Source organism: Buttiauxella sp. WJP83, assembly GCF_027594725.1.
In the GTDB taxonomy this organism is placed as follows: Bacteria; Pseudomonadota; Gammaproteobacteria; order Enterobacterales; family Enterobacteriaceae; genus Buttiauxella; species Buttiauxella selenatireducens.
The window spans coordinates 1,094,144-1,324,829 of the sequence record NZ_CP110080.1; the positions used below are offsets into that span (position 1 = coordinate 1,094,144).

210 protein-coding genes, 7 tRNA genes and 1 pseudogene (1 of these 218 only partly in view) are annotated in these 230,686 nt (G+C 50.6%); 142 read left to right on the top strand and 76 right to left on the bottom strand.

Translation table 11 applies throughout. The features are described 5' to 3' along the window. Positions 1–57: 57 nt before the first annotated feature. Positions 58–738, bottom strand: coding sequence for a uracil-DNA glycosylase (gene ung / locus OH773_RS05075; RefSeq protein ID WP_270143599.1), 681 nt, complete (start codon positions 736–738; stop codon positions 58–60). Positions 739–1,057: 319 nt separating this feature from the next. Here ung and grcA point away from each other — a divergent pair, with 319 nt between their 5' ends. Next, positions 1,058–1,441: an autonomous glycyl radical cofactor GrcA gene (gene grcA, locus OH773_RS05080; protein WP_183270239.1), complete on the top strand. Its 384-nt coding sequence runs from the start codon at positions 1,058–1,060 to the stop codon at positions 1,439–1,441. A gap of 160 nt (positions 1,442–1,601) precedes the next feature. On the opposite strand, the gene srmB is transcribed toward grcA, so the two are convergent. Next, positions 1,602–2,924, bottom strand: coding sequence for an ATP-dependent RNA helicase SrmB (srmB, locus tag OH773_RS05085; protein WP_270143602.1), 1,323 nt, complete (start codon positions 2,922–2,924; stop codon positions 1,602–1,604). 133 nt (positions 2,925–3,057) lie between these two features. Here srmB and trmN point away from each other — a divergent pair, with 133 nt between their 5' ends. Further along, positions 3,058–3,795, top strand: coding sequence for a tRNA(1)(Val) (adenine(37)-N(6))-methyltransferase TrmN (gene trmN / locus OH773_RS05090; protein WP_270143605.1), 738 nt, complete (start codon positions 3,058–3,060; stop codon positions 3,793–3,795). Here the strand turns inward: trmN and nadB are convergent. Both nadB and OH773_RS05100 read right to left on the bottom strand, forming a co-directional pair. Further along, positions 3,780–5,396 carry an L-aspartate oxidase gene (gene nadB / locus OH773_RS05095; RefSeq protein WP_270143607.1) on the bottom strand — a complete coding sequence of 539 codons (1,617 nt, stop codon included), beginning with the start codon at positions 5,394–5,396 and terminating at the stop codon, positions 3,780–3,782. The two genes, trmN and nadB, sit on opposite strands and share 16 nt — an antisense overlap. An 83-nt stretch (positions 5,397–5,479) precedes the next feature. Further along, positions 5,480–5,764, bottom strand: coding sequence for a hypothetical protein (locus tag OH773_RS05100; protein WP_270143610.1), 285 nt, complete (start codon positions 5,762–5,764; stop codon positions 5,480–5,482). Between OH773_RS05100 and OH773_RS22405 the strand changes: the two genes are divergently transcribed. The 12 genes from OH773_RS22405 (at position 5,751) to acpS (ending at position 15,199) form a co-directional block, all read left to right on the top strand. After that, entirely contained in the window at positions 5,751–5,807 is a 57-nt protein-coding gene (locus tag OH773_RS22405; protein ID WP_370090880.1) for a hypothetical protein, read from the top strand. The genes OH773_RS05100 and OH773_RS22405 overlap by 14 nt on opposite strands. Positions 5,808–5,829: 22 nt before the next feature. Further along, positions 5,830–6,405: an RNA polymerase sigma factor RpoE gene (gene rpoE / locus OH773_RS05105; RefSeq protein ID WP_016537822.1), complete on the top strand. Its 576-nt coding sequence runs from the start codon at positions 5,830–5,832 to the stop codon at positions 6,403–6,405. Positions 6,406–6,436: 31 nt separating this feature from the next. Next, positions 6,437–7,084 (top strand): anti-sigma-E factor RseA, encoded by a 648-nt coding sequence (rseA, locus tag OH773_RS05110; protein WP_270143614.1) that lies wholly within the window; start codon positions 6,437–6,439, stop codon positions 7,082–7,084. Beyond that, on the top strand, positions 7,084–8,040 hold the full coding sequence (gene rseB / locus OH773_RS05115; protein WP_183270233.1) for a sigma-E factor regulatory protein RseB: 957 nt from the start codon (positions 7,084–7,086) through the stop codon (positions 8,038–8,040). Before rseA ends, rseB begins: the two co-directional genes overlap by 1 nt. After that, positions 8,037–8,516: a SoxR-reducing system protein RseC gene (rseC, locus tag OH773_RS05120; RefSeq protein WP_270143617.1), complete on the top strand. Its 480-nt coding sequence runs from the start codon at positions 8,037–8,039 to the stop codon at positions 8,514–8,516. Before rseB ends, rseC begins: the two co-directional genes overlap by 4 nt. A gap of 205 nt (positions 8,517–8,721) precedes the next feature. Then, positions 8,722–10,521, top strand: coding sequence for a translation elongation factor 4 (gene lepA, locus OH773_RS05125; protein ID WP_183270231.1), 1,800 nt, complete (start codon positions 8,722–8,724; stop codon positions 10,519–10,521). A 14-nt stretch (positions 10,522–10,535) separates the two neighbouring features. Beyond that, positions 10,536–11,510, top strand: a complete 975-nt coding sequence (gene lepB / locus OH773_RS05130; protein WP_270143620.1) for a signal peptidase I — start codon at positions 10,536–10,538, stop codon at positions 11,508–11,510. A 169-nt stretch (positions 11,511–11,679) separates the two neighbouring features. Then, complete coding sequence (gene rnc, locus OH773_RS05135; RefSeq protein ID WP_034459305.1) at positions 11,680–12,360, top strand: ribonuclease III; 681 nt, start codon at positions 11,680–11,682, stop codon at positions 12,358–12,360. Beyond that, positions 12,360–13,268, top strand: coding sequence for a GTPase Era (gene era, locus OH773_RS05140; protein WP_183270229.1), 909 nt, complete (start codon positions 12,360–12,362; stop codon positions 13,266–13,268). Before rnc ends, era begins: the two co-directional genes overlap by 1 nt. A 4-nt stretch (positions 13,269–13,272) precedes the next feature. Beyond that, complete coding sequence (gene recO, locus OH773_RS05145; RefSeq protein ID WP_270143623.1) at positions 13,273–14,010, top strand: DNA repair protein RecO; 738 nt, start codon at positions 13,273–13,275, stop codon at positions 14,008–14,010. A gap of 77 nt (positions 14,011–14,087) precedes the next feature. Then, positions 14,088–14,819 (top strand): pyridoxine 5'-phosphate synthase, encoded by a 732-nt coding sequence (gene pdxJ, locus OH773_RS05150; protein WP_270143625.1) that lies wholly within the window; start codon positions 14,088–14,090, stop codon positions 14,817–14,819. Next, entirely contained in the window at positions 14,819–15,199 is a 381-nt protein-coding gene (acpS, locus tag OH773_RS05155; protein WP_270143627.1) for a holo-ACP synthase, read from the top strand. Before pdxJ ends, acpS begins: the two co-directional genes overlap by 1 nt. Here acpS and OH773_RS05160 read toward each other — a convergent pair. Next, positions 15,196–15,456 (bottom strand): YfhL family 4Fe-4S dicluster ferredoxin, encoded by a 261-nt coding sequence (locus tag OH773_RS05160; RefSeq protein ID WP_270143629.1) that lies wholly within the window; start codon positions 15,454–15,456, stop codon positions 15,196–15,198. The genes acpS and OH773_RS05160 overlap by 4 nt on opposite strands. 55 nt (positions 15,457–15,511) lie before the next feature. Further along, positions 15,512–16,360 (bottom strand): MurR/RpiR family transcriptional regulator, encoded by an 849-nt coding sequence (locus tag OH773_RS05165; RefSeq protein WP_270143631.1) that lies wholly within the window; start codon positions 16,358–16,360, stop codon positions 15,512–15,514. Between the two features lie 91 nt (positions 16,361–16,451). On the opposite strand from OH773_RS05165, the pseudogene OH773_RS05170 reads away from it, so the two are divergent. The 3 genes and pseudogenes from OH773_RS05170 to tadA form a co-directional block, all read left to right on the top strand. Beyond that, a pseudogene (locus tag OH773_RS05170) lies at positions 16,452–16,608 on the top strand (PTS transporter subunit EIIC); the annotation flags it as partial. A gap of 9 nt (positions 16,609–16,617) precedes the next feature. Then, positions 16,618–17,250, top strand: a complete 633-nt coding sequence (yfhb, locus tag OH773_RS05175) for a phosphatidylglycerophosphatase C (protein WP_270145687.1) — start codon at positions 16,618–16,620, stop codon at positions 17,248–17,250. A gap of 222 nt (positions 17,251–17,472) precedes the next feature. After that, positions 17,473–17,943 (top strand): tRNA adenosine(34) deaminase TadA, encoded by a 471-nt coding sequence (tadA, locus tag OH773_RS05180; protein WP_442865672.1) that lies wholly within the window; start codon positions 17,473–17,475, stop codon positions 17,941–17,943. Here the strand turns inward: tadA and mltF are convergent. Beyond that, the gene (gene mltF, locus OH773_RS05185; protein ID WP_270143635.1) at positions 17,828–19,384 is read right to left on the bottom strand and encodes a membrane-bound lytic murein transglycosylase MltF; all 1,557 of its coding nucleotides are present in this window, start codon (positions 19,382–19,384) and stop codon (positions 17,828–17,830) included. The two genes, tadA and mltF, sit on opposite strands and share 116 nt — an antisense overlap. Before the next feature lie 270 nt (positions 19,385–19,654). Between mltF and purL the strand changes: the two genes are divergently transcribed. The 5 genes from purL (at position 19,655) to glnB (ending at position 28,032) form a co-directional block, all read left to right on the top strand. After that, entirely contained in the window at positions 19,655–23,542 is a 3,888-nt protein-coding gene (purL, locus tag OH773_RS05190) for a phosphoribosylformylglycinamidine synthase (RefSeq protein WP_270143637.1), read from the top strand. A gap of 605 nt (positions 23,543–24,147) precedes the next feature. Beyond that, a complete protein-coding gene (locus OH773_RS05195; RefSeq protein ID WP_442865652.1) occupies positions 24,148–25,587 on the top strand; it encodes a sensor histidine kinase in 1,440 nt (479 codons plus the stop codon). Between the two features lie 3 nt (positions 25,588–25,590). Continuing rightward, entirely contained in the window at positions 25,591–26,310 is a 720-nt protein-coding gene (gene qseG, locus OH773_RS05200; protein WP_270143640.1) for a two-component system QseEF-associated lipoprotein QseG, read from the top strand. Then, positions 26,307–27,644: a two-component system response regulator GlrR gene (gene glrR / locus OH773_RS05205; protein WP_270143642.1), complete on the top strand. Its 1,338-nt coding sequence runs from the start codon at positions 26,307–26,309 to the stop codon at positions 27,642–27,644. The genes qseG and glrR overlap by 4 nt, the downstream gene beginning before the upstream one ends. 49 nt (positions 27,645–27,693) lie before the next feature. Continuing rightward, positions 27,694–28,032, top strand: a complete 339-nt coding sequence (gene glnB / locus OH773_RS05210) for a nitrogen regulatory protein P-II (RefSeq protein WP_002438074.1) — start codon at positions 27,694–27,696, stop codon at positions 28,030–28,032. Between the two features lie 114 nt (positions 28,033–28,146). Here glnB and hmpA read toward each other — a convergent pair whose 3' ends face one another. Continuing rightward, entirely contained in the window at positions 28,147–29,337 is a 1,191-nt protein-coding gene (gene hmpA, locus OH773_RS05215) for an NO-inducible flavohemoprotein (protein ID WP_270143645.1), read from the bottom strand. A gap of 341 nt (positions 29,338–29,678) precedes the next feature. Here hmpA and glyA point away from each other — a divergent pair, with 341 nt between their 5' ends. Further along, positions 29,679–30,932: a serine hydroxymethyltransferase gene (gene glyA / locus OH773_RS05220; RefSeq protein ID WP_270143648.1), complete on the top strand. Its 1,254-nt coding sequence runs from the start codon at positions 29,679–29,681 to the stop codon at positions 30,930–30,932. 237 nt (positions 30,933–31,169) lie between these two features. Here the strand turns inward: glyA and OH773_RS05225 are convergent, their stop codons facing one another. Continuing rightward, positions 31,170–32,366 (bottom strand): ROK family protein, encoded by a 1,197-nt coding sequence (locus tag OH773_RS05225; protein WP_270143650.1) that lies wholly within the window; start codon positions 32,364–32,366, stop codon positions 31,170–31,172. Between the two features lie 115 nt (positions 32,367–32,481). Between OH773_RS05225 and OH773_RS05230 the strand changes: the two genes are divergently transcribed. From OH773_RS05230 to OH773_RS05240, 3 genes are all read left to right on the top strand, one after another. After that, entirely contained in the window at positions 32,482–35,760 is a 3,279-nt protein-coding gene (locus OH773_RS05230; RefSeq protein ID WP_270143652.1) for a DUF5107 domain-containing protein, read from the top strand. 84 nt (positions 35,761–35,844) lie between these two features. Beyond that, the gene (locus OH773_RS05235; protein WP_270143655.1) at positions 35,845–37,284 is read left to right on the top strand and encodes a sugar porter family MFS transporter; all 1,440 of its coding nucleotides are present in this window, start codon (positions 35,845–35,847) and stop codon (positions 37,282–37,284) included. 3 nt (positions 37,285–37,287) lie between these two features. After that, positions 37,288–38,109, top strand: a complete 822-nt coding sequence (locus tag OH773_RS05240) for an aldose 1-epimerase (RefSeq protein ID WP_270143657.1) — start codon at positions 37,288–37,290, stop codon at positions 38,107–38,109. Between the two features lie 33 nt (positions 38,110–38,142). Here the strand turns inward: OH773_RS05240 and OH773_RS05245 are convergent, their stop codons facing one another. Beyond that, positions 38,143–39,237 (bottom strand): hypothetical protein, encoded by a 1,095-nt coding sequence (locus tag OH773_RS05245; RefSeq protein WP_270143659.1) that lies wholly within the window; start codon positions 39,235–39,237, stop codon positions 38,143–38,145. Between the two features lie 260 nt (positions 39,238–39,497). Here OH773_RS05245 and OH773_RS05250 point away from each other — a divergent pair, with 260 nt between their 5' ends. Beyond that, positions 39,498–40,649 carry a 3-phenylpropionate MFS transporter gene (locus tag OH773_RS05250; RefSeq protein ID WP_270143661.1) on the top strand — a complete coding sequence of 384 codons (1,152 nt, stop codon included), beginning with the start codon at positions 39,498–39,500 and terminating at the stop codon, positions 40,647–40,649. Here OH773_RS05250 and csiE read toward each other — a convergent pair. Continuing rightward, positions 40,636–41,916: a stationary phase inducible protein CsiE gene (gene csiE, locus OH773_RS05255; RefSeq protein ID WP_270143663.1), complete on the bottom strand. Its 1,281-nt coding sequence runs from the start codon at positions 41,914–41,916 to the stop codon at positions 40,636–40,638. The two genes, OH773_RS05250 and csiE, sit on opposite strands and share 14 nt — an antisense overlap. 138 nt (positions 41,917–42,054) lie before the next feature. On the opposite strand from csiE, the gene OH773_RS05260 reads away from it, so the two are divergent. Together OH773_RS05260 and OH773_RS05265 are read left to right on the top strand one after the other, a co-directional pair. Next, a complete protein-coding gene (locus OH773_RS05260; protein WP_270143665.1) occupies positions 42,055–42,690 on the top strand; it encodes a DUF1007 family protein in 636 nt (211 codons plus the stop codon). Beyond that, complete coding sequence (locus OH773_RS05265; protein WP_270143667.1) at positions 42,681–43,664, top strand: nickel/cobalt transporter; 984 nt, start codon at positions 42,681–42,683, stop codon at positions 43,662–43,664. Before OH773_RS05260 ends, OH773_RS05265 begins: the two co-directional genes overlap by 10 nt. 152 nt (positions 43,665–43,816) lie before the next feature. On the opposite strand, the gene suhB is transcribed toward OH773_RS05265, so the two are convergent. Beyond that, complete coding sequence (gene suhB / locus OH773_RS05270) at positions 43,817–44,620, bottom strand: inositol-1-monophosphatase (protein WP_183270208.1); 804 nt, start codon at positions 44,618–44,620, stop codon at positions 43,817–43,819. Positions 44,621–44,738: 118 nt separating this feature from the next. Here suhB and trmJ point away from each other — a divergent pair, with 118 nt between their 5' ends. The 11 genes from trmJ to sseB all read left to right on the top strand — a co-directional run bounded on the left by trmJ (position 44,739) and on the right by sseB (position 53,467). Continuing rightward, entirely contained in the window at positions 44,739–45,479 is a 741-nt protein-coding gene (gene trmJ / locus OH773_RS05275; RefSeq protein ID WP_270143670.1) for a tRNA (cytosine(32)/uridine(32)-2'-O)-methyltransferase TrmJ, read from the top strand. A 130-nt stretch (positions 45,480–45,609) separates the two neighbouring features. Then, on the top strand, positions 45,610–46,098 hold the full coding sequence (gene iscR, locus OH773_RS05280; protein WP_183270206.1) for a Fe-S cluster assembly transcriptional regulator IscR: 489 nt from the start codon (positions 45,610–45,612) through the stop codon (positions 46,096–46,098). A gap of 115 nt (positions 46,099–46,213) precedes the next feature. After that, entirely contained in the window at positions 46,214–47,428 is a 1,215-nt protein-coding gene (gene iscS / locus OH773_RS05285; RefSeq protein ID WP_270143673.1) for a cysteine desulfurase, read from the top strand. Between the two features lie 43 nt (positions 47,429–47,471). Then, positions 47,472–47,858 carry a Fe-S cluster assembly scaffold IscU gene (gene iscU, locus OH773_RS05290; RefSeq protein ID WP_015703172.1) on the top strand — a complete coding sequence of 129 codons (387 nt, stop codon included), beginning with the start codon at positions 47,472–47,474 and terminating at the stop codon, positions 47,856–47,858. A gap of 24 nt (positions 47,859–47,882) precedes the next feature. Next, positions 47,883–48,206 (top strand): iron-sulfur cluster assembly protein IscA, encoded by a 324-nt coding sequence (iscA, locus tag OH773_RS05295; protein ID WP_183270204.1) that lies wholly within the window; start codon positions 47,883–47,885, stop codon positions 48,204–48,206. A 70-nt stretch (positions 48,207–48,276) separates the two neighbouring features. Further along, the gene (gene hscB / locus OH773_RS05300) at positions 48,277–48,792 is read left to right on the top strand and encodes a co-chaperone HscB (protein WP_183270203.1); all 516 of its coding nucleotides are present in this window, start codon (positions 48,277–48,279) and stop codon (positions 48,790–48,792) included. Between the two features lie 13 nt (positions 48,793–48,805). After that, positions 48,806–50,656, top strand: coding sequence for a Fe-S protein assembly chaperone HscA (hscA, locus tag OH773_RS05305; RefSeq protein ID WP_270143680.1), 1,851 nt, complete (start codon positions 48,806–48,808; stop codon positions 50,654–50,656). A 1-nt stretch (position 50,657) separates the two neighbouring features. Next, positions 50,658–50,993, top strand: coding sequence for an ISC system 2Fe-2S type ferredoxin (fdx, locus tag OH773_RS05310; protein WP_034459208.1), 336 nt, complete (start codon positions 50,658–50,660; stop codon positions 50,991–50,993). Between the two features lie 2 nt (positions 50,994–50,995). Then, positions 50,996–51,196, top strand: coding sequence for a Fe-S cluster assembly protein IscX (gene iscX / locus OH773_RS05315; protein WP_167613385.1), 201 nt, complete (start codon positions 50,996–50,998; stop codon positions 51,194–51,196). 70 nt (positions 51,197–51,266) lie between these two features. Continuing rightward, positions 51,267–52,553: an aminopeptidase PepB gene (pepB, locus tag OH773_RS05320; RefSeq protein WP_270143686.1), complete on the top strand. Its 1,287-nt coding sequence runs from the start codon at positions 51,267–51,269 to the stop codon at positions 52,551–52,553. 137 nt (positions 52,554–52,690) lie between these two features. Then, a complete protein-coding gene (sseB, locus tag OH773_RS05325; RefSeq protein WP_270143688.1) occupies positions 52,691–53,467 on the top strand; it encodes an enhanced serine sensitivity protein SseB in 777 nt (258 codons plus the stop codon). Here the strand turns inward: sseB and OH773_RS05330 are convergent. The 4 genes from OH773_RS05330 to OH773_RS05345 all read right to left on the bottom strand — a co-directional run bounded on the left by OH773_RS05330 (position 53,464) and on the right by OH773_RS05345 (position 58,125). Beyond that, positions 53,464–54,237 (bottom strand): MurR/RpiR family transcriptional regulator, encoded by a 774-nt coding sequence (locus tag OH773_RS05330; RefSeq protein WP_270143691.1) that lies wholly within the window; start codon positions 54,235–54,237, stop codon positions 53,464–53,466. The two genes, sseB and OH773_RS05330, sit on opposite strands and share 4 nt — an antisense overlap. Further along, positions 54,237–55,088 carry a 3-mercaptopyruvate sulfurtransferase gene (gene sseA, locus OH773_RS05335; protein ID WP_270143693.1) on the bottom strand — a complete coding sequence of 284 codons (852 nt, stop codon included), beginning with the start codon at positions 55,086–55,088 and terminating at the stop codon, positions 54,237–54,239. The genes OH773_RS05330 and sseA overlap by 1 nt, the downstream gene beginning before the upstream one ends. A gap of 116 nt (positions 55,089–55,204) precedes the next feature. After that, entirely contained in the window at positions 55,205–56,569 is a 1,365-nt protein-coding gene (locus OH773_RS05340) for a 6-phospho-alpha-glucosidase (RefSeq protein WP_270145691.1), read from the bottom strand. 11 nt (positions 56,570–56,580) lie between these two features. Continuing rightward, complete coding sequence (locus tag OH773_RS05345) at positions 56,581–58,125, bottom strand: PTS transporter subunit EIIC (RefSeq protein ID WP_270143695.1); 1,545 nt, start codon at positions 58,123–58,125, stop codon at positions 56,581–56,583. Positions 58,126–58,449: 324 nt separating this feature from the next. On the opposite strand from OH773_RS05345, the gene OH773_RS05350 reads away from it, so the two are divergent. The 11 genes from OH773_RS05350 (at position 58,450) to OH773_RS05400 (ending at position 75,493) form a co-directional block, all read left to right on the top strand. Next, the gene (locus OH773_RS05350; protein ID WP_270143697.1) at positions 58,450–63,414 is read left to right on the top strand and encodes an alpha-2-macroglobulin family protein; all 4,965 of its coding nucleotides are present in this window, start codon (positions 58,450–58,452) and stop codon (positions 63,412–63,414) included. Positions 63,415–63,466: 52 nt separating this feature from the next. Continuing rightward, positions 63,467–65,749, top strand: a complete 2,283-nt coding sequence (pbpC, locus tag OH773_RS05355; RefSeq protein WP_442865673.1) for a peptidoglycan glycosyltransferase PbpC — start codon at positions 63,467–63,469, stop codon at positions 65,747–65,749. 166 nt (positions 65,750–65,915) lie between these two features. Continuing rightward, complete coding sequence (gene ndk / locus OH773_RS05360) at positions 65,916–66,347, top strand: nucleoside-diphosphate kinase (RefSeq protein WP_183270193.1); 432 nt, start codon at positions 65,916–65,918, stop codon at positions 66,345–66,347. A gap of 234 nt (positions 66,348–66,581) precedes the next feature. Then, positions 66,582–67,748 (top strand): bifunctional tRNA (adenosine(37)-C2)-methyltransferase TrmG/ribosomal RNA large subunit methyltransferase RlmN, encoded by a 1,167-nt coding sequence (locus tag OH773_RS05365; RefSeq protein ID WP_270143701.1) that lies wholly within the window; start codon positions 66,582–66,584, stop codon positions 67,746–67,748. Between the two features lie 439 nt (positions 67,749–68,187). Further along, positions 68,188–69,198, top strand: coding sequence for a cytoskeleton protein RodZ (gene rodZ, locus OH773_RS05370; RefSeq protein ID WP_270143703.1), 1,011 nt, complete (start codon positions 68,188–68,190; stop codon positions 69,196–69,198). Between the two features lie 37 nt (positions 69,199–69,235). Next, positions 69,236–70,357, top strand: a complete 1,122-nt coding sequence (gene ispG, locus OH773_RS05375; RefSeq protein WP_270143705.1) for a flavodoxin-dependent (E)-4-hydroxy-3-methylbut-2-enyl-diphosphate synthase — start codon at positions 69,236–69,238, stop codon at positions 70,355–70,357. Positions 70,358–70,474: 117 nt separating this feature from the next. Further along, the gene (hisS, locus tag OH773_RS05380; RefSeq protein WP_270143708.1) at positions 70,475–71,749 is read left to right on the top strand and encodes a histidine--tRNA ligase; all 1,275 of its coding nucleotides are present in this window, start codon (positions 70,475–70,477) and stop codon (positions 71,747–71,749) included. Positions 71,750–71,785: 36 nt separating this feature from the next. Further along, the gene (locus OH773_RS05385) at positions 71,786–72,406 is read left to right on the top strand and encodes a YfgM family protein (protein WP_183270188.1); all 621 of its coding nucleotides are present in this window, start codon (positions 71,786–71,788) and stop codon (positions 72,404–72,406) included. 10 nt (positions 72,407–72,416) lie between these two features. Next, positions 72,417–73,598 (top strand): outer membrane protein assembly factor BamB, encoded by a 1,182-nt coding sequence (gene bamB / locus OH773_RS05390; RefSeq protein ID WP_270143711.1) that lies wholly within the window; start codon positions 72,417–72,419, stop codon positions 73,596–73,598. Positions 73,599–73,720: 122 nt separating this feature from the next. Then, positions 73,721–75,226, top strand: a complete 1,506-nt coding sequence (gene der / locus OH773_RS05395) for a ribosome biogenesis GTPase Der (RefSeq protein ID WP_270143713.1) — start codon at positions 73,721–73,723, stop codon at positions 75,224–75,226. 45 nt (positions 75,227–75,271) lie between these two features. Then, positions 75,272–75,493 (top strand): zinc ribbon domain-containing protein, encoded by a 222-nt coding sequence (locus OH773_RS05400; RefSeq protein WP_442865674.1) that lies wholly within the window; start codon positions 75,272–75,274, stop codon positions 75,491–75,493. A gap of 3 nt (positions 75,494–75,496) precedes the next feature. Here the strand turns inward: OH773_RS05400 and xseA are convergent, their stop codons facing one another. Continuing rightward, a complete protein-coding gene (xseA, locus tag OH773_RS05405; protein ID WP_270143715.1) occupies positions 75,497–76,879 on the bottom strand; it encodes an exodeoxyribonuclease VII large subunit in 1,383 nt (460 codons plus the stop codon). A 169-nt stretch (positions 76,880–77,048) separates the two neighbouring features. On the opposite strand from xseA, the gene guaB reads away from it, so the two are divergent. Continuing rightward, a complete protein-coding gene (gene guaB, locus OH773_RS05410) occupies positions 77,049–78,515 on the top strand; it encodes an IMP dehydrogenase (RefSeq protein ID WP_183270183.1) in 1,467 nt (488 codons plus the stop codon). A gap of 68 nt (positions 78,516–78,583) precedes the next feature. Continuing rightward, a complete protein-coding gene (guaA, locus tag OH773_RS05415; RefSeq protein ID WP_270143718.1) occupies positions 78,584–80,161 on the top strand; it encodes a glutamine-hydrolyzing GMP synthase in 1,578 nt (525 codons plus the stop codon). An 83-nt stretch (positions 80,162–80,244) separates the two neighbouring features. On the opposite strand, the gene OH773_RS05420 is transcribed toward guaA, so the two are convergent. Continuing rightward, complete coding sequence (locus OH773_RS05420) at positions 80,245–81,135, bottom strand: DHH family phosphoesterase (RefSeq protein WP_270143720.1); 891 nt, start codon at positions 81,133–81,135, stop codon at positions 80,245–80,247. A gap of 150 nt (positions 81,136–81,285) precedes the next feature. Further along, positions 81,286–81,474, bottom strand: a complete 189-nt coding sequence (locus tag OH773_RS05425; protein WP_270143722.1) for a YfgG family protein — start codon at positions 81,472–81,474, stop codon at positions 81,286–81,288. 347 nt (positions 81,475–81,821) lie between these two features. Between OH773_RS05425 and OH773_RS05430 the strand changes: the two genes are divergently transcribed. Continuing rightward, the gene (locus tag OH773_RS05430) at positions 81,822–84,059 is read left to right on the top strand and encodes a sensor domain-containing phosphodiesterase (protein ID WP_270143724.1); all 2,238 of its coding nucleotides are present in this window, start codon (positions 81,822–81,824) and stop codon (positions 84,057–84,059) included. A 40-nt stretch (positions 84,060–84,099) separates the two neighbouring features. On the opposite strand, the gene ppx is transcribed toward OH773_RS05430, so the two are convergent. Then, on the bottom strand, positions 84,100–85,641 hold the full coding sequence (gene ppx / locus OH773_RS05435) for an exopolyphosphatase (RefSeq protein ID WP_270143726.1): 1,542 nt from the start codon (positions 85,639–85,641) through the stop codon (positions 84,100–84,102). Between the two features lie 3 nt (positions 85,642–85,644). Further along, positions 85,645–87,705 carry a polyphosphate kinase 1 gene (gene ppk1, locus OH773_RS05440; RefSeq protein WP_270143729.1) on the bottom strand — a complete coding sequence of 687 codons (2,061 nt, stop codon included), beginning with the start codon at positions 87,703–87,705 and terminating at the stop codon, positions 85,645–85,647. Positions 87,706–87,896: 191 nt separating this feature from the next. On the opposite strand from ppk1, the gene OH773_RS05445 reads away from it, so the two are divergent. Further along, positions 87,897–89,558, top strand: a complete 1,662-nt coding sequence (locus OH773_RS05445; protein ID WP_270143731.1) for a hypothetical protein — start codon at positions 87,897–87,899, stop codon at positions 89,556–89,558. A 72-nt stretch (positions 89,559–89,630) separates the two neighbouring features. Here OH773_RS05445 and bglB read toward each other — a convergent pair whose 3' ends face one another. Continuing rightward, positions 89,631–90,737, bottom strand: coding sequence for a beta-galactosidase BglB (gene bglB / locus OH773_RS05450; protein WP_270143733.1), 1,107 nt, complete (start codon positions 90,735–90,737; stop codon positions 89,631–89,633). A gap of 412 nt (positions 90,738–91,149) precedes the next feature. Between bglB and OH773_RS05455 the strand changes: the two genes are divergently transcribed. Both OH773_RS05455 and OH773_RS05460 read left to right on the top strand, forming a co-directional pair. Continuing rightward, positions 91,150–92,505 (top strand): glycoside hydrolase family 28 protein, encoded by a 1,356-nt coding sequence (locus OH773_RS05455; RefSeq protein WP_270143736.1) that lies wholly within the window; start codon positions 91,150–91,152, stop codon positions 92,503–92,505. After that, positions 92,498–92,761, top strand: a complete 264-nt coding sequence (locus tag OH773_RS05460; RefSeq protein ID WP_183270172.1) for a SemiSWEET family sugar transporter — start codon at positions 92,498–92,500, stop codon at positions 92,759–92,761. Before OH773_RS05455 ends, OH773_RS05460 begins: the two co-directional genes overlap by 8 nt. Positions 92,762–92,791: 30 nt before the next feature. On the opposite strand, the gene purN is transcribed toward OH773_RS05460, so the two are convergent. Beyond that, entirely contained in the window at positions 92,792–93,433 is a 642-nt protein-coding gene (purN, locus tag OH773_RS05465; protein ID WP_270143738.1) for a phosphoribosylglycinamide formyltransferase, read from the bottom strand. After that, a complete protein-coding gene (purM, locus tag OH773_RS05470) occupies positions 93,433–94,470 on the bottom strand; it encodes a phosphoribosylformylglycinamidine cyclo-ligase (protein ID WP_270143740.1) in 1,038 nt (345 codons plus the stop codon). Before purM ends, purN begins: the two co-directional genes overlap by 1 nt. 225 nt (positions 94,471–94,695) lie before the next feature. On the opposite strand from purM, the gene upp reads away from it, so the two are divergent. The 3 genes from upp to OH773_RS05485 all read left to right on the top strand — a co-directional run bounded on the left by upp (position 94,696) and on the right by OH773_RS05485 (position 97,496). Continuing rightward, positions 94,696–95,322, top strand: coding sequence for a uracil phosphoribosyltransferase (gene upp / locus OH773_RS05475; RefSeq protein WP_270143742.1), 627 nt, complete (start codon positions 94,696–94,698; stop codon positions 95,320–95,322). An 86-nt stretch (positions 95,323–95,408) separates the two neighbouring features. Then, complete coding sequence (gene uraA, locus OH773_RS05480) at positions 95,409–96,695, top strand: uracil permease (RefSeq protein ID WP_270143744.1); 1,287 nt, start codon at positions 95,409–95,411, stop codon at positions 96,693–96,695. 99 nt (positions 96,696–96,794) lie between these two features. Further along, a complete protein-coding gene (locus tag OH773_RS05485) occupies positions 96,795–97,496 on the top strand; it encodes a DnaA inactivator Hda (protein WP_221200562.1) in 702 nt (233 codons plus the stop codon). A gap of 136 nt (positions 97,497–97,632) precedes the next feature. Here the strand turns inward: OH773_RS05485 and arsC are convergent, their stop codons facing one another. Further along, the gene (gene arsC / locus OH773_RS05490) at positions 97,633–97,989 is read right to left on the bottom strand and encodes an arsenate reductase (glutaredoxin) (protein ID WP_270143745.1); all 357 of its coding nucleotides are present in this window, start codon (positions 97,987–97,989) and stop codon (positions 97,633–97,635) included. 11 nt (positions 97,990–98,000) lie between these two features. Beyond that, the gene (gene bepA, locus OH773_RS05495) at positions 98,001–99,464 is read right to left on the bottom strand and encodes a beta-barrel assembly-enhancing protease (protein WP_270143746.1); all 1,464 of its coding nucleotides are present in this window, start codon (positions 99,462–99,464) and stop codon (positions 98,001–98,003) included. 211 nt (positions 99,465–99,675) lie between these two features. Here bepA and OH773_RS05500 point away from each other — a divergent pair, with 211 nt between their 5' ends. Beyond that, positions 99,676–100,746 carry an AI-2E family transporter gene (locus tag OH773_RS05500; RefSeq protein ID WP_270143747.1) on the top strand — a complete coding sequence of 357 codons (1,071 nt, stop codon included), beginning with the start codon at positions 99,676–99,678 and terminating at the stop codon, positions 100,744–100,746. A 53-nt stretch (positions 100,747–100,799) separates the two neighbouring features. Here the strand turns inward: OH773_RS05500 and bcp are convergent, their stop codons facing one another. Together bcp and OH773_RS05510 are read right to left on the bottom strand one after the other, a co-directional pair. Further along, positions 100,800–101,270 (bottom strand): thioredoxin-dependent thiol peroxidase, encoded by a 471-nt coding sequence (bcp, locus tag OH773_RS05505; protein ID WP_064544511.1) that lies wholly within the window; start codon positions 101,268–101,270, stop codon positions 100,800–100,802. A 14-nt stretch (positions 101,271–101,284) separates the two neighbouring features. Continuing rightward, complete coding sequence (locus OH773_RS05510) at positions 101,285–101,842, bottom strand: glycine cleavage system transcriptional repressor (RefSeq protein WP_221200557.1); 558 nt, start codon at positions 101,840–101,842, stop codon at positions 101,285–101,287. A 145-nt stretch (positions 101,843–101,987) separates the two neighbouring features. On the opposite strand from OH773_RS05510, the gene dapA reads away from it, so the two are divergent. The 6 genes from dapA (at position 101,988) to ypfH (ending at position 108,559) form a co-directional block, all read left to right on the top strand. Continuing rightward, positions 101,988–102,866: a 4-hydroxy-tetrahydrodipicolinate synthase gene (gene dapA, locus OH773_RS05515; RefSeq protein ID WP_183270163.1), complete on the top strand. Its 879-nt coding sequence runs from the start codon at positions 101,988–101,990 to the stop codon at positions 102,864–102,866. Positions 102,867–102,882: 16 nt separating this feature from the next. Next, on the top strand, positions 102,883–103,917 hold the full coding sequence (gene bamC, locus OH773_RS05520) for an outer membrane protein assembly factor BamC (protein ID WP_270143752.1): 1,035 nt from the start codon (positions 102,883–102,885) through the stop codon (positions 103,915–103,917). Positions 103,918–104,024: 107 nt separating this feature from the next. Then, positions 104,025–104,738 (top strand): phosphoribosylaminoimidazolesuccinocarboxamide synthase, encoded by a 714-nt coding sequence (gene purC / locus OH773_RS05525; RefSeq protein ID WP_270143755.1) that lies wholly within the window; start codon positions 104,025–104,027, stop codon positions 104,736–104,738. A gap of 132 nt (positions 104,739–104,870) precedes the next feature. Next, a complete protein-coding gene (gene ypfJ / locus OH773_RS05530) occupies positions 104,871–105,746 on the top strand; it encodes a KPN_02809 family neutral zinc metallopeptidase (RefSeq protein ID WP_270143757.1) in 876 nt (291 codons plus the stop codon). A 24-nt stretch (positions 105,747–105,770) separates the two neighbouring features. Further along, positions 105,771–107,786 (top strand): tRNA(Met) cytidine acetyltransferase TmcA, encoded by a 2,016-nt coding sequence (locus OH773_RS05535; protein WP_270143759.1) that lies wholly within the window; start codon positions 105,771–105,773, stop codon positions 107,784–107,786. A gap of 74 nt (positions 107,787–107,860) precedes the next feature. Further along, complete coding sequence (gene ypfH, locus OH773_RS05540) at positions 107,861–108,559, top strand: esterase (protein WP_183270158.1); 699 nt, start codon at positions 107,861–107,863, stop codon at positions 108,557–108,559. Between the two features lie 52 nt (positions 108,560–108,611). Here ypfH and OH773_RS05545 read toward each other — a convergent pair whose 3' ends face one another. The 3 genes from OH773_RS05545 to OH773_RS05555 are packed head-to-tail and all read right to left on the bottom strand — an operon-like array spanning position 108,612 to position 110,320. Then, positions 108,612–108,803 (bottom strand): YpfN family protein, encoded by a 192-nt coding sequence (locus OH773_RS05545; RefSeq protein WP_183270157.1) that lies wholly within the window; start codon positions 108,801–108,803, stop codon positions 108,612–108,614. Positions 108,804–108,831: 28 nt separating this feature from the next. Further along, positions 108,832–109,959, bottom strand: coding sequence for a succinyl-diaminopimelate desuccinylase (gene dapE / locus OH773_RS05550; protein WP_270143762.1), 1,128 nt, complete (start codon positions 109,957–109,959; stop codon positions 108,832–108,834). Between the two features lie 4 nt (positions 109,960–109,963). After that, a complete protein-coding gene (locus OH773_RS05555; RefSeq protein ID WP_270143764.1) occupies positions 109,964–110,320 on the bottom strand; it encodes an ArsC family reductase in 357 nt (118 codons plus the stop codon). A gap of 402 nt (positions 110,321–110,722) precedes the next feature. Here OH773_RS05555 and ypfM point away from each other — a divergent pair, with 402 nt between their 5' ends. After that, positions 110,723–110,782: a protein YpfM gene (ypfM, locus tag OH773_RS05560; protein WP_154159664.1), complete on the top strand. Its 60-nt coding sequence runs from the start codon at positions 110,723–110,725 to the stop codon at positions 110,780–110,782. A gap of 87 nt (positions 110,783–110,869) precedes the next feature. Here ypfM and acrD read toward each other — a convergent pair whose 3' ends face one another. The 3 genes from acrD to narQ all read right to left on the bottom strand — a co-directional run bounded on the left by acrD (position 110,870) and on the right by narQ (position 116,529). Then, complete coding sequence (gene acrD / locus OH773_RS05565; protein WP_270143766.1) at positions 110,870–113,986, bottom strand: multidrug efflux RND transporter permease AcrD; 3,117 nt, start codon at positions 113,984–113,986, stop codon at positions 110,870–110,872. A 150-nt stretch (positions 113,987–114,136) separates the two neighbouring features. After that, positions 114,137–114,781, bottom strand: coding sequence for a nitrate/nitrite response regulator protein NarP (gene narP, locus OH773_RS05570; protein ID WP_270143768.1), 645 nt, complete (start codon positions 114,779–114,781; stop codon positions 114,137–114,139). Positions 114,782–114,813: 32 nt separating this feature from the next. Continuing rightward, positions 114,814–116,529 carry a nitrate/nitrite two-component system sensor histidine kinase NarQ gene (gene narQ / locus OH773_RS05575; protein WP_270143770.1) on the bottom strand — a complete coding sequence of 572 codons (1,716 nt, stop codon included), beginning with the start codon at positions 116,527–116,529 and terminating at the stop codon, positions 114,814–114,816. 326 nt (positions 116,530–116,855) lie between these two features. On the opposite strand from narQ, the gene aegA reads away from it, so the two are divergent. The 8 genes from aegA to OH773_RS05615 all read left to right on the top strand — a co-directional run bounded on the left by aegA (position 116,856) and on the right by OH773_RS05615 (position 125,318). Next, positions 116,856–118,853, top strand: a complete 1,998-nt coding sequence (gene aegA, locus OH773_RS05580) for a formate-dependent uric acid utilization protein AegA (protein ID WP_270145698.1) — start codon at positions 116,856–116,858, stop codon at positions 118,851–118,853. Between the two features lie 217 nt (positions 118,854–119,070). After that, complete coding sequence (gene napF, locus OH773_RS05585) at positions 119,071–119,562, top strand: ferredoxin-type protein NapF (protein ID WP_270143772.1); 492 nt, start codon at positions 119,071–119,073, stop codon at positions 119,560–119,562. After that, entirely contained in the window at positions 119,552–119,815 is a 264-nt protein-coding gene (gene napD, locus OH773_RS05590) for a chaperone NapD (RefSeq protein ID WP_270143774.1), read from the top strand. Before napF ends, napD begins: the two co-directional genes overlap by 11 nt. Beyond that, the gene (napA, locus tag OH773_RS05595) at positions 119,812–122,298 is read left to right on the top strand and encodes a nitrate reductase catalytic subunit NapA (RefSeq protein ID WP_270143776.1); all 2,487 of its coding nucleotides are present in this window, start codon (positions 119,812–119,814) and stop codon (positions 122,296–122,298) included. Before napD ends, napA begins: the two co-directional genes overlap by 4 nt. Before the next feature lie 12 nt (positions 122,299–122,310). Continuing rightward, the gene (gene napB, locus OH773_RS05600) at positions 122,311–122,760 is read left to right on the top strand and encodes a nitrate reductase cytochrome c-type subunit (protein WP_270143778.1); all 450 of its coding nucleotides are present in this window, start codon (positions 122,311–122,313) and stop codon (positions 122,758–122,760) included. Between the two features lie 8 nt (positions 122,761–122,768). Continuing rightward, a complete protein-coding gene (gene napC / locus OH773_RS05605; RefSeq protein WP_270143780.1) occupies positions 122,769–123,371 on the top strand; it encodes a cytochrome c-type protein NapC in 603 nt (200 codons plus the stop codon). Between the two features lie 216 nt (positions 123,372–123,587). After that, the gene (gene nudK, locus OH773_RS05610) at positions 123,588–124,166 is read left to right on the top strand and encodes a GDP-mannose pyrophosphatase NudK (protein ID WP_270143782.1); all 579 of its coding nucleotides are present in this window, start codon (positions 123,588–123,590) and stop codon (positions 124,164–124,166) included. A gap of 108 nt (positions 124,167–124,274) precedes the next feature. Then, positions 124,275–125,318 (top strand): DUF1176 domain-containing protein, encoded by a 1,044-nt coding sequence (locus OH773_RS05615; RefSeq protein WP_270143784.1) that lies wholly within the window; start codon positions 124,275–124,277, stop codon positions 125,316–125,318. A 105-nt stretch (positions 125,319–125,423) separates the two neighbouring features. On the opposite strand, the gene tkt is transcribed toward OH773_RS05615, so the two are convergent. Together tkt and tal are read right to left on the bottom strand one after the other, a co-directional pair. After that, positions 125,424–127,421, bottom strand: coding sequence for a transketolase (gene tkt / locus OH773_RS05620; RefSeq protein ID WP_270143786.1), 1,998 nt, complete (start codon positions 127,419–127,421; stop codon positions 125,424–125,426). A 21-nt stretch (positions 127,422–127,442) separates the two neighbouring features. Then, positions 127,443–128,393 (bottom strand): transaldolase, encoded by a 951-nt coding sequence (tal, locus tag OH773_RS05625; RefSeq protein WP_183270142.1) that lies wholly within the window; start codon positions 128,391–128,393, stop codon positions 127,443–127,445. Positions 128,394–128,663: 270 nt separating this feature from the next. Here tal and maeB point away from each other — a divergent pair, with 270 nt between their 5' ends. Next, positions 128,664–130,943: an NADP-dependent oxaloacetate-decarboxylating malate dehydrogenase gene (maeB, locus tag OH773_RS05630; RefSeq protein WP_270143790.1), complete on the top strand. Its 2,280-nt coding sequence runs from the start codon at positions 128,664–128,666 to the stop codon at positions 130,941–130,943. A gap of 184 nt (positions 130,944–131,127) precedes the next feature. On the opposite strand, the gene hemF is transcribed toward maeB, so the two are convergent. Both hemF and amiA read right to left on the bottom strand, forming a co-directional pair. Beyond that, complete coding sequence (gene hemF / locus OH773_RS05635; protein ID WP_270143792.1) at positions 131,128–132,033, bottom strand: oxygen-dependent coproporphyrinogen oxidase; 906 nt, start codon at positions 132,031–132,033, stop codon at positions 131,128–131,130. A gap of 5 nt (positions 132,034–132,038) precedes the next feature. Continuing rightward, positions 132,039–132,911, bottom strand: a complete 873-nt coding sequence (gene amiA, locus OH773_RS05640) for an N-acetylmuramoyl-L-alanine amidase AmiA (RefSeq protein WP_270143793.1) — start codon at positions 132,909–132,911, stop codon at positions 132,039–132,041. A 206-nt stretch (positions 132,912–133,117) separates the two neighbouring features. Here amiA and OH773_RS05645 point away from each other — a divergent pair, with 206 nt between their 5' ends. From OH773_RS05645 to cysM, 9 genes are all read left to right on the top strand, one after another. Further along, a complete protein-coding gene (locus OH773_RS05645) occupies positions 133,118–133,543 on the top strand; it encodes a GNAT family acetyltransferase (RefSeq protein WP_270143794.1) in 426 nt (141 codons plus the stop codon). Then, positions 133,543–133,989 carry a DUF2919 domain-containing protein gene (locus OH773_RS05650; RefSeq protein ID WP_270143795.1) on the top strand — a complete coding sequence of 149 codons (447 nt, stop codon included), beginning with the start codon at positions 133,543–133,545 and terminating at the stop codon, positions 133,987–133,989. The genes OH773_RS05645 and OH773_RS05650 overlap by 1 nt, the downstream gene beginning before the upstream one ends. A gap of 64 nt (positions 133,990–134,053) precedes the next feature. Next, entirely contained in the window at positions 134,054–134,629 is a 576-nt protein-coding gene (locus OH773_RS05655; protein ID WP_270143796.1) for an RpoE-regulated lipoprotein, read from the top strand. Positions 134,630–134,732: 103 nt separating this feature from the next. After that, complete coding sequence (locus OH773_RS05660; protein ID WP_270143797.1) at positions 134,733–135,632, top strand: Dyp-type peroxidase; 900 nt, start codon at positions 134,733–134,735, stop codon at positions 135,630–135,632. Positions 135,633–135,782: 150 nt separating this feature from the next. Then, complete coding sequence (locus tag OH773_RS05665) at positions 135,783–136,799, top strand: sulfate ABC transporter substrate-binding protein (RefSeq protein WP_270143799.1); 1,017 nt, start codon at positions 135,783–135,785, stop codon at positions 136,797–136,799. Beyond that, positions 136,800–137,633, top strand: coding sequence for a sulfate/thiosulfate ABC transporter permease CysT (cysT, locus tag OH773_RS05670; RefSeq protein WP_064555029.1), 834 nt, complete (start codon positions 136,800–136,802; stop codon positions 137,631–137,633). Then, entirely contained in the window at positions 137,633–138,508 is an 876-nt protein-coding gene (cysW, locus tag OH773_RS05675; RefSeq protein ID WP_183270133.1) for a sulfate/thiosulfate ABC transporter permease CysW, read from the top strand. The genes cysT and cysW overlap by 1 nt, the downstream gene beginning before the upstream one ends. Continuing rightward, entirely contained in the window at positions 138,498–139,583 is a 1,086-nt protein-coding gene (cysA, locus tag OH773_RS05680; RefSeq protein ID WP_270143804.1) for a sulfate/thiosulfate ABC transporter ATP-binding protein CysA, read from the top strand. Before cysW ends, cysA begins: the two co-directional genes overlap by 11 nt. Before the next feature lie 70 nt (positions 139,584–139,653). Then, positions 139,654–140,565, top strand: coding sequence for a cysteine synthase CysM (gene cysM, locus OH773_RS05685; protein ID WP_270143806.1), 912 nt, complete (start codon positions 139,654–139,656; stop codon positions 140,563–140,565). A 60-nt stretch (positions 140,566–140,625) separates the two neighbouring features. On the opposite strand, the gene crr is transcribed toward cysM, so the two are convergent. The 5 genes from crr to cysZ form a co-directional block, all read right to left on the bottom strand. Continuing rightward, positions 140,626–141,135, bottom strand: a complete 510-nt coding sequence (gene crr / locus OH773_RS05690; RefSeq protein ID WP_034459029.1) for a PTS glucose transporter subunit IIA — start codon at positions 141,133–141,135, stop codon at positions 140,626–140,628. Between the two features lie 40 nt (positions 141,136–141,175). Beyond that, positions 141,176–142,903, bottom strand: coding sequence for a phosphoenolpyruvate-protein phosphotransferase PtsI (gene ptsI / locus OH773_RS05695; protein ID WP_183270130.1), 1,728 nt, complete (start codon positions 142,901–142,903; stop codon positions 141,176–141,178). A 46-nt stretch (positions 142,904–142,949) separates the two neighbouring features. Continuing rightward, entirely contained in the window at positions 142,950–143,207 is a 258-nt protein-coding gene (gene ptsH, locus OH773_RS05700; protein ID WP_034459025.1) for a phosphocarrier protein Hpr, read from the bottom strand. Between the two features lie 393 nt (positions 143,208–143,600). Beyond that, on the bottom strand, positions 143,601–144,572 hold the full coding sequence (cysK, locus tag OH773_RS05705; RefSeq protein WP_270143808.1) for a cysteine synthase A: 972 nt from the start codon (positions 144,570–144,572) through the stop codon (positions 143,601–143,603). Positions 144,573–144,734: 162 nt separating this feature from the next. Next, positions 144,735–145,496 (bottom strand): sulfate transporter CysZ, encoded by a 762-nt coding sequence (gene cysZ, locus OH773_RS05710; RefSeq protein ID WP_270143810.1) that lies wholly within the window; start codon positions 145,494–145,496, stop codon positions 144,735–144,737. Between the two features lie 231 nt (positions 145,497–145,727). Between cysZ and zipA the strand changes: the two genes are divergently transcribed. The 3 genes from zipA (at position 145,728) to OH773_RS05725 (ending at position 149,026) form a co-directional block, all read left to right on the top strand. Beyond that, positions 145,728–146,723: a cell division protein ZipA gene (gene zipA / locus OH773_RS05715; protein WP_270143836.1), complete on the top strand. Its 996-nt coding sequence runs from the start codon at positions 145,728–145,730 to the stop codon at positions 146,721–146,723. A gap of 67 nt (positions 146,724–146,790) precedes the next feature. After that, positions 146,791–148,809: an NAD-dependent DNA ligase LigA gene (ligA, locus tag OH773_RS05720; protein ID WP_270143837.1), complete on the top strand. Its 2,019-nt coding sequence runs from the start codon at positions 146,791–146,793 to the stop codon at positions 148,807–148,809. A 1-nt stretch (position 148,810) separates the two neighbouring features. Then, positions 148,811–149,026, top strand: coding sequence for a DUF3820 family protein (locus tag OH773_RS05725; protein WP_034459012.1), 216 nt, complete (start codon positions 148,811–148,813; stop codon positions 149,024–149,026). Between the two features lie 129 nt (positions 149,027–149,155). Here OH773_RS05725 and OH773_RS05730 read toward each other — a convergent pair whose 3' ends face one another. After that, positions 149,156–150,148, bottom strand: a complete 993-nt coding sequence (locus OH773_RS05730) for a bile acid:sodium symporter family protein (RefSeq protein WP_270143839.1) — start codon at positions 150,146–150,148, stop codon at positions 149,156–149,158. A gap of 90 nt (positions 150,149–150,238) precedes the next feature. Between OH773_RS05730 and OH773_RS05735 the strand changes: the two genes are divergently transcribed. Continuing rightward, complete coding sequence (locus OH773_RS05735) at positions 150,239–151,168, top strand: LysR family transcriptional regulator (RefSeq protein ID WP_270143841.1); 930 nt, start codon at positions 150,239–150,241, stop codon at positions 151,166–151,168. Here the strand turns inward: OH773_RS05735 and OH773_RS05740 are convergent. The 5 genes from OH773_RS05740 to OH773_RS05760 form a co-directional block, all read right to left on the bottom strand. Beyond that, entirely contained in the window at positions 151,165–151,509 is a 345-nt protein-coding gene (locus tag OH773_RS05740; protein ID WP_270143842.1) for a FlxA-like family protein, read from the bottom strand. The two genes, OH773_RS05735 and OH773_RS05740, sit on opposite strands and share 4 nt — an antisense overlap. Before the next feature lie 134 nt (positions 151,510–151,643). After that, positions 151,644–151,719: transfer RNA gene (locus OH773_RS05745), tRNA-Lys, on the bottom strand. Positions 151,720–151,722: 3 nt separating this feature from the next. Next, positions 151,723–151,798, bottom strand: a tRNA-Val gene (locus OH773_RS05750). A gap of 33 nt (positions 151,799–151,831) precedes the next feature. After that, a tRNA-Val gene (locus tag OH773_RS05755) sits at positions 151,832–151,907 on the bottom strand. A 45-nt stretch (positions 151,908–151,952) separates the two neighbouring features. Further along, a tRNA-Val gene (locus OH773_RS05760) sits at positions 151,953–152,028 on the bottom strand. Positions 152,029–152,288: 260 nt separating this feature from the next. On the opposite strand from OH773_RS05760, the gene gltX reads away from it, so the two are divergent. Continuing rightward, complete coding sequence (gene gltX, locus OH773_RS05765) at positions 152,289–153,704, top strand: glutamate--tRNA ligase (RefSeq protein WP_183270122.1); 1,416 nt, start codon at positions 152,289–152,291, stop codon at positions 153,702–153,704. Between the two features lie 45 nt (positions 153,705–153,749). Here gltX and OH773_RS05770 read toward each other — a convergent pair whose 3' ends face one another. Next, positions 153,750–154,103 carry a YfeC-like transcriptional regulator gene (locus OH773_RS05770; RefSeq protein ID WP_270143844.1) on the bottom strand — a complete coding sequence of 118 codons (354 nt, stop codon included), beginning with the start codon at positions 154,101–154,103 and terminating at the stop codon, positions 153,750–153,752. Positions 154,104–154,324: 221 nt separating this feature from the next. Between OH773_RS05770 and OH773_RS05775 the strand changes: the two genes are divergently transcribed. From OH773_RS05775 to OH773_RS05790, 4 genes are all read left to right on the top strand, one after another. Continuing rightward, positions 154,325–154,400: transfer RNA gene (locus OH773_RS05775), tRNA-Ala, on the top strand. A 46-nt stretch (positions 154,401–154,446) separates the two neighbouring features. Further along, positions 154,447–154,522, top strand: a tRNA-Ala gene (locus tag OH773_RS05780). 286 nt (positions 154,523–154,808) lie between these two features. Next, the gene (locus OH773_RS05785) at positions 154,809–157,001 is read left to right on the top strand and encodes an EAL domain-containing protein (protein ID WP_270143846.1); all 2,193 of its coding nucleotides are present in this window, start codon (positions 154,809–154,811) and stop codon (positions 156,999–157,001) included. Between the two features lie 41 nt (positions 157,002–157,042). Next, positions 157,043–158,683 carry a diguanylate cyclase gene (locus OH773_RS05790; RefSeq protein WP_270143848.1) on the top strand — a complete coding sequence of 547 codons (1,641 nt, stop codon included), beginning with the start codon at positions 157,043–157,045 and terminating at the stop codon, positions 158,681–158,683. 44 nt (positions 158,684–158,727) lie between these two features. Here the strand turns inward: OH773_RS05790 and OH773_RS05795 are convergent, their stop codons facing one another. Next, positions 158,728–159,915, bottom strand: a complete 1,188-nt coding sequence (locus OH773_RS05795; protein ID WP_183270119.1) for a NupC/NupG family nucleoside CNT transporter — start codon at positions 159,913–159,915, stop codon at positions 158,728–158,730. A 289-nt stretch (positions 159,916–160,204) separates the two neighbouring features. On the opposite strand from OH773_RS05795, the gene OH773_RS22410 reads away from it, so the two are divergent. Together OH773_RS22410 and OH773_RS05800 are read left to right on the top strand one after the other, a co-directional pair. Further along, positions 160,205–160,282, top strand: coding sequence for a hypothetical protein (locus tag OH773_RS22410; protein WP_442865675.1), 78 nt, complete (start codon positions 160,205–160,207; stop codon positions 160,280–160,282). Then, entirely contained in the window at positions 160,275–161,513 is a 1,239-nt protein-coding gene (locus tag OH773_RS05800) for an Nramp family divalent metal transporter (protein ID WP_270143851.1), read from the top strand. Before OH773_RS22410 ends, OH773_RS05800 begins: the two co-directional genes overlap by 8 nt. A 73-nt stretch (positions 161,514–161,586) precedes the next feature. Here the strand turns inward: OH773_RS05800 and OH773_RS05805 are convergent, their stop codons facing one another. From OH773_RS05805 to mgrA, 3 genes are all read right to left on the bottom strand, one after another. Then, positions 161,587–161,985, bottom strand: a complete 399-nt coding sequence (locus OH773_RS05805) for a YcgJ family protein (protein WP_270143853.1) — start codon at positions 161,983–161,985, stop codon at positions 161,587–161,589. A 142-nt stretch (positions 161,986–162,127) separates the two neighbouring features. Next, positions 162,128–162,484, bottom strand: coding sequence for a DUF2502 domain-containing protein (locus OH773_RS05810; RefSeq protein ID WP_270143854.1), 357 nt, complete (start codon positions 162,482–162,484; stop codon positions 162,128–162,130). 151 nt (positions 162,485–162,635) lie between these two features. Next, a complete protein-coding gene (gene mgrA, locus OH773_RS05815) occupies positions 162,636–163,625 on the bottom strand; it encodes an L-glyceraldehyde 3-phosphate reductase (RefSeq protein WP_270143856.1) in 990 nt (329 codons plus the stop codon). Positions 163,626–163,806: 181 nt separating this feature from the next. On the opposite strand from mgrA, the gene OH773_RS05820 reads away from it, so the two are divergent. Beyond that, complete coding sequence (locus OH773_RS05820; RefSeq protein ID WP_270143858.1) at positions 163,807–165,465, top strand: alpha-keto acid decarboxylase family protein; 1,659 nt, start codon at positions 163,807–163,809, stop codon at positions 165,463–165,465. On the opposite strand, the gene OH773_RS05825 is transcribed toward OH773_RS05820, so the two are convergent. Beyond that, a complete protein-coding gene (locus tag OH773_RS05825) occupies positions 165,462–166,697 on the bottom strand; it encodes an ion channel protein (RefSeq protein ID WP_270143861.1) in 1,236 nt (411 codons plus the stop codon). The two genes, OH773_RS05820 and OH773_RS05825, sit on opposite strands and share 4 nt — an antisense overlap. Positions 166,698–166,916: 219 nt before the next feature. Here OH773_RS05825 and glk point away from each other — a divergent pair, with 219 nt between their 5' ends. Then, a complete protein-coding gene (glk, locus tag OH773_RS05830; protein WP_183270115.1) occupies positions 166,917–167,882 on the top strand; it encodes a glucokinase in 966 nt (321 codons plus the stop codon). A gap of 30 nt (positions 167,883–167,912) precedes the next feature. Here glk and OH773_RS05835 read toward each other — a convergent pair whose 3' ends face one another. The 3 genes from OH773_RS05835 to OH773_RS05845 form a co-directional block, all read right to left on the bottom strand. After that, a complete protein-coding gene (locus tag OH773_RS05835; protein WP_183270114.1) occupies positions 167,913–168,644 on the bottom strand; it encodes a LytR/AlgR family response regulator transcription factor in 732 nt (243 codons plus the stop codon). Beyond that, positions 168,641–170,347: a sensor histidine kinase gene (locus OH773_RS05840; RefSeq protein ID WP_270143864.1), complete on the bottom strand. Its 1,707-nt coding sequence runs from the start codon at positions 170,345–170,347 to the stop codon at positions 168,641–168,643. The genes OH773_RS05835 and OH773_RS05840 overlap by 4 nt, the downstream gene beginning before the upstream one ends. A gap of 175 nt (positions 170,348–170,522) precedes the next feature. After that, positions 170,523–171,764 carry a DUF1479 domain-containing protein gene (locus OH773_RS05845; protein WP_270143866.1) on the bottom strand — a complete coding sequence of 414 codons (1,242 nt, stop codon included), beginning with the start codon at positions 171,762–171,764 and terminating at the stop codon, positions 170,523–170,525. 244 nt (positions 171,765–172,008) lie between these two features. Here OH773_RS05845 and alaC point away from each other — a divergent pair, with 244 nt between their 5' ends. Further along, positions 172,009–173,247 (top strand): alanine transaminase, encoded by a 1,239-nt coding sequence (gene alaC, locus OH773_RS05850; RefSeq protein ID WP_270143868.1) that lies wholly within the window; start codon positions 172,009–172,011, stop codon positions 173,245–173,247. A 69-nt stretch (positions 173,248–173,316) separates the two neighbouring features. Here the strand turns inward: alaC and ypdK are convergent, their stop codons facing one another. The 3 genes from ypdK to OH773_RS05860 form a co-directional block, all read right to left on the bottom strand. Further along, positions 173,317–173,379 carry a membrane protein YpdK gene (ypdK, locus tag OH773_RS22415; protein ID WP_154152584.1) on the bottom strand — a complete coding sequence of 21 codons (63 nt, stop codon included), beginning with the start codon at positions 173,377–173,379 and terminating at the stop codon, positions 173,317–173,319. 281 nt (positions 173,380–173,660) lie between these two features. Beyond that, entirely contained in the window at positions 173,661–173,852 is a 192-nt protein-coding gene (locus tag OH773_RS05855) for a hypothetical protein (RefSeq protein ID WP_270143870.1), read from the bottom strand. A gap of 159 nt (positions 173,853–174,011) precedes the next feature. Then, positions 174,012–174,704 carry a TetR/AcrR family transcriptional regulator gene (locus OH773_RS05860; RefSeq protein WP_270143872.1) on the bottom strand — a complete coding sequence of 231 codons (693 nt, stop codon included), beginning with the start codon at positions 174,702–174,704 and terminating at the stop codon, positions 174,012–174,014. 82 nt (positions 174,705–174,786) lie between these two features. Between OH773_RS05860 and OH773_RS05865 the strand changes: the two genes are divergently transcribed. The 3 genes from OH773_RS05865 to OH773_RS05875 all read left to right on the top strand — a co-directional run bounded on the left by OH773_RS05865 (position 174,787) and on the right by OH773_RS05875 (position 177,382). Further along, positions 174,787–176,286 (top strand): MDR family MFS transporter, encoded by a 1,500-nt coding sequence (locus OH773_RS05865; protein WP_270143874.1) that lies wholly within the window; start codon positions 174,787–174,789, stop codon positions 176,284–176,286. 130 nt (positions 176,287–176,416) lie between these two features. Next, on the top strand, positions 176,417–176,923 hold the full coding sequence (locus OH773_RS05870; protein ID WP_270143876.1) for a hypothetical protein: 507 nt from the start codon (positions 176,417–176,419) through the stop codon (positions 176,921–176,923). A gap of 12 nt (positions 176,924–176,935) precedes the next feature. Then, entirely contained in the window at positions 176,936–177,382 is a 447-nt protein-coding gene (locus OH773_RS05875; protein WP_270143878.1) for a DUF421 domain-containing protein, read from the top strand. A 99-nt stretch (positions 177,383–177,481) separates the two neighbouring features. On the opposite strand, the gene OH773_RS05880 is transcribed toward OH773_RS05875, so the two are convergent. Next, complete coding sequence (locus tag OH773_RS05880; protein ID WP_270143880.1) at positions 177,482–178,438, bottom strand: LysR family transcriptional regulator; 957 nt, start codon at positions 178,436–178,438, stop codon at positions 177,482–177,484. 202 nt (positions 178,439–178,640) lie between these two features. Further along, entirely contained in the window at positions 178,641–180,029 is a 1,389-nt protein-coding gene (gene hpaX / locus OH773_RS05885) for a 4-hydroxyphenylacetate permease (RefSeq protein ID WP_183270105.1), read from the bottom strand. 307 nt (positions 180,030–180,336) lie between these two features. Between hpaX and OH773_RS05890 the strand changes: the two genes are divergently transcribed. The 13 genes from OH773_RS05890 (at position 180,337) to catA (ending at position 191,944) form a co-directional block, all read left to right on the top strand. Next, complete coding sequence (locus tag OH773_RS05890) at positions 180,337–180,810, top strand: MarR family winged helix-turn-helix transcriptional regulator (RefSeq protein WP_270143883.1); 474 nt, start codon at positions 180,337–180,339, stop codon at positions 180,808–180,810. Positions 180,811–181,142: 332 nt separating this feature from the next. Next, positions 181,143–182,270 (top strand): amidase, encoded by a 1,128-nt coding sequence (locus OH773_RS05895; RefSeq protein ID WP_270145700.1) that lies wholly within the window; start codon positions 181,143–181,145, stop codon positions 182,268–182,270. Positions 182,271–182,378: 108 nt separating this feature from the next. Beyond that, positions 182,379–183,506, top strand: a complete 1,128-nt coding sequence (locus OH773_RS05900) for an acyl-CoA dehydrogenase family protein (RefSeq protein ID WP_270143885.1) — start codon at positions 182,379–182,381, stop codon at positions 183,504–183,506. Positions 183,507–183,528: 22 nt separating this feature from the next. Then, complete coding sequence (locus OH773_RS05905) at positions 183,529–183,888, top strand: IacB protein (RefSeq protein ID WP_270143887.1); 360 nt, start codon at positions 183,529–183,531, stop codon at positions 183,886–183,888. 8 nt (positions 183,889–183,896) lie between these two features. Further along, positions 183,897–184,412: a nuclear transport factor 2 family protein gene (locus tag OH773_RS05910; RefSeq protein ID WP_270143889.1), complete on the top strand. Its 516-nt coding sequence runs from the start codon at positions 183,897–183,899 to the stop codon at positions 184,410–184,412. Between the two features lie 28 nt (positions 184,413–184,440). Then, the gene (locus tag OH773_RS05915; protein WP_270143891.1) at positions 184,441–185,751 is read left to right on the top strand and encodes an aromatic ring-hydroxylating oxygenase subunit alpha; all 1,311 of its coding nucleotides are present in this window, start codon (positions 184,441–184,443) and stop codon (positions 185,749–185,751) included. Beyond that, positions 185,752–186,234: an aromatic-ring-hydroxylating dioxygenase subunit beta gene (locus tag OH773_RS05920; protein ID WP_270143893.1), complete on the top strand. Its 483-nt coding sequence runs from the start codon at positions 185,752–185,754 to the stop codon at positions 186,232–186,234. 10 nt (positions 186,235–186,244) lie between these two features. Then, a complete protein-coding gene (locus tag OH773_RS05925) occupies positions 186,245–186,985 on the top strand; it encodes an SDR family NAD(P)-dependent oxidoreductase (protein ID WP_270143895.1) in 741 nt (246 codons plus the stop codon). A 9-nt stretch (positions 186,986–186,994) separates the two neighbouring features. Continuing rightward, positions 186,995–187,927 carry a PDR/VanB family oxidoreductase gene (locus OH773_RS05930; RefSeq protein ID WP_270143897.1) on the top strand — a complete coding sequence of 311 codons (933 nt, stop codon included), beginning with the start codon at positions 186,995–186,997 and terminating at the stop codon, positions 187,925–187,927. Positions 187,928–187,937: 10 nt separating this feature from the next. Further along, complete coding sequence (locus OH773_RS05935; protein WP_270143899.1) at positions 187,938–188,447, top strand: flavin reductase; 510 nt, start codon at positions 187,938–187,940, stop codon at positions 188,445–188,447. Positions 188,448–188,524: 77 nt separating this feature from the next. After that, complete coding sequence (locus OH773_RS05940; RefSeq protein WP_270145703.1) at positions 188,525–189,829, top strand: MFS transporter; 1,305 nt, start codon at positions 188,525–188,527, stop codon at positions 189,827–189,829. Further along, positions 189,813–190,928 (top strand): muconate cycloisomerase family protein, encoded by a 1,116-nt coding sequence (locus OH773_RS05945; protein ID WP_270143901.1) that lies wholly within the window; start codon positions 189,813–189,815, stop codon positions 190,926–190,928. The genes OH773_RS05940 and OH773_RS05945 overlap by 17 nt, the downstream gene beginning before the upstream one ends. A gap of 89 nt (positions 190,929–191,017) precedes the next feature. Then, positions 191,018–191,944: a catechol 1,2-dioxygenase gene (gene catA, locus OH773_RS05950; RefSeq protein ID WP_270143903.1), complete on the top strand. Its 927-nt coding sequence runs from the start codon at positions 191,018–191,020 to the stop codon at positions 191,942–191,944. Positions 191,945–192,003: 59 nt separating this feature from the next. On the opposite strand, the gene OH773_RS05955 is transcribed toward catA, so the two are convergent. Continuing rightward, positions 192,004–192,543: a DUF2058 domain-containing protein gene (locus OH773_RS05955; RefSeq protein WP_270143905.1), complete on the bottom strand. Its 540-nt coding sequence runs from the start codon at positions 192,541–192,543 to the stop codon at positions 192,004–192,006. Between the two features lie 234 nt (positions 192,544–192,777). Here OH773_RS05955 and OH773_RS05960 point away from each other — a divergent pair, with 234 nt between their 5' ends. After that, positions 192,778–193,008: a hypothetical protein gene (locus OH773_RS05960; protein ID WP_270143907.1), complete on the top strand. Its 231-nt coding sequence runs from the start codon at positions 192,778–192,780 to the stop codon at positions 193,006–193,008. Positions 193,009–193,095: 87 nt separating this feature from the next. Here the strand turns inward: OH773_RS05960 and OH773_RS05965 are convergent, their stop codons facing one another. Both OH773_RS05965 and OH773_RS05970 read right to left on the bottom strand, forming a co-directional pair. Beyond that, the gene (locus OH773_RS05965; RefSeq protein WP_270143909.1) at positions 193,096–193,527 is read right to left on the bottom strand and encodes a hypothetical protein; all 432 of its coding nucleotides are present in this window, start codon (positions 193,525–193,527) and stop codon (positions 193,096–193,098) included. A 339-nt stretch (positions 193,528–193,866) separates the two neighbouring features. Beyond that, the gene (locus OH773_RS05970; protein WP_270143912.1) at positions 193,867–194,271 is read right to left on the bottom strand and encodes a dTDP-glucose pyrophosphorylase; all 405 of its coding nucleotides are present in this window, start codon (positions 194,269–194,271) and stop codon (positions 193,867–193,869) included. 261 nt (positions 194,272–194,532) lie between these two features. On the opposite strand from OH773_RS05970, the gene OH773_RS05975 reads away from it, so the two are divergent. From OH773_RS05975 to OH773_RS06010, 8 genes are all read left to right on the top strand, one after another. Continuing rightward, the gene (locus OH773_RS05975; RefSeq protein WP_270145705.1) at positions 194,533–195,138 is read left to right on the top strand and encodes a CDP-alcohol phosphatidyltransferase family protein; all 606 of its coding nucleotides are present in this window, start codon (positions 194,533–194,535) and stop codon (positions 195,136–195,138) included. Continuing rightward, entirely contained in the window at positions 195,135–196,052 is a 918-nt protein-coding gene (locus OH773_RS05980) for a phosphatidate cytidylyltransferase (RefSeq protein ID WP_270143914.1), read from the top strand. The genes OH773_RS05975 and OH773_RS05980 overlap by 4 nt, the downstream gene beginning before the upstream one ends. Before the next feature lie 6 nt (positions 196,053–196,058). Beyond that, the gene (locus OH773_RS05985; RefSeq protein ID WP_442865676.1) at positions 196,059–196,697 is read left to right on the top strand and encodes a lysophospholipid acyltransferase family protein; all 639 of its coding nucleotides are present in this window, start codon (positions 196,059–196,061) and stop codon (positions 196,695–196,697) included. After that, a complete protein-coding gene (locus OH773_RS05990; RefSeq protein ID WP_270143918.1) occupies positions 196,690–198,450 on the top strand; it encodes a bifunctional alpha/beta hydrolase/class I SAM-dependent methyltransferase in 1,761 nt (586 codons plus the stop codon). Before OH773_RS05985 ends, OH773_RS05990 begins: the two co-directional genes overlap by 8 nt. Beyond that, positions 198,447–199,736, top strand: a complete 1,290-nt coding sequence (locus tag OH773_RS05995) for a phosphatase PAP2/dual specificity phosphatase family protein (RefSeq protein ID WP_270143920.1) — start codon at positions 198,447–198,449, stop codon at positions 199,734–199,736. Before OH773_RS05990 ends, OH773_RS05995 begins: the two co-directional genes overlap by 4 nt. Continuing rightward, positions 199,709–200,110 carry a hypothetical protein gene (locus tag OH773_RS06000; protein ID WP_270143922.1) on the top strand — a complete coding sequence of 134 codons (402 nt, stop codon included), beginning with the start codon at positions 199,709–199,711 and terminating at the stop codon, positions 200,108–200,110. The genes OH773_RS05995 and OH773_RS06000 overlap by 28 nt, the downstream gene beginning before the upstream one ends. Before the next feature lie 93 nt (positions 200,111–200,203). Beyond that, positions 200,204–200,962, top strand: a complete 759-nt coding sequence (locus OH773_RS06005; protein WP_270143924.1) for a hypothetical protein — start codon at positions 200,204–200,206, stop codon at positions 200,960–200,962. Between the two features lie 79 nt (positions 200,963–201,041). Then, positions 201,042–201,278: a hypothetical protein gene (locus tag OH773_RS06010; protein ID WP_270143927.1), complete on the top strand. Its 237-nt coding sequence runs from the start codon at positions 201,042–201,044 to the stop codon at positions 201,276–201,278. Positions 201,279–201,423: 145 nt separating this feature from the next. On the opposite strand, the gene OH773_RS06015 is transcribed toward OH773_RS06010, so the two are convergent. Further along, positions 201,424–203,949 carry a toxin-antitoxin system YwqK family antitoxin gene (locus tag OH773_RS06015; RefSeq protein ID WP_270143929.1) on the bottom strand — a complete coding sequence of 842 codons (2,526 nt, stop codon included), beginning with the start codon at positions 203,947–203,949 and terminating at the stop codon, positions 201,424–201,426. A gap of 55 nt (positions 203,950–204,004) precedes the next feature. Further along, positions 204,005–205,102 carry a hypothetical protein gene (locus OH773_RS06020; RefSeq protein ID WP_270143932.1) on the bottom strand — a complete coding sequence of 366 codons (1,098 nt, stop codon included), beginning with the start codon at positions 205,100–205,102 and terminating at the stop codon, positions 204,005–204,007. Between the two features lie 340 nt (positions 205,103–205,442). Between OH773_RS06020 and OH773_RS06025 the strand changes: the two genes are divergently transcribed. Together OH773_RS06025 and OH773_RS06030 are read left to right on the top strand one after the other, a co-directional pair. Continuing rightward, complete coding sequence (locus OH773_RS06025) at positions 205,443–206,381, top strand: lysozyme inhibitor LprI family protein (RefSeq protein WP_270143934.1); 939 nt, start codon at positions 205,443–205,445, stop codon at positions 206,379–206,381. Between the two features lie 80 nt (positions 206,382–206,461). Continuing rightward, positions 206,462–207,505, top strand: a complete 1,044-nt coding sequence (locus OH773_RS06030) for a hypothetical protein (RefSeq protein WP_270143936.1) — start codon at positions 206,462–206,464, stop codon at positions 207,503–207,505. Positions 207,506–207,524: 19 nt separating this feature from the next. On the opposite strand, the gene OH773_RS06035 is transcribed toward OH773_RS06030, so the two are convergent. The 3 genes from OH773_RS06035 to OH773_RS06045 form a co-directional block, all read right to left on the bottom strand. After that, on the bottom strand, positions 207,525–208,058 hold the full coding sequence (locus OH773_RS06035; protein ID WP_270143938.1) for a hypothetical protein: 534 nt from the start codon (positions 208,056–208,058) through the stop codon (positions 207,525–207,527). A 164-nt stretch (positions 208,059–208,222) separates the two neighbouring features. Further along, entirely contained in the window at positions 208,223–209,359 is a 1,137-nt protein-coding gene (locus tag OH773_RS06040) for a hypothetical protein (protein WP_270143940.1), read from the bottom strand. Positions 209,360–209,385: 26 nt separating this feature from the next. Beyond that, complete coding sequence (locus OH773_RS06045) at positions 209,386–209,955, bottom strand: acyltransferase (protein ID WP_270143942.1); 570 nt, start codon at positions 209,953–209,955, stop codon at positions 209,386–209,388. Positions 209,956–210,091: 136 nt separating this feature from the next. Between OH773_RS06045 and OH773_RS06050 the strand changes: the two genes are divergently transcribed. Next, a complete protein-coding gene (locus OH773_RS06050; protein WP_270143944.1) occupies positions 210,092–210,940 on the top strand; it encodes a helix-turn-helix transcriptional regulator in 849 nt (282 codons plus the stop codon). Between the two features lie 237 nt (positions 210,941–211,177). On the opposite strand, the gene OH773_RS06055 is transcribed toward OH773_RS06050, so the two are convergent. Next, positions 211,178–211,252: transfer RNA gene (locus OH773_RS06055), tRNA-Arg, on the bottom strand. Positions 211,253–211,545: 293 nt separating this feature from the next. Here OH773_RS06055 and OH773_RS06060 point away from each other — a divergent pair. Continuing rightward, complete coding sequence (locus OH773_RS06060) at positions 211,546–212,979, top strand: DUF4431 domain-containing protein (RefSeq protein WP_270143946.1); 1,434 nt, start codon at positions 211,546–211,548, stop codon at positions 212,977–212,979. A 52-nt stretch (positions 212,980–213,031) separates the two neighbouring features. Here the strand turns inward: OH773_RS06060 and OH773_RS06065 are convergent, their stop codons facing one another. Continuing rightward, positions 213,032–213,967, bottom strand: coding sequence for a formate/nitrite transporter family protein (locus tag OH773_RS06065; RefSeq protein ID WP_270143948.1), 936 nt, complete (start codon positions 213,965–213,967; stop codon positions 213,032–213,034). A 206-nt stretch (positions 213,968–214,173) separates the two neighbouring features. On the opposite strand from OH773_RS06065, the gene ccmA reads away from it, so the two are divergent. From ccmA to mlaA, 9 genes are read left to right on the top strand one after another with little or no spacing between them, the layout of a single operon-like run. Then, a complete protein-coding gene (gene ccmA / locus OH773_RS06070; protein ID WP_270143950.1) occupies positions 214,174–214,782 on the top strand; it encodes a cytochrome c biogenesis heme-transporting ATPase CcmA in 609 nt (202 codons plus the stop codon). Continuing rightward, entirely contained in the window at positions 214,779–215,438 is a 660-nt protein-coding gene (gene ccmB / locus OH773_RS06075) for a heme exporter protein CcmB (RefSeq protein WP_270143952.1), read from the top strand. The genes ccmA and ccmB overlap by 4 nt, the downstream gene beginning before the upstream one ends. A gap of 35 nt (positions 215,439–215,473) precedes the next feature. Then, positions 215,474–216,211 (top strand): heme ABC transporter permease, encoded by a 738-nt coding sequence (locus OH773_RS06080; protein WP_270143954.1) that lies wholly within the window; start codon positions 215,474–215,476, stop codon positions 216,209–216,211. After that, positions 216,208–216,432, top strand: coding sequence for a heme exporter protein CcmD (gene ccmD, locus OH773_RS06085; protein WP_270143956.1), 225 nt, complete (start codon positions 216,208–216,210; stop codon positions 216,430–216,432). Before OH773_RS06080 ends, ccmD begins: the two co-directional genes overlap by 4 nt. After that, positions 216,429–216,908, top strand: coding sequence for a cytochrome c maturation protein CcmE (gene ccmE / locus OH773_RS06090; RefSeq protein ID WP_183270065.1), 480 nt, complete (start codon positions 216,429–216,431; stop codon positions 216,906–216,908). The genes ccmD and ccmE overlap by 4 nt, the downstream gene beginning before the upstream one ends. Beyond that, on the top strand, positions 216,905–218,857 hold the full coding sequence (locus OH773_RS06095) for a heme lyase CcmF/NrfE family subunit (RefSeq protein ID WP_270143960.1): 1,953 nt from the start codon (positions 216,905–216,907) through the stop codon (positions 218,855–218,857). Before ccmE ends, OH773_RS06095 begins: the two co-directional genes overlap by 4 nt. Further along, positions 218,854–219,411, top strand: coding sequence for a thiol:disulfide interchange protein DsbE (gene dsbE / locus OH773_RS06100; RefSeq protein WP_183270063.1), 558 nt, complete (start codon positions 218,854–218,856; stop codon positions 219,409–219,411). Before OH773_RS06095 ends, dsbE begins: the two co-directional genes overlap by 4 nt. Further along, positions 219,408–220,490, top strand: a complete 1,083-nt coding sequence (locus OH773_RS06105) for a cytochrome c-type biogenesis protein CcmH (protein ID WP_183270062.1) — start codon at positions 219,408–219,410, stop codon at positions 220,488–220,490. The genes dsbE and OH773_RS06105 overlap by 4 nt, the downstream gene beginning before the upstream one ends. Positions 220,491–220,503: 13 nt before the next feature. After that, positions 220,504–221,262, top strand: coding sequence for a phospholipid-binding lipoprotein MlaA (mlaA, locus tag OH773_RS06110; protein WP_270143963.1), 759 nt, complete (start codon positions 220,504–220,506; stop codon positions 221,260–221,262). Between the two features lie 76 nt (positions 221,263–221,338). On the opposite strand, the gene OH773_RS06115 is transcribed toward mlaA, so the two are convergent. Both OH773_RS06115 and OH773_RS06120 read right to left on the bottom strand, forming a co-directional pair. Then, positions 221,339–222,238 (bottom strand): glycyl-radical enzyme activating protein, encoded by a 900-nt coding sequence (locus tag OH773_RS06115; RefSeq protein ID WP_270143965.1) that lies wholly within the window; start codon positions 222,236–222,238, stop codon positions 221,339–221,341. A gap of 23 nt (positions 222,239–222,261) precedes the next feature. Further along, complete coding sequence (locus OH773_RS06120; RefSeq protein WP_270143968.1) at positions 222,262–224,547, bottom strand: pyruvate formate lyase family protein; 2,286 nt, start codon at positions 224,545–224,547, stop codon at positions 222,262–222,264. Positions 224,548–224,793: 246 nt separating this feature from the next. On the opposite strand from OH773_RS06120, the gene OH773_RS06125 reads away from it, so the two are divergent. Both OH773_RS06125 and OH773_RS06130 read left to right on the top strand, forming a co-directional pair. Further along, positions 224,794–226,704, top strand: coding sequence for a PTS fructose transporter subunit IIABC (locus tag OH773_RS06125; protein WP_270143970.1), 1,911 nt, complete (start codon positions 224,794–224,796; stop codon positions 226,702–226,704). 68 nt (positions 226,705–226,772) lie between these two features. After that, positions 226,773–227,459, top strand: a complete 687-nt coding sequence (locus OH773_RS06130; protein ID WP_270143972.1) for a GntR family transcriptional regulator — start codon at positions 226,773–226,775, stop codon at positions 227,457–227,459. 72 nt (positions 227,460–227,531) lie between these two features. On the opposite strand, the gene fadL is transcribed toward OH773_RS06130, so the two are convergent. Continuing rightward, entirely contained in the window at positions 227,532–228,854 is a 1,323-nt protein-coding gene (fadL, locus tag OH773_RS06135; RefSeq protein WP_270143975.1) for a long-chain fatty acid transporter FadL, read from the bottom strand. A gap of 365 nt (positions 228,855–229,219) precedes the next feature. Between fadL and OH773_RS06140 the strand changes: the two genes are divergently transcribed. Together OH773_RS06140 and fadI are read left to right on the top strand one after the other, a co-directional pair. Then, a complete protein-coding gene (locus tag OH773_RS06140; RefSeq protein ID WP_183270055.1) occupies positions 229,220–229,504 on the top strand; it encodes a YfcZ/YiiS family protein in 285 nt (94 codons plus the stop codon). Positions 229,505–229,738: 234 nt separating this feature from the next. Beyond that, positions 229,739–230,686, top strand: the 5' portion of a protein-coding gene (fadI, locus tag OH773_RS06145; protein WP_270143977.1) for an acetyl-CoA C-acyltransferase FadI. Its footprint extends 363 nt past the window's final position; only the first 948 of its 1,311 coding nucleotides appear in the window; its start codon is at positions 229,739–229,741; the stop codon falls past the right edge of the window.

Sequence of the window (230,686 nt, forward strand, 5' to 3'; positions counted from 1 at the left end):
GCTTTGAGAATGACCGACCGATATAAAAAGCCAGCGTAAGCTGGCTTTTTTGTCTCTTTACTCTGGCAGAACGGGTGTCCAGTCAATTGTGGGTTGGTTGCGTTCAGTCAGATACTGATTGGTTTTAGAGAAGTGCCCACACCCCAGAAAACCACGATGTGCCGATAAAGGCGAGGGATGAGGGGCTTGTAAAACGTGATGGCGGCTCCTGTCAATAAAACTGCCTTTCTTCTGCGCATGCGATCCCCACAGTAAAAAGACGACGCCTTCACAGTGTTCGTTAATCAGCGCAATCACCTTATCAGTGAATGTTTCCCAGCCTAATTTCGCATGTGAATGCGCATTACCCGCCTCAACAGTTAATACTGTGTTGAGTAAAAGCACGCCCTGACGCGCCCAGCTTTCGAGATAACCATGATTGGGCAGCACAAAATCAGCAATGTCGCTCTGTAACTCTTTGTACATATTTTTTAAAGAGGGTGGCACAGCAACCCCTGGCAGAACAGAGAATGCCAGCCCATGTGCTTGTCCTGGGCCGTGATAGGGGTCTTGTCCAAGGATCACGACTTTTACATCCCCAAGCTCAGTAAACCGGAAAGCGTTAAAGACATCTTTCTGCGGAGGATAAACCGTAACCCCAGCAGCACGACGCTCTGCAACGGTTGCCAGCGTATTTGTGAAATAGGGTTGTTGCTTTTCTTGTGCCAGCACATCGTGCCAGGTGAGGTGGGTAGTCATCTCGCTCTCCTGCGATTCGTAATGCGACTAGCTTAACGGCTTCTTTCTTCTAAGCAAATTAATGAGCTACAGATGAGCCTGAAACCCAAAAAAAGTTGAAAATTTACATAATTTTTAACTTCTACAGAATGCGCTAAGTTGATGTAAAACAAATAAATGATATGATAGCCACATCAGTGGTATGGGATTAATTGATTTATATCAAAGTTTGACGTGTGTTTGGCTAGTATAAAGATCAGTATCGCAACAATGGTTTTACCAATGAGCCAGTTTATGGCCCGAAATAGAATCACAAAATTAGCCCATAGGGAGAAATAAAATGATTACTGGTATCCAAATTACTAAAGCTGCAAATGATTCACTCCTGAACTCTATCTGGTTGCTGGACAGCGAAAAAGGCGAAGCGCGTTGTGTATGTGCTAAAGCCGATTTTGCAGAAGACGAAGTTGTCGCAGTGAGCAAATTGGGTGAGTTCGAGTATCGTGAAATCCCAGTTGAAGCAAAACCTGAAGTTCGTGTGGAAGGTGGTCAGCATCTGAACGTGAACGTTCTGCGTCGTGAAACGCTGGAAGATGCGGTTAAACATCCAGAAAAATATCCACAGCTGACCATCCGTGTGTCTGGTTATGCGGTACGTTTCAACTCGCTGACTCCAGAACAACAGCGTGACGTGATTGCTCGTACTTTCACTGCTAGCCTGTAATTTTTAAACTGTAGTTTTCAAAATATAGAAAAAAGCCGGTGGCCGTTGCACCGGCTTTTTTATGGGTTTGATTCAGTAACTGTTATGAAACGGTTAAAACACTGACTCTGATCGTAAAAAAACCGCCTCAATTGAGACGGTTTTTATATTCACTGACGAATTATTCAGCGGATTCGTTTTTTGCACTGCTTGGTTTGCGGCGTTTACCGACGTTCTTTTTATCGCGCAGACGGACTTTCACGCGCGGTTTTTCTTTGTCGTCTTTTTTCTTCTCTTCGCGCTTCGCGAGGACTTTCTTCGACGGCTTACCAGTGAGTTTCTCACTCGGCGCACGCGTTGTAGGACGCAGCTCATCAATGACACGCGATTTCATCGGTTCTTTCATGTAGCGAGTGACTTTGCCAAGCAGCAAATGGTCATGTGCTTCAACCAGAGAAATAGCGGTACCTTTAAGGCCAGCACGACCTGTACGCCCGATACGGTGCAGATAGATATCAGCGGTACGCGGCATGTCGAAGTTAAACACGTGGCTCACTTCTGGAATATCAATACCACGAGCGGCAACATCTGTAGCAATCAACACATTAACGCGGCCATCAGTCAAACGTTTGATAGCTTCGGTACGCTTCATCTGCACCATTTCGCCTTCGAGATAACAGGTATTGATACCCGCTTCACGCAGCCATGCTACTAATTCATGCACACGATCGCGTTTACGTACAAACACGATTGAACGCGTGGTATCCGGCTGTTGCAGCAAATGCACCAGTAGTGCAGTTTTATGCTCAACATTGTCCGCACGGTAGTACCACTGGTGAATTTTCTTACGCTCACGCGTTGAAGATGTGGCAGAAACTTCAACAGGGTCTTCTAACAAACGCTCTGCGAAATTCTTAATCGCATCGCCTTCAAGCGTCGCGGAGAACAGCATGGTTTGTTTGCGCCAGCGAGTTTCTGCAGCAATGGTTTCGATATCCTGCGCAAAGCCCAGATCCAACATGCGATCGGCTTCATCAAGAATCAGTGTCTCTACCGCACGGCAATCAAAGTTTTCTTCTTTGATGTATTGCAGCAGGCGACCCGTCGTTGCAACAACGATATCCTGGTTTTCGCTAAACACTTCAGCGTGGTTCATATAAGCCACGCCACCTGTGATGGTTGCGATATCAAGATGAGTATGTTTTGCCAGTTCACGAGCGTGATCGGCCACTTGCATTGCCAGTTCACGCGTTGGCGTGACGATCAAAATACGTGGTGGGCCAGATTTCTTACGCGGGAAATCGACCAAATGCTGTAACACAGGCAGCAAATAAGCGGCTGTTTTACCGGTACCGGTTGGAGCGGAACCGAGGACATCACGCCCTTCAAGTGCAGGTGGAATGGCGGCAGCCTGAATAGCTGTCGGGCGGGTAAAGCCCTTGTCCTGGAGCGCGAGCAACAAGCTCTCGTCAAGTTCCAGTTCGGAAAAAGTGGTTACAGTCATGGTCTTCCTCTTTGTAGGGCGCCGATTATAGACGTTATGGCTGCGATCTTCATCTGTTTGTGTGGGTAACTGACGCTTTTCCTGGCAGCAAGTTTCCCCTATGCTACTCCAGTTTCTCTACAGGGTAGCTAAGATGTGCAGTCAAAAAGTAGTTTTGCGTCGTGATGGATTCACCTTTAAACAGTTCTTTGTCGCGCACGATCGTTGCGCAATGAAAGTCGGTACAGATGGTACATTGCTGGGAGCCTGGGTTCCCGTCGCTAAAGTTAAAAATGTACTGGATATTGGCACGGGTAGCGGGTTGCTGGCGTTGATGCTGGCACAACGTACGCCTGATAATGTCACTGTTGATGCCGTAGAACTTGATCCTCTTGCCGCTGAGCAGGCCGCAGAAAATGCCGCAGGATGCAAATGGGCTTCACGCATCAATGTTCATTGCGCTGATATTCGTGAGTGGGCGCAACAAGCTACACAACGCTATTCGTTGATTGTCAGCAATCCACCCTTTTTTTCGCAGGGCAGTGATTGTGCATCCCCTGAACGTGCGCAGGCTCGATATACCACGACGCTTGATCACCAAGCTTTGTTGAGTAGTGCCACGCAATTGATTACTGAAGATGGTTTTTTCTGTGTGATTATGCCTGAAACGTCGGGAACGGCTTTTACAGAGCTGGCAAAGACACAAGGATGGTTCGTTCGTTATCGTACAGATATTGCAGATAATGAAACGCGGTTGCCCCATCGAGTGATGTTGGCGCTTTCGCCGACTGATGGGGAATATTTTACCGATCGTTTGATTATTCGTGGGCCAGACCAGCAATATTCCGAAGGTTACTGCGGCCTGACACAGGATTTCTATTTGTTTATGTAAAGTGGCGAAAGAATGCTTGGCCCGGAGTTTTCGGCCAAATCCGGGTAGTCCAGCGTGTAGTGTAAACCCCGGCTTTCTTTACGCATCATGGCGCAGCGTACAATTAGCTCTGCAACCTGCACCAGGTTGCGCAGTTCCAGTAAATTGTTCGACACACGGAAGTGGGAATAGTACTCGTCGATTTCCTGCTGCAACATGGTAATTCTACGCAATGCTCTTTCCAGGCGGCGCGTGGAACGTACAATCCCGACGTAATCCCACATAAACAGACGAAGTTCATGCCAGTTATGCTGGATAACCACCTGCTCATCTGGGTTGTCGACCCGACTGTCATCCCAGTCAGGCAACGACCTGGAAATGCGAGCGTATGGCATACGCTTCATTATGTCTTCCGCAGCGGACCAGCCATAAACCAGACATTCTAATAACGAATTCGATGCCATACGGTTTGCGCCATGCAGACCGGTATAAGTGACTTCTCCGATAGCATATAAGCCATCAACGTCAGTACGACCATTTTCATCGACCATCACACCGCCGCAGGTATAGTGGGCAGCGGGCACCACGGGTACGGGTTCTTTAGTCAGATCGATACCCAGCCCCATAAGTTTTTCGTAAATGGTTGGGAAATGGTGGCGCACAAACTCTTCTGGCTTGTGGCTGATATCCAGATACATGCAATCGGCACCCAGACGTTTCATCTCATGATCGATTGCACGCGCAACGATGTCCCGCGGAGCCAGTTCGCCGCGCTCATCAAAATCAGGCATAAAGCGGCTACCATCCGGGCGCTTGAGGTAAGCACCTTCACCACGCAATGCTTCGGTTAACAGGAAATTACGTGCCTGTGGATGGAAGAGGGCTGTGGGATGGAACTGATTAAACTCCAGATTGGCAACACGGCAACCTGCTCGCCATGCCATAGCTATACCGTCACCTGAGGAAATATCTGGATTAGTCGTATATTGATAAACCTTAGATGCGCCACCCGTGGCTAACACCACGGCTTTTGCACGACAGGTTTCCACTTTCTCTCGGTTACGGTTCCAGATCCAGGCCCCCACAACACGTCGCGTGCCGGGTAGACCTATTTTATCCGAAACAATAAGATCGACTGCGTTGCTACGCTCGATGACACGAATGTTTGGATGGCTCAATGCTTTGCCGACCAGCGTAGTCTCAACCTCTTTACCCGTGGCGTCTGCAGCATGGAGAATGCGGCGATGGCTATGCCCACCTTCACGAGTTAAATGGTAGCTTTCGGCGCCATTTTCCTGGATCTCAGTATCAAACAACACACCCTGATCAATTAACCACTGCACACAATGGCGTGCGTTACTGGCGACAAACTCTACCGCTTCTCGATCGCAAATTCCGGCGCCTGCAATCAGCGTATCTTCGACATGTGAATCGATGCTATCCGTTTCATCAAACACCGCGGCAATGCCACCCTGAGCATAGAAAGTCGAGCCTTCATTTATTGGCCCTTTACTCAGAACAATAACTTTGCTGTTTTCGGCAAGCCGTAAAGCCAGAGAGAGGCCAGCAGCTCCGCTACCGACGATTAATACATCACAAGCGAGTTCGGAATTTGCGTTCATCGTGTTTAATTTACTAAACAAAGGTTGGGCCAGCATATCACCCGATGTGGGCTGTAACACGCTTTTTTTAAACCTGAGTTATATCAACTAAACATGAGGAGGGTTTTACTCAGTTTCATCCGAATAATAGCGTTAATAAGCACTTTTTCGTGCCAGCTCACCGTTAGTGGCAGATTTTCTAATGAAAAATCATGATTCATGCGATACTCTGCATGAATATAGCGATCGCCTTTTAGGACAAAAAAGGTGTCACCGTTTGTGCCATGAAACTTATAATCAAGAAGAGATAATTCGTGGAACAGATCAGGAAAACAATGGCGTAATGGAACTTTGCTCAAATCGAGCGCTCCAACCGTGAACTTGCTCATTTATGCAGAGTTCGGATGGCTTTTCAATTACGCGTGGAAATAGGTTTGGGGAGATATTACCTCGGATGAGCGAGCAGTTAACGGATCAGGTCCTCGTCGAACGGGTCCAGAAGGGAGATCAGAAGTCATTTAATTTACTGGTGGTTCGCTATCAGCATAAAGTGGCGAGCCTGGTTTCCCGCTATGTACCTTCAGGAGATGTTCCTGACGTGGTACAGGAATCATTCATCAAAGCTTATCGCGCATTGGATTCATTCCGTGGCGATAGTGCGTTTTATACATGGTTGTACCGCATAGCGGTCAACACGGCAAAAAATTATCTGGTTGCTCAGGGTCGTCGTCCTCCATCAAGCGATGTGGACGCAATTGATGCGGAAAACTACGAAAGTGGCAGTGCATTGAAAGAAATTTCGAACCCTGAGAACTTAATGTTGTCTGAAGAACTGAGACAAATAGTTTTCCGTACTATTGAGTCACTCCCGGAAGATTTACGCATGGCAATTACGCTGCGGGAGTTGGATGGTTTGAGCTATGAAGAAATAGCCGCCATCATGGATTGCCCGGTAGGGACTGTCCGTTCTCGTATTTTCCGTGCGCGGGAAGCTATTGATAATAAAGTTCAACCGCTTATCAGGCGTTGACGATAGCGGGTTACTGGAAGGGTAATTAGGCATGCAGAAAGAACAGCTTTCCGCTTTAATGGATGGGGAAACTCTGGATAGCGAGCTGCTAAGCGTCTTATCACAAGACAAATCATTGCAGCAACGCTGGGAGAGCTACCACCTAATCCGCGACACTATGCGCGGCGATACCAGTGAATTGCTTCATTTTGATATTGCAGCCAATGTCATGGCGGCGATCGAAAATGAACCAGTGCGTCATGTCACGCCACTTATTACAGAACAACAGCCTGAACCTGAACAATGGCAAAAAATGTCGTTCTGGAAAAAGGTACGTCCTTGGGCCAGCCAATTGACTCAAGTGGGTGTTGCAGCATGCGTATCGCTTGCGGTAATCGTTGGCGTGCAGCACTATAATGGCCAATCTGACAATCCTGCTCAGCCTGAAGCACCTGTGTTCAATACTTTACCTATGATGGGTAAAGCGAGCCCGGTAAGCTTGGGTGTTCCTTCTGACAGTACCGCAAGCACTGGTCAGCAGCAGGTACAGGAACAACGTCGACGTATCAATGCTATGCTGCAAGATTATGAATTGCAGCGTCGTTTACACGCCGAGCAACTCCAGTTTGAACAGGCACAAACCCAGCAAGCTGCTGTACAAGTGCCAGGTAACCAAACGTTAGGAACTCAATCGCAGTAATGAAGCAACTTTGGTATGCACTGTCTCTTATGACAAGCAGCCTGTTGTTCAGCTCAAATGCCTCGGCGGACACTGTTTCGTCCGGGGCATTGTTGCAGCAGATGAACCAGGCGAGTCAGTCACTCAATTATGAGTTGGCATTTATCAGCATTAATAAGCAAGGGATAGAGTCCTTACGCTATCGCCATGCAAGGCTTGATAATCGTCCACTTGCGCAATTGCTTCAGATGGATGGCCCACGCCGAGAAGTTGTCCAGCGTGGCAGTGAAATCAGTTATTTTGAACCTGGACTTGAGCCATTTACGCTCACCGGGGACTACATCGTTGATTCGCTTCCATCAATCGTCTACACCGACTTCAAACGTTTGACACCTTATTACGACTTCATTTCTGTCGGACGAACGCGCATTGCCGATCGTCTGTGCGAAGTCATTCGTGTCGTGGCCCGAGACGGTACGCGATACAGCTATATGGTGTGGATGGACTCGGAAACGAAATTACCGCTGCGTGTTGATTTGCTGGACCGTGATGGTGAGACGCTGGAGCAATTCCGCGTTATCTCTTTCAACGTCAGCAAAGAAGCTAATGGCATGATGCAAAGTCTGGCGAAGGCGAATTTACCGCCGTTATTGTCAGTGCCTGGTGCTGAGAAAATCAATTTTACCTGGGCGCCAACTTGGTTGCCGCAAGGTTTTAGTGAAGTCTCCAGCAGCCGCCGTCCATTGCCGACCGTAGATGTTCCCATTGAATCACGCCTTTACTCTGACGGTTTGTTCAGCTTCTCGGTCAACATTAGCCGTGCTGCCAGCAATAGTACCGATCAGATACTGCGCACTGGACGTCGCACGGTGAGTTCTGAAATTCGGGATAAAACTGAAATCACTATTGTCGGTGAGCTACCGCCACAAACGGCAAAACGTATTGCTGACAGCATCAAATTCAGGACTGCACAATGATTAAGGAGTGGGCAACAGTCGTCTCCTGGCAAAAGGGTGAAGCATTGCTGAGTTGTGACGTAAAAGCGTCATGCGGTAGCTGTGCTTCACGCGCAGGCTGTGGCAGCCGTATTCTCAACAAACTCGGTCCGCAAACGAATCACACCTTATCGGTTGCTTGTGATACACCGCTGGTGGCGGGTCAAAAAGTCGAGTTGGGTATTGCTGAAGGTAGCCTGATAGGTTCTGCGTTACTGGTTTACATGTCCCCGCTGGTTGGTTTATTTGTTGTTTCAGCCCTGTTCCAGGCGCTGTTTGGTACCAACCTTGCGGCGATTTGTGGAGCTTTGATCGGCGGAGTGGGCGGTTTTCTTATCGCGCGCGAATTCTCATTGAAATTCAGTCGCCGTGAAACCTGGCAACCCGTTATTCTCAGCGTCGCGCTACCGCCAAATGCTCTAAGAGTCGAAACGACGACTTCTGCGGACAGCCAGTGACGTCTCCGCTGCCCGCAATCTTTTAGACACACTTTCCGTAGGTCTTTCATCTCTCAACTACGCTTGCAAGATGACCTGTTTCCTCGCTTTCTCGTTGTAGTGTAGAATGCGGCGTTTCAGGCAAAAGACAGCCATTGACATCACGCTCTGTACAGCGCATTGCGCCGAGCTTTCCCGGATTTGTAAGGCATAAAAACCTCTAACTATGAAGAATATACGTAACTTTTCTATTATTGCCCACATCGACCACGGCAAATCGACGCTGTCTGACCGTATTATCCAAATTTGCGGTGGCTTGTCCGATCGTGAAATGGAAGCCCAGGTTCTTGACTCCATGGATCTGGAGCGTGAACGTGGTATTACCATTAAAGCGCAAAGCGTAACGCTGGATTACAAAGCAAGTGATGGTGAAACTTATCATCTGAATTTCATCGACACTCCAGGCCACGTTGACTTCTCTTATGAAGTTTCCCGTTCTTTGGCTGCCTGTGAAGGTGCCTTGCTGGTCGTAGATGCTGGTCAGGGTGTTGAAGCTCAGACCCTGGCAAACTGCTATACCGCTATGGAAATGGATCTGGAAGTGGTTCCAGTCCTGAACAAAATTGACCTCCCAGCAGCCGACCCTGAACGCGCTGCGCAGGAAATCGAAGATATCGTTGGCATTGATGCAACAGATGCTGTGCGTTGCTCGGCAAAAACTGGCTTCGGTGTAACGGATGTTCTCGAACGTCTGGTCCGTGATATTCCTGGACCTGAAGGTGATCCGGACGCGCCCCTGCAGGCACTGATCATTGACTCCTGGTTCGATAACTATCTTGGTGTTGTCTCTTTGGTGCGTATTAAAAACGGCACCATGAAGAAAGGCGATAAGATCAAGGTGATGAGTACCGGCCAGGTTTATAACGCTGACCGTCTGGGTATCTTCACGCCAAAACGTGTTGATCGTGATGTGCTGGGTTGCGGCGAAGTAGGCTGGTTGGTCTGTGCAATCAAAGACATCCTCGGTGCACCGGTGGGCGATACCTTGACTCTTTCACGTAATCCGGCAGAAAAAGCGCTGCCAGGTTTTAAAAAGGTGAAACCGCAGGTCTATGCGGGTCTGTTCCCGGTAAGCTCTGACGATTACGAAAACTTCCGTGATGCGTTGGGCAAACTGAGCCTGAATGATGCGTCTTTATTCTTTGAACCAGAAAGCTCTACCGCGTTAGGCTTTGGCTTCCGCTGCGGCTTCCTGGGTCTGCTGCACATGGAAATCATTCAGGAACGTCTGGAACGTGAATACGATCTTGATCTGATTACCACAGCACCTACCGTAGTTTACGAAGTCGAAACCACCAGTGGCGAGACGATTTACGTAGATAGCCCGTCCAAGCTGCCAGCATTGAATAACATTGCTGAACTGCGTGAGCCGATTGCTGAGTGTCACATGCTGATGCCTCAGGAATATCTGGGTAGCGTTATCACCCTGTGTATCGAGAAGCGTGGCGTGCAGACCAACATGGTTTACCACGGTAACCAGGTTGCGCTGACCTATGAAATCCCAATGGCTGAAGTGGTACTCGACTTCTTCGACCGTCTGAAATCAACGTCCCGTGGCTATGCTTCACTGGACTACAACTTCAAGCGCTTCCAGACTTCAGACATGGTACGTGTTGATGTACTGATTAACGGCGATCGCGTTGATGCCCTGGCGTTGATTACTCACCGTGGTAACTCGCAGTTCCGTGGACGTCAGTTGGTCGAGAAGATGCAAGAACTCATCCCTCGCCAACAGTTCGACATTGCCATTCAGGCGGCGATCGGCGCACATATCATTGCGCGCTCAACTGTTAAACAGTTACGTAAAAACGTCCTGGCAAAATGCTACGGCGGTGACGTAAGCCGTAAGAAAAAGCTGTTGCAGAAACAGAAAGACGGTAAGAAGCGTATGAAGCAAGTCGGCAACGTCGAACTGCCTCAGGAAGCCTTCCTCGCCATTCTGCATGTCGGCAAAGACAGCAAATAAATTAAGGAGTTGGCATGGCGAATATGTTTGCGCTAATCCTCGTGATAGCGACGCTGGTAACCGGTTTTCTATGGTGTATTGATAAATTTATCTTTGCGCCAAAGCGTCGGGAAAAACAGGCGGCAGCGCAAGCTGCCACTGGCGATGCACTTGATAGCAAAACGCTAAAAAAAGTTGCACCGAAACCAGGCTGGTTAGAAACGGGGGCATCCGTATTCCCTGTGCTCGCTATTGTCTTGATCGTTCGTTCTTTTATTTACGAACCGTTCCAAATTCCATCAGGATCAATGATGCCAACATTATTAATTGGTGATTTTATTCTGGTGGAGAAATTTGCATACGGTATTAAAGATCCGATTTACCAGAAAACGCTAATTGAAACGGGTCATCCTAAACGTGGCGATATTGTGGTGTTCAAATATCCACAAGATCCGCGTCTTGATTACATCAAGCGTGCAGTCGGTTTGCCGGGTGATCGTGTCAGCTACGATCCTGTCGCTAAAGAAGTGACTGTTCAGCCAAATTGTAGTTCAGGTCAGGCGTGTGATAACGCACTGCCAATCACTTATAGCCATGTGGAGCCAAGTGATTTTGTGCAGACCTTTGCGCGTCGTAACGGTGGTGAAGCAAACTCTGGTTTCTTCCAGTTGCCGTTGAACCAGACCAAAGAAGACGGTATCCGCCTGTCTGAGCGCAAAGAAACACTGGGAGATGTGTCTCACCGCATTCTGACCGTGCCAATTGCACAGGACCAACTGGGTATGTACTACCAGCAACCTGGACAACAACTGGCGACGTGGATTGTACCGCCGGGTCATTACTTCATGATGGGTGATAACCGCGATAACAGCGCTGATAGCCGTTACTGGGGCTTTGTTCCTGAGGCGAATCTGGTGGGTAAAGCGACTGCAATCTGGATGAGTTTTGATAAACAAGAGGGTGAATGGCCAACGGGTGTTCGTTTAAGTCGTATTGGCGGAATTCATTGATCAATTAAATCCATTCAAGTGACGACATACCTTGTCGTTGCGTATAGAATATCCCCCCGTATTAGGTTGGCTCCCGAAAGGGAGCCACGGCAAACGAAACAGCGTTGGTTCTTTTTTTCAGGTCTGTTCCGTGTGCTGAATAATTGACGCATTCATTAATTGGTATCGCATGAACCCCATCGTAATTAATAGGCTGCAGCGTAAGCTGGGCTACACTTTTGTACATCAGGATCTGTTGCAACAGGCATTAACGCACCGCAGTGCCAGCAGCAAACATAATGAGCGTCTTGAGTTTTTAGGCGACTCCATTCTTAGCTACGTTATTGCAAACGCGCTATACCATCGTTTTCCTCGAGTAGATGAAGGCGATATGAGCCGTATGCGTGCGACGCTGGTACGCGGAAATACGTTGGCAGAAATTGCCCGCGAATTTGAATTAGGCGAATGTCTGCGCCTTGGGCCGGGCGAATTGAAAAGCGGCGGTTTCCGTCGCGAATCTATTCTGGCCGATACCGTCGAAGCCTTAATTGGTGGTGTGTTCCTCGACAGCGATATCCAGAATGTTGAGCGTTTAATTCTTTCCTGGTATCAATCTCGTCTGGATGAAATTAGCCCAGGCGATAAGCAAAAAGACCCTAAGACGCGTCTGCAAGAGTATTTGCAGGGTCGCCACTTACCGCTGCCATCTTATTTGGTTGTGCAGGTTCGTGGTGAAGCGCACGATCAGGAATTTACCATTCACTGTCAGGTGAGTGGCCTGCCTGAGCCGGTGATTGGTACCGGTTCAAGCCGCCGTAAAGCGGAACAGGCTGCAGCTGAGCAGGCGCTTATCAAGCTGGAGCTGGAATAATGAGCGAAGAACAAACCTTTTGCGGATTCGTGGCCATCGTTGGTCGCCCGAATGTCGGCAAATCCACGCTGCTAAACCAGTTGCTTGGGCAAAAAATCTCTATCACTTCTCGTAAAGCGCAGACCACTCGTCACCGCATTATGGGTATCCATACTGAAGGCCCGTATCAGGCGATTTACGTCGATACCCCAGGGCTGCATATGGAAGAAAAGCGTGCTATCAACCGCTTGATGAACAAAGCGGCCAGCAGCTCCATCGGTGACGTTGAGCTGGTTATCTTCGTGGTTGAAGGCACTAAGTGGACCGCAGATGATGAGATGGTGCTCAACAAGCTGCGTGACGCTCGTGCGCCGGTTATTCTGGCGGTCAACAAAGTTGATAACGTCCAGGATAAAGGCGTTTTGCTGCCACATCTTCAGTTCCTTGGCAGCCAGATGAACTTCCTCGATATCGTACCGATCTCTGCTGAAAACGGTATGAACGTGGATACTATCGCCAGCATCGTGCGTAAACGTCTGCCGGAAGCGACTCATCACTTCCCGGAAGATTACATCACTGACCGCTCACAACGTTTCATGGCATCTGAAATCATCCGTGAAAAACTGATGCGTTTCCTCGGTGCTGAACTGCCGTATTCTGTGACCGTTGAAATCGAGCAGTTCGTGTCTAACGCCCGTGGTGGTTATGACATTAACGGCCTGATTTTGGTTGAACGCGAAGGCCAGAAGAAGATGGTGATTGGCAACAAAGGCGCCAAGATCAAAACCATCGGTATCGAAGCACGTAAAGACATGGAAGAGATGTTTGAAGCCAAAATCCACCTTGAACTGTGGGTTAAGGTTAAATCCGGATGGGCAGATGACGAGCGCGCGCTGCGTAGCCTGGGTTACACCGACGATTTGAAATAAGAAAATGGAAGGCTGGCAACGGGCTTTTGTCCTGCATAGTCGCCCCTGGAGCGAAACCAGCCTTCTACTTGACCTCTTTTCTGAAGAGTCCGGGCGTGTTCGCCTCATCGCGAAAGGCGCTCGTTCTCGCCGCTCTAACCTTAAAGGGACGCTACAACCCTTTACCCCCTTGCTGGTTCGCTGGGGCGGTCGTGGTGAAGTCAAAACACTGCGAAGCGCCGAAGCTGTCTCACTGGCACTCCCTCTTAGCGGTATCACGCTCTACAGCGGCCTGTACGTGAATGAACTGGTTTCACGCGTGCTGGAAGATGAAACGCGCTTCTCTGAATTATTTTTCGACTACCTTCACTGTATCCAGGCATTAGCGGGAACCAGCGGTTCACCGGAACCGGCTTTGCGCCGTTTTGAACTGGCGCTGCTGGGGCACCTGGGTTATGGCGTGGATTTCTTACACTGTGCAGGCAGCGGGGAAGAAGTCAGCGACACCATGACTTACCGCTATCGTGAAGAAAAAGGGTTTATCGCAAGCCTGGTGGTGGATAACCGCAGCTTCACCGGGCATGAATTAAAAGCTCTCGCGAACCGTGAATTTCCTGATATCGCAACCTTACGGGCTGCGAAACGCTTTACTCGTATGGCATTGAAACCCTATCTGGGTGGCAAACCCCTCAAAAGCCGCGAGTTATTCCGTCAGTTTGCGCCCAAAAAACCACCACTTAAATCACCTCAAGACCCACAATAACGCCTGGTCGTAGCCATGCTTTCCTTACCGGGTGTAAACTGCCGAAACTCAAACCTATTCTGAACTCGAGGATTGTCATGGCTGAATTACTGTTAGGCGTAAACATTGATCACATCGCAACTTTGCGTAATGCACGCGGCACGGCATATCCAGACCCGGTGCAGGCGGCATTTATCTGCGAGCAAGCAGGCGCTGACGGTATTACGGTTCACCTGCGAGAAGATCGTCGCCACATCACCGACCGCGATGTCCGCATTCTGCGCCAGACCCTCGATACGCGTATGAATCTGGAAATGGCTGTCACTGAAGAGATGATTGGCATTGCTTGTGAAACCAAACCTCATTTTTGTTGCCTGGTGCCTGAAAAGCGTCAGGAAGTGACGACGGAAGGTGGGCTGGATGTCGCGGGGCAGCTTGATAAAATGCGTGATGCCTGCAAGCGTTTGGCGGATGCCAATATTTTGGTTTCCCTGTTTATTGATGCCGACCACGCACAAATTGATGCCGCTGTAGCCGTTGGCGCACCGTATATCGAAATTCATACCGGCTGCTACGCGGATGCAAAAGACGAAGTGACTCAGGCGAAAGAGCTGGCTCGAATCGCTGAAGCCGCAACCTATGCCGCAGGAAAAGGCCTGAAAGTGAATGCCGGACACGGTCTGACTTATCACAATGTTCAAGCTATTGCCCGTCTGCCTGAAATGCATGAATTGAATATCGGTCATGCCATTATTGGCCGTGCGGTAATGAGCGGTTTGAAAGAAGCTGTGGCAGAAATGAAACGTCTGATGCAGGAAGCGCGTAGCTAATGGCCATTCTCGGCCTTGGCACTGATATCGTTGAGATAGCGCGTATTGAAAGCGTTATCTCGCGATCGGGTGACCGACTGGCGAAGCGTGTACTCAGTGCCAACGAATGGCTGCAATACCAGGCACACCAGCAACCGGTGCGCTTTCTTGCTAAACGTTTTGCAGTAAAAGAAGCGGCGGCCAAAGCCTTTGGTACCGGGATACGTAACGGTCTTGCGTTTAATCAGTTCGAAGTGTTTAACGACCCGTTGGGTAAACCGCAGCTACGCTTTTGGGAAGAGGCCGAGCGAGTCGCGCAAAGAATGGGCGTGCGTTCGGTGCACGTCACGCTTGCTGATGAACGGCACTATGCCTGTGCGACGGTGATTATAGAAAGCTAGAGCTTATCGGCGTGGTGCAACTGGACAAACTTATCCCACAGTTGCTCTTCGTTTTCGATGCGCGCTGGATCGCTGATGATGGTGTTTGGGATCGGGCAAACTTTCTGGCAGGTAGGCGTTTCGTAATGTCCGACGCACTCGGTGCAACGATCGGCGTTGATCTCATAAATACTGTCCCCCATGGAAATGGCTTCGTTCGGGCACTCCGGCTCGCACATATCGCAGTTAATACATTTTTTAGTGATGAGCAGCGCCATGGGAAGATCTCAGAAACAACAGAAACAGGGCGGGCATTATACGCCCAATCTCTGATCAAACCAGTTTTTTTACCAGGGCTTCACTGTGGCGGATACGCTTCGGTGCACGCTCTAGATCCCGTTGTACTAACGCCATAAATAGCAAATCGGTCAGCATCATCTGCGCACTGGTCGATGAAATTGCCGCGCTACGCGTCGCTTGTTCTTCGGCGATGGTATACAAGCACAGAGTTGCACGTTGTTGTAATGCGTTGGGGGTAAAGCCGGTAATGGCGAGGATTTTTGCCCCTGTGCGCAAAGTTTCGTCAGCGGCGAGATTTATCTCACGCCGTTCACCAGAATAGGAAATCGCCAACAGCACATCGTCACTATTTGAGGCTTGCGCCGTTGCCAGTAATGCGTGCATGTCTTGCTCCGCCACGGCATTAATGCCAATTTTCATCAGCTTCCAGGCAAAATTCTTAGCGACCAGGCCGGACGCGCCAATTCCTACCAGCAGCACGCGTCGTGCATTTAGCAACATGTCCACGCTCGCCAGCAGCTTTTCTTCGCTGTTGACATCAAGTGTGGCATGCATCGCCGCCAAATTATCCTTAATGAGCTTTTCACCCACTAAGCGCAGCGGGTCATCACCCAAAATCAGATTATGAACTGGGACGGATTGTCGTTCCTGATTGCTGGCGAGCGCTTCACTGATCGCCAGTTTGAGGGCTGGAAAGCCTTTGAAACCCAACTTTTGGGAAAACTTCACCACGCTGGACTGGCTCACACCCGCTTCGGCGGCGAGCTGCTGTGAACTTAAATGACGTGCGTAGTCGGGCTTCTCCAGCAAAAAGTCAGCCAGTCTACGGTCGCTTTGTGCCAGGGTTGGGTAGCGGCTTCGAATACGCAGTAAGCAGTTCATTTCCTCTCCAGTCAGTCGGGGCAATTATGTGAGCGACGCCATAGTAACGTAAATATTGCTTGCCATGATATCGGTGCATGCTTGGGCGATGCTAATCAGTTACTGGAACGTGGCGATTGTTATGACCTTTAGCATTTCAGGTTAATGTTGCCGGAAAAGTGATGTTCTATCTGTTAGGCTTTCTGATAGCGGTAATCGCCGGGTTCTTATTTACATGGTTTATGGGCTTTAATGATCCAGAGGAGTAACGTTTGGCAATTCAGAGTGAGCGTCGGGTGGTTTTTTTCGATTTAGATGGCACCTTGCATCAGCAGGATATGTTTGGCAGCTTCTTGCGCTACCTGCTGCGTCATCAACCCCTCAATCTGTTACTTGTCGCGCCGCTCCTGCCGGTGATAGGTGGCGCGTTGCTGATAAAAGGACGCGCCGCTCGCTGGCCGATGAGCCTGTTATTGTGGGGCGCAACCTTTGGTCACAGCGAGGCGCGCCTCAAACAACTGGAAACGAATTTTGTCACATGGTTTCGCAGCCGTGTGACCGCTTTTCCCGTGGTACAGCAGCGCCTGACCGATTACCTCACCAGTTCAGATGCTGATGTGTGGTTGATTACCGGTTCTCCGCAACCGCTGGTGCAGCAGGTCTATTTTGATACGGCGTGGCTGCCAAAAGTTAAGCTTATTGCCAGCCAAATCAAACGCTCCCACGGTGGGTGGGTGCTCACATTGCGATGCCTGGGGCATGAAAAAGTATCTCAGCTCGAACAGCAGATTGGCACGCCACTGCAACTTTACAGTGGCTATAGCGACAGCAATCAGGACAACCCCTTGCTCTATTTCTGCCAACACCGCTGGCGTGTGACGCCGCAAGGGCAATTGCAACAGTTGGAATGATGCTATTTCGCCTCATATAAGATCTATCTATACCCAAAATAATTCGAGCTGCATCGCGGCGGCAAATGAACGAATCCCGATGAGCTTAGTTAACTAAGTGATTCGGGTGAGTAAATGCAGCCAACAAAGATGCAGTTTGAAGTATGACGGGTATATAATGCGCCGCCCAAATCTAGCCCGGAGACTCCCTTGTCAGAAAGCGAATTTACCCATGAACACTGGATGCGTCATGCATTGACTCTCGCTCGTCGTGCATGGGAAGAAGGCGAAGTTCCGGTTGGTGCGGTGTTGGTGCATAACAACCAGGTGATAGGTGAAGGCTGGAACCGCCCTATTGGCCGACATGACCCCACAGCGCATGCGGAAATTATGGCGCTGCGTCAGGGCGGTTTGGTGTTGCAAAACTATCGCCTGCTGGAAACCACGCTGTATGTCACCCTTGAGCCTTGCGTAATGTGCGCAGGGGCGATGGTTCATGGCCGCATCGGTCATTTGGTGTTTGGCGCGCGTGATGCCAAAACCGGCGCAATCGGATCGCTAATGGACGTGCTGGGTCATCCTGGTATGAATCACCAGGTTACGGTGACTGAGGGCGTTTTGGCAGAAGAGTGTTCGGCCATGCTGAGTGATTTTTTTCGAGCCCGCCGTCTTGAGAAAAAGGCCCTAAAGGAAAAGGCCCGAAGCTCGGAATAGCCAACTCAACGGGCGCAACGACTGGATACGCCTCGGCATATTTAAGCTCTTGCGCTTCCTGCTTCTCTTTCTCGAGCAAGTACCCCACCAGGCTGATGTAATATTTCCGGATATTCTCCACATACGCATACGCTTCATGACCACGGGCGTATCCATACGTTGTTTTCGAGTAATACTGTTTTTGGCTAAGTAACGGCAGCCGTGTTTTTACATCTGCCCAACTATCCGGATTGCCTTTTTGTTTTGCCGTCAACTGGCGGGCATCAAGCATATGGGCATAACCCATGTTATAAGCCGTCAGCGCAAACCATATCTGTTCATCCTTTGGCACACTGTCAGGGACTTTTGCCACCATATCCTTCAGATAACGGCTTCCCCCTTCAATACTCTGCTCTGGATCCAGCCGGTCGGTGACACCGAGGCTTTGGGCCGTATTTTTGGTGAGCATCATCAAACCACGCACACCGGTTGGTGAGGTGGCCTGGTTATCCCAGTGTGATTCCTGATAAGAGATGGCCGCCAGCAAACGCCAGTCAAGTTCGGTGGCATACTTTTCGAATAATGGCTGAAGCTCAGGCAGCACGGCATCTACCGCTTTCAGGAACGTACGGGTATCGACGTAATCAAAATCCCCAACGTGGCCGAGATATTTTTCTTCCAGGCGTGCGAACGTGTCGTCACTGTTGAGTCGGTTATAAAAGTCGAGCAGGGCGGCGGACAGGCTGTCGTCGCTGTCTAACGCGCTAAACCAGGTTACCGGCTGTTCGTCGGTAATGTCCAGGGCGACAGCAAGCTGCGGATGAACGCGCTGGAAGGTGCTGATCGCAACAGAATCGGCAATAGTAAACGGGATTTTCCCTTCCACCACTTGCTGCAACAATTCTGTGCTGCTGTGTTGCTCATCAATACGCCAGCTCAAATCCGGGTATTTTTGTTGTTTAAGTTTATTCAACGCACTCAGAGATGTGACACCAGGCGAAAGCACCAATTGGTTTTCTTTAATGCCAGCCAGTGTCTTAGGGCGCGGGCTGCCCATGCGATAAACCATCTGCTGTGAAACGGAGTAGTAAGCCGGGCCTGCACGGTAATGCTGACTGCGTTGTGTGTCGTACACCAGACCCGCAGCGATAATATCGGCCCTGCCATTATCAATGTCGTCGAACAGTTCTTGAATATTTGGGCGAACAGTCACTTCCAGCTTTACGCCGAGGTAGTGGGCAAACTGCTCTGCTAACTCATAATCCAGGCCAATCTGTTTGCCCTGATAAAGGGTATAGGTCAGCGGCGACTCAATTGTACCGACGCGCAGAACTCCCCGCTCTTGAATGGCGGCGATGCGGTTTTCGGCTTGTCCGAACCAGGGAATGGAGGGCCATAGCGCCACTGCCAGCAACACGGTTACGGCACCGATAAGCAGATAATTAAATTTAAATCTTTTCAAATAGTTAATCTGCGTCGAGGCGTCGAGTCTTAGCTAACAACAGGCTTCAAAAATGGAGGCTATACAATAAGGTGTGGCGCATTTTGCTTAACAAAACGCCACTGTGCAACTTATTCAACATTTCTGGTTAAATTATCATCACAAAAAAGTAATCTGTTTATTTCAACGCAAACGGTTTCGTCATGGCGGAGGATTATCTATAATGGCGCCCGTTTTCCCCTTGCGCCCACTGAAGCGTCCCCCTGGCGTTTCGAAGACGAGAGATCTTTGATGATGGAAATTCTGCGTGGTTCGCCCGCTTTATCGGCATTTCGTATTAACAAATTACTGGCCCGTTTTAATGACGCCAACCTTCCGGTCAGCGACATTTATGCCGAGTATGTTCACTTTGCCGATCTCGATGCGCCGCTAACGGCTGAAGAGCACGCCCGTCTGCAACGGTTGTTGAAATATGGTCCAACCCTTGCCGACCACGCCCCGACCGGCCACTTAATTCTGGTCACGCCGCGTCCTGGTACCATCTCACCCTGGTCCTCTAAAGCGACCGATATTGCTCATAACTGCGATTTGGCAAAAGTTAAACGTCTGGAACGCGGCGTGGCGTACTACGTCACCGGCAGCACGCTGACTCAGGCGCAACGTCAGGACGTTGCCGCACTCTTGCATGACCGCATGATGGAAGGCGTGTTTGACTCGCTCAATGACGCGCAGCAACTGTTTTCACAGCATCAACCAGCCCCAGTACAAAGTGTTGACCTGTTATCTCAAGGTCGTGAAGCGCTGGTTGAAGCCAACATTCGTCTGGGCCTGGCTCTGGCAGATGACGAAATCGATTATTTGCAGGATGCGTTCACCAAACTGGGACGCAACCCGAACGACATTGAGCTGTACATGTTCGCGCAGGCGAACTCCGAGCATTGTCGCCACAAAATCTTCAACGCCGACTGGATTATTGACGGCGTCGAGCAGCCTAAGTCGCTGTTCAAAATGATTAAAAACACCTTTGAGAAAACCCCGGACTACGTGTTATCGGCATATAAAGATAACGCCGCGGTGATGGAAGGTTCGGTGGTAGGGCGTTTCTTTGCCGATCACGATGCAGGCCGCTACGACTTCCACCAGGAAGATGCGCATATCCTGATGAAGGTCGAAACGCACAACCACCCAACGGCGATCTCTCCATGGCCGGGTGCAGCGACCGGTTCCGGCGGCGAAATCCGTGATGAAGGTGCGACAGGTCGCGGTGCTAAACCTAAAGCGGGCCTGGTTGGATTCTCTGTTTCCAACTTGCGTATTCCGGGCTTTGAACAGCCGTGGGAAGAAGATTTCGGCAAGCCTGAGCGCATCGTGACGGCGCTGGATATTATGACTGACGGCCCATTGGGCGGCGCGGCATTTAACAACGAATTTGGTCGTCCGGCGCTGACAGGCTACTTCCGTACTTACGAAGAACAAGTCAACAGCCATAACGGCGTAGAGCTGCGTGGCTACCATAAGCCCATCATGCTGGCTGGCGGCATCGGTAACATTCGTGCTGACCATGTTCAGAAAGGCGAAATCACCGTTGGCGCAAAACTGATAGTCCTCGGCGGTCCGTCCATGAACATTGGTTTGGGTGGTGGTGCGGCTTCTTCTATGGCATCCGGCCAGTCTGATGCGGATCTGGATTTTGCTTCTGTACAGCGTGACAACCCTGAAATGGAGCGCCGTTGCCAGGAAGTTATCGATCGCTGCTGGCAGTTGGGCGATGCCAACCCCATCCTGTTTATCCATGATGTGGGCGCGGGCGGTCTTTCTAACGCGATGCCAGAACTGGTGAACGACGGTGGCCGAGGCGGGCGCTTTGATCTGCGTAAAATTCTCAACGATGAACCTGGCATGAGCCCGCTGGAAGTATGGTGTAACGAATCCCAGGAGCGTTATGTTCTGGCTGTTGCACCTGAGCAGTTGCCACTGTTTGATGAACTCTGCCGCCGCGAACGCGCGCCGTACGCCGTCATCGGTGAAGCGACTGAAGAAAAACATCTGACGCTCAGCGACAGCCATTTCGACAACCAGCCGATTGATATGCCGCTGGACGTTCTGCTCGGTAAAACCCCGAAAATGGAACGTAACGTCGAAACCCTGAAAGCGAAGGGCGATGCGCTGGATTGCCGTAATATCACGATTGCTGATGCGGTAAACCGTGTGCTGCATTTACCGACCGTCGCTGAAAAAACCTTCCTCGTGACCATTGGCGACCGTTCGGTCACCGGTATGGTTGCCCGCGACCAGATGGTGGGGCCGTGGCAGATCCCAGTGGCTAACTGTGCGGTCACCACCGCAAGCCTGGATAGCTACTACGGCGAAGCGATGTCTCTTGGCGAACGCGCACCGGTTGCATTGCTGGACTTTGCGGCATCAGGCCGTCTGGCGGTCGGTGAAGCGTTAACCAATATTGCGGCCACGCAAATTGGCGCGCTCAATCGCATCAAGCTTTCAGCAAACTGGATGTCAGCAGCCGGCCATCCGGGTGAAGATGCCGGTCTGTACGAAGCGGTGAAAGCCGTCGGTGAAGAACTTTGCCCGACGCTTGGCCTGACGATTCCAGTGGGCAAAGACTCCATGTCGATGAAAACCCGCTGGCAGGAAGGCAACGAGCAGCGCGAGATGACCTCTCCGCTGTCACTGGTCATCACGGCGTTTGCCCGTGTCGAAGATGTACGTCGCACCGTGACACCACAACTGCACACCGAAGATAACGCCCTGTTGCTGATTGATTTGGGGGCGGGCCACAACGCATTGGGCGCAACGGCGCTGTCTCAGGTTTACCGTCAGTTAGGCGACAAACCTGCTGATGTTCGCAGCGCAGAACAGCTTAAAGGCTTCTTTAATGCGATTCAGGCGCTGGTTGCTGAGCAGAAACTGTTGGCCTATCACGACCGTTCCGATGGCGGCCTGTTGGTGACGCTGGCGGAGATGGCATTTGCCGGTCACTGTGGTGTGGAAGCGGATATTGCTACGCTGGGTAACGACCATCTGGCTGCACTGTTCAACGAAGAGTTGGGCGCGGTGATTCAGGTTAAAGCGGCGGATCGCGCAGCGGTTGAGAAAACCCTGGCAGAACACGGTCTGGCGGAATGTGTTCACTTCCTCGGTAAAGCCGTAGCCGGTGACCGTTTCACGCTGACAGCCGATGGTCATGCCGTGTTTAGTGAAAGCCGCACTCAGCTTCGCATGTGGTGGGCAGAAACCACCTGGCAGATGCAGCGTTTACGCGATAACCCAGCCTGTGCCGATCAAGAACATGAAGCGAAAGCCAATGACAACGATCCTGGCCTGAACGTTAAACTGAGCTTCGATATCAAAGAAGATATTGCGGCGCCGTTCATCGCTAAAGGTGCTCGCCCTAAAGTTGCCGTACTGCGTGAGCAGGGCGTTAACTCTCACGTTGAAATGGCGGCGGCTTTCCATCGTGCGGGCTTCGATGCCATCGATGTTCACATGAGCGATTTACTGGCCGGGCGTCGCGGTCTGGAAGATTTCCAGGCGCTGGTGGCGTGTGGCGGTTTCTCTTACGGTGACGTTTTGGGCGCGGGCGAAGGCTGGGCTAAGTCGATTCTGTTTAACTCACGCGTGCGTGACGAATTCGAAACCTTCTTCCACCGTCCACAAACCCTGGCATTGGGTGTGTGTAACGGTTGCCAGATGATGTCGAACTTACGTGAACTGATCCCAGGCAGCGATCTTTGGCCACGCTTTGTGCGTAACCATTCAGATCGCTTTGAAGCACGCTTCAGTCTGGTTGAAGTGACCTCCAGCCCGTCCTTGCTGTTGCAGGGGATGGTCGGTTCGCATATGCCAATCGCGGTTTCTCACGGTGAAGGTCACGTTGAAGTGCGCGATTCGGCGCATCTGGCTGCACTGGAAAGCAAGGGGCTGGTGGCGCTGCGCTTTATCGACAACTTCGGCAAAGTTACGCAAGACTACCCGGCTAACCCGAACGGTTCACCAAACGGCATCACGGCGGTCACCAACGAAAGCGGGCGCGTCACCATTATGATGCCGCATCCAGAGCGTGTGTTCCGTACTGTCAGCAATTCCTGGCACCCATCTGATTGGGGCGAGGACAGCCCGTGGATGCGCATTTTCCGCAATGCGCGTAAGCAACTCGGTTAAATAACCCCCCCACACCTGACTCTGTATGATTTCTCCCTCTCCTGCGGGAGAGGGTTGGGGTGAGGGTGACCGGCATTAACGAACATATCCCTTCGCTGAGCGAGGGGATTTTTTTGTCACCGATTCCCGACATTTGATAAATACGACCGTCTCAAATAAGAGACATTTAACTAATTGATTTTTAATAATATAAAAATAAGGCATTTAAAGTGTTGCTAAAAGGCGACATCAAGGGCAAAAAATAGCCAGTCTTGCAATTGGACTGTTTCGTGAATAAACATAATAAAAACATTTATATATAAACTTCGTAGCAAACATGGCACGCATGCTGCATAATACTGCGCAGTGGCTCATTCACCCTCTTATGTCAGCCCCCGCAAGGGTTGTGCTACATAAACCTTAGAATGACGCACACAAGGTGCCTGCCGTCCGACTTTTGATTATCGCCAGTCTCGTACTGCTTTATCATGCTCCGGGCGAAACGTTGAGTAAGGCGCCGCCTAATTCCAGAACAAAGGCAGAGATTATTCTCTGCCTTTGTCGTTTCTGAACTTTAAACTCCCTCCAATCCCCGCTAGCATCGAATAACTCACAATCCCAATGAGATGAAGCTTTTGAACCAGTGGCACTTTTTCCCGCGCTCTTTACGCCAGCTAGTGATCATGGCTTTTTTGTTGGTGCTGGTTCCGCTGTTGGTTCTGGCCTGGCAAGCCTGGCAAAGCCTTAATGCGCTAAGCGATCAAGCGGCGCTGACTAACCGCACAACGCTTGTCGACGCACGTCGTAGCCAGGCGATGACAAACGTGGCGCTGGAAATGGAACGTAGCTACCGGCAGTACTGTGTGCTGGATGACGCCACGCTCGCCACGCTTTACCAGGGCCAACGCAAGCGCTACGCGCAGATGCTTGAAGCCCATGCAGGCGTCTTGCCTGACAATCAACTGTACGACGTTCTGCGCAAGTCGCTAAACGATCTTGCCAACATACAATGCAAAAATAGCGGGCCCGATACTGCCGCTGCTGCAAATCTTGAAACCTTTGCCAATAAAAATGCCGAAATGATGCAAGCCACTCGGGCGGTAGTTTTTTCCCGTGGGCAGCAACTTCAGCAAGAGATTGCCGAGCGCGGCCAATACTTTGGCTGGCAGGCGCTGGTGTTATTCCTGTTGAGTTTCGCGCTGGTGATTATCTTTACGCGCATGATCATCGGCCCGGTAAAAGGCATTGAACGGATGATTAACTTGCTTGGCGAAGGTCACTCGCTGGGCAACACGGTGTTATTCAAAGGCGGGCCACGCGAATTGCGTTCGGTGGGGCAGCGGATTGTCTGGTTAAGCGAACGCCTCTCGTGGCTTGAATCCCAGCGTCATGAGTTTTTACGCCATATTTCCCATGAATTAAAAACCCCTCTTGCCAGCATGCGAGAAGGCACTGAACTGCTTGCCGATCAGGTCGTCGGCCCATTGACGAACGATCAAAAAGAAGTCGTAGAAATTCTGGATAGCAGTAGCCGTCACTTACAAAAATTGATTGAACAATTATTGGATTACAACCGCAAGCTGGCAGACGTACCGGTCGAACTGGAGAAAGTTGAGCTCGGGCCACTCATGGAGGCGATTATTGCCGCTCACAGTTTGCCAGCACGGGCTAAAATGATGCGTACCGAGTGCAATTTAAGCCCGGTGGCTTGCCTGGCCGAGCCCATGTTGTTAGCGAGCGTGCTGGATAATCTCTACTCCAATGCGGTGCACTATGGGTCTGAATCCGGTACCATTTATCTACGAAGCTCGCAGATGGGTAACATGCTCCAGATTGATGTCGCGAATACCGGCGACCCCATTCCGTCTGCTGAGCGAGAGATGATCTTTGAACCTTTTTATCAGGGAAGTCACCAGCGTAAAGGTGCAGTAAAAGGTAGCGGTCTGGGTCTGAGTATTGCCCTGGATTGTATTCGTCGAATGCATGGCGAATTGCACCTGATTGACGATGAAACGGCAGATGTTTGCTTCCGTATCGAGTTGCCTGTATTTCCCGAGAAAAAATAAAAAATGAAAGTGACAATTTTTAGCGTGCTGCGTAACGGCTGGTTATCTCGCCCTGGCAGCTCTGTTTCGATTCGCCCAATCTCAGCGTTGTTAGTGCCGTTATTACTGGCGAGCTGTGTACAAAACACGGCACCGAAAGACGTAAAACATCCACAAGTCGTCGAAGAGCCGGAGCATCAACTGGCTGATTACTTGTCGACGGATTGTGAAGATATCTGGCAAAACCAGAACCATGACTCCACCACCAACCCGCTGTACTGGCTGCGTGCGATGGATTGCTCCGAACGTTTAGCGCCTGCTCAGGCGCGAGCGGAAGCCCGCCGCTGGCCGTCCGATAACTGGCGCGACACCTTCAAGCGCGGCATTTTGCTTTCTAACGCCAAAATTACGCCTACCGAACGTCGTCGTTACATGACTAAGCTGGATGCCATGACCGCTGACGTCCCGGCGCAAGTGCGTTCGTTGTTCCAGGTCTGGCGCGATGGACAGGCTTCATTGCTGGCGCTTTCTGACGAACGCACACGCTACAGCAAATTACAGCAAAGCTCTGACAATGAGCTCGATACGCTGCGTGAGCAGCAGCAGCGCCTCAGAAGTCAGTTAAGTTTGACCACCCGAAAGCTGGAAAACCTCACGGATATTGAACGACAGCTTTCCAACCGTAAACCGGCCACCGCTGAGTTACCGGACAACACCAAACCCGCGCAGGAGGCGAAACCATGACGCAGCGTAAACCCGCCAGATTGTTGCTGGTTGATGATGACCCAGGTCTGCTAAAACTCCTTGGTATGCGCCTGACGAGTGAAGGTTACACGGTCTCAACGGCGGAAAGTGGTGCAGAAGGGTTGCGCCTGCTGGGGCGTGAAAAAATTGACCTGGTGATCAGCGATCTGCGGATGGATGAAATGGATGGTATGGCATTATTTGCCGAAATCCAGAAAGTGCAGCCAGGAATGCCGGTCATCATTCTGACCGCTCACGGTTCCATACCTGACGCGGTTGCCGCTACGCAACAGGGTGTTTTCAGCTTCCTCACCAAACCCGTTGATAAAGACGCGCTCTACAAAGCCATTGACGAAGCGCTGTCACATTCGCAAATCGCCGGGGATGACATGTGGCGAGATACTATCGTTACGCGCAGCCCCATCATGCAGCGTTTGCTGGAGCAGGCCCGTATGGTGTCGCAGTCTGATGTCAGCGTGCTGATTAACGGGCAAAGCGGTACCGGCAAAGAGATCCTCGCTCAGGCCATCCATAACGCCAGCCCGCGTAACAAAAAAGCCTTCATCGCCATCAACTGTGGCGCATTGCCGGAGCAACTGTTGGAGTCCGAACTGTTTGGCCATTCGCGTGGTGCATTTACCGGCGCGGTCAGCAGCAGAGAAGGTTTGTTCCAGGCCGCGGAAGGTGGAACGTTATTCCTCGATGAAATTGGCGATATGCCGATTCCTTTGCAAGTCAAATTGTTGCGCGTGTTGCAGGAGCGTAAAGTGCGCCCATTGGGCAGCAATCGCGACCTCGATATCGACGTGCGCATTCTGTCTGCAACGCACCGGGATTTACCCAAAGCGATGGAGCGGGGCGAGTTTCGTGAAGACTTGTTCTACCGCCTGAATGTGGTGAGTCTCAAGATCCCGGCTTTGCATGAGCGTGCTGAAGATGTGCCGTTGTTGGCCAATCATCTGTTACGACAAACGGCGGATCGCCATAAACCCTTCGTGCGCAGTTTTTCGACCGATGCCATGAAACGCCTGATGGCGGCGAGTTGGCCGGGTAACGTGCGCCAATTGGTCAATGTGATTGAACAATGCGTGGCACTCACCTCCGCTCCTGTTATCAGCGAAGCGCTGGTTCAACAGGCTCTGGAAGGGGAAAATACGGCGCTGCCGACTTTTGTCGAAGCGCGTAATCAGTTTGAGTTGAACTATCTACGCAAACTGTTGCAAATGACGAAAGGCAATGTCACACAAGCAGCACGTGTTGCTGGGCGTAATCGCACAGAATTCTACAAATTACTCTCACGGCATGAACTCGATGCCAATGACTTTAAAGAGTAGTCTGTGGTAATTTGAACTATTGATGAAGTGCGGGAAGACAGAGAGAATCATGAAAAAAATTGATGCGATTATTAAACCGTTCAAACTGGATGACGTTCGCGAAGCGCTGGCAGAAGTTGGCATCACTGGCATGACGGTAACAGAAGTAAAAGGTTTTGGTCGTCAGAAAGGGCACACCGAACTGTACCGTGGTGCTGAGTACATGGTGGATTTCCTGCCAAAAGTGAAAATTGAAATCGTGGTCACTGACGATATCGTCGATACCTGCGTGGATACCATTATTCGTACTGCACAAACCGGTAAAATCGGTGACGGTAAAATCTTTGTCTTCGATGTGGCGCGCGTAGTGCGTATCCGTACGGGTGAAGAAGACGACGCCGCGATTTAATTCGCATTGTTTGCCCTCACCCTAACCCTCTCCCCAAGGAGAGGGAAGTTCTCCTTCTCCCTCAGGGAGAAGGCCGGGATGAGGGTTGTTTTCCCCATCCCATATGCTACAAAATCACATCACTTTATGTGGTCCAAAGCACTCGTAATGAATCTTGTCCTGCTCAACACCCAACTTCACTAACTGCTCTGCAGCAAATCGCATAAAGACGACCGGACCGCAGAGGTAAAACTGCATATCCGGGGCGCTGATTTTGCTTTCCTGTGCGAGTAAATCCATCAAGCCTTCACTGTCGAATTTTGACTGCGCACGGCAGTTTTCGCCCGGCGTGCGATACCACACATGACGCTCAAAACGCGGTAACTGCTCACCAAGTTGATTCACTTCGTCGGCAAATGCATGCACATCGCCGTGTTCAGCGGCATGGAACCAGTTTACCTGCGCGCTATGGGCATTTTTCGCCAGCGTATCCAGCATCGCCAACATCGGTGTTTGACCGACGCCAGCAGAAATCAGTGTCACCGGAGTTTGGGCTTCGACGTCCATAAAGAAATCACCGGCCGGTGCGGCAAGATGCACTTCGTCACCCACTTGTGCGTGGTTGTGCAGCCAGCTTGAAACCTGCCCTTTATCTTCACGTTTAACAGCAATACGGTAAGTTTTGCCATCAGGCTTACGGGTTAAAGAATACTGACGAATTTCCTGATGCGGGAAGCCTTCTGGCTTTAGCCATACGCCAAGATATTGACCTGGCTGATAATCAGCAACGGCTTCGCCATCAATCGGGGCAAATTCAAAACTGGTGATAAGCGTACTTTGCGGCTCTTTTGCCACAATGCGGAATGCACGCGTGCCTTCCCAGCCGCCATTTTTCGCCGCGTTATCCTGGTAAATTTCTGCTTCACGATGGATAAACACGCCCGCCAACACGCCGTACGCTTTACCCCATGCATCCAACACTTCCTGGCCCGGACTGAACATTTCATCCAGTGTGGCTAACAGATGACCACCGACAATGTCGTACTGCTCAGGTTTTATCTGGAAGCTGGTATGTTTTTGGGCGATTTTTTCTACCGCAGGCAGCAGTACTGCAAGATTCTCAATATTAGTGGCGTAGGCACAAATTGCGTTGAACAGCGCTTCACGCTGATCGCCATTGCGCTGGTTGCTCATATTGAAAATCTCTTTTAGTTCAGGGTTATGGCTGAACATGCGATCGTAAAAGTGTGCGGTCAGTTTTGGGCCCGTGGCGGCGAGCAGGGGAATGGTGGATTTCACAACAGCGATGGTTTGGGCGTCAAGCATGGCGGCTCCTTGATTTAACATTGAAAGTTAATGTTGTATTTTGAATGCATCTTATAAGAGAGCAATGTTAAATAAAAGCACTACTTTGTAAATGGGTACATGGCGTGTCGATGTAGCTCACAGAACATGAATTTTCTTCATCATTGATGAAGAAAACTCCTGAAAGCTTCTGTAGGGCTTTTGCCATCAATCCCTTATTCCATGCTGAGCCAATCGTTTGCGTAAAAACCTCTGTCAAGACCTATTACCCAACGGTATTTCGGTTTACACTGTTGCCCGTTGTATTTATGGCAGCATTAAAGCTGTTAAATATTTACTGTTAGCTGAGTCAGGAGATGCGGATGTTAAAGCGTGAAATGAACATTGCCGATTATGATGCCCAATTGTGGCAGGCTATGGAGCAAGAAAAAGTACGTCAGGAAGAGCACATTGAACTGATCGCCTCCGAAAACTACACCAGCCCGCGCGTAATGCAGGCTCAGGGTTCTCAGTTAACCAACAAATACGCGGAAGGTTACCCAGGCAAACGCTACTACGGCGGTTGCGAATATGTTGATGTGGTTGAACAACTGGCTATCGACCGTGCAAAAGAGCTGTTCGGCGCTGATTACGCTAACGTGCAACCGCACTCCGGTTCACAGGCTAACTTCGCGGTATACACCACTCTGCTGGAACCAGGCGATACCGTTCTGGGTATGAACCTGGCACACGGCGGCCACCTGACTCACGGCTCCCCGGTCAACTTCTCCGGCAAGCTGTACAACATCGTTCCTTACGGTATTGATGAGTCTGGTCATATCGATTACGCAGACCTGGAAGCACAAGCCAAAGCACACAAACCGAAGATGATCATCGGCGGTTTCTCTGCTTATTCAGGTGTTGTTGACTGGGCAAAAATGCGTGAAATCGCAGATATGGTTGGCGCATACCTGTTCGTTGACATGGCGCACGTTGCCGGTCTGATTGCCGCTGACGTTTACCCGAACCCAGTTCCGCATGCACACGTTGTGACGACTACAACGCACAAAACGCTGGCTGGCCCTCGCGGTGGTTTAATCCTCGCGAAAGGCGGCAGCGAAGAGCTGTACAAAAAACTGAACTCCGCAGTATTCCCAGGCGCACAGGGCGGCCCATTGATGCACGTCATCGCGGGTAAAGCTGTTGCACTGAAAGAAGCGATGGAACCAGAGTTCAAAACTTACCAGCAGCAGGTTGCTAAAAACGCGAAAGCAATGGTTGCCGTCTTCCTGGACCGTGGCTACAAAGTGGTGTCTGGCGGTACTGACAACCACCTGTTCTTGCTGGATTTGGTTGATAAAAATCTGACGGGTAAAGAAGCCGATGCCGCTCTGGGTCGCGCAAACATCACCGTGAACAAAAACAGCGTACCAAACGATCCGAAGAGCCCATTTGTGACTTCTGGTATCCGTATCGGTACACCTGCGGTAACGCGTCGTGGCTTCACCGAAGCAGACGTTCGCGAGCTGGCTGGCTGGATGTGTGATGTGTTGGATAACATCAACGACGAAGCGGTCATCGAACGTACTAAGACTAAAGTTCTGGATATCTGCGCCCGCTTGCCGGTTTACGCGTAATCCTTAGCTTATAAGCTCTTCAAAAGCCCACGTTATGTGGGCTTTGTTGTTTTTTATGTCCTACCGCCGATCGCGCGTCACCAAACTACAGTTCTTCGCCGCCCCGGCCGTATCATTGTTTTTGGTCGCCTGGATACATTCATCCATCGGTGATAAAGGGGGAGGCGTGTTGACTGTTTGAGCCGCACATCCTGCCAATAAAAGCCCACAAAAAATCAATGCTGCCTGGTACATGTCTTATTCCTCACTTAGCGCGGCTTCTACATACAAATAACCAATTCCCATCACTTGCTGCGGTCGTGTTAGTTGCCCAAAGCTAATCTGGGTGGCATTCATTTTTAGCGCATCGCCGTGATCAAAGGGATTAAAGCCAATCTGCCGAGCGACGGTCGCAAGCCATTCATCCCCAAACCCACAGCTTCTTCCATAAAACCATATCTGGTTGATATTGAGGATGTTGAGGAAGTTATACAAACTCAGTCCAATTGCGTTGGCGGCACTCTCAACCCAACGACGTACTTGCTCGTTACCTTCGTGCCAGGCGGTAATTAACTGCGTTGAAGTTAATGTTTCAGGGTTAAGCTTCGGCGAATGAGGTTGAGACTTAAGCCAGATCCGCGCCTGTTTTTTTAGCGCAGTGAGCGAGGCAACGGTTTCAAGGCACCCGTATCTTCCGCAGTCACACGCCATGCCGTCGGGGTCCACAATCGTGTGGCCAATTTGCCCACTGCCATAGAGGCTGCCGCGATAAATCTGCCCGTTTATCACAAACGAAGAACCGATACCGTAGTCCACGTTGATGACGCAAAAATCCTGCCGGCTCTGAGGATTTTGCCATTTTTCCGCCAACGCCAACATCACACAGTCGTTATCCACTCGAACCTGGATCCCAAGCTTTTCTTCCAGCAGATATTTAATTTCTATCGGTTCGCGCCACGGCGCTTGCGGCATCGTTTGTGAAACGCCGGTTATCGGGTCGACCTGCCCGTGAATACCCAACGCCAAATTTAGAGTCTTTTTCGGCCAGATTTTACCCTGGTTGCGCCAGACACTCTCTATGGCAGCCAGCAATGCTTGCGGTGTTGAGGCGTGGGTATGAATCGTTTCAAATTCCCCGAGCGGAGAAAGCTGGGCGTCGCAAAGTTGGCTCTCAATGCTGGTCGGGGTCACATTCATGCAAAGAATGAAATCACCGTCGGGCGGGATTTGGTAGCTGCCGCTGTTGATCCCCCTATTGCTGAGATTTTCATGGGAATGGCTGAGTTTTCCATCCGCTACCAGCTCTTCAAGGATCTTACTCACCGCCGGGATCGACAGGCCTGTGTATTGAGAAAACTGTGACTTACTGAGCCGCTTATGTTGCCACACCAGCTTCATCATGGTCTGGCGATTTATCTGCCGCACCCGTTGGTTATTCAACCCTGAAGTCTGCATTTCACTTAACTCCGTTAACTATATTGCGTGAGCATTAAGCATTTTACGCCGCGATGAGTCAAATACACTGCAAACATATCCTGGTTAACTGTTAATTTTTTACTGGAGAGGCGAAATGTACGGAGCCGTTAACGTCTGGCAAGAGACCATTGCTTTACCCACCTGGACTGCCGGTGCGGAAGACCCGAATCCGATGTTTTTGGAAAACCGTGTGTATCAGGGATCTTCCGGTGCCGTTTATCCTTACGGTGTTATTGATACGCTCACCGGCCAGCGTGAGATGCGTGATTACAAAGCCGTGTGGATTGAAAACGATTTTATCCGCGTCATGTTGCTGCCTGAGTTGGGTGGCCGTATTCACCGCGCATATGACAAAGTGATGGAGCGTGATTTCGTTTACTACAACGAAGTGGTGAAACCCGCGCTGGTGGGGTTAGTGGGGCCATGGATTTCCGGTGGCATTGAATTTAACTGGCCACAGCACCATCGCCCAACCACCTTCATGCCGGTCGATGTGACGTTCCAGAAACATGAAAGCGGTGCGCAGACCGTCTGGCTGGGTGAAGTGGAACCCATGCGTGGCTTGCAGGTGATGACCGGTTTTACGCTGTATCCGGAAAAAGCGTTAATCGAAATTACCGGCAAAGTGTTCAACGGCAATGCGACACCACGTCATTTCTTGTGGTGGGCGAACCCGGCGGTTAAAGGTGGCGATGAGCACCAAAGCGTGTTCCCACCGGATGTCACGGCGGTCTTTGATCACGGCAAACGCGATGTTTCTGCTTTCCCGATAGCTCACGGCACTTACTACAAAGTGGACTATTCCGCAGGCGTTGATATCTCGCGCTACAAAAACATTCCCGTTCCGACGTCGTACATGGCGGATAAATCAGATTACGATTTTGTCGGCGCATACCATCACGGTGAGCAGGGCGGACTTCTGCACATCGCCGATCACCACGTATCCCCAGGCAAAAAACAATGGACGTGGGGCAACTGCGATTTCGGTCAGGCGTGGGACCGCAATCTGACTGACGAGAACGGCCCGTATATCGAACTGATGACCGGCGTGTTTACCGACAATCAGCCGGATTTCACCTGGATTGCGCCCTATGAAGAGAAAATCTTCGTACAGAATTTCCTGCCATATAGCCAGCTTGGCACATTGCAGAATGCCAACACCCGAGTGGCGATGAAGCTCGAGCGTCATAACGGCGAATTGCACCTGGGCGTCTATGCGATTGCACCGCTAAGTGACGTCACGCTTGAAATTGAATCGGCTGGAAGCCTGCTTTGGAAAACGTCGCTGACGCTGCAACCGGCACAGGCGTGGCAAGATACCCTCGAAGACAACTGGCCGCAGCGTTTGACGCTGAATCTTCGTGACGCACACGGCAATCTGATCCTCAGTTATTGCGAGCACATCCCAGAAGATTTACCGCTGCCGCAACCGGCCTGCGTTCCCGCTAAATCGCATGAAATCACCAACTGTGACGAGCTGTATTTTATCGGCCAGCATCTGGAGCAGTACCTGCATGCCAGCCGCTCGGCATTCGATTACTACCAGCGCGCGCTGGCGCTCGATCCCGAAGATTACCGCTGCAACGTAGCACTCGGACAGCTTGAATTTAACCGTGCTAACTGGGTGCCTGCTGAACAGCTGGCGGATGCGGCGTTGAAACGTGCCCATCGTCTGAACAAGAACCCACAAAATGGTGACGCCAGCATGCTGCGCGGTGCAGCAAAAGAGAAACAAGGAGACTGCGACGGGGCGTTTGATGATTACTTCAAAGCAAGCTGGAGTGGTAACTGCCGCGACGCTGCATTTTACGCACTGGCACGTCTGGCTTTACGAAAAGGCGATGCGGCCCAGGCGCTGGTGTTTGTGAATCAAAGCCTGAAGTTTAATGGCGGTAATAATCTGGCAATGGGGCTGAAAGCCCTGGTGTTGCACCAGACAGGGGCTTCGCAGCAGGCACAACGGTGGATTACACAGCAGCTTGAAGAGTATCCGCTGAGCTATGTGCTGCATTACGCCCGCTGGGCCATCACGCAAAACGAAACGGACAAAGCTGAACTGGTGCGAGTCACCGGGCGGCGTGGCGTCAATGCCAGTGTTCTGGCGGGATGGCTGGTGAGCCTGGGCCGTGAAACGGCAGCAAAAGAGATGCTGAGCGTTCTCGACTCACAAGAAGCGATGCCGATGCTGTGGCGAGCGGCTTTAGAAAGCGACCACGCACAGCAACTTGCTTTCGTGAAACAAGCGCAAGACTGCTTTGCTCGCAAAGTGCGTTTCCCTAACACGCTTGATGAAGTGCAGATGTTGCAATGTCTGCCGCACGATGGCTTCGCGCAATATCTGTTGGGCTGTTTCTGGTACAGCAAACGTCGTTATTCCGAAGCGGTAGCTTGTTGGGAGTTTGCCGCTAAGCAGTTGCCTGAATTTGGTGCGGTGCAGCGTGTTTTGGGCATCCATGCCTGGAATAAGCAACATGATGCGAAGCTGGCAGAGCAGTATCTGCAACGCGCAGTTGAGCTGGAACCCAATAACGCGCGTTTCCTGTTTGAACTTGATTATCTGCAAAAACTCACTGGTCGCTCTACCGAACAACGGTTGGCGCATTTGTCTGCTCGCCGTGATGTGGTGCTTAAACGCGACGATCTAACCGCCGAATTACTTAGCCTGTGGAACATTCATGGTGAAACAGACGCGGCGGCGCAGGTGTTGGCGCAACGTAAATTCCACCCATGGGAAGGCGGGGAGGGCAAAGTTACTGGGCAGTATCTGATTAATCTGCAACGTCGGGCGCTGGAGGCGATTGCCAATAAGCAGTTTGGCAAGGCGGAAGCGTTACTTCAGCAGGCGCTGAGCTACCCCGAAAATCTCGGTGAAGGGCGCTTAGTTGGCCAAAGCGATAACGATATCTGGTATCTGCTCGGCTGGTGTGCGCAGCAACTGCAACAGCCAGAACGTGCACAGCGCTGTTTCGAACGCGCGCTGGAAGGCGGCTCCACTCTGGAAGCCGGGCGTTACTACAACGATCAGCCCGTTGACTACCTGTTCTATCAGGCGATGGCGCTGGCACGAGTGGGTGAAAAAGCGCAGGCGCAACAGCAATTCCGCAGCTTTATTACCTGGGCGGATGAACATTTTAACGATGCGTCTGAACCTGATTTCTTTGCCGTCTCACTGCCGGATTTAGTGGCGCTGGATGCTGACCGCCAATCCGCTCATCAGCAGCACTGTCTGTTTGTCACCGCACTTGGGCATCTCGGACTGGAGAAATATCCCGAGTTTGAGTCAGCACTGAAAGTCTTGTTGTCACAAAACCCCGCTCATGACAAAGCCCATCTGCTGAGGCTTGCCATGCAACGTGGTGTGTTTATCCAATAACTGAATAAATAAAATGGCGGGTGGCATTTTGAAAACGGCACACCCGTCCCTCTGTATCTCTACAAGTACAAATGAGGATTCACAATGAATACTGTGCAGACACAATTACGCATGGGCTATGTCTGGACTATCTGTCTGGTCGCCGCCTGTGGAGGTTTGCTGTTTGGTTATGACTGGGTTGTGATTGGTGGCGCGAAACCGTTCTACGAAGCCTATTTTTCAATTACCGATCCTGCGGAATCTGGCTGGGCGATGAGCTCTGCACTGGTGGGATGTATTGTTGGTGCACTGGTTTCCGGCTGGTGCGCGGACAAATTCGGGCGCAAAACGCCCCTGATTATCGCTGCGGCATTGTTTACGGTTTCGGCCTTGGGCACGGCGTTGGCCAGTAACTTCGATATGTTTGTGGTATACCGCATCGTCGGTGGTGTGGGGATTGGACTGGCTTCGGCGCTAAGTCCGATGTACATCGCAGAAGTGAGTCCGGCAGAAAAACGCGGCAAGTTTGTGGCGATCAACCAGTTAACCATTGTCATTGGCGTGTTGGCGGCACAGCTTATCAACCTGATGATTGCCAAACCGGTCAGTACAGGTGCCACGATGCAGCAAATTGCTGAAAGCTGGAATGGGCTGGTCGGCTGGCGCTGGATGTTTGGTTCGGGTGCCGTTCCGGCTATCGCATTTTTGGTGCTGATGTTCTTTGTGCCGGAATCACCACGCTGGCTGGTTCGCGCCGGTAAAAATGAACGTGCTCACCAAATGCTTAAACGCATCGGTAACCAGCAATATGCCGATGAGACACTTAATGACATCCTGCAAACCCTGGACAAAGACACGCAAAAAGTTTCATGGAGCGCATTGTGGCAACCACAGGTCAAACCGATCATTATCATCGGTATGGTATTGGCGGTATTCCAACAGTGGTGCGGGATAAACGTCATCTTCAACTATGCGCAGGAAATTTTTGCCTCCGCCGGATTTGATATTAACAGCACCCTGAAATCCATTGTGGCTACCGGTTTGATTAACCTAATCTTCACCCTCGCCGCATTGCCTCTAGTCGATAAAATTGGTCGTCGCAAGCTGATGCTGTTTGGCGCGGCGGGTTTAACCATTATCTATGCGCTCATCGGTGCGGCATATGGCCTGGGTATTTTGGGGCTCCCGGTATTGATCCTCGTTCTGGCAGCGATTGCGATTTATGCACTGACGCTGGCACCGGTGACCTGGGTTCTGCTTTCAGAGATTTTCCCGAACCGTGTGCGAGGACTGGCGATGTCTTTAGGGACGCTGGCGTTGTGGGTGGCGTGCTTCCTGCTGACTTACACCTTCCCGCTATTGAACGCGGGCTTGGGGGCTGCTGGCAGCTTCCTGTTGTACGGTGTGATTTGCGCGGCGGGCTTTATTTATGTGCGTCGTTATGTGCCTGAAACCAAAGGTGTCAGCCTCGAAGCGCTGGAAAAACGCATGGCGGATCAATTCGGTGCCGAATCGAAAGCTCGTGCACAAAGAGTGACGCACTAAAATATGGAAACCTTGTTACTTGAAAATGAATTTCTGCGTTTAACCGTCGCCCCGCAAGGGGCGGCAATTCGCAGTCTGGATTCGAAGATACATCAGCAGCCGATTCTGCATGCGGGTGAAAAAGCGTTGTTCCCGATGTTGCCGCTGGCAAATCGCGTTGCAGGGAATGCTTTCACGCTTCATGGCGAAAGGATTGAACTCCCTGACAGCGAAGCCGATGCGCAATTCTTCCTCCACGGGGATGGCTGGCTGAAAAGCTGGCGGGTAGAAACGCATGATGCTTCGCACATCACGCTCTCGCTTGAAAGCCGCCACTCCTGCGGTTTTGATTATCAGGCCAGGCTTACTTACCGGCTGGAAGGGCGATGTTTAATTGCCGAGTTGCAATTGACGCATCTGGGAAGCAAAGCGATGGTTTATGGCCTGGGTTTCCACCCCTTCTTCCATCTCACTCCAGCGACGCATGTGCAGTTTTCGGCTACCGGATTTTGGCCTGAAGGTGAAAACCATTTGCCGAAAGAATGGCTTGGCGAGCTCACCGCGCCAACCAATTTCATCAAGCCAAAAATCCCGGATAACCAGTGGCTGAACGTGGGCTATTCCGGCTGGAGCGGAAGCGCGCTGATCGAGCGCGGTGACATGCGAATCCAGTTAACCAGCCCCACGCCGTATTTGATGGTGTTCCGCATGCCAGATGAGCCGTTTATCTGCCTGGAGCCGCAAAGCCACCCGGTGAACGCCCACAATATGGCAGGACAACCGGGGTTGGTGTTGCTGGAACGTCAGCAATCCACGGTGATGAAAATGGAAATCGCAGTTGTGTAAGCAGTCGTACGCAAGGGCCTTTAATCACGGGGATCAGAAGCTGTAACCCATCTTTAAATAGATCCCCTGATTATCATCTTTCCCCATCGCGTACTCGAGATTGACGACAATTCCGGCTTCGGGTTTGAGCAAATACTGGATGCCAGCACCCCACGCAGGGTAGAGGTTTTCACTGTCGCCACAGTTGAGTTGTTCCCCGCTGGTCGAGTCGCCGTAAAGACAGGCGGCACCGGCAAATACCGTTGCGGTCCAGCGATCGGCCAGTTTGTAACGCTCCTCAACTTCAATGGAAGACATGTGCTGAGCGAGATATTCACCTGGTGTATAGCCACGCAGATAAACCGGAGAATAAGCCCCCGCTGGCGCATTGTTGGAAAACTGGTGGCGGCTACGAACGGCAAACACATTGCCATCGCCATGCTCCCAATATCCCCGATAATCGACGCGCCAGATGTCGAAATCCTGTTCCCCACCCAACGCTTCCCGATAGGCCATGTTATTGACGTTGAGGTACCAGCCTTTGGTGGCTTTAAAGTCGCTGTCTCGGGAGTCGTGCATAACGACCGCACCTACTCCGCCGGACTTATAACCTACCAGACCCATTTCATCGAGGATTTCGTTGGAGGTGGGATCTTGACCTTGCAATTCATAGTTGGAGTAGGCGCCTTGAGCCCCGATGAACCAGTCACCCTCAACACGATAGAGATAACGTAAAAAGGCGAAACTATAGTTGTCGTTGGTGCTTAATGGTTTGCCGGAACCCAAATAGTTTTCATAGTCGTTGTTAATATCACCGACCATCATGCCACCCAGAATACGGTGGTGATCTTCACCAAAAGAGGTTTTGGCAAAAGCATTGGCAATAAGTGATTCGGAGGTGGTGTATTTAGCCGAAATCCCGAACAGGGATGGACGAGACTTCTCATCGAAGCGGTGCATGTAACCTACCATCATGCCGGCTGCGGTATCGAGTTTTGGGCTGGAACTAAAGAGCGGAACAAACAACCAGGGAGAGGGCGCAGCCTTTTTGTTTTTTTCTGACTCGCTTCCTTCATGACTTTCTTCAATCATGTCGTTTTTTGCTTCAGTAGTGGATGTCTCAGCGGCAGCAGCCGGTAACATGAGCATCGACAAAATCAGGGTTAAGCCCCTGAAGAGAATGGTATTAGACATGACAACTATAAACTTTTAATTCGATTTAACGGTGGGGGATTCTAATAGAAATGATTTTGGGTTTTATCTAACTATTTAATTTAAAAATAAATAGTTAGATAAAATGTTGAAAGGAAAAAAACACCCTTGTTTGTCTGTGTTATTGGTCTGTTAATGATTGCTTGCGTGCCTGCCATCGCTCGGCGACACTAACGCCGTCCAAAACGGGAGGGATCATGGTTTTGCATTCAACGCGCTGGCTTGCGCTCAGTTATTTTACCTACTTCTTTAGCTACGGGATTTTTCTACCATTCTGGAGTGTTTGGTTAGCAGGAGTCGGCCTGGCACCCGAAACAATAGGGTTACTGTTAGGCGCAGGGTTAATCGCCCGTTTCCTCGGCAGTTTGCTCCTGGCGCCTCGTGTTACCGATCCTTCCCGACTTGTTTTTGCTTTGCGCCTTCTTGCCTTACTCACTCTCATTTTTGCTATCGCCTTCTGGTTTGGGCAAACCGCAACCTGGTTACTGATTGTGATGGTCGGCTTTAACCTGTTCTTCTCACCGCTGGTGCCGCTAACTGATGCGTTAGCGGGAACCTGGCAGCGCCAAATCACCATGGATTACGGGCGTGTGCGGCTATGGGGATCGCTGGCGTTTGTAATTGGCTCTGCCATGACGGGCAAACTGGTCAGCCTGTTTAGCTATCAGGCGATTCTGGTGCTGCTGAGTATTGGCGTGGCGTCGATGCTTATCGGTATGATGCTGCGCCCATCGGTGATGCCGCAGGGTGAAGCGAGACATAGCGAAGGCGCGGGTTGGCCTGCGTGGAAGAAACTGGTGCTCGGCTCGTGGCGTTTTCTGGCCTGTGTCACTTTGCTGCAAGGTGCGCATGCGGCTTACTACGGATTCAGTGCGATTTATTGGCAGGGCGCGGGCTATTCCGCCTCGGTAGTGGGCTACTTGTGGTCGCTTGGCGTGGTCGCAGAGATTGTGATTTTTGCCCTCAGTAACAAGCTGTTCCGCAAATGGACCGCCCGGGATTTACTGCTGCTCTCCGGCGTGACCGGTATTCTGCGCTGGAGCCTGATGGCGTATACGACCGATTTGCCGTGGCTGATTGCCGCGCAAATCCTGCATTGTGGCAGCTTCACTGTTTGCCACCTGGCGGCAATGCGCTATATCTCCGCGCGTGAAGGCAACGAAGTTATTCGCTTGCAGGCCGTTTATTCTGCAGTGGCGATGGGTGGTGGTATTGCCATTATGACCATGTTCTCCGGCTACCTTTACCAGCATATGCAGGGCGGGGTGTTCTGGATAATGGCGCTGGTTGCGGTTCCAGCGCTATTTATACGACCTCGCCCCATCTCATACTGCGTTAACACTCGATAATCTTGCGGATCTGCTGCTTCTGGTGGTCACCCAGCGGCAGCGTGACGTGAATCAGCGGCGGAGAGTAGAGTGGCAGCGTGGTGGAGTAGGGTGTGATCACCAGCACCACCTCTTTTGGCGCTCCCTCTTTTTGATAGCTGTGTATCGTCAGATGTTTAATATTGAGCGGCAGCAAGGTGAGCTCGCGTAGCTGCTGTTCAATATTTTGTTCAAGTTCCAGATTATTGCCCGTCAGCAACAATACCTGCTTCTCATGCAGGTCATTTTCCTGCATTAACCACGCGCCAAAAATGACCGCCACCAGACCCACTTCTTCGTCAGAAAAACGCATTGCATAGTGAGACTCAAAATCGCTGAAGACTTCGCGCGTGGTGCGCATCAGTCGTGGATACAGTCGGGTAATTTCTTCCGGCAAGCTGTTATCAATGCCGATACAGAACTGGCAGCGATCCAGCGCCTGAGCAAGGTGAATATACAGCTGGTCGCTCAAACCTTGTTCGTCGCTAAACGACATGCCCGCTTGTGCACGAAAGCGCGTGATCATTCCGGAAATTGCAGTACGTAGCCGTAAATCCTGTTGATGGTTATCGTTAATCGGGTCGGGCATGCGTAATAAAAGGAATAACAGCGCCAGGAATAATTGCTCGTTTTCATTGGCAGATTGCATAACACGCCGTTTCCAGTGGCGTGCGATCTCAAGTGCGGCTAAGAACTCCGGGCGCGTCTGAGTCCATGCCCGTTGCTCCTCGGTAAATTCAGGCGTGATCCCCGCATGATGCTGATGTAAGCAATACTGCAAAAACAACGTTAAAAACTGCATGTCACGACTGTCAAACTGCCGCTGCAAGCGTCTTGCACACAGGCTAATCAACGCCTGCAGATTCTTTTCATCGTACAACGCGGTCAAGATCCCTTGCTGTTTAAGCTGGGTTTTTAACGTTGGAGTAAAATGTTGCTGCACAAAGTGCGGGCATAAGCGCAATGCACGACGCAACCAGTGCAGTAAGCACAGGCGGCGATTCAGAGGCGTGCCCTCAATCCGATAGCTTCCATCCTGTTGGGTGATAAGCCTCAGCCGGTGATAGCGCTGGATTTCATCGCCCGTGTCGGCTATATCTTGCAGGGCTTTGGTGTCATCAACCCCGTTGAGTCTCGCGAGGATCTCTGGGGTGACCGTCTGGCCCGGTAAATAGAGCAACAAAAGCAGGTGGCAGCGACGCTGCGGACTGGAGAGTACAGATGGTGGTGGGGAAAGCAGTGTCATCATCCGCATAACCAAGTCAAAGGTGATTAATGCTAAGAGTAGTTAAAGCTTTTGTCGTAGATCGTCCCATTTGAGCTTTTTAATTACGGAATTCTGACTGGCTCACAGAATTTTAAAATTGAGAGAATAATGAGCGGGAAAATGTGTAACAAAATTGCGTTTTTTGCCCTGACTACGGCGCTTTTTAGCCCAATGGCTCTGGCTCATCCGCATAGCTTTATCACGCTCGTGACCACGGTCATGGCCGAAAACGACCAGCTAACCGGTCTGAAAATGCAGTGGACGATGGATGAAATTACTTCAGCGGATCTACTGTATGACGCTGGAAATGCGAAGCCCGATTCGCCGGTCTGGAAGAAGCTTGCCGCCGAAGTGATGGCGAACGTCTTAGGGCAACATTACTTCACTGAGTTCTGGCATAACGGTCAAAAAGTGACGTTTAACAACCTGCCTCCCGAGTATGGGCTCGCACGGGTAGGGCATCAGGCAGTGTTAACCTTTATTTTACCGTTGGCGCATCCGCAGCCGTTAAAAGGGCAAACCTTTCAGTTCGCGACCTTCGACCCGACCTATTTTGTCGATATGAGTTACGACCATCCCGCTGATGCCAGTGTGCCGAAAACATTAGCGTCGCAATGCAAAATCTCCGTTAAAACACCGCAACCCACTGAGGATATGCAGGCGTTCGCTCTGTCGCTAGATAAAGCCGATGCGCCACCTGAAGATATGGAGTTAGGTAAACAATTTGCCCAGCAGGTGACGCTGCAATGTCAGTAATTCCTTCCTCTGCGCCCCATTCACGTCGATGGTTACAGCTGTGGCCGCTGGCGTTTTTCCTGATTATCTGCGCGATTGGGCTCTACAGCCTGTGGCACTACTGGCCGCAAATCATCCTTAATAGTGCGATGTGGCAGAAATCGATTAACCAACAAATGAGTGCGCTATTGCGCGAGGTTGCCGAAAACCCAGCGAGAGCGGGTTGGTCGCTGCTGTCATTTAGTTTTGTCTATGGTGTGCTCCACGCGTTGGGGCCGGGGCATGGCAAGGTCGTCATAACCACCTGGCTTGCAACCCATCCTTCACGTTTGAAAAGCAGCCTTAAACTGACTTTTGCCGCGTCCTTATTACAAGGGCTGGTGGCGATTGGGCTGGTGACGGTCGTGTTGGGAATATTGGCGTTGCCGTCGAGGCAATTGCATATGAGCAGTTTCTGGCTGGAAAAAGGCAGTTATTTGCTGGTGGGCATTTTGGGCCTGATGTTGTGTGGCCGCGCCTTACGCAAATTACAACACGTTCTGAGAAAACCTCAGCGTTTTACCTCGTTCACGCCACATCATGTGCACGATGAAAAATGTGGTTGTGGTCATCAACATTTGCCAACTGATAAACAACTTGAAGCAGGAGAGGACTGGCGCGCCCGAGCTATGATCGTTTTGTCTATGGGCATGCGCCCGTGTTCTGGTGCCATTATGGTGCTGTTGTTTAGCAAAGTGATTGGTGTCTATAGCTGGGGAATGTTGTCTGCGTTGACGATGGCGGCAGGAACGTCCATCACTATTTCCGGGTTGGCGTTTTTGGTACACGGATTCCGTACTCTGGCTGTGCGGATGAGCGGTAACAAAGCACCGGTTTTGTGGCGACAAGTTGCCTGGGCGACGCTTGCGTTAGCTGGGGGCGGAATTTTGGTGTTAGCGGCGGTGGTGATGTGGCTGAGTGCTCAACCGGTGGTGCGCGGGATAAGGCCTTTTTAGCGTTGATTTTTTGCTTTTAAAACAACTCTCACCCCGGCCCTCTCCCTGAGGGAGAGGGGGGAACGAATATTTCTTTACCCCAGCTAAGGGAGAAAAGAACATCCCCTCTCCTGGGGGAGAGGGCTAGGGTGAGGGCGTACAACGATAAGAGATTAACGCTTCAGCGCTTCGCTCAGCTCATCACGCATCGTTGCCAGCATGGCTTTAACGACGCGTGGGTTACCTGCAACGATGTTGCCGGTCAAAAGGTGGTTATGGCCGCCGGTGAAATCACATACCAGGCTACCAGATTCGCGAGCAATCAGTTCGCCTGCTGCAAAATCCCAAGGCTTCAGACCAATCTCGAAGAAACCATCAACGCGACCAGCCGCAACGTATGCCAGATCCAGCGCAGCTGAACCGGTACGACGGAAGTCTGCACACTGGGTGAACAGTTTAGCGACGATGTTGATATAAGGGGTGGCGTGTTGCTTCAGTTTGAATGGGAAGCCGGTTGCCAGAATGGTGCCGTCGAGGTCACGTGCATTGCTGCCGCGCAGACGATAACCGTTCAGCTGTGCGCCTTGGCCACGAACCGCGCTGAACAACTCGTTACGCATTGGGTCATAAACCACAGCAACTTCGGTGCGGCCTTTAACACGAACAGCGATTGATACCGCGAAGTGCGGCAAACGTTTGATGAAGTTAGAAGTGCCATCCAGAGGATCGATAACCCATTGCACATCCTGCTCGGTACCCGCCAGTTCGCCTGATTCTTCAGCGATAATGGTGTGTTGCGGGTAGGATTTGCGGATAATTTCGATAATCAGACGCTCAGCGTCCTTATCTACGTTAGTCACAAAATCGTTGCTGCCCTTTTGGCTCGCTTCTACAGCGTCTGGGGTTTCGTAGTTCTTGGCAATTAAATTGCCCGCCTTGCGCGCAGCGCGCACGGCGATGTTGAGCATCGGATGCATCGGTCTCTCTCTGGATGTTAAAGAACGGAAAACGCGGCGGAGTATAGCAGAGCGTTCGGAATATGTCCCAGGGTTATGATAGGATATCGCGATAATCTTTTCAGGCTATGAGTCAAGAATGCTGCAAAACGTACGTATAGTGCTGGTTGAAACCTCTCATACCGGCAACATGGGCTCTGTAGCTCGTGCGATGAAAACCATGGGGCTGACCAATCTTTGGCTGGTAAATCCGCTGGTTAAACCTGACTCTCAGGCAATCGCCCTTGCTGCGGGTGCCAGTGATGTTATTGGTGAAGCTAAAATTGTCGACACGTTGGATGAAGCGTTGGCGGGATGCAGCCTGGTGGTTGGCACCAGCGCACGTTCTCGTACGCTGCCATGGCCGATGCTTGACCCACGCGAATGTGGTTTAAAGAGCATTTCCGAAGCGCAACATGCGCCCGTCGCCATTGTTTTTGGCCGCGAACGTGTGGGCTTAACAAATGACGAATTGCAGAAATGCCACTACCACGTTGCGATTCAGGCAAACCCGGAATACAGCTCGCTGAACCTGGCGATGGCGGTACAAATCCTCGCCTATGAAGTGCGAATCGCCTGGCTTGCCACGCAAGAAGAAGGTAAAGAAACCGTCGTTGTGGAAGACCAGACTCAGTATCCATCGGCTGACGATCTCGAGCGTTTTTACGTTCACCTGGAACAAGTATTGCTGAAAACCGGCTTTATTCGTACCAGCCATCCGGGCCAGATAATGAGCAAATTGCGCCGCTTGTACAACCGTGCTCGCCCGGAAAATCAAGAACTTAACATCCTACGCGGCATGCTTTCTTCTATTGATAACGAGAAAAAATCAGGCAAATAATACTTGAGTAAATTGGTGGGTTAAATAGTTGACCAATTTACTCAGGAATGTCAGACTTGCGACCTGCTATGTGACAATCACATTTATAAAAAACCCCCGGTTCGAGGGGCGATTTGAGGTTAAGTAAGACATGAGACTGACATCGAAAGGACGTTATGCCGTGACCGCAATGCTTGACGTTGCGTTGAACTCCGAATCAGGTCCAGTGCCGTTGGCTGATATTTCAGAACGTCAGGGAATCTCTCTCTCCTACCTGGAGCAGTTATTCTCCCGCCTGCGTAAAAATGGCCTGGTTGCCAGCGTACGCGGTCCTGGCGGTGGTTATCTGTTAGGTAAAGAAGCAAACAGCATCGCGGTTGGCGAAGTTATCAGCGCCGTAGATGAATCTGTTGATGCAACGCGTTGCCAGGGTAAAGGTGGTTGTCAGGGCGGCGATAAGTGCCTGACTCACGCGCTGTGGCGCGATCTGAGCGATCGTTTGACCGGTTTTTTAAATAACATCACCCTGGGTGAACTGGTGAATAACCAGGAAGTGTTGGATGTCTCCGGTCGCCAGCATAATGAAAACCATCGCAGCACGCGCTCTCAAGACGCGATCGACGTCAAATTACGCGCATAAGCAAAAATAAAGAATTTTAGAATCAGGTTTGGAATCCAGCCGCCTCCTAAACGTAGCGGCTATATCAAAGAGTCTGGTTCTTCGTATTGAAGTGATGTACGGAGCTTAAAGAGCAATGAAATTACCGATTTATCTCGATTACTCTGCCACTACGCCGGTTGATCCACGTGTTGCGCAGAAAATGATGCAATGTTTGACTATGGACGGAACCTTCGGTAACCCGGCTTCTCGTTCTCACCGTTTCGGTTGGCAGGCGGAAGAGGCTGTTGATATCGCCCGTAACCAAATTGCTGAACTGGTTGGTGCAGACCCGCGTGAAATCGTCTTTACCTCCGGCGCTACTGAATCTGACAACCTCGCAATTAAAGGTGCTGCTAACTTCTATCAGAAGAAAGGCAAGCACATCATCACGGTAAAAACTGAACACAAAGCGGTGCTGGATACCTGTCGCCAGCTTGAGCGTGAAGGTTTTGAAGTGACTTACCTGGCACCACAGAGCAACGGTATCGTTGATCTGAATGTGCTGGAAGCGGCGATGCGTGACGACACCATTCTGGTTTCTATCATGCACGTGAATAACGAAATCGGCGTAGTGCAAGATATCGCGGCAATCGGCGAAATGTGCCGTGCGCGTGGCATTATCTATCACGTTGATGCGACTCAAAGTGTAGGCAAATTGCCTATCGACCTGAGCACGCTGAAAGTTGACCTGATGTCCTTCTCTGGTCACAAAATCTATGGCCCGAAAGGGATCGGCGCGCTGTATGTTCGCCGTAAACCACGTATTCGTATCGAAGCACAGGTACACGGTGGCGGTCATGAGCGCGGCATGCGTTCTGGTACTCTGCCTGTTCACCAGATTGTCGGCATGGGCGAAGCTTACCGTATCGCGAAAGAAGAGATGGAAACAGAAATGTCCCGTCTGCGCGCGCTGCGTAACCGTCTGTGGAACGGCGTGAAAGATATGGAAGAAGTGTATCTGAATGGCGACCTGGAAAATGGGGTTCCGACTATCCTGAACGTGAGCTTTAACTACGTTGAAGGTGAGTCCCTGATCATGGCGCTCAAAGACCTCGCGGTTTCTTCTGGTTCTGCCTGTACTTCAGCAAGTCTTGAGCCATCCTACGTGCTGCGTGCGCTGGGTATGACTGATGAACTGGCACACAGCTCCATCCGTTTCTCTTTAGGTCGTTTTACTACTGAAGAAGAGATCGACTACACCATCGAATTGGTACGTAAGTCCATTGGCCGTTTGCGCGACCTTTCTCCGCTGTGGGAAATGTTCAAGCAGGGCGTGGATCTTAATTCCATCGAATGGGCTCATCACTAATCGTTCCTTAAAAACGTCGATATCGAATTCAGGAGAATTAAAAATGGCTTATAGCGAAAAAGTAATCGATCACTACGAAAATCCGCGCAACGTTGGCTCTTTTGATAACAGCGATGATAGCGTCGGTTCCGGTATGGTGGGTGCGCCTGCTTGTGGTGACGTGATGAAGTTGCAGATTAAAGTCAACAATGAAGGTATTATTGAAGACGCTCGCTTCAAAACCTACGGTTGTGGCTCTGCCATTGCTTCCAGCTCGCTGGTAACCGAATGGGTTAAAGGTAAATCTTTGGATGAAGCGCAAGCAATCAAAAATACCGACATTGCAGAAGAACTTGAACTGCCACCGGTGAAGATTCACTGCTCAATCCTTGCAGAAGACGCTATCAAAGCGGCAATTGCGGATTACAAAAGTAAGCGTGAAGCTAAATAATTATTGTTGAGTTGAGGTCGTTGTATGTCGATTACCCTTAGCGACAGTGCTGCTGCACGCGTGAATGCCTTTCTTGCCAACCGTGGTAAAGGTTTTGGTTTGCGCTTAGGCGTTCGCACCTCTGGCTGCTCTGGCATGGCTTATGTTCTGGAATTTGTTGATGAACCGATGGATGAAGACACCGTGTTCGAAGACAAAGGCGTGAAAGTGGTCGTCGATGGTAAAAGCCTGCAATTTTTGGACGGCACTGAGCTCGACTTCGTCAAAGAAGGTCTTAACGAAGGGTTTAAATTTACTAACCCGAACGTGAAAGATGAGTGCGGCTGCGGCGAAAGCTTCCACGTCTGATTTCAGCTCATTCCCCGCGAGCTAAGGCTTGCGGGGAATGGCGCTTTACCACGTTAACCCTGAGTCTGTTATGGATTACTTTACCCTCTTTGGGTTACCGGTAGGCTTCACTGTCAACACTGAGCTGCTGGCGACCCGTTACCAGGAGCTGCAACGCCAGTTCCATCCGGATAAATACGCCAGCCGCCCTCAGGCGGAACAACTGCTGGCGGTCCAACAATCTGCGACCATCAACCAGGCCTGGCAAACGCTGCGTCATCCGTTGCTGCGTGCCGAGTATATTCTCTCCCTCAACGGTTTTGATCTGGCGAATGAACAGCATACCGTGCGCGACACCGCGTTTTTGATGGAACAACTCGAATTGCGCGAAGAGCTTGATAACATCGAGCACGCCAAAGATAGCGACCGCCTGGAATCCTTTAGTGCCAACGTCAATGCGATGGTGAAAACCCGCATGGCGTTAATGGTGCAACAACTGGATAATCAGGATTGGACGCAGGCGGCGGATACTGTGCGTAAACTGCGTTTTCTCGATAAACTGCGCAGCCAAATAGAACAACTCGAAGAAAAGCTGCTCGATTTTTAACTGGAAGCTCAATATGGCGTTATTACAAATTAGTGAGCCGGGTCTGAGTGCGGCCCCCCATCAGCGCAAGCTGGCGGTGGGCATCGATTTAGGCACCACCAATTCACTGGTTGCAACAGTTCGTAGTGGGCAAGCCGAAACGCTGCCTGACCATGAAGGGCGTCACCTGTTACCTTCTGTGGTGCACTATCAGCAACAAGGTTTGAACGTGGGCTGGGATGCGCGTGCGCAAGCCGCAACAGATCCAGCAAACACGATCAGTTCGGTAAAACGTCTGATGGGCCGCTCGCTTGCTGACATTCAGGCTCGCTATCCGCATCTGCCTTATTCACTTCAACCGAGTGAGAATGGCCTGCCGATGATCAACACCCCGGCCGGGCTGCTGAACCCTATTCGTATTTCATCTGACATCCTCAAGGCTCTTTGTGCACGCGCGACCGAAGCGCTCGAAGGCCAACTTGATGGTGTGGTCATTACTGTTCCTGCTTATTTCGATGATGCACAGCGTCAGGGCACCAAAGACGCGGCGCGTCTGGCTGGGCTGCATGTCCTGCGTCTGCTGAATGAGCCGACCGCTGCGGCTATCGCTTACGGTCTGGATTCCGGTAAAGAAGGTGTGATCGCCGTTTACGATTTGGGCGGCGGCACTTTTGATATCTCTATTCTGCGTTTAAGCCGTGGCGTGTTTGAAGTGCTGGCGACCGGCGGTGATTCTGCGCTGGGCGGCGATGACTTCGACCACCTGCTGGCCGACTGGCTGCGTGAGCAAGCGGGCGTTGCTGACCGTAGCGACGATCGCGTCCAACGCCAGTTACTGGACGCCGCAATCGCCGCTAAAATCGCCCTGAGCGATGCTGAAAGCACTACCGTTGAAGTGGCGGGCTGGACAGGCACCGTCACTCGCGAGCAATTCAACGAACTGATTGCTGCCCTGGTTAAGCGTACTTTGCTGGCCTGTCGCCGTGCGTTGAAAGACGCAGGTGTCGAGGCTAACGAGGTGCTGGAAGTGGTGATGGTCGGTGGTTCAACGCGCGTGCCATTAGTGCGTGAACGTGTGGGCGAGTTCTTTGGCCGCACGCCGCTGACATCCATAGACCCGGATAAAGTTGTCGCTATTGGCGCGGCGATACAGGCCGATATTCTGGTGGGCAACAAGCCAGACAGCGAAATGCTGCTGCTGGACGTTATCCCGCTGTCGCTCGGTCTTGAAACCATGGGCGGTCTGGTGGAAAAAGTGATTCCGCGTAACACCACCATTCCAGTGGCTCGTGCGCAGGATTTCACCACCTTCAAAGATGGTCAAACTGCGATGGCTATTCATGTCATGCAGGGCGAACGTGAGCTGGTGCAGGATTGCCGTTCTCTCGCTCGCTTTACGCTGCGCGGCATTCCGGCGATGCCTGCTGGCGGCGCGCATATCCGCGTGACCTTCCAGGTGGATGCTGACGGCCTGCTGAGCGTGACCGCCATGGAGAAATCCACGGGTGTGGAAGCGTCTATTCAGGTGAAGCCTTCTTATGGCCTGAGCGACGGTGAAATTGCCTCGATGATTCAGGATTCCATGAGCTTTGCCGAGCATGACGTGAAAGCACGTATGCTCGCAGAGCAAAAAGTTGACGCGGCGCGCGTGCTGGAAAGCTTGCAAGGTGCGTTGGCCTCAGATGGCGCGCTGTTAAGTGCCGCTGAACGTGCTGATATCGACGCTGCGATGGTGGCGCTCCATGCTGCCGCTGCGGGTGACGACATCGATGCGATTGAACAAGCCATTAAAAACGTAGACAAACAAACCCAGGATTTCGCCGCTCGTCGTATGGATGAATCAATCCGTAAGGCGCTGAAAGGCCACTCCGTGGACGAGGTTTAACATGCCAAAGATTGTATTTTTGCCTCATCAGGATTTGTGTCCAGATGGTGCAGTTTTAGAAGCAAATGTCGGTGAAACCATTCTTGATGTTGCCTTGCGCAACGGTATCGAGATTGAACACGCCTGTGAAAAATCCTGTGCTTGCACCACCTGCCACTGTGTTGTGCGTGAAGGTTTTGACTCCCTGGCTGAAAGTACGGAAGACGAAGACGACATGCTGGACAAAGCCTGGGGTCTGGAGCCTGAAAGCCGTTTAAGCTGCCAGGCTCGCGTCACTGACGAAGACCTGGTCGTTGAGATGCCGCGTTACACCATTAACCACGCACGTGAGCATTGATCATGGGATTGAAATGGACCGATAGCCGCGAAATCGGCGAGGCGCTGTACGACAGCCGCCCGGATCTCGACCCGAAGACGGTGCGATTTACCGATCTGCATCAATGGATCTGTGATTTGGAAGAGTTTGACGACGATCCAAACGCATCCAATGAAAAAATTCTGGAAGCGATTCTGTTAGTCTGGTTAGATGAAGCAGAATAGAACTCAGCGGGCGGCCTTAGGCGGCCCGTTTTTATATGAAGCATGAGCTGAAAAGTATAAGGAAAATAAAATGACAGAAGCCATGAAAATCACCTTTTCTACTACGCCTGCTGACGCGCGTTGGGGTGAGAATGCCGCTTACAGTATCAACGAAGAAGGGATTACCCTGCACCTGACAGGCAAAGACGACCTGGGGTTAATCCAACGTGCGGCGCGTAAAATCGACGGCCAGGGCCTGAAACATGTAAAACTGGCCGGTGATGGCTGGGACGTAGAAAAGAGCTGGGCATTCTGGCAGGGATATCGCGCACCGAAAGGCACGCGTAAAGTTGATTGGGCTGTGCTAAGTGAAGAAGAGCAAAAAGAGCTTAACAACCGTCTGAAAATCATCGACTGGGTACGTCATACCATCAATACCCCAGCAGAAGAACTTGGCCCAGAACAACTCGCTTCACGTGCTGTTGACCTGTTGTGCGATGTTGCGTGCAACAACGTTACCTGGCGTATCACTAAAGGTGAAGATCTGCGTGAGCAGAACTATATGGGGATCCACACTGTCGGTCGCGGTTCTGAACGCCCACCGGTATTGCTGGCGCTGGATTACAATCCAACGGGCAATCCAGAAGCACCGGTTTACGCCGCGTTGGTTGGCAAAGGGATCACTTTCGATTCCGGTGGTTACAGCATGAAGCAAAGCGCGTTCATGGACTCCATGAAGTCTGACATGGGCGGCGCTGCCACCATTACCGGTGCGCTGGCATTTGCTATCACTCGTGGTCTGAACAAACGCGTAAAACTGTTCCTGTGTTGTGCGGATAACCTGGTCAGCGGTAATGCTTTCAAACTGGGTGACATCATTAAATATCGCAACGGCAAAACCGTTGAAGTGATGAATACCGATGCCGAAGGCCGTTTAGTTCTGGCTGATGGCCTGATTGACGCTTGCGCGCAAAAACCAGAGCTTATCATCGACTGCGCGACGTTAACCGGTGCGGCGAAAACAGCACTGGGTAACGATTACCACGCCCTGTTCAGTTTTGATGATGAACTGGTAAACCGCCTGATGGCAAGTGCGGCTGCTGAGAACGAGCCATTCTGGCGTCTGCCGTTGGCCGAGTTCCATCGCAACCAGTTACCTTCTAACTTTGCTGAGTTGAACAACACGTCGAACGCTTCTTTCCCGGCGGGTGCGAGCACCGCAGCGGGCTTCTTGTCCCACTTCGTGGAGAATTATCACCAGGGCTGGCTGCACATTGACTGTTCCGCAACCTACCGTAAAGGTGCTGTTGAACAGTGGTCTGCTGGCGCAACAGGCATTGGTGTTCGTGCTATTGCTAACCTGCTGGTGGGTAAGTAACTGTTTTTCCCCTTCTCCTGGTGGAGAAGGCCGGGATGAGGGTGACCTGGCTTGATGGTTGCCATCAATGCTTATCCCCTCGCCCTAACCCTCTCCCAATGGGAGAGGGGATCAAATATGAATAATCTGGAACGACCATGTCAGAATCAAAAAACGAACTCGAAACCCTGCTTGAGCAGGCAGCTACTGAACCTGCGCACCGCCCTGCATTTTTCCGCGTACTGTTGGAGTCTACAGTTTGGGTACCAGGTACAGCCGCAGAAGGCGAAGCCATTGATGCCGATAGTGCAGTTGAATTGCAGCACTGGGAAAAAGATGATGGCACTTCTGTCATTCCATTCTTCACCTCTGTTGAAGCACTGCAACAGGCCATCAGCCACGAGCAGGCGTTTGTCGTGATGCCGGTACGCACGCTATTTGAAATGACGCAGGGTGCAACACTGTTTTTGAATGCTAAATTACCGTCTGGTAAAGAGTTTACCCCGCGTGAAATCACTCATTTAATCAGCGACGAAAGTGATCCATTAACCCAGCAAGAAGTGCTGGATGGCGGGACATCGTTGCTGCTTTCTGAAGTGGCTGAGCCACCGGCGCAAATGGTCGATTCGTTAACGACGCTGTTTAAAAGCCTGAAAACCGTAAAACGCGCGTTTATTTGCTCAATCAAAGAACGTGCAGATGAACAGCCAAATCTGCTGATTGGTATTGAAGCGGAAGGTGATATTGAAGCGATTATTCGCCAGGCGGGAAGTGTGGCAACGGACACTTTACCTGGTGATGAGCCGGTGGATATTTGCCAGGTGGTAGAAGGTGAGAAGGGCATAAGCCATTTCATGATGGCGCATATTACGCCCTTCTATGAACGCCGCTGGGGTAGCTTCTTACGCGATTTTAAAACCAATCGAATTATTTAAGCCGTTGCCTGCAATAGCAATAAATCTATCAGCATCACCAGATTAGACTCAAACGAGGTGATCCCTGCGGCTTCTGCTGCATAGTGGATTGCCTCGTCGTAAAGTTGAAAATGCACATCCGCCAGTTCGGACAAACTGTTCGACGACGCACGAGTAAATGCCACAACCGTCATCCCAACATTCTGTGCAATCCGCGCTTTATCTAATACCTGTTCGGTTTCGCCACTTCGAGAAATGGCGATAAATACCTGGTACTTGGACGCATTGCTCAGGAAAATCCCCCGACTATCGCCCGGCCCGGAGATAAACGCAGTTTTACCCAGCACCTGAAGTTTCTTGGTTAGATATTCAGCAAACAGATAGGAAAAACCCGCGCCGTATAAAAAGAAGCTCTCTTTTTCGCGCAGCAATGTCGCGAATTGCTCCATCAACCCGGGAGTCACCCAACGGAAGGTTTGCTGGTAATTCGCTACAAACTCATCGAATAAAACCGGGAGTGTGGTCGCGGGCTGCATGGGTTGCTGAGAAATATGCGGCGCGTTGGAAAGCAGTTGTTTGCAGTGCCAGATAAGTTCACTGAAGCCACTAAAACCAAGCTTATGGCACAACCGCATAATGGTCGCGCTGGAGACAAACGTCTCCTGTGCAAGCTTGCGAACCGTGATGTTACCGACCAACAAAGGGTGGTTCGTTAAGTGCGAGAGAACGCGATACTCAGCGCGGGTTAAAGACTCCCCGCGCTCAAGCAGGCCGACCAGGCGGTTATCCATTACTGAGATTGTGCTGGTTCGACAGGTAAATCAGGGCGTGCACCCCATTCACTCCAGGAACCGTCATACAGCGAAACACCGTTGACGCCAAGCGTAGTCAATGCCAGTACGACCACCGCCGCAGTGACGCCCGAACCACAACTGGCGATAACGGGTTTATCAAAACTCACACCCTGGCGGGTAAAAATTTCATTCAACTCATCGGTGGTTTTCAACTGACCATTTTCTACCAGTGAGTTCCACGGCACGTTTAGCGCGCCCGGAATATGCCCGCGTCTTAAACCCGGACGTGGTTCGTCAACTTGTGCATTAAAGCGTGGGGCTGGACGAGCATCCACGATTTGCGCGGTGCCCTCATGGCTGACCAGCAGGACATCGGTCAGACGTTTAATGACGAGTGGGTCGAAATTCACATCGAACTCACCTTCCGCCAATTCAACATCACCTTTTTCGAGAGGTAATTCTTCGCGCTGCCAGTCGGCTAAACCCCCGGCCAGAATCGAGACTTTCTCTGCGCCAAAAGTACGCAGCATCCACCATGCTCGTGGGGCAGAGAACAGGTTTCCTTCATCGTAAACAATCAGGTGTTTGTCCTGGCTGATGCCTAACTCACGCATTGCGACGGCGAAGGCTTCAGCGCGCGGCATCATATGCGGCAGTGGGCTGGTGTGATCGGAAAGGGCTTCAATATCAAAAAATACAGCACCGGGCAGATGGCCTGCACGGTATTCACCAGGCACATCACGATGTTCCTGGTCTGGAGGAGCCATGCGAGCATCAATAATCTGGATATTCGCATCATTAATATGTTCTGCGAGCCAGTCGCCCGCAACGAAGAAAGTAGTGGACATAGTTGCCGTTGCCTCCGGTTTATTGCTTATTACCGGATTGTCGGTGTTTTTAGCTAAACCGACAAGCAACTATATCCAGGTGCGCGAGGTGTCTCGAATTTCTTGAAAAAAGAAGCCTATTTCACCGCTTCGCCAGCTTTCCACGCCTGTTGAAGCTGCGGCCAGTAATCACGGTTAGCTTCAATCATATCGTCAAGAATCGCTTTCGCATGCTGCATGGATGGCACGGTGCGGTTAAGCGTAAACGCCTGTAGTGCCTTTTCGTAGCTGCCTTCAATCGTTGCTTCGACCAGCAATTGCTCTGAGGCTAGCTGCTGCATCAACAACGTCTGGTGGAAGAGAGGAACTGCACCCATGCGCACCGGTTCCGGCCCTTCGGATGTGATGTACGCCGGGACTTCTACCATTGCGTCATACGGCAGGTTTGCAATCGCACCTTTGTTTTCCACAATCACCAGATGGCGTTGGCGCAAATCAAAGGCCAGGGAACAGGCGACATCAACGATAAACGCACCGTGTACACCGACGTGGAATGCATCCGGCAAGATCCCCGTTTTTTTATATTCCTCGGCGGCGGCAAACAGTTTCTTCTCACGCCCATCCATGACTTCATTGGCGCGAGTGTAGTCAGGGTTTTGATGCTCTACGATTTCGTTTGGCATCAGGTAATACTGCAAATATGGGTTTGGCAGATATTCCGGGAAATTATCCATAATCGGTTTGATATTACGCCAGGTCTTCACCCACGACGGATCGGAATGCTGTGGGTCGGTTTGCGCGGCGTCTTCCGTCAGAAGGCCAAATTTAGCGATATGACGGCGCAATTCCGGCAGGCGATCCTCTCCATCAACCAGCACACGGGTAAACCAACCAAAATGGTTCAGACCGAAGTAATCCACTTCCAGTTTATGGCGATCGACGCCGAGGATAGCGCCCATGTTACGCATGGCGGCGACGGGCATATCACAAATGTTCAGCACGCGAGCCTTCGGGCGCAGACGACGTACGCCTTCCGCAACAATAGCGGCCGGGTTTGAATAGTTCACAATCCACGCTTTTTGATGCGCGTAACGTTCAACAAAATCGCATAACTCAACCATCGGTAAAATGGTACGCAGACCATACGCCAGGCCACCAGGGCCACAGGTTTCTTGCCCAACAACGCCATGACGTAATGGGATTTTTTCATCCTGCTCACGCCTTTTATATTGACCCACGCGCATCTGAGCGAAAACAAAATGGGCACCGCTAAAGGCGACTTCAGGTTCAGTAGTGACGGTGAATTTAATACTTTGGCTATGGTCACGAATCACTTTCTCAACCACTGGAGCAATGATCGACTGGCGCTCGCCATCAATATCGTAGAGGCGAATTTCAGCTAATGGGAAATCGGCCAGGCGCACCATCAGGCTCTTAACAATGCCCGGTGTGTAAGTGCTACCACCACCGGCAATGGACAAAATAAATGGGGGTTTAAACATCATTGGCTCCTTTAGAGATTCGTCTCTACTGCTTCTCGCATTTTTTTGACATGCAGCCCGTAGACCACCTGAACGTTATTACCTTGTTTAATCACCCCTTTCGCGCCAGTCGATTTCAGGCGGGGCTCGTCGATAACTGAAACATCGCGTACCGTCACTCGCAGGCGGGTGTAACAGTTGTCGACCACTTCGATATTGGCTCGTCCACCCAGGCCCTCGATAATGGCTTCACCCAATCCATCGTTGCTGCCTTTGGCTTGATACTCTTGTTTGGTAAACAGTTTTGTTTCTTGCTCGTCGTCCTCACGCCCTGGCGTTTTCATATCGAAGCGGCGAATAAGGAAGCGGAACACCAGGAAGTAGATAACCGACATCGTGAGCCCAACGACGATGTACATTGGCCAGTTGGATTTCTCGGTGCCAAGCGGCAGGTTATAAAGAATAAAATCGATAATCCCGTTGGCCCCGATAGCGTGAACGCCCAACAGGTAGAACAGCATCATGCCGATACCGGTCAAAATGGCGTGTACGCCAAACAACATCGGGGCGACAAACAGGAATGAAAATTCCAGTGGCTCTGTAACGCCAACCAGCAAAGACGTCAGCGCCGCCGGGATGAGAATCGCTTTCGCTGCCGCTTTACGCTCAGGTTTGGCGGTCATATACATGGCGAGTGCCGCAGCAGGAAGGCCGAACATTTTGCTAATACCGCGCGCGTCCCATACCACGGTGCTGCTCAGTTGATGAACACTCGGACAGGCCATTTCAGCGAAGTAAATATTGCGAGCGCCCTGATAAATATTGCCGCACACATCGGCCGTGCCACCTAACTCGGTGTAAAGGAATGGCGTATAGACCAGGTGATGAAGACCGGTTGGCACCAGAATGCGCTCGAGGAAGCCATAGATAGCGACGCCAAATGCTCCCGCACCTTTAATGGCGAGCGCCAGCGCACTGATTCCATGTTGAGCAAATGGCCAGAGTTCACTCATCACAACACCGAGTACCATCGAAACCGGCAGCATGATAATGGCGACGAAGCAGTGCCCGGAGTAAATCGCCATCGCACCCGAAAATTGTACGCTGGAGTAACGGTTGTACAGATATCCCGACAGAGCGCCGGTGAGGATCCCGGCAAATACGCCCATCTCAAGCACCTGCACGCCCAGCACCATACTTTGCCCAGCTGTGCGCATCTGGTCGGCAGGAGCCAGTTCACCCTGAAGTTGAAGCGTCACGTTCATCGCATTAATAAAGACGATAAAAGTGACCAGGCCAATCAACGCGGCATACCCTTTGTCTTTTGTCGCAAGGCCAATAGGAATGCCTACGCCAAATACCAACGCCAGGTTGGCTAAGACTGACACCGCAGATTTGGAGATGAGAACACCGGTGTGCTGAAGGGAAGGGTGGCTGAGGAACGGCAAATATTCAGCCAGATTGCCATTGCCCAATACATTACCAAACGCGATAAATAAACCGACGATCGGCAAAATAAGCACTGGGCCATAGAGCGATTTTCCGAAATTTTGTAGGGCGTTAACGGCACTTTTCATTTAGCAGTCTCTTATTATCACTTTAGCTAAACACCGCGTCGAGGCAGCGACTCAGCACAAAATGTAGCAAGAATCATGACTGGCTTTCTATCTATCTTATTGTTTTAAAAACAAATGACTTAGAAGGTTACATGTAACCTTTCAGGCTGTGATCGTGCTTCCACTTTGAGTCCATTTATCACCTGAAACAGTTGCATCAGGGATGTTTTCCTTTGCGAGACACTACGCAGTGCATTGTTTTCGTACTTTCGCTTTTCTGGTTAATCCGCATAATACTTTCCACTACGTGATGGGTTAATAGGCCTGCCTGGCCAGGGATAAAACATGAGAGCAATACGTCTGGGTGCGCTGGCGGTGACGCTAGTGGCGGCTTTGGCCCTTTCAGGGTGCGATAATAATGACAAACCTCAGTCGGTGGCGAAAAGCGATAGTGCGGCCCAGCAAAGTGCGGCTTCAGCGGCAAAACCGGACGCCTCACAACTCGAAAAGTTAGCGAAGGACTCTGCTGGCAAACCATTGAAATTGCTGGATGCCTCTGAGGTTCAGCTTGATGGCGCAGCCACGCTGGTTCTCACTTTCTCCATTCCACTCGATCCCAATCAAGATTTCTCCCGCGTGGCCCATCTGGTGGATAAAACCAGCGGTAAAGTGGACGGCGCGTGGGAACTTTCTAGTGATCTGAAAGAGTTACGTTTGCGCCATCTTGAGCCTAAACGTGAACTGATACTGACGGTTGATAACGGTTTACTTGCTCTCAATAAAACGACTTTTGAGAACAATTTTGAGAAGCAAATCTCTACACGTGATATTCAACCAAGCGTTGGGTTTGCCAGCCGGGGGTCATTGCTGCCCACCAAAGTGATTGCTGGTTTGCCGGTAATGGCACTCAACGTCGATAAAATCGACGTCAATTTTTACCGGATTAAAAGTGAATCGTTGAGCTCATTTATCAGTCAGTGGCAATACCGAAACTCAGTCTCTAACTGGGAATCTGACAATTTACTCAAGCTTGCGGATTTGGTTTACAGCGGCAGGTTTGACCTCAATCCTGCACGCAATACCCGTGAAAAACTGCTGCTACCGCTAGGTGAAATTAAACCGCTGCAACAACCTGGCGTCTATATCGCGATTATGAATCAGGCCGGTCATTACAGTTATAGCAATGCGGCAACATTGTTTACGTTAAGCGACATCGGGGTGTCCGTACACCGTTACCATGACCAGTTAGATGTCTTCACTCAAAGCCTGGAAAATGGTGCGGCACAGTCCAGCGTTGAAATCTCCCTGCTTGATGAAAAAGGACAAACTCTGGCACAAGCGAAGAGCGATGGTGATGGTCACGCTACGCTTGAAAAACCAGGAAAAGGGACGTTATTACTCGCGCGTACTGCCGAACAAACTACGCTTCTGGATTTGAGTCGCCCGGCGCTGGATCTGGCTGAATTCGATATTGCCGGAGATGCCGGGTTCACTAAGCAATTCTTTATGTTTGGCCCAAGGGATCTTTATCGTCCGGGTGAAACCGTTCTGCTTAATGCTTTACTGCGCGATAGCGATGGGAAAGCACTGCCTGCTCAACCGGTAAAACTCGAAGTAGTGAAGCCGGACGGCCAAGTCGCCAGAACGCAAGTCTGGCAACCAGAAAAGGGTTTGTATCAATTCAGCTACCCATTGAATCCGAATGTGCAAACCGGTAACTGGCAGGTGCGCGTGAATACCGGTGATAACCAGCCACGTATCTGGTCATTTAAAGTTGAAGACTTCATGCCAGAGCGTATGGCACTGAATATCACGGGTAATAAGGATCCCGTCAGCCCTGATGAATCTGTGAGCTTCCAGATTACAGGTCGTTATCTGTATGGTGCACCAGCGTCCGGTAACAATCTGCAAGGACAGCTGTTCTTACGCCCGCTTCGTGAAGCTGTGTCTGCTCTACCAGGCTTCCAGTTTGGCGATATAAACGAAGAAAACCTCTCTCGTAATCTCGATGAAGTCCAGCTCCAGCTTGATGAGCAAGGTAAAACAATAGTCAGTACCGATAGCCAATGGGATGATGTCCATTCACCTTTACGCCTGGTTCTACAAGCCAGCTTGCTGGAATCAGGCGGTCGCCCAGTGACGCGACGCGCAGAACAAGCTATCTGGCCTGACGACACCCTGCCTGGTATTCGTCCACAATTTGCCAGCAAAGAGATCTACGATTACCGAACTGACAGCACCCGTACTCAACCTATCGTTGACGAAGACACCAACGCCGGTTTTGACATTGTTTATGCCAATGCAAAAGGAGAGAAGCTGGCGGTTTCCGGGCTTGATGTGCGGCTCATCCGCGAGCGCCGGGATTATTTCTGGAGTTGGGAAGAGGGCGAAGGCTGGCAATCTCAATATGACCAGAAAGACCTCATAGAAGCGGAGCAAAAGCTCACGCTTGCAGCAGGTGAAACCGGCAAAGTGGCTTTCCCTGTTGAATGGGGATCCTACCGTATTGAAGTGCGTGACCCTGAGACAAGCAATGTCAGTAGTATGCGTTTCTGGGCGGGTTACAGTTGGCAAGACAACAGTGACGGAGAAGGCGCTGTCAGGCCAGACCGAGTGACGCTGAAAATAGATAAACCGGCATACAAAGCGGGCGATACGATTAACCTACATATTTCTGCCCCTGCGGCGGGAAAAGGCTACGCGATGGTGGAATCCAGCGATGGGCCACTGTGGTGGAAAGAAATTGATGTGCCAGAGAAAGGTCTGGATATCGCCATACCGGTGGATAAAAGCTGGCAACGACACGACCTGTACTTGAGCACCCTGGTGATACGCCCCGGTGATAAGAGTCGTTCGGCAACACCAAAACGCGCTGTCGGTATTTTGCACCTTCCGCTGGCTGATGAAAGCCGTCGACTGGGGCTTACATTAGAAGCTCCCGCGAAAATGCGTCCGAATCAAAACCTGAACGTGAAAGTAAAAACCCAGCCCATTAACGGCGAAATGCCGAAGCAAATTAATGTGCTGGTTTCTGCCGTAGACAGTGGTGTGCTGAGTATTACTGACTATAAAACGCCAGATCCGTGGGAAGCCTTCTTTGGTCGTAAACGTTACGGGGCAGATTTATACGATATCTACGGTCAGGTGATTGAAGGGGAAGGGCGCTTAGCCGCATTGCGCTTTGGTGGTGACGGTGACGAAGGGGATGCATTAAGCCGGGGCGGTAAAAAACCGGTTAACCATGTCACGATCATTGCCCAACAAGCTCAGCGAGTACAGCTGGACGAAAAAGGCGAAGGCACAGTGACGCTCCCTGTCGGCGATTTCAACGGCGAGCTGCGCGTAATGACACAGGCCTGGACCGATGACCGTTTTGGTAGCAGTGAAAATAAAGTGGTGGTTGCAGCACCATTGGTGACTGAACTTGCCGCGCCGCGCTTTATGGCAAGCGGCGATAACAGCCGTTTAGCAATGGATCTCACAAACCTGACTGACCAGCCGCAACAGTTGAATATAAATCTGAACACCAGCGGCTTGCTTTCGCTGGACTCGGCGGCATCACAAACCGTGAAATTGATGCCGGGCGCACGTAAAACGCTGTTTATTTCAGTCCGCGCGTTGGATGGTTTTGGTGATGGGCAGCTCAACGCGCAAATCAGTGGCGTCGACTTACCTGGCGAAACATTTGCAGCCCTGCAAAAACAGTGGACCTTATCTGTGCGTCCTCCGTTCCCGGCTCAAAGTATCAACAGTGGTGCGGTACTTGCTCCCGGTGAAGTGTGGGATATTCCGCCACGCCATATTTCCGGTTTTGCACCTGCAACACTTGAAGGACAGGTATTACTCAGTGGTCGCCCGCCGCTAAACCTCGCGCGTTATATCCGTGAGCTTAAAGCGTATCCGTATGGTTGCCTTGAGCAAACGACCAGTGGCCTGTTCCCCTCGCTTTATACCAATCAAGCACAGCTTGCCGCTCTGGGGATAAAAGGAACCTCTGATGAGCAGCGTCGTTCAGCAATCGATCTGGGAATTTCTCGTCTGCTCGATATGCAGCGCGATAACGGCAGCTTTGGTTTATGGGACAAAGAAGGGCCGGAAGAGTACTGGCTAACGGCTTATGTGACGGATTTCCTGGTCCGTGCTAGCGAGCAAGGTTACAGCGTTAATGTTGATTCACTCAATAAAGCCAATCAGCGTCTGCTGCGCTACCTTCAGGATTCTGGGCTAATTGCATTGCGTTATAGCGATGATGCCGCTGCCAGTAAATTTGCGATTCAAGCCTATGCAGGCCAGGTATTAGCGCGTCAGCAAAAAGCCCCTCTTGGGGCGTTGCGCGATCTTTGGCAGCGCCATAGCACTGCCCGTGCCGGTTTGCCGCTGGTGCATCTTGGCGTGGCGTTAAAGTTAATGGGCGATGCGCCGCGTGGCGAAGAAGCTATCAAGTTAGGGTTGCAAACCCGTCGTAGTGACGAGCGAATCTGGATGGCTGATTACGGTAGTGAATTGCGTGATAAAGCAATGGTTCTCAGTCTTCTGGAGGAGAACAAATTGCTGCCAGACCAGCAAAGTAACTTGCTGTCTGATCTCTCTAACCTCGCCTTTAGCCAACGCTGGCTTTCGACACAGGAAAGTAACGCACTCTTCCTGGCAGGCCGTAACTGGCAAACGGTGAAAGGAGATTGGCAAGCGCAGGTCTCCTTTACTGACGAACCACTGGCGAGTGGGCAATCAATGACACGTAATTTGACAGCTGAACAGCTCAATAGCCTGCAAGTGGCTAACACTGGCACGGGCAATCTCTATCTCCGCCTGGACAGCGCGGGTTATCCGCAACAGTCCCCAGCGCCATATAGCAATGTATTGCACATTGAGCGCCATTTCCTGGATGCAAAAGGTAACAGCAAATCGCTGTCAGAGCTGAAAAGCGGTGAGCTAGTGATGGTCTGGTTAGATGTTTGGGCGGATAAAAATGTGCCTGATGCGCTGGTGGTCGATCTACTGCCTGCCGGGCTTGAACTGGAAAATCAGAACCTGTCAGAAAGCAGTGCCAGCCTGAGCGAAAGCGATAATCAGGTTCAGGGGTTACTGAGCCAGATGCAACAGGCGGATATCCAGCACATGGAATTCCGTGATGATCGCTTTGTTGCGGCATTGCCACTCAATGAAAGCCAGCATGCGACACTGGTTTATCTGGCGCGTGCAGTGACTCCAGGGACGTATCAGGTGCCGGTTTCTCAAGTGGAATCGATGTATGTTCCGCAGTGGCGGGCGACAGGAGCCAGCACTGGCATGCTGACTATTCATCCGTAACAGGCCTCGTCAAGTGCGACAGCCTCTACGCTGGCGGCGGCGCTACTTTTTCATCGTGGCGCCTGTCATTTTTTGTCTGGGGATTTTGCTGGCAGACCGGCTTTGGCCGCTGCCCCTATCTCAGGCGAATCCTGCACGTGTCGTAGTTGCAGCAGATGGCACCCCCCTGTGGCGTTTTGCTGACGAGAACGGCATCTGGCGCTATCCGGTCACACTTAATGATGTTTCCCCTCGTTATCTCGAAGCCCTGATCAACTATGAAGATCGCTGGTTTTGGGAGCATCCAGGTATTAACCCACTTTCGATACTTCGTGCAGCAGGCCAGGATCTTCTGAGCGGAAAAGTGGTTTCAGGTGGCAGTACATTGACGATGCAAGTGGCGCGCTTGTTGGATCCCCACCCCCGAACATTTGGCGGAAAAATCCGCCAGGTGTGGCGGGCTCTGCAACTTGAGTGGCATCTTTCGAAAGAGCAAATTCTCACCCTTTATTTGAATCGCGCACCCTTTGGCGGCACGTTACAGGGAGTGGGCGCGGCCAGTTGGGTTTACCTGGGAAAATCTCCTGAGCATCTTAGTTATGCGGAAGCGGCTTTATTGGCTGTACTCCCGCAGGCGCCTAGCCGCCTGCGTCCAGATCGCTGGCCTGAGAGGGCACAAGCTGCACGTGACAAAGTGCTGCTTCGCATGGCCGAGCAAGCGGTCTGGGAACCGCAACAGGTTAAAGAATCTCTCGAAGAACCCGTTTGGCTAACTACACGCCAGATGCCGCAGTTAGCTCCCTTGCTTTCACGTTATCTGGTCAATCGCAGTGACGCTCAGAAAATAACTACCACTATTGATGCACCGTTACAGCGCCAACTGGAAGAACTGGCGTTGAACTGGAAAGCTCAGCTTCCGGCGCGTTCATCATTGGCGATGTTGGTCGTCGATCACACCACCATGGAAGTGCGTGGTTGGGTTGGTTCGGCAGATATTAATGATCAAAGTCGTTTCGGCCATGTTGATATGGTCACGGCAATTCGGTCACCAGGCTCGGTGCTTAAACCCTTTGTCTATGGCCTGGCGCTGGATGATGGGTTGATTCATCCCACCTCGTTATTACAGGATGTACCACGTCGCTTCGGTGATTACCGCCCAGGAAATTTCGACACGGGTTTTCATGGCCCCGTCAGTATGAGTGAAGCACTGGTACGTTCGCTCAATCTCCCCGCGGTGCAAGTGCTTGAAGCGTATGGGCCAAAACGCTTTGCTGCACAACTGCGTAACGTGGGTTTGGATCTGCGTTTTCCTGCAAACAGTGAGCCTAATCTTTCGCTCATTCTGGGGGGAGGTGGGGCACGCCTGGATCAGATCGTTGCCGCTTATAGTGCATTCGCCCGCCATGGGCGCGCAGCACATTTGCGGTTGCAGCCAGACCAACCATTGCTGGAACGGCCATTGATGTCTGCGGGAGCTGCCTGGATTATTCGTCGAGTACTGGCGGGTGAGGCCCAGCAGCAACCGGATGCGACTTTACCCGCTGTAGTCCCTTTGGCGTGGAAAACGGGTACCAGCTACGGCTATCGCGATGCGTGGGCTATCGGGATAAATCCCCGCTATCTCATTGGTATCTGGACTGGACGTCCTGATAGCACGCCGGTTGCTGGGCAGTTTGGTTTAGGTAGCGCCGTCCCGCTGTTAAATCAGGTCAATAATATGCTGCAAGCCACTTCCGCCGTTCAGCAGGCACGCCTGCCCGTTGACCCGCGCCCGGCAACTGTTTCTGCGGGCGAAATTTGCTGGCCGGGAGGGCAAACTCTGGCCCTGGGAGACAGTAATTGCCGACGCAGGTTATCGGGCTGGTTACTGGATGATAGCCAACCGCCAACGCTTGATGCGCAAGGACAAGAAGGCATTCAGGGATCAAGAAAGGTGGTCTGGCTGGACGAGCAAGGGAAACGTGTGGCGGCAGATTGCCCAAATGCGACACAACATATTATTTCGTTGTGGCCGTTGCCCCTTGAGCCCTGGTTGCCCGTCAGTGAGAGAAGAGCCGCTCGTTTGCCAGCGGTTTCGGAACAATGTCCACCGCAGCAGAAAGATGAAGTTACGCCTTTATTATTGTTAGGGGTACGTGAGGGCGCTATTTTGAAGCGTCTACCTGGCGAATTAAGCTTAGCACTTCGTCTTAGCACGCAGGGTGGGCAAGGTGATCGCTGGTGGTTTTTGAACGGTGAGCCGATGAGTGAAAAGCAAAACGGGATCGCGCTAAATCTGGATAAACCGGGAAAGTATCAAGTATTGGTGCTTGATGAAGCCGGGCAGATTGCTGCTGCTCATTTCACTTTGCAGTAGAGCCATAGTGTGATTTTTAGGCGTTTAGGTGAAAGGTGTTGCCGATGTTCGCTTTATTTTAAAAAAATGTTACCTGCATCCATAGGCAACTCGAGACTTGCTCATTATAATCGGCGCCAAATCATAACCGGCTAGCCGGGCAAACAGAACAGACACAGAGGTAATCATGGCTATTGAACGTACTTTTTCCATCATCAAACCAAACGCGGTGGCAAAAAACGTTATTGGTAATATTTATGCTCGTTTTGAATCCGCAGGGTTTAAGATTGTTGGCGCAAAAATGTTGCACCTGACTTCTGCACAGGCACAGGGTTTCTATGCTGAGCACGAAGGCAAACCATTCTTCGACGGCCTGGTTGAGTTTATGACTTCCGGTCCAATCGTTGTGAGCGTTCTGGAAGGTGAAAATGCTGTTCAGCGTCACCGTGACATTCTGGGCGCAACTAACCCAGCTAACGCTCTGGCGGGTACTCTGCGTGCAGACTACGCGGATAGCTTCACCGAAAACGGCACCCACGGCTCTGATTCTTTAGAATCAGCTGCTCGCGAAATCGCCTACTTCTTTGCTGAAGGTGAAGTTTGCCCACGCACTCGCTAATGTTCCTTTCTGGTTGGTTGTCGGGCAGAAATACCTGCAAACCAAATAGATGTGGGCATTAGCACTATCTGTTAAGCGGCCGTTACATTTTATTTGTATGTACATCGCTATCAGACATGGCATCTGTGCCATAGAGTTTGTACAATGATACGCCCCGGATGAGCTTGCTCTCCGGGGCGTATCTTTTTAACCCTCCTGGGGCCGTAACGTGTAACAACGAGGCCGGAAGAAATTATGTCAGAGCAAATTGTCACTCCTGAGACACCTGTTTCAGTCGTTTCCAACAAGTCAGAAAAAATTAACCTGTTGGATCTTAACCGCCAGCAACTGCGAGAGTTCTTCGCAGATATGGGCGAAAAACCTTTCCGTGCTGATCAAGTCATGAAATGGATGTATCACTATTGCAGTGATGACTTCGATGAAATGACCGACATCAACAAAGTTCTGCGCAACAAACTCAAAGAAGTCGCTGAAATTCGCGCACCTGAAGTTGCTGAAGAGCAACGCTCTGCTGATGGCACCATCAAATGGGCAATCAGAATCGCCGATCAGCTGGTCGAAACGGTATATATCCCTGAAGAAGACCGCGCCACATTGTGTGTCTCCTCTCAGGTTGGTTGTGCTCTGGAATGTAAGTTCTGCTCAACAGCTCAGCAAGGTTTTAACCGTAACCTGCGTGTTTCTGAAATTATTGGTCAGGTGTGGCGCGCGGCTAAAATTATCGGTGCGCAAAAGAAAACCGGCGTACGTCCTATCACCAACGTGGTGATGATGGGTATGGGTGAGCCGCTGCTGAACCTCAACAACGTGGTTCCAGCGATGGAAATCATGCTTGATGATTTCGGTTTTGGGCTTTCTAAACGTCGCGTAACGCTTTCCACATCGGGTGTGGTTCCCGCACTGGATAAATTGGGCGACATGATTGATGTGGCACTTGCCATCTCTTTGCATGCTCCGACCGATGATATTCGTGACGAAATCATGCCGATCAACAAAAAGTACAACATCGAGACTTTCCTGGCCGCGGTGCGCCGCTATCTGGAGAAATCCAACGCCAACCAGGGCCGTGTCACAGTGGAATACGTTCTGCTGGATCACGTCAACGATGGTACTGAACATGCGCATCAACTGGCTGAATGCCTTAAAGATACGCCATGTAAAATTAACCTGATCCCATGGAACCCGTTCCCGGGGGCGCCATATGGTCGTAGTTCCAATAGCCGAATTGACCGTTTCTCAAAAGTACTGATGAGCTACGGTTTCACTACCATTGTGCGTAAAACACGTGGCGATGATATTGATGCGGCATGCGGACAGTTGGCAGGTGAAGTTATCGACCGAACCAAACGTACGTTACGTAAACGTATGCAAGGTGAACCTATTGATGTTAAAGCAGTCTGATAAGCATTCATTTTGATCAGACTAGCGCCATGCAGTCATGTGGCTGTATGGCGCAAAAAACACGTAGTGATATCTTGCAGTTATGCAAGTTTAGCAAGTGTCTTTAAGATTAATAATTACGGTGCGTTTCACTGCGCTTTAAGGCAGTATGTAGCGGCACAACAATAGTTTAGGCGCAGCTATTTAACCATTGTGAGTCGCAATCCACTGACAACATTCAAAATGATGTCTATGGTTAACTCATCGGTGATGAAGCGTTCATGTAAAGCGGTTGTTTTATGTGAATATGTAGTTTGAGCTGAATATGTTGTTGTCTGGAGGGGTGCCCTTCAGAAGAAAAATTAGTTTCGCGGAGCGGGAGAGTGTGGCGTAGCGGAAAGGCTGTGCGACAAGGCTCCTGCCTAATTCCTCAATCGAACAGCACCAGCAGTTGTAGCTAATGAATACTGAAGCCACTCACGAATCAAATGCAGCAAAAACCACGGGCGAACGTCTACGTACAGCGCGTGAAGAACTCGGTCTTAGCCAACAAGCTGTGGCAGAACGCCTGTGCTTGAAGGTTTCTACCGTCCGGGATATTGAAGATGACAAGGCGCCTGCCGACTTAGCGTCAACGTTCCTGCGTGGTTATATCCGCTCTTATGCACGACTGGTGCGTATCCCTGAAGAAGAACTGTTGCCAATGATGGCAAAACAGGCACCGATTAAGGCTGCCAAAGTTGCCCCAATGCAAAGTTTTTCCCTGGGGAAACGTCGTAAGAAACGTGACGGTTGGTTAATGACCTTTACATGGCTTGTTCTGTTTGTTGTTGTCGGTCTGACGGGCGCATGGTGGTGGCAGAACCACAAAGCGCAGCAGGAAGAAATTTCGACGATGGCAGATCAATCCTCAGCTGAACTTTCAGCGAGTAATAGCAATTCTCAATCAGTTCCATTGAATACCAGTGATGCACCAGCAACTGATACTTCAGCCCAGCAGCCTGTGCAGGCGCCTGCGACGCAATCTGCACCTGCGACTGATTCAACACAAAATCTGGCCCCGGCAGCAACGGCTCAGCAAACCACTCCAGCGGATTCTTCCGCTGTAGTGTCACCAAGCCAGGTACCTGCAGAAAATGTGCAGGCCACAACACCGCCTGCGCCGAATGCCACTTTACCTACCGATCAAGCCGCTGTGACTACACCTGCAACGGCGACGGCTGATCCGAATGCATTAGTGATGAACTTTAATGCCGATTGCTGGCTTGAAGTGACCGATGCGACGGGTAAAAAACTGTTCAGCGGCATGCAACGTAAAGATGGCAATTTGAATTTAGCCGGTCAGGCACCGTATAAGTTGAAAATTGGTGCTCCGGCGGCAGTACAGATTCAGTTCCAGGGTAAACCTGTCGACCTGAGTCGTTTTATCAGAACTAGCCAGGTTGCACGTCTGACGGTAAGTGCTGAATAATTGCAGCCAGCATGACGCGTAATTGTGGAGATTTGTAATGCATAATGAAGCCCCAATTCAACGTAGAAAATCCAAACGGATCTACGTCGGGAATGTGCCAATCGGCGACGGGGCACCGATCGCCGTCCAGTCAATGACTAACACCCGTACTACGGATGTTGAAGCCACTGTTAATCAGATCAGAGCATTAGAAAGAGTGGGTGCAGATATCGTTCGTATATCTGTGCCGACTATGGATGCGGCAGAAGCGTTCAAGCTTATTAAACAGCAGGTCAACGTCCCGTTGGTCGCTGATATCCATTTTGACTACCGTATCGCCCTAAAAGTGGCTGAGTATGGCGTCGATTGTCTGCGCATCAACCCAGGCAACATCGGCAGTGAAGAACGCATTCGTGCCGTTGTCGATTGTGCCCGCGACAAAAATATCCCCATTCGTATCGGCGTTAATGCCGGATCGCTGGAGAAAGATCTCCAGGAGAAATATGGCGAGCCAACGCCTCAGGCGTTGTTAGAATCGGCAATGCGTCATGTGGATCATCTTGATCGTCTTAACTTTGATCAATTCAAAGTCAGCGTTAAAGCGTCGGATGTTTTCCTCGCGGTTGAATCCTACCGTTTATTGGCTAAGCAGATTGATCAGCCTCTGCATCTTGGGATCACCGAAGCGGGTGGCATGCGTAGCGGTTCTGTGAAATCAGCAATTGGCCTGGGTTTACTGCTTTCCGAAGGCATTGGTGACACGCTGCGCGTATCGTTGGCGGCCGATCCGGTGGAAGAGATCAAGGTTGGATTCGACATCCTGAAGTCCTTGCGCATCCGCGCTCGTGGTATTAACTTCATCGCCTGCCCAACATGTTCGCGCCAGGAATTCGATGTTATCGGGACAGTGAACGCACTTGAAGAGCGCCTTGAAGACATCATTACGCCAATGGATGTTTCGATCATTGGCTGCGTGGTGAACGGGCCGGGTGAAGCTCTGGTTTCCACCCTGGGTGTCACAGGTGGCAACAAGAAAAGCGGTTTCTATGAAGATGGTGTGCGTCAACGCGAGCGAATGGATAACGAAAATATGATTGCGCAGCTTGAAGCGCGTATTCGTGCCAAGGCCTCCATGCTTGATGAATCACAGCGGATTAGTATCCAGCAGTTGGAAAAATAGTGCGAAACATGGGAAGCATTCGGCTTCCCGTGTATGATTGAACCCGCCAGACGTTTTGCGATAGCAAACAGTCTGATTTCGGGTTCATTTTTTGTATAAATTCGGTAGAGAATAAACGTGGCAAAAAACATTCAAGCCATCCGCGGCATGAACGATTACCTGCCTGGCGAAACCGCCATTTGGCAGCGCATTGAAGGCATTCTGAAACAGGTGCTCGGCAGCTACGGTTACAGCGAAATCCGTTTGCCGATTGTAGAGCAGACCCCGTTATTCAAACGCGCCATCGGTGAAGTGACCGACGTGGTTGAAAAAGAGATGTATACCTTTGAGGACCGCAACGGCGATAGCCTGACTTTGCGTCCTGAAGGCACCGCGGGCTGCGTGCGTGCCGGTATCGAACATGGTCTTCTGTACAATCAGGAACAGCGCTTGTGGTACATCGGGCCGATGTTCCGCCATGAGCGTCCGCAAAAAGGGCGCTATCGCCAGTTCAATCAGTTGGGTGTCGAAGTCTTTGGCTTGCAAGGGCCAGACATTGACGCAGAACTGATTATGCTGACTGCTCGCTGGTGGCGTGCTTTGGGTATCGACCAGCACGTCAGTCTGGAACTGAACTCGATTGGCTCTCTTGAAGCGCGCGCTAACTATCGTGATGCGCTCGTTGCGTTCCTTGAACAGCATAAAGAGAAACTTGACGAAGATTGCCAGCGTCGCATGTACAGCAACCCGTTACGCGTACTGGACTCAAAAAATCCAGACGTTCAGGCATTGCTGGATGACGCACCAACACTGGGTGATTATCTGGACGAAGAGTCTCGTGAACATTTCGCGGGTCTGTGCCAGTACCTTGACGCTGCCGGTATCGCGTATACCGTGAATCAGCGCCTGGTGCGAGGTCTGGATTACTACAACCGCACTGTTTTCGAGTGGGTGACAAGCAGTCTGGGCTCTCAAGGAACCGTTTGTGCCGGCGGTCGTTACGATGGTTTAGTTGAGCAACTTGGTGGCCGTGCAGCGCCAGCAGTTGGTTTTGCGATGGGTCTGGAACGTCTTGTTTTACTGGTTCAGGCGATTAATCCGGAATTTAAAGCAGAATCTGTTGTCGATATTTACCTGATATCGTCAGGTCAGGGAACGCAGGCTGCGGCAATGCTGTTGGCTGAGCAATTACGTGATCAGGTCCCAGCTATCAAGCTGATGACTAATTACGGCGGTGGTAACTTCAAGAAACAGTTCGTCCGTGCAGATAAGTGGGGTGCGCGTGTTGCACTGGTGCTGGGCGAAACTGAAGTGGCTAATGGTCAGGTCGTCGTTAAGGATCTGCGCACAGGTGAGCAAACTACCGTTGAACAAGCAAACGCGGTCGCTCATTTGCAGGCGCTACTGGGTTAATTTCCCCAGTGTTTAATCGTTAAGGAGAAGGACTGCGTGGAAATTTACGAAAACGATAACGAACAGGTTGATGCGGTAAAACGCTTCTTTGCCGAAAACGGCAAAGCGCTGGTAGTGGGTGTTGTTCTGGGTATTGGCGCACTGGTTGGCTGGCGTTACTGGAACAGCCATCAGGCTGAAAGCTCAATGGCTTCTTCTCTTGAGTATCAAACGGTCACTCAAGCGGTGCGTGCTGATCAACCTGCCACGTTGAGTGCAGCAGAAAAATTCGCAGCTAGTACTAAAAATACTTACGGCGCACTGGCATCACTGGAAATTGCGCAGAAGTACGCAGATAACAACGACCTCGCGAAAGCCGCTGCTCAATTGCAGCAGGGCCTGAGCAGCACCAGCGACGAAAATTTGCAGGCGCTGATCAATGTTCGTTTGGCACGAGTTCAAATCCAACAAAAGCAAATTGATGCTGCGCTGAAAACGCTCGACAGTGTTAAAGGTGAAGGTTGGGTAGCGATTATCGCTGATTTGCGCGGTGAAGCGCTGCTCAGCAAAGGGGATAAGCAAGGTGCACGCGATGCGTGGAGCAAAGGCTCACAGACCGACGCTTCTCCAGCCCTGCGCGAAATGATGCAGATGAAAATTAATAATTTGTCGAGCTAAGAGGGACCCGATGCAATTGCGTAAACTACTTGTACCAGGGCTGATTTCTCTGACGCTGCTCAGCGGTTGTTCACTGTTTAGCGGTGAAGAAGATGTGGTTAAGATGTCTCCACTGCCGACAGTTGAAAACCAATTTGAACCTGAAAAATCATGGAGTACTTCTGTTGGTAGCGGAATTGGTGATTTCTATTCCAATTTGCATCCAGCATGGCAGGACGGCAACATTTATGCCGCCGATCGCCGTGGTACCGTAAAAGCCGTTAACGCGGACGACGGTAAAGAAGTCTGGTCTATCGACCTTTCTGAAAAGACGAATTTTTATTCCAGCAACCTGCCCGCACTGCTTTCTGGCGGCGTAACGGTTGAAGGTGCACATCTTTACGTCGGTAGTGAAAAAGCACAGGTTTATGCGCTTAACACCTCTGATGGTAGTATTGCGTGGCAAAGCAAAGCTGCAGGCGAAGTACTTTCTCGCCCAGTGGTCAGCGAAGGTTTAGTTCTGGTTCACACCAGCAATGGTCAGCTTCAGGCATTTGATGAGGCAGACGGCGCTGTGAAATGGACTGTTAACCTCGATATGCCTGCACTTTCTCTGCGCGGTGAATCAGCACCTGCAGTCGCGTTTGGTGCCGCAATTGTTGGCGGTGATAACGGTCGCGTAAGTGCAGTTCTGATGAAGCAAGGTCAGCTGATTTGGCAGCAGCGTATCTCTCAGGCAACCGGTGCGACTGAAATTGACCGTCTGAGCGATGTTGATACGACTCCTGTTATTGTTAACGGTGTGGTCTATGCGCTGGCATTTAATGGCAACCTGACTGCACTGGACTTACGTTCAGGCCAGGTGATGTGGAAACGTGAGCTGGGTTCAGTAAATGACTTTATTGTTGATGCGAACCGTATTTTCCTCGTCGACCAAAATGACCGCGTGATTGCCCTGAATGCGGATGGCGGCGTTACACTGTGGACCCAAAGTGATCTGCTGCACCGTAATCTGACTTCACCTGTTTTGTACAACGGCTATCTGGTTGTTGGTGACGCCGAAGGTTACATGCATTGGATTAATGCTGATGACGGTCGCTTTGTTGCCCAACAAAAAGTGGACAGTTCTGGATTCCAGACTGAGCCAGTTGTCGCAAGTGACAAGCTGTTAATTCAGTCAAAAGACGGTACGTTGTACGCTATCAAGCGCTAAACTTGCCTGAAGTAATTATGAGTGCGAAACGGTTCCTGTAGTCCGGGAGCCGTTTCCTGTTTTTAGAAACGACGTGATTTGACGTCGTTTTATGATGAATTTTGAGTAATGAGGCTTTTATCATGGTACCTGTGGTTGCGCTTGTCGGGCGCCCTAATGTCGGAAAATCCACGCTGTTTAACCGCTTGACGCGTACCCGAGATGCGCTGGTCGCGGATTTCCCGGGGCTGACTCGCGACCGCAAGTATGGTCGTGCTGAAGTGGAAGGTCGCGAATTTATTGCCATCGATACCGGCGGTATTGATGGCACTGAAGACGGCGTTGAAACGCACATGGCTGCACAATCGCTGTTAGCGATTGAAGAAGCTGATGTCGTGTTGTTTATGGTGGATGCACGTGCGGGCCTGATGCCTGCCGATGAAGCCATTGCCAAACATCTGCGTTCTCGTCAGAAGCCTACCTTCCTGGTGGCGAACAAAACTGACGGTATGGATCCTGACCAGGCAGTTATCGACTTCTACTCTTTGGGGTTAGGTGAAATTCACCCGATTGCAGCCTCTCACGGCCGCGGTGTAACAACCCTGCTGGAACACGTGCTGATTCCGTTTATCGACGAAACAAATCCGCGCGAGCCGGAAGAAGAAATCGACGAAGATGCAGCCTATTGGGCGGCATTCAATGCTAAAAATGGCATTGTTTCTGAAGACGAAGAGATTGAAGAAGAAGAGGAAGAAGAAGCTTTCAACCCTCAGGATTTGCCAATCAAACTGGCGATTGTCGGTCGTCCGAACGTAGGTAAGTCAACGCTCACCAACCGTATTCTTGGCGAAGACCGTGTTGTGGTTTACGACATGCCAGGAACGACGCGTGACAGCATCTATATCCCAATGGAGCGTGATGAGCGTGAATACATTCTCATCGACACCGCTGGGGTGCGCAAACGTGGAAAAATCACTGAAACCGTTGAAAAATTCTCGGTAATTAAAACCCTGCAAGCGATCGAAGATGCCAACGTTGTCATGCTGGTTATTGATGCTCGCGAAGGTATCTCCGATCAGGATCTGTCTCTGCTCGGGTTTATCCTGAATAGTGGGCGCTCACTGGTGATTGTGGTCAACAAGTGGGATGGCCTGAGCAACGAAGTCAGAGAGCAAGTCAAAGAGACGCTGGATTATCGTCTTGGCTTTATCGACTTTGCTCGCGTGCACTTTATTTCTGCGTTGCACGGCAGTGGCGTGGGCAACCTGTTCGAATCTGTGCGTGAAGCTTATGACAGTTCTACACGTCGCGTAAGCACAGCGCTTCTGACTCGCATCATGACCATGGCTGCTGAAGATCACCAGCCACCGCTAGTTCGTGGTCGTCGTGTTAAGCTGAAATATGCTCACGCCGGTGGTTATAACCCGCCAATCGTAGTGATTCACGGCAACCAGGTTAAAGACCTGCCTGATTCCTACAAGCGCTATTTGATGAACTACTTCCGCAAATCGCTGGATGTGATGGGTACGCCAATCCGTATCCAGTTCAAAGAAGGGGAGAACCCGTTTGCCAACAAACGTAACACCCTGACGCCGAACCAGATGCGTAAACGTAAGCGTTTGATCAAGCACATCAAGAAAAGCAAGTAATCAGTAACGGGAGCCTCAGGCTCCCGTTTTCTATGAGGAGAAATGATGGAACTCAACTGCCCAAATTGTGATAAGCCATTGGTCGAGACTGACAATGGAATGCAATGTGAAAGCTGCAATCAGCATTTCATTCTTGAAGCCCGCTGCCCGGATTGTCACAAGCCGCTGGAAGTTTTAAAAGCGTGCGGTGCCGTCGACTATTTCTGCCAGAACGGCCACGGATTGATTTCGAAAAAACGCGTCGAATTCGTGCCTGTTGCTAACTAAGTTTTAGCTTTTCGCCGCTGTTTTGCGCGTGCGTTTAGGTTTCACCGGTGTAATGCCGGTGACCTGGCTTTCCACCCAACCATCTTCCAGACGCGTCGTTAGCGTATCCCCGGAATGCACCTGTTTTGTCTTCTTCAGCACTTTGCCGTCGGTTGCTGTTGTCACGCTATATCCACGCGCAAGTGTAGCCAGTGGGCTGACTGCTTCAAGCTGTGCGATAGCGGTGCCGAATCGCTGACGTGTATTGTTCAGCCGCGCAGTCACAACCTGCGATAAACGATATTCAAGCTGCTGCAAACGAGTTTGGGCGCGGTGAATACGTGGCTGCGGTTGTTGCTGATTTAAGCGCTGCATCAAACGTTGCTGTTGTTGCGAGGTACGTCGCAGTTTCGCATCCATCGCGATATTCAGACGCTGCTGTAAGCGCTCTAGCGTGGTTTGCTGGCGTGCTAAACGCAACTGCGGATGTTGTTGCTGTAAACGATGATGCAGGCGTGTGAAACGCTGCGAACGCTGGGCGAGGTAGTAATCCATCGCCATTTCTATACGTTGTTGCTGGGACTGAAGCTGGCGCAGTAATTCAAGTTGGTTACGGCTGACAATCTCTGCGGCAGCCGAAGGGGTCGGTGCACGAACATCTGCCACAAAATCGGCGATCGTGACGTCAGTTTCATGCCCTACGGCGCTAACTACCGGAATTTGGCTCGCGAAAATAGCACGAGCAACGCGTTCGTCGTTAAAGCTCCATAAATCTTCCAGCGAACCACCGCCACGTCCCACAATCAGCACATCACACTCTTTGCGCAGGTTTGCCAGTTCAATCGCGCGAACGATTTGCAGCGGTGCATCAGCACCTTGCACGGCAGTTGGGTATATGATGACTGGCAGGGAAGGATCGCGACGTTTTAGTACATGCAGAATGTCATGCAGTGCGGCACCGGTTTTTGAGGTAATCACCCCGACCTGATGCGCAGGCGTTGGCAGCGGTTGTTTATGAATCTGTTCAAACAACCCTTCTGCGGTGAGACGCAGCTTCAGTTCTTCGTATTGCTGCTGTAATAACCCTTCACCCGCAGGCTGCATACTCTCAACGATTATCTGATAATCACCACGCGGCTCATACAACGTAAGAGTGGCGCGCACCAAAACCTGTTGCCCGTGTTGCGGGCGGAAGGTGACGCGTCGATTGCTGTTGCGAAACATTGCGCCGCGAATTTGTGCGGTATCGTCTTTGAGAGTGAAGTACCAATGACCGGAAGCGGGTTGGGTAAAGTTGGAAATTTCACCGCTGATCCAGACTTGCCCCATTTCTTGTTCCAGCAGCATGCGGACCGTCTGATTAAGACGGCTGACGGTAAAAATTGAAGGGGTATTTATCGTTGGCATGTGACCTGGATCAAATTTTAAATCAGCAAGTTATTCGGTCGATAGTACCTTTCATATCGCACTTGGCAAGGTGTTTTGTGAAAAAAGTGTGGATGCAATCGCTTACGCTCTGTATAATGCCGCGGCAATATTTTATCTGTTCTCATTCACCCCAGGTTGAGATATTGCCATGCTACGAATCGCTAAAGAAGCACTGACGTTTGATGACGTTCTCCTCGTTCCAGCTCACTCTACAGTTCTGCCTAATACGGCTGATCTCAGCACCCAACTGACCAAAACTATTCGTTTGAATATCCCTATGCTGTCCGCAGCAATGGATACCGTAACGGAAGCCCGTCTGGCCATCGCATTGGCTCAGGAAGGTGGATTGGGTTTCATTCACAAAAACATGTCGATTGAGCGCCAGGCTGATGAAGTCAAACGCGTGAAAAAACACGAAAGTGGCGTTGTGACTGACCCACAGACCGTATTGCCGACGACCACTTTGCACGAAGTTAAAGAACTTACCGCCCGTAACGGTTTCGCCGGTTACCCGGTTGTTACCGAAGAAAACGAACTGGTCGGTATCATCACCGGTCGTGACGTGCGTTTTGTGACCGACCTGAACCAGCCTGTTAGCGTGTACATGACTCCGAAAGAGCGTCTGGTTACCGTGAAAGAAGGCGAAGCGCGTGATGTTGTCCTGTCCAAAATGCACGAAAAACGTGTTGAGAAAGCGCTGGTTGTAGACGCTAACTTCCATCTGCGCGGAATGATCACCGTAAAAGACTTCCAGAAAGCTGAACGTAAACCTAACGCCTGTAAAGACGAGCAGGGACGTTTGCGTGTTGGGGCGGCCGTAGGCGCAGGTGCGGGCAACGAAGAGCGTATCGACGCTCTGGTCGCTGCTGGTGTCGACGTTTTACTGATTGACTCCTCTCATGGCCATTCCGAAGGTGTTCTGCAACGTATTCGCGATACCCGCGCGAAATATCCTGACCTGCAAATCATTGGCGGTAACGTGGCAACAGCCGCTGGTGCTCGTGCACTGGCTGAAGCTGGCGTAAGCGCTGTGAAAGTCGGTATCGGTCCAGGTTCCATCTGTACTACGCGTATCGTAACCGGCGTGGGCGTTCCGCAAATCACAGCCGTTGCTGATGCCGTTGAAGCACTGGAAGGGACTGGCATCACTGTTATCGCTGATGGCGGTATCCGCTTCTCAGGTGATATCGCAAAAGCCATCGCTGCGGGTGCATCTGCGGTCATGGTTGGCGGTATGTTGGCAGGGACTGAAGAATCTCCTGGGGAAATCGAACTTTACCAGGGCCGTTCTTTCAAATCTTACCGCGGTATGGGCTCTCTGGGCGCGATGTCCAAAGGTTCTTCAGACCGTTACTTCCAGACTGACAACGCTGCTGACAAATTGGTACCGGAAGGTATCGAAGGCCGTGTGGCTTACAAAGGTCGTCTGAAAGAGATCGTTCACCAGCAAATGGGCGGCCTGCGTTCCTGTATGGGTCTGACCGGCTGTGGTACCATCAATGAACTGCGTACTAAAGCGGAATTTGTACGCATCAGCGGTGCGGGCATTCAGGAAAGTCACGTCCACGATGTGACGATTACTAAAGAGTCCCCGAACTACCGTATGGGCTCCTGATTCTCCTCGCCCAACTTTACGTTGGGCGATTCTCTTTACCTGTTTCACTTGCCTCGGAATAAGCGTCAATGACGGAAAACATCCATAAACATCGCATACTTATCCTCGATTTCGGTTCTCAGTACACTCAACTTGTCGCACGCCGCGTACGTGAGCTAGGCGTTTACTGTGAACTGTGGGCATGGGATGTCACTGAAGCACAAATTCGTGAATTTAATCCAAGCGGTATCATTCTTTCTGGTGGACCGGAAAGCACGACTGAGCACAATAGCCCACGTGCACCTGAATATGTCTTTACCGCAGGCGTGCCAGTATTTGGTGTGTGCTACGGCATGCAGACCATGGCAATGCAACTTGGCGGTCACGTAGAATCTTCTACCGAACGCGAGTTTGGCTATGCGCAGGTTGAAGTCAAAACCGACAGCGCTCTGGTTCGCGGCATTGAAGATTCACTGAGTGCCGACGGCAAACCGCTGTTGGATGTCTGGATGAGCCACGGCGATAAAGTCACCGCGATCCCTTCAGACTTCGTTACCGTTGCCAGCACCGAAACCTGTCCGTTCGCTATTATGGCAAACGAAGAAAAACGTTTTTATGGCGTGCAGTTCCACCCGGAAGTGACCCATACCCGTCAGGGCCAGCGTTTGCTGGAGCGTTTTGTACTGGATATCTGCGGCTGCGAAGCGCTGTGGACACCAGCAAAAATCATCGAAGACGCAATTGTTCGTCTGCGTGAACAGGTGGGCAACGACAAAGTCATTCTTGGCCTGTCCGGTGGCGTGGATTCTTCCGTGACCGCAATGCTACTGCACCGTGCGATTGGCGATCGTCTGACCTGCGTCTTCGTAGATAACGGTCTGTTGCGTTTGAACGAAGCTCAGCAAGTTATGGATATGTTCGGTGACCACTTCGGTCTGAACATTGTTCACGTTGAAGGCGAAAAACGCTTCCTTGATGCATTAGCGGGCGAGAACGATCCAGAAGCGAAACGTAAAATCATCGGCCGCGTGTTTGTTGAAGTCTTCGATGAAGAAGCACTGAAACTGGAAGACGTGAAGTGGCTGGCGCAGGGCACTATTTACCCTGACGTTATCGAATCTGCGGCCTCGGCTACCGGTAAAGCACACGTCATCAAATCTCACCACAATGTGGGCGGCCTGCCGAAAGAGATGAAGATGGGTCTGGTTGAGCCGCTGCGTGAGCTGTTCAAAGATGAAGTGCGCAAAATCGGTCTGGAACTGGGCTTGCCATACGACATGCTGTACCGTCACCCGTTCCCAGGGCCAGGTCTTGGTGTGCGCGTGTTGGGCGAAGTGAAGAAAGAGTATTGCGACCTGCTGCGTCGTGCCGATGCCATCTTTATTGAAGAGCTGCATAAAGCAGATCTCTACAACAAAGTCAGCCAGGCGTTCACGGTGTTCCTGCCGGTGCGTTCTGTTGGCGTGATGGGCGATGGCCGTAAATACGATTGGGTTGTTTCACTGCGTGCTGTGGAAACCATCGACTTTATGACGGCACATTGGGCACACCTGCCTTACGATTTCCTTGGCCGTGTATCCAACCGCATCATCAACGAAGTGAATGGCATTTCCCGCGTGGTTTACGATATTTCTGGCAAACCGCCAGCGACTATCGAATGGGAATAACGAGCCGTCAGGCATAACTGTCACTATCTGGCAGTCAGTTGAATCGAAGCCCATTATTTAATGGGCTTTTTTTATGATGCAATTTAACCGAGCCGCGCATGCAGCCATGGAAGTAGTTGTTTTTTGCGACTTAACATCCCGGCGATGGTGCAAGGGGCGTTATCGGCAAGTGCAGGACCAGCAAAATAGAGCCTTGAGCACTCAGCGCTGATATCGGTCAGCATCAAAACCACCAGGCCAGCTCCTGAAGTCGTGACCCGCTGTACCATCGCTGATTTAAGCTCATCGATGAGCGGTTCTGCCTGCTCAAGAGAATATAATTCGAGCTGTGCGGCCAGTACTTTATTCCCCGAAATATCAAACATTTTACTGTCTTTATTCAGCAGTTCGTCTGCACTCAAACCGGTAATATCAGTCTTGGCGGTCAGCAGATCACGAATGAAATCTTCCCGACCCACTTTTGCGAGAGAGCAGAGCTCATCTACTGCCAGGTGGTCTTCGTCAGTGGTGGTCGGCGAGCGAAGTGCGACGGTATCACTAAGCGCCGCTCCCAAAAGCAAAATGGCTTCGCTGCGGGAAATCTCTTGACGAATAGTCGGAGTCATCAACTGCCATAATAATGTCGCACTGCTGCCGACAGGTTTTATCCACACTTCAGGAGGGAGTTGAGTGATCAGGCCGCCAAGACGGTGATGGTCAATAATGCCGATGATATTGCTTTCACTTAGTGAGGTTGGCCCTTGAGCGGGTTCTGTGAAATCAACCAGCCAAACATCTTTGCCAGCAAGGGAATCATCAAGCAGCGTCGGAGGCGTCAGGCCCGCATGGCGAAAAATATAGTCCGTTTCTCTGTTTAACTCACCGAGCCGAAATGCCTGGGCATTTCGCCCTTTTATCGTCAGCCAGCGCGCAGCCATGTACGCAGTGCAGACGGTATCGCTATCGGGATTTAGATGGCCAAAGACATGTATCATCTACTCTCTCCTTGTCACAAACATATTCTGTGCAGTTCACTGCGTGTCGTTAGAGTATAGGATGTCATCCGCGCTCATTTCACAACCTTCAGACGTGCAGCATCGACCACCTGTTCGGCAGTGAGAGTATCAATATTTTGAGGTGAGGCGTTACCGGCTAGTATTGTCCACAGACAGACTGTTTTGCTGTGCTTCTACTTTGTCCTGATGATGGTACCAGGCACCGATGGCAGAGTAGACAAAACGGCCAAAAAGGAAGAGAAAACTGATGAGCAGAATAATGCGGGTCATACGATTGTTAAACTTATGTCGTCTTCGCATACTCGTAACCTGTGTCACGCAAATGATCCTTGATGTTTACCCGTCAACCTCGGGCGACGGTGGTATTTATACACAGTGGTGCCCGAAGGTCAATTCCAGGACATCTCAGAGTGGCTCACGGAAACATTCACCCTTGTTATATAAACATTTCTTAATTTTAGTTGATTAATATATACCCAGTATTTATTTTAATTTCTTTACTAAAGAAATTAAAACTCCGGCAAAAATTGATTGAGATCATCTTAGTAAGCTCCTCCCTAACTAAAATCGGCACTCTATCCCATAGCAATATGGTTTTATCGGCCAGGCTGGATTCCTGTTCGAATTTTACCCACGCGGGATGACAGGGTTTTTGGCGATAACGAATGTATCTGGCAAGCTGGTATAAGAAATCTAAGGACAAATGGTGGGCGCTTCCTTTGGTGCTCCCGAGTATTTTACTTCCCATAGCCATGTGGTGTAACGCCCAAACCGTGATGGATGGCGGGCGAGTATTCCTGGTCTATATGCCGCTGGGTTTGATGACCGCATTGATGTTGGTTTTCGCATGGTCAGCCCTGCCGGGAATTATTCTTGCACTACTCATCTACTTTATCCCGTTGCGTGGTGAGTTCGCCCCGTTAATGGCGGTGATTCATTTCTTAATTCCCATCACGATAAGCTGGGGCGGCTATCATATTTTTGTTCCCAGGCGTAGTTCTATCATGTTTGGTGCCATTACCCTTACGGCACAACGCATGGTTTGGTTGGTGTTAGTCAACTCTTTGATATTTGTGGCTATCTATCAACTGGGGGTTTTCTTTGGCTGGTACGCTGATGCGGGCAGTAGCAGCGTAGAAAGCCTGCTTCATGCTCGGACGTTAATCAATTTCCAGGCGGTCCTGATTGGCTGTTTAACAGGGATGCCATTCTTCTATACCGTCATTCGAATGTGCCGTAACCCGCGTTTTGCTTTCTCGTTTGTTTCGCGGATGAAAGCTCAAATGCAGACCGGTGTGACGAAAACTGAGATGGCACTTTGGGCCGCACTGGTCGTCCTTTTGATTAGCCTGCTGCTGGTACCCAATAATGGTGCCAGCACCATTTTCACCACTGATTACACACTTACGTTAATCCTGCCGCTGATGTTGTGGGGCGCGATGCGTTTTGGGTTCCTGTTTATCACGACAAGTTGGACCATTATTTTAACCATCCTGTGCAGCGGCTTTTATAACTATTTGCCGCCTTACATGGGCTTCCAACTCCATCTGGCGATCGCTTCATCTTGCTACGCCGTTTTCTCTATGACCATTTATCTCATGGCGGTTGTCACGACTCGCCAGCGCTTTTTGCACAGAAAAGCGCGTCGAGTGGCCTTTATTGACCCCATCGTACAAATGGCGAATCTGCGGGCGCTTAACCGTGATTTATCCCGCCATCCATGGTCAGCGTTAGCTTTTCTGCGGGTGCCTGAACTTGAGCTTTTAGGGCGTAACTACGGGGTGCAACTTCGTATCCAATATAAGCAGCAGCTCAATGATTATCTGCAACCCTTTTTGACCGATAACGAAGATGTTTATCACCTGTCAGGCCATGAATTGGCCGTGCGCGTGAATTATGACTCATATCATGAGCGCATTGAGTCTCTTGACCAGCATGTGAAACAGTTCCGCTTTATGTGGGACGGGATGGCGATGCAGCCACAAGTGGGCATCAGTTATTGCCACGTTCGCCAGCCAGTGACACACATTTACTACCTGTTAGGCGAACTCAGCACCATGGCTGATTTGTCGCTTTCAACCTCAAAACCAGAAAGCTTGCAACAGCAGGGGTCAAACCACCTGCAGAACGCGGTAAGAAATAAAGTGGTGATGATGAACCGCTTGCAGGCAGCGATTGATACCGGGAATTTCGTCTTGATGGTGCAGCGAATCGAAGGGGTTCGCGGTGATACGTATCATGAAATTTTGCTGCGTATGAAGGGCGATAACGAAGGAGATAACCTGTTTATGCCTGACGCATTTTTGTCAGTCGCACACGAATTTGGCTTATCTTCTAAAATCGACAAATGGGTATTAGAAGCCACATTAACATTTATGGATAACCATCGTGAACAGCTTCCTGGTAGCCGCTTTTCGATAAATTTAACACCGGCGTCGGTGGGGCGTTTACAGTTTGCAGGCGAAGTGAAACGCTTGTTGAAATGCTACAACATCGAACCCTGGCAACTTATTTTTGAAATTACTGAAAGCAACGCATTAACCAATATAGAGCAAGTTAATGCGACGTTGACCGCATTACAAAATATGGGCTGCCGGGTTGCGATTGACGATTTTGGCACGGGCTATGCCAGTTATGCACGCCTGAAAGATATCAGCGCGGACATCCTCAAAATCGACGGCAGCTTTATTCGCAATATGCTGACTAGTAGCCTGGATTATCAGATTGTGGATTCTATCTGCCAGTTGGCACGGATAAAAAAGATGCAGCTGGTGGCGGAGTATGTTGAAAGTGAACAGGTCAAAGCAGCCGTGCAAAGCCTGGGAATCGATTATATTCAGGGCTATTTGGTTGGGCATCCGCGACCGCTTGAGTCACTTCTTACGCAGAAAGTTGAGACATAGAAAAGACAAACGCCCCGCAGGGCGTTTGTTGTTTTTACTGTCAGGCCGCCACGTCCGGGCCGGCCTCCTCTTCAATAGATAGCCGCCATCCTGAGGTATTTTCCCAGTATTGCTGTTCACGCTCCAAATCAAGCAGCACCAGCGTGTTCTGACTAAACCAGTCGTATGGGAAACGCAGCGTCCAGTGGTTTTCATCTGTTTCCAGCACCAGCGTCGGCGGCGTGGTGGTTGCCTGGCGCTGGTTATTCAGCAAGACGCCCAGACGCAGGATCTGAATTAAGGGCAAGAACTGCTTTTTCTTAAACAGGGTAAAACGTGGCAGATCGTCAATCTTTATCGCTTTGCGGTGATAGCGCACCAGAGAAGCAATCAACATCTGCTGTTCCTGATTAAAGCCCGGCAGGTTGCTGTGTTGTAGAATATAAGCCGAGTGGCGATGTAGCCCACTGTGATTAATATTCAGCCCCACTTCGTGAAGCATCGCCGACCATTTCAGCAGCGCGGCCATCTGTGGATTAGCCTGTTTTGGGTTTTGAATCTCCCATTGCTGATAAATATGCTCGGTGGTGGTTAATACACGTTTAGCCTGATCGCTATCGATATGGTACTGGTCAGCGAGACTTTGCGCGGTGCGAATACGAATATCCTGATGGCGGAAACGACCTTCCATTTCATACAGCACGCCTTCGCGTAATGCTCCATCTGACAGGCGCAGTTCGCGAATCGCCAGAGAGTCAAACACACCGCAGAGAATGGCGAGGCCAGGCACAAATACGGCTTTACGCTCTTCGGATAAACCCGGCAGGCTCATTGAATTGAAATTTTTAAATTTCAGAACTTCATCGCGCAGTTTTTCCAGGCGCTCAGGGGTAATAATCCCATCTTTATCGCCCATATTGACCAGCACTTCATGCGCGGCTTTGATGGTACCAGACGCGCCCATCGCCACATTCCAGCCTTGCAAACGATACTGCCAGGAAAGATTCTCCAGCTTTTGCACTGCAGCAAGGCGCGCGCGTTTGAAATTTTCTGGCGTGATAATCCCTTGAGGGAAAAAGTTTTGCGCGAAGCTCACACAGCCCATGCGGCGGCTTTCAACCAGCATGGGTTCGAAATCTTCGCCAATCACGAGCTCGGTTGATCCACCACCAATATCAATAACCAGCTTGCGGCCTTTTTCAGGTTGGGTATGTTCCACCCCCATGAATATCAGGCGCGCTTCTTCGTTGCCGGAAATGATTTCGATCGGATAGGGGATAACGCGCTCGGCACGTTTAAGGAACTCTTCGGCGTTTACCGCCTGGCGCAAACTGTGCGTCCCGACGATACAAACATTGTCCGCAGAAAACCCCTGAAGGCGCTCAGCAAATAACGCCAGGCATGACAGCCCACGTTCCATCGCTTCTTCGCTTAACTCGTTATCTGCATTCAGACCATCAGCCAGATGGACGCGTTGTTTCAAGCGCCCGATGATTTGCATTGCGCCGTCAACCACACGGGCAATCACCATATGGAAGCTGTTTGAGCCGAGATCGACCGCAGCGAACTCCTGCGGGCGAGGGGCATGTTTTTTTATCGGCATAGGTTATTCAGGTTGTTCCAGAGATTTAATGTAATCGTAAATCGCCAGTTGGGAGCGTACCTTGCGGCGGTTACCGCGTGGAACATAGCGATTACTGAGTTCTTTGTCGACATAGCGCGCTTTCACGGTATCGCTGAACAGTATCTCAATAATATCCAGCACCCGCTGTTTCAGGCGCGGATCGAGAATAGCGACAGCCACTTCGATGCGGTAATCAATGTTACGTGTCATCCAGTCAGCGGAGGAGAGATAGACTTTCTTATCGCCGCCGTTTTCAAAGATATACACGCGATCGTGTTCCAGAAAACGGTCAACGATGCTGATCACACGGATGTTATCGCTGATGCCATCCAGATTAGGGATAAGCGAACACATGCCGCGCACCAGTAAATTAACTTTCACCCCTGAGCTTGAAGCCGCATACAGGCGATCTACCAGCCCTTTATCGACCAGGTTATTCAGTTTCAGTGTAATGCCAGACGGTTCGCCGTTTTGCGCATTCGCAATCTCTTTATCGACCAAATCATAAAGCAGACGACGCGAGTTTTGTGGCGAAACCATCAGATGCTCGAACGTGACCGGACGATACGGGTTTTCGATAAAGTTAAATACCCGACGCACTTCATTGGTGATGCGCGCATCCGCGGTGAGCAGCGAATAGTCGGTATAAAGACGCGCGGTTTTCTCGTTAAAGTTGCCGGTGCCAATGTGAGCGTAACGCACCACTTCGTCACCTTCTTTACGGGAAACCAGGAAGAGTTTGGCGTGAATTTTAAGGCCTGGTGCGGAGAAAATAACGTGTACGCCCGCTTCAGTCAGGCGCTTTGCCCAGTGAATATTCGCTTCTTCATCAAAACGTGCCTGCAATTCAACCACAACGGTGACTTTCTTCCCGTTATGCGCAGCATGAATCATCGATTCGATAATGCGCGAGTCTTTCGCCACGCGATAAATATTGATTTTAATTGCCAGTACGCTTGGGTCGAACGAGGCCTGGCGCAGCAATTCCAGCACGTGCTCAAAGGTGTGGTACGGATAGTAAAGCAGTACGTCACGGTTACGGATTGCATCAAAACCGTTGCGGAATTTATCGAACCAAATATGGCGCAGTCGCGGCAACGGTTTATTGACCAGATTGGCTTTGCCAACATTTGGGAAGCTAATGAAATCTTTGAAGTTATGGTAACGGCCGCCAGGCACGATGGAATCGTAATTCGTGATCGTCAGCTTATTACGCAGCATTTCGACCATCGCATCAGGCATATCTCGTTGATAAACAAAACGCACCGGCTCTGCGGTTAAGCGCTGTTTCAGGCTCGAAGACATCAATTCCAGCAGACTGGATTCCATTTCGGTCACCAGGTCGTACTCGGCATCGCGCGTCATTTTCATCGAATAGGCGTTCAGTGCGTCGTAATCGAAGAAGCCTTTGAAAATGTCGTCCAGGCAATAGCGCAGAATGTTATCCAGCAGGATCATCGGCTTGCGGCGGCGCGGCGCTTCAGGGGGTAAATTCACAAAGCGCGGCACTTTATCGGACGGGATTTCCAGCAGCGCGTAACGAATATCGCTGCCCTGAATAATTTCTACCGCCAGATAGGTGTAATCATCTTTGAGGAACTGCACCAAATCGGTGTCGTGGTTAATCAAAATAGGTGTGATGTGCTGGCGTAGATAATGTTTGAAATAGTGGCGTAGCCAGTTTTGCTGATTGGGGGAAAGCTGGCGTTCGTTGATCAAGAAGATCTGATTACGCGCCATTTCCAACAGCAGATCGTTATACAACCCATCAAATTCTTGATCAGCCTTCAGAACTCGCGCCTGAATTTTATTGAGTAAATGGCGCGAGTTGGGAGCCGTACCTTGTTCTTCACTGATCAGGATCCGCCGTTTAAGTTCAGCGAATCGGACCTTGTAAAATTCATCAAGGTTATTCGAATAGATGCCGAGAAAACGCATTCTCTCGATCAGCGGATTAATTTTGTCCGCTGCTTCCTGGAGTACACGTTCGTTAAAAGACAACCAGCTCAGTTCTTTTTCGATATACAGCTTATCCTGACCCATTAGCCCTCACACTCCGTTTTCGTAGACGTAAAAATTCCGTCACGTCTGACATTATGGCGAGCTTTGACGTGGAATGTCCAACAATGGCCGTAAACCAACTACTTTCTCACTTTCAGCACTGTGAGACGCAAGACAGTAGCGCCGCCATTTTTTAATTAAAATGGCGTTTTATAAAGTGGTAGGGGCTGGGGATGTGGGAAACACGGGCGCTTGAACTGAACAACCAGGAGCTATGGAACTGGCATCAAGCCTGCCAGTTTGTTGATTATGCGTGTGCGCATAACTTTAATACTGTGGTGATCGGGCAAACCGATTTACTGGGCAAGCTTGTTACCCCGGCGGGCTACACTCCGGCGCAACACAATGACCGTATCTCCGTGCATCAACGTGGTTGCTGCGTTTACCTGAATCGCTTAGCGCAGTACTGCAAGGCACGTGGCTTGCGTTTCTATCTTCAGGCTAAAGAGATTGGTTTTCCCGCTGATTTACTCCTGCAACAACCCCAGTTATTTGATGGCCACGGCGGTCTGCGTTTTGATGCTGATTTCTGGAGCCAGTATCTGGCAGATAAACTGGCGCTGATCTGTAAGCAGATTCCCGCGATAGATGGTCTGCTGCTGGCGATTTCAAATACTGACAGCCTGGTACCAATCGCGGCGCCAGACTGGAAAGCGAACGTGGCGCAGCAAAAAAAATCGGCCAGTACGGCACTTTACCGTTGCTGTTTTAATGCCGCCGCCCAGGTCATGAAACGCCACCATAAACAACTGGTATTGCGTCTTTTCCCCGCCAGTATCGACGGAGTTGAGCCGGTTCTCGACGCTATCGCTGGTTTGCCCGCCGATGTGGCGGTGTCGATAAAACTCACACCGGAACGCTTCTGGCCCGAATTTCCTAATAATCCGGCATTGCTGGCAATATCAGACCGTGAAGTCTGGGTGGAAGTTGACGCTGCTGGGGAAGAAGTGTGTTGGGGAAACCTGCCGTTTATCCGTGCGGATGAAATTCAGGGGCGATTACTGTGGTGCCAGGCCAGCAACCCGACTATCAAAGGTGTGTTATGCAAAGCAAGCTGGGAAGGTATTGATAATCACAGTGTGATCGGTACCTTAAGTGAGTTTAACCTCTTTTGTTGTGCAAGGTTTCTCGAGTCAGACGCCCCATCAGAAAGTACATCGCAACTGCTAAAACGTTGGTTAATGGAGTGCTGGCAATGGCAAGCGGATGAACAACAGCTTCAGAGTCTGAAGGTGTTGTTTGAACAGGCGCATCAGGTGATTTACAGCGCCATTTACGCTCGTCACCATGTTTTTCATCGTCACAGTCTGTTACCTGAAAGCTACGGTCAGGTGGTCTGGAGTTTGTATGGTCAGCTTAACCGCAACCACTGGTTGCCCGGCTCAGCAGATGACATCGTCTTTGACAATCAGGATGCCGCAGCGACATCCCGGAAACTCTCCTTGATCGCGGCAGAGAAAGATTTAGCGTGGCAAGGGGCTGAAAATATCCAGCGTCAGGCATTTGAATTTGCACAAAATGCCGACTTCCCTCCGGCATTAGCTCAACGCTGGCAGACTGAATGGCAAGGGCTGTTTTTATATTGCCGGGCGTTTATTCATGCCCAAAAAGCCTTTTTTACGCTGCACTATGCTCGCGAAGTTGAGAATAACTGGAGTCTGCGTGAAGTATGCCAGGCCAATATTCAGGCACTCTATGGAACGGCACATGAAATGGAGGATTTTTGCGGTAAATGGAGCGATATCCCTCCCGCCATGCATGTCATGTTTGATGCCGGACGAGCCAGAGCGCTTGCCGGAAGTTTAAGCAAAGAGCTAGCGAAACTGACAGGCTAGTGGGGAAAAAAGCGGATAAAAAAGGTGGATACAGCAAAAGCTTTATCCACCTGATAGCTAAACAATTAATGGCTAGATGTGTAAACGCAGTGACTCAACCAGGCAGAGGATCGCCATCGCTTGACCGTAAGGCATTGAGGTCAGAGGAATGTTTCGATAGTGGTCCAGATCGTGCCCCATCGCCGTACCAAACGAAACTTGCGTCAGTTCCCCTTGCGGCGTGATGTGGTTGATTACCCCCTCGGTTGCACGTTGTGCCACTGGTAGCCAATGGCTCTCAAGGTAGCCCAAACGAACGGCCTTGAAGATGCCAGCCGCGAACCCGGCGCTGGCAGAGGCTTCAACATAGCTTTCTGGATCGTTAAGCAGGGTTGGCCACAAACCATTTTCCGCCTGGCATTCGGCAAGTGCTGCAACCTGATTGCGTAACACATTGCACAGTTGGCGATAGAGCGCGTCCTGCGGCGGTAAATCTAACAGCTCCAAAAATTCAGGAATGGCGAGCGTAATCCAGCTGTTCCCACGAGCCCATAGCGCTCCGGCAAAATGGTGACGTCCATCAAAGTTCCAGCCGTGATACCACAGCCCCGTTTTAGGCTCAGCCAGGTACTGAATATGCTGAGTAAACTGATACTTCGCTTCCTCAATCCACTCTGGTTTATTGAGTAATTTACCGATGCGAGCCAGTGGAAGCACCGCCATCATCAGCGTGTCGTCCCAGATTTGCTGGTGATGGTCGTTTTCATAAGTGACATGCTGGAAACAGCCTTCATCGGTACGTGGCAGTTGATGCTGGAGCCAGCGCCCCCAGGTTTCCAGGTAGGGGAGCCATTGTGGATTTGGCTGCTCCTCATAACACAATGCCAATGTCAGGAAAGGGCAGGCGGTATTGACGTTCTTAACCGGCGTGCCTTCGGCAAAACGATCGCTAAACCAGAGGTCGATAATCTCTTTGGCTCGTTCAGAACCACTGACCTGATAGTAGCGATATAACCCAAACAGACCGATTCCGTGAGTCCATTCCCAACCTGCCCACCCTTTGGTATCAACAATCCGGCCATCACTGAGGCGTTGTAAAAAACGCCCATCAGCGTCTTTGATGTCGACCAGTCCACCAATCAGGCTATCAATGAGCTCGGTAGTGTGTTCACGGGTTGGTGATAGCGGTGTATTTGTCATGGTCTGTTCCTTAAACAGAAGTTGAGGCAGGAGTCATTTTTGACTTCCCTTCCTGCTGAAGCGGTACTTTTGTCAGGCATAACGTTACGAAGTGAGGGCAACATTCTCCACGACCCCTGCAGGGGTTTTGTCTGGTAATGCGAAGGATGCGAGGAAATACCGAACGAATGTTCACTGTTCCACGCCGTTGGGGTGACATAGAGGCGTAGAGGGGCAATAAAGTGTGACTTACATCACTAATGAAAAAGTGCCCCTCAAACCTACTGTGAAGCCGATCACCTTTATAGCCTGCGCAAAACGTATTTTGCGAGCGAGACTGCATTTCTGTCCGTCAGGCAGGCTTAACCCATAGAGCGCAGAAATGGTGCGTGGTGAGATATCAGGATCTTTTACATTGAGTGATGAGAGAACCATGAAACTGACTCTGACCCCACAATGGGCGAGTAATGACGATAAAAATCAAGATACGCTTCGCTTCCAACAGGCGCTGGATACACTGGCACAGCAAGGTGGGGGGACGCTGGAAGTTGAGAGTGGCTGCTACAAACTGGGCGGGTTAACACTGCATTCGAATATCACACTTTATTTGCAGGCAGGCGCGGAATTGGTGGTTAGTGATGATTATCGTCATTTCCAGCAGGCCACGACTCAAAGTACAGCAGAGTGTTCCAACTGGGCTTTTCTGTACGCAATTGGCGCGCACAATATTACGGTTTGTGGTGCCGGAAAAATTAACGGCAATGCGGAGGGGTGGTTTGCACCGCATGCTGATGAAATGGGGTATCGGCAGCCTGCCAAACACCGTCCACGCATGATTGTTTTCGAAGATTGCACTAAGGTCCAACTGCAAGATTTTACCATTGAGAATGCCCCGATGTGGACCATTCACCTCGTTGCGTGCCAGCAGGTAAAAGTGAGTGGCATTACCGTGGATAACGACCTGTCGATGGCGAATACGGATGCGCTGGACATCGACAGCTGCCAGCAGGTGCATATCAGCAACAGCCACTTCAGTGCAGCCGATGACACCATTTGCCTCAAGACCAGCCGTAAACCCGCGCCGTTGCAACGTGCAACACGGCAGGTTGTCGTGAGTAATTGCACGCTTCGCTCTAAGAGCTGCGCGTTGAAAATTGGTACAGAAACATGGGAAGACATCGAAGATATTTGCGTAACCAACTGCGTCATCTATGAGTCAAACCGGGCGATAGGGCTTGTTTCCCGAGATGGCGGACGTTTGCGTCGCATGATTTTCAGCAACATTACCTTTAGCTGCGAGATGGCTCACGCCTGTCATTGGGGCAAAGCCGACCCTGTTTATCTTTCAGTGCGCGCCCGTGACCCGGAAATCCTTCCAGGTGAAATCGAATTTATTCAGTTTCGCGGCCTTTCAGGAGTAAGTGATGGGGCCATTAATATGCATAGCGAATTACCCGGACAAGTCAGACATATCGTTCTTGAGGGCCTACAACTCACGCAAAGAGTCAGCACCTCACCTGAACAAGGGTTATATGACATTCGCCCACCTTGTAATCCGCTCTCACCAACCGGAATGGGGCTGGACAACGCCTGGTGCCTGAATCCGCAAACGCAACGAGCTTTCGGCGTGGAAGCGTATCCTGGCGGTTTGCCTGGTCTGTATGCCAACGGCGTTAAAGATTTGGCGCTGCGGAATGTAGAAATTTATCGTCCACGACCGTTGCCAGCAGGCTGGAATGAGCGGGAGTGCGTGTTAATCCATTGCGATGGAGTCAAACAAGATGATTGATTTAGCCTGGCTTGGGCCTGTTGCCGCGTGCTGCACTACGGGGTCATTTGCGCTACAGGTGCTGCATATCCTGAAGAATCGCGATACTAAAGCGATATCCCTGAGCATGTATCTGGTGTTTGTTTTCGGCGTGCTCTGTTGGTTGCTATATGGAATGAGTAACGGGGATGTTCCCCTGATGATAGCAAATGGTATTACGCTTGTGTTGGCAGCGACAGTGCTGCTGATGAAAGTGGTGAACGAACGAGCGCGATAAACGGTGGCGGGGAACCGCCACTGTATTGTTCTACTCTTCTGCGGCATAACCTTGAACTGGTAACGCTTTGCCATCAAGCCAGGCGCTATTTTCACGCATCTCCAGACGCCCTTCGATAAACCAGGACACTACCAGAGGATAAATTGCATGCTCCTGGTGCTGTACACGAGCAGTGATGTCGTCTTCATCGTCACCGTCAAAAACCGGGACTTTGGCCTGAAGAATCACCGGCCCACCATCGAGTTCTTCGGTAACAAAATGCACCGATGTCCCGTGGACTTCATCACCGTTCTCCAGCACCTGACGATGGGTATTCAGGCCGGGATATTTAGGCAATAAAGAAGGGTGGATGTTGATCAGACGGCCAGTGTAATGCGTGACAAATTCAGGGCTAAGAATCCGCATGTAACCGGCGAGCACCACCAAATCCGGTGCGTAAGCGTCGATCTCAAGCATTAGTTCACGATCAAACGCTGCACGGTCGGCGAACTGGCTGGCGGTTAACGCGTGGGCAGGGATCTCTGCCTCACGCGCACGCTCAAGACCATAAGCATCGGTTTTATTACTGAATACAGCGGCTACGGTGCCGTTAATCTTTTTAAGCTTGCAGGCATCAATAATCGCCTGCAAATTGCTTCCGTTGCCGGAAATTAGCACCACAATGCGTTTCATTACTCAATAACCACGCGCTCAGAGGAATCGGAAGCTTTGATACTACCGATTTTCCAGGCGTTTTCACCTTTTGCATTCAAAAACTCGACCGCTTTATCCGCTTCGGCTTCAGGTAACGCAATCAGCATACCGACGCCGCAGTTAAAGGTACGGTACATTTCGTGACGGCTGATATTCCCGGCTTGTTGCAGCCAGTTGAATACCGCAGGCCACTGCCATGAGGATTCGGTAATGACGGCTTGAGTGTTATCAGGCAGAACACGCGGGATGTTTTCCCAGAAACCGCCGCCGGTCAGGTGGCAGATAGCATGCACGTCAACTTCGGCAATCAACTCAAGCAATGGTTTTACGTAAATGCGCGTCGGTTCCAGCAGGTGATCGGCCAGCGGTTTGCCTTCCAGTTCGGTGGTCAGCGGGTCAGTACCACTGACTTCCAGTACTTTACGTACCAGAGAGTAACCGTTGGAGTGCGGGCCACTGGATGCCAGCGCAATTAGCACGTCGCCGTCGGTCACTTTAGAACCGTCAATAATCTCGGATTTCTCGACTACGCCCACGCAGAAGCCCGCCACGTCGTAATCTTCGCCGTGGTACATGCCAGGCATTTCAGCGGTTTCGCCGCCAACTAATGAACAACCCGATTGCAGACAACCTTCGGCAATACCAGTGATAACGCTGGCAGCAGTTTCGACGTCAAGTTTGCCCGTTGCATAGTAATCAAGGAAAAACAGCGGCTCAGCACCCTGAACAACCAGGTCGTTGACACACATAGCAACCAGGTCGATGCCGATGGTGTCGTGGCGTTTTAAGTCCATAGCCAGACGCAACTTAGTACCCACACCGTCGGTGCCGGAAACCAGCACAGGCTCACGATACTTCTGAGGTAACGCACACAGCGCACCGAAACCGCCTAATCCACCCATGACTTCCGGGCGGCGGGTTTTTTTCACTACGCCTTTGATTTTATCGACCAGAGCGTTACCAGCATCAATATCAACACCGGCATCTTTATAGCTGAGAGAAGTTTTGTCGGTCACTGCTAAGTCCCCGCGGATGGGTTAGAAATAAAAAACGCCGCAATTCTAACAGTGCAGGCAAACGTTTGCGAGCCTCTTATTCAGCGGGATGTAATAATTGTTGATATATACTGATTCCAGTCTCGTTGATCCTGATCAATCCCAATACCTGTAGCACTGCCACGAAAAAGCGGTATAATCCGGCGATTTTTTTTATGGTGGCCAACTATCTCGGGGAGAAAGAGTATGAAGATCGTGGAAGTCAAACACCCACTCGTCAAACACAAGCTAGGCCTGATGCGTGAGAACGACATTAGCACCAAACGCTTTCGTGAACTCGCCTCAGAAGTTGGCAGCTTGCTGACTTACGAAGCAACGGCGGATCTGGAAACTGAGACAGTCACTATCGAAGGCTGGAACGGCCCGGTAGAAGTTGATCAGATTAAAGGTAAGAAGATTACCGTTGTGCCAATTTTGCGCGCCGGTCTGGGTATGATGGAAGGCGTGCTGGAAAACGTTCCAAGTGCACGTATCAGCGTTGTGGGTATTTACCGTAACGAAGAAACTCTGGAGCCAGTTCCTTATTTCCAGAAACTGGTTTCTAACATTGAAGAACGTATGGCGCTGGTGGTTGACCCAATGCTGGCAACTGGCGGTTCAATGATTGCAACTATCGACCTGCTGAAGAATGCAGGCTGTACTAGCATCAAAGTACTGGTTCTGGTGGCTGCACCAGAAGGTATCGCAGCGCTGGAAAAAGCGCACCCGGATGTAGAACTGTTCACCGCTTCTATCGATCAGGGCTTAAACGAGCACGGATACATTATTCCTGGCCTCGGCGATGCTGGCGATAAGATTTTTGGTACGAAATAAGTGATTCACTAAAAAATAGCCGACTTTGAGAGTCGGCTTTTTTTTGACTACAACACAACAACAACAGACAGACAAAGGAAACGACTATGACACGCCGTGCTATCGGGGTAAGTGAAAGACCGCCGCTTTTGCAGACCATCCCGCTTAGTTTGCAACATCTGTTCGCTATGTTTGGTGCCACCGTTCTGGTGCCAATCTTGTTCCACATTAATCCGGCGACGGTGCTGCTATTTAACGGAATCGGGACGCTGCTGTATCTCTTTATCTGTAAAGGTAAAATCCCGGCTTATCTGGGTTCAAGCTTTGCCTTTATTTCGCCAGTATTGCTGCTTTTACCACTGGGTTATGAAGTGGCGTTGGGCGGTTTTATCATGTGTGGCGTGTTGTTCTGTATCGTCGCGCTGATTGTGAAAAAAGCCGGTACCGGTTGGCTGGATGTGATGTTCCCTCCAGCAGCAATGGGTGCGATTGTGGCGGTCATCGGTCTGGAGCTCGCGGGCGTGGCGGCGAATATGGCGGGTTTATTACCAGCAGATGGCGCATCACCCGATTCAAAGACCATCATCATCTCGCTGGTTACACTTGCGGTAACGATTTTCGGTTCTGTTTTGTTCCGTGGCTTCCTGGCGATTATCCCGATTCTTATCGGTGTGCTGGCGGGTTATGCGCTCTCCTTTGCCATGGGCGTGGTTGATGTGACGCCAATTGCACAAGCACACTGGTTCGCTTTGCCAACCTTCTATACCCCGCGTTTTGAGTGGTTCGCTATCTTCACCATTCTGCCTGCGGCGCTGGTCGTTATCGCTGAGCATGTGGGTCACCTGGTTGTTACGGCGAATATTGTGAAGAAAGATTTGATTCGCGATCCTGGCCTGCATCGTTCGATGTTTGCGAACGGCATTTCGACTATTTTCTCTGGTTTCTTCGGCTCTACACCGAACACCACTTACGGCGAGAACATCGGCGTAATGGCGATTACCCGCGTTTATTCTACCTGGGTTATTGGCGGTGCTGCGATTCTGGCAATACTGCTTTCTTGTGTCGGCAAACTGGCAGCGGCAATCCAAATCATCCCAGTTCCGGTTATCGGCGGTGTTTCTTTGCTGCTATACGGCGTGATTGGCGCATCCGGTATTCGCGTGTTGATCGAGTCAAAAGTCGATTACAACAAAACGCAAAACCTGATCCTGACATCCGTGATCCTGATCATCGGCGTGAGTGGCGCGAAAGTGCACATTGGCGCAGCTGAACTGAAAGGGATGGCGCTGGCGACTATCGTCGGTGTTGGCTTGAGCTTAATCTTCAAATTGATCAGTATCCTGCGCCCGGAAGAAGTGGTGCTGGATGCTGAAGAAAGCGATGTAAAACCGTAGTTTTACCTCAAACCGGGCGGTATGTTCGCCCGGTTCTACTGATCTTCATTTCTGTGATAAACTCTCTGCGTTTTTCTGCCTGTTATGGTTGAGGTAATTCTGAATACGCCGGCACAGCTATCACTGCCACTCTATTTGCCTGACGATGAAACTTTTGCAAGTTTCTGGCCGGGTGATAACCCTTCTTTACTTGCTGCACTCCAGTCTGTGCTCCGTCAGGATCACAGCGGCTATATCTATTTTTGGTCGCGAGAAGGAGGAGGGCGCAGCCACTTGCTGCATGCCGCCTGTGCGGAACTGTCGCAACGAGGCGAAGCTGTTGGCTACGTGCCTCTTGATAAACGTACCTGGTTTGTTCCGGAAGTGCTCGACGGTATGGAGCAGCTTTCGCTGGTGTGTATCGACAATATCGAGTGCGTAGCGGGTGATGAGTTGTGGGAGATGGCGATTTTTAATCTCTATAACCGCATTCTGGAATCAGGAAAAACGCGCCTGTTAATTACGGGTGACAGGCCTCCGCGCCAGCTTAATCTGCAATTACCCGATCTTGCATCGCGCCTTGATTGGGGGCAAATCTACAAGCTACAACCGCTTTCCGATGACGATAAACTTCAGGCTTTGCAACTGCGCTCACGACTGCGTGGGTTTGAGCTGCCGGAAGACGTGGGGCGTTTTCTGCTCAAACGTTTGGATAGAGAAATGCGCACGTTGTTTATGACGCTCGATCAGCTTGATCTGGCCTCTATTACCGCGCAGCGTAAGCTGACGATCCCGTTTGTGAAAGAGATTCTCGGGCTTTAAAACCACCCTCACCCCGGCCCTCTCCCTGAGGGAGAGGGAGAAAACCGTTAATCCCCTCTCCTGAGCGTGAAGGCTAAAACCGGACAGTCCCCTCTCCTGGGGGAGAGGGTTAGGGTGAGGGAGCTAAATCGCAAAGTTACAAAATTTCCAGCACTGACTCCGGCGGGCGGCCAATTCTCGCCTGCCCATTCGCCAGAACAATCGGGCGTTCAATCAGTTTTGGATTATCGACCATTGCCTGAATCAATTGCTCTTCGCTGAACATGGCATCCGCCAGATTTAACTCCTTGTACAAATCCTCTTTCTGACGCATCAGTTCGCGTGCGCTGGAAAAACCTAACTTTTCCAGCAAAGATTTCAGCGTGTCAGCATCTGGCGGAGTCTCCAGGTACAAAACCACTTCTGGCTCTACGCCATTTGCTTTTAGCAGGCTTAACGTTTCACGGCTCTTTGAGCAGCGCGGATTATGATAAATAGAAACGGCAGTCGACATCGTAACTCCTGTTACATCTTAGAATACTGAAGGTAGCGTCTTTGTAATTCGCGGAACTGATCGATTCTCGCGTCATAACGAGCTTGTTGCAAACTACCCAACTTAACCTGAGAGCTGGCACCGCTGAGCAGAGTAATCGCTTGATCAAGTCTTCCCACAAGCGCCATAACCTCAGCACGTGCGGCGAGTTCTTGATCGCGATGGCCCAATGCGGCTTCGGCCTGTGCTAACAAATCCCAGGCGTTGCTGTCATCGGGATGGGCAAAAGTATAGCGGTTCAGGATCTCTGCGGCCTGATTGGGCTGCCCTGCCTGCACATAAGCATTGGCAAGGTTCAGCTGCAACACCGGGTTTTGTTTCAAGTCAGGCGCGTTTTTCAGGCGATTAATCGCATCAGCGGTTCTTTTCTGCCCAAGGTCAATATCAGTCGCTAAATCGAGATACCACGCATTACCAGGCTGTGCGGCGAGCAGTGGTTGTAATAGCTTGCGCGCCTCATCCCATTTATCTGTCCCCATCGCCTGAAGCGCACGGCCATAAGCTGCGGCATGCTGTTCACGGATGTTGCCCTTTGACCAGCTATCCAATAAATCACTGGTCAGCTGATTACGACCTGAGTTGTACATCCCCAGCGTACGGGCCTTTGCCATGTAAAAATCTTCAGAAGATTGCACCACGACTGGCCGCATTTGGTTGGCACGGTTACGTGCATCCGACAAACGGCTTTCTGGTAATGGGTGGGTAAGGAGAATCTCTGGTGGGCGCGAAGAATAACGAGACTGGTCGAGCAGTTTCTCAAGGAAGGTTGGCATTGCTTGCGGATCAAAGCCCGAGCGCTGCAACACTTGAATACCGATGCGGTCAGCTTCCTGCTCGTTCTGCTGTGTAAAGCTGATCATGCCTTGCTGCGTCCCAGCAAGCGTACCGCTGAGTGCCGCCATACCCGCTTGTGGGCTGGCCATCGCCAGTAAAATTGAGCCTAACGCACCAACCCAGGTCAGAGGGGCGTTCTTTTTCTGATCCTCCATCGCACGCGCAAGGTGGCGCTGCGTGACGTGAGAGATTTCGTGTGCCATCACCGATGCGAGCTGGCTTTCGTTGTCAGCATAACGGAACAACGCGGAGTGCAACACGACATTGCCGCCAAAGAAGGCGAAGGCGTTAATTTCGTCGTTGTTAATCAGAAAGAAGTGAAAGGGTGTCTTAACGGAATCGGCATGACTCACCAGACGCATACCGAGCTTGTTAATGTATTGCACCAGCAAAGGATCATTGATTAATGGGGCGCTGCCTCGCAGTTGACGAACATAGTAATCGCCCATCTGCAATTCCTGACCGATTGACAGCGTGCTTGCTGCGGACGTTCCCATATCTGGCAGTTGATCGGTCACATCAGCAAACGCTGGTGTAGCCGGACCCGCAAGCAAAGCTGCCATCAATGTTGCAACCAGTGGTTTTTTCAACTGCCTGAGCATACATCCAGTCCTGTTTAATCAAAGTTAATCTTCGACAAGTATTACCTGATTTTGTTCGCTAACAACGATGAACTGTAACCTGGCGTAGAGCTAAGAACTATCTTATCTGCGCCAATTTTAAACCGCTATTGAACGGCATTAAAAAGCGAAGTCTTTATTGTGACATTTAGATACAATCCCTCCTCGCATAAAGCTGTCAGGGAAGGGATGTATGCTCGAGATGTTGTTGCAGTGGTATCGACGACGGTTTAGCGACCCGGAAGCCATCGCGCTGCTGGTTATTCTGGTTGCCGGATTTGTCATTCTGTTCTTCTTCCACGGGCTGTTAGCGCCTCTGTTAGTGGCGATAGTGCTGGCTTATTTACTGGAGTGGCCAACGGCGCGACTTCAGCGTTTGGGATGTTCGCGTACCTGGGCGTCAACGATGGTGCTGGTGTTGTTTGTCGGCATTTTATTGTTGATGGTATTAGTGGTGGCTCCTGTCGCCTGGCAGCAGGGGATTTACCTGATTCGCGACATGCCGGGGATGCTGAATAAACTCTCTGATTATGCCGCAACGCTGCCAAGACGTTACCCGGCACTGGTTGATGCTGGCATTATTGATGCCATCGCCGAGAATATGCGCGGGCGGATGGTGGGCATGGGCGATCAGGTGGTGAAGTATTCGCTCGCCTCGTTAGTGGGTCTTTTAACGCTGGCTATTTACCTGATTTTAGTCCCCCTGATGGTGTTCTTCCTGGTCAAAGATAAGGAGCAGATGTTGAATGCTGTGCGCCGCGTGCTACCCCGAAATCGTGGTCTTGCGGGGCAGGTGTGGCTCGAGATGAATCAGCAAATTACTAATTACATCCGTGGCAAAGTGTTGGAAATGCTGGTCGTGGGTGTAGCGACATATATCGGTTTTGTGATTTTTGGCCTGAACTACTCGCTGCTGTTAGCGGTGTTGGTCGGACTCTCAGTGCTTATTCCGTACATTGGCGCGTTTGTGGTCACCATTCCGGTGGTGTGCGTTGCGTTATTCCAGTTTGGCATTGGTCCGGAATTTTGGACGCTGTTTGCCGTCTACTTAATTATCCAGGCGCTGGATGGCAACCTGCTGGTTCCGGTGCTATTTTCCGAGGCGGTTAACCTGCATCCGTTAGTCATTATCCTGTCGGTGGTGATTTTTGGCGGGCTGTGGGGATTCTGGGGCGTGTTCTTTGCCATCCCGCTTGCCACGCTGATTAAAGCGGTGGTGCATGCCTGGCCGGATACTCTGCTAATAGACGACAAGCCGAATTAGAGACAGCAAAAAGCCGACATGATGTCGGCTTTTTTAATATTGTTAATGCTTAATTAAGCGTTTTCTTTCAGCCAGTTAACCACAATGTCGTGATGGTTGCTGGTTTTGAAATCATCAAACACTTTCTCGACTTTCCCTTCACCATCTAGCAGGAAGCTAATGCGGTGGATGCCATCGTAAGTTTTACCCATAAACGATTTCTCGCCCCATACCCCGAATTGTTCACAGACCTGATGGTCTTCATCAGAAAGCAGGGTGAAGTTAAGTAACTCTTTTTCGGCAAAACGTGAAAGTTTCTCCGGTTTGTCGGTGCTAATACCCAGCACTTCCACACCTTTCTTTTTCAACTCATCCATGTTGTCACGCAAACCGCACGCTTGTACGGTACAGCCTGGTGTCATCGCTTTAGGATAGAAATAAACCAGAACGCGCTGTCCCTGGAAGTCGGTTAAATTTATTTGCTCGCCGTCTTGATCGGGCAAGCTAAATTTCGGTGCGATGTCACCGGCTTTCAGTGGGCTCATTACAACTCTCCGTCTTAATCATCTTGCTGTGGATAATTCACAACGTTAATACTGCCCTGTGCTTTGAGTTCTGTACAGAGGGCCTTGAACGCATCTTCGATCCTGCTCGCATCTTCAGAGGCAGGACTGTGCGCCGTAATTTGAATATACAGCTGTGGAGGCTGGCCATCCTGAGCGGGTTGAGTGCGAGAACTCAGTTCGGCAATATTCATATGGTGAACATCAAACAGGTTAGTGAAGCGTTCGATTAAGTGAGGAGAATCGGTCACTTCGACTTGCACCCAGACTGTCGCGGGCATCGCCGGGCGCTCTTGTGCGGCCGTTCGCTTCATGACAATGAGCAAATCCAGCTCAGCCCCCTTTAGAGGCAGGGTCGATTCAATCAGGGTTATCGCATTCCAACTGCCCGACAGCAGCATAATAAACGTGAACTCTTCACCGAGCATAGCAAGGCGACTGTCTTCAATATTACAGCCGCAACTGCTCACATGACGGGTGATGGTATTAACAATACCAGGTCTATCCGCCCCAAGGGCCGTAATGACCAAATAATGGTGTGGTGAGGGAGTCAAACGTATTCTTCCTGTGAATCGGTGAGATATCATAAGGAAAGCATAAAAAAAACTTGCGTACAACCGTGTAGCGTCACCTGGTGACTTGCTTTTGATCCTGCACCAAACGTACCATTGAGACACTTGTAAGCACAGAGGATGGCCAATGTTCACTGGAAGTATTGTCGCGCTTGTGACGCCGATGGATGAGAAAGGTAATGTCTGCCGGTCAAGCCTGAAAAAACTGATTGATTACCATGTTGCCAGCGGGACTTCGGCGATTGTTTCGGTAGGGACTACCGGTGAGTCAGCTACGTTGAGCCATGACGAGCACGGTGATGTGGTACTGATGACGCTGGAACTGGCCGATGGCCGTATTCCGGTTATCGCAGGGACTGGCGCAAATGCCACCTCTGAAGCTATTTCCCTGACTAAGCGTTTTGAAAATAGCGGTGTCGTAGGCTGCCTGACGGTAACACCTTACTACAACCGTCCCACTCAGGAAGGGCTGTTCCAGCACTTTACCGCTATCGCGGGAAGCACCGACCTGCCGCAGATGCTGTACAATGTACCTTCTCGTACCGGTTGTGACATGCTGCCTGAAACCGTAGGCCGCCTGGCGAAAATTAAAAATATTATTGGTATCAAAGAAGCCACCGGGAACTTAACCCGAGTAAACCAGATCAAAGAGCTGGTTGAAGATGACTTCATCCTGGTTAGCGGTGACGATGCGAGTGCGCTGGATTTCATGCAATTGGGTGGCCACGGTGTGATTTCTGTGACGGCAAACGTAGCCGCGCGTGAAATGGCAGAAGTGTGTAAACTGGCCGCCAATGGGCAATTTGCGCAAGCGCGCGTTATTAACGAACGTTTGATGCCGCTGCACAATAAATTATTTGTTGAACCCAACCCTATCCCAGTCAAATGGGCATGTAGGGAGTTGGGACTTGTGGCAACCGATACCTTACGCCTGCCAATGACACCGCTGACTGAAGCCAGTCGTCCGGTGATTATTAGCGCGCTCAAGCATGCCGGTTTGCTGTAAAGTTTAGGGAGATTTGATGGCTTACTCAGTACAGAAGTCGATGGTGGCGAAAGTTGCAGTGGTGACGCTCGCCATGCTGTTGGCAGCATGCAGCACTGACCAGCGTTACAAGCGCCAGGTTAGCGGTGACGAATCCTATCTGGATGCAGCACCCCTCGCGGAAATCCACTCACCAGCGGGGATGATCCTGCCGGTGCAGAATGGTCAATATAATGTTCCGGTCACCAACGGCAGCGGCGCAGTAGGCAAAGAGCTGGATATCCGTCCGCCTGCTCAACCTCTGGCATTGGTCAGTGGTGCGCGTACTCAGTTTACTGGGGATACCGCCACGCTGATGGTCGAAAATTCGCGTAGTTCAACGCTGTGGCCACAAGTTGTCAGTGTGCTTCAGGCAAAAAACTACGGCATTGATAAACGTGATGATGCGAGCCAGACACTGTCCACTGAGTGGGTAGAATGGAATCGTGCTGATGAAGATCAACAGTACCGTGGGCGTTATCAAGTTAGTGTGAAACCGCAGGGCTATCAACAAGCCGTAGTGGTTAAACTGCTGAATCTGGAACAGGCTGGCAAGCCGGTTTCTGACGCTGCATCCTTACAGCGTTATAGCGCAGAAATGCTGAACAGCATCAGTGCAGGCCTGGATAAAACTCAGACCGACCAGCAGAACGCGAAAGACAATCGTGCATCAACGCAACTTGATGTTCAAAGTGCTGCTGACGACACGGGCTTACCAATGCTCGTGGTGCGTGGTCCTTACAACGTTGTCTGGAACCGTTTACCTGCAACGCTTGAGAAAGTCGGCATGAAAGTCACTGACGCTACGCGTTCAACCGGTAGCATGACGGTGACCTACAAACCACTGTCTGATAGCGCATGGCAGGATTTAGGGGCGAAAGACCCGGGTCTGTCCAGTGGCGACTATAAACTGCAAGTGGGCGACCTCGATAACCGCAGCAGCCTGCAGTTCATCGATCCAAAAGGTCACACGCTGACGCAGTCCCAGAACGACGCCCTGGTAGCTGCATTCCAGTCGGCTTTCAGCAAGTAAGTTTTAGAGGCCAGAGCAATCTGGCCTTTTTTCTGCCAGGATACGCAAACGTGTGCGTAGCGGCAGATAGCGGAATTTTTAACTAAATCACACCTGGAGTAAGAAAGATGCAAAAGCAAGCTGAGTTGTATCGTGGCAAAGCGAAGACCGTATACAGCACGGAAAACCCGGATCTGTTGGTGCTCGAATTCCGCAATGATACGTCAGCAGGGGACGGTGCACGCATCGAACAGTTCGACCGCAAAGGCATGGTGAACAATAAGTTTAACCATTTCATTATGGCCAAACTGGAAGAAGCTGGCATTCCTACGCAAATGGAAGCACTGCTCTCCGACAATGAAGTGCTGGTGAAGAAACTCGATATGGTGCCGGTTGAGTGTGTTATCCGCAACCGCGCGGCGGGTTCGTTGGTTAAACGCCTTGGCATCGAAGAAGGCATTGAACTGAATCCACCGCTGTTTGATTTGTTCCTGAAAAATGATGAGATGCATGACCCGATGGTCAATGAATCTTACTGTGAAACTTTTGGCTGGGTGAACAAAGAGAATCTGGCTCGTATGCGTGAGCTGAGCTACAAAGCTAACGATGTGCTGAGCAAGCTGTTTGATGACGCGGGCCTGATCCTTGTCGATTTCAAGCTGGAGTTCGGTTTGTTCAAGGGCGAAGTCGTACTGGGTGATGAGTTTTCCCCTGACGGTAGCCGCCTGTGGGACAAAGCAACGCTCAACAAGATGGACAAAGACCGTTTCCGCCAAAGCCTCGGTGGACTCATTGAAGCCTATGAAGAAGTTGCCCATCGTCTTGGCGTTAAATTAGACTAAATTCTCGCGCAATTCTTTTTAAAGCCGGATGTGTTTACACATTCGGCTTTTTCACATCTTGTTTCTTATGGTAATCCTGCCATTAACCACCTACGATCTACCTATTACAAGTTGTGAATTTTGAGGTTGATTATGCGCTGGCAAGGTCGTCGCGAAAGCGACAATGTAGAAGACAGAAGAAGCAACTCTTCAGGTCCAGGCTTAGGTGGAGGCGGTGGTGGATTCCGTTTACCTGGCGGTAAAGGCGGGATCATCATTCTAATTGTTGTCGTCGTAGCGGGTTATTACGGCGTCGATCTGACTTCAATGCTCACCGGCGAGCCACCCGTTCACCAGCAATCCACTCAGCGATCAATTAGCCCGAATGATGATGAAGCCGCTAAATTTACCTCGGTGATTCTGGCAACGACAGAAGATACCTGGGGGCAGATTTTCCAGAAGATGGGGCGGACATATCAGCAGCCAAAACTGGTGATGTATCGTGGGGCGACACGAACTGGGTGCGGTACCGGTCAGTCTGTCATGGGGCCGTTTTACTGCCCGGCTGACAGCACGGTGTATATCGATCTCTCTTTCTACGATGAAATGAAAAGCAAACTGGGTGCCGAGGGTGATTTCGCTCAGGGTTATGTCATCGCTCATGAAGTGGGACATCACGTGCAGAAGTTATTGGGGATCGAGCCGAAGGTCCGTCAGCTTCAGCAAGGTGCAAGCCAGGCTGAAGGAAATCGTCTATCGGTAAAAATGGAATTACAGGCAGACTGCTTTGCGGGCGTCTGGGGCAACAGCATGCAGAAACAAGAGGTGCTGGATGTCGGGGATTTACAAGAAGCGCTGAATGCTGCTGAAGCGATTGGTGATGATCGTCTGCAACAACAAGGGCAAGGACGTGTAGTGCCTGACAGCTTTACCCACGGGACATCCGAGCAGCGTTACACCTGGTTCAAACGCGGTTTTGATAGCGGTGACCCTGCTCAGTGCAATACCTTTGGTAACACTGTCAAATAACGAGATGTGACAAGGACTAACGCCATGGAACAGCTTAGGCAAGCCACCGCCAGTATGGCCGATGCGGGCATTCGCCGCATGATGATACTGGCCGGTGAGAGTGCGTGGTGCAGCCAGCAGGTCCAGTCTATTGCCCGGCTTTTGCCCGGTGATTGGCTTTGGGTGGGTGCCGCACCCGAATTGCCGCTTCACTGCGCAACCTCAGCGATGCGTACGTTGCTGGGGCGTGAATTTCAGCATGCCGTATTTGACGCAAGAAACGGGCTGGATGCCGAAGCGCTGGCGGCGCTGTCTGGTACACTCAAAGCAGGAAGCTGGCTGGTGCTGCTGGCACCAGCATGGAGCACCTGGCCGCAGCAGCCTGATTCCGACTCGGGGCGCTGGAGTGAGCAGTCTGAAGCTATTCCCACACCTCACTTTATTGCTCATCTGCAACACTGTATTCGCGCTGATAGCGAATGTGTGCTCTGGCAACAGCATCAACCGCTACAACTCCCTGATTTCCCCCAACGCGCGCAATGGCATATGGCTAACGGTGCGCCTTTTGATGAGCAGGCCGCAATTCTTGACGCTCTGCTATCAATGCCAGAAGGGGTTGCAGCAGTCACTGCGCCAAGAGGTCGGGGGAAATCTGCTCTGGCGGGTATGCTGCTGCGCAGGATTACCGGTACGGGGCTAGTGACTGCGCCCGCCAAAGCGGCAACGGATGTGCTCGCAGATCATGCCGGTGATGATTTCAATTTCGTCGCGCCCGATGCACTGCTTACCAACCCTGAGGCATATCGGGCTGATTGGCTAATCATTGATGAAGCGGCTGCTATTCCGGCGCCTCAGTTGCGCAGATTAATCTCCCATTTTCCTCGTGTGTTGCTGACCACCACGGTTCAGGGCTACGAAGGAACCGGAAGGGGGTTTATCCTCAAATTTTGTGCAAGCCTCGACACATTGACGCGCTATACCCTGTCTACGCCAATCCGTTGGGCGAGCAATGATCCTCTGGAAAAGTTAATCGACACGGTGTTGCTGTTTGATGAACCAGACGTCACAGCGGTCGCACAAGGTGTGATTTCCCTTCAGGTCATTGAACGCATTCATGAAGCGCAACCCTCGCCTCAACTACAGCAAATGTATCGCTTGCTGTCAGGTGCGCATTACCGTACTTCGCCGTTGGACTGGCGTCGGATGCTGGATGCACCAGGTCAGCATTTCATTGCCGCTACCTGCGGGGCAGAAACGATTGGTGCCAGCTGGTTGGTGGAAGAGGGCGGGCTTTGTGAAAAACTGAGCCGCGCAGTGTGGGCAGGATTCCGCCGTCCGCGCGGTAATTTAGTGGCACAATCGCTGGCGGCACATGGTGGCAGTCCCTTAGCCGCAACGCTTAAAGGTTTACGCGTCAGCCGCATTGCGGTGCATCCGTTGCGCCAGCGTCAGCAAATCGGTCAGCAAATCATTGCCAGAGTGAAAATTCATGCGCAGCAGACGGCTGATTACCTTTCAGTCAGTTTTGGTTTTACCGACGAACTTTGGCGTTTTTGGGAAAGTTGTGGCTTTGTGCTGGTACGCGTGGGTAGCCATCGTGAGGCCAGCAGCGGGTGCTATACCGCGATGGCGTTATTGCCGCTCACACCGCTTGGGGAAGCGCTCTCTCTTCATGAACAATCTCGATTACAGCGCGATATTGTCTGGCTGCAACCATGGATTGACCAACCCTTGCCTGTTGTAAGCTGTGAAGACGCTAAGCTAAACAGTGATGACTGGCTGGAGCTGGCAGGTTTTGCATTTGGGCATCGCCCGCTGGAAGCCTGTTTAGGTTCCCTGAATCGCTTGCTACTCACCAGCAATCTACCGCTGAATGCGCTGCGCGGACGCGTACAACAGTACCTGAGCGTGGAAACTCTTTGCCAACAGTGGCGCATTTCCGGGCGCAAAGCGCTTCTGAACGTCATGCGCCAGGAAGCCCAGAAGGCACTGGAAAAATGCGATGAGCAGCAGTGCATTGCGCTGAAAAATGCGATTATGCAATTGCAATTTTTCCACTAAGTCGTTCAGTCAAATGGCATGGTCATCATGGGGTGTCAGCGTATAGTTAACGCCAGAAACGTAAGGAGAAAACCATGAAACACGACCACTTTGTTGTTCAGAGTCCCGCAACACCGGCAAAACAACTCTTGTTGTTCTTTCATGGTGTTGGCGATAACCCCGTCGCAATGGGTGAAATTGGTAGCTGGTTTGCGCCACATTTTCCTGATGCGCTGGTGGTCAGCATCGGTGGCCCGGCACCCAGCGGCCCGTATCAAGGTCGGGAGTGGTTTTCCGTTGCTGGCGTGACGGAAGACAATCGCCAGCAGCGAGTCGATGCCATCATGCCAACGTTTATCGACGTGGTGCGTTACTGGCAGAAACACAGCGGTGTCGCGGCTAATGCCACTGCACTGATTGGCTTCTCGCAAGGTGCAATTATGGCGCTTGAAGGTGTGAAAGCTGAGCCGCAGCTAGCCTCGCGCGTGATCGCCTTTAATGGTCGCTACGCAAAGCTTCCAGAAAGCGCATCAACGTCAACGACCATCCATTTGATTCATGGTGATGTTGACGGGGTCATTGACGTGAAGCACGCCTTTGATGCTTCGGAAACGTTAACGCAACTCGGTGGGGATGTGACGCTGGATGTGATTGACGATTTAGGCCATGCCATCGATGACCGCAGCATCAAGATTGCGTTGGACCATCTGCGCTACACCGTGCCAAAGCACTATTTCGATGAAGCACTAAGCGGCGGTAAACCCAACGACAAGGGTATCGTCGAATTTATGTGAGACATAAAATGGCGCATTAAAAAAGCCACTCTCGGGAGTGGCTTTTGCATAATTATGGCTTTTTCTTCGGGAAATCGTCTTCGTCATCCCACTTATGGTTGAAATCACGGTGCGGGGGAAGATCGGGTTTGTTAGCCATATATTTTTTCGGATCGATGCGCTTCAAATCCTTAATCACATTCAGGAAAATACCCAACAGCAGTACCAGTACAATAATCCACCAGTAGTGTGATAGCCATTCCATATGCTTAACCTCTTAGTTCTCGCAGCTGTCAGGCGACAAGCTGCTCCATAATGCGTTGATACATACGTGCAAGAAGTTGCAGGTCTGCGGCGTTAACACACTCATTAATCTTATGAATGGTCGCGTTCACCGGCCCCAATTCCACGACTTGCGCCCCCATGCGAGCGATAAAGCGCCCATCGGACGTGCCACCCGTGGTCAACAGTTGCGGTCTAATTTCATTATAGTGCTCAACAGCATTCACCACCGCATCGACCAGCTTTCCGCGTGAGGTCAGGAACGGTTGGCCTGACAGCCACCAGTCGAGGGTGTAACGCAGTTGATGCTTATCGAGCAGGGCAATCACGCGTTGTTTGATATCGGCGTCGGTCAGTTCGGTGCTGAAACGGAAGTTAAATTGCACATACAAATCGCCAGGAATGACATTGTTGCTGCCCGTTCCTGCCTGAACGTTTGCAATCTGCATACTGGTCGCGGGGAAAAACTCGTTCCCTTTGTCCCACTCAATAGAGACCAGCTCGTTCAGCATCGGCGCTGCGCGATGCACCGGGTTATCGGCCAGATGCGGATAGGCAACGTGGCCCTGCACACCATGCACGGTGAGATTGCAGGTCAACGAACCACGACGACCATTTTTCACCACGTCGCCGACCACTTCAGTACTGGAAGGCTCGCCGACCAGGCAATAATCAAGGCGTTCATTACGTGCCATCAACGTTTCGACCACTTTCACCGTGCCATTTTTGGCACTGGCTTCTTCATCAGAAGTGATAAGAAACGCGAGACGGCCTTTGTGACGCGGGTTCTGTGCAACAAAACGCTCTGCCGCAACCACCATGGCTGCCAGAGAACCTTTCATATCAGCAGCACCACGACCAAACAGCATGCCATCGCGGATAGTGGGTTCAAACGGTGGGTTAATCCAGCGGTCGGCATCGCCTGAAGGCACGACGTCGGTATGGCCAGCAAACGCCAGCGTTTCTCCTTTGCCTCTCCATGCCCAGAAGTTTTGTGTGTCGCCAAAATCCATGTGCTCAATAGTAAAACCAATGGCACGCAGTCGCTCAATCATCAGCGCCTGGCAACCCGCGTCGTCTGGGCTCAGGGAAGGGCGGCGAATAAGCTGTTGCGTCAGCTCAATAACTGGGCAGGACATAGCGCTATACCTCGTTGATAAACATCTTATAAGTCGATTCATTGAAACCCAGCAGCATAGGCTGACCGGGCGCGTAGAGCAATGGGCGTTTGATGATTGCAGGCATTGAAAGCATCAGCGCAGCCGCAGTTTGTGCGTCAGTAATGCTTGCACGATGAGCCTCGTCGAGTTTGCGCCATGTAGTTCCACGGGTATTAAGCAGTGCTTCCCAACCTAACTCTACGATAAAACTATTCAATAAATCGGCATCCAGCCCATCAACGCGATAATCATGAAATTGATAATCCACGCCTTGAGCCTCTAGCCAACGGCGTGCTTTCTTGATTGTGTCGCAGTTTTTAATACCGTAGAGAATTATCACGGAGTCAATCCTTTTCTTTAAATGTGATTATTTATGCAGGAAATTAGAATAAATAAAATGATAAAAAAGTCGCAAGGAAAAATATAGCCTAATTGCTAGTATGAAAGTGAGGTAATAGCGTTTCTTTTTCCAGGGCGATTAATTTATAGCCAATAGACGTTACATCACATCTGCACCCTTGATTGCTGCGACAAGTCTGGGCTTTCGCTGCTAACTGGGCAAAATCTGAAATCAGGCGATTCAGGTGCGTCGTCACATTTTAAATTACCTGCTGAGCTGATAATTCATGCAATACGCAGTCGACTCTCAATATTAGTTGAAAGCCAGTGAATCGATAAAATTTGGTCGCTTCACTCCATGGAAGGGATTACGTATAATAAAGCAATTATAAGAGAGGCGGTTATGATCGAACACGAAGTAGGAAACTGGAAAGATTTCATCGAAGATATGCTTCGTAAATGAAATAAACAGCAAGAACATGATGTTCTTATTCTCAATACTCTTTGAGCCATACAAAAAGCGACCCAGTAAGGTCGCTTTTTTGTTATTTTAGTTTTCAGCATGTTCTTTAAGCGGGAAACGTCGTCGCACCAGCACGAAGAACAATGGCACGAAGAATATTGCCAGCACCGTGGCTGAAATCATTCCCCCCATAACCCCTGTTCCGACTGCATGCTGGCTACCGGAGCCTGCACCGCTGCTGGTGGCCATCGGTAACACGCCAAAGATAAATGCCAGTGAAGTCATGAGTATCGGACGTAAGCGCTGACGGCAGGCATCAAGCGTTGCCGCAACCAGTTCGCGGCCCTGGGCATTCATATCGTTGGCAAACTCAACAATCAGAATGGCGTTTTTGGCCGAAAGCCCAATAACCGTTAAGAGCCCCACCTGGAAATAAACATCGTTTTCGAGGCCTCGCACCCACGTGGCTAGCAGTGCTCCAATCACGCCAAGAGGCACCACCAACATCACCGAGAACGGCACAGACCAGCTTTCATACAGCGCAGCCAGACACAAGAACACAACTAATAACGAGATAGCGTAGAGTGCTGGCGCTTGTGTTCCAGAAATCCTTTCCTGATAAGACATTCCTGTCCACTCAAGGCCAAAACCGGACGGGAGCTTCTCCACCAGCGTTTCCATGATTTGCATTGCAGTGCCGGTACTGACGCCCGGTGCGGCTTCACCCACGATTTCGAGTGCTGAATAACCGTTATAGCGTTCCAGACGCGGCGAGCCGGTTTCCCAATGTGAACTGGCAAATGCCGAGAAGGGCACCATTCCGCCATCTTTATTGCGTACATACCACTGGTTGATGTCCTCTGGCAGCATGCGATATTCTGCCCCCGCCTGCACATACACCTTTTTGACGCGTCCGCGATCCATAAAGTCGTTCACGTAACTCGAGCCCCAGGCCGTCTGCAACGTGTTATTGATGTCATCAATGGTGACGCCCAACGCCTGAGCTTTACGCTGATCGATATCGATCTGCATTTGTGGGCTATCGTCCAGGCCGTTATGGCGAACACGGGTCAGCATTTTATCGTTGCCTGCCATTTCGAGCAGCTGATCGCGCGCCTGCATTAGCGCATTGTGACCGGCACCTGCGTGATCTTGTAATTCCATATCAAAGCCTGCTGCGTTACCTAAACCGCTGATGGCAGGCGGGCTGCTGGCGATAATGCGGGCTTCTTTGATGTCTCTGAAGGCTTTCGTGGCCCGTTCGATAATAGCGAATGAACTGGCCGTTTTCGGGTCACGCAAATCCCAGTCTTTGAGGCGTACGAACATACGCGCGACGTTTTGCCCGTTTCCGCCAGGCCCGGCACCAATGGTTGAGAACACCGACAGCACGTTATCTTTCTCTTTCGTCAGATAATATTGCTCGATCTTCTCAACCACTTTGGTGGTTTGCTGCTGCGTAGAACCACTCGGTAATTGTATGGACGTGGTAAATACACCCTGATCTTCTAACGGCAGGAAGGAGGTGGGTAAGCGCAGGAACAGGAACACCATGCCGCCAATCAGCAGCACGTAAATCAGAATCCAACGCAGACTGTGCGCAAGAATTTTTCCAACTCGCGTTTCATAGCGTTCCGCATTGCGATTAAACATACGGTTGAACCAACCGAAGAAACCTTTCTGGCCGTGATGTTCACCTTTATGCAAAGGCTTGAGTAGTGTGGCGCATAGGGCGGGGGTCAGGATCATCGCCACCAAAACCGACAACACCATGGCGGAAACGATAGTTATCGAGAACTGACGGTAAATGGCGCCGGTTGTACCGCCAAAGAATGCCATAGGCACGAAGACCGCAGAGAGCACCATCGCAATCCCAACCAGTGCCCCCTGAATTTGCCCCATCGATTTTCGCGTCGCTTCTTTGGGCGAAAGTCCTTCCTCGCTCATGATGCGCTCGACGTTTTCCACCACCACGATGGCATCATCCACCAACAGTCCGATGGCCAAAACCATGGCAAACATCGTTAGCGTGTTGATGCTGTAGCCAAACGCATAGAGCACCGAGAAAGTGCCTAACAACACCACCGGCACGGCAATCGTGGGGATTAATGTCGCTCTGAAATTCTGTAAGAACAGGTACATGACGAGGAACACCAACAGAATGGCTTCCAGCAGTGTTTGCACCACATCTTTAATCGAGGCTTTCACAAACGGCGTGGTTTCATACGCGATTTTCGCTTCCAGACCGTGGGGGAAAAATTCAGATAGCTCTTCAATTTTGGCGCGGGCGAGTTTGTCGGTTTCCATCTCGTTTGCGCCAGACGCAAGCTTAATCCCCAAGCCGGACGCAGGCTGGCCATTAAAACGACTCAGGAAATCATATTTCTCCGCGCCGAGTTCGACGTCAGCCACATCGCCGAGTGACACCAGCGAGCCATCCTGATTTACCCGAAGCGTAATATCTTTAAATTGCTGCGGCGTTTGCAGCAACGACTGGGAGTTAATCGTCGCGTTAAGCGCCTGCATGTCAACCGAAGGCGTACCGCCAAGTTGCCCCACGGCAATTTGCGCATTCTGCGATTTAATCGCATCGACCACATCTTCAGTGGTCATCTGGTAACTGGTGAGTTTGGTCGGGTTTAGCCAGATACGCATTGAATATTGCGAGCCGTAAGCGTCCACGTCACCGACGCCGTTAAGACGGCTGATTGGGTCCTGAATATTACTGGCGACATAATCCGCGATATCTTGTTTATCCATGCTGCCATCGGTGGACACGAAGGCGACCATCAGGATATTGGTATCGCCGGTTTTCCTGACGGTTACACCCTGGGTTTGTACCGCCTGCGGCAATTTACGCAAGGCAGACTGCAACTGGTTTTGCACCTGCTGAACGGCAGAATCGGGGTCAGTGCCCGCTTTAAAACTGAGCGTGATGGTGGCCTGGCCTGCACTGCTACTCTGGGAGGACATATACATCATGTTGTCCAGCCCGGTCATATTCTGCTCAATGACCTGCGTAACCGTGTTTTCCAGAGTTTGTGCCGATGCACCAGGATAGTTCGCCGTGATACGCACGTTTGGCGGTGCGAGATCGGGATACTGCTCGACGGGAAGAGAAAAAATGGCGAGCAAACCAGTGAGGCACAAAATAATGGCCAACACCCAGGCAAAAATGGGGCGATTGATAAAGAAATTCGCCATTCAGTCAGGACCTCGTTAGTACTTCAGATTGTGATTATGAGTATCAGTCGTCACTGTAGCCTTTACCGCAGGTCCAAACGTGGAGAAATTGAGGAGATATTGTAAAAAATCTTCGCGCTCTGTAGTGGGATCGGTCAGATGCTGGTGAATTTAAAAGCCCCGACTTTCAAGATATAACACAGTTGCAGCGACTCGGGAACGAACCTGAAGTTTACGCAGTAAATTGCGAATATGCACTTTCACGGTCTCTTCAGAAATATGCAGTCCAGAGGCGATTTGTTTATTCGATAACCCACGGGCAACCTCTTGTAGCACGTCTAATTCGCGCTCAGTTAACACGGCGAACGGGTCGTCGCTGTGTTTGTCGGTACTGCGGGTGCGTAAATATTCCGCGACTTGCTCGCTATAGGCTTCGCCCTGTGTTGCTCCTCGACGAATATCTTCGAGCAGTACGTCAGGATCGCTATCTTTAAGCAAATATCCGTCGGCGCCTGCATCAATCAGAGTGAAAATATCACTACGCGAATCAGACACCGTTAGCACCACGATACGCCCGCTGACACCATCACGACGCATGGCGTTCAGCGTATCCAGCCCACTCAAACCTTTCATATTCAGGTCGAGCAAAATAAGGTCAGGCGCCAGGCGATTTGCCAGACTTACGGCTTCTGTGCCGCTACTGGCTTCACCTACCACGCTAAAACTGTCATCCATTTCCAGCAGTTGGCGAATGCCGCGACGCATTAACGGATGATCATCGACGATCAATACCTGACAGACAGTTTTCTCACTCATCACATACCCCAATACATTTCACATTATTATCGTTATAAATTTACGCGAGTGACGTTTGCCGCGGGTTCTGACGGTGGCGAACGAAAATTCAACGTAATTAAAGTCCCACCAACTTGCGGGCGGGAAATAGTCAGCTCACCACCTAATCGGGCGGCGCGCTCTTGCATGATATTTAATCCGTAATGCCCTTCGGGTTCCGTCAGGCTGGCAATCCCTCTGCCATCATCAAGAATACTCACAGTATGAACCCCTGACTGGGACGTGCTACAGCTTACGGATATTTTAGTGGCGTGCGCATGTTTAATCGCGTTTAACACGCCTTCGCGAATAATCTGGAGTAAGTGCACCTGCTGCGAAGCATCTAAGGCCTGAGTTGGAATCTGGCAGTCCAACGTGAGCGTGGCCTTGGTTTGTTTACGCAGCGGGGTGATCATCTCCTGCAATGCAGAGGGCAAATCTGCTTGCTGAAGCGTCAGGCGGAAGGTGGTCAGCAACTCGCGCAATTGGCGGTAAGCATCATTCAATGCCTGGGAGAAGTCATTAATAATGACTTGTGCAGGCTGGTTTTCCGCCGGAACGGCACGCTTGAGTAAAGTGAGCTGTATACGTAAAAAAGAGAGCACTTGCGCCAGTGAGTCATGTAACTCACGGGCAATGGTCGCACGCTCTTCCATCAACAATAGCTGCTGATAGTGTTTTTGCGCCTGATTAAAATAGAGCCCACGGCCCAGCATATTCGCCAGACTTTGCATTAACGGCAGCGGTGGAACCCCTTGTGGCGCTTGCCAGCGGAGCAAACCTAACTCTTTATCTTCCAACACAATCGGCAAGGTTTGCCATGTCTGGTTAGGGTGCTCAATACCGTCCTGGATCTTCCAGTTTTCACCGGTTTTCATTTCGAGGTAATTGACCGGCGTTTTCTGCCTTACCTGCTGCAGAACACGTTCGAAGCAGTGTTGATCAATGGTGCTGACAGTCAGTGCCTGTGAGCACGCGTACAAGACTTCCAGCGTGCGGTTTGCCTCCTGCAAATCCAGCGTTTTTTCCTGCACGTTTTCTTCAAGTGAGCGATACAGCTTCTGCAATTCGCCAGACATTCGGTTGAAGGTCTGCGACAACAATCCGAGTTCGTTTGGCAGTTGCGTATTCAATGGTGGGTAATCGAATTCGCCACGCTCAATGGAGGCACTGGCCACCATCAATTTGTTGAGAGGAGCCACCACCTGATGGCGGAAACGGCGCAGCGTGAAAAACACCAGCGTGAAAATAGCAATAAAACCCACCACCGAAGCCACCACGACCTGCATCATTTTACGTTCGGCATAGTGCTGAAGCGCCAGTACAAACAGGTCGATTTGTGCGACATAACCCGCGATGTTGGCTCGATACCATTGCACATCACCCTGGCGGATATGCTGTTCCATCTCCGCCCAGGCGCTATTAATCACGGCAAAGCGAGTTCGTACTTCTGCAGGCACCCAAAATTTCTCGATTTTAAGTAGGGCAGGTGAACGAAGAGACTGATCGTATTGTTCCAGATGTTTGTCAATATGGGCGCGATCTCCCTGCAAATCATACCCAAGGCGATAGCTCTGCATACGCAATGAGCCTGCGACATTTACCGCTTCGGCATCACGTAAACTACTCGCAAGGGTCAGCATCGCAATGCCTGTGGAAAGCAGCGATAACAAAACGATATAAAAAAAGGCGCGGGCCAGGCTCGTGGAAACCGAGCGTTTTACGATCACTGCATATTTACCCGTCGAAATAATTGAGAGCGAAACGTACCAGAAACTGACGACGTCACAAATCCTTGTTGCTTATATTTCGGCATATCTTCCAAAACAATGGTTAGGAATTAACTCGGTAACATCACAAGCATAACTGCTGCATAACAAAACGGGGAAAAACGATGTTTCATTAAACATGTAAGGAAATTGATCCTTACCAGGTTATTAGCAGATTTCAGGACAAATTGGGCAAATGACCATTGCCAGTTTAAACATCGCCAGGTAATAACATACCCCCATAAAAAATAAGCCTCCGGTTTGAAAAAACGGACGAAGGGGTAATGATGAATCGTTTTGTTCTTGCCAATGCACAGCTTTGTATTGGATGCCATGCCTGCGAAGTGGCTTGCGTGATGTCCCACAATGACGAAAAGCATGTTCTGACCCGTCAAAAATTCCAGCCGCGCATCGCTGTGATTAAGCATGATGGCCGACGTAACGCCGTCACTTGCCGACATTGTGAAGATGCCCCCTGTGCCAGCAGTTGTCCAAATGACGCTATTTCACGCGTCAAAGACAGCGTGCAGGTTAACCAGCAGAAATGTATTGGCTGTAAATCCTGTGTCGTGGCCTGTCCGTTTGGTGCCATGCAGGTCATTACCGTTCCGCTCAATGACGGACGTTCGGTTAAGGCCAATGCTCATAAATGCGATTTGTGCCAGCATCGTGAAAATGGCCCCGCATGCGTGGAAAATTGTCCCAGCAACGCTCTGAAATTAATCAGCAGTGAGACACTTGCCACATTGGCAAAGAACCGACGTTTGCGCTCAGCGGCGATGGAATCTCAGCCGTGGCACAGTACTGCGCAGCAAAGTGTGCAGCCGCTGTCAGCGGGTTGCGAATTAACGAAAGTAAACAAAATGCGTGCGACTCCAGCACGACAAGAACCCGACAAAATTGACCTGGATTTGCGTAAAACAGGTTTTGACGAAATCTATCGTACGTTTGATAAAAACCAGGTGGAAAGCCAGGCAGACCGCTGCCTGAAATGCGGCGAGCACAGTATTTGTGAATGGACTTGCCCGCTGCACAACCATATTCCGCAGTGGATTGAACTGGTCAAAGAAGGGCGCATTCTTGAGGCGGTTGAACTGTCACATCAGACAAACTGCTTGCCGGAAGTGACCGGGCGCGTCTGCCCGCAAGATCGTTTATGCGAAAGCGCCTGTACCCTGAAAGATGAATATGGCGCTGTCACCATCGGGAATATTGAACGCTATATTTCCGACAACGCCTTTGCCCGCGGTTGGACGCCTGATCTCTCTTACGTCAAACCGACAAACCGTCGTGTAGCCGTGATTGGCGCAGGGCCAGCCGGGCTTGCCTGTGCGGATATTCTGGCGCGAAACGGCGTTCAGGCAACGGTGTTTGACCGCCATCCTGAAATTGGTGGGCTGCTGACGTTTGGGATCCCGGCGTTCAAACTGGATAAATCGTTATTGAGCCGTCGGCGAGAGATTTTCAGCGCGATGGGGATTGAATTTAAACTCAACACCGAAGTGGGCCGTGATATCACCCTGCAGCAGGTGCTGGCAGAGTTTGATGCGGTATTTGTTGGCGTTGGAACGTATCGCTCAATGAAAGCTGGGCTGCCCAACGAAGACGCGCCAGGGGTTTATGACGCGCTGCCGTTCCTGATTGCGAACACCAAACAGGTGATGGGTTTACCTGAATTGCCTGAAGAACCGTACATCAATATGGCAGGAAAGAAGGTGGTGGTCCTCGGCGGTGGCGATACGGCAATGGATTGTGTTCGCACCTCTTTACGCCATGGGGCGCAGCAGGTGACTTGTGCCTATCGTCGGGACGAAACCAACATGCCTGGCTCCAAAAAAGAGGTCAAAAATGCCAGAGAAGAAGGGGCATTGTTTGAGTTCAACGTGCAGCCGCTGAATATTGAACTGGATGACAATGGTCGAGTGGTCGGGATCCGTATGCTGCGCACGCAAATGGGCGAGCCAGACGAGCAGGGCCGCCGTCGCCCGGAACCGATTGAAGGCTCCGAATTTGTTATGCCAGCCGATGCGGTGATTATGGCGTTTGGCTTCCACCCGCATGGCATGCCGTGGCTGGAAGAGCATCAGGTGAAACTCGATAGCTGGGGGCGCATTGTTGCGAGCGTTGAAGATAAATTGCGCTATCAGACCACCAACCCAAAAATCTTCGCCGGTGGCGATGCGGTGCGAGGCGCTGACCTGGTCGTGACCGCGATGGCGGAAGGACGCCACGCTGCTGCGGGGATTATGGAGTATCTTGCAGTCCCTCCTCAACGCCTGAATTAATGGCTAAATTCACCCCGGCCACGCGTCGGGGTGAGTGTTTGTTTTACAAACCGAATTCCTTATTGATCCCAACCCTGTATTTACCCCTAAAGGGTGATGCCTCTACTCCCCCTTTGTCACATAACGTAATGCTCAATAAAAATGATGAAAAAACACAGAAGTGTTTGCCGGTTTCATTACAGCGAAATCGCGTATTTGTGATGCAAGGATGTGCCTTATGGCTGATTTTTCCCGTCGTGGATTATTAACCGGCAGCTTTCGACGCTCCGGTTCTGCTTTCCGCCCACCCTGGAGCGGAGACGAAAACCATTTTCTTGTGGATTGCACACGCTGCAATGCCTGCTTGTCGGCCTGTGAAACTCATATTCTAAAACGCGGTCAGGGCGGTTATCCCGAAGTCAACTTTACCCACGGTGAATGCACGTTTTGCTACGCCTGCGCGCAAGCCTGCCCAGAAAAAATCTTTCTTAAGCGCGAGGTTTCCCCCTGGGAGCATACCTTGTCGATTGGCGATAACTGTCTGGCTAAAAACAAAATCGAATGCCGTAGCTGTCAGGACAGTTGCGAAACCCAGGCGATTGCCTTTCGCCCTTCGCTACAGGGCATCGCACAACCTCTACTCAATCATGCTGATTGCAGCGCTTGCGGCGCCTGTATCGCGGGTTGCCCGGTTTCAGCCATCACTATGAGGCACGCAAATGCAAGCTAACTGGCACGTCTGCGGCCTGGTGGTTCAGGCCCATCCACACAATATTGCTGCGGTCAGTCACGCATTGAGCGAGCTCCCGGGAAGTGAAGTTGCGTTAACCGATGCCGGGCACGGCAAATTGGTGGTGGTTATGGAAGCAGCGCGCAGTGATGTGCTGCTGAATCAAATTGAGTCAGCACGCAATATTGCGGGTGTGCTGGCGGTGTCGCTGGTTTATCACCAGCAGGATGAGCAAGGTGAGGAAACACCATGAAACTCAGTCGTCGTAGCTTTATGAAAGCGAACGCCATTGCAGCCGCGGCGGCCGCCGCTGGTCTTAGCGTACCAGGCGTTGCCCGTGCTGTTGTCGGGAAACAAGATGCCATTAAATGGGATAAAGCCCCGTGCCGCTTTTGTGGCACAGGTTGCGGTGTATTAGTCGGTACGCAAGATGGACGCGTAGTGGCAAGCCAGGGTGATCCTGATGCACCCGTGAACCGTGGCCTGAACTGCATCAAAGGCTACTTCCTGCCAAAAATTATGTACGGAAAAGACCGCCTCACGCAGCCGTTGTTGCGCATGAAAGACGGACAGTTCGATAAAGAAGGCGAATTCGCTCCTATTAGCTGGGAGCAGGCCTTTGACATCATGGAACAAAAATTCAAAACCAGCCTGAAGGAAAAAGGGCCGGAAGCGGTTGGGATGTTTGGTTCCGGCCAGTGGACGGTTTGGGAAGGTTACGCAGCTTCAAAATTATTCAAAGCCGGTTTCCGTTCTAACAACCTGGATCCGAACGCGCGCCATTGTATGGCTTCTGCGGTGGTGGGATTCATGCGTACCTTCGGGATGGATGAACCCATGGGTTGCTACGACGACATCGAGCAGGCCGACGCATTTGTGCTGTGGGGCTCGAACATGGCCGAGATGCATCCGGTTTTGTGGTCACGTATCACCAACCGCCGTCTGTCGAATGAAAATGTTAACGTCGCGGTTCTTTCTACTTTTGAGCATCGTAGTTTTGAGCTAGCCGACAACGGCATGGTGTTCACACCGCAAAGCGATCTGGCGATTCTTAACTACATCGCGAATTACATCATTCAGAACAATGCGATCAACGAATCGTTCTTTAAGCAGCATGTGAACCTGCGCAAAGGGGTCACTGATATCGGTTACGGCTTGCGGCCTACGCATCCGCTGGAAAAAGCGGCTAAAAACCCAGGTTCTGATGCCTCTGAGCCGATGAGCTTTGAAGATTACAAAGCGTTCGTTGCCGAATACACGCTGGAAAAAACCGCTCAGATGAGTGGCGTGCCGACAGACCAACTCGAAGCACTGGCGAAGTTGTACGCCGATCCGAACAAGAAAGTTATCTCTTACTGGACGATGGGCTTTAACCAACACTCACGTGGAGTCTGGGCGAACAACCTGGTTTACAACATCCACCTGTTGACGGGGAAAATTTCTCAACCAGGTTGCGGGCCATTCTCTTTAACTGGCCAGCCTTCGGCGTGTGGTACGGCGCGTGAAGTCGGCACCTTCTCTCATCGTCTGCCTGCCGACATGGTAGTGACCAACGAAAAGCACCGTCAAATCACGGAAAACATGTGGCAACTTCCGGCGGGAACTATTCCTGCGAAAGTTGGTTTACATGCCGTGGCACAAGACCGCGCCCTGAAAGATGGCAAGCTCAATGTCTACTGGGTGATGTGTAACAACAACATGCAGGCCGGGCCGAATATTACCGAAGAGCGTATGCCGGGCTGGCGCGATCCGCGTAACTTTGTGATTGTTTCCGATCCCTACCCAACGATCAGCGCATTGAGCGCGGATCTGATCCTGCCGACAGCCATGTGGGTGGAAAAAGAGGGGGCTTACGGCAACGCCGAGCGTCGCACTCAGTTCTGGCGTCAGCAGGTGAAAGCGCCGGGCGAAGCCAAATCGGATCTCTGGCAGCTCGTGCAATTCGCTAAACGCTTCAAAGTTGAAGAAGTGTGGCCGGCAGAATTACTGGATCAGAAACCGGAATACCGTGGCAAAACGTTGTTTGACGTGCTGTTTGCCAACACTAACGTCAGCAAATTCCCGGTCACTGAACTGGCGGAAGACCAACTCAATGATGAATCGCGCGAGCTGGGCTTCTATCTGCAAAAAGGGCTGTTCGAAGAGTACGCCGCATTCGGGCGTGGTCACGGGCACGATCTCGCCCCGTTTGATGATTACCACAAAGCGCGCGGTTTACGCTGGCCGGTGGTCGACGGTAAAGAGACGCTCTGGCGTTACAGCGAAGGCCACGACCCGTATGTCAAAGCGGGTGAAGGCTTCAAGTTCTATGGCAAACCAGACGGTAAGGCGGTGATTTTCGCGTTGCCATTTGAGCCAGCGGCAGAATCCCCGGACCAGGAATACGACCTGTGGTTATCCACGGGGCGTGTACTGGAACACTGGCACACCGGCAGCATGACGCGTCGCGTACCTGAGCTGCATCGTGCCTTCCCGGAAGCGGTTTTGTTTATCCATCCGCTTGATGCAAAAGCGCGTGATTTGCGTCGTGGTGACAAAGTGAAAGTGATTTCACGCCGTGGCGAAGTGATTTCAATTGTCGAAACGCGCGGCCGTAACAAACCGCCGAAGGGTCTGGTGTACATGCCATTCTTCGACGCCGCTCAACTGGTGAATAACCTGACGCTGGATGCGACCGATCCGCTTTCGAAAGAGACGGATTATAAGAAATGCGCCGTGAAACTGGCGAAGGTGTAAGGGGATAACATCATGAAAAAAACCATCCTGACCAAAACATTCTTTCAATGGATTGCAGCATTTACGCTGTTGGTGAGTGGTGCATTATGGGCCACTGGCGGTGTGGATCTGGCACAGTCTCCTGAGGTTTCGGGCACGCAGCAAGGTTCCGTGCACATGCCAAAACAGCAGGGACGTATGGCGCTGAACTATGTTAACCAGCCGCCGATGATCCCGCACAGCGTTGACGGCTACCAGGTGAGTAAAAACACCAACCGTTGCCTGCAATGTCACGGCGTTGAGCATTACCGTACTACAGGAGCGCCGCGCGTCAGCCCGACGCACTTTATGGATAGCGATGGCAAAGTGCTTTCGAACGTCGCGCCACGCCGCTATTTCTGCCTGCAATGCCATGTTCCACAAACCGATGCGGCACCGATTGTCGAAAACACATTCACGCCGTCTAAAGGCTTTGGAAACTAGGGGCCATTATGGATAAATCAACCCGTAAACCGGGCATCATCCGGCGTATATGGCAGTGGTGGCGTCGTCCAAGCCGCCTTGCGCTGGGGACATTACTGCTGATTGGCTTCGCTGGCGGAATTATTTTCTGGGGCGGTTTTAACACCGGCATGGAGATGACCAACCGCGAAGAATTTTGTATCGGTTGTCATGAAATGCGCGCCAATGTCTACGAGGAATATATGCAGACCGTGCATTACAACAACCGTAGCGGTGTGCGTGCAACCTGTCCTGATTGCCACGTTCCTCACGAATGGGGGCCGAAAATTATTCGTAAAATTCAGGCCAGCAAAGAGTTGTATGCCAAAGCGTTTGGCTTAATCGACACGCCACAAAAGTTTAATGACCATCGCCTGGCGATGGCGCAAAACGAGTGGCGAAGGATGAAAGACAACAACTCGCAAGAGTGCCGAAACTGCCATAACTTTGATTACATGGATTTCACCGCCCAGAAAACCGTGGCGGCAAAAATGCATGATAAAGCGGTCAAAGACGGGCAAACCTGCGTGGATTGCCATAAGGGAATTGCGCATAAGTTGCCGGATATGAGCGAAGTGAAGAACGGTTTCTGACCGTTAAACCACCCTCATCCTAACCTTCTCCCTGAGGGATAAGGGATCTGGTCGGAGCCTGCTGAGGGTGAAGAGACGGTTTTCTCCCTGCATTTCCCCCTCTCCCCGTGGGAGAGGGCCGGGGTGAGGGCAAAGGGCATCCACCACAAAAATTCGCGACAAAAACAACCTGCACGCCTATGATTACCGACTCCCCTAACTCACTGTGGAGACGGTATGTCGGTCAAAATCGAAGTCATCAAAGATAAAATCCTCTCAGATAATTACTTCATCCTGCGTAATATCACCTACGATCTATACCGTAACGAAGCCGAAGCTATCCGTCATAAACGAGAAGTGTATGACCGGGGTAACGGGGCCACGATCCTGCTCTATAACCGTGATAAAAAAACCGTGGTGCTGACTCTCCAGTTCCGGGTTGCGACTTGGGTCAACGGCAATGCCGACGGTATGTTGATTGAAGCCTGTGCCGGTTTGTTGGATGCGGACGAACCAGAAATCTGTGCGCGTAAAGAAGCGATTGAGGAAACCGGTTACGAGGTCGGGGACGTCGAAAAATTATTCGAGCTGTATATGTCGCCGGGCGGTGTCACCGAACTCATTCATTTTTATATGGCGGAATACACTGACGCTCAACGCGATAACGCGGGCGGTGGAATTGATGATGAAGATATCGATGTGCTCGAGTTGCCATTCAATCAAGCGATGGAAATGGTAGCAAAGGGAGAAATTCGTGATGGGAAAACGGTCATTCTGTTACAGCAACTGCAGCTTCGCGGAATTATGGGTGAGTAAACAGCCGGGTATCCGATAATTCCGATTGAGTGCAAACCTTAACCAGACGAAGATATCGCCACATTTCGTACATTTTTTCTCTTCGTCTTTTCAGGATATGTGCCGCCAATGTTTCTGCGCAAACAATCGCTGTTTCTTTGTTTATTCTTTATAGCGAACTCTGTTTTCGCGGCAGCGGCACAAAAATCGTTTTCCGACTGGCAGGTCACCTGCAATAACCAAAATTTTTGTTCGGCCCGTAACACCGGGCTGCATCAAGGCCTGGTCATGACGCTGACCCGCAGTGCCGGTGCGCATACCGATGCGGCACTGAGAATTGATTTGGGCAACATGACCGCCGCTGACATGAAAGCGCCACCCATTGCTCCACATCTGTTAGTCGATGGCGAACCGCTGGTGTTGGATCTGACAAAATGGCAGGTCACCCCCCACCATCTCAAAACCGGCGATGCCGATGCAATTAATGGCTTTCTCGATAAAGTCGTCAACGCAGGTGCCATTACCCTCAAAGAAGGGAAAGGTAATATCTCGCTCAGCGGACTGAAAGCGTCGTTGTTGTTTATTGACAGTCAGCAACAGCGAGTGGGCAGTGAAACCGCGTGGGTCAAAAAAGGCGATGAGCCCCCTCTTAGTGTACCGCCAGCTCCACCACTGAAAGCCGTTAAGCTGACTAACCCAACACCGACACCGCTGACGCAAGAGGAACTAAACGACTTGATGGATTATGGCTCCTGGCGCATGAGCAGCAGCCAGTGCTCGTTAGATCCCGCTCGCCGTGAAGTCCGCGTATTTGCCCTCAGCGACGACAAAGCCCTGCTGATGATTGGCTGTGAGGCCGGAGCTTACAATATTGTCGATCTCGCGTGGGTGGTATCCCGCCAGAAGCCGTTCGCGGCACGGCAAATTCGTCTGAAACTGCCGTTTACGCCAGGAAGCGGTAACACGGAACTTGAACTGATGAACGCCGGATACGATGAAACCAATAAAGAACTGACCACGCTTGCGAAAGGGCGCGGAATCGGGGATTGCGGTGTCGCGACACGCTGGCGTTTTGATGGGCAACGTTTTCGTCTGGTGCGATATGCTGAAGAACCGACTTGTGATGAGTGGAATAGTAGTGCGTCGTGGCCAACGTTATGGGTAACTCAATGATTTTAAAACCACCCTCATCCCGGCCTTCTCCCTGAGGGAGAAGGAGAATACCGTTTTCACCCTCTCCCGTGGGAGAGGGCTGGGGTGAGGGCAAGCAGCGACGACCTAAACCCCTAACACCTTCTTCGCTTTTGCGACGACATTCTCAGTGGTAAAGCCAAAGAATGGGAACAGCTTATCGGCGGGTGCTGATTCACCGTAAGTCGTCATGCCGACAATCGCTCCTTTCAGGCCGACATACTTGTACCAGTAATCCGCAATACTCGCTTCGACTGCTACACGCGCGCTGATATCTGAAGGTAAAACAGATTCCCGATACGCTTCATCCTGCGCATCAAAAATATCCGTTGAGGGTAGTGAAACCACGCGCACTTTGTGGCCTTCAGCGGTGAGTTTATCTGCCGCCAGTACCGTGATTTCCATCTCGGAGCCGGTGGCGATCAGAATGACATCCGGCGTGCCGTCACTGTCCTTGAGAATATAGCCCCCGCGACTAATGGCGCTGACCTGTTCGGCCGTTCGTTCCATTTGTGCCAGGTTCTGGCGCGAAAGAATCAATGCGGTTGGGCCGTTGTGACGTTCGATTGCCGCTTTCCATGCCACTGCGGCTTCGACCTGGTCGCATGGCCGCCAGGTGCTGAAGTTAGGGGTCATACGCAGGCTGGCAAGTTGCTCAACCGCCTGGTGCGTGGGGCCATCTTCGCCAAGACCAATCGAATCGTGGGTATACACCATGATTTGCCGGGCTTTCATCAGTGCCGCCATACGCGCAGCGTTTCGCGCGTATTCAACAAACATCAGGAAGGTGGCGGTATACGGCACAAAACCGCCATGATGGGCAATCCCGTTGGCGATGGCCGTCATACCGAATTCGCGCACGCCGTAGTGAATGTAATTCCCGGCGATGTCCTCTTTGATGGATTTGGATTCTTTCCAGATGGTCAGATTGCTCGGAGCCAAATCGGCAGAACCGCCTAACAATTCGGGCAAACTTGGACCATAGGCATTAAGCGCGTTTTGCGAGGCTTTACGAGTCGCAATCTTTTCCGGATTAGCCTGCAATTTTTCAATGAATTTTTGTGTGATTTCCTGCCAGTCTTCGGGTAACTCGCCGTGCATCCGGCGGGTAAATTCAGCGGCAAGTTCAGGATTCTCTTTCGCATAGGCGGCAAATTTATCATTCCAGGCCGCTTCGGCTTGCTCACCTTTCTCTTTGGCGTCCCAGGCGTGATAAATCTCTTTCGGGATTTCAAACGCCGGATAGTTCCAGCCGAGTTGTTTGCGGGCGAGCGCGACTTCTTGCTCACCAAGCGGTGCGCCATGCGCCTCTTCTTTGCCGGCTTTATTAGGTGAACCAAAACCGATGACGGTGCGGCAAATAATTAGCGACGGTTTATCTTTGACGCTTTGCGCTTCCTGAATCGCTTTTTTCAATGCTTCGGGGTCGTGACCGTCAATTTCATGCACCACATGCCAGTGATAAGCCTCGAAGCGTTTGGCGGTATCGTCGGTAAACCAGCCTTCGGTTTCACCATCAATGGAGATGCCATTGTGGTCATAGAAGCCGATGAGTTTGCCCAGACCGAGCGTGCCGGCAAGAGAGCAAGCCTCGTGAGATATGCCTTCCATCAGGCAGCCATCACCCATAAATACATAGGTAAAGTGATCGACAATTTCATGATTGGGGCGGTTGAATTGCGCCCCTAATGTGCGTTCAGCAATGGCCATGCCGACCGCATTGGCAAGTCCCTGGCCAAGTGGCCCAGTGGTGGTTTCCACTCCAGGCGTGTAACCCATTTCTGGATGGCCAGGGGTTTTGGAGTGAAGCTGGCGGAAGTTTTTTAACTCTGACATCGGTAAGTCATACCCGCTCAGATGCAACAGGCTGTAGAGCAGCATCGAGGCGTGACCGTTTGAGAGAACAAATCTGTCACGATCGGCCCACGTGGGGTTCGTAGGGTTATGGTGCAGGAAGTCGTTCCATAACACTTCGGCTATATCTGCCATTCCCATCGGTGCGCCAGGGTGGCCTGAATTCGCTTTTTGTACCGCGTCCATACTCAGTGCACGAATGGCATTAGCAAGCTCTTTACGAGATGACATGTTTCACTCCGTGGTTATTTTTTAAAGTTTGGCGGCGAGTAAATCTTCCAGTTTTCGTTGATCAATGGCGAACAGGCGAATGCCCTCAGCCAGTTTTTCTACCGCCATCGGGTCCTGATTATGTTCCCAGCGGAATTCTGCTTCGCTAATCGGTTCAGGGCGGCGGAAGCCCTGCGAACCTGGGATGAGTTTACGTATTACCGGTTCTTCGCTTTCCTGAAGCTGCTGCAACAGGTTTGGTGCAATTGTCAGGCGGTCGCAGCCTACCAACGCCAGTATTTGTTCGGTGCGGCGGAAACTCGCGCCCATCACGATGGTGCTGTAGTTATGCTGCTTAAAGTAATCATAGATATTACGCACCGATTTGACGCCCGGATCTTCTTCAACGACATACGGGTCCATCGGTTTGCGAGCCTGATACCAGTCGTAGATACGGCCAACGAACGGCGAAATCAGGAATACGCCAGCTTCGGCACAAGCGCGCGCCTGGGCAAAGGAGAACAGGAGCGTCAGGTTGCAGTCGATACCTTCTTTTTGCAGCTGTTCAGCGGCACGAATACCTTCCCAGGTGGAGGCCAGTTTGATAAGCACTCTCGACTTATCAATGCCAAGTTCTTCATATAGCGCAATTAAATGGCGGGCTTTCGCGATGCTTTTCTCTTTGTCAAAAGAGAGGCGGGCGTCTACTTCCGTCGAGACGCGTCCAGGAATGCTTTTCAGAATTTCTGCACCAAAATTAACGGCCAGTTTGTCGCAGGCTTGGGCAACTTGCTCTTCCTGGTTACCGCCGCGTTGCTTGCCATAAGCAATGGCATCATCGATGAGTGTTTGGTAATGCGCTAAACCTGCCGCTTTCAGTAATAACGAGGGGTTGGTTGTTGCATCGATGGGTTGGTAGTGACGAATAGATTCGATATCGCCGCTGTCGGCGACAACTGTAGTGAATTTCTTGATACCGTCTAACTGACTCATGACTATCTCCATATTATACAAAGTGTTACTTGAGTGCTCCATGTCACTCGCGATGAAAATTCATCGTTGGCATAACTAAAAAGCATAGCAGATAGGCATGGTATTGTTGTTAATGGTGGGTAACATAGTCGTTCTGATTTACTAACATTTTTGTCAGACGTTGCTGATAGTATGGCGATGTTCAAAGTTTAGAACGCGCGCAAGCGTGATACTACGTGGCCTTACCAAGACCCTGTTGACCCTTGAGAGTAATAAGAAAGGAACGAAGAAATGGATGAACAACTGAAGCAAAGTGCCCTCGATTTCCATGAATTCCCCATTCCCGGAAAAATTCAGGTATCCCCAACCAAGCCTCTCGCGACTCAACGTGACCTGGCATTGGCCTACTCTCCGGGTGTAGCGGCACCTTGTCTCGAGATAGAAAAAGACCCACTTGCAGCCTACAAATACACCGCACGCGGCAACCTGGTGGGTGTGATTTCTAACGGTACCGCAGTGCTTGGGCTGGGCAATATCGGTGCGCTGGCAGGCAAGCCTGTGATGGAAGGTAAAGGGGTTCTGTTCAAGAAATTTGCCGGTATTGACGTGTTCGATATCGAAGTCGATGAGATGGACCCGGACAAACTGATTGACGTTATCGCAGCACTCGAACCGACCTTTGGCGGCATCAACTTAGAAGATATCAAAGCCCCGGAGTGTTTCTACATCGAGAAAAAACTGCGCGAACGCATGAACATTCCTGTGTTCCATGACGATCAGCACGGGACCGCCATTATCTGTACTGCGGCGGTGCTAAACGGCCTGCGCGTTGTTGAGAAGAATATTTCTGATGTTCGTCTGGTGGTTTCAGGTGCGGGCGCTTCAGCCATCGCCTGTATGAACCTGCTGGTCCAGTTGGGTATTCAGAAGCACAACATCGTTGTCTGTGACTCAAAAGGCGTTATCTATAAAGGCCGTGAAGAAAACATGGCGGAAACCAAAGCGGCCTACGCGGTGGAAGATAACGGTAAGCGCACGCTTGATGAAGTGATTGAAGGTGCGGATATCTTCCTTGGTTGTTCTGGCCCGAAAGCCATGAGCCAGGAGATGGTCAAGAAAATGGCGCGTTCGCCACTGATTCTTGCGCTGGCGAACCCGGAACCTGAAATTTTGCCTCCTTTGGCAAAAGAAGTGCGCCCGGATGCCATTATCTGTACCGGACGTTCTGACTTCCCGAATCAGGTGAACAACGTGCTGTGCTTCCCGTTCATTTTCCGTGGCGCGTTGGATGTGGGTGCCACGGCTATCAACGAAGAGATGAAGCTGGCGGCGGTTCACGCTATTGCTGAACTGGCTCATGCCGAGCAAAGCGATGTGGTGGCTTCTGCCTATGGCGAAGAAGAGCTGACTTTTGGCCCTGATTACCTGATTCCAAAACCTTTCGACCCACGTTTGATTGTGCAAATCGCCCCTGCTGTTGCGAAAGCGGCGATGGATACTGGTGTTGCAACACGCCCAATTAAGGACTTCGACGCCTATCGCGAGAAGCTGACCGAATTCGTGTACAAGACTAACTTGTTTATGAAGCCGATCTTCTCCCAGGCGCGTAAAGATCCTAAACGTGTGGTTCTGACCGAAGGTGAAGAGGCGCGTGTACTGCATGCGACTCAGGAACTGATTACTTTAGGTCTGGCAAAACCGATTCTGATTGGTCGTCCTGCCGTTATCGAAATGCGCCTGAAAAAACTGGGCCTGCAAATGCGTGCCGGTATTGACTTCGAAATCGTCAATAACGAATCCGATCCGCGTTTCAAAGAGTACTGGAATGAGTACTACAACATCATGAAACGTCGCGGTATTACGCAGGAACAAGCGCAGCGTGCGGTGATCAGCAATACCACGGTTATCGGGGCGATTATGGTGCATCGTGGTGAAGCGGATGCCATGATTTGCGGCACCATCGGTGAGTATCACGAACACTTTAGCGTGTTGGAAAAACTGTTTGGTTATCGCGAAGGGGTGAAAGCCGCAGGGGCGATGAATGCGCTGTTACTGCCAAGCGGTAACACCTTTATTGCTGATACCTACGTGAATGACGATCCGTCACCAGAAGAGCTGACAGAAATTACTCTGCTGGCCGCCGAAACGGTGCGTCGTTTTGGTATTGAGCCAAAAGTCGCGCTGCTGTCGCATTCCAACTACGGTTCTTCCGATTCCAAAGCCGCCTGCAAAATGCGTAAAACGCTGGAGATGGTTCGCGAACGTGCGCCTGATCTGGAAATCGACGGTGAAATGCATGGTGATGCGGCGCTGGTGGAAAGTATTCGCAACGAACGTATGCCTGACAGTCCACTGAAAGGCTCGGCAAATATCCTGATCATGCCGAACGTGGAAGCGGCGCGTATTAGTTACAACTTACTGCGTGTTTCCAGCTCGGAAGGGGTGACCGTTGGGCCTGTATTGATGGGCGTGGCGAAACCGGTGCATGTGTTAACACCGATTGCGTCTGTTCGTCGTATTGTGAATATGGTGGCGTTGGCGGTTGTGGAAGCGCAGACGATTCCGCTTTAATTTTTTTCCTTTTGGCTCTTTTCCCTCACCCTAACCCTCTCCCAAAGGAGAGGGAACCGGTCAGTGCTTTCCCCCTCTCCCTGGGGAGGGAACAGGTCAGTACTTTCTCCCTCTCCCTTGGGAGGGAACAGGTCAGTACTTTCTCCCTCTCCCTGGGGAGAGGGCCGGGGTGAGGGGAGAAAGTTTAAACCCAATCCTTCACCGGTAAAAAATCACGATACAAGGCAGCCTCAGGGCTGCCTTCTTCTGGCTGGTAGCTATATTCCCAACGTACCAACGGCGGCATCGACATTAAAATAGACTCTGTGCGTCCGCCCGTCTGCAAACCGAACAACGTGCCACGATCCCATACCAGATTAAATTCGACATAACGGCCACGGCGATAGAGCTGGAAATCGCGCTCACGTTCACCCCATGGCAACGCTTTGCGGCGTTCGACAATCGGTAGATAGGCATCAAGATAACCGTTACCCACCGCCTGCATAAAGCTAAAGCAATGGTCGAAATCTGGCGTATTCAAGTCGTCGAAGAACAAGCCGCCGATGCCGCGCTGCTCATTGCGATGCTTAATAAAGAAGTAATCGTCGCACCACTTTTTGTAGCGCGGGAAAACGTCTTCACCAAATGGCTGGCACAAATCGCGCGCCGTTTTATGCCAGTGAATGGCATCCTCTTCGAAACCGTAAAATGGCGTCAGGTCAAAGCCTCCGCCAAACCACCACACCGGTTCACAACCCGGTTTTTGTGCAATAAAAAAACGCACGTTGGCATGGCTGGTGGGGACATAAGGATTGAGAGGATGCACCACTAATGACACGCCCATCGCTTCAAAACTACGGCCGGCAAGTTCCGGACGATGTGCTGTCGCTGAGGCGGGCATGGCGTCGCCATGCACATGGGAGAAATTCACACCGGCTTGTTCAAAGATAGCTCCCCCACGTAACACCCGGCTGCGGCCACCGCCGCCGCCTTCACGCTGCCAGCTATCTTCTTCAAACGTGGCACCGTCAACGGCACTCAGTTGCTGGCAGATGGTGTCTTGTAAATGCAAGAGGAACTGTTTTACGGCATGGATATCAGGCGTGTTCATAGGGTTCAACGTTTCTTACTGTGAGCTTTTTGGTTATCAAACCAATTGAAGTAGCTAATAACACCAGAGGCAATAGCACTAGCGATTTTCTGGCGAAACGCGGCAGTCCCCAGCAACTTCTCTTCACCTGGGTTGGTAATAAACGACGTCTCGACTAACACCGAAGGAATGGACGGTGATTTCAGCACCACAAATGCCGCCTGTTCCGTATTGCGGGTGTGGAGCTTATGCACCGGTTTGATCTGCTTGAGGATGTGCGAGCCGAGCGTCAGACTGTTTTTGATGGTATCGGTTTGAACCAAATCAAACAGAACCTGTTGTAGGTACTGATCTTTATGTTTGACCTTGCTGCCAGCAACGTCATCGGCGGCGTTTTCTTTATCAGAAAGATATTTCGCCATTGCACTACTGGCACCGCGATTGGAAAGGGCAAACACCGACGCACCGGCAGCCGTAGGGCTGGTAAAGCCATCGGCATGAATCGACATAAACAGATCGGCGCCATGTTTATGGGCGATTTCTACGCGATCGTACAGGGGGATAAACTCGTCACTGGTGCGTGTGAGTTTGGCCTCTATTCCATTGCTTTTTAATATGTTGCGCACATTTTTCGCGATGGCCAGCACAACGTGTTTCTCTTTCGAGCCATTATGCCCAATTGCGCCAGTATCAATACCGCCATGGCCTGGGTCGATCATCACGACACGACGGGCACCCGATTTTTTGGTCGGTTTACTGTGATTAGTGGTCGTTTTGAGTGGTTTAGTCTCCGAGCTGGCCAAAGCCTTGTTTACACCCGTTAACGTTAAGGCAGCCAATCCAGTAAGCAGTAACTGGCGGCGGGTCGTTAAATGCGTCAGTGATTTAATTTTGCTCATGCGGCTAATATTTTTATCTTTAGAATTGCAGATAGGCATTTATAGCGTATCGGCAAAGGGTAAACGACAAGCATTTTTCTGAAATGACACTCTTTTCATTTCAGAAAATGAATGAGTGGGTAGTATGCCATTTTTTCGCTGGTTATTGGCGAAATGGTCACTTACCCTCATAATTACTGTTTTTACACTTTCAGGTGGCTAATACCATGGAAATACGTGTTTTTCGCCAGGATGATTTTGAAGAAGTCATTACGCTTTGGGAGCGTTGTGACTTACTACGTCCATGGAACGATCCTGAAATGGATATCGAACGTAAACTCAATCATGACGCGGATTTGTTCTTAGTCGCGGAAGTGGGCGGCGAAGTGGTGGGTTCCCTCATGGGCGGCTATGACGGGCATCGTGGTTCAGCTTATTACCTTGGCGTTCATCCGGAATATCGTGGTCGTGGCATCGCTAATGCGCTGTTAAGCCGACTGGAGAAAAAGCTTATTGCCCGGGGTTGCCCAAAGATTCAAATCATGGTGCGTGAAGAAAACGATCTGGTGATTGGCATGTATGAACGCCTTGAATATGAGCAGCAAGATGTCGTGCTTCTCGGCAAACGCTTGATTGAAGACCAAGAATATTAATGCCTTATTTGTATCCACCATCGGATTACGACACTCACGGTAATCTGAAAACACCTCTTTTGTTCTGGTGCATCCTCCTGTTGCAGGCGCGAACCTGGTTTGTGTTAGTGCTCGCGGCGGCTTCTCGCCAGCAAGGGGATGCTATTCTCGGGGCCTTCTATCCGGACCGCGATACTTTTTGGTTTGGATTGCTGCCCGGCATTCCTGCAGCACTGGCATTTATGATGAGTGGCCGACGTCATTTACACCCTCGTTTATGGGCAATGTGGCGCTGGGTGCTCGTTGCCGCGCAAGGCGTCGTTTTGGCCTGGCAGTTGCTGCTGTTATGGCAGGGCGAAGCGTTAACCGGCGTAACATTATCGCTGTTGATCGCCGATATTTTTGCCTTGTGGTGGTTGTGTCAAAGCCGCCGTTTACGCGATTACTTCACGCTTAACCACGAATAACCTGGCACTTTTGGGATAGTTTGCACTCCAAAGCGCGTACCCATGCTTAATAAAGGAATTTTTGATGAAAACACTGCGCCTGATGTTATTAGGGTTGCCACTGGTTTTAAGCGGTTGTTCGACGCTGTCTTCGGTCAACTGGTCTGCGGCAAATCCATTGAACTGGTTCGGTTCGTCGCTTGAAGTGAGCGAGCAGGGTGTGGGTGAGATAACTGCCAGTACGCCAATGGATGAAAAAGCCGTTAGCAGCGCTTTAAATGATAACTACCGTCTGCGCAGCGGTATGAAAACCGATAACGGCGAAATTGTACGCTTCTTTGAGGCCATGACTGACAACACGGTGAAGGTTGTGGTGAACGGTGAAAAAGGTACGGTTAGCCGTGTCGATGTCATGGACAGTGATATTGAAACCGATAGCGGCGTTAAAATAGGCACGACGTTTAGCTCCCTGTATGACAAGGCGTTTGGTTCATGCGTGAAAGCCAGCGGTGACGACAGTGACGGCGTAGAGTGCAAGGCACCAAATAGCCAGCATATTAGTTACCTGTTTAGCGGTGAATGGCATGGTGCGCAGGAGTTGATGCCGTCTGACGACAGCCTCAAAAATTGGAAGATCAGTAAAATTATCTGGCGTCGATAAAAAATAGCCCTGGGTTTGCGTCTTCTCAAGAAGGCGCAGCCGTATTTGGTTATCATAAGGGAATAAACGCCACGGAGAGTGGCGTGTTTTTTTAGGAGGATTCATGTCAAATGTTCAATCTGGCATTCTGCCGGAACATTGCCGCGCCGCCGTTTGGCTGGAAGCGAGTTTTCAGGGCGATTTTGATGCACTTCGTCAAGGCTGCAAAATCTTTAATCAGTCACTCACCACGTTTCAGGAAAAATTCCCTGACGCGAATTTAGGCGCGGTAGTGGCGTTTGGTCATGACCTGTGGCGGGATTTAAGCGGTGGTGTTGGTGCGACAGAACTGAAAAACTTCACCCCATTAGGCAAAGGCCTGGCACCTGCCACTCAGCATGATGTGATGATCCACATTCTGTCCCTGCGTCATGATGTGAATTTCTCTGTGGCGCAAGCGGCACTCGCCGCATTCGGCGATACCCTGAAAGTTGAAGAAGAAATTCACGGTTTCCGTTGGGTTGAAGAACGTGACCTGAGCGGTTTTGTTGATGGCACTGAAAACCCGCAGGGCGAAGCAACTCGTCGTGAAGTTGCCGTGATCAACGACGGCGTCGATGCTGGCGGCAGTTACGTTTTTGTGCAGCGTTGGGAGCACAACCTGAAGCAGCTTAATCGCATGAGCGTGAGCGATCAGGAGATGATTATTGGCCGTACCAAAGAAGCCAATGAAGAGATTGATGGCGACGAGCGTCCGGAAACCTCTCACCTGAGCCGTGTTGATCTTAAAGAGAACGGTAAAGGCTTGAAGATTGTGCGTCAGAGCCTGCCGTATGGCACCGCCAGTGGTACGCACGGCCTCTATTTCATTGCCTACTGCTCCCGTTTGTACAACATCGAACAGCAGTTGCTGAGTATGTTTGGCGAAACCGACGGTAAGCGTGATGGTATGTTGCGTTTTACTAAGCCTGTCACCGGCGGCTACTATTTTGCCCCGTCGCTGGATAAGCTTTTAAGCCTGTAATATTCTTCGGCGCAGCGCCCGCTGCGCCTGATTTTTGTCTTATATCCCTTTCTTATTGCAAATCACCAAACGATATATAAAACCGTTACAACTTTACTGCCTGTTATAAATACACTGGTGCTCTACAGATCACATTTATAAGGGTACCCAATGGCCGTTACGTCAGTGAAAAAAGTTTGGAGTGCGCTCGTTGTCTCTGCGTTGCTGGCGGGGTCTGCCCATGCAACTGAGCTGCTGAACAGCTCTTATGATGTGTCTCGCGAACTGTTTGCCGCGTTGAATCCCGCTTTTCAAAAGCAATGGGAGCAGGAAAATAGCGGTGACAAGCTGGAGATTAAACAATCTCATGCCGGGTCATCAAAACAAGCTTTGGCGATTTTGCAGGGGTTAAAAGCTGACGTTGTAACTTATAACCAGGTTTCAGATGTGCAGATCCTGCATGACAAAGGCAACCTGATTCCGGCCGACTGGCAGACTCGTTTACCGAATAACAGTTCACCGTTCTATTCCACCATGGCCTTCCTGGTGCGCAAAGGTAACCCGAAAAATATCCACGACTGGAGCGACCTAGTCCGCCCGGATGTGAAGCTTATTTTCCCAAATCCAAAAACTTCAGGTAACGCCCGTTACACCTATTTGGGTGCATGGGGGGCAGCAAACAAAGCTGACGGTGGCGATAAAGCTAAGACCGAACAGTTTATGACGCAGTTCCTGAAAAACGTCGAAGTCTTCGATACCGGTGGCCGTGGTGCAACCACGACATTTGTCGAACGTAATTTGGGCGACGTGCTGATTAGCTTTGAATCTGAAGTGAACAACATCCGTAAGCAATACGAAAAAGACGGCTACGAAGTGATTGTTCCAAAGGTCAATGTTCTGGCTGAGTTCCCGGTGGCGTGGGTTGATAAGAATGTTAAAGCCAACGGCACTGAGAAAGCGGCAAAAGAGTACCTTAATTTCCTGTATAGCCCAGCGGCACAAACCATCATCACTGACTATTACTACCGCGTGAACAACCCGCAAGTGATGGACAAGCTGAAAGATAAATTCCCTCAGACCGAATTGTTCCGCGTGGAAGATGAGTTTGGTGGCTGGCCTGAAGTAATGAAAACCCATTTTGCGAGCGGTGGTGAGTTCGACAAGCTGGTTGCGGCGGGGCATAAGTAAATGTTAGCGGTTTCTTCCAAACGTGTGTTGCCAGGCTTCACGTTAAGCCTTGGCACCAGTTTGCTGTTTGTTTGCCTGATTTTACTGCTGCCTCTGAGCGCGCTGGTGATGCAACTCTCCGAGATGACACTGGCTCAATATTGGGAAGTGATCACCAATCCGCAGGTTGTTGCAGCGTACAAAGTGACGCTGTTATCTGCGGGTGTGGCATCTATCTTCAACGGCTTCTTTGGCATGTTGATGGCATGGATCCTGACTCGTTATCAGTTTCCAGGGCGCAGCCTGCTTGATGCATTAATGGATTTACCGTTTGCCTTACCCACGGCGGTGGCGGGTTTAACACTCGCAGGGCTTTTTTCCGTGAACGGCTGGTACGGTGAGTGGCTTGCGCAGTTTGGTATCAAGGTGACTTACACCTGGTTGGGGATCGCCGTTGCAATGGCATTCACCAGCATCCCGTTTGTGGTGCGAACCATTCAGCCCGTGCTGGAAGAGTTAGGGCCGGAATATGAAGAAGCAGCTGAAACGTTGGGTGCGACGCGCTGGCAAAGCTTCCGTCGCGTGATTTTACCCGAGCTTTCTCCTGCGCTGATGGCCGGTGTGGCGCTGTCGTTTACGCGTAGTCTGGGTGAATTCGGTGCGGTTATTTTTATCGCCGGAAACATCGCCTGGAAAACTGAAGTGACGTCGCTGATGATTTTCGTGCGTTTGCAGGAGTTTGATTATCCGGCAGCCAGCGCAATTGCCTCGGTTATTCTCGCGGCCTCACTGCTGCTGCTGTTTACCATTAACACGTTGCAAAGTCGCTTTGGTCGGCGCGTGGTAGGTCACTGATGACAGACGTAACTGAATTGAAAAGCTATCGGCGCACCGGTTTTAACTGGGGTAAATGGATCCTCATTAGCCTCGGCGTGTTGATTTCGTTTTTGCTGCTGGTGGTGCCGGTTGCCTCTATCTTTGTCCAGGCCTTCTCAAAAGGGTTGATGCCTGCACTACAGAATATTGTCGACCCGGATATGCTGCACGCCATCTGGCTGACGGTGATGATTGCGCTGATTACTGTACCGGTGAACCTGGTGTTCGGTATTTTGCTCGCCTGGCTTGTCACCCGTTTTGACTTCCCAGGCCGCCAGTTGCTGTTGACGCTTCTGGATATTCCGTTTGCAGTTTCACCGGTCGTTGCGGGTCTGGTTTACCTGTTGTTCTACGGCTCCAACGGTCCGTTCGCAAGCTTTATGGATGCACATAACATCCAGATTATGTTCGCCTGGCCGGGCATGGTACTGGTCACGATTTTTGTCACCTGCCCATTTGTGGTTCGTGAGCTGGTACCGGTGATGTTAAGTCAGGGTAGCCAGGAAGACGAAGCCGCAATTCTGCTGGGGGCTTCGGGCTGGCAGATGTTCAGACGTGTCACGTTACCGAATATTCGCTGGGCGCTGCTTTACGGCGTGGTATTAACCAATGCCCGTGCCATCGGCGAGTTTGGTGCGGTGTCCGTGGTGTCCGGGTCTATTCGTGGTGAGACTTTCTCACTGCCGTTACAGATTGAATTGCTTCAGCAGGATTACAACACCGTCGGCTCCTTTACTGCCGCCGCGTTATTGACCCTGATGGCAATCGTTACGTTGTTCTTAAAGAGTGCGTTGCAGTGGCGCCTGAATAGCCAGGAAAAACGCCTGCAACAGGAGGGAAATCATGAGCATTGATATTACCAATATTAAGAAATCTTTTGGTCGCACCCAGGTGCTGAACGATATCTCTCTGGATATCCCTTCTGGTCAAATGGTGGCGTTGTTGGGGCCATCCGGCTCTGGCAAAACTACTTTGCTGCGCATTATTGCGGGTCTTGAGCATCAGAACAGTGGGCGTATTAGCTTCCACGGCACCGACGTAAGCCGGATTCATGCCCGTGACCGCAAAGTAGGCTTTGTCTTCCAGCACTACGCGCTGTTCCGCCACATGACGGTATTCGACAACATCGCCTTTGGGTTAACTGTTTTGCCACGCCGCGAACGTCCTTCTGCTGCAGTGATTAAACAGAAAGTCACCCGTCTGCTGGAGATGGTGCAGTTAGCGCATCTGGCTGACCGTTTCCCGGCGCAGTTGTCCGGCGGGCAAAAGCAGCGCGTGGCGCTGGCGCGTGCCTTGGCGGTAGAACCTCAAATTCTGCTGTTAGATGAGCCGTTCGGGGCCCTGGATGCGCAAGTGCGTAAAGAACTGCGCCGCTGGCTGCGTCAGTTACACGAAGAGTTGAAGTTCACCAGCGTGTTCGTGACCCACGACCAGGAAGAGGCGATGGAAGTCGCGGATCGCGTGGTGGTTATGAGTCAGGGGAATATCGAACAGGTTGATACGCCTGAGGCCGTTTGGCGTGAACCTGCGACTCGCTTCGTACTGGAGTTCCTCGGCGAAGTTAACCGTATGAAAGGCACTGTTCGTGGCAGCCAGTTCCACGTAGGTGCGCACCGCTGGCCGCTTGGATTCACGCCTGCTTATCAGGGCGCGGTAGATTTATTCCTGCGTCCGTGGGAAGTGGATGTCAGTCGCCGTACCAATCTGGATTCTCCTCTGCCTGTGCAGGTGCTGGAAATCAGTCCGCGTGGTCATTACATGCAATTGGTTGTTCAGCCGCTTGGCTGGTACGACGAACCGTTAACCGTTGTTCTGCGTGAAGATCATGTGCCTGTGCGCGGTGAACGTCTGTTTGTTGGCCTACAACATGCACGCTTGTATGACGGTAATAACCGTATTCAAGGTGTAGACCTCGCGCAGACTGCCTGATAACTTTACCCAACAACACGACACGCAAAGGCGGCCCACGTGGCCGCTTTTCTTATATCTGGAAAGCTAAGTGAACACCTTAGAAAGCACGATTGGCAATACGCCTCTGGTTAAATTGCAGCGCACTGGACTCGAAAATGGCAGTGAGATTTGGGTAAAGCTTGAAGGGAATAATCCCGCAGGCTCGGTAAAAGATCGCGCGGCACTTTCTATGATTGTGCGGGCAGAAGCTCGCGGCGAAATTTCACCCGGAGATACGCTCATAGAAGCAACGAGCGGGAATACTGGCATTGCGCTGGCGATGATTGCGGCGCTGAAAGGCTACCGCATGAAGCTGTTGATGCCGGACAACATGAGCATGGAACGCAAAGCCGCGATGCAAGCTTATGGCGCTGAATTGATTCTGGTGACCAAAGAGCAGGGTATGGAAGGCGCGCGTGAAATGGCGCGTTTGATGGACGAGCGAGGTGAGGGCAAAGTTCTCGACCAGTTTAATAATCCTGATAATCCGTACGCACACTACAGTACCACCGGACCTGAAATCTGGCAGCAGACGCAGGGGCGAATCACGCACTTTGTTTCAAGCATGGGAACCACCGGGACGGTAACAGGTGTAAGTCAGTTTATGCGTGAACAAGAAAAACAAGTCACAATTGTTGGACTACAGCCTGAAGACGGCAGCAGTATTCCAGGTATTCGTCGCTGGCCTGAAGAGTGGCTGCCGAAGATTTTCAATCCAAGTCTGGTTGATGAAGTGATGGATATGTCTCAGGTAGAAGCCGAGAAAGCCATGCGTCGTCTGGCGCGTGAAGAGGGGATTTTCTGCGGCGTGAGTTCTGGTGGTGCGGTGGCCGGTGCGTTACGCGTCGCGCAGGAAAATCCAGGCTCTGTGGTGGTGGCGATTATTTGCGACCGCGGCGATCGTTATTTATCGACCGGCGTCTTTGGCGAAGAGAGTTATTCTCAGGGCTCTGGTATTTAGTACTTCAGGAACAAACAAAAACGGCACCACGAGGGTGCCGTTTTCTATTGTGCGGATAACTTACTTCTTGATGCGGATTACCGGGGTTTCGCCCACAGTCACGCTACCAGTCAGTTTGATCAGCTCTTTGATTTCGTCCATGTTGGAGATAACAACCGGAGTCAGGGTAGACTTCGCTTTCTCTTCCAGCAGGGCCAAATCGAACTCGATAACGACGTCGCCTTTCTTAACACGTTGGCCTTCTTCAGCGATGCGTTTGAAGCCTTCGCCTTTCAGTTCAACGGTGTCGATACCAAAGTGAACGAACAGCTCAATGCCGCTATCAGATTCGATAGAGAAAGCATGGTTAGTTTCGAAGATTTTACCGATGGTGCCGTCAACCGGAGCAACCATTTTGTTGCCAGTCGGTTTAATTGCAATGCCATCACCAACGATCTTCTCGGCGAACACCACATCTGGAACATCTTCAATATTGACGATTTCGCCAGAAAGTGGGGCAACAATCTCAATGGTTCCGGTGTCTTTTTTATCATCAGAAACCAGAGATTTCAGTTTATCAAACAAACCCATGATCTTCTCCTAAGCAGTAAATTGGGCCGCATCCGGTGGATTAGCAGATTGTTTTTTCTTCAATGAACTTGTTAACCAGCGTCATTAACTCGTCCGTTGTCGGTTGAGCAAGAGCTTGCTCTGCTAACACCTTCGCATCTTCGAAGTTCGTGTTACGAATAATCTTCTTAATGCGCGGGATAGAAATGGCACTCATACTAAATTCGTCCAGACCCATACCCAGCAACAGAAGTGTAGCACGTTCGTCGCCTGCAAGCTCACCACACATACCGGTCCATTTACCTTCTGCATGAGAAGCATCAATAACTTGCTTAATCAGAGTCAGTACGGACGGTGACATTGGCTGGTAAAGATGTGAAATCATATCATTACCACGGTCAACTGCCAGGGTGTACTGCGTCAGATCATTGGTACCGATACTGAAGAAGTCGACTTCTTTAGCCAGGTGGCGAGCAATCGTGGCCGCAGCCGGAGTCTCAACCATCACGCCAACTTCGATAGTTTCGTCAAACGCTTTGCCTTCTTCACGCAACTGCGCCTTCATGATTTCAATCTCAGCTTTCAGTGCACGCACTTCTTCAACAGAGATAATCATTGGGAACATGATACGCAATTTACCGAAAGCAGACGCACGCAGGATAGCGCGTACTTGTGCGTGCAGGATCTCTTTACGATCCATGGCGATACGCACTGCACGCCAGCCCAGGAACGGGTTCTCTTCTTTCGGGAAGTTCATGTACGGCAGCTCTTTGTCGCCACCGATATCCATGGTACGTACGATAACAGCTTGTGAGCCACAGGCTTCAGCCACTGCTTTGTACGCCGCGAACTGCTCATCTTCAGTTGGCAGTGAATCACGGTCCATGAACAGGAATTCTGTACGGTACAGACCGACACCTTCTGCACCATTGCGCTCTGCACCGTCGATATCACGAACAGTACCGATGTTTGCGCAAACTTCTACCTGATGACCATCGAGAGTGATGGCTGGCAGATCTTTCAGTTTTGCCAGTTCAGCTTTCTCAGAAGCTACCTGTTGCTGTACAGCGCGCAGGGCTTCGATCTCATCGTTGGTTGGGTTAACGTAAACTTTATTGTTAACCGCATCGAGGATCAGATAATCGCCAGTGTTCACCTGAGTGGTCACGCTACCGGTACCGACTATCGCTGGCAATTCAAGAGAACGCGCCATGATGGAGGTATGGGAAGTACGGCCACCGATATCGGTGATGAAACCCAGAACCTTTTGCAGGTTAAGCTGTGCGGTTTCTGACGGCGTCAAATCTTTAGCGACCAGGATAACTTCGTCCTGAATAGCGCTAAGGTCGATAATTGCCAGACCAAGGATATTACGCAGCAGACGCTTACCGATGTCACGTACGTCAGCCGCACGCTCTTTCAGGTATTCATCGTCTAATTCTTCCAGCGCGATAGCCTGGCCTTCGATAATTTCGTGAGCAGCTGCATCAGCAGTCACTAATTTATCAGTGATGAGGGCTATGATTTCCTGCTCAAGCTCTTCGTCTTCCAGCAACATGATGTGGCCTTCGAAGATAGCTTCCTTTTCTTCACCGAAGGTCTCGCCAGCTTTAATTTTGATCGCTTCTAACTGTGCTGACGCTTTAGCGCGCCCGCTTAAGAAACGTTCAACTTCCTGCGCAACTTTGTCGGCAGAAATTTTCTTCCGGTCGATGACAATTTCATCTTCCTTCAGCAAAAGTGCCTTGCCGAAAGCGATACCCGGGGATGCTGCAATGCCTGAAATCATAACCCTACCTTACTTGTGACTGATATTTACCAAGAACCCGGAGAACTTATTCGAGTTCAGCCATCAGTTTTACCAGATGCTCAACTGCTTTTTGATCATCTTCGCCTTCAGCAGAGATGGTCACAACGGTACCTTGAGTCAGGCCCAGAGTTTGCAGTTTGAACAGGCTTTTTGCGCTAGCGCTTTTGCCGTTGGAGGTCACAGTGATCTCAGAAGTGAAGCCTTTAGCTTCTTTAACAAACTGAGCAGCAGGGCGGGTATGCAGACCGTTTGGAGCGGTGATGGTAACTTCTTGCTGGAACATTGTATTTCCCCAACTTATAGGTTTAGTGTTGTGGAACTAAAGTCTAGCCTGGTGGCAAAACTTTAGCCTGTATAGTTAGCGGCGCGTTAATAGTAACTCTACGCGACACAAGATGCTTTCGGGAACCACGAAATGTGCTTTGGCATCTGCCATGCGCTTCGCGGCTCGCTCGTCATTAACCATTATGCCGTGAAATCTGATTTTGCACCAAATCGATAAATCGATTCAGCAGAGGTATCTCACATTCCGATTAATTTCGCGCATCAAAATAATTTGCTGGATAGATACCAGACCTGGCAGAGTGACGCAATGCCAGGTTAGCCAAAAGTTTGACGGATGCCACAAAAAAGCACCCATTTGGGTGCTTTTTTACACAGATTTACCACCCTGGCATCACTGTTGCAGCTCTATTTCAGTGAAAAGATCGGCAAAGAGCGCTGTACTCAGGTAACGCTCACCGGAAGATGGCAGTATAACCACAATGTTTTTATTGGTAAATGCTTCATCTTCCTGAAGTTTTAACGCAGCAGCTACCGCAGCACCGGATGAAATTCCCGCAAGAATACCTTCTTCTTCCATCAGAAGACGTGCGGTAGAGATAGCTTCCTCGTTAGTGATAGCGATAACTCTGTCGATCAGTTTGAGATCGAGGTTGCCAGGAATGAAACCGGCACCGATGCCCTGAATTTTGTGCGGCCCTGGTTTGAGTTCTTCACCTGCCAGTGCCTGGGCAATAACCGGAGAGTCGGTTGGTTCCACCGCGACGCTGATAAGATCGGTTTTGCCTTTAGTATTTTTGATATAACGGCTTACACCGGTCAGCGTACCGCCTGTGCCAACACCCGCAATGAATACGTCCACTTCTCCATCGGTATCTTCCCAGATCTCTGGGCCTGTGGTTTTTTCGTGAATTTCTGGGTTTGCTGGGTTACTGAACTGCTGTAACAGAAGGAATTTTTCTGGGTTGCTGGCAACTATTTCTTCAGCTTTCTGAATCGCACCTTTCATGCCTTTCGCGCCTTCAGTCAACACCAGGTTAGCACCCAGTGCTTTCAGGAGTTTACGACGTTCGATACTCATGGTTTCAGGCATGGTCAGCGTCAGTTTGTATCCACGCGCTGCGGCAACATAAGCCAGTGCGATACCGGTATTACCACTGGTTGGCTCAACCAGCTCAACACCCGGCTTGAGCACGCCGCGTTTTTCGGCATCCCAAATCATATTGGCTCCGATACGGCATTTGACGCTAAAGCTCGGGTTGCGGGACTCTACCTTCGCCAGGATGCGTCCATTACCGATGCGGTTCAGACGAACCAGCGGCGTATGACCGATTGTCAGAGAGTTGTCTTCATAGATCTTGCTCATAGCCCGTCCTTAACTGTATGAAATTTGGGAAACCTCTTCAGCATACCTGCTTAGAAGTTATGCGGAAGTAAAGAAATCGCATATCTATATGTAGAAGGGAAATAAGCAGGAGCCAGAAGGAATAAGAAGGAATAAGGAGCGGCATTAGCCGCTCCTGAAAAACTATTTCCACATGGCGTGTTTTGGGCGGTAGCAATCCACCCACATCGCGGTCGCACCACAAACGGCAACCGGCATGATGACCAGATTCAGGAAAGGGATCAGGGTAAACAAACTGACCAGGGAACCAAACTGCATGTTAATGACTTTCTTCTCGCGCAACGAAATACGCATCTCTTTGAATGGGACTTTATGGTTATCAAAGGGATAGTCGCAATACTGTATAGCCAGCATCCAGGCGCTAAATAAGAACCATAAAACGGGTGCAATAGTTTGACCGATACCCGGAATGAAATAGAGCACCAGAAGCACCAGTGCGCGTGGCAAATACCAGGATAGCTTTTGCCATTCACGTTTCATGATGCGCGGAACATCCTTCATGATGCCTGCTATGCCAGTATCAGGCGGGGTCGCTCCAGTCAGACGCGCCTCAAGTTGCTCTGCCAGTAATCCGTTGAATGGTGCTGCAATCCAGTTGGCAATGGTCGAGAAAAAATAGCCAAATACCAGCAAAATAGAGATCACTGCCAGCGGCCAAATGAGATAGCTTAACCACTGCAGCCAGTCTGGCACGTAGGACAGCAACGTGGGCACCCAAACATCCAGGCGAGAAAACAGCCACCAGAATGCGCCACCCATTAAAAGAATATTGACCAGCAGTGGCATGAGCACGAAACGTTTGATTCCTGGCTCAAGGACCAACTTCCAGCCCTGCGAAAAATAATAAACGCCACTGCGTGGCTCGGCTCCTGACGCTGAAACCATAATCTAAACGAACTCCTTTTTAGGCTTTGCTTTTACATGTACAACCATCATAACTGACTGTCAGGAGAAAAACTTATTAGGAAATGGTCGAAAAAACAGCAAAAAACGCTTTTAGGAACATCTTTCTGCTGAGAAAACCGTGTGCGGACTTGCACTTGAGCAGATGGGCAAATACTCTTAGTAAGTAAATGTTTGCCGCGGTGGCAAGGTGTTAGAACAACAGAGAATATAATGATGCAGGATTTGCGTCTGATATTAATCATTGTTGGCGCGATCGCCATAATAGCCTTACTGGTTCACGGTCTGTGGACGAGTCGTAAGGAGCGTTCATCCATTTTTCGTGATCGTCCACTGAAACGCATGAAGTCTAAGCGTGACGAGTACGAGTCGGATGACGACGAGGCTGACGATGAACAAGATGATGGAGTTGGTGAGGTGCGCGTGCGTCGGGTGACTCCTGCGCAGGAAACAGTGACTCGCGAGCCAGAAATGCCTCGTCAGCCGCAAGCGCCTCAACATCAATACGAACCACCTTATGCTTCTGCCGAGCCACGTCAGCGTCAACCTGAACCGGTCGTGCCGCGTCAGGAAACGCCAGTTGCGCCGACATATCACCAGCCCGCACCTCAACAGCCTGTGCAGCCAGTGGTTCATCAACCGGTTGTTCAAGAACCTGTTGCGCAGCCAGTGGCACCGCAAGAGCCGATTCAACAGCCGACCGCTCAACCTGCTCAGCATGTAGAACGTGCGCCTGATGTTCAGCCGGTTCCGACACCAGAACCAGCTGTGCGTCGTAAAGAAACGGTGATTGTGCTTAATGTCTCGGCACATGCTGGCAGTATGATCAACGGTGATGTGCTGTTAAACAGCATTCAGCAAGCCGGTTTTATTTTTGGCGAAATGAACATTTTCCACCGCCACCTCAGTCCTGATGGTAGCGGCCCGGTTCTGTTTAGCCTCGCTAATATGGTTAAACCCGGTTCGTTTGACCCTGAAAGCATGACTAATTTTGCCACGCCAGGCGTGACAATCTTCATGCAGGTGCCGTCTTATGGCGACCCAGCGCAGAACTTTAAGCTGATGCTACAGTCTGCTCAGCATATTGCTGATGAGGTTGGAGGCGTTGTGCTGGACGACCAACGCCGCATGATGACGCCGCAGAAAATGCGTGAATATCAGGACCGCATCCGCGAAGTGGTAGAAGCAAACGCCAACGCTAACGCTTGATATCCATCCTGAACATGTTTCCCCTAAACCCCCGCATGTCGGGGGTTTTTTATATTGATGGTGCGATATGGACACAATTGAACAACACATTACTCAACTGCGAACCACGCTTCGCCATCATGAATACCTCTATCATGTACTGGATAACCCAGAGATTCCGGATGCGGAATATGACCGCTTGATGGGGGAATTGCGCAGTTTAGAAGAAGCACACCCGGAGTTAATCACCCCTGATTCTCCTACTCAGCGAGTCGGGGCTGCGCCACTCAGTGAATTTACCCAAGTGCGCCACGAAGTCCCGATGCTGTCTCTGGATAACGTCTTTGATGAAGCGAGCTATCTTGCATTTAACAAGCGTGTTCAGGACCGTTTGAAAAGCACTGAGGCTGTCACGTTTTGTTGCGAGCTGAAGTTAGACGGTCTGGCCGTGAGCCTGCTCTATGAAGATGGCGTGCTGATTCGTGCAGCCACCCGTGGTGATGGTACTACGGGTGAAAATATTACGGCCAACGTGCGTACTATCCGCGCGATTCCGCTTAAATTGCGTGGTGAAAATATTCCCCGCCGCCTGGAGGTGCGCGGAGAAGTGTTCCTGCCGCAGGCAGGTTTTGAAAAAATTAATGATGAAGCACGTCGAACTGGCGGGAAAATTTTTGCCAACCCTCGCAACGCTGCAGCGGGTTCGTTACGCCAGCTCGACCCACGTATCACAGCTAAACGTCCATTAACTTTCTTCTGTTATGGTGTTGGCCTGCTTGAAGGCGGTGAATTACCTACCAGCCACCACGCGCGTTTACAGCAATTTAAAGAGTGGGGATTGCCGGTCAGCGACCGCATTCGTCTTTGCAATACAGCAGAAGAAGTGTTGGCGTTTTATCATCAGGTTGAAAACGATCGCCCATCATTAGGCTTTGATATCGACGGTGTCGTTATCAAAGTGGATTCGCTTGCGCTACAAGAAACGCTCGGCTTTGTTGCACGAGCACCGCGATGGGCAGTGGCGTTTAAATTCCCGGCTCAGGAGCAGATGACGTTTGTTCGTGATGTCGAGTTCCAGGTTGGACGCACTGGCGCTATTACCCCAGTGGCGCGCCTTGAACCTGTTCAGGTCGCAGGTGTGCTGGTCAGTAATGCGACGCTGCATAATGCCGATGAAATTGAGCGTTTGGGCTTAAGGATTGGCGACCGCGTGGTGATTCGTCGCGCTGGTGACGTTATCCCACAGGTTGTCGGCGTGGTGGAATCTGAGCGTCCTGACAACACTACCGAGATTGTTTTCCCAACGCATTGTCCGGTGTGTGGTTCTGACGTTGAACGTGTAGAAGGCGAAGCGGTAGCGCGTTGCACTGGCGGCCTGATTTGCGGCGCTCAACGCAAAGAAGCCCTCAAACACTTTGTGTCTCGCCGTGCGCTGGACGTTGACGGAATGGGCGATAAGATAATCGACCAACTGGTTGAGAAAGAGTACGTCCACACCCCAGCCGACCTGTTTACGCTTACTCCCGGTAAACTCACGGGGCTTGATCGCATGGGGCCAAAATCCGCACAAAACGTTGTTGATGCACTGGAAAAAGCGAAAGAAACCACCTTTGCTCGTTTCTTGTATGCGCTCGGTATCCGTGAGGTAGGCGAAGCGACAGCAGCGAGTTTAGCGGCGCATTTTGGTTCATTGGATGCTCTTTCTGCCGCAAGTATTGAAGAACTGCAAAAAGTCCCTGATGTCGGCATTGTGGTTGCTACTCACACATTTAACTTCTTTGCCGAAGAGAGCAACCGTGAAGTCATCCGTCAATTGACAGAAGAGGCGGGCGTTCACTGGCCAGCTCCCGTAATAATCAAAGCCGAGGAAATCGACAGCCCATTTGCCGGCAAAACGGTGGTGCTGACGGGTTCGCTCAGCATTATGTCGCGAGACGATGCGAAAGCCCGTTTGGTGGCGTTAGGCGCGAAGGTTGCGGGTAGTGTGTCGAAGAAAACGGATCTGTTGATTGCGGGTGAAGCGGCGGGTTCTAAGCTTGCTAAAGCTCAGGAGCTGGGCATTGATGTGATTGATGAAGCTGAGATGGTTCGCTTATTGGGTGAATGAGATGGATAAAGAACAGCTTATTGAGATAGCCAATACCGTAATGCCATTCGGCAAGTACAAAGGCCGCGTGCTGATCGATGTGCCGGAAGAGTATCTGCTGTGGTTTGCTCGCAAAGATGAGTTTCCACAAGGCCATCTGGGTGAGTTGATGAGATTGACATTGCTGATTAAAACAGAAGGACTGGAGGGGTTGGTGAAGCCCCTCAAGCGGCACTAATTTACCCGTCATACTTCAAGCTGCACGTGCGTTGGCTTTCCTCGCTCACCCCAGTCACTTACTGGAGTAAGCTCCTGGGGGTTTACTGCGTCGCCGCCTTCCTGCAACTCGAATTATTTTGGGTATATATTATTGTGTATTTTCAGTGGCAGCTTTGACTGCCACTTTTGTTTCTTGCTGATAACGACGAGCGAGTACTGCGCAAATCATCAACTGCAACTGATGGAAGATCATCAGCGGTAGCACCATCATTCCCACGGTAGCCACAGGGAACAGAATGTTCGCCATCGGAATACCGTTCGCTAGGCTCTTTTTCGAGCCACAGAACACAATCGTAATCTCATCCGCTTTACTAAAGCCCAGACGTCTGGCGACGAACATATTGATGCCAATGATGATCGCCAGCATGACAAGACTGACCACCACGATAAACAGCAGTGAACCTAAACCGACTTTGTGCCAAATCCCATGTCTGACCGCCTCGCTAAATGCCGTGTAGATAACCAATAGAATTGACGTCTGGTCTGTTTTACCAATCCATTTTTTATGGCGTGCAACCCACTCGCCAATCCATGGGCGAGAAAGATGCCCGGCCACAAATGGCACCAGTAGCTGCAACATAATACTGCCGACTTGCTGCAAGCTTCCGCTTGCACCATGGACATGCATCACCATGCCCACTAACAGTGGCGAGAGGAAAATGCCGAGCAGGCTTGAAGCAGATGCTGCGCAGACGGCGGCGGCGACATTTCCTCCGGCAAGAGAGGTGAATGCAATGGCTGATTGCACGGTGGCAGGCAGGATGCAAAGGTACAAAAAGCCGGTGTAAATTTCAGGGCTGACGTTCACTGGTGCCCACCAGGCAAACAAAACCCCCAAAACCGGGAAGAGAACAAAGGTGCTGCACATTACCCATAAGTGCAACCGCCAGTGGCTGCTACCGGCAATGATCGCTTCACGGGAAAGCTTGGCGCCATGCATAAAGAAGAGCAGGGCAATCGCCGCCGTGGTGAGTCCTTCAAAGAAGCCAACAAAACTGCCCTGAGCGGGAAAGAAAGACGCCAGGAGTACGGTAAAAATTAGCGTCAGCGTGAAAGGGTCGAGCACGCGAAAGATTTTCATTTTCATTCCTCAAGCTGTTGAGGGGCTATTGTGCTTTCATTGATTTTAGAAATAAAATTGATTTGTTGAATGAATTGATGAATTAAATAGATGAATTATTCTCTGCGTCAGTTAAAGGTGTTCGTTGCTGTAGCTCATGCCGGAAGTTTTAGCCGGGCAGGGGAGGAAATTGGCCTTAGCCAGTCAGCGGTCAGCCATAGTGTGAAAGAGCTGGAAAGTGAAATAGGTGTAAAGCTGTTGGATCGCACCACGCGTGAAGTTGTGCTGACGGAAGCGGGCCAGCAACTCGCGGCGCGTCTCGAGTTGTTGCTTGAAGAACTGACAGGTACATTGTTGGATACGCGCAGCGTCGGCCAGCAGCTAAGCGGTACGGTGCGAGTTGCCGCAAGCCAGACCATTTCCGCTCATTTAATGCCGCAATCTATCGCGGCCGCAGCACTGGAATATCCCGCTATCCGTTTTGTTCTTCATGACCGTCCTCAACAGTGGGTGCTGCAAAGTATCCGCCAGGGTGAGGTCGATTTTGGCATGGTTATTGACCCCATTCAGGCAAATGATCTGGATTGTGAAGCCGTACTGTCTGAGCCATTTTTACTGCTTTGCCGTAATGACCATCCATTTGCCAATCAAGCGCAAGTCTCATGGCAAGCATTGCAGGGGGCAAATTTGGTGTTGCAGGATTATGCCTCAGGAAGTCGCCCATTGATTGATAGTGCGCTAATGCGTCAGGGGATTGAGGCAAATATTGTGCAGCAGATTGGCCATCCAGCCACGCTTTTTCCGATGGTTGAAGCGGGGATCGGTATCAGTGTGCTCCCCGCGCTAGCGTTGCCATTGCCTCAGGGTAGACCGCTTGTTGTCCGGCCCCTTGTCCCCGTCGTGGATCGGCAATTAATGTTGGTGCGCCGCAAGAATCGTTCGCTTTCACGTGCGGCAGAGGCTATCTGGCAAGTTGTAGGCCAACAGGCGCAGCAGTTAACCGCTGCTCGCCTGGGCGACCCACTTTTTAATCATGATTAGATGTAGATATCAATCTGGTTGGATTCTGATGGTTTATTCACACCTTCCACTCTCGATTGCGACTGCTCCTGCTTTTGCTGGGCTTGTTCCGCTTGCTGTTGTTGCAACTGTGCTAGTTGTGCCTGCAGCATATTAATTTGCGACTGAATTAACTCTTGCTGCTTTTGTTTTTCTTCGGGAGTACCGCTACCGTCAGCAATCTCTTTAGCTTGTTGCGTGAGTTTGGTTATCTGCTGCGTGATGCGAGTAATTTGCGAAGCCAGGTCATTACCCGCTGGGCTTGCTGATGTCGCTGTACTGGTCTGTGGCGAGGGAGGAGAGGCTGTAATAGTGTTGCTCATGATCATTCCTTGAAGGGCTAATTAAGTAAAACAGATATCGGCCAGTCGGGAATAAATCTTGAGGAGAATTATGCGGGAGGGAGTTTGGTGAATCGCGCATAGCAAAAAGGCGCCTTTAGGGCGCCTTTCTACATTGGTGGGTCGTGCAGGATTCGAACCTGCGACCAATTGATTAAAAGTCAACTGCTCTACCAACTGAGCTAACGACCCGAATGGTGGGTGATGACGGGCTCGAACCGCCGACCCCCTCCGTGTAAAGGAGGTGCTCTACCAACTGAGCTAATCACCCAAACTTCGGTACTACTATTGCAAGAGACGATAATGGTGGGTGATGACGGGCTCGAACCGCCGACCCCCTCCGTGTAAAGGAGGTGCTCTACCAACTGAGCTAATCACCCAAATCTTATCTCTTACTACACACTGCGGAATCACTCACTAATGAATGGTGGGTGATGACGGGCTCGAACCGCCGACCCCCTCCGTGTAAAGGAGGTGCTCTACCAACTGAGCTAATCACCCCCGCTGTGTGGAGTCGCATTATAGGGAGAGTTGAAAATGAGTCAACGCCTTTTCTAAAGATTTTTTTTGTTCGTCGTAAAAATAAACAATGCGATCAGGAATTATCCATTGGTGATTGATTTGCCACCAAAATATGTGGATTGCTGACAACTAAAGGTATCGACATTGAGGAATCAGCACACAGTGGTAGAATGTTGCCCACTCTTTATTCCCTGGCATTTGCCGGTTTCCCGGTACTTTTGCGTAATTAAGGCCGTTCAATGAAAATCAAAACTCGCTTTGCGCCAAGCCCAACTGGCTATTTGCACGTTGGTGGTGCTCGTACTGCTCTTTACTCATGGCTCTTTGCTCGTAACCACGGCGGAGAGTTTGTGCTGCGTATAGAAGACACTGACCTTGAGCGCTCAACGCCAGAAGCTATCGAAGCTATTATGGATGGCATGAATTGGTTGAGCCTTGAATGGGACGAAGGTCCGTACTACCAGACTAAACGTTTTGATCGCTACAACGCGGTTATCGATGACATGCTGGAAGCGGGAACCGCTTATAAATGCTACTGCTCTAAAGAACGTCTTGAAGCACTGCGTGAAGAACAAATGGCGAACGGTGACAAGCCGCGCTATGACGGTCGCTGCCGTCACGGCCACGAACACCACGCGGCAGATGAACCTTGTGTTGTGCGTTTTGCCAACCCGCAAGAAGGTTCTGTTATTTTCGACGACCAGATCCGTGGCCCAATCGAGTTCAGCAACCAGGAACTGGACGATCTGATCATTCGCCGTACCGATGGTTCTCCAACCTATAACTTCTGTGTTGTTGTCGATGACTGGGATATGGAAATCACTCACGTTGTGCGTGGTGAAGACCACATCAACAACACGCCGCGTCAGATCAACATCCTGAAAGCGTTGAATGCACCGGTTCCTGTGTATGCACACGTTTCTATGATTAATGGCGATGACGGTAAAAAACTGTCCAAACGTCATGGCGCAGTCAGTGTGATGCAATATCGTGATGACGGTTATTTGCCAGAAGCTTTGCTGAACTACCTGGTGCGTCTGGGCTGGTCACATGGCGATCAGGAGATCTTTACTCGTGAAGAGATGATCAAGCTGTTCACGTTAGATTCAGTAAGCAAATCAGCCAGCGCATTTAACACCGAAAAATTGCAGTGGTTGAACCACCACTACATTAATCATCTTGCTCCTGAATATGTTGCGACGCATCTGCAATGGCATATCGAGCAGCAAAACATTGATACCCGTAATGGCCCGCAACTGGCTGAACTGGTTAAACTGCTTGGCGACCGCTGCAAAACTCTGAAAGAGATGGCGGAAACGTGCCGCTACTTCTATGAAGATTTCAGCGAGTTTGATGCTGATGCCGCGAAGAAACACCTGCGCCCGGTTGCACGTCAGCCACTCGAAGTCGTACGCGACAAACTGGCAGCGTTAACTGACTGGACTGCGGAAAACGTACATAACGCTATTCAGGCAACAGCGGATGAACTTGAAGTGGGTATGGGCAAAGTTGGTATGCCATTGCGCGTGGCGGTAACGGGGGCAGGGCAGTCACCGGGTCTGGATGTGACGGTTCACGCGATTGGTAAACAACGTTCTATTGCGCGCATCAACCAAGCGCTGGAATTTATTGCCCAGCGCGAAGCACAGCAGTAATAAGCACATAGAAAAGCCGGTTATGCCGGCTTTTTAATACTCGTTTTACTCGTCACGAATACCTAACCGCTTTAAAACGCCCGCAATACCTTCACGCAGAAGCAGTGCTGACAACTTTTCTTGCTCTGTTAGCGACATCTGTTTCATCGAATTAAGCAGAAGGCCTTCCAGAGAGGTGTCGTTAACATGGTAGCTACTGTGTTTCTCAGAAACGCGCTTTGCACTATTTATAAAATCGCGAACACGTTCATCAACATGAATCAGGCGAGCTTTACCTCCCTGAACACCCGGTTTTTGCGTAGTGAGCCAACTCTCTTTTCGTACCCATTTGTTGATTGTTTGGCGGCTATAGCCAGTAATAATCGCCAGCTCTTCTGGGGTCATACGTTCCTTGAGCACAGTTTTTCCTTAAATCCAAAAGGGTTATTAGTGATTCATTTTATGGGATCATTTTACTGGAAACTGTGACAGGATTAACTACCGCGGGATGATATGCAATTTGCTTTTGCTCATGCTGTTTGCTTTTTAGACGATTGATCGCAGAAGAAGAATTTGCCGTTGACACTCTCGAGTGGGTTTCATATGATGCCGCCCGTCGATACGACACGGTTTCACGGTACGGGGCTATAGCTCAGCTGGGAGAGCGCTTGCATGGCATGCAAGAGGTCAGCGGTTCGATCCCGCTTAGCTCCACCAAATCTTTACCAGCAAGATTTGAACTGTTTAAACCAAACCCATTCGTGGGGCTATAGCTCAGCTGGGAGAGCGCTTGCATGGCATGCAAGAGGTCAGCGGTTCGATCCCGCTTAGCTCCACCAAAACATAAGACCCTCGCCTGATGGCGGGGGTTTTTCGTTTTAACAACCCAACTCCCCAAAATTCCCAAATTAATCACGATATAACGCTATTTATGCACTACAAATTGAATACGATTTATTCTCAATAGAAATATATCAAACTGTTTCCCTTTGTTTGAATGTATAAAAAATCAAGGAAATTAAAGCGGCTAATTATTATACAAACTTGATTTGAACAATAAATAAACGTATTATTCATCGCCGAATAACACTGCTAATCAAGAGCAGAATAATCACATCAGGGCTTATGACTTTCAAAAAAATGATAAAAAAATCCGTCACAGCACTGGTTTTAAGCCTTCTGTTTGTACCTCTTTCTCGTTACATTTCACCCTCTACAGTTATTGAAGGCAAACAGATTTATCTCGCTTACCTTCCGATAAGTTTCATGATCGCCCTGGTGTTTATCTATGGCCGGGTTGCTATTATTCCACTATTAATAGCTTCAATCGTTGCATATTCTTTCTGTTTAAAGATATCCTGGTTTGCATTGTTGGTCTTTGTCTTTTGCCTGATATTGACAATATCACTATGCAGTATGATGGCGCGTTATAATCTTGGTGCACGCTGGCGACATGGATTGGCAGATAAAGGTATCGGTGTCAGGATATTTTGGCTAGGTTTTGCTGCACCTTTTATTATTAAGTTGATGATGTATATCTCCGGGTATTATATCCACTTCCCTGATCGGGTAGCGGCTTACTTTGGTGATAATTCTCTGATCTTTATGGTAGTAGATTTTCAAAGTTTAGTTGCCGCCTCGCTCATTTTCACCCCGTTGTTCTATTACCCATTAAGGATGATCCTTAATCCTAATTATGCCCGAGCATTCTGGCTCCGTTGTGTAATGCGTGATTTTGTTGGGCCGCGTCGTTATTACACTTATACCTGGGTCTTTTGCCTGATAATAATGCTATGGGTACTGTGCTCCACTTGGGGGGTGCTACAGGTTTCAGGCTATCTGGTTCCAGTCATTTTCGTACTCTTTACCTTGGGCATTCGGCATTTTGGTCCACGTTTAATGGGGTTGATGTGGGCGATTTCTGCATGGTTACTGCTGACATATAACGACGGTTTTCTTTACGGGGTAAATAATGAATTTGCTCTGTCATTTATCCTCTCGGTATTTATTACATTTAACGTCTGTATGGTGTATATGACGACGGTGTTGAAGAAAAACGAGTGGATGAAACGTATTTATCGTTCGCAAGCGCTTACCGACCCCTTAACTCAACTACCGAATATACGTGCGCTGGAACATCATGTGCAATGCTATCCCAAAGGGACTTTGTGTTGCTTGCGCATGTCTAATCTTGAATTTTTAAGCCGACACTACGGCATCATGATGCGCATTGAATGCAAACGCATTATCACCTGGCAATTAAAACCTTTCTTGCAGCAAGGTGAACAGGTATTTCAATTACCCGGTAGTGAATTATTAATGTTTTTGCATGGCCAGGGTACTGCTGATCGACTGGGCCATATAGTCGACACGCTCAATAGCAAGCAAGTAAAATGGCATAATACTATGCTGGAAATTGAGTACAGTGCATCTTATAGCGTTATCGACAATGATCTTATTGAGTTACATCGTACATTAGGGCAATTAAGTTATCTCTCTGAGCAGGCATGTGCGACGAAGCGTGTACTCAGTCTGGATACCCGAATTGAAGATGTTTCAGATCAGACAGCTGAACGTGTTTTAATTTTGCAAAAAATTAAACGAGCACTGAATGATGAGCAATCCTTCGTTCTCTATGCGCAACCTATTGTAGATGAGCAGGGAAAGGGGTATCACGAAATATTAACTCGCTTATCATTAGATGGGAAAATTATTACCCCTGATAACTTTATTCCCATTATCACTGAATTTAACCTCAGCACCCGCTTCGATATGCTGATCATGCAGAAACTGGTGAGTTTCCTGCAGCAGCATCCTGCGACTATCCAACAGCCACGTTTCTCCGTTAATCTCATGCCATTAACGTTGATGCAAAAAGATGTCGCTCAGAAAATAGTTTCCTTGTTTAATGATTTTAAAGTGCCAACCCGCAGTGTGATTATCGAAGTGACTGAGGAGCAGGCATTTTCAGAGTCAGAAATCTCCATGCAGAACATCATGCTGCTGCGCGAGAGTGGTTTTAAAATTGCCATTGATGACTTTGGCACCGGCTATGCGAATTACGAAAGGCTCAAACGGCTTCAGGCGGACATTATTAAGATTGATGGTTGCTTCATCAAAGACATCACGTCGGACTCGCTTGACCCCCTGATCGTTAAATCTATATGTGATATGGCCCATGCGAAGCAACTGAGTGTCGTTGCTGAGTTTGTTGAAACCGAAGAACAGCGGGCACTATTGCATAAACTGGGTGTACAGTTTTTGCAAGGTTACCTGATTGGCAAACCCGTGCCTCTTAATACAGTCCATACTTTTTAAGGTAGCAATATGTTGCGAGCATATGATCACAGGACTTTATTGTGAGTACTTCTTTAGCGAATAGATTTCGTCTGCCAATGGCAAAAACCTTGCGTGTTATTCATCTGGTTTTCATTTTTGTTTTTGTGCTGATCACTTTTTTGTTCTGGCAGCAAGGGCAACTCTTTAACCAGGGATATCGCTCCAGTCAGCTTGGCCATCTTGAAAGCGTGATTGCACGCCTCGAAAGCAGAGCGCAATACAAGGTTGATAACCTTCGCTATTTAAAAAGAATTTTTATTGAAGCGATGGATGACCCGATCTTTCCGGGGAGCCCAGTGACACCATGGGAACTCAATGAAAATACGATTCAAAAGCCGTTGTGGATAGGCGAATTGCCTTTGCCTGATTCTGTTACCGAGGATGAAGCATTTCAGGACAAGAAGTCTCTGGAGGTACGGCAGCAACTCAATGGGTTGCGTAAAATCCGAGGGCTTTTCCCGCTAGCAACGGGAGATAATGAACTGTTGGCTGATTTGTATTACATCTCGCGCGAAGGTGAATTTATCGCCTCTTTATCGAAGAAAGTTAACTCGCTGCTGATCAATAGCTATAACCCATTCGAAAAACAGGGAAGTTTCGTATTGGCATCTCCGCTTTTGAATCCCAAGCGAGCACCTTTCTGGACGCGGCAAAATATTGTTAACAGCGATGAAGCGCTGATCAACGCAGCCATTCCTGTCGATTTTGGTGGTGAATGGATAGGATTATTAGGCATTGCATTTGATAGACAATCGGTCGAGAAGTTTCTTGCCTCCTCATTACCTGATGGGGGCCGTAGTGCCTACCGATTGTATGATGAACAATTAAAACCGCTGACAAAAGCGGTGGGCGCGGAAAATAACGTTCAGTTAAGTGCGGAACAGAAAAAAACCATTCTCAATATGCTGGCTGAAAAAAAGCGTGGCACTCTCCGTTCGGGATTGACCTTTATCACTTTTGGTAAGCTAAAAGGAACGCATTCGATATTGGTTAACACCCAAACCTTGGGCCAGGGGCTGCATGAAGAGTTTGGGCGATTCAGTCTGCTTCTTGTCACCATGTTTTTGATTTTTCTGTTTTTCTTGCTGGGGGCGCACAGCATTATTTGCCGCCTGGTGCGGAATATGGGCAATTTACAACGCGAAATGCAACACCATGCGCTTCACGACGATTTAACCGGAGCGCTTAACCGCCGTGGCTTTTTTGCAAAAACGTCACAACTTAGCCCGAACTACGTGGATTACACACTCGTACAATTGGACCTCGACTACTTTAAAAAGGTGAACGATGTATATGGGCATTTGGTTGGCGATAATGTGCTGATTCATGCTACACGGCGTATTCAACAAGCCATACGCAGCCAGGATGTTCTGGGACGCATTGGTGGCGAGGAGTTCTGTGTTTACCTGCCTAATTCCGATCTCAAAACCGGAATTAGGGTAGCGACAAGAATTAAGTGGGAGCTCGAATCTTCCGCCTTGATTCTCGAAAATGGCTTGAAGCTACCGATTACCGCATCGTTGGGTGTGGCCTCCCACAGCGAGCATCCTGAGAGTTCGCTTGACCAAATCCAAACCCTTGCTGATATGCGCATGTACCGGGCGAAAACTCGTGGGCGAAATCAGGTCTGTTGGCAGGATGATGAAGATTTTCAGGCATAAAAAAACCGAGGCAAAAGCCTCGGTTTTTGTTTGAAGCGTGAGAATTACAAGAACAGGCCTGCAATAGAAGCAGACAAAATGCTCACAAGCGTTGCGCCGTAAACCAGTTTCAGGCCGAAGCGAGAAACCACGTTACCTTGCTCTTCGTTCAGGCCTTTAATCGCACCAGCGATGATCCCGATAGAAGAGAAGTTGGCAAACGAAACCAGGAACACAGACAGGATACCTTCCGCGCGTGGGGAGAGCGTACCGGCCAGTTTTTGCAGATCCAGCATCGCAACGAATTCGTTTGATACCAGTTTAGTGGCCATGATACTGCCAACCTGCAAGGCTTCATGAGATGGAACACCCATGATCCAGGCGACCGGGTAGAAGATGTAACCCAAAATGCCCTGGAAGGAGATGCCGAAGATGGCGGCAAACAGTGCGTTCAGTGCAGCGATCAAGGCAATAAAACCAATCAGCATTGCCGCAACGATAATCGCAACTTTAAAACCTGCCAGAATATATTCACCCAGCATTTCGAAGAAGCTTTGGCCTTCGTGCAGATTAGACATCTGCAAGTTTTCTTCGCTGTCTTCAACACGGTATGGGTTGATCAGAGATAGCACGATGAAGGTACTGAACATGTTCAATACCAGCGCTGCAACCACATATTTTGGCTCAAGCATTGTCATGTAAGCGCCGACAATCGACATGGACACGGTAGACATGGCCGTAGCGGACATGGTGTACATGCGGTTGCGGGACATCTTGCCGAGAATATCCTTATAGGCGATAAAGTTTTCTGACTGTCCCAAAATCAGTGAACTTACGGCGTTAAAGGATTCCAGTTTACCCATACCATTCACTTTAGACAGAAGGGTACCGATAAAGCGGATGACGATCGGCAGTACGCGAATGTGCTGCAAAATACCAATCAGCGCAGAGATAAAGACGATTGGGCAGAGTACTTTCAGGAAGAAGAAGGCGAGTCCTTCGTCATTCATCTTACCGAATACAAAGTTTGTCCCTTCATTAGCGAACGACAGGAGTTTCTCAAACATTTCTGAGAAACCTCTTACAAAGCCCAGACCCACTTCTGAGTTCAGGAAGAACCATGCGAGAAGAAGTTCAATCACTAACAATTGAACGATAAAGCGAATACGGATCTGCTTACGATTGCTACTCAGCAACAAAGCGAGTAACGCAACCACGGCAAGCGCTAAAACAAAATGCAGAACGCGGGACATATTTGCTCCAAATATTATGAGGCAGGTTTAATTTCGTTGCACATTCTATGAAACAAGCAATAAGAAAACGAGAGCAATCGCACACTATAGTGATGACATGTGACCAAACTCAAAATTAGTGATCAACCATACATTTCTGCTATGTTAAGTAAAGAAGGTAAAAGTTGCGTCAACGCACATATCTTCATCATAGTTATCATAGTTGCTGTCTTAATTGTGCGTCGTTAATCGGCGTCTAAAAATCCCTCATCGTTTCAAGCTATCACAGAAATCAGTTTATCTCTTTTAAATGAATTTGATAATCATTCTCACTTTTGCTAGCTTGAAACATAGCAAAGGCTATATCTCAGAGGCAGATGATGAATAACAGTCGCGTTGAAAATAGTGGTACTCGCACAGCGCGAAGATTACGCCTGGCGTTAATGGGCCCAGCCTTTATCGCTGCCATCGGTTATATCGATCCCGGAAACTTTGCGACTAACATCCAGGCGGGTGCCAGCTTTGGCTATAAATTGCTGTGGGTGGTGGTCTGGGCGAACCTGATGGCGATGCTCATCCAAATCCTGTCTGCAAAACTCGGTATCGCAACGGGTAAAAACCTGGCCGAACAGATTCGCGACCATTATCCGCGTCCCGTCGTCTGGCTTTACTGGATACAAGCCGAAATCATTGCCATGGCGACGGATCTCGCTGAATTCATCGGTGCGGCGATTGGTTTCAAACTGATCCTCGGCGTCTCTTTATTACAAGGTGCGGTGCTAACCGGTATTGCCACATTCCTGATACTGATGCTGCAACGCCGTGGTCAGAAACCCCTCGAGAAAGTGATTGGCGGATTGCTGCTCTTTGTGGCGGCAGCCTATATCGTCGAGCTTATTTTCTCGCAGCCTAAATTGGTGGAATTAGGGAAAGGGATGCTGATTCCTTCTTTGCCAACCAGCGAAGCTGTATTTCTTGCTGCGGGCGTGCTCGGTGCAACCATCATGCCGCACGTAATCTATCTGCACTCATCGCTGACCCAGCATATGCATGAGGGAAATCGGGCTGAGCGGTATTCCGCAACCAAATGGGATGTTGCGATTGCGATGACCATTGCAGGGTTTGTTAACCTGGCGATGATGGCAACCGCCGCCGCCGCGTTTCATTTCTCAGGCCACACTGGTGTCGCCGACCTCGATGAAGCTTACCTCACGTTGCAACCGTTGCTGAGCCATTCGGCGGCCACAATCTTTGGTTTAAGCCTGGTTGCTGCGGGATTGTCATCCACCGTGGTGGGGACCTTAGCCGGGCAGGTGGTGATGCAGGGCTTCGTCCGCTTCTATATCCCGTTGTGGGTTCGTCGCTCCGTGACCATGGCACCTTCATTCATTGTGATTCTGATGGGGCTTGATCCGACACGGATTCTGGTAATGAGTCAGGTGTTGCTGAGTTTCGGGATTGCCCTCGCCCTGGTTCCGCTGCTGATTTTCACCAGCAATGACAAACTGATGGGCGACCTGGTGAATACGCGTGTGGTTAAGATGACTGGCTGGGTGATTGTGGCAATCGTCGTTGCGCTGAATTTGTGGTTGTTGATTGGCACGGTTTTAGGGCTGTAGCCCGTTGGAACAGTCGTAAGGTGAATGGCACATCGTCCATTCACCTTACGAAACATATAAGGGGAGGCTGGTTCTAAGACTTGCTATCTTCGCTTGTTTTTACTGAAGGGGTCTCACCAAACAATAACTGGGTATATTTACTGGAAATCTTCCCAGAACGCTTCCCGTCCGCGCCGTAGTACCTGTCTTCACGACATAACCGTTCCTTCACATCGCAGAAGATCCCGTTTGAAAAAGTAAACTCGGTCAGCACGACGTCTTTGGTGGTAAATAATTTATTATTTGCCGCAGTCTTACCCAGATACTTACCCGTGAGTGCTTGAGAGATACCTTTGTCATCGGCACAGACATACTTGTCGCATAACACCCCTGTTGCCGGGTTCTTGATTGAGCTGCGTTGATTCGCATGAGCGGACAGGGAGCCTGCAGTCAGTGCGATTGCCAGGGGGGCCAGGAGAAGGAGTTTTTTCATTGGATAACTTACCTTATGGGGAAATGACTTTGCTATCTGGGGATGTTTGGAAGCTGCAACGCCTGGCGTTACAGCTCCCTGCAAAGCTTAACTGATTAGTCTCAGAGCTTCAGCTCCAGGAAGAGACTCTTCAGTCGGGTCATTAATGACGATGACCACCGCCATGTCCATGTCCGCGACCATGGTCGCCACGCCCACGATGATCATCCCGATCGTTCCAGCCTGCGCGGTAGCCCTTCTCAAAGCTGCTACGGCCACGGTCTTTATACCAGCCACGATGATAGCCGTTGTCATGACGGTGCCAGCGGTTTTCGCGCCATTCATAGTGATTACGCCAGTAATCGCGATCACGCCAACCGCCACCATCCCAGTAATTACCGCGATAATCCTGATCGCCTATTTGAAGCTTAACAGACGGCAGCAGGGTGATTTCGCCCGCATTCGCCACTAACGGCACACAGACCAGTAATGCAACTGCAAGAATCAGTGACCTGAACATACTCTCTCCTGATACACGATAACCGCCAGGCGGCTTGTTAATGCAATAGTAAGTTGCGGTAACTAAGTGTTTCATCGCCACAACTCCTAAATCGCTTAAGAGAGCACTTTTTGCTAAAAATGGACAAGTTTTAACACATCAGTGTTAGCGGTTACATGAGTATCTCTTCGATTTCAGCCAGCTCTGCTGTAGTGAAATGACGACTCGCTAACATGCCGACGGCATCATCAATTTGGCCTGTCTTGCTAGCGCCTATCAATACTGACGTCACCTTATCATCACGCAGTACCCACGCCAGTGCCATCTGGGAAAGCTTCTGACCACGACGTAACGCTATCGCATTCAATTTACGCACTTTTTCCAGTTTATCGGCGGTGAGTTGGTCAGCATTCAGGAACTTGCTGCCGCTGGCGGCCCTTGAATCTGCTGGGATCCCATCCAGATAGCGATCGGTCAACTGTCCACCCGCCAGCGGCGAAAACGCAATGCTGCCGACCCCTTTCTCTTGCAGAACATCCAGCAAACTGGCTTCCACCCAACGTTCGAACATCGAATAACGAGGCTGGTGGATAAGACACGGTGTACCAAGATCGTTCAAAATTTCAATGGCTTGAGCCGCAAGCTCTGCCGGATAGTTTGAAATGCCGACATACAGGGCTTTACCCTGGCGTACCACGGTATCCAGCGCCCGCATGGTCTCTTCCAGCGGCGTTTCAGGATCTGGGCGGTGATGATAGAAGATATCGACATACTCAAGCCCCATGCGTTTCAGGCTCTGGTCAAGGCTTGAAATCAGATACTTACGTGAGCCCCAATCGCCATAAGGGCCATCCCACATGGTGTATCCGGCTTTCGATGAGATAATCAGCTCATCACGGTATGGAAGGAAATCTTCACGCAGGATGCGACCAAAGTTTGTTTCAGCCGATCCTGGCGGTGGGCCGTAGTTATTCGCGAGGTCAAAATGGGTGATCCCCGCATCAAAAGCACGGTGTAGCAGTTGGCGGCTGTTATCCAGCAGCGTGGTATCACCAAAGTTGTGCCACAAGCCCAGTGAAATAGCAGGGAGTTTGAGTCCGCTGCGCCCACAGCGGCGATATTCCATTGATTCATAACGCGCAGAACTTGCCTGGTAAACCATTAGCTTCCCCTGTAAGTAGAAAATACCCAATTAGTGTATACGTTTTCACAGTGCTACGGTCTATCAGACTACACCTCAGTTAAGTGTAAATACCTCTTTCCACTGCCTTATTATCGTGGTTACTCGACAGCGATCACATATACCCAATACTCACTGTAAGCCCTCTGAGAAGGAACGCGTCATGACTTACCGTGTAGCGGACTATATTCTGGACCGATTCACTGAAGCTGGGATCAACCATCTATTTGGTGTCCCGGGTGACTACAACTTACAGTTTCTGGATAGTGTGATTGAAAACCCGACGCTTGCCTGGGTTGGGTGCGCCAACGAACTGAACGCGGCTTATGCCGCCGACGGTTATGCGCGTTGTAACGGTGCGGCAGCCCTGCTAACGACATTTGGTGTTGGCGAGTTAAGCGCGATTAACGGTGTAGCCGGAAGTTATGCCGAATACCTCCCGGTCATCCACATCGTAGGAGCTCCCTGCCTTGGGGCGCAGCGGCGTGGTGAGCTGCTCCACCACACTCTCGGCGATGGGGATTTCGGTCATTTTGCAAGAATGGCGCAGGAGGTGACCGTCGCTCAGGCTTCGCTCACTGCAGAAAATGCCTGTTATGAAATCGACCGTGTTTTACAGCAGGCGCTGACTCAACGTCGCCCAGGCTATCTACTTCTCCCCAGTGATGTCTCTCAGGTTCCTGCGACTCGCCCGACCCAGCCTCTTTTCGCTACACAATCAAGCTGTGATCCCGCATTAATGGCCGAATTCCGTGCATGTGTTCAGGAGCGTCTGGCGGAGAGCCGCAGCGTTGCGTTATTGGCTGATTTCCTGGCGCTGCGTTTTGGGCAACAAAAAAAGCTGCAACAATGGATGGATGACACGCCGATGCCTCATGCCACATTGTTGATGGGGAAAGGCTTATTCGATGAAGGGCAGTTGGGATTTGTCGGGACCTATAGCGCCTCCGCCAGCGATGAAAAGGTGATTCAGGCCATTGAAAAGGCCGAGCTTGTCATCTGCGTTGGTGTCAAATTCACCGACACGCTCACTGCCGGATTTACACAACATTTCACCGTACAACAGACTATCGACATCCAGCCCAATGCCACGCGTATTGGCGATCGTTGGTTTAGCGGAATTGCGATGGCGCAAGCGGTTGAGGTGCTGCATCAGTTGTGTAAGCTCCAGGTTTCCGGTTGGTCTGTCCCTCAACAAAAGCCACCGGCTCTGCCTGCTGCGACTAACGGAATACTCGACCAGCACGCTTTCTGGCAGTGTATGCAAAACTTCCTGCAAGCCGGGGACATCGTGCTTGCCGACCAGGGAACCGCCGCATTTGGTGCCGCCACGCTGACCTTACCCGCAGGCGTGACGTTTATCGCTCAGCCGCTCTGGGGCTCGATTGGTTTTACACTTCCTGCGGCATTTGGCGCGCAGACGGCCTGCCCGAACCGGCGGCTGGTATTACTGGTGGGAGATGGTTCGGCGCAACTCACCATTCAGGAAATGGGTTCAATGATGCGGGACCAACAACGCCCCATTATCTTCTTGCTCAATAACGACGGTTACACCGTGGAGCGGGCGATTCATGGCGCGGAGCAGCGATATAACGACATTGCGCCGTGGAACTGGACGCAAATACCCCAGGCGATGAACGTTAAAAATCCAGCGCTTTGTTGGCGGGTGACAGAAACGGAGCAACTGGAAGAGGTGATGCAGAAGGTGGCAAAAGCAGAACGACTGTCACTTGTGGAAGTCGTCCTGCCGAAACAGGACATCCCTGAGTTGTTGCAGGCTATCACGACATCGCTGGCGAAACGCAATGCCGCGAAGGACTAAACTTTCGGCTTATCGGCCATCATCACCGGTTTACCGGCCAGCATTAACCAGGCCGGGAGCATAACGATACACAGCAGCGGAAGCAGTTTGATATCTGGCACCACCGCCATGGCCATAAACAGGCTGAGCCAGCCATCACGCGTAACAACCAATACCAGGCCAAGGATGGCACAAGACAGCGTTATCGCGGCTGGAACCGCTTCGACATGCTGATGGAGCATCATGCCCAGCGCGACACCGACGAACACTACGGGGAAAATCCGCCCACCGCGGAAGCCAGCGGCCGAAGCAATCACCAGCGCGGCCAGTTTTACCACCGCAATCATCAGCAACGTCGCTACGGAATAATTCTGAGCAGCGCCGAGTTGACGCATTTCATCCAGCCCTTTGAACAACGTCACTTCACCGCCAATCAGCCCTAATACACCCAACAAAAAACCACCCGTGCCAAGAATCAATACCGGATGTTTAAGCTGGTGGAACATGCGATGTGCACGCGGCATGCACCAGACGGCGACCATACCTAATGCAATGGCGATAGTGGCCACCACAGCCCCACTAAAAACATCCACCAGGCGGAATTCCGAATATTCCAGCGCAGGTAGAGAGAAATCAGGTTGGAAGAATAAATCGGTAGTCATCGCTCCGGCTGCTGCTGCCATCAGCGGCGCGAAAAGTCGATCCCACAAAGGGACCTCGTTGCTGCCATTCAGCATTTGCGAAAATACCAATGCAGCCGCGACCGGCGTACCAAATAACGCACCGATGGTTCCTGCTGCGGCGAGAATCGTCCAGTCGAGTGCGGCAACTTTAGGTAATAAGCGCGCGCCAATCGCCACCGCCAGTGCAATATTCACCGACATAATAGGATGTTCCGGACCAAGGCTTACCCCACCGGCAAGACCGAGCACCAGAGCAATAATCAATCCTGGTAGCACCATCACGGGGATGGGTGAACCAATCAAGGGTTCAGTCGCCGGATCGGGGCCTGCATGGCCAGGCATATAGCGAATCACCAGGCCAACCGCGATACCGGTGAAAGTCAGCATCAATAGAATCCACATCGGGGAATTCATATTGAGGTCGAAATGTGCGGGAAGGGTGACCCATAAATATTTCTGCAAGACCGCGGCGATTTTCATCACCACAATCAATACCAGACTGGAACAAACCCCAATGACTAACGCAGGGATAGAAAGAACCAACATGGTTCTGGCTCGCGGATGGAGCATAAATTTTCCTTACTCGAATTTTTTAAGCGCAAATCGTCGTGGCAAACAGTCTGCCTGAAGAGTTTTAAGCGTCTGTGCAAAAAGGGCTGAAACGCTCAAGCTAATCTGTGACGAAGATCGATAATCCCAAGGCACTTCTCATCTGGTCGTTGTTGTTTAGGCTAGCTAATTTTACAGTGATGCCAGATCTTATTTTGACTTTAGCGGAGCAGTGAAAGAATGACAAAATATGCTTTGGTGGGAGATGTGGGCGGCACCAATGCGCGTCTGGCACTGTGCAACGTTGAAAATGGTGACATCACCCAGGCGAAAACCTATTCAGGCCTTGATTTCCCAAGCCTGGAAGCGGTCGTGGTGCATTATCTCAAAGAGCACAATGTCGCCGTGACGGATGGTTGTATCGCCATTGCCTGCCCAATTACCGGTGATTGGGTCGCGATGACCAACCATACCTGGGCTTTCTCTACTGCCGAGATGAAAAAGAACCTTGGCTTTGAGCATCTGGAAATTATCAACGACTTTACTGCCGTTTCAATGGCGATTCCGTCTCTCAAAGAAGAGCAACTGATTAAGTTCGGCGGCGGTGAGCCAGTAGAAGGCAAACCGGTTGCGGTTTACGGTGCAGGCACCGGACTTGGGGTCGCGCACCTCGTTCATGTTGATAAACGTTGGGTGAGTCTGCCGGGCGAAGGCGGCCACGTCGATTTTGCGCCAAACAGCGAAGAAGAGGGGATTATCCTCGAAGAGCTGCGCACTGAAATCGGCCACGTCTCCGCAGAACGCGTGCTCTCAGGCCCAGGTTTAGTGAATTTATATCGCGCGATTGTTAAATCAGACGGGCGTGAGCCAGAAAACTATAAGCCGAAAGACATCACCGAAAAGGCCGTGGAAGACAGTTGCACCGACTGCCGTCGTGCGTTGTCACTGTTCTGCGTCATCCTTGGGCGTTTTGGTGGCAACCTCGCGTTGACCCTCGGGACGTTTGGCGGCGTGTACATCGCGGGCGGTATCGTGCCACGCTTCCTTGAGTTCTTTAAAGCTTCCGGCTTCCGCGGTGGCTTTGAAGATAAAGGGCGCTTTAAAGAGTACGTGCACAATATTCCGGTGTACCTGATTGTTCACGACCAACCCGGTTTGCTTGGGGCGGGTGCGCATTTGCGCCAAACGCTGGGGCAGGTTCTGTAATCCAGACGGGCGCAAATTCTTGCGCCCGTTTTACAACCGCATTAACTGACGAAACTCTTTCACTTTGCTCCGACTTACTGGCACCTGAAAATCCAAATCCCGCAGACGCAAAATATAGGTATTGTTAAACCACGGCTCAATCTCGCGGATTTTGCTGAGGTTCACGCAATACGAGCGATGGCAGCGGAAGAAATGGCTTTCAGGCAGGCGGTTACAAAACTCAGTGATATTCATCGACATCACATACGCTTCACGCCGGGTATAGACAAACGTCATTTTCTCGTGGGCTTCAGCGTAGTAAATATCGTTAATATCCGTAACGATAATGCGCTCATCTTTCACCAGATTAATCGTCAGCGCTTCACGGCTCGAGGTGTTTCCTGACGCGGGCGCGTTTTGTTGCTGGTAAGCGGCTTCCAGTTTTTGCAGCATCCCAATAATGCGTGACTCTTGATAAGGCTTCAGAATGTAGTCGAACGCTTCCAGCTCAAAGGCTTCTACTGCGTGTTCTTTCCAGGCCGTGATAAACACAATAAACGGCTTATGGGCAAACTTACTGATATTTTGCGCCAGCAAAACACCGTCTAATGAGGGAATGTTGATGTCCAAAAATATGGCGTCAACTTCATGATGCTGAAGATATTTCAGTACATCCATGCCGTCATCAAAGATACCGACAACGTCCATCTGGCTATATTCTTTAATCAGCCAGTTCAGTTCCTGCTGCGCCAGTACTTCATCTTCTACGATGAGAACTTTCATGCGTTTCCTCCTTGTTGCGACAATAACGGTGGAACGGCAGTGGCGGCGTGCGGCACGTAAAACGCAATCTCAGTACCCGGCTCAAGACGACGGATAATCAACCCTTCGCCATAGAGTAATTTTACGCGGTGGTGCACATTCAGCAGGCCAATTTTATTGCCGGGCATTTCGTTGGCTTCCACGCGTTCAATAACCTGCGGATCAATACCGTTGCCGGTGTCCCGCACTGCAATACGCACGCGATTGCCGCTCTCTTCAACGCTAATCGTGACAACACCTTTGCCTTTACACGGTTGTATGCCGTGGACAATCGCATTCTCCACCAGTGGCTGAATGAGCAGGCTGGGGATCAGGCAATTCACCTCTTCATCAATGTTATAAATTACCGTGAGTTTGTCGCCAAAACGCGCCTGCTCAATGGTGATGTAATCTTTAATCTGATACAGCTCTTTCCTGATATCGATCTGCTCATCGTCTTTTAATTCAATGTTATAGCGCAGATAACGCGACAAGTTATAAATCAGCTGGCGCGCGGTATCGGGATTCATACGAATAGAAGAAGAAATAGCATTCAGCGCATTGAACAGAAAATGGGGGTTAATCTTGCTTTGTAGCGCGCGTAATTCGGCCTTATTAGCCATCTCGCGCAGCTGTTCTGCACGTGAAACTTCCAACTGCGTCGAGATAATTTGCGAAAGTCCGACTGCCATTTCCTGCAACGTTGAGGTGATCTGGTGCGCGTGACGGTAATAGATTTTCAGCGTGCCGGTGACAACCCCTTTTTCCCACAGTGGAATAATAATGAGGGAGTGAATTTCCGGGGTGCGGTAGGCTTCATCATTATTCCTGATGATTATCTTACCTTCACGTAGTGAAAGTTGGGTCCTGGGGCTAATACCCACATCATTCTGCTTATAGTTATTTTCCCCAACACCCACATAAGCCAGCACTTTGTCGATATCGGTAATCGCTACGGCATCGGCGTTAATATCATTGCGAATAATATCGCAAACCTGGCGCAGTGATTCGCTGTTCACGTTACGGAACAGAGGCAGTGTTTTATTGGCGATATCCAGCGCCAGCTTGGCCTGGCGCGCAGCGCTGGCTTCTTTTTCACCTTCGACACTTTGCACCAGCAGCACAATAAAGCCGATGGAGACGGTGCCGATAATCATTGGAATACCAATCTTTGAAACGATGTCGATTCCTAAAGACACTGACGGAGCCCACAGCACCACCAGAATCATGGTCATCGTTTCGCACAACATCCCGGCAATAATTCCCACGCGCCAATGCTGCTCTTTCGGGATTTTGCGATTAATCCAACCGGCAATACACCCGGCGATAATACTGGTAATGAGGCAGGGAATAGCGGTAATACCGCCTATATCAATAAGATAACGGTGCAGCCCGGCAATAATCCCGGTAATGATACCCACCCAGGGGCCAAATAAGATCCCGCCCGCCATCACGGCGATAATTCGCACATTGACCAGCGAGCCTTCAACATGCACGCCAGACCAGGTGCTGAACAAAGCAAACATTGAGAAAATAGCGGTGACCGCTAATAACTCTTTGGGCGTGTGGGCATTTTTATGCAGCAGTTCGCGGAACAGACGGATGCGAATTAAAAAGAACAGGCAAATAAGCATCAGCGCCGCCCGGTCAAATACCGCCAGCAGCATGTCAAAAATTTCGTGCACGGGTGACTCGAGTGACAAAGAATGGAAGGGCAATGATAAGGAAATTACTCAGCGGTTACCAGAAATGGACACTTTTGCATGAAACGCCCTCATCCCAGCCTTCTCCCCCAGGAGAAGGAGAAACTGAAACTAACAATCCCCTCTCCCTGGGGAGAGGGTTAGGGTGAGGGGAAAACTACTTCCCGCCCAGTTGTTCACGCCCTGCTGGGGTTAAATCAACCGGTGTCGCGCGTCCGTCAAAATCAACTTCAAAATCATCGGCAGCAAAATCAGGCGGTGATTTCCCTTCAACAAATGATGACCACTGGCGGTCGAGGTACGCGGCATTTTTCTCACACCACGGTGCGGCGGCGATATACATCACGTTGCTATCGAACTCACCCTGATGCTCATTTTCAACGGCATGAATCACATCGCAGTGCCAGAAAACGGTATCGCCAGCTTCCATATTTGGAATTGAGGAAATCCCAGTAAGTAAAAGGGGATGCCACTGTTCGTTAATAGAAAGTGCACGCCCAGGTTTTGCTTCACACAACGACTCTTCCGGCACATCGTCTTGTAATGCTCGCAGCAAAATGTAAGCCATCGCATTCGCAACAGGCAGCAATGTCAGCGTACCGCCGTGCTTACGTTGCGGGCTAAGCGCCGTCCAGCCCTGGAAAGTACGGAACATAGAACAAACTGCCGGAGACGGGAATTCTCGTACTTCTGTACGACCTTCTGCGGCGAATGGGTTGTACTTTTGCCATTCGCCAGAGAACACATGACGGTAAACATGACGGAAATTCTCATCCAGCCAGCGTTCAACTGAACCGCCATCCACATGCGGAGACAGGCCCAAAGAGTTAGAGCGAGGCGGACGACGACGGGTGCGGTCGGCATAACTCACCACGCGATCCGGGTCGAAATGCTGCTTACCGTTGCTTTCGGTTTCCCATAAATTATTCAGGAAAACTTGTACCGCTTTCATGCGTGCATGTTGGCGGGCTTCGACCTGCGGTTTCGACCAGTAAATGCCATAGATTTGCGGCTTGCTAGCAGCAAGTGTGCCGAAATAGTTGTCTTCTGCCGCATTTTTCAATTTCTCGACGAAGTTATTTCGCTCCAGATAATTCCCGACTTCTTCATTCCAGGCTTGAGCCTGAGCCTGTGGGAAAACGCCTTTGACGGTGCAGCAACCACGCTGGCGAATCAGAGCCTTTTGTTGCTCGCTAACGCGATTATTGACGATATCGTCAGCGTTAATCTGTGGCACAGGATTTTCACCGCGATCCATTTCAGCGCGAATTTCTGCAATCTGGCGCTTCATGTCGCCTTCGAGTTGTTCAAAAGCGGCTTTGTAGCCAGGCAACTCGTGGCGAAGTTTTTGTTTTATCTCACGGATAGCACGCGGTACATCATCAATGTGTAGGGTCATGGTATTACTCCACGTCATCGGGAATCAAAGTTATTGGTTTGTTGCGACATGGTTAATGTAATTCAGTTTAATCAAACAAAATAGGGATAAGCTTCAAATGAAGCTTCCTCTTTTGTGGGGAGTTAAAAATATTTCTCTTTCCCTCTCGACAGATGATTTTTATTCAGGCTATTTTCTAAGCAAGCCACATCACGTGGCAGCGTCGCTCGGACGGTCCGGGCGCTAACGTTAATCTGAGGAATTTATGGCTGACTCCAGTCCAAAACGTCGTTTTTCGCGTATCGATCGTCTCCCGCCGTATGTGTTTAATATCACCGCTGAACTGAAAATGGCGGCCCGTCGCCGTGGCGAAGATATTATCGATTTCAGTATGGGCAATCCCGATGGCCCGACTCCGCCGCATATCGTCGAAAAACTCTGCACGGTTGCGCAGCGCGAAGACACGCATGGTTACTCCACCTCCCGAGGCATTCCGCGCTTACGTCGCGCAATTTCCCGCTGGTACAAAGATCGCTACGACGTTGAAATCGATCCCGAAAGCGAAGCGATTGTCACCATTGGCTCGAAAGAAGGACTGGCGCACTTGATGCTGGCAACCCTCGACCACGGCGACACGGTGCTGGTGCCAAACCCAAGTTACCCAATTCATATTTACGGTGCGGTTATCGCCGGGGCGCAAGTGCGCTCAGTGCCGCTGGTGGAAGGCGTTGATTTCTTTGCCGAGCTGGAACGAGCGATTCGTGAAAGCTATCCGAAACCGAAAATGATGATCCTCGGCTTCCCGTCGAACCCCACCGCGCAGTGCGTGGAACTGGAGTTTTTCGAAAGAGTGGTGGCGCTGGCAAAACAGTACGACGTGCTGGTGGTGCATGATCTGGCGTATGCCGACATCGTTTATGACGGCTGGAAAGCCCCGTCAATTATGGAAGTGCCCGGCGCGCGTGATGTCGCTGTTGAATTCTTCACCCTGTCGAAAAGCTACAATATGGCAGGCTGGCGCATTGGTTTTATGGTAGGCAACAAAGAGCTGGTGAATGCGCTGGCACGAATCAAAAGCTACCACGACTACGGCACATTTACGCCGCTGCAAGTCGCAGCGATTGCGGCACTCGAAGGTGACCAGCAATGTGTGCGTGATATTGCTGAGCAGTACAAACGTCGCCGTGATGTGCTAGTAAAAGGCTTGCACGAAGCGGGTTGGATGGTGGAATGCCCGAAAGCGTCGATGTATGTGTGGGCGAAAATTCCGGAAAAATATGCAGCAATGGGATCGCTGGAGTTTGCTAAAAAACTGCTTCTTGACGCGAAAGTGTGTGTCTCGCCGGGCGTGGGTTTTGGTGACTACGGTGATACGCATGTGCGCTTTGCATTAATTGAAAACCGTGACCGCATCCGCCAGGCCGTGCGCGGCATTAAAGCGATGTTTCGTGCCGACGGTCTGCTACCGACCTCTCAGAAATCCTCATCCGATATCATCGAATAAAACGAAAACAGGAGCCAATGGGCTCCTGTTTCTTTTGTCTGTTTGCTGCCTGAAGTATGACGGGAAGGGTTATTCGACCATCATCACAAATGTACCGACCCAAACCAACAAAATGAACGACAACCCCATCATGAAATATTTCACGTTACCTTGCTCCGCGTGTTCTGTTGCCAAACCCTCGGTTCGACGGCGCTAATGTACTCCCCCTGCAAGGCGGAATACAAGGGGCGTAAAACGCCAGGGACAATCATTTTTTAAACTTTACAATTCACGGGGCGGAAAAATAATAAACCGTTTGAATTATAAGGTATTTTTTACGGAGTGAAGAGTCTGTGGCGCAGATGAAAATACGTTGTTGCGAGGCGAATTTTTTGTGAAAAAAACAGGCCCAAATGAGCCTGTTAGCATGGAGATTATTTAGTTGCGTTGGTAGCGTTTTCCATCGCTTGCTTCATCGCGGCGTTATTGATTGAGTTCTGGCGATTCTGCTCGGCCAGATAACACGTATCCTTGCTGATTCCTTGTGCCTGACAATCTGCCTGGCGCTGCGCTGAAGTACTGCAGCCAGCCAATGTTCCAACCATCCCCATTACCATCATTAACATTATTTTTTTCATTGCTGTTTAACCCAAAATGTTGAAGAAAACGCCGAAACGAAACGCCGTTTCTGACGCTGGCATAATCTACCATCTTCAGTATGGGTAAATTAGGAAAATGCTTAATCATTGATGCGATCAATGTATTTAATTTCAGACAAAATGTTTCTAAACGCCTGGAGTATGACCAACGCCAGATTTCAACAGTGCTGCAATATGGCGAGAAAGCTTCTCCGTGTTGAGGCGGGTTTCACCATTACGAATATCCTGCTGCAGACGGGCAACGGGTAAAAGCGTTAAGCCAAACAGCGAAATAAACAATAATTCCGCTTCGAGATCGGGATTTAAACGGCCTTCCTCCTGCCATTTCCGGATCCACACCAGCGCAGAATCCCGCTCTTGCGAGCCAAAGCGGGCATCAATGCGTTGCTTTAACAGCCCGGTTTCGCTCAGTACTTCCCGAATCCACAGTGGTGCAAACCACGGATGCAGCATTGAAACATCAATAAACTTTTGCGTCAGAGCCGTGAGGGCGCTGACAGGGTCGTCAGGATACTCCCCGAACGCGCCACCCATTGATTGACGCACTGGCATATAACGCTCATCAATCAACACATCCAGCAGTTGTTCGCGGGTTTTAAAATAGTAATGCAGCATCGCAGGTGTGACGCCAGCTTCAGCGGCAATGGCGCTAAGTGGCGTCTGAGCAATCCCAAAATTTGAAAACAATTTTAATGCGGTATCGAGCAGGAGGTCGCGCTTGTCGACACTCTTGCTGGTTCCGGCAGGACGCCCGGGGCGACGTTTTTGGCCGCCAGCGGCGAGTTTTTCGGAATGTTCACTGCCATTTTCAGGTGACATTTTGTGCGAGCTCCATTGACCAGGTGAATCCATTGCACATATATTAATTACCCAGTTAATTAATTACAAGGTGACCGATACGATGACAGTCGCAGAAACACCACAAACAGAAACGCAGCCGCAGGCGACCTCCGTTCGTTTGCTGTTCTGTGCGTTGATGTTGGTCATGCTGCTTGCTGCACTCGACCAGACGATCGTCTCCACCGCCTTGCCAACCATTGTCAGTGAACTGGGTGGGCTGGAAAAACTCTCCTGGGTGGTCACCGCATATTTACTTTCTTCCACCATCGTGGTGCCGCTGTACGGTAAATTTGGCGATTTACTGGGGCGGAAAATCGTGCTGCAAACGGCGATTGTGCTGTTTCTGCTCGGCTCAGCGTTATGCGGTGTGGCGCAGAATATGACCCAGTTGATACTGATGCGAGCCTTGCAAGGATTAGGCGGCGGCGGCCTGATGGTGGTCACGATGGCAGCCGTGGGGGATGTTATCCCGCCTGCGGATCGCGGAAAATATCAGGGGCTGTTTGGCGGTGTGTTTGGACTTGCCACTGTGATTGGGCCGCTGATTGGTGGTTTCCTGGTCGAGCATTTTTCGTGGCGCTGGATTTTCTACATCAATTTGCCGCTCGGTGTTTTTGCGTTGCTGGTCATTGGTGCGGTGTTAAAACCGCAAACGGCGCGTATTCGCCACCAAATCGACTTTCTCGGCGCGGGTTATCTCGCCGCTTCACTGACCTGCTTAATTCTGTTTACCAGCCAGGGCGGCACCGTGATGGCGTGGTCCGACCCACAGCTGTGGTGCATTTTTGCCTTCTTTGTAGTGACGCTCGGGGGCTTTATCTATGAAGAGCGGCGCGCCTTTGAGCCGATCATTCCCCTGGGTTTGTTCCGTGACCGTACGTTCTTATTGAGTTGCCTGATTGGTTTTATTATCGGTATGTCGCTGTTTGGTTCGATGACGTTCTTGCCGCTTTATTTGCAGGTAGTGAAATCATCAACGCCGACGCAAGCGGGGATTCAGCTGTTGCCGCTGATGGGCGGGCTGATGCTAACGTCGATTATCAGTGGCCGCATCATCAGCAAAATAGGGCGCTATCGTATTTTCCCGATTATCGGCACGCTGCTGACCTTCATCGCCATGTTGCTGCTCGGTACGCTGAAAATCGACTCACCTATTCACACCTTGTATTTGTACATCGCGCTATTGGGTTTTGGCCTTGGGATGGTGATGCAAGTGTTGGTACTGGCAGTACAAAACAGCGTTGATCAAAAAATGATTGGCGTTGCGACTTCCAGCACCACGCTGTTCCGCCAGATTGGCGGTTCGATTGGTGTGGCGGCATTCGGTGCAATCTTTACCAACGTGTTGCAAAACAAACTGATCGAACTGATCCCACCGGGCACTCAGTTGCCTCGCCAACTGGGGGCAAAAGCGGTTCATGAGCTTCCCGCCGCGCTGCAAAATGATTATCTGCAGGCCTTTGGCTCGGCACTACATTCTGTGTATCTCATTTCCGCAGGGGTGGTGGTTTTCGCGTTCCTGCTGTCGCTACTGATGAAAGACATACCGCTGCGTAAATAATCCCTCCCGGCTTGCTGAGTGAACCCTGCCCGTGTGGTGGCAGGGGTTGCCACCGTTGACTAGACTTCAAAACAGCGATTTCGAGCATCGCTGTTGCTGAGGCAACACTCTCCTCACTGGCCGAATGAAAATGAAAACAACGTCCGCCAATAAATCGTCACCTGTGGTTGAAAAACCGTTCTGGCTGAATTTTGAGTTTCAGCTCAGGCGCGTGGGTTTTAGCGTGTTACTGCTTATCGTCGCGGCGGCTCTGGCAGGGCTCTTTTCACACGGTTATCTCAGCGAGGCTACTCGCTCAAATGACGATCGTTCACTCACCCTCCATTATGAAAAATTTAACCGCCTGATGAGCGACACTGACATGAAAATCACTGCGGTCATCCCTGCGGGAAAACGTAACCGAATAGTGCTTGGCGGCGATTTTATGGAAGGGTTTCGCCTTGATACGCTGCAACCGCAGCCGGATAAAATGTACAGCCAGAATGGGGATATGATTCTGGAATACCCACAGCCCGCGACAGGAAATACGCAAACTTTATGGCTAAGCCTGACGCCGATGAAATTCGGGGTGATTAAAAACGCCATTGCCATTGATAACGGTGCGCCAGTGACTTTCCAACAATATATTTATCCCTAAGGTGACCTGAACATGGACATGGTATTAAGGGCGTTGGCCATTTACCTGATATTGATGGTGGTGTTCAAGATTGCGGGTCGGCGTACGCTATTGCAGATGACATCTTTTGATTTGATTTTGCTATTAATTATTAGTGAAGCCACGCAACAAGCGCTTTTAGGCAATGATTTCTCCCTCACGGGTGCCATGCTGACCATCGTCACGCTGATCGTGGTGGACATGCTGTTTGGTTTACTCAAAAAATATTTCCCTTCTGCAGATGACTTTCTCGATAACACACCGGTCATTCTGGTGGAAAATGGCTACCTTTTTCAGGACAAAATGAAAAAAGTTGATATTTCCTGTGATGACATTTTACTGACCGCCCGTGTTGATCATGGCATTACTCGGCTTGCGGAAATTAAATTCGCCATTCTTGAGCGCAACGGGCATATTTCGATTATTCCAGAGTCAAAATAGCAGGTTAACGGGTTGCGCATTAATGCACGGTTGAGTGTTGAAGTGGTGAGAGTAATATCACCACCTTATTTTGTATTTCTGGCGTTCCTGCTCTTATTGTTATGAGTGAATGTTTTCTTCTCTCATTTTTAAAGTGAAGTGTTCTTCTATTTTTGTGATGATTTTTACGAAGTTCTCATTTCCCATCGAACTTTTGTTGTAATTAATATAAAAATCAACAGGCGCAATATTGAAATCGTTCTGAAGTATTTTTAGCCCCATTGCATCAGCAAAGTTTTCAGCAAACCACTTAGGCACAAAACTTACACTGTTTGTTTTCGCTGAGACGGCGGAGTTTACAAATACAGAACTGCTGCTGAATGTGAAATTGCGCGACTGGAAATGTTCGTCAATATCTCGCTGTACTCTTTTTAACCCTTCAGTGTTTACATTCAGAAAGGTTGCAGACGCATTTTTGATGCTTTCACGAGATAATAATGTCTCGATATTGGGATGATCTTTCCGACACACTGGCACCACATTTTCCTGCATGCAAAGTCTGGAAATGACGGAAGAACTATAATAAGGGTGAGTATCCAGCACGACATCTGCTTTACGATAGGCCAGTATATCTTCACCATTATTGAGCAACGAGTCGGCAGAGAGGTGGACTAACTCACAAGGAATACCGCTTTTCTGAATATCCGCACAAAGATCGGGCAACATGCGTAATGCAAGATAGGGAGACGCATAAATCATCACTTTATGTGTCGTTGTATTCGCTGAGAAATTAATAATAGAGTCGAGCAGGTTGCCAAAATTCACGCTTATCTGAGAGTGGAGTTTAATTGCAACGGTGGTGGGTTCTATTTTTTGCCCTGTTCGTACAAATAATGGATCGGAAAAGTGCAGGCGTAATTTGTTTAATGATTGGCTTATTGCAGAACCGCTTAAGTTTAATGTTTCCGCCGCTTTTTTTACACTGCAATGAATGAATGCAGCTTCAAATATTAATAATAAATTAAAATCGAAAGAGTGGAATCGTTCGAGGTTTGATAGTTTCTTTTCATTAGTCATGATTTAAATATTCCCTGAGTAAAAAGTAAGCGAAGTGAAACCATTCACGACTATTCGTTAAAATGACAAATAATGTAATTTATGAGTATAGTTTATTTTTATATATTATGTGTGTTGTTTTTTCAGAATGTCTTTTTGGGTATAAATAGAATTTAAATCATGACTGAGCCAGGCTTATTAAAACCTGACTCAGTCGGCGTATTTACACGCTTCTGGATTGCGCCGCTTTTTTCATTGGAATCAATGAAATTACGATAGCACCTAAAACAAGGAACCCGGCAACCATATAGATGCCAGCATTGAAATTACCCGTCACATCTTTCATCCAGCCCATTAAAAGCGGCCCAAGTGCGGCTCCGGTCATACCGGTTGCGTTAATCACCGCAATTCCAAGAGCGCGAGCTTGCAGTGAAATGGACTGGTCTGGCGTAGTCCAGAAAATCACCATCGCGGCAAACGCACCCGCCGAGGCCATCACAATACCGGTAAACTGGAGCATCGGGTTGGTGCTTGAGGCGGTTAATATCCAGCCTGCGGCGGCAAACAGGTACGGCAACAGAGTATGAATTTTGCGCTCATTAAATCGGTCAGAACGCTTACTCCACCAAATCATCCCGACAATAGTACAAATTTGCGGAATCGCGCTGAGCAAACCGATGGTGATGTTATTACTTTCCTGATTAAAACTACGCAGAATAAGCGGCGTCCAGACACTCAATGCGCTTAAGGTATTCGTCAGGCAGAAATAAGCCAGCGTATAAAGCATGATTACCGGGGTAAATAATTCCCGCAGCATGCTTCGTTGTGGCGTTAAACCGACATTAGCGCTCTGTTGAGTCTTGATAATATTCAGCCGATCGGCTTCCAGCATTTCGTTCAAACAGGCTTTGTCGTCGTCAGTGAGCCATTTGGCTTTAGACGGTGAATCATCCAGCCAGAACCACACCACCAGGCCCAATATCACCGACGGGAACCCTTCCAGCAGGAACAACCATTGCCAGCCTTTCAGGTTGAGTAAACCGTCCATATTCAGAATATAACCGGAAGCGAGCGAACCCAGCGCCATCGTGACCGGCATGGCAATCATAAACAGGGCATTGGCACGGGCACGATACTGAGCAGGGAACCAGAAGGTTAAATAAAGTAATAAACCCGGTAAGAACCCAGCTTCAGCAATCCCGACCAGCATTCGCAAGACATAAAGACTGCCGGGGCCGGTGGCAAACATGGTCGCAGTAGACGCAATCCCCCAGACCACCATCAACACGGCAATCCAGCGGCGCGCGCCGACAATACTCAGCATGATGTTACTTGGCACGCCGCAGATAACATACATCACGTAAAACAGCGTGGTCGCCAGGCCAAACATGGTGCTGGTCAGGCCCAGATCTTTGCCCATCGTCAAACCGGCAAAGCCAATGTTAATGCGGTCCAGATACGAAAAAACAAACAGCACAAATAAGAAAATGATCAACCGGCGAAATAGTTTTTTAATCACCGCTTGTTGCCGGGGATCCAGCGGTATTTCGGTTGGCGATGTTGGGGCCAGTACTTCAGAGCGAGCCTGTTCCAGAGAAGGACTTTCGTTCATGTAGAGCTCCACATTGTCATTGTGTTTATAAGTGTTTATCAGCTCCGTGTTTTCAAGGATCGAGCGCTCCCCATCCCAGTCAACGCAAACACGTGCGCTAACGTATAGGAAAGAGGGGGATTGTCTGTCAATGGGGTGCTTAATAAATGATACGAAAATGTTAACAACGTGGCATTTATGAATCATAAAGTGTGCGGTAATCGCCCGAAACCCTGGATTGCACAGCGGCTTTGCCCGGTGAGCTGTGTTTAGCCAGGGTTTAGCAGGTATAATCGCTAACTCTAAGACTTTCTCGGTAAGGAACTTGATGAGTAATCTAAATAAAACACCGGATGATCAACCTGCGGACACCGTTTTTCACCGTGAAGAGTTCCCGTTTTACTGGATAGTCAATGTCTACGCCCGCTATACCCAAATCATGGAAGTGACGCTGAAAAAGGTGCAGCTGGACGTTTCTGGCTTTCGGGTTTTGATGGTCACCCAGCAATACGGCAAGGCCAGCATTTCGCAAATCTCTGAACACGCGATGGTAAAAATGCCCACCGTAACCAAAATTGTGGGCCGCCTGCGCGAAGAGGGATTAGTGACCACCGCCAGCAGCGAACAAGATGCGCGGGTAACCGAAGTGATGCTGACCACCGTTGGACAAGAAAAAGTGGAAGAAGCTTATCGTCTGGCAGGCAAAGTTTTTGAGAAAGGGTTTAAGGGTATGAGCGCCGCTCAGGTCGAAAAAATGAACCTGTCTCTGGGAAAAGTTCTGGCTAACCTCAACGAGCTCTGATGCAAAAACCACAGAATGACAAAATTGTGACCGCCTTAAAAATTCAATTCAACCTGCTGTAAAATAAGATTTTTTATCCACTCGTCGTCCTGAATCCTCATGACGACTTTTTTGTCTGCCAGCCATTTTTCTCTTATTAATTCATCAGCATAACCCAATAGCCATTGTATTTTTATGGTTATGTTAATGTTATTTTTTTGTAAAAATAACGTGAAATATTACTTGAATTTTCATCTAAATATTCCATGATTGACTAATCTTCACTCAGAACAAAAAAGCGGCAATGACTGCTTGCGTAATGTGATACACATTCTCTGATTAAGGTGTTAATGATGAAGTCTATTTGTGAGAGCAATGGTTACGTTGAGCAGTTTGTCCTCGGTGAGGGGGAGCTCCGCTTTGCGGTAAAAGATACGCTGGATATTGCCGGTTACCGCACTCGTGCCGGGTGTCCGGCGCTCGCGGCAGCCCCGATTGCCAGGCATCATGCCAGCGTTGTTGAGACATTACTCGACAAGCGCTGCGTGCTGACCGGTAAAACCACGCTGCACGAATTGGCATTCGGTGTCACGGGTATTAACGCCTGGAGTGGAACACCGGTGAATCCGCACTTCCCGCAGCTTATTCCTGGCGGCTCATCAAGCGGTTCCGCCGCTGTGGTTGCCTCGGGTGAAGTCGATTTTTCGCTGGGAACCGATACCGGTGGTTCGGTCCGTATGCCCGCTGCCTGCTGCGGGGTTCTCGGATTTAAACCCGGTTATGGCGTTATCAGCCGCAAAGGGGTTTTGCCCGAACACAGCTCGCTGGATTGCGTCGGCATATTTGCCCGTGATGCGGAGGTTTTGCGCCAGGTTGCCCATCATCTTTCAATCCCAGTAAGCCTGCCGTTAACCGCGTTGCCTGAAGTGGCGTTTGTTGCGGCGGCAATACCAGAAATTGATGCGCTAATTCTTAAGCACCTTGAGCAACGGGGCCTTCGCCCGCGCCATTCCACACTTTCGATGCTTGCTGATGCACACCGCGCTGGGCTTACGATTATCAGCCACGAAAACTGGCAGGCGTTTCATCCATTGCTGAGCAGTGATGAGGTTTCGCCAGATGTGGCAAGCCGAATTCGGGCGGGCAAAGATGTGGAGCCTGCTGCACTTGCTGACGCCGAACGTGTACGCAGCGAGTTCACCGCTCAGGTTGATGCGCTACTTGAACAGTCCCCATTACTGGCGCTGGCGACGTTGCCAGAACTCCCGCCAACGCTTGAAGAAGCGGATGATCCTCTCAGCGTCGTAAACCTGACGCGCCTGGTTCGGCCTTTCAATCTCAGTGGGCATCCGGCGTTGACGCTGCCAATAGGTGAGATTCGTGGCCGTCCGGTTGCGTTGCAACTGGTTGCGGCCAAAGGGGGCGAAGGCTTGTTAATTCAGGCCGCGCAGTGGTTCGAACAGCAGCGACGACGCCACTAAACACAGCCTTTTCGTTCGTTTTTACCTTTAACTAACGACTCAATGAGCATGGCTCATTGCGGCTTCGTGCACCCTTTTGCCAGTGAAAACATTATTCGGGAGTGAGCCATGTCTGTCATCAACGTTCGTGAAGAGCTTGTTCCGCTACTGAGTGAAGTCACCACTCGTAGCGCCGATTTTGAGCATCAGCGCCATATTTCTGAAGACATTATTGCCCGCTTTAAACAGGTCGGCGTGTATCGCGCGCTGGTCCCGAAAATTTACGGCGGGGATGAATGTTCTCCGGCGCAGTTTTGCGAACTCATTGAGCAGATTGCCACGGCAGACGGTTCGGCGGGGTGGGTGGCAAGTTTTGGCATGAGCCCGTTCTACCTCGGCGCGTTACCGCTGGACACATTGAAAGAGCTGTACCGCAACGGGCCTGATGTGGTGTTTGCTGGCGGTATTTACCCAACGCACAAAGCGATGCTGGCCGATGGGGGCTATCGCGTCAGTGGGCGCTGGAGTTTTGCCAGCGGCAGCATGGGGGCATCGGTCTTTGGCGTGGGTATCCAGCCTGATGAGGAAAAATCTCTGCCGCGTATGGCGGTGCTGCCACGGGAATACGTGCAGATCGATCCCGTGTGGAACACCGTTGGGCTGGCCGGAACCGGCAGTCACGATCTGCTGGTCAACGATGCGTATGTCCCGCAGGAGTGGACCTTTATTCGCGGTGGCGCGCTGAATCTGGAAGGCGCGTTGTATCGCTATCCGGTGCTTTCCCTCGCGACTCAAGTGTTGTCAGTGGTCGCGCTGGGCGTGGCACGGGCGGCGCTCAATGAAATCTATCAAATCGCGCATCGCCAGCAGTCGGTCACAGGGGCACCTAAGCTCGCCGAAAGGCCGCAGGCGCAGATGCAAATTGCCCGTTGCGAAGCCGATCTGCGCTCTGCACGCGCCTGGTTCTACGAGGCGATTGACGACGTCTGGCAAAGCTTGTTGGCGGGCGATGCGGCAAATCAGGAGCAGATTAACGCTCTGCGCCTGTCTTCTACTCACGTCACCCGCGTGGCCGCAGAAGTGGCACGCCAGGCGCTGGCGCTTAACGGCATGGGAGGCGTCACGATGACCAGCCCATTACAGCGTTATGTCCGCGACACCATGGTGATTACACAACACGCCTTTATGGGCGACCTCTCTTATCTCAACGCCGGTACGGTCTTTTTTGGTGGCAAACCGTTACCGGGTTACCTGTGATTTTTTTCAAAAGGAGCAACAGATGAGCCAGACAAACAAATTACGCGTGCTGTTTTGCATCGGGATTAATCAGAACTTTTTTGATGCAAGCCCGGTTGAAGCCAAACAAGTGTGGGGCGCTTTTGGCGTGATGATGAAAGGGGTTGAAGAAACGCCTGGGATCCGGGTTATCGGCAATATGGATGACGACCAGTTGATGGTTGGCGCGTCGACCACCGCGCCATGGACCACTTACATCCTGGCCGATGCCGATGCGCTGGAAAACGTCGCGGCGGTGTGCAACTTGTTCCGCACCACGCCTGTGGGCGATAGCGGCAGCAAATTGTGGAAGTACTGCAAAATCGAAGCGCGTGTTGGGCGTGAACTGATTATCCAGGGCTAATGGAGTCAATGATGAATTCACAGGACGCGCTGCGTTTGCAGCAACTCGAAGACCAGCAGGCCGCACGCGTTTGCATCAGCAACTACATGTGGCTATGCGACAGGCTCGATAGTGCCGAGACGGTTCAGGCTATCGGCGATCTCTTTACCGCTGATGCGTGCTGGGAAGGGGTAGGCGAGCCTTACGCCGCGCGACTGGGAAAACATCAGGGGCGGGAGGCCATTGTGGCCATGATGGCGGCGTATGTGCGAACCCCTGCGCATTTTGCCATGAACGCCCATTTTCTTTGCTCTGAAGCACTCAGCCAGCAACCCGATGGCCCGCTGATTGGCCGCTGGCTGATGTTGCAAACCTCCGAGTTTACTGCCGGAGGCGCACATCTTAACGCGGCGGAACTTAACGTGGAATTTCAACGCGAAGCAGGCGGTATACGGATCCACCACTTTACGACGCGCAACCTGTTCAGCCGGCCGGTCAAACACTGGCATGCCGCAGACGAACTTCCGGTGCCGGATAAAAAATAGACAGCCGAATACGTGCAGGAGATTGGATATGCAATGTGACCACATTATTAATATCAAAAACATCGATACCGATGCACCGACGGTGCCGAGCCGCGCGGAAATTGCGGCCTTAGTTCAACACGACAGGGTGCACACCTCTTTGTATAACTCCGACGAGCTCTTCCAGCTCGAGTTGGATCGTATTTTCACTAAAACCTGGGTTTGGGTGGCACATGCCAGCGAAATCCCGGAAACCGGTAGCTTTAAAACCACAGAAATTGGCACCCAGCCGGTCATTGTGGTGCGCGATCGTAAAGGCACGGTGCACACGTTATTGAACCGTTGCCGCCACCGCGCCGCCACGGTTTGCGAGCACCGCAGCGGTAAAACCAACAGTTTCGTGTGCCCGTACCACGGTTGGGGATATGCGCTGGACGGCAGTTTGCGTGGCGTACCTCATCCAGAAAGCTATGCCGACCAACTGGAAAAGGGCGAGTTAGGACTGGTGTCACTGCGTACAGAACAGTATGCCGGAATGATTTTTGCCACCTTCAATGACCAGATTGAACCGCTGGAAGACTTCCTTGGCCCAGCGAAAAAGTGGATGGATCTGTTTATGAAGCAAGGCGCGGGCTTCCCGATTAAAACCGGGCCTGCACACCGTTTCCGCTTCCCTGGCAACTGGAAAATCCAGCTCGAAAACACCACGGATGGCTATCACTTCCCGGTGGTGCATCGCTCGTTCCTCAGCTCTGTCGATAAGCAGACTGAAGAGATGCTCAATTTCGTTGATGGCAGCGGCTATGTCGAAGATTTGGGTAATGGCCACAGTGTGATGGTGATGATCCCAGAACTTGTGGATCTCGATGCCAATCTTGATGCTCCAATCCCTGAGCGTTTTATCGAACTGGCCGACGCGCTGCGTCAGGATCACGACGAAGAACAAGTACGCCGCATCGTACGCGCCGTTGGCGGCTCCGGTTTCAACCTGAATATCTTCCCGAACATCGCCTGTTCGATGGCCTTTTTCCGCGTCCTGCAGCCGATTTCTGTCAAAGAAACTGAAATTCATCACGCGGTCATCATGATGGACGGCGGCCCGGAAATTGCCAACCAGGCAAGATTGCGTCTGCATGAACACTTCCAGGGACCGATGGGCTTTGGCACGCCGGACGACTCCGAAGCCTGGGAGCGTGTGCAGCGCGGTGCAACATCGGGCAATGAACTGTGGATCATGCTCAACCGCGGGCTGGCGGGGGAATACCGTACCGATGATGGTTTACGCAGCGATGTCAGTGCCGAAACCGGCATGCGTGCGGCTTACCAGATGTGGAAAAAACTGATGACGGAGGCGGAATAAATGACAACGCCAGATTCTGTACTGTTTAAAGCTATCTCTCTGATTAACCTCGAAGGTGATCTCCTCGACCAGGGTGAATTTAATGCCTGGCTGGAGTTATGGCAGCGCGACGGACTGTATGTGGTGCCGATCGACCCTCAGGAAACCGATTTCAAAAATACCCTGAATTACGCCTGTGACGACCATGAGATGCGCGCCCGTCGTGTGAAACGCCTGTACAGCGGCGAGTCGATCTCCACCACGCCACGCGCCAGAACGCTGCGCACGCTCTCGCGTTTTCGTCTGCTGGAATCGCAGGATGATGTGGTTGTAGTGCGCGGGGCGCAATCACTGTGGGAACACCGTAAAGGTCACAGCCGCCACTATGCGGCCGACATCACCTGGCACCTGCAACCGCAGGGCGACACCTGGCTTATCAAACAAAAAGTGATCCGTTTGATCAACAGTGACGATGTCCTGCACAGCATCGGCTACATCCTCTAAGGAGCCATTTATGACACAAACCGTATTAGTCACGGGGGCTGCGGCAGGACTGGGAAATGTCATCGCGGCAAGCCTGCTGGAAAAAGGTTTCCAGGTGGTGTTATCGGACGTAAGCGGCGAACGTGCGCAACAGGCGGCAGACCGTCTGGATAACGGCAAGGGCAACGTGCTGGCGGTGGGGCTGGATATTCGTCAACCGCAGGATTTTGAACATGCGCTGGCAGCAACCCTTGAACGCTTTGGCAGCCTGGAAGTGTTGGTCAATAACGCCGCACTGACGCTGGCCACGCCGGTAATGGACATCACCGTTGAGGAGTTTGATCGCGTGATTTCCACCAATTTGCGCGGCACGTTTGTCGGTTGCCAGACGCTAGGGCGCTATTTCGCCAAACGGGGCTACGGACGCATCATCAACCTCGCCTCGTTAGCCGGGCAGAATGGTGGGACGGCTTCAGGTGCGCATTACGCGGCATCGAAAGGCGGCATTTTGACCCTGACAAAAATCTTTGCCCGCGAGCTGAGCAAATCCGGCGTCACCGTCAATGCGATTGCCCCAGGCCCGATGGATCTGCCTTCGGTTCACGCGCTGGTACCGGAAGAAAAAATGGCGGGGCTATTGCAGATGATCCCGGTCGGTAAGCTGGGTGAGGCTGAGTTTGTCGCCCAGGCTGTCGCGTTGTTGGCATCAGAACAGGCATCGTTTGTCACCGGGGCAACCTGGGACATCAACGGTGGTCTGTTTATGCGTTAAGGGGGCAACATGCTGACTTTACACATTATCCGCCGCGAATTGCAGGGCGACGTGACGCTACTGACGCTTGCCCATGCTGACGGCATTGAGTTGCCTGCGTTTAGCGCGGGCGCGCATGTTGACCTGCATCTGTCGGCAGAACTGGTACGCCCGTATTCGTTGTGTGGCGACCCGCAGGACAGACATCACTACCAGTTGGGCATTCTGAAAGACAGCCGTTCGCAGGGCGGATCGCTGGCGGCGCATGCTTTACGCGAAGGTGACGAAGTGCAAGTCAGTGCGCCGCGAAACTTATTTGCTCTGGATACTCGCGGCACCCACAGCTTGTTGATTGGCGGCGGGATTGGCATTACGCCGATGCTGGCGATGGCCGCAGAACTGCACGCTGCCGGGCGCTCATTTTCCCTGCATTACGCTTGCCGTTCACGCTCAGGGGCAGCGTTTGTCACGCAACTGGAAAATGCGCCGTACGCCGAACGCGTCCAGTTGCATTTTAGCGATGAACAACGGTTAAACCTTGCGTCGGTGCTCAGTGACGTTCCACCGAATACCCATGTATACGTCTGCGGTCCGACCCGCTTGATGGAAGCGGTATCCAGCCTCGCGAAAAACCTGGATTACCTGCCAGAGCAGATTCATCAGGAGTGTTTCAGCGCCGACGTGCAGATCCAGGGCAACGCGTTTGAAGTGGTGGCAGCCGCCAGCGGAATTACCGTTCAGGTAGCTGAAAATCAAAGCATCGTTGAGGCGCTGGCACTGGCGGGACTGAAGGTGTGCGTCTCCTGTAAGCAGGGGATTTGCGGCAGTTGCCTGACCGATGTACTGGAAGGTGAGCCAGATCATCGTGACAGTTACCTGACCGATGAAGAGAAAGCCGATGGCGATCAAATCCTGTTGTGTTGTTCCCGCGCGAAAGGCGCCCGTTTGATTATCGATTTGTAAGGAGTATCCCATGACACTGCAAACTGAATTTCGTAATGCGATGGCGCAACTGGGAAGCGCGGTCTCTGTTATCACCACCGATGGCCCTGCGGGAAAGTTCGGCTTTACGGCTTCCGCCGTGTGCAGCGTGACGGATCAGCCGCCGACACTGCTGGTCTGTATGAATCGCAACTCTTTCGCCAATGACCATTTCAAACAAAACGGTACCTTATGCGTCAACGTGCTTTCCAGTGAACATCAGGATTTGTCGGGTGTTTTTGCCAATGCCAACTTGCGTTCCGAGCAACGTTTTCTGCATGACGACTGGCAGGTGATGTCCAGCGGAGCGCCGGTTCTGAGCTCATCGGTTGCCAGCTTCGATTGCGTTATTGATACCTGCCACGAAGTCGGCAGCCATACGGTGTTTTATTGCCAGGTGCAGGCCGTCCGCATCAGCGAACAGCCACGCGGTCTGGTCTATTTTAACCGTCGTTACCACCGTATTGGCGACGATGTTGAAGTGTTGCCGTCAGCGGTTTAGCGCATCTTTTATCCAGAAGGACACGCTTCATGAGTGATATCGCAAAAGAAAGTGCGGCACCGCACGATGCTCAGCAAATGCGTAAGCTGGTTATCGCATCGGTGCTCGGTAACGCGCTGGAATGGTACGACTTTTTCCTTTATGGGACGGCTGCCGCACTGGTATTTGGCCCGCTGTTTTTCCCGGTCGGAGGCGACCCGTTACAGGGAACGCTGTTAGCGTTTTCCGGCTTTGCGGTCGGTTTTCTGGCTCGCCCGTTGGGTGGGATTGTGTTCGGGCATCTGGGCGATCGTTATAGCCGCAAGATGACGCTGGTCATGACGCTATCGTTAATGGGCGCGACCACCTTTGTGATCGGCCTGCTTCCGGTTTACGCACAGATTGGGATTTGGGCTCCGATATCGTTAATCACCCTGCGTTTTTTACAGGGTGTGGCATCGGGCGGTGAGTGGGGTGGCGGCGTTTTAATGTTAAGTGAAAATGCCCCTTCCTCCCGCCGTGGCTTCTACACCGCATGGAGCCAGATGGGCGTTTCCGGTGGTTTTGTGTTATCCGCCTTTGCGTTTTATCTGGTGCAGAAATTACCAGAATCGTCATTCATGAGTTGGGGCTGGCGTGTGCCGTTCCTGCTGAGTCTGCTGATTTTTCTGGTTGGGGTGTATATCCGTAAAAACATCCGCGAAAGCCAGGCTTTCCAGCAGGCAAAACCGCAGGATAAACACGAAAAGCTGCCGCTGTTGGTGATTATCAAAGAGCACCCGAAAGCGCTGCTGCAAGCCATCGCACTGCGTTTGCCAGAGAATGGCGCGTCTTACATCTTTTTCACCTTTTCGGTGGTGTATGCCAAACACATTGGCATCAGCACAGGCGTCATCATCAGCGCAGTGACGCTCGCGATGGTGGTGGAGCTTTTCTCGATTCTGTTCTGGGGCGCGTTGTCGGATCGCATTGGCCTGAAGCCGGTGTACTACATCGGTGTAATTGGCTTGATGGTGATGGCGTTCCCGTTCTTCTGGCTGCTCTCTACCGGTGACTACTTCTGGATAATGGTCGCGATGGTTCTGGGTTTACCGGTGTGTCATGGGGCGATGATCGGCACGCAGCCGTGCATCATGAGCGATCTCTTCCCGGTACGGGTGCGCTACTCAGGCCTGGCGTTGGGCCATGAAGTAGGCTCGATATTTTCAGGCGGATTAGGGCCGATGCTGGCGGTGGCACTGCTGATTGAATTTGATGCTTACTGGCCAGTTTCATTATTGCTGATGGGCTACGCACTGCTGGCGTTAATTGCTCTGTGGAGCTTGCCGTCACAAAAGTCATCTTTAAGCCCGGCAGTGATGCCAGATTTAGCCAACGGAGCCGTTAATGAATCTCGCAATTGAATCCATCTCTTGTTGGCTGGTGGATATTCCCACTATTCGCCCGCACAAACTTTCAATGACCACGATGGGGTGCCAGACACTGACCATTATCCGCATGACCTGTGCGCAGGGCGTTACCGGATGGGGGGAGGCGACCACTATCGGCGGTCTTAGCTACGGTTCGGAAAGCCCGGAGGCGATTAAGTCAGCCATTGAATGCTATCTGGCTCCTTTACTGTGCGGAAAAACCTTTAACGGCGTTGCTGCACTGGCGGAAGTGATGAACGCCAGCGTGAAAGGAAACACCTTTGCAAAATCGGCACTGGAAACGGCGTTTCTTGATGCGCAGGGCAAAGTGTTGGGATTGCCGGTCAGTGCTTTGCTGGGCGGGGCGTTAAGCGAAAGTCTCCCTGTACTCTGGACATTAGCGAGTGGCGATACCGGTAAAGATATCGAAGAAGGGAAAAGCCTGCTTGAGCAAGGGCGACACAATACCTTCAAACTCAAAATCGGTGCGCGTGCGCTGGACGTTGATATTCGCCATGCGCTGGCGATCAAATCCGCGCTGGGCAGTGATGTGAGTATCCGTGTTGACGTCAACCAGGCGTGGGATCTGAGCACGGCGATCAAAGGCATGGCGCAGCTGCAAGACGGCGGTATCGATCTGGTGGAGCAGCCGACGCCGATGTGGGACAGGCAATCATTAATCACCCTGAGCCAGCGTTTTTCCGTACCGATCCTCGCAGATGAAGCCGTAGGAACGTGCCACGACGGTTATGCCCTTGCGAGTGGCGGATTCACCGGTGCTTTTGCGCTGAAAATTGCGAAAGCAGGAGGGCCGGCTCAGGCGCTGAAACTGGCGCATGTGGCGCAGGCGGCAGGAATTGGATTGTATGGCGGCACGATGCTGGAGGGCACTCTGGGCAGCGTCGCCTCTTTACACGCGTGGTCAACGGTAAAAATGCAGTGGGGAACCGAAATGTTTGGCCCTCTACTGCTCAAGGACGACATTGTGGTGAACCCGCTGGAATTCAGCCACGGGCAAGTCACATTACCGCAAGGGTCAGGGCTGGGAATTGAAATTGACGAAGATAAATTGCGTTTTTATGCCCGTAAATAAATAGCTGGAAGCCTATATCTCTATACCAAAAATAATTCGAGTTGCTTGACTAAAAAGACAAAAACGTACCCTACAGTGAGGAATAAATAATGACAGTTAATCCGGTAAAAACATCTGAATTAGAAAAATTACTTGCGGTGAGCAGTGGTCTGGTATCCGCTCATGGGAATGAACGTTTTAAAGAAATCATGCACCAACTGCTGGGTGATCTTTGCCAGACTATTAAGAAATTCGATATTACCGATGAAGAGTTCTGGCAGGCGGTCAATTACCTGAATGAATTAGGCGAGCGTAAAGAGGCGGCACTATTAGCGGCGGGTTTAGGCCTGGAGCATTATCTCGATATGCGTGCCGATGAAAAAGAGGCTGCTGCGGGTAATGAAGTCGGTACACCTCGCACCATCGAAGGCCCGCTGTACGTGGCGAATGCGCCATTAAGCCAGAATTATGCGCGTATGGATGACGGCACCGAACAAGCTGAAATCATGTGGTTACACGGCCTGGTGGCGGATTCCAACGGTAAGCCAGTCGCCGGTGCGATTGTTGATATCTGGCATGCGAACACGCTGGGTGGGTATTCGTTCTTTGACCAATCACAAAGCCAATATAACTTACGCCGCCGCATCCAGACTGACGCAGAAGGGCGCTACGCAGTGCGCAGTATTGTGCCTTGTGGTTATGGCTGCCCTCCGGATGGCCCAACGCAAAAACTGCTGACGGAGCTAGGCCGCCATGGAAATCGCCCGGCGCATGTCCACTTCTTTGTCTCCGCACCGGGTTACAAGCATCTCACCACGCAGATTAACCTGAATGGCGATGCTTATTTATGGGATGACTTTGCCTTTGCTACCCGAGAAGAGCTGATTGCCGATCCGGTTAAAATTACTGATGCGCATATTGCGGAACAACGCAATATTCATCAGCCTCATACCGAAGTGAATTTCGATTTCACGCTGGTGGCGGCGAGCGATAACAATGAAGAGACAAAAATTAAACGACTGCGTGTAATGGAATAAAGATATTAATCATCGAGGTATAGCCGCCATACCCAGGCTATACCTCGACAGAAATGGGGTTACCACATCAAATCATCAGGCACGATGAAATCGGCATACGGATCTTCTTCATCCAGCGCTTCTTTACTCAGTTCGGCACTTAATACAATGCTGCTCGCATCACGCTGGGCAATTTTATTGGCTACGCTTGCGGGAATAATCGCATATTCGCCATCCGGGTTTTTATCAGAAACCAGGCGTGCAATGGCGAGACGGCCATTGATCAGCTGTGTTTGCGTCGTTTTATCAACGTAGATCTTTTTAATTAAATTGTTATCAGTGAAGTTATAGCCAATATCGCCTTTTGAAATAACAATCCGGTTCATTTCAATAAGCTGCTTAACCTGAGCTTTATATTCTTTCGATAAGGCGGCTTGCTTTTGCTGCTCGCTGAGTTGCTTATCACGTTCGATTTGCGCTTTTTTATTTTCCTCAACCGCTTCCCTTGCCTCACGAGCCTGGACTCGCGATTTTTTTGCGGTTCTTTGGACTTTCGCGATTTTTTTGCTGCTGACTAATCCAGCTTTGAGCATCTGCTCTTGTAACGTTAGTTTTGTCATTTTCGTGTCTAAAAACCAATGAAATAGTATAGGGGATTATACCTTTAATTTTCGTGGCTGTGCCACGTTGCAGGTTTGGGGCACGCAGCATCCTGATGACACTGTTTTTGCAGTACTAAATAATTTCACGAGTAAAAATCACCCGAATGCATGATTTTATGTGATGCACATCACATTTACGATGCCGTGTTCCTTGTGAACACATCGTGATACAACCAGATAAGGTGGTCAGAAATGAAATACTATTTTGCTGCTTTGTTGTTATCTGCTATTGCCGCACCTTGTTATTCACAACCTGTGAAGGCCGAGAGTAAAGAGGATATCCTTAACAATACCAGCACCACTCAGTATCAGTTTCAGCACGCGCAGGTCAGCAGGCCGGACGTACTGGAGTTCAATACCGAGTGTTACAGCTTGCCTGTTACGGAGCATCAGCCAGGGGTAAATTGCTTCCCTGATTATTAAACTTGGTTTGTCCCCCAGTCATCTCCTGGCTGGGGTTTGGTTATTTCAATCATTTACTACGCTTAAATCCCGCCAGCAAAACCTCACCTAACTACGTAGAAAACGCGGTGCCTGTAAATCCTCGACCAGTTCATTCACTAACTCAAACAACATTCCGATTAATGCACGGTTCACATCCGGCGTATGGGCGCGGCTTAATAGCGTCTGGGTCAGCGCGTGGCAGTACTGGCGTTGTATTTCTGAATCGCGATTCACCTGTATTTTCACTTCTTTTTCTACGGTCAGGCGTTCTACCAGATACGCAGGCAGCGGCTGTTCAAAGGTGGTTTTCATCACCTCCAGGCAGTGTGCGATTCGTCCGCAAAGCGCTTGTTGTTCGGTTTCTGTCTGGCATTCGATCAGCTCGTCGGCAAGGGATTCGCAGACGTCGAGAAGCTGGAATAGATCCATACTGGCGGTAATCGGGGAAAGCAGGGCGTTGCTGTATTGAGACTGTGAAATAGTTTGAGCTGACATCATGTTAGTGATCTCCGATGTGTGATTAATCACACCACCACCAGAGTTTCCACTCTACTGGGGCGGTGACGCTAATGAGGGTGGAAATACCGGACACAACGGAAACCGGCCAACCCGAAAGTTGCCTCACCAGCGACACCATTGATAAGGATAAAGGTGTGATGGTGCTGCGACAATAGAAAACTCCATTGCCGCCGTTGTTATGTTCGGGTTTCCACTCCCGGCACCAGATTTTGCTGGTGCGCAGAAAGAATACGCCTGTGGGTTTGCAGGTGACAAGTTGAATTACAGCGCTTTCAGCGTTGCATTTTTGAACTGCGAGAGTGTTCGCAAAAGAGGAATTTAGGGTTGGTGGCGAGTTGTGAATTCCAGCGCCAGGCCAATCAGCGTCATATTTTGTACCGAAGGCTCCCCGGACGCGGCAATCAGCATCCCCTGGAATTTCAGTTTCTTAAACGGCCCGTTAATGATGAGCCTGGCCCGCAGAGCTGGCATCGATAGAGAGGTGATGGGGTAAATAATCCGGCCTTTGATGGCGATCGGTATTTTTCTCAGATCAATGCGTTGCAGGACGCCAACGGTGGTGTAGAGCACCGCAATCGGCGTGACGGAGATTAATGGCTGGGCTGATACACTGATAAAATCCAGCAACAGTTCAGGTCGCAGGTAGTGCAGGCCCGCATAAGGCACTGTCACGCCTGGAATTTCCGGCATGGGGAACGTATCCGGGAAGCGCAAATCAGTCATGGATTTATCATCCGTTATGCCTTGTTCATCTGATAAGGGTAGACGACATTGATAACGATGCGCAGCCCCCACGACGATATTACCCATGTGTCGGTTTAGCGGGTCACATTAATTTCATTAAGCCATGAAAATTCTGAATTATCAGTTACGATCCGCGAATGATTCGATATTCATCGCACTGATGGAACGGAAGGGTCGAGCCCATTGCACAATAGTGGTAGTTTTATTATCCAACTAGCTCGCTCATTATCAGGGAACATGATGACGCTATATCAGATAAAACCTGCTTTTCAGGCAATTTTACGCCCACTGATGTTTTGGCTACACAAACACGGTGTCACAGCTAATCACGTCACCCTGGCCGCTATGGTGCTCTCCTTTATCACCGGCGCGGTGCTGATTATTTTTCCTTATCCGAAGTTATTCGTACTCCTGCCTGTCGTTTTGTTTATTCGGATGGCCCTCAATGCCCTGGACGGTATGTTGGCACGCGAATGTAACCAACAATCTCGCCTGGGAGCTATCCTCAATGAGTTGGGCGATGTGTTCTCCGACATTGCGCTTTATCTGCCTTTTATGCTGCTTCCCGAAAGCAACATGCTGCTGGTGCTGGTCATGTTGTTCTGTGCGGTGATGACAGAGTTTTGTGGCGTACTGGCACAAACGATTAACGGTCTGCGCAGTTATGCCGGGCCGCTGGGGAAAAGTGACAGGGCGTTAGTCTTTGGCGCGTGGGGGCTGGTGCTGGCTATCTGGCCGCAGTGGGTGCAATGGAATAACGTCGTGTGGGGCATTGCCACCGTGTTGCTATTGTGGACGTTGGTGAACCGTTGTCTGAGTGCACTGCGTGAAGAGGCGGCGAAATGATGTTGTTGGAAAAATCTCTGGCGGTCATTTTTGCACTTCTGCTGGTGGCATCGGTGGTGAATGGTCTGCTGGTGTGGCTACGCCCCGGTAAAGACTGGCGCGAGCTGACGCTGCGCATCCGCACATGGTGGGTCATCATTGTGCTGTTTTCCCTGGCGATGTTAAGCCCGAACTGGCTGGCGCTGACCTTCTTCGCGCTGGTCAGCTTTATGGCGCTAAAAGAGTTTCTCACGCTGGTGCCTGCCCGCCATTCCGCCCGTATGCCCCTGTTGTGGATGTTTATTGCCATTCCGCTTAACTACTGGCTGATTGGTATCGGCTGGTACGGCATGTTTGTGGTGTTTATCCCGGTTTATGTCTTTTTATTTTTACCGGCGCGGATGGTGATGACTGGCGACACTCAGGGGTTCTTACGCACCGCGTCCCAGCTCCACTGGAGCCTGATGACGACGGTGTTTGCCTTTAGCCATGTCGCCTTTTTACTCGTGCTACCCGCGGATGGCCAACAGACTGGCGCTTTGCTGGTTCTGTTTTTGGTCGGCCTGACGGAGTTCAACGATATCGCGCAATATCTGTGGGGGAAATCGCTTGGGCGCATCAAAGTGACGCCGAAGGTCAGCCCTAACAAAACCCTTGCCGGGCTGGTGGGCGGGGTTGCAACAACGGCTCTGCTGGCCACGTTGCTGGGGCCAGTGCTTACGCCACTCAGTTGGCCGATGGCGCTGTTGGCGGGGTTGATTATCGGGATCACCGGATTTTGCGGTGATGTCGTGATGTCCGCCATCAAACGGGATATCGGCGTCAAAGACAGCGGCACGCTGTTGCCTGGTCACGGCGGCATTCTCGACAGGCTGGATTCGCTTATCTTTACCGCTCCCGTCTTTTTCCACTTCATTCGCTACTTCTGCTATTAACTTATGATGATACGAATTCTTCGCACGCTCTTTACGTTGTGCATCGTCTGGCCGGTGATCTGGCTCTGGCTGGGTCTGCGCGTCAGTCATCGTGAGCGGCTGCCGAAAAGCGGCCCGGCGATTGTGGTGGCGAATCACAACAGCCATATGGATGTTTTTGCACTTCTTTCGCTCTTTCCGTTACGCCAGCAGGCGAAGATTCATCCGGTCGCTGCTGCTGACTATTTTCTGCGTGATAAACGCATGGCGTGGTTTGCGCTCAACATTCTCAACATTATTCCCATCTCGCGTGAGGGCGGAGAAACCAACCCGTTGGCGCAGTGTGAACAGGCGTTACGCGATGGCAAGACGTTGATCCTCTTTCCTGAAGGAACGCGTGGTGAGCCGGGAACACTGTCACCGTTGAAATCCGGGCTGTGGCATTTGAGTCAAAGCATGCCGGAAGTCCCGATTATTCCGGTCTGGTTGCGCGGGACAGAGCAAGTGATGGCGAAAGGTAACCGTATTCCTCTGCCATTATTTATCGATGTCAGTATTGGTGACGCGTTGAGCTTTCATCCCGAGAAAAAAGTGTTTATGGACGAACTGAAGCAGCGTTTGCTGACCCTTCAGCAACAAACAACAGGAAATCACCCTCATGAGTAATATCCGGACGCCGGACGAGCGGCAGTTTTTGACCAGCGATCGCACTGAGTTATTTTATCGCCACTGGCCTGCCGTATCGCCAGGTGCAACACCGAAGGTGATTGTTCTGTTTCATCGCGGGCATGAACATTCGGGGCGTCTGCAACATATTGTCGATGAGCTGTCGATGCCGGATACCGCGTTTTATGCCTGGGATGCTCGTGGTCATGGCCGCTCACCCGGCCAGCGCGGCTACAGCCCGTCGCTGGCCCGTTCGGTGCAGGATGTTGAAGAGTTCGTCCGCTTTGCGGCAGCGGATAGCCAGGCGTCAATGGAAGATGTGGTCGTCATTGCACAAAGCGTCGGCGCAGTCATGGCAGCGACCTGGGCCCATGATTACGCGCCACCGATTCGCGGGCTGGTGCTGGCATCTCCCGCGTTTAAGGTCAAATTGTATGTGCCGTTTGCCCGTTCGGGGCTGGCACTGATGCACCGTCTGCGCGGTCTCTTTTTCGTTAACTCCTATGTCAAAGGAAAGTACCTGACGCACGATCCGGAACGCGTCGCGAGCTTCAATCAGGACTCACTGATTACCCGGCCTATTGCGGTGAATATACTGCTCGATCTCTACAAAACAGCGGAGCGGATTGTCAGCGACGCCAGCGCAATTACCTTGCCCACGCAGTTGCTGGTCTCTGGTGAAGATTACGTTGTGCACCGTCAGCCACAGATTGATTTTTACCAGCGGTTGCGCAATCCACTTAAAGAACTGCATGTGTTGCCGGGCTTCTATCACGATACGTTGGGGGAAAAAGAGAGGCATCTGGCATTCGATAAGATCCGCGGGTTTATTGACACGCTTTATGCCATGCCGCCACAGCGTTTTGACTACAGTCATGAAGACCGCTGGAGCCCAGGCGCTGATACCTGGCGAATGTTAAGAGGGGGGCCGGAACCTTACTCGTTTGAGGATATTGCGTATCGTGGTTTGCGCTTTGGTATGAAGACGTTGGGCGCGCAGTCTACAGGGGTACGTCTGGGATTTGATACTGGGTTTGATTCCGGTAGTACGCTGGATTATGTCTATCTTAATCAGCCTCAGGGCAGCAGCAAGCTGGGGCGTTTGATTGACAAAAACTACCTCAATAGCGTGGGGTGGAAGGGGATCCGCCAGCGAAAAATCCATCTGCAAATGCTGATTCAGCAGGCGGTTTCGCAGCTGATTGAGCAGGGTAAAGAGGTGCGCGTTGTTGATGTCGCCGCCGGACACGGACGCTACGTGCTCGACGCGCTGGAAGGTAAAGAGGCGGTGAGCCATATTTTGCTGCGTGACTACAGCGAGTTAAACGTGGCGAAAGGACAAGAGATGATTGCCTCTCGCGGAATGGCAGAGTATGCACGTTTTGAACGCGGTGACGCTTTCAACCGTGAAGAACTGGCATCACTTGAGCCTCGTCCAACGCTGGGGATTGTTTCTGGTCTGTACGAACTGTTCCCGGAAAATACGCTGGTGCGAAACTCGCTTGCCGGGCTGGCTGACGCGATAGAGCCTGGCGGCATTCTTGTCTACACCGGGCAACCCTGGCACCCGCAGTTAAAAACTATCGCCTGGTCACTCACCAGTCATAAAGATGGCAAAGGGTGGGTGATGCGCGTTCGTACTCAGGGAGAAATGGATGTGCTGGTGCGTGAGGCGGGGTTTGATAAATGCAACCAGTTGATTGATGAATGGGGCATTTTCACCGTTTCCATGGCGGTGCGCCGCACATCATGACGAACCGACGTTCCCTTTATTTGCAGGGTTTGGGTTGGCTAATCCTGCTCGCTCCTTTTTTCTTTTTAACCTATGGGCAGGTTAATCAGTTTACAGCCGGACGCGAAAACATTGGCAGCCTGGTGTTTAGTTGGGAGCGGTACATTCCGTTTGTGCCGCTGACTATCCTCCCGTACTGGAGCCTGGATTTGCTGTACGGTCTGTCGCTGTTTATCTGCACATCGCTAAATGAACAGCGACGGCTGGTCTGCCGGCTTGTCCTGGCGTCGCTCGTCGCCTGCGGCGGTTTTTTGCTATTCCCCATGCAGTTTACCTTTACCAGACCAGAGGTTACCGGCCTGGCTGGCTGGTTATTTGGGCAGCTTGAACAATTTGACCTGCCGTACAACCAGTCGCCTTCGTTACATATTATTCTGTGTTGGCTGCTGTGGCGGCATTTCAATCGCCATCTGAAGGGAGCCTGGCAGAAGCTAAATAGCGGCTGGTTCTTGCTGATTGCCGCTTCTGTTCTGACGACCTGGCAGCATCACTTTATTGATGTGATAACCGGTCTGGGCGTCGGGATGGTGATCGACTGGTTGATCCCGGAACAGGGAAAATGGGGCTGGCGAGTGGCTGATGGGAAACGTAAAACGTTGGCGGTTCGCTATCTGTGCGGTGCGTTAGCCTGCCTGGCTGGAACCTTTCTGACCACCTGGCTGTGGTGGCCAACACTGGCACTGACGATTGTGGCACTCGCCTACGGTATTCTTGGTGCACAAGCCCTTCAAAAAGATGGAAAAGGGCGGCTGACGCCAGCGGTGTGGTGGTTGCTGCTCCCCTGGCGTATCGGGATGATGCTCTCTATGCGGCTTTATACTCGCCATCTCCCGGCGATGAGCCCCGTGATAGACGGCGTGTTTTTAGGTGTGTATCCGCGCACGCCACCCGAACAGCGTGCAGTGTTGGATCTGACCAGTGAGTTTCCCCGCTCCCGCGTGCTTCAGGGCGTAACTTATCAATGTGTGCCAATGCTGGACCTGGTGAAACCTGACGAAGCGGCACTGGCACTGGCGGTCGAGAAACTGGAGCGCTTACGCACGACGCAGGGGAGTGTACTTATTCACTGTGCGTTGGGGCTTTCACGCAGTGCGCTGGTTGCAGCCGCCTGGTTGTTACAGCGTTATCCGAAACTGGCTTGCGCAGATGCCGTTGAGCAAGTGCGTAAAGCTCGCCCGCAGGTCGTTTTCACCTCAGAACAGTTGGAGTTGCTGGAAAAATGGAAGACAACAATAACGATGCCGTAAATACCGGCGCGCTACAGTCGCTCCTGGTGCAACAAACGCTGGATAGCTGGCGTTTCTTTCTGTTGTTTTCCGTTCCGCCAATGGTATGGGCTTTCTTTAAAGCACCATCGGACCTGACTCGCGTCGTTATCGTGTTGTTGTGCGGCATTGTCTGGTTTGGTTGCTGGCGTCTTTGGCTGGATACGCGATATTTTCGCCTGGTAAACGAAGAAAATAACCTTCAAGCGGGAGAAGCGTTGAGCTTTATCTGGCAGCGTGAAAAGTTGAAAACATACTCGCTGGCCGAGCGCCAGCAGGGCGCATTGAAACAGTGTCGACGCACAATGTGGGTCACGGGTGTGCTTTGGGTCGTTTGGCTGGTGGCCTTGATCTGACATTTTACCCAACAGCATCCCCGGCGGGGAATCATCCTGTTTTCAGCTCTGAATAATACACACTCAAGTTAATCGTGAATAAAGGGATAAGTCATGGTGTTTAAAAAAAGAAAGGTGTTTGCATTGGGATTACTGTCCACAATGATGTCGACTATTGCAGTTGCCGCGCCAAATGAAGAACAACTTGATGAGAAACAAATCAATAATATTGTTCAGAGTTTTTTACTCGATTTAAAAAATGTTCCGGACAGTGCCTGTATTACGCTTCCAGGTTTTGGCCCTAAACTGCCGGGCTATGTCAAAACCTCGGTTCTGCAAACCGCCCGAGGGGAAATGAGAAAAGATATTGCCTCACTAATAGAAAATAAATTAATGACCATTAAGGTTGATGCAAAAAAAGGGGCGTTGTATCCGGAAGATCCTGATTATATCGAAGGCGAAGAATATTCCCTGAGTTATATTGAACTGACTCCTGAGGGTGAGAAATTTCTCCGTCATGAGGCGAGTAAACCTTATATTTCTAAATCAGGAAACAAAATGGTTTTCATGACAAACAGGTTCTGCGCCCATGTTGTATACGGCGGTATGGAAAAATTCACCAAACCCACGAAAAATCCATTTGATAACAATCCTCATCAAGTTTCGTGGGTGAATTTTTTATGGAAACCCGATCTGAGTAAAACCCCGTGGCTCGCCGATGAAGTGCTTATGGATGCACTCCCGTATTACCCTGAAGATTATCCAAAGCATAATAGCAAAAAGGAAAACTGGGCCAGGATAGGTATGATGCTTGAACAAAGTGATGACGGTGTATGGGGAGCAGGAGAGAAACCTTACACGCTCAGGTGGTAATTTATCTGGCCTGGCTATATCCACGGAGTGCGTTAATAGATTTCGGTCGCTCCTCAAAAATAGTGTTCCGGGAGATATCATGATTAAGGTAGTTGTTTTGACATTTTCGACCATTGGTCTATTTATCTCGTTGCTCTTATTGCTCTCTTTATTGGCTAAGCCGCTTTATTTTTTATATGCCCAAAATATACTGGGCTCATTCTACACGGGTGATGAAGTGTTCCATGAGATCATTAAAGTCATTGGATATATCATGGCACCCATAAGTTTAGTTATATCCGTTGCTGCTCACTATTTTTTCGCTAAAAAGCTATGATCACATGACGGGGTTGTCATCCGCAATCCGGCAAAATCTGGCCTCGCATGCTATGCAGGCTGAGTAACGGCGATTAACGTGATGTAAGAGATAAAAAAGCGGCCATTCAGTTTTGAAGGCCGCTTTTTTTTGTGCATGCCGATCGCTACTGGCTGGGCGTTGCAACTGGCACCTGCGTGGCAAGCGGTATCCCGTCACACGGGCCTTTGCTTCTTTCTACGCTGCCGTCTTTGGCGTAACGTCGCCAGCAGTATTTATCGGCACCGGTAAAGATACTTTCGTCGAGAAGACGGCCATTGGAGTAGGATTTTTCATAGCCCACGGTCTGGCTGGGCGAGCGAATCAGTACGGCAAAGGTGCGTCCTTTTTCGGTACGGGTATCCGGGCTTTCCTGTTTGGTTATCGAGACGGTGCGGTAATTCCACATATAGCGATAATTGAAAAAGACGTTACTTCCCGCATAACGCTGCTCTGATGCGAGCGCGCCGTCTGCGCCATAGCCGATTTCATTGATATCCCAATTACTGTCTTTCCACGTGATGCGCTTCAGACGCCCGTTGGGGTGAAAATAAAATTGTGAACCACAATTGGCACCGGCATTGCTCCACCGATAGGGCCGACCCGCATAGGTTTCATCAGGTTTCTGACAGGCTTGCTCGATGGCGCGCAGGCTGTCGGTGCTGCTATCAAAACCGTAACTTACACCGGAGACCCGGTTGTCCCATTGGGGTAACACTTGAATTAAGCGGTTGTCGTCCTGTTGGGTGCCGGTTGAATACAGAGTTCTTACCCCTTGCTCTTTGCCGTTGACATACGGCGTGACGCTGTTCAATTGGCCGCTTTTAGTGAAATCGTAGGCGCTGCCGACTTTGGTTTCACCGGTTTGGAAATACAGGCGGGTGAGGCGACCATTTTCGGCGTATTCACGTTGTTCCCCGGATAAGAGACTGAATGCTCGCGGCTTTCCAGCGGGAGTACAGTGTTCACGATCTTGTGGATCACAATCAGCTTTCGGATTTTTTGGCGCGATCTGCTTCCAGTTTTTCAACTGTGACAACGGGCCGGTTTTGACTTTGCCGTCATAAAAGAAAAACTGCTCGCCATTTGGCTGATCCTGTACGTAGCGCGTTATTTCGGCTAATTGCCCGGAAGGGTAGAAACGCCGCTCTTCGCCTTCCAGCAGGCCTTGCTGGTAAGTACTTTGGCGGATCAGGACATTGTTAGCGTCATAGCTTTTTTGTACGCCGTGCAACACATCTGCCAGATATTCTGATTCCTGGCGTTTGCCATCATGGCGAACCTCTACCCAAAGGCCAGTTTTCTTCCCGTCACGGTATTCGCCTTTGCTGAGCAAACGTAGCGAATCGGGTTGGGCTGCGGCGGAGGGGTCTTTGAGCTCATAACGTTCCGCCGGGCCATTGAGCTGACCATTGCGGTAGTTTTCCCGCGCCAACACGACCGGGGGTTGACTGTCAGTGGTCAGCAACCATAAACCTTCTTTGTGATTATCTTTATATTGCCCACGCCAGTAACTGTCGCTGGCGTTGTCCCATTCGCTCCAGGCACCTTGACGTTGGTCGTCAACATACTCGCCGCTTTTTAGTGCAATACCATTTTCGATATCGATAAATTCCCAATGTCCTTGTTTTTTCCCCTGGACATAGTTGCTGCGGATTTGTGGGCTGGCATGGCAGTTATTGACATTGAATTGCAGGAAAGGGCCGTCATAGTCGGGTTTGGGGGACGCCTGGCGGCTGGCTAATGACGCTTCCAGGTTGCTTTCAAAAATGACCGGCGTTTTATCGGCGCGCATATAGCCCACTTTCCATGTACCAAAAGTCAATTCTTCAGTTTGGCACAGGCCGATGCGGGCCAGGATTTGGGTCAGGACATAGGTCAGGACCTGGCCATCGGCAGTGGTCACCGATCGCGTCAGTGCTGGATAGCGAGTGATAGCAAATGAAGCTGAAGCCGCACTCTTGGCGGGGTAGCCTTGTTCATCGGCATAACCAACCGGCTGTGCTGGGCTGGCCAGTTGACCGCGCAGCAGCGCCTTGATTTCTGGTGGGCTATCGGCAGGTAAGTCGTAAGAGATGCGATAGTCTTGCGGTTGCAAGATGCGTAAAGCTTTGCGGCTGGATGCCACGGTAAAAGGCTTGAGTGTGGGCGCAATGGTATCCAGCTTTGCCTGCATGGCGGCGAGCGGGTAATAACTCGATTCCGAGGCGGCATAAGCACGCAAATGCTGGCCGTGTTTATCTTCATACATCACCACCACTTCATTGCGATCGCCGCCATCGAGATCCTGGAAAAAGACCGCGATGATGCGGGCATCAGTAAAACTATCGATAACGTCATGATAGGTCTGGCTGTCATCCTGATAATCGGGGCGGCTGAACAGGGCGTAGGTCGTGTCGCCCTGCTGATAAAAGCCCAGCACCGTCCGCTCTTCGCTATCCGGCAGCGTCAACGGGCCATGAACCGGTTTGCTTTGCAGCAAAGCTTCGCCAGAGGGTGTTGCGGGTGCGGATGAAGCGCCATTCGCCACAGCCTCAATCGAGCCAGTTTCTTGCGTTGCCAATGCTGGCCAGGGCAGTACGTTGCTTAACAGCCCACCTAAAAGCAATATCGAACCACGCCGAGAGCGGCGGGATAATCGGTTACCAGTCATACTTTTCCCTGCTTTGAAAAAACGTCTGCGCGAAGTACGTTGATCGGACGACATATTACTGAGCCTGCGGCGGTAACAGCGTGATGGTGCTGTTGATCGTGCTGATAGCAATCTTTGCATCAGAACTGCCGCGTTGCAGAGTCAGCGCTTTGTCCGGCAAAGGCAGATGGCCAGGCTTGGCTTGCTCGGAAGTCAGCTGGTTGACGATGTTGCCACCTGCGCCCCCATTCACCTGTACGGTACCGGCAAAGTCCGGTGCGACTTGCACGGACAGTGCGGCACTGACGGTCTGAATTTCACCTTGCTGTACGCTGGCCGGGAGCAGGATCGTCGCCTGGCCGGATTGCAGATTGTCGCTAAAGCGCGTGGCTTGGGTGGCCTGGATTTTTTGCGTGCCGTTAATCTGCTCGATGCTGATGTCGTTGGCCTGGCTATTGGCGGTCAACTGGCCGCGGATAACCTGATAGAACACAGTGCCCTGACTGGCGGTATCATTTAGCACCCCGACGGCCTGTTGCAGGCGCAAGGTGCCGCTGAGGTTGCTGGTATGCAAGCTGCCCAGCTGATTGTCCAGATGGATAATGCCCTGCAAATCATTGGCGCTCATCTTGCCTGTCAAGGTACTGGCTGATAGGGTGCCGGAGAAGTGCTGGAGGTCCAGATCCACTTGTTTACCCCGGATATTCAGCACGTCCTGATAATGTTTGGGCACGGCCAGAGTGGCTTGTACGCCGCTGACTTGCATCAGATCCAGCGACGGTGGTGCCGGTAAAATCACGCGCTGGTTTTTGCCATCTGCTTGTAATCGCACCTCGCGGATCGGTGCTGGCAGCTCTGCCAGTTGGCGTGCTTGATCATTTTCCGGGCGCGTCAGTTCCAGTGCGTTGATCGTCAGGGTGACGGTCGGTTTATCGTCGTCACGTCCAATCACGCTCAGGCGGCCTTTTTCCAGCTCGACAGTCAGTTGTGTGCCCGCTGGCCAGTTAATCTCCTGGCTGGCAGGCAGCGCGGGGGCGGGCGATTCTGCGCTCCACGCTGGCGTGCAGTTCATGGCAAGGGTGATGCCGAGCCATGCGGTGAGAACGGGATGGGACAAACGAAGCAGGAAAGGCGAACGGCGTGACCGATGGCCGACGAAAGATGGCAACATCATGATTATCCTTAACTGATACTGCGGCACTCATCTTCCTTTACAACAGAACGCTTCAACAGTGCTGTCTCTGTGAATGCCTAATGCCTAATGCCTAATGCTTAATTATACAAATTATCAATTTCATCCTGAAGAACCATGGGCCAATAACGTGATGATTAACCGCAAATAGAATCCCATTTTATCGCCATGCAGTCATTTTCCCCCGAAGGGCAGGCAGAATCATTTTACTTTGATCATCCCCAGGGCAAAATGGGTCTGGTGGGCAGGGTATTTGAAATTTAAGCTCTTTCAACGACACAGAAAGTGTTTTTGGCGTTACTACCAATAAGGGAATATTAGTATGCTTAGCTTTAATCGAGTATTTACATTCGTGACGTTATTGGCATTACCTGTGTCGGTGATGGCAATTGATTGTTCAAAAGCGACATTGAAAGATGACACCGCAATATGTGCCAGCCCGTATTTGATGCAGCTTGATGCAGTTTTGAATAAAAGCTATGCCTTAGCTCGAAAGCACTCAGATAAAGAACTATTAAAAAATCAGCAGCTAAGTTGGTTAAAAGAGCGCCAACTGTGTAGTGATGATCTTTCCTGTCTCGGCAATAGCTATATATCGCGAATCAGCAAATTGGCATCAGTGGATAATATTTCAGTGATCCATACCGCATCGAAGCAATGGGATTTTGTACTTTCAGTTTCCGGCTGTGATAAGGACAATTCATATCCAACCTGCGAAGGGCCTGGAATGTTAGATATTTTTACCAAAGATACCGGAAAGCTTGTGCAGCATTTGCAGCCTCAAAACATCTTTATTGAGCTCGATAGCAAAGGGAAAGCCACGACAAATTTGGTTGAGATGTATGGCGACAATAACAGTGGCCTGGTTGTTGATGACATTAACTTTGATGGCTTCGATGACATCGCCCTGCGAACGGGCAATGAAGGAGCTTACGGTGGCCCTTCTTATGAAGTGTTACTTTACAAACCGAAGTCTAAAAATTTTGTTAAGAATGATGCGTTAACTCAGCTCGGTAGCGAGAACCTGGGGCTGTTTGATATTGATCCTCAGTCTCGAACCCTGACAACATCCACCAAAAGCGGGTGTTGCTGGCATCAATCTAAAGTATGGAAAATTAACAATGATCAGCCCGTACTTATTGAGGAAATCACTGAAGCCGCAGGAAGTGGTAATAATCAAAACACGATGATGATCACAACGCGTAAATTGATCAATGGCCAATGGAAAACAACGGAAAAGAAAGCTGAAACATCAGAATAAATAAGATGGGATGAGCGGGTACAGCCAACGCATAAGCAGCTTGAAGTATGACGGGTATATATTAATTTACAGGTGATTTCATGGGTTATATTTCAGAAAAATTTCAACGTGCGTATCAACGAGAATACGAAAAAGAAGCTGAGAAAAATGCCTTGATATGGATGAGTACGAATGACTATTTAGCTGAATGCCTGGATTCTCATGAACATCACCACAATGAGTGTTCACTTCAGGAGCAAGTGAGCTCATGGCTTTTTATGCTTAGAATGAAGCGTGTACCGGATTTCCTGGGTTACAAGACAGCTATATTGTCAAATAATATGGAGGTACTCCATTCAGCTTTGCTTCAGTCTGCCATGATTAAGCATGTGACGCTGGGTGCGGATTCAGGATGCGATCACTGCATTAATATATGGGTAACTCTGGATATTCTTGCTGCAGGTATGTTTACCCGTGTTCCACTTCTTTTGCCTGAAAAGCTTGGCATGAGTGACAATGGCCATCCTGTCACAATAACGATAACTAATTTAGTCATGGCTTTATGGTACAAACGTAGTGACTTTGAAGTTGATGCCAGGAAAAAAGCGGAAGCGCTACTTGCGACTAAACAAGCCCCTGGCGATCTATTGATCATCCGTTATCTCATCGCGCTCCTTGATGGCAATGTTGCAGAAGCAGGGGTTCAACTCGATTTATATTGTAAAAATGTACCGCGGGTAAGGGAGTACGGGGTCACTAAGCTCAATAAAATGTTCTGGCCACATGCGCATGGGTTATACAATCTTGCTGTTGCTGCGTGGGGCAGCGAAAAAGCCAGCGCTATTCCAAAACCAGAGTCTGATTGTTTCTTTAACGACCTGGCGGAATGGCAAATTAATCATAGCTATCGCCATGGGCAGCTGTTTTTTGAATACCCGAAGCCAATTGATATCATTAATACCATTATCTCTGTCACTCCTCCGGAATGTACTTTGCATCAACCCTACCTGCATACAGATAAAAAATATAAAGAAAAGAGATATCTGCATGCAGAACATTTTGAACAACAAATGACAAAGATAGTTTTGGAAGCGTTGATCCTACCCGCGAATAGTAGACACGCAACAAGTGGTGGGGGCGATTAGATTAATCACCCCTGTTAGATTAATGAGATGTATCTTGTACTTTTTTGATTAACGTTAGATCGTTTTTTTTCTTATCTAACACATAATAGTTATAAAATTTCTTATCAGAAGAGTCGCTTGTTTCATATGTGACAAGAAGATCGCTTCCTTTGTTTATATAAAGGATTTCTTCGCCTATAGGTTTTGGCGTTTCGCTATCACCGGCGTCATAAGCCATAAATGAGCTAGATAATGCGCGACCCGTTCGCTTGTTGATAAATGCGATAACATGGCAACCAGAACCTCCACATCCCCATTCTGCTTGAGCATATTCTCCGGCAAAAACGACATCCCCCTGGATGGCTTGCTTGAAACGAGTACGAAATGAGTTCGTGAACTCATCGGTAGTATCAATATGCTCAGAGGGTTTACCCATGTAAATATTAGCAGCAGGGTAATCTTTTCCTTTTGGTAAAGAGTCCGAAGCAAACGAATTCTGAATGGATAAAAATATCATGCAGCATGACACGATGAAAAAAATGGATGAGCGGCGTGTTGAGCTGTTTTTTGGCATTTTCCTTTCCAATGTATAAATGCATTCCCATTCCTATGATTATTCTTTTTCTATATGGGTTCAATGGAATGATTTAGTTCTGGTTCCAGAAAGGTGATCTTCTTCACCAATAGTGGGCACGCGACTAAGTGAGTAAACACTCAAGTAAGTGGCGGTTCAGTGGGTTATTTTATGGTTAAGGATAAGGCAGGTTCCATGCGATGCACTCCTTTTGGGGTGTAACCCAAGGATGAACTTAAGCCACATAAATCGGCTAATATATAGACAATGCTGAGCCACATCTCTGTGCCTTGCAAACCCGTGTCTTGCTGCTGTGATAACTGGAAGGCGAAGCCTCGTTCAGGCACCCAGAATTTCAGGACTTCGTTGAGCATATTCTTTGCCCAATAGCAGATCTCTATACGCCGATAGTCAGTTTGTTTAAGACAGAGCCATAAAGGATGAGCGACATCCAATACGTTGCATGCATTGAGATTCTCCGCACTAAAGAACCGGGGATCCCTGCTGTGAGCCAACACGGTATCAATGCTTTGCTCCGGGTAAGGTAAGGGAATATTGAACTGAGCAAAGCTCCCTCGGGTTAGCCGATAAAAACCATTTACCGGCTGCAACCAACCTTCTTCAGTGGTGGGTAACCCCCAGAGGCCTGAGTCTATATCACAATGGCTCGACAACCAGCCAAACAGATCATCGGGACGTTTGCCTGAGCCAAACATCTTCATGTTAAGGTAAAGACCTGTGGCATAGCAGTCGATCCAGTCCCCCCCACCCCAGGCATTGTTTTCCCATGGCAGATTATTCAACTGCTTATACAAGGTGACTGAATCCATGTTCTCAACAACGGCGACCGGATGGAGCAACGCTGAGCCGAGAGTTTCAAGCGCGTACCCTACAGCAAGAAGATGGTAACGGGAGAGGGGATCAGATAACAGCTCAGGCTGGTCATCCAGGGCTGGAGGCGAGTGCGGGTCGGGCAACAATCCGGTTTGGTCATCCTGGAATCGTTGTAATTTATTAATCAATTCCTCTTGTGTCCAACCTGGTGGCAAACTATTGAACATCGCTGCAATCTCCACCGCATCACAGTACGCTCTGATAGTCTGCTTATGTCCAGGTCGGTCCCGAAACAGCTTCTGTTGCTCTGCTGTCTCAGCATAAAACGCCAGCAGATTGATAAACTGCTCCTTCACCTGCTTGCCGAAGTCAGACAGTTTCTGTGACAACAACCCACATGGTTGCATATCTTCTATCTCTCTCATTGTTGAAAATTTAACTTGTGCATTAATGCCTGAGGGTGCCATTTTGATGAAATCTCCAACCATACCGGTTATATACGGCTACGAATGATCCTGGCCGGATTACCGCCGACAATACTGTAAGCAGGGATATCTTTGGTAACGATTGCTCCGGCAGCAACAATGCTGTGGGAACCGATTTTTACACCGTCCAGAATAACGGCATTGGCACCGATCCATACATCGTCTCCAATAGTGATCCCTTTGGTCGTCAAAGGCTGTTGGAAGATCGGTATATCGATGGATTCATATCCGTGATTGAACCCATAGATGCTCGTATGTGATGCAATCCTTACCCCATTTCCCATGGTAATATCGCCTGACAGAACACTGTAGCTGTTGAGAGAGCAGTCACTGCCCATGATGAGCCGTGCGCTGCGTACAATTGCCCCTCCTGCGATGTAACTCCGATCCCCCATTTGCAGCTTATCCGGTAAAACAATCGCCAAAGGTGAGACATAACAACGCTCACCGAAGGTACAGTCATAATCAGCGGAAAGCTGCTGTTGATGTAATGCTTGCGCCTTTTGCTCCTGGCTAGTGGGGCCAATCCAGGGCATATAATCTAGCGCCTTACGTGAGGTGGATGTTGGTTCAGTCATCACTGTTTTCCTTAAAAACCCCCGTTCTTGATGACCGGAGTGTAGCAATGTCGTAATCACTGAGGTATGGCATAATAAACACGATTGGCTTGTCAAAAACGCTTTGGGTATATCAGAGTTACGCGGGAGGAAACCGATGGATAGTGTTGTGCAGAATCTGACCATAGATATTCATTGGATCCACGATAAGATCACGTTCCCTCAGTGGAAGGATGTCCGCCAGAATATCAATGTACATAGTTTTTATTGGATTCAGGAAGGTCGAGGGATATTCCGTACGGACGAAGACCATCCAGTATCGCCGGGAATGATGTTCTATCTGCGGCCAGGTCTGTCGATGGAAATGCATAGCGGCAGTGAGGATCCTTTGCGAATAAAAATGATCCTACTGTCTCTCTATACCTTATCACCCTCTGCTGTTAACCAGGGAACGGTACAGCCACTGGAGGCTTTACCCCTCCAGTTCATACTGAAACCAGAAGGAGAAGTGGGTAAACGGCTTGGGTATTTATTTCAGCGCATTGTTGCTGATTGGGTGCCTGGAAGCACCGGAAGCCAGTTGATGACCCAATCTCTTATCTATGAGCTCATATATGAATTGCTTCAGGCTCAGGCCAGTATCCACCCCGAGGGTAGACAAGGTTATACGCTATTTTTACAGATTAAGGATGATCTTGAACGTCGCTACAGTAAACCGCTATTGATAAGTGAATTAGCGGTACGTTATGGAATTTCTTCCTCATATTTACGAAGTATTTTTCATCAGTATTTGCACAAGAGTCCCAAAAGCTACTTGAGTGAGATCCGCTATGAGCACGCTAAGAAATTACTTTTATACACACAACTAAACCTGAAAGAGATAGCATCCGTCTGTGGCTACAGCGACGAATTTCACTTTAGCAAAAGCTTCAAAAAACATTGCGGGCAATCACCTTCAGTTCTGCGAGTCCGGGATAACCCAGCACCCGGACTAAACAACTCGTAGTGGATGCTTGGGGTAAGCATCCAAAGTGTCGACCTTGCCATGAAAAATGCAGGTATTCGTGGCGATTCAGCTGATTGTGCTACGCATGGGTAAAAATCCGCTGGGCAAATTTATTTACTCGTTTTTTAACCGCTAAAGAGCGTGACTGTCGATGAACAATTGCGAGCGTAGATTTTAGTAAGGGTACGAAATTACTGGGGGTTTAAGGACTGATACGAGCTGAGGAAAACTGAGAAATGGTGTCCCCTGCAGGAATCGAACCTGCAACTAGCCCTTAGGAGGGGCTTGTTATATCCATTTAACTAAGAGGACGAAGCGGCACGAGTATAGCGTTATTTGACAGGCAGGTTAAGCACGTAGTCGTCTGACTGCTTAAAGTATCGCCATCATCTACAATTTTCTGACGCTTTTCAGCCTCAATAACGTTGGTTTTGGCCGTGGCTTCCTTTTCGTTGCTGATATATGGAAATGTAATTCCCATATATCATTGGTTTAGTGAATGAGTGTTTTTCTTTCCTAACGATCTGATAAAAGAATTGTGGATTATTTTCTCGTGCGTATGATCCGATAATGTACTTCACTCTTTTAATCATAGGGAATTAATAATGTCAGGGAATATAGCATTTGTTTTTCTTTCTTTAATTACACTATTTACAAGTACTGTTTCCGCAGCGTGTCTTGATTATGAGAAAAATGTCAAACTCAGTGGTTATTTAGAAATCAGTGTGTTTTTCGGTGTTCCTGGTTTTGGTGAGGATCCTAAAACCGACAGAAGAGAGATTAAGAATATCCTGTTTCTCGATGAGCCAGTCTGTGCCAATAGCAGTGATAATGGCGATGCGGAGAAAGAACAAATTGAAGTCACGTTGGAAACAGATGAATCACATGGGGCACCCAATTTAGACCAATATGTCGGGAAGCATATTACCGTCATCGGCAAACTTACCCATGCACTAACGGGTCATGATCATACCTCTTTGATTTTAGAGTCAGTGCAACTGTCTGAGACGGATTCGGAAGCCATGGCGCGAATTGAACGAAAGCCGGTGCTTGATGCTGTTCGCCTGGTCGCTGTGGAACTAGCGGGGCAAACCGTACGGATCAAAGTCTCACGCCTTAATGTCAGCGATGACTGGGCGGTTTTGATGGGGGAACTTGTTGCGCCCGACGGGAGTACACTCGACTGGTCATTAGCGAAGGATTGCAACGAAGATTTAGATAAAATGCTCTGGTCGGTGCTGAATAAATCCACCGGGCAGTGGAAAATTAAAGAAATAAACATTTGCGCCTCTGAACCACCTTACTGGTACCTCAAAGATTCCGAGTTGACGATGTCTTGTGGTGTCTATAAAGGTCTGGATTCTATGACGGAAGGGGTTGAATTTGCCGATTTGGCTCAGCGATGTGAAGCGGTAAAAGCATCCGGGGTCGCAAAGGGAGATCATGTAAAAATAAATCAGGTTGAAGTCACCCCCCCGTTTACTGACCAGCAAAAACGCATGATGCTAATACAGTTTCAGCAATTTCAGAAGGCAGTAAAAGATAAGGATGTCGCGACCATAAAATCATTTATTATATTTCCTGCAGTATGGGATGTTTTGTATTTCTGGCCTGAAGAAAAAGCTAACCCCCCAGGAAAGCTGACGGTGGAACTTTTTGATAAATATTCTAAATCTATTGTTGAGGATATGAGTCTATTAAGTGGTATTAAACTGGATCCTGATAAAATGACTATGACAGAGTTTCGGGTTAACGCGTTAACTCCGGAAGAGCAAAATCGAAAATATATTTCAGCGGATGATGTGGTTAATGAAAATATTTATTATTACCTTGAAAAAGGAGATAAGCATTTTGTTAATGGTACCTGTGATGATATCAGTAATGTGGAATTCTCTGATACTGGTCTGATTGCCTACGCAGGTAGCGGATCAAATCATCAGCTACCGGGTTTATCTGAATTGTGCGAGCACCAGGCCATTTTCGATTTCGAATTCATTGATGGCAAATTGCGGCTGAAAGACCGCACATTTGCGGGATAACTGAAATAAAATCTGATCCTGTTAATTTTGTAACCACATGAAATATAAATAGTTAGTTCTTTTTAACCTCTTCATTTTCCTTTGGTTGCTTTGCTTTCGCCTTTGCCTCGGCTTTTTTCTTGTTGCTCATATCGTTACGGATTTGCGCATGGCTGATTAACGCAAAGATAAACGTCCCGCCGCAAATGTTGCCTGCAAGCGTAGGCAGGGCGAACGGCCAGAAGAAATCGCTCCAGTGAATGGTGCCGTTAAATACTAAATAGAGGATTTCAACGGAGCCGACCACGATATGGGTTAAATCCCCCAGCGCGACCAGCCACGTCATGATAATAATCACCACGATTTTTGCCGCACCTGCTGAGGGGAACATCCACACCATTGTGGCGATGATCCAGCCAGAGATAATCGCGTTGGCGAACATCTCACCCGGGGTATTTTTCATCACATCCATGCCAATTTTGACAAACGCATCGCGGGTTTGCTCATCGAAAATAGGCATGTATTCAAACGCATAAGCGGCGAGACCGGTGCCAATCACGTTACCCAGAAGAACCACACCCCATAAACGCAGCAATAGCAGGAAGTTTATCCCGGTCGGTTTATGCATGATGGGTAGAACGGCTGTCACGGTGTTCTCGGTGAAAAGCTGTTGGCGCGCCATGATGACGATAATAAACCCGAAGGTATAGCCGAGGTTTTCCAGCAAAAAGCTGCCGGGCACGCCGTCCAGATTGACGTGAAATACTCCTTTTGCCAGTAGCGATGCCCCCATAGATAAACCCGCCGCAATCGCCGACCATAACAACGCCATTGCATCGCGTTCCAGTTCTTTTTCGCCGTCCTGACGGATGTGTTCGTGGATAGCCATCGCTCGCGATGGCAGGCGTTCCTCGTCGACTTCTATTTTTTCCCCGTGGTCTTTCTCATCACTTTCAACTTCGATTCCGTCGGTGGATTTATCGATTTTGTCTTCTTTTAATTCATCCATTTTTCGGGTTACTCGCGTGTCTGCTATTCCCTTAAGCGTAGCGGTTTTTAGCTACGAGCCCCGAGACGTGCGTTAATTCGACTTAATATTGATCTTGGGTGCGCGGTTTACCTCTTTTGGAGTACCGCAACGGCGGTAGCCAATCTGGAGCAAAGCCTATGATGTGTTATGATTTTGCATCCCGAGACAAGGAGTGACTCCCCCAAATGCTTGATGCGATTAACTTGACCTGCGTACGTGATGACCGCGTGTTATTTAGCGAGTTGTCGTTTAACGTTAGTCCGGGTGAAATGGTGCAGATAGCCGGGAAAAATGGTGCCGGGAAAACGTCGTTGTTGCGGATTTTGGCGGGTCTTGCACAGGCAGAGGAAGGCGAAGTGAAGTGGCAAGGGGAAGGGTTATCCCGCGCACGCTATCAGTATCACCAGGACTTGCTGTGGCTGGGGCATCAACCGGGTATCAAAACGGTGCTGACGGCCTTTGAAAATCTCAGCTTTTATCATGCTCATGGTGCGGAATCTCTACGTTGGCAAGCACTTACTGAAGTGGGATTGCTGGGGTTTGAAGATGTTCCGGTTAACCAACTTTCTGCCGGGCAGCAACGGCGTGTGGCGCTGGCCCGTTTGTGGTTAAGCACACATAAACTCTGGATTCTGGATGAGCCTTTCACTGCCATCGATGTAGCCGGTGTGGAAAAACTCACGCGCCAGCTCAGGCACCATACCGAAAATGGCGGAATGGTTATTCTCACCACGCATCAGCCACTGGCAGTCGACAATGTGCGTCAAATTCATTTACAGGAGAAACGGACATGATGCGCCGAATTTTCCTGCATGAATTACGCGTGGTATTGCGCAAAGGTGCAGAGATCGCCAATCCATTGTGGTTCTTTCTTATCGTTATCACGCTGTTTCCGTTAGGAATTGGCCCAGAGCCGCAGCTACTGGCGCGTATCGCGCCGGGCGTGATTTGGGTCGCGGCGTTACTGGCGTCGCTGCTGGCGATGGACAGATTGTTCCGCGATGATTTTCAGGACGGTTCGCTTGAGCAACTTATGTTGCTCCCCATCCCTTTACCGATGGTGGTGTTAGCGAAAGTGACCGCTCACTGGGTGGTCACGGGATTACCATTGTTGATCCTCTCGCCTCTGGCTGCACTGTTGTTGGGGTTGGATTTTTACGGCTGGCAAGTGATGGCAATGACGCTGCTGCTGGGGACTCCGACGCTCAGTTTCCTCGGCGCACCAGGCGTTGGGTTGACGGTAGGTTTGCGGCGCAGCGGCGTGTTATTGAGTCTGCTGGTATTGCCGCTGACTATTCCGTTGTTAATTTTTGCCACCGCCGCCATGGATGCCGCTTCCATGCATCTTCCGGTTGACGGTTATATGGCAATTCTTGGGGCGATGCTTGCGGCAAGCGCCACATTAAGCCCGTTTGCTACGGCGGCGGCACTGCGCGTTAGCGTGCAATAACGATAAAATCTTCCATGACTTTGTGAGCAAAAATTATGTGGAAATGGTTACATCAGCTCGCTAAACCCGAGCGGCTTTATCAGCTATGCGGTTATTTTGTGCCGTGGTGCGCACTCATCAGTGCCCTGTTATTGGTTGCCGGTTGCGTCTGGGGTTTTGGATTTGCGCCCGCAGATTATCAACAAGGCCAGAGCTATCGCATTATGTATCTTCATGTCCCGGCGGCTATCTGGTCGATGGGAATATATGGCTCGATGGCAGTCGCCGCGTTTATCGGCCTGGTGTGGCAGATGAAAATGTCAGACCTCGCAGTGGCGGCGATGGCTCCGGTGGGTGCGGTGTTTACCTTTATCGCGCTGGTGACCGGCTCAGTATGGGGCAAACCGATGTGGGGAACCTGGTGGGTGTGGGATGCACGTCTGACATCTGAGCTGGTGTTGCTGTTTCTCTATATCGGTGTGATTGCGCTTTATAACGCGTTTGATGACCGCCGTCTGGCCGGACGTGCCGCCGGGATTCTGGTGCTGGTTGGTGTGGTGAACTTACCGATTATCCACTTTTCGGTGGAATGGTGGAACACCCTGCATCAAGGCTCGACCAACATGCAGCAAAGTATCGACCCTTCCATGCGCACGCCGTTGCGTCTGACCATTTTCGGTTTCCTGATGCTGTTTGTGACCTTGACGTTGATGCGTTTGCGTAACCTCATCTTGCTTCAGGAACAGCGCCGTCCGTGGGTTTTGGCGTTGGTGAATAAAGGGAGAAACGCATGACAAGCGCATTTTTAAACTGGGGTGATTTTTTTGCTATGGGCGGCTATGCGTTTTACGTCTGGCTTGCCGTCGTGCTGACGTTCATTCCATTGCTGCTGTTGGTGGTTCATACCCGCATGCAGCGCCACACCATTTTAAATGCTGTCAGTCGCCAACAAGCACGGGAAAAGCGAATTCAGGCAGCACACCATACGGTAAATCAGGCAGAGGGAACTGAATGAACATTCGTCGTAAAAATCGGCTCTACCTGGCACTTGCGGTGCTGGTTGGGTTAGGGCTGACAATCACGTTGGTGCTGTATGCGCTGCGTAGCAATATCGACCTGTTCTATACGCCGAGCGAAATACTTTATGGCAAAGGTGAGAGCCATCAGGTACCCGAAGTGGGGCAACGTTTGCGGGTGGGCGGTATGGTTCAGCCGGGCAGCGTGAAACGTGATAACCAAACGTTGAAAGTCACGTTCAAAATTTATGATGCCAGCGGCGTGGTTGATGTCAGTTACGTCGGCATTTTGCCGGACCTTTTCCGTGAAGGGCAGGGTGTCGTAGCACAAGGTGTCTTCGCTTCGGGAAACCGAGTTGAAGCGAAAGAAGTGCTGGCGAAGCATGATGAAAATTACACGCCGCCGGAAGTCAAAGAAGCGATGGATAAAAATCACCAACGCGCCCCGCAGGCTTATAAGGATAACGCCTCATGATGCCTGAAATTGGCAGTTTTTTGCTGTGTCTGGCGCTGGGCTGGTCATTGTTACTCAGTGTCTATCCGTTGTGGGGCGTGAAACGCAATGACTCGCGATTAATGGCCTCTGCCCGTCCGCTGGCATGGGCGCTATTTATCACGCTGTGTGCAAGTTTCTTAGTGTTGGTGAATGCGTTTGTCGTTAACGATTTTACCGTACTGTATGTGGCGAATAACTCAAACTCCGAGCTGCCAGTCTGGTATCGCGTTGCGGCGACCTGGGGGGCTCATGAAGGCTCCTTAATGCTGTGGGTTTTGTTGTTGAGTGCTTGGACTTTTGCGGTGGCGTTGTTCAGCCGTAGTATGCCGCAAGACGCGGTGGCGCGAGTTCTGGCCGTGATGGGGATGATTAATTTCGGCTTCCTGCTGTTTATCATTTTCACCTCCAACCCGTTTACCCGCACATTGCCCGACTTCCCTATTGAAGGGCGCGATCTGAATCCTCTGTTGCAGGATATCGGGCTGATTTTCCACCCGCCGTTGCTGTATATGGGGTATGTCGGTTTTTCCGTGGCCTTTGCGTTTTCCATTGCAGCACTCATGGCCGGGAAACTCGATTCTGCCTGGGCGCGTTGGACGCGTCCGTGGACGTTAGCCGCCTGGTCATTTTTAACCATCGGTATTGTTTTGGGATCGGCCTGGGCTTATTACGAGTTAGGTTGGGGCGGCTGGTGGTTTTGGGACCCGGTAGAAAACGCCTCGTTTATGCCGTGGCTTGCGGGAACCGCGCTGATCCACTCGCTTTCAGTGACAGAAAAGCGCGGCAGCTTTAAAGCGTGGACGGTGTTGCTGGCAATCACAGCATTCTCGCTGTGTTTGTTGGGGACTTTCCTGGTGCGCTCGGGCGTGTTGGTTTCCGTGCATTCATTTGCGTCTGACCCGGCACGTGGGATGTTTATCCTTGCCTTCCTGGTGATTGTGATTGGCGGTTCGCTGCTGCTTTATGCGGTGAAAGGCAGCAAAGTCCGCTCACGCGTCGGGAATAGTTTGTGGTCACGGGAATCCTTTTTGCTCGGGAATAACGTTCTGTTGATTGCCGCCATGCTGGTGGTGTTGCTGGGGACGTTACTTCCGCTGGTCCACAAGCAACTTGGCCTGGGCAGTATTTCTATCGGCGAACCGTTCTTCAACACCATGTTTACCGCACTGATGGCACCCTTTGCCTTATTGATGGGGATTGGCCCATTGGTGCGCTGGCGTCGCGATGAATCGCGAAAATTAGTGAAACGCCTGGCAATCGCGGTGACGATCACCGTCGCGCTTTCACTGTTGTTGCCATGGTTAATGCAAGACCGCATCGAAGCGATGACGGTGGTTGGTTTGCTGATGGCGGTGTGGGTGTTTGTGTTGGCCGTTATGGAAGTCTACGAACGTGCAACCCATCGCCACGGCCTTCTCAAAGGATTATGGACATTGCCGCGCAGCCATTGGGGCATGGTGTTCGGGCATTTGGGGCTGGCTGTGACGGTTGTCGGTATCGCCTTTAGCCAGAATTACAGCATTGAGCGTGACGTGCGGATGAAAGCGGGCGATAGCATCGATATCCACCAGTATCACTTTGTGTTCCGCGATGTTCACGATCTAAATGGCCCTAACTACCGTGGTGGCGTGGGGATTATCGACGTCACGCGCAACGGTAAACACGAAGCCACGCTGCATGCTGAGAAGCGTTTCTACAACAGTAACCGCGCGATGATGACCGAAGCGGCCATTGATGGTGGCGTGACGCGCGACCTCTATGCGGCACTGGGTGAGGAATTAGATGACGGAAGTTGGGCGGTGCGCCTCTATTACAAACCTTTTGTTCGTTGGATTTGGGTGGGGGGTATCCTGATGACCATCGGTGGCCTGTTCTGTTTGTTTGATCCGCGTTACCGCCAGCGTAAACACATGCCGGAGGCCGCATGAACCGCAAAGTTTTATTTATCCCGCTAGTCCTGTTTTTATTGCTGGCGGCGATGCTGCTGTGGCAACTGGCGCGTAATGCGCAGGGCGATGACCCGACCAATCTTGAATCGGCATTAGTGGGGAAACCGGTTCCGGTATTTCGTCTTGAGTCGCTGGAAAACCCCGGCAAGATTTATGACCAGGCTGTGCTCAACGACGGCAAACCGTTGTTACTCAACGTCTGGGCGACCTGGTGCCCAACCTGCCGGGCAGAGCATCAGTATCTTAACGGGTTAAAAGCGCAGGGCGTTCGCGTGGTCGGTATGAACTATAAAGATGATCGTCAGAAAGCGATTAACTGGCTCAATGAGCTGGGCAATCCTTACGCGCTGAGTCTATTTGATGGCAACGGAATGCTGGGCTTGGATCTGGGCGTGTACGGCGCACCGGAAACCTTCCTGATCGACGGTAAAGGGATCATTCGCTACCGCCATGCGGGCGATCTTAACGATCGCGTCTGGCAGCAAGAAATCAAACCGCTGTGGGATAAGTACAACAAGGAGGCTGGCGCATGAAACGCGGATGGCTACTGATCGTCGCATTCCTGTTCTCGTTTAATGTTCTGGCGGCAATAGATACCTTTCAGTTCAAAGACGAAGCGCAGGAGCAGCAATTCCGGCAGTTGACTGAACAACTGCGCTGCCCGAAATGCCAGAACAACAGCATTGCAGATTCCAATGCGATGATTGCCTCTGACATGCGTCTGAAAGTCTATGAGCTGCAACAGCAGGGGAAAACCAAACAGCAAATTATCGACTATATGGTCGACCGCTACGGTAATTTCGTGACCTACGAACCGCCGATGACACCTGCCACCCTTATTTTGTGGGTGCTCCCAGTGCTGTTTATTCTTGGTGGCGCAGGCGTGATTGTGATGCGTAGCCGCAAACGGCGCGTACATTTTACTGACGAGCCGGAAAGTGAAGCGTCTCCAGTTATTACCAAAAAGGCACACTTCTGGTTTTTCGCCCCTGGAGCGGTGGTGTTGATTGTGGTGAGCGTGGGCGTATATCTGAAAACCTCGGACATCAAGCAAGTGCAAGCCTGGCAAAAAGTCTCAAATCAGACTCCTCAACTGTTAAAACGCGCATTAGATCCGCAAGCAAAACCATTGGATATGCCAGAAATGGCCAATCTTGGCCTTGGTTTACGGACACAGTTGCAATATGAACCTGACAATATTGAGGGCTGGATGATGCTCGGGCGAATAGGCATGGTTCTGAATAATGCAACAATTGCTACTCAAGCCTTTGCACATGCGTTTAAACTGTCGCCCTCCGACAGTAATGTAAAGCTGGGCTATGCTGAAGTATTGACCCGCAGTGGAGATCCGCAAGATAACCAACTGGGTGGTAATCTGTTAAGAGAGCTCCTCAAAACGGACCATACGAATGTTCGTGTATTAAGCCTGTTGGCATTTAATGCATTTGAACAACAACAGTACCGCGAAGCGATTGGTGCATGGCAAATCATGTTGCAAGTTCTACCAGCAAACGATCAGCGTCGGGCCGTGGTGCAAAGAAGCATCGAACAGGCAAAGGCAGCGCAAGCTGGTATGAATAACACCAAACCTGAGAGCGTAGAGCAAAAATAACAGGGAGAGAGATATGAATTTCCGCCTGACCGGGTTAGTACTGGCCGCTACTGTTTTGGTGGGCTGTGCGAGTTCGGCCGATACACAACCGCAAGGGCGTTCGGACCCGCTGGAAGGGTTCAACCGCACTATGTACGATTTCAACTTCAATGTGTTGGATCCGTATATTGTGCGCCCGGTTGCTGTGGTGTGGCGTGATTACGTACCGCAACCGGCACGTAATGGGCTGAGCAACTTCACCAGTAACCTCGAAGAACCTGCTTCTATGGTGAACAACTTTATCCAGGGCGACCCGTATCAGGGGATGGTGCATTTTACCCGTTTCTTCCTGAATAGCTTATTGGGTATGGGTGGTTTCATTGATGTCGCAGGGATGGCAAATCAGAAATTACAACGTCTTGAGCCAAACCGTTTTGGTACCACACTTGGGCATTATGGCGTGGGCTATGGTCCATATGTGCATTTACCTGCCTACGGTAGCTTCACGCTTCGTGAAGATGGTGGTGAGTTGGTAGACGATTTGTATGCCCCACTCTCCTGGCTAACCTGGTGGATGTCACTGGGCAAATGGACGCTGGAAGGTATCGAAACGCGTGCGCAATTGCTGGATTCTGAAGGCTTGCTGAAACAATCTTCAGACCCGTATATTTTGGTGCGTGAAGCTTACTTCCAACGCCATGATTTCCAGGCAAACGGCGGGAAACTCACTCCACAAGAGAACCCGAATGCCGAGTCTATTCAGGATGACTTGAAAGATATCGATTCTCAGTAAGCGATTTGCAGCAAATGACATAAAGTTTAATGCCGTTCATTGATTCCTCAATGAACGGCATTTTGTTTTAAGCTATTCAGGCGTGAATGACTTTGATTTTACCGTTTCGGCTCAACGCCGTAATCCATAGATCAATCGTCGTATCATCTGGCATTTCGCTATTCACCGTATATATCTCGCCTATTTCACGTGCTTTTCTGGCACCAAAATTATGATAGGGCAGGATCTCGACATGCAGGATGTTGTCAAAACGCTCTACCATTTCGCCTATTGCCTGAAAATGTTCAAGACTCAGGTTATAGCCTGGGATTAACGGGCATCGCAGAATTACAGGACACCCGAGCTGATGTAACAGCTTCATGTTCTGGTCTACCAGCCGGCGGCTCAAACCGGTCAGGGTTTTGTGCAGTTTGTCGCCTGTGGCTTTGTAATCCACCAGGAAGCAATCCACAAAAGGGGCGATTTGCTGATAATGCTCGCTTTTTGATGCGCCATTGGTTTCCAGGCATACATGCAAACCTGCCTGCTTGCTAAGTCGGGCAAGTTCCAGTGCAAAAGTAAACTGATGAAGCGCTTCGCCACCGGAGAGGGTTATCCCTCCACCGGTTTTAGCAAAATAGATTTTATCTTTCAGCACTTCCTGAACAATCTGCTCAGCAGTGACCTCTTCACCGTAGATTTTCAGCGCCTGTGCCGGGCATACCTCAACGCACTTCCCACAGCCATCACAAGCAGCGAAATCGATTTGGTGTATCCCATCGACAAAGCGATGGTGAGCACAGACCTGGGCGCACGCCTGGCAGTTCAGGCATTTATCTGCATTGAACGACAGTTGCTTGCGCTGGCTCATCGATTCCGGGTTGTGGCACCAAAGGCAGCGCATTTGGCAGCCTTTGAGAAACGCGGTGGTTCGCACGCCGGGGCCGTCATTGATGCAAAATTTCTGAATATCAAAGACGATGCCTGTTGTTTTCATGATGATTTCCCTGGTATTTGGCATTAATCGTTCAGCGTGCGGTTCAGGATCTCCAGTTGTACATCACGGTCTAAGTTCACAAAGCGGGCACTAAACCCACCGACCCGAACGATCAGGTTGGGATAGTTTTCCGGATGCTGATAAGCCGCCTCCAGTTCGCCTTTGCCCACCACGCTCACCATGAGTTGCGGCCCACCTTGCTCGAAGTAGCCTTCCATTAACGCATTGACCAGCGGGCGACGGGTGTTAAACAAGGTTTTGCTGAACTTGATGTTTTGCACTGAACCGGCATGATACTTAGCGTCCAGTTTCACCAATGAATTCAGCATGGCCGTTGGGCCATTTTTATCGGCACCACTTTGCGGGTTGTTGGCATTACTCATGTAAACGCCACATTGACGGCCGTCTGCAGACGCGCTGGTGGCTCGGCCCCACTCGGTATTAACCTGATTATTGATAATCACCACAAGGTAGCTGTCGAGCCCAACCTGCTGCGCGGCATCACGTACGCCATTGCAAATATACTCGTGCATCTCTACGGCAATTTCGTCAGCGTAGCCGTCATCGTTACCGAATTTTGGCGAGTTAATCAGGTCGTTACGCATTTTTTCATGGCCAACAAAGTCCACTTTTAGCGCTTCAATCAGCGTGGCGTAATCGTACTTTTGCTGCTCAAAGATGACTTTTTTAATAGCAGCAAGGGAGTCTGAGGCGTTGGTATTACCGTAAGTTTCGTTGGTGCCACCAAGACGATAAGCGCCACCGTTGAGCAGTGTTTTTTCCCGCTCAATGCAATCACTGGTGAGCAAACTGGTTAGCAGAAAACCGACCTGTTGATTCATTACGCTATACGAAGAGGCCTGGGCTTTTGCGGTGATGGCGATGTAGTAGTTGAGCAGGTTTTTGTAATTGCTCATCACATCGTCAAAGCTGCTGATTTGTTGTGGTGTTTTCAGTGCCACGCCACCACTTTTGTTTTTCCCATCCCAAAAGTCGATGCCGCCGGTCAATGCAATATTGAGAATTTTCAGCACATTCATGCAGGTATTTGGCGTACCTACACTGCGGCCTGACAACACAAATTCACCGCAGCCAAAGGGCACGTACTGCTCTGCATCTTCCTCGTTAACCTGCATGGAGTGCATTACTGCCGGAATATTGACATCGTCGTTATACAAAATCGGGTAGGTGATACCGGTGCCAATCACGTCTAACGCTTGCTGATAAATGGCTGGGTTCATTCCCTGGTAAATACGCAGGGTGAACTGGGGTTCGGTATCCTGGTTTTCTTGCACAGCCTGAATGGCGAGGCGGCAGTAAACTTCGGCATGTTCCGGTTGGCGACGCCCGCGACCACCCACAATGACACGGCCATTGACCGTGGTTTTACGTGCTTCAATGAGTCGGTAATGGGAACGAATATAATCAATCGCTTCCCTTTCAGTAAGCAACCCGGCGTTTAAATCATGGACCAATAGAGCACCCAGATAATCATCCATGCGCCCGTAGTTCACCACACCGGCACACAGGCTATACAGCCAGCTCAGTTGAATACCTTGCAGGAAGGTTTCTGGTTTCTGCGTACGGATGTGCATGAGTGCATCAATTAATGCGGAAAGATGTTGTTTGCGTGCCAGGTCTGGCGTGGTTTCCAGTTCGTTTGCCGTGAGTTGGATATGGCGGTCAATCACGGTGACCACAATGTTCAGCGTACCGAGGAACGCTTCATGAAGCGTGATTGCTTGCTCATCTTCACGCGCAATAGCCGCATCAAGCTTGTGCTGGATTTTCTCCCTTAAGCCTGTCAGCCCAAGATCAATCAGCAAATTGTAGTCAAGGTACATGCCGCTCAAACGCGCTGTGGCAATCGCCGGATAATTTACATCGACAAATTTGCCCAGCGTGTCGTCTTTGAGCGTTTGGCGAAAGTAGATCGATCGCGTGTCATGGGTGTGCCAGTAATCAAGCAGGGCATCAATTCGGTGATGAAAATCTTCAGGGATCGAGGATTTAAATTCTGCCAGTTTGCTGAAGTTACAGTAATGCCCTACACCGCCAACGGACGTGACACAACCAAATCCAATCGGCAGCACATCCAGGCGACCAATGATTTTGTCTTCCGGCTGAATAGTGCGAAAGAGGGTTGGATACAAGGCTTGCAGGCATTTTACTTCGCGTATTAACGGCGAGCTTTCGCTGCGATGCGCCAGAGTGTAGGCCTCCATAACAGCAAGTTGTTCGACAGGCGTTTTCTCGCAGGGGATCTTCTTGTTGACGTCTACCTGCTCGGCGATAACGGGAGCGCTCATAATTTTTCCTTACTGATTTCTGGGTTTCTATTATTAAGTTGTAATTACAAATTTAAAACCGGGATCGGGATCTTACTTTCACCATATGCTCGATAATTTCCGCATGGATCCCTTTGTGATTGCCTTCACACCTCTTACTGAAGGGGGGGGGATCACACGGTTTATATGATTTTTATCAATACCCGCGATCGTGATTGTTTTTATTTTTCTCCAAACTTGTAATTACATATTTGTGAGGGAAAAGAAATGAATGGCTTATTAAGCAAAGAGCTTATCTGCTTGAATCTGAACGCCCGCGAAAAACATCAGGTCTTCCACGAGATGGCTGAATTACTGTGGCAGGCGGGCCATATCACTGATATTTCACAATTTGTCGCGGATGTTTGGGATCGTGAAGATACGGGAAATACCGGATTTGAAGGCGGTGTGGCTATCCCGCATGCTAAAAGCCCGGTGGTGAAACAGGCCGCGGTAGTCGTGGGGATCAGTCCACAAGGGATTGAATATGGCGCTGAAGATGGAAAACCCTCGCACGTTTTCTTGATGATCGCTTCTCCGCATAACGCATCCAATTTGCATATCGAGATCCTTGCCCAACTCTCCTCACGCCTTATCGAAGACGGCTTTATGGAGACGCTATTACAAGCAACCTCACAGGAGGAAGTGTTAGCGTTGTTCACGGCGCAAGCCACGCCCGAAGATGACAGCCGAGAGGTCAGGCAGGATAAAGGATTGATTCTTGGTGTCACCGGCTGTCCGGTCGGCGTGGCGCACACTTACCTGGCTGCGGAAGCTATCGTGAAAGCCGCCAGAGAGATGGGTTATGAAGTGATAGTGGAGACCAACGGCTCCATTGGCGTTAAGGATTCACCCACTGCCGAAGAGATTGCCCGGGCAGATGCGGTGGTGGTGGCTTGTGATAAACAAGTCGATCTCGACCGTTTTGCCGGAAAGAAAGTGGTTATCTGCGGTGTGAAATCGGCGATTAAAGGCGCAACAGGCTTAATTGAACAAGCGCTTTCGGCACCGCTCTACCAGGTGGCAAGCAGCAGTAAGGCAAAACCGGCTTCGACGACGTCGTCAGGTTCAATGCTGTATAAGTCACTGATGAATGGGGTATCATACATGATCCCCTTTGTGGTGGTCGGCGGTTTGTTAATTGCGTTATCCCTGGCATTGGGGGGTGTACCGACCGAGCAGGGGCTAAGTATTCCTGTTGGTAGCTTGTGGAACAAAGTACTGAGCGTTGGCGTGGTCGGCTTTACGCTGATGATCCCGATTCTTTCTGGTTACATTGCCTATGCTATTGCTGACCGGCCGGGGCTGGCTCCAGGATTGATTGGCGGCTGGATTGCGAACAATGGTTCCTTCTACGATGCCAGCGCAGGCACCGGATTTATTGGTGCCATTGTTGCGGGGCTGCTCGTCGGCTACTTCGTGAAATGGTTGACGCATTTTAACTACTCAAAAATGGTCCAGCCGTTGGTGCCCATTATGATTGCACCCATCGCTGGTACGCTGTTTATCGCTGCAATCTTTATGTTTGTCATTGGCGCACCCATTGCCGACTTGATGACGGCGCTTAACCACATGCTGGCGAATCTCTCTACTGGCAACGTTATCGTTATCGGTATTGTGATGGGGTTGATGCAGGGGTTCGACATGGGCGGGCCATTCGGCAAAGTCGTGTTTATGTTCAGCGTGGGGTTGATTGCCCAAGGGCAAACGCAGTTTATGGGGGCTCAGGCTGTGGCGATTCCTGTCGCACCTTTAGGCATGGCGCTGGCTGCATTTATGGGCAGACGCTTTGGGCTGTTTGATGATGAAGAATATGAGAATGGCAAAGCCGCTGCCGCGATGGGGTTGGTGGGAATTTCAGAAGGTGCGATTCCTTTTGCCGCGCGTGATCCCTTTGCTGTGATCCCTGCAAACATGATTGGCTCTGCGGTAGCTTGCTGTCTGGGCTTCATCTTTAGTCTGCATTGTAACGTAGCACATGGCGGGCCAATCATTGTCCTGCTGGGCGGCTTCGACAAGCCGCTGTTGGCGCTGCTTGCAATGGCAGCCGGTGTGGTTTCTACCGCGACGATTGCTATTGCCCTGAAACGTTTTAAAATGATGCGCAACCGTCAACACGCGGTTATGGATGTCGCCTGAAAGTCAATCTGGCGACGGCGGAGCCTTATTCTCAGGCTCCGTTACGAGCTTTATTCCCCGGAATGCGCATGAAATACATCGATATTTATCATTTGTTAAAAGAGAAGATAATTAAAGGCAGCTATCTTCCTTATGCGCCGCTGGAAGGTGAACACGCTCTGGCACAGTTTTATCAGGTTAGCCGTCCGACAATTCAAAAAGCGATTGCCAGACTCAAACGCGAATCTTTTGTGCATACCCGGCAAGGGGCCGGTATTTTTGTGAATCCCCCTGAGTTTTACCAGGACAATAGCGTGATATCGATTTCTGAACGCATTCAAAGCGACCAGAAACTGGATAATGTGGTGCTACTTTTTGATACTCAGCAGGCTGAAGGGGAGTTGGCAGACTACTTTCCCCAGCCGCCAGGCAGTTTGCTGATTCATTACCGTCGGATGCGCATCATTAATGAGCAACCCGCGATTATCGAAGAAACCTGGATGCCGAGTTCACTTTTCCCTGAATTTACCCGCGAAGATTGTAGCCATTCAGTGCTGCAATATATTGAACAGACGTGTGGGTTAGCCATCAGCCACGATGTCAAAACCCTTTCTGGCAAAGCACTGAATCAGGAAGAAGCCTGGCTGTTGCGCACACAAGAAGGGCGGATTTGTCTTTCTATTCGCCACAAAGTGTTTTTACAGAGCGGGCAAATGGCACAGTACACCCTGGAAACGTTGCTTTCTAATGAGGTAACGACTGTTTCGATGCGTTAACCAGACTTTGTTTTACGACAGGCATAAAAAAGGCGAAACCGAGGTTTCGCCTTTTTTGTGAGCCTTTAACTATCAGAATGCATAGTTAAAGTTCATGCCGTACAGCCACGCTTTACCATCAGACTGGAAGGTATAAGGACCTTCTTTGAACTCAACGTGCTGACCGTGCATGTAGGAAACACCCACATCGACAGACGCATCTTCGTTAAAGGCGTAGGTCGTACCCGCACTCAGCCAGAAGCGGTCCTGATCCGGGATAGAGATAGAACGGTGATCCGCAGGAACCGGGCTGTCGTCAAATGCGATACCGGTACGGAAGGTCCAGTTCTTATCCATATAGTAGGTGGTACCTAAAGCAATACGGTACGCATCTTTAAAGCTTTCATCTTTATAGAACAGGGTCTGGCCGTTGCTGCCAGTGGCTTTCAGCTCCTGGAACTGGCTCCAACTGGTGTAAGCAATGCTGTAGTGAATCGCCCACTGTGGATCAACTTTGTTATAACCGGACAGTTCCCACATTTCTGGCAAGTTCAGGGTCAGAGAACCTGGAACGGTTTGCCCATTGGTACCTGCAGGTAAGCCAAATTTGGACAACAGCGGGTTATAAGCGGAAGGTAAATTGCTCTTATAGTCGCCGTCGAAGTCGATTTTGATTTCGGAACGGTAGGTTAAGCTGTAACGGTTATCTTTATTGATTTCATAAAGGATACCGGCGTTCCAACCGTAACCCCACTCATCACCTTTCAGGTGCGCGATTTGAGTGTCGGAAGGAATGCGGGAAACAGGGCCTGCCAGGGAAGGAGGCAATGCGCCAGAGCCTGCGACAATTTGACCAAGATCACCTGCGTAACGCTCGATTTTCGCTTTAGCGTAAACAGCATCAAAGCCAAGACCAAAGCTCCAGTTGCTGTTTAAACGATATGCACCGCTCAGGTTCAGGTTCATCGTCGTCAGGTCGGTTTTACCGCCCATTGAACCTGCGGTGTAATCGTCAGTAAATTCTGTTGCTAAACCGTAGTTAGATGTAACAGATGCTCCCCAGCCAAATTGTTCATTAATGGGTGCAACAAAGTGGAAGTTTGGAACCCAGGCGGTCGGCGCGATGTTATTAGCATCAGTGCTACGGCCCGTTGGGGATGTGCCAGCAATATTCACATCCGGGTCAATAAACACCGCACCGCCAGAGAAGGTTGGGCGGTCAAACATGGTGATTAACGCCGGGTTACGGCTGACGTTACCCGCATCATCTGCGATTGCGCCTTCCCCGGAATAAGCTCGGCCTAGGCCTGAGGAAGAGAACTCGTTTAATTGAAAGCCGGCCGAGTACGCCTGCGATGAGACTATTGCCACTGCAACCGCGAGGGCTGACTTTGTAAACAGGTTTTTCTGGCTCATGACCAAAACCTCATAATAGATTTATTTTTATACAAACATTGTTACACACCGTAACAGGAGCGCGAATAGTAGGGGCTGATCTGTTACAGAGAAAGCAGACCAGTTGCGAGAGTATAGGTCTGACCAGATGGTATGTTGCAAGTTTGTATCTAAAAATTTTCAAATTTGATCGTCGAAACGAGATCTGCCTGGCAAAATCGAGGAAAGCGTCACTAAGCAAAATGGGTGAATCTTGTTTTAGATCATTTTTAAGTGTGATTTGGGTCACTTGCAGATTTTGACAAGATTAACGACTGGAGTCGCTTCAACGGAGAGCGTAAAATAACCAAGAATTTTTTAGCTTTTAAATACAGAGGAAATCATAAATGAGTAAAAACACTGCTGATGAAACCCCGGTTTGCTGCTGTATTGATGTCGGTTCTATCATTGATAATACCGACTGCACAGCGACCTACAGCCGCGTATTCGCTACCAAAGCAGAAGCTGAAGAAACTCTGGCAGCGTTGAGCGCAAAAGCTCGTGAAGTAGAAAATGAGCCTTGCCAAATCGTTCCGACGTTTACCGAAGAAGCTGAAGGTGTTCGTCTGGATATTGATTTCATCTTCAGCTGCCAGGCTGAAACCATGATCTTCCAGCTGGGCCTGCGTTAATTTCTATCCCTTATCCTGGCCTTCTCCCTCTCCTCCGGGAGAGGGTTAGGGTGGGGGCATCTATTTCTTCGTAATTTACTTCACTCAAAGCGTGTCCCCCCTCCCAATTCTTTCGTCCCCTGGTTGGCTGATTGTAACTTTTTAGTTAAAACTGTGATCAGGTCAGACCACTACTGGTCGTTTACATTTTTATTCCCAAAATAATTCGAGTTGTGGGAAGAACAGGGGAGCGTTATGAGTCAGGCACTTCCGCTGGTAACCCGTCAGGGAGACCGCATCGCCATCATCAGTGGTTTACGCACACCGTTTGCCCGTCAGGCTACGGCATTTCACGGTATACCTGCCGTCGATCTTGGCAACATGGTGGTCAGCGAATTATTGGCCCGCAGCGAAATTCCCCCAGAAGTCATTGAGCAATTGGTCTTTGGACAGGTTGTCCAGATGCCGGAAGCGCCCAATATTGCTCGTGAAATTGTACTTGGCACTGGGATGAGCGTGCACACAGACGCCTATAGTGTCAGCCGTGCATGTGCGACCAGCTTCCAGGCGGTGGCGAACGTTGCCGAAAGCTTAATGGCGGGTACGATCCGCGCAGGGATTGCGGGAGGAGCAGACTCCTCATCCGTTTTGCCCATTGGTGTAAGTAAAAAGCTGGGGCGCGTACTTGTCGACGCGAATAAAGCCCGTACGCTTGGGCAAAAGTTAAAGCTCTTCTCACAACTTCGTCCACGCGATTTATTGCCCGTGCCGCCAGCCGTAGCGGAATACTCGACCGGTTTGCGGATGGGTGATACTGCTGAACAAATGGCGAAAACCCACGGTATTACGCGTGAACAGCAAGATGCATTGGCACATCGCTCACACACTAAAGCGGCGATTGCCTGGAAAGAGGGCAAACTGGCTGAGGAAGTGATGACGGCCTTTATCCCTCCCTATCGTCAGCCTTTCAGCGAAGATAATAACGTCCGCCAGAACTCGTCGATTGCCGACTATGCGAAGCTACGCCCTGCGTTTGACCGCAAACATGGCACCGTGACTGCCGCTAACAGTACGCCGTTAACCGATGGCGCCGCTGCGGTGATTTTAATGACCGAATCCCGTGCGAAAGAGTTGGGTTTGACGCCATTGGGATACTTGCGCAGTTATGCTTTTACCGCCGTTGATGTCTGGCAAGATATGTTA

Excerpts from the sequence above, each read along its gene's own strand:
- OH773_RS05735 (WP_270143841.1), top strand. The coding sequence starts at position 150,239 with ATGAATTATTCTCTGCGTCAGTTAAAGGTGTTCGTTGCTGTAGCTCAT.
- iscU (WP_015703172.1), top strand. The coding sequence starts at position 47,472 with ATGGCTTATAGCGAAAAAGTAATCGATCACTACGAAAATCCGCGCAAC.
- OH773_RS05165 (WP_270143631.1), bottom strand. The coding sequence starts at position 16,360 with ATGAACTGCTTACTGCGTATTCGAAGCCGCTACCCAACCCTGGCACAA.
- OH773_RS06040 (WP_270143940.1), bottom strand. The coding sequence starts at position 209,359 with ATGGCACCCTCAGGCATTAATGCACAAGTTAAATTTTCAACAATGAGA.
- OH773_RS06015 (WP_270143929.1), bottom strand. The coding sequence starts at position 203,949 with ATGACTGGTAACCGATTATCCCGCCGCTCTCGGCGTGGTTCGATATTG.
- OH773_RS05615 (WP_270143784.1), top strand. The coding sequence starts at position 124,275 with ATGTTTCTGCGCAAACAATCGCTGTTTCTTTGTTTATTCTTTATAGCG.
- OH773_RS05650 (WP_270143795.1), top strand. The coding sequence starts at position 133,543 with ATGCCTTATTTGTATCCACCATCGGATTACGACACTCACGGTAATCTG.
- ccmE (WP_183270065.1), top strand. The coding sequence starts at position 216,429 with ATGAACATTCGTCGTAAAAATCGGCTCTACCTGGCACTTGCGGTGCTG.
- hmpA (WP_270143645.1), bottom strand. The coding sequence starts at position 29,337 with ATGCTTGACGCCCAAACCATCGCTGTTGTGAAATCCACCATTCCCCTG.
- trmN (WP_270143605.1), top strand. The coding sequence starts at position 3,058 with ATGTGCAGTCAAAAAGTAGTTTTGCGTCGTGATGGATTCACCTTTAAA.
- OH773_RS05455 (WP_270143736.1), top strand. The coding sequence starts at position 91,150 with ATGAAACTGACTCTGACCCCACAATGGGCGAGTAATGACGATAAAAAT.
- rseC (WP_270143617.1), top strand. The coding sequence starts at position 8,037 with ATGATTAAGGAGTGGGCAACAGTCGTCTCCTGGCAAAAGGGTGAAGCA.
- OH773_RS06005 (WP_270143924.1), top strand. The coding sequence starts at position 200,204 with ATGGTGTTTAAAAAAAGAAAGGTGTTTGCATTGGGATTACTGTCCACA.
- purL (WP_270143637.1), top strand. The coding sequence starts at position 19,655 with ATGATGGAAATTCTGCGTGGTTCGCCCGCTTTATCGGCATTTCGTATT.
- OH773_RS05925 (WP_270143895.1), top strand. The coding sequence starts at position 186,245 with ATGACACAAACCGTATTAGTCACGGGGGCTGCGGCAGGACTGGGAAAT.
- recO (WP_270143623.1), top strand. The coding sequence starts at position 13,273 with ATGGAAGGCTGGCAACGGGCTTTTGTCCTGCATAGTCGCCCCTGGAGC.
- bepA (WP_270143746.1), bottom strand. The coding sequence starts at position 99,464 with ATGCTCAGGCAGTTGAAAAAACCACTGGTTGCAACATTGATGGCAGCT.
- OH773_RS05240 (WP_270143657.1), top strand. The coding sequence starts at position 37,288 with ATGGAAACCTTGTTACTTGAAAATGAATTTCTGCGTTTAACCGTCGCC.
- OH773_RS05945 (WP_270143901.1), top strand. The coding sequence starts at position 189,813 with ATGAATCTCGCAATTGAATCCATCTCTTGTTGGCTGGTGGATATTCCC.
- purC (WP_270143755.1), top strand. The coding sequence starts at position 104,025 with ATGCAAAAGCAAGCTGAGTTGTATCGTGGCAAAGCGAAGACCGTATAC.
- OH773_RS05260 (WP_270143665.1), top strand. The coding sequence starts at position 42,055 with ATGTGTAACAAAATTGCGTTTTTTGCCCTGACTACGGCGCTTTTTAGC.
- OH773_RS05825 (WP_270143861.1), bottom strand. The coding sequence starts at position 166,697 with ATGCTCCATCCGCGAGCCAGAACCATGTTGGTTCTTTCTATCCCTGCG.
- OH773_RS05245 (WP_270143659.1), bottom strand. The coding sequence starts at position 39,237 with ATGCTCATGTTACCGGCTGCTGCCGCTGAGACATCCACTACTGAAGCA.
- OH773_RS05865 (WP_270143874.1), top strand. The coding sequence starts at position 174,787 with ATGACAGTCGCAGAAACACCACAAACAGAAACGCAGCCGCAGGCGACC.
- sseB (WP_270143688.1), top strand. The coding sequence starts at position 52,691 with ATGTCAGAATCAAAAAACGAACTCGAAACCCTGCTTGAGCAGGCAGCT.
- sseA (WP_270143693.1), bottom strand. The coding sequence starts at position 55,088 with ATGTCCACTACTTTCTTCGTTGCGGGCGACTGGCTCGCAGAACATATT.
- catA (WP_270143903.1), top strand. The coding sequence starts at position 191,018 with ATGACAGTTAATCCGGTAAAAACATCTGAATTAGAAAAATTACTTGCG.
- OH773_RS05855 (WP_270143870.1), bottom strand. The coding sequence starts at position 173,852 with ATGTTAATGATGGTAATGGGGATGGTTGGAACATTGGCTGGCTGCAGT.
- OH773_RS06000 (WP_270143922.1), top strand. The coding sequence starts at position 199,709 with ATGGAAGACAACAATAACGATGCCGTAAATACCGGCGCGCTACAGTCG.
- OH773_RS05960 (WP_270143907.1), top strand. The coding sequence starts at position 192,778 with ATGAAATACTATTTTGCTGCTTTGTTGTTATCTGCTATTGCCGCACCT.
- ispG (WP_270143705.1), top strand. The coding sequence starts at position 69,236 with ATGCATAATGAAGCCCCAATTCAACGTAGAAAATCCAAACGGATCTAC.
- guaB (WP_183270183.1), top strand. The coding sequence starts at position 77,049 with ATGCTACGAATCGCTAAAGAAGCACTGACGTTTGATGACGTTCTCCTC.
- napA (WP_270143776.1), top strand. The coding sequence starts at position 119,812 with ATGAAACTCAGTCGTCGTAGCTTTATGAAAGCGAACGCCATTGCAGCC.
- OH773_RS05870 (WP_270143876.1), top strand. The coding sequence starts at position 176,417 with ATGAAAACAACGTCCGCCAATAAATCGTCACCTGTGGTTGAAAAACCG.
- pdxJ (WP_270143625.1), top strand. The coding sequence starts at position 14,088 with ATGGCTGAATTACTGTTAGGCGTAAACATTGATCACATCGCAACTTTG.
- hscB (WP_183270203.1), top strand. The coding sequence starts at position 48,277 with ATGGATTACTTTACCCTCTTTGGGTTACCGGTAGGCTTCACTGTCAAC.
- OH773_RS05500 (WP_270143747.1), top strand. The coding sequence starts at position 99,676 with ATGCTCGAGATGTTGTTGCAGTGGTATCGACGACGGTTTAGCGACCCG.
- dsbE (WP_183270063.1), top strand. The coding sequence starts at position 218,854 with ATGAACCGCAAAGTTTTATTTATCCCGCTAGTCCTGTTTTTATTGCTG.
- ppk1 (WP_270143729.1), bottom strand. The coding sequence starts at position 87,705 with ATGGGTCAGGATAAGCTGTATATCGAAAAAGAACTGAGCTGGTTGTCT.
- OH773_RS05340 (WP_270145691.1), bottom strand. The coding sequence starts at position 56,569 with ATGTTTAAACCCCCATTTATTTTGTCCATTGCCGGTGGTGGTAGCACT.
- OH773_RS05350 (WP_270143697.1), top strand. The coding sequence starts at position 58,450 with ATGAGAGCAATACGTCTGGGTGCGCTGGCGGTGACGCTAGTGGCGGCT.
- OH773_RS05365 (WP_270143701.1), top strand. The coding sequence starts at position 66,582 with ATGTCAGAGCAAATTGTCACTCCTGAGACACCTGTTTCAGTCGTTTCC.
- glyA (WP_270143648.1), top strand. The coding sequence starts at position 29,679 with ATGTTAAAGCGTGAAATGAACATTGCCGATTATGATGCCCAATTGTGG.
- purN (WP_270143738.1), bottom strand. The coding sequence starts at position 93,433 with ATGAAACGCATTGTGGTGCTAATTTCCGGCAACGGAAGCAATTTGCAG.
- OH773_RS05195 (WP_442865652.1), top strand. The coding sequence starts at position 24,148 with ATGAAGCTTTTGAACCAGTGGCACTTTTTCCCGCGCTCTTTACGCCAG.
- OH773_RS06130 (WP_270143972.1), top strand. The coding sequence starts at position 226,773 with ATGAAATACATCGATATTTATCATTTGTTAAAAGAGAAGATAATTAAA.
- acpS (WP_270143627.1), top strand. The coding sequence starts at position 14,819 with ATGGCCATTCTCGGCCTTGGCACTGATATCGTTGAGATAGCGCGTATT.
- ccmA (WP_270143950.1), top strand. The coding sequence starts at position 214,174 with ATGCTTGATGCGATTAACTTGACCTGCGTACGTGATGACCGCGTGTTA.
- rnc (WP_034459305.1), top strand. The coding sequence starts at position 11,680 with ATGAACCCCATCGTAATTAATAGGCTGCAGCGTAAGCTGGGCTACACT.
- uraA (WP_270143744.1), top strand. The coding sequence starts at position 95,409 with ATGACACGCCGTGCTATCGGGGTAAGTGAAAGACCGCCGCTTTTGCAG.
- OH773_RS05725 (WP_034459012.1), top strand. The coding sequence starts at position 148,811 with ATGGATAAAGAACAGCTTATTGAGATAGCCAATACCGTAATGCCATTC.
- OH773_RS05910 (WP_270143889.1), top strand. The coding sequence starts at position 183,897 with ATGATGAATTCACAGGACGCGCTGCGTTTGCAGCAACTCGAAGACCAG.
- ccmD (WP_270143956.1), top strand. The coding sequence starts at position 216,208 with ATGACAAGCGCATTTTTAAACTGGGGTGATTTTTTTGCTATGGGCGGC.
- cysK (WP_270143808.1), bottom strand. The coding sequence starts at position 144,572 with ATGAGCAAGATCTATGAAGACAACTCTCTGACAATCGGTCATACGCCG.
- napC (WP_270143780.1), top strand. The coding sequence starts at position 122,769 with ATGGATAAATCAACCCGTAAACCGGGCATCATCCGGCGTATATGGCAG.
- OH773_RS06095 (WP_270143960.1), top strand. The coding sequence starts at position 216,905 with ATGATGCCTGAAATTGGCAGTTTTTTGCTGTGTCTGGCGCTGGGCTGG.
- ypfJ (WP_270143757.1), top strand. The coding sequence starts at position 104,871 with ATGCGCTGGCAAGGTCGTCGCGAAAGCGACAATGTAGAAGACAGAAGA.
- ppx (WP_270143726.1), bottom strand. The coding sequence starts at position 85,641 with ATGCCGATAAAAAAACATGCCCCTCGCCCGCAGGAGTTCGCTGCGGTC.
- lepB (WP_270143620.1), top strand. The coding sequence starts at position 10,536 with ATGGCGAATATGTTTGCGCTAATCCTCGTGATAGCGACGCTGGTAACC.
- OH773_RS06010 (WP_270143927.1), top strand. The coding sequence starts at position 201,042 with ATGATTAAGGTAGTTGTTTTGACATTTTCGACCATTGGTCTATTTATC.
- bamB (WP_270143711.1), top strand. The coding sequence starts at position 72,417 with ATGCAATTGCGTAAACTACTTGTACCAGGGCTGATTTCTCTGACGCTG.
- ccmB (WP_270143952.1), top strand. The coding sequence starts at position 214,779 with ATGATGCGCCGAATTTTCCTGCATGAATTACGCGTGGTATTGCGCAAA.
- OH773_RS05835 (WP_183270114.1), bottom strand. The coding sequence starts at position 168,644 with ATGAAAGTTCTCATCGTAGAAGATGAAGTACTGGCGCAGCAGGAACTG.
- iscS (WP_270143673.1), top strand. The coding sequence starts at position 46,214 with ATGAAATTACCGATTTATCTCGATTACTCTGCCACTACGCCGGTTGAT.
- tkt (WP_270143786.1), bottom strand. The coding sequence starts at position 127,421 with ATGTCATCTCGTAAAGAGCTTGCTAATGCCATTCGTGCACTGAGTATG.
- OH773_RS06125 (WP_270143970.1), top strand. The coding sequence starts at position 224,794 with ATGAATGGCTTATTAAGCAAAGAGCTTATCTGCTTGAATCTGAACGCC.
- OH773_RS06065 (WP_270143948.1), bottom strand. The coding sequence starts at position 213,967 with ATGGATGAATTAAAAGAAGACAAAATCGATAAATCCACCGACGGAATC.
- OH773_RS06020 (WP_270143932.1), bottom strand. The coding sequence starts at position 205,102 with ATGATGTTGCCATCTTTCGTCGGCCATCGGTCACGCCGTTCGCCTTTC.
- OH773_RS05430 (WP_270143724.1), top strand. The coding sequence starts at position 81,822 with ATGTATCTGGCAAGCTGGTATAAGAAATCTAAGGACAAATGGTGGGCG.
- guaA (WP_270143718.1), top strand. The coding sequence starts at position 78,584 with ATGACGGAAAACATCCATAAACATCGCATACTTATCCTCGATTTCGGT.
- cysZ (WP_270143810.1), bottom strand. The coding sequence starts at position 145,496 with ATGGTTTCAGCGTCAGGAGCCGAGCCACGCAGTGGCGTTTATTATTTT.
- OH773_RS06025 (WP_270143934.1), top strand. The coding sequence starts at position 205,443 with ATGCTTAGCTTTAATCGAGTATTTACATTCGTGACGTTATTGGCATTA.
- OH773_RS05995 (WP_270143920.1), top strand. The coding sequence starts at position 198,447 with ATGACGAACCGACGTTCCCTTTATTTGCAGGGTTTGGGTTGGCTAATC.
- OH773_RS05645 (WP_270143794.1), top strand. The coding sequence starts at position 133,118 with ATGGAAATACGTGTTTTTCGCCAGGATGATTTTGAAGAAGTCATTACG.
- ypfH (WP_183270158.1), top strand. The coding sequence starts at position 107,861 with ATGAAACACGACCACTTTGTTGTTCAGAGTCCCGCAACACCGGCAAAA.
- OH773_RS05920 (WP_270143893.1), top strand. The coding sequence starts at position 185,752 with ATGACAACGCCAGATTCTGTACTGTTTAAAGCTATCTCTCTGATTAAC.
- amiA (WP_270143793.1), bottom strand. The coding sequence starts at position 132,911 with ATGAGCAAAATTAAATCACTGACGCATTTAACGACCCGCCGCCAGTTA.
- alaC (WP_270143868.1), top strand. The coding sequence starts at position 172,009 with ATGGCTGACTCCAGTCCAAAACGTCGTTTTTCGCGTATCGATCGTCTC.
- OH773_RS05970 (WP_270143912.1), bottom strand. The coding sequence starts at position 194,271 with ATGACTGATTTGCGCTTCCCGGATACGTTCCCCATGCCGGAAATTCCA.
- OH773_RS05930 (WP_270143897.1), top strand. The coding sequence starts at position 186,995 with ATGCTGACTTTACACATTATCCGCCGCGAATTGCAGGGCGACGTGACG.
- zipA (WP_270143836.1), top strand. The coding sequence starts at position 145,728 with ATGATGCAGGATTTGCGTCTGATATTAATCATTGTTGGCGCGATCGCC.
- OH773_RS05820 (WP_270143858.1), top strand. The coding sequence starts at position 163,807 with ATGACTTACCGTGTAGCGGACTATATTCTGGACCGATTCACTGAAGCT.
- OH773_RS05100 (WP_270143610.1), bottom strand. The coding sequence starts at position 5,764 with ATGAGCAAGTTCACGGTTGGAGCGCTCGATTTGAGCAAAGTTCCATTA.
- OH773_RS05265 (WP_270143667.1), top strand. The coding sequence starts at position 42,681 with ATGTCAGTAATTCCTTCCTCTGCGCCCCATTCACGTCGATGGTTACAG.
- OH773_RS05660 (WP_270143797.1), top strand. The coding sequence starts at position 134,733 with ATGTCAAATGTTCAATCTGGCATTCTGCCGGAACATTGCCGCGCCGCC.
- mgrA (WP_270143856.1), bottom strand. The coding sequence starts at position 163,625 with ATGGTTTACCAGGCAAGTTCTGCGCGTTATGAATCAATGGAATATCGC.
- glrR (WP_270143642.1), top strand. The coding sequence starts at position 26,307 with ATGACGCAGCGTAAACCCGCCAGATTGTTGCTGGTTGATGATGACCCA.
- OH773_RS05875 (WP_270143878.1), top strand. The coding sequence starts at position 176,936 with ATGGACATGGTATTAAGGGCGTTGGCCATTTACCTGATATTGATGGTG.
- hpaX (WP_183270105.1), bottom strand. The coding sequence starts at position 180,029 with ATGAACGAAAGTCCTTCTCTGGAACAGGCTCGCTCTGAAGTACTGGCC.
- bamC (WP_270143752.1), top strand. The coding sequence starts at position 102,883 with ATGGCTTACTCAGTACAGAAGTCGATGGTGGCGAAAGTTGCAGTGGTG.
- OH773_RS06060 (WP_270143946.1), top strand. The coding sequence starts at position 211,546 with ATGTCAGGGAATATAGCATTTGTTTTTCTTTCTTTAATTACACTATTT.
- crr (WP_034459029.1), bottom strand. The coding sequence starts at position 141,135 with ATGGGTTTGTTTGATAAACTGAAATCTCTGGTTTCTGATGATAAAAAA.
- OH773_RS05460 (WP_183270172.1), top strand. The coding sequence starts at position 92,498 with ATGATTGATTTAGCCTGGCTTGGGCCTGTTGCCGCGTGCTGCACTACG.
- nudK (WP_270143782.1), top strand. The coding sequence starts at position 123,588 with ATGTCGGTCAAAATCGAAGTCATCAAAGATAAAATCCTCTCAGATAAT.
- OH773_RS05160 (WP_270143629.1), bottom strand. The coding sequence starts at position 15,456 with ATGGCGCTGCTCATCACTAAAAAATGTATTAACTGCGATATGTGCGAG.
- napB (WP_270143778.1), top strand. The coding sequence starts at position 122,311 with ATGAAAAAAACCATCCTGACCAAAACATTCTTTCAATGGATTGCAGCA.
- arsC (WP_270143745.1), bottom strand. The coding sequence starts at position 97,989 with ATGTCGACTGCCGTTTCTATTTATCATAATCCGCGCTGCTCAAAGAGC.
- ligA (WP_270143837.1), top strand. The coding sequence starts at position 146,791 with ATGGACACAATTGAACAACACATTACTCAACTGCGAACCACGCTTCGC.
- OH773_RS05845 (WP_270143866.1), bottom strand. The coding sequence starts at position 171,764 with ATGACCCTACACATTGATGATGTACCGCGTGCTATCCGTGAGATAAAA.
- OH773_RS05860 (WP_270143872.1), bottom strand. The coding sequence starts at position 174,704 with ATGTCACCTGAAAATGGCAGTGAACATTCCGAAAAACTCGCCGCTGGC.
- cysA (WP_270143804.1), top strand. The coding sequence starts at position 138,498 with ATGAGCATTGATATTACCAATATTAAGAAATCTTTTGGTCGCACCCAG.
- OH773_RS05980 (WP_270143914.1), top strand. The coding sequence starts at position 195,135 with ATGATGTTGTTGGAAAAATCTCTGGCGGTCATTTTTGCACTTCTGCTG.
- OH773_RS05535 (WP_270143759.1), top strand. The coding sequence starts at position 105,771 with ATGGAACAGCTTAGGCAAGCCACCGCCAGTATGGCCGATGCGGGCATT.
- narP (WP_270143768.1), bottom strand. The coding sequence starts at position 114,781 with ATGAGTGAGAAAACTGTCTGTCAGGTATTGATCGTCGATGATCATCCG.
- tadA (WP_442865672.1), top strand. The coding sequence starts at position 17,473 with ATGCGTCATGCATTGACTCTCGCTCGTCGTGCATGGGAAGAAGGCGAA.
- suhB (WP_183270208.1), bottom strand. The coding sequence starts at position 44,620 with ATGCATCCGATGCTCAACATCGCCGTGCGCGCTGCGCGCAAGGCGGGC.
- tal (WP_183270142.1), bottom strand. The coding sequence starts at position 128,393 with ATGAGTCAGTTAGACGGTATCAAGAAATTCACTACAGTTGTCGCCGAC.
- OH773_RS06030 (WP_270143936.1), top strand. The coding sequence starts at position 206,462 with ATGGGTTATATTTCAGAAAAATTTCAACGTGCGTATCAACGAGAATAC.
- OH773_RS06080 (WP_270143954.1), top strand. The coding sequence starts at position 215,474 with ATGTGGAAATGGTTACATCAGCTCGCTAAACCCGAGCGGCTTTATCAG.
- OH773_RS05420 (WP_270143720.1), bottom strand. The coding sequence starts at position 81,135 with ATGATACATGTCTTTGGCCATCTAAATCCCGATAGCGATACCGTCTGC.
- OH773_RS05225 (WP_270143650.1), bottom strand. The coding sequence starts at position 32,366 with ATGCAGACTTCAGGGTTGAATAACCAACGGGTGCGGCAGATAAATCGC.
- grcA (WP_183270239.1), top strand. The coding sequence starts at position 1,058 with ATGATTACTGGTATCCAAATTACTAAAGCTGCAAATGATTCACTCCTG.
- OH773_RS05965 (WP_270143909.1), bottom strand. The coding sequence starts at position 193,527 with ATGATGTCAGCTCAAACTATTTCACAGTCTCAATACAGCAACGCCCTG.
- maeB (WP_270143790.1), top strand. The coding sequence starts at position 128,664 with ATGGATGAACAACTGAAGCAAAGTGCCCTCGATTTCCATGAATTCCCC.
- OH773_RS05890 (WP_270143883.1), top strand. The coding sequence starts at position 180,337 with ATGAGTAATCTAAATAAAACACCGGATGATCAACCTGCGGACACCGTT.
- OH773_RS05940 (WP_270145703.1), top strand. The coding sequence starts at position 188,525 with ATGCGTAAGCTGGTTATCGCATCGGTGCTCGGTAACGCGCTGGAATGG.
- OH773_RS06050 (WP_270143944.1), top strand. The coding sequence starts at position 210,092 with ATGGATAGTGTTGTGCAGAATCTGACCATAGATATTCATTGGATCCAC.
- ndk (WP_183270193.1), top strand. The coding sequence starts at position 65,916 with ATGGCTATTGAACGTACTTTTTCCATCATCAAACCAAACGCGGTGGCA.
- napD (WP_270143774.1), top strand. The coding sequence starts at position 119,552 with ATGCAAGCTAACTGGCACGTCTGCGGCCTGGTGGTTCAGGCCCATCCA.
- nadB (WP_270143607.1), bottom strand. The coding sequence starts at position 5,396 with ATGAACGCAAATTCCGAACTCGCTTGTGATGTATTAATCGTCGGTAGC.
- rseA (WP_270143614.1), top strand. The coding sequence starts at position 6,437 with ATGCAGAAAGAACAGCTTTCCGCTTTAATGGATGGGGAAACTCTGGAT.
- fadL (WP_270143975.1), bottom strand. The coding sequence starts at position 228,854 with ATGAGCCAGAAAAACCTGTTTACAAAGTCAGCCCTCGCGGTTGCAGTG.
- OH773_RS06105 (WP_183270062.1), top strand. The coding sequence starts at position 219,408 with ATGAAACGCGGATGGCTACTGATCGTCGCATTCCTGTTCTCGTTTAAT.
- OH773_RS05975 (WP_270145705.1), top strand. The coding sequence starts at position 194,533 with ATGACGCTATATCAGATAAAACCTGCTTTTCAGGCAATTTTACGCCCA.
- OH773_RS05445 (WP_270143731.1), top strand. The coding sequence starts at position 87,897 with ATGTGGGAAACACGGGCGCTTGAACTGAACAACCAGGAGCTATGGAAC.
- rodZ (WP_270143703.1), top strand. The coding sequence starts at position 68,188 with ATGAATACTGAAGCCACTCACGAATCAAATGCAGCAAAAACCACGGGC.
- OH773_RS06140 (WP_183270055.1), top strand. The coding sequence starts at position 229,220 with ATGAGTAAAAACACTGCTGATGAAACCCCGGTTTGCTGCTGTATTGAT.
- OH773_RS05915 (WP_270143891.1), top strand. The coding sequence starts at position 184,441 with ATGCAATGTGACCACATTATTAATATCAAAAACATCGATACCGATGCA.
- OH773_RS05805 (WP_270143853.1), bottom strand. The coding sequence starts at position 161,985 with ATGAAAAAACTCCTTCTCCTGGCCCCCCTGGCAATCGCACTGACTGCA.
- OH773_RS05250 (WP_270143661.1), top strand. The coding sequence starts at position 39,498 with ATGGTTTTGCATTCAACGCGCTGGCTTGCGCTCAGTTATTTTACCTAC.
- upp (WP_270143742.1), top strand. The coding sequence starts at position 94,696 with ATGAAGATCGTGGAAGTCAAACACCCACTCGTCAAACACAAGCTAGGC.
- OH773_RS06045 (WP_270143942.1), bottom strand. The coding sequence starts at position 209,955 with ATGACTGAACCAACATCCACCTCACGTAAGGCGCTAGATTATATGCCC.
- cysT (WP_064555029.1), top strand. The coding sequence starts at position 136,800 with ATGTTAGCGGTTTCTTCCAAACGTGTGTTGCCAGGCTTCACGTTAAGC.
- OH773_RS05230 (WP_270143652.1), top strand. The coding sequence starts at position 32,482 with ATGTACGGAGCCGTTAACGTCTGGCAAGAGACCATTGCTTTACCCACC.
- mlaA (WP_270143963.1), top strand. The coding sequence starts at position 220,504 with ATGAATTTCCGCCTGACCGGGTTAGTACTGGCCGCTACTGTTTTGGTG.
- fdx (WP_034459208.1), top strand. The coding sequence starts at position 50,658 with ATGCCAAAGATTGTATTTTTGCCTCATCAGGATTTGTGTCCAGATGGT.
- OH773_RS05665 (WP_270143799.1), top strand. The coding sequence starts at position 135,783 with ATGGCCGTTACGTCAGTGAAAAAAGTTTGGAGTGCGCTCGTTGTCTCT.
- OH773_RS05795 (WP_183270119.1), bottom strand. The coding sequence starts at position 159,915 with ATGTCCCGCGTTCTGCATTTTGTTTTAGCGCTTGCCGTGGTTGCGTTA.
- OH773_RS05400 (WP_442865674.1), top strand. The coding sequence starts at position 75,272 with ATGGAACTCAACTGCCCAAATTGTGATAAGCCATTGGTCGAGACTGAC.
- OH773_RS05655 (WP_270143796.1), top strand. The coding sequence starts at position 134,054 with ATGAAAACACTGCGCCTGATGTTATTAGGGTTGCCACTGGTTTTAAGC.
- aegA (WP_270145698.1), top strand. The coding sequence starts at position 116,856 with ATGAATCGTTTTGTTCTTGCCAATGCACAGCTTTGTATTGGATGCCAT.
- hemF (WP_270143792.1), bottom strand. The coding sequence starts at position 132,033 with ATGAACACGCCTGATATCCATGCCGTAAAACAGTTCCTCTTGCATTTA.
- xseA (WP_270143715.1), bottom strand. The coding sequence starts at position 76,879 with ATGCCAACGATAAATACCCCTTCAATTTTTACCGTCAGCCGTCTTAAT.
- glnB (WP_002438074.1), top strand. The coding sequence starts at position 27,694 with ATGAAAAAAATTGATGCGATTATTAAACCGTTCAAACTGGATGACGTT.
- OH773_RS05785 (WP_270143846.1), top strand. The coding sequence starts at position 154,809 with ATGACTTTCAAAAAAATGATAAAAAAATCCGTCACAGCACTGGTTTTA.
- OH773_RS06035 (WP_270143938.1), bottom strand. The coding sequence starts at position 208,058 with ATGCCAAAAAACAGCTCAACACGCCGCTCATCCATTTTTTTCATCGTG.
- ptsH (WP_034459025.1), bottom strand. The coding sequence starts at position 143,207 with ATGTTCCAGCAAGAAGTTACCATCACCGCTCCAAACGGTCTGCATACC.
- OH773_RS05905 (WP_270143887.1), top strand. The coding sequence starts at position 183,529 with ATGAGCCAGACAAACAAATTACGCGTGCTGTTTTGCATCGGGATTAAT.
- OH773_RS05990 (WP_270143918.1), top strand. The coding sequence starts at position 196,690 with ATGAGTAATATCCGGACGCCGGACGAGCGGCAGTTTTTGACCAGCGAT.
- OH773_RS05955 (WP_270143905.1), bottom strand. The coding sequence starts at position 192,543 with ATGACAAAACTAACGTTACAAGAGCAGATGCTCAAAGCTGGATTAGTC.
- pepB (WP_270143686.1), top strand. The coding sequence starts at position 51,267 with ATGACAGAAGCCATGAAAATCACCTTTTCTACTACGCCTGCTGACGCG.
- OH773_RS06120 (WP_270143968.1), bottom strand. The coding sequence starts at position 224,547 with ATGAGCGCTCCCGTTATCGCCGAGCAGGTAGACGTCAACAAGAAGATC.
- bglB (WP_270143733.1), bottom strand. The coding sequence starts at position 90,737 with ATGACAAATACACCGCTATCACCAACCCGTGAACACACTACCGAGCTC.
- acrD (WP_270143766.1), bottom strand. The coding sequence starts at position 113,986 with ATGGCGAATTTCTTTATCAATCGCCCCATTTTTGCCTGGGTGTTGGCC.
- qseG (WP_270143640.1), top strand. The coding sequence starts at position 25,591 with ATGAAAGTGACAATTTTTAGCGTGCTGCGTAACGGCTGGTTATCTCGC.
- iscA (WP_183270204.1), top strand. The coding sequence starts at position 47,883 with ATGTCGATTACCCTTAGCGACAGTGCTGCTGCACGCGTGAATGCCTTT.
- dapE (WP_270143762.1), bottom strand. The coding sequence starts at position 109,959 with ATGTCCTGCCCAGTTATTGAGCTGACGCAACAGCTTATTCGCCGCCCT.
- OH773_RS05900 (WP_270143885.1), top strand. The coding sequence starts at position 182,379 with ATGTCTGTCATCAACGTTCGTGAAGAGCTTGTTCCGCTACTGAGTGAA.
- srmB (WP_270143602.1), bottom strand. The coding sequence starts at position 2,924 with ATGACTGTAACCACTTTTTCCGAACTGGAACTTGACGAGAGCTTGTTG.
- rseB (WP_183270233.1), top strand. The coding sequence starts at position 7,084 with ATGAAGCAACTTTGGTATGCACTGTCTCTTATGACAAGCAGCCTGTTG.
- csiE (WP_270143663.1), bottom strand. The coding sequence starts at position 41,916 with ATGATGACACTGCTTTCCCCACCACCATCTGTACTCTCCAGTCCGCAG.
- OH773_RS05730 (WP_270143839.1), bottom strand. The coding sequence starts at position 150,148 with ATGAAAATCTTTCGCGTGCTCGACCCTTTCACGCTGACGCTAATTTTT.
- ung (WP_270143599.1), bottom strand. The coding sequence starts at position 738 with ATGACTACCCACCTCACCTGGCACGATGTGCTGGCACAAGAAAAGCAA.
- bcp (WP_064544511.1), bottom strand. The coding sequence starts at position 101,270 with ATGAGCCCACTGAAAGCCGGTGACATCGCACCGAAATTTAGCTTGCCC.
- dapA (WP_183270163.1), top strand. The coding sequence starts at position 101,988 with ATGTTCACTGGAAGTATTGTCGCGCTTGTGACGCCGATGGATGAGAAA.
- OH773_RS05985 (WP_442865676.1), top strand. The coding sequence starts at position 196,059 with ATGATACGAATTCTTCGCACGCTCTTTACGTTGTGCATCGTCTGGCCG.
- iscX (WP_167613385.1), top strand. The coding sequence starts at position 50,996 with ATGGGATTGAAATGGACCGATAGCCGCGAAATCGGCGAGGCGCTGTAC.
- glk (WP_183270115.1), top strand. The coding sequence starts at position 166,917 with ATGACAAAATATGCTTTGGTGGGAGATGTGGGCGGCACCAATGCGCGT.
- der (WP_270143713.1), top strand. The coding sequence starts at position 73,721 with ATGGTACCTGTGGTTGCGCTTGTCGGGCGCCCTAATGTCGGAAAATCC.
- cysW (WP_183270133.1), top strand. The coding sequence starts at position 137,633 with ATGACAGACGTAACTGAATTGAAAAGCTATCGGCGCACCGGTTTTAAC.
- trmJ (WP_270143670.1), top strand. The coding sequence starts at position 44,739 with ATGCTGCAAAACGTACGTATAGTGCTGGTTGAAACCTCTCATACCGGC.
- OH773_RS05800 (WP_270143851.1), top strand. The coding sequence starts at position 160,275 with ATGAATAACAGTCGCGTTGAAAATAGTGGTACTCGCACAGCGCGAAGA.
- ptsI (WP_183270130.1), bottom strand. The coding sequence starts at position 142,903 with ATGATTTCAGGCATTGCAGCATCCCCGGGTATCGCTTTCGGCAAGGCA.
- OH773_RS22410 (WP_442865675.1), top strand. The coding sequence starts at position 160,205 with ATGAATTTGATAATCATTCTCACTTTTGCTAGCTTGAAACATAGCAAA.
- OH773_RS05810 (WP_270143854.1), bottom strand. The coding sequence starts at position 162,484 with ATGTTCAGGTCACTGATTCTTGCAGTTGCATTACTGGTCTGTGTGCCG.
- OH773_RS05235 (WP_270143655.1), top strand. The coding sequence starts at position 35,845 with ATGAATACTGTGCAGACACAATTACGCATGGGCTATGTCTGGACTATC.
- rpoE (WP_016537822.1), top strand. The coding sequence starts at position 5,830 with ATGAGCGAGCAGTTAACGGATCAGGTCCTCGTCGAACGGGTCCAGAAG.
- napF (WP_270143772.1), top strand. The coding sequence starts at position 119,071 with ATGGCTGATTTTTCCCGTCGTGGATTATTAACCGGCAGCTTTCGACGC.
- OH773_RS05545 (WP_183270157.1), bottom strand. The coding sequence starts at position 108,803 with ATGGAATGGCTATCACACTACTGGTGGATTATTGTACTGGTACTGCTG.
- hscA (WP_270143680.1), top strand. The coding sequence starts at position 48,806 with ATGGCGTTATTACAAATTAGTGAGCCGGGTCTGAGTGCGGCCCCCCAT.
- OH773_RS05345 (WP_270143695.1), bottom strand. The coding sequence starts at position 58,125 with ATGAAAAGTGCCGTTAACGCCCTACAAAATTTCGGAAAATCGCTCTAT.
- era (WP_183270229.1), top strand. The coding sequence starts at position 12,360 with ATGAGCGAAGAACAAACCTTTTGCGGATTCGTGGCCATCGTTGGTCGC.
- lepA (WP_183270231.1), top strand. The coding sequence starts at position 8,722 with ATGAAGAATATACGTAACTTTTCTATTATTGCCCACATCGACCACGGC.
- OH773_RS05330 (WP_270143691.1), bottom strand. The coding sequence starts at position 54,237 with ATGGATAACCGCCTGGTCGGCCTGCTTGAGCGCGGGGAGTCTTTAACC.
- iscR (WP_183270206.1), top strand. The coding sequence starts at position 45,610 with ATGAGACTGACATCGAAAGGACGTTATGCCGTGACCGCAATGCTTGAC.
- OH773_RS05935 (WP_270143899.1), top strand. The coding sequence starts at position 187,938 with ATGACACTGCAAACTGAATTTCGTAATGCGATGGCGCAACTGGGAAGC.
- OH773_RS06115 (WP_270143965.1), bottom strand. The coding sequence starts at position 222,238 with ATGAAAACAACAGGCATCGTCTTTGATATTCAGAAATTTTGCATCAAT.
- gltX (WP_183270122.1), top strand. The coding sequence starts at position 152,289 with ATGAAAATCAAAACTCGCTTTGCGCCAAGCCCAACTGGCTATTTGCAC.
- OH773_RS05740 (WP_270143842.1), bottom strand. The coding sequence starts at position 151,509 with ATGAGCAACACTATTACAGCCTCTCCTCCCTCGCCACAGACCAGTACA.
- OH773_RS05880 (WP_270143880.1), bottom strand. The coding sequence starts at position 178,438 with ATGACTAATGAAAAGAAACTATCAAACCTCGAACGATTCCACTCTTTC.
- OH773_RS05895 (WP_270145700.1), top strand. The coding sequence starts at position 181,143 with ATGAAGTCTATTTGTGAGAGCAATGGTTACGTTGAGCAGTTTGTCCTC.